Source organism: Mesorhizobium sp. BR115XR7A (assembly GCF_020165315.1).
Classification (GTDB): Bacteria; Pseudomonadota; Alphaproteobacteria; order Rhizobiales; family Rhizobiaceae; genus Mesorhizobium; species Mesorhizobium australicum.
The window spans coordinates 166,320-392,172 of record NZ_JAIUHW010000006.1; the positions used below are offsets into that span (position 1 = coordinate 166,320).

Consider the following 225,853-nt stretch of genomic DNA (forward strand, 5'->3'; position numbering starts at 1 on the left):
GTGACGCCCTGGGTGATCAGGAAGCCAACCTTCCTGGCAATGAAGGCAAAGGAGAGGTCGAAGGAATAGAAGAACAGCATCAGCAGCGCGAACAGCTCGATCCAGACGCCGGCGATCTGCTGGCGTCGGGGCATGAGCAGCAGCAGCTTGCAGTTCACCAGAACCAGGAGCGCGATCAACACGGCCGAGAGGGCGCGCGACAAGGCTGGATTGGCCTGCAACCAGTCGGATGCAAGCGGCATCACCGAGCCGATCCAGCTCGACTTGATGCCCATGGCGTAGAGGGCCGCGGCCAGCAGCGCGGGAAAAAGCGCGGCCGCCGCGTGGCGGGCAAGCCCTGGATGGGAGAGCATCAGCCTGCCGATCATGCCGTCACCTTGTCCTTGGTGGTGGCGCGGCGTTCCCGCCACCAGTCCTGCGCCTGCAATTTCCAGTAGGTGAGCTGCGCGGCGGCCAGGCCACCGGCGCCGCCGGCCCAGCTCAGTCCGAATGGCGCGAACTGCCGATACCGGTCCGAAGCGCCCAGAATGCCCTCGGCGACTACTTTTCCGGCAATCGCCGTGGTGTTGAGGCCATGGCCACCAAAAGCGGTGCAGTACCAGACGCCCGATTGCAGCTCCCCGATCTGGGGCATCAGATGCCGGGCATAGGACATCAGCCCCGACCAGGCCAATTCGGTCTTGAGGCCGGCGAGCTGCGGGTAGGTGCCGACCATTTCACGGCGCAATTCTCGCGCCAGCGCGTCGGCGGAAGCGGCACGCGTGGTGATGCGCCCGCCCCACAAAAGGCGATTGCCGCTCTCTACCAGACGATAATAGTCGCCGGCCCGCCTGTTGTCGCCGACGGCATCGGTGGTGGCGACGGCTTGCGCGATGAGGCGGGGAGCCGCCTCGGAAACCATCACATAGGTCGCGATGGGCAGAAAGGCGCGGTAGAGCTGGCCGAACACCGGGCCGGTATAGCCGCCGGTCGCAAGCACGATCTGGGGCGCCCGAAGCGTGCCCTGGCTCGTGCGCAGCATCTTTTGCGGTCCCGACAGGTCGCATTGCACGACCTCGGAACTCTCATGGATCTTGCCGCCCAGCCGCTCGATCTCGTCGGCCAGGCAACGCAGATAGTTGAGCGGATGGATGTGAAAGGCGTTCGGGTCGCGCAGGCCTTGGTGGTAGCGAGCAGACTTCAGCACCGCGCGCACGTCTTCGCCGCGCAGATATTGAAGCTCGTAACCGTGGTCGCGTGCCATCTGGTCGGCATAGGCCTTCAGCGCATCGCCGCCGTCGTAGCGCAAGACGCTGAGCAGGCCGGCACGCGGCTGGGCGGCCGATATTCCGAGCGCTTCGATGGTGTCGCGCACGAATTCCATGCCTTCGATCGACAGCCGGTGCAGATCGCGCGCTGCCTCCCCGCCGACACGTGCGGCGATAGTGTCGCCGCCGGTGGCGAAGCCGGGCGTGACGAAGCCGCCATTGCGTCCCGAAGCGCCGAAACCGGCGACCTGGGCTTCCAGCACGACGACGTGCAATCCGGCGCGCGCCAGCTGCAGCGCTGTCGTCAGCCCGGCCAATCCGGCGCCGACGACGGCCACGTCACATCGCGTCTCGCCTTTGAGCGGGGGCCGCGTCTTCCGGTCGGTCAGGGTGCGGGCGTAATAGGTGTCCGGATAGGCCATCGACGACTTTGCGGTGAGGGGCATTCATGAGGTGGGGTGACGCCCGCCGGCTGCCGAGGAGGCAGCCGGCGGAATGACATTACTTGGCGCTGTAGTCCTTGCCGTACCACTTCGTGGTCAGCGCGGCGAGCGTGCCGTCCGTCTTCATTTCGGTGATGATGCCCCCGACCTTCGCGGTCCACTCGGGATCCTTCTTCTCGGCGATGACGACGAGCGGCTCGCGGAAGGCGTACTCGCCTTCCAGGATCTTTACGGGATAGCCGTTCTTGATGGCATTCTGCGCCGTCTGTTCCGGCGCGATCACGGCATTCAGGCGCACGCCGTCGCCAAGCCGCAGGTCATCGAAGGGAAGCATGGAATCCGCGTAGGTGCGGATCTCGCCCGGCTCGAGCTTGTATTCGATGGGAGCCAGGCCAGGCGCGTCGATTTCGAGCTTGCGGCGGATGAAATCCTCCGAGGTGGTGGCAGTCTCGACGCCGATGATCTTGCCGTTGAGATCGGCGACCGACTTAGCGCCGCTGTCCTTGTGCAGGACATAGACGTAGGGGCTGTAATAATAGATGCCGGCAAAGTCGATCACCTTGGAGCGGGCTTTTGTCGGCGTGACCGATCCGACGCCAAGGTCGTAGCGTCCCTGCCAGCGCCCGCCGGTCAGCGTCGCCCAGTCGGGCGTTTCGAACGAGACCTCGACGCCAAGCCGCTTGCCGATCTCGCGCGAGACATCGATGTCGAAACCGGCGAGTTCGTTGCTGTCGTTGAGAAAGCTCTGTGGAGGCCAGGCCGCGTTGGTGGCGATGACCATCGCCTTTTTCGACGTGACGCGGTCCAGGGTTTCACCGGCCATGGCTGCCGTCGTGATGGCGAATGTCGCGGCGGCAAGAACGGCCAAATTGAGCAGTTTTTTCAAAGTTATCCCTCCCTTGTGGTTGAACTGATAGGTTGAGTGGCCGACGTCGAACCTCAGCGCTTCAGCTGCAGGTGCAACCGGATCGGTTTCGGACTTTGCCCATCACAGCCGAAGCTGATTCCCCCTGACGGACCGGCGTTCGTGACTCCAGACAGTCAGGTCGCAAAAAGAAGGGTTCCACCCGGCGAAATGCGGGATATTGGCGATCGCGCAGTCATTGCGCCCCTTGGGATGACAAAGTGCCGGATAGTTGGCCTTGTTCCGTTCGCCGCTGCCAGTATTGCGGATTGTCGCGAGGGCTGTTCAGCCGATAGGATCGCGCGGTGGTTACTAAGCGGATCGAGCGAGAGGTTTTGTTTGTGGAATTGACCGAGAAGGATCGTCAGTTGCTCGCGCTGATGCAGAAGAACGCGCGGGAGCCGGTCGCGTCACTGGCACGGCAGCTCGGCGTGTCGCGGACAGCGCTGCAGGAGCGGATCCAGAAGCTGGAGGCCGGCGGCATCATCGAAGGCTATACCGTGCGGCTGGCCAAGACGGTGGCCCAGAACGCCGTCCACTGTTTCACCCTCGCCTCCCTGAACAACAAGAGTTATCCGGACGTCTCCAGAAGGATCAAGGCGATGCCCTCGATCCAGGCGGTCTATGCCATAACCGGTGAATGGGATCTGATCATCCACCTTGCCGCCGAGACGCTCGAGAAGCTGAACCGGGAGGTGAATGCCCTGAATGAAATCAGCGGCGTCGTCAAAACCGCTTCCCACGTGGTGATGGAGACGAAGTTCAACCGGACCATCTACGCTCTGTAGGAATGGCGGAATGTCCCGGCGGCCGGCCGTTCCACTGGAACTTGTCGATCTGGTAGCCGGTGCGCATCACTGTTTGCGGGTCGAAAGGCACATGGTGGTGTCCTCGACCCCTGCAAACGTGGGCAGGGGACGCGACTAGTTCGGCTGGACTCCGTAGACGGCCAGAAATGCCTCCACCGAGGCATCCGCGTGGCGTTCCAGTTCGGCCTTGGAGCGCCGGTTGCCTCCCGTGAACATGGCTTCATTCATGGGGATCCAAAGAAGCATTCCAAAAAGATGGCTGGCTGCCAGATAGGGATCACTTGTTTGTATCAGTCCTCGACTGGTGAGTTTTTGAAAGCAGGACGCCGTCGAGGCAAGCATGCGCTCAAACCCCTTTTCGTACCAAGCGCGGCCAAGCTGCGGCATTCGATCCGCGTTGGCGATGATCAAGCGCCGCAGCTTCAACAACTCTTCATCCATGAGAACCGCTATCAGGCGTCGGGCAAGCTGCTGCAGGCCGCCTTCCATGAATTTCGCCTCGGAAAGCAGCGTCGTCACTGACTCGATGATGTCATTGACCTGGGTAGCGGTTGACAGAACGACTTCGCCAAACAGCGTCTCCTTGTCGGTGAAATGCTTGTAGACGGTCTGCTTGGAGGCCCCCGCCTTGGTGGCGATTTCCTCCATGCTGGTCCCGTCATATCCCTTGCTGGTGAACGCCGCCGTGGCCGCCTGGATGATCTCACGATCCTTGCGAGCCGATCTGGTCTCACCGTCGATTTTCATGGCGCCCTCTTAACCAGTACTAGACGGTACCGTTCTCTTGTGGTAGCCCCATGAAACGGTACTGGACTGACTAGTACCTGTCAACGAAGGCAAGGCTTAGACCGATGACCAAGATGATCTTCATAAATCTGCCGGTGCGGGATCTGCAGGCAGCGACCAATTTCTATCTCGCGATCGGGGGCACGCTCAATCCGCAGTTCTCGAACGACCAGGCCAGTTCGGTCATGTTTTCCGACGCGATCGGGGTGATGTTGCTGACGCACCAGCATTACGGCCAGTTCACAACCCGCCAGATCGGCGACGCCAGGCGTGACAGCCAGATGCTGATCGCACTCACCGCGAGCAGCAAGGACGAGGTCAATGCCACGATCGAGAAGGGCGTCGCGGCCGGCGGCCGCGCCGATCCCAACCCCGCTCAGGATCTCGGCTTCATGTTCAACCGCCACATCGAAGACCCTGACGGCAACGTCTGGGAGCTCCTGTGGATGAACCCCGCTGCCATGCAATAGCCCAGCGCGATCAAAGCGTCCAAAGCGCGTCGCGTTGAGACAGATTCATGCGACGCGCTTTATGTTTTAGACCGTCGCCGGGTCGAGCGCCGGCTGGCTCTTGCGGCGCGCGACGATCGCTTCGAAATCCGCCGTCTGGAAGGCATCGCGCAAGGCGTCGAAGGACGGCAACACGAAATAGGCGCGCTGGAACTTGTCGATCTCGTAGCCGGTGCGCATCACCGTTTCCAGGTCGAACGGTACATGGTGGGCGTCCTTGCTCTCGACAGCGAACTGCAACTCGGTGAACGACGACATCAGACCGGCGCCAAACGCCTTCAGCTTCTGGCCGTTCTCCTGCATCAGGCCATATTCGGCCGTGTACCAGTAGAGCCGGGTGATCATCTCGTCGCCGCCCAGCGCAATGATGTCGCCGGCCTTCTTGCCATACATCTGCATGAAATCGGCAAACACCGGCTGCGAGAGAACCGGCACATGGCCGAAGAAGTCATGGAACATGTCCGGCTCGACGACGTAGTCGAGTTCCTGCTTGGTCCGCAGCCAGTTGGTGACCGGGAAGCGGCGGTTGGCGAGGTGGTCGAAGAACGGTGCGGCCGGGATGAGGCCCGGCACGGCGACGATTTCCCAGCCGGTCAGCTTGCGCAGTTTGGTGCTGACGTCCTCGAAATCGGGGATGCAGTCGAGCAGGCCGAGCTTCTCGACGCCGTCGAGATAGGAGTGATGGGCGAGCTTTTGCGTCAGCTTGGTCTGGCGGTCGCACAGCGTGCGCCACACCGCCTGCTCCTCGGTCGAATAGTCATAAGCCTGCGCCACGGTGAAATCCGCGCGGCACACCGAATAGTCCCCGCGCAACCCTTGCGCCGCGCAGTCGCGGGCGTATTCGGCAACGCTCATCGTCGTCATGGGTTTTCTCCTCGCATCAATGGTTGACGTGCCGCAAGGCTAACCCGATCTGCCGAGGCAATTCGGTTTTGATGGTGGCTCTTCCGCCACATTCGAGATATCATTCACTCACAATTCGCATCGGATGAGTGAAAATGCCTCAATTCGACGATTTCGAGATCAAGATGCTGGATGTCCTGCAACGCAACGGTCGCAAACCCGTTTCCGAGCTGGCGCAGGAGGTCGGCCTCTCCACCACGCCCTGCGCCCGGCGCTTCGAGGCGCTGCAGGAAGCCGGCATCATCAAGGGCTTTGCCGCGGTGATCAGCCGCCGCGCCGTCGGCCTGATGGTCGAGGTATTCATCCAGGTGCGCCTCGTCAGCCACAGCGACGGCTCGCCCGAGAGCTTCATTGCCGCCGTTCAGCGCATGGACGAGGTTTCGTCGTGCTGGACCATGACCGGCGACCACGACTTTTTGCTGCATGTCATGGTGCCATCGGTCGACGAGCTCAACGCCTTCGTCATGCATAGGCTGATGCGGCTCGACGGCGTGCGCGACGTCCACACGCAACTGGTGCTGCAGAACATCAAGGGACCCGGCCACGTGCCGCTCGCCCATCTCAGGCGGTGATGCGCATCCGCGTTTCTGCGGAAAAGCTGCAAGCAAACTGCTGAGCTCGGCCCTTTCGGTGGCCAGCTCTACAACCAGCATGCACGGACCATTCCTCCCGGAGGTCCGCCATGAAAATCGTCCTGATCAATCCGCCGCACACCGCCATCGGCAGCCGCGTGCCCGACGATCACTTGCCGCCGCTTGGCCTGCTGGCGATCGGCGGCCCGCTGCTCGATGCCGGTCATCAGGTGCGGCTCGTCGATGCCGAGTTCGGGCCGATGCCGCTCGCCTCGGTTGTCGCGGAGGCCCTGAAGGACTGTCCCGACTTCGTTCTGATAGGCCATTCCGGCTCGACCTCGGCACATCCGACCGCCTTGTTGATCGCCGGGATGATCAAGGCGCGCGCGCCGGCGACGATCATCCTCTATGGCGGCGTCTTCCCCACCTATCACTGGCGCGACATCCTGGCGTCAACCGACGCCTTCGACTTCATCGTGCGCGGCGAGGGCGAGGCGACCGTGGTGGCGCTGGTCGAGGCCCTGGAGATGCGCCAGCCGCCGGCAAGCGTTGCCGGCATCGCCTGCCGCGACGGTCTTGACCGTCCCTTCGCCACGCAAGCGGCGATGACCATCGCCGACCTCGACGCCTACCGCGTCGGCTGGGAGCTGATCGACCACCGCATATACAGCTACTGGGGAGGCAAGCGTGCGGTGGTCATGCAGTTTTCGCGCGGCTGCCCGCATCTGTGCAACTATTGCGGCCAGCGCGGATTCTGGACCCGCTGGCGGCATCGCGACCCAGTCAAGTTCGCCAAGGAGATCGCCTGGCTGCACCGCGAGCATGGCGTCGAACTGATCAACCTGGCGGATGAAAATCCGACAGTTTCTAAAAAGGCCTGGCGCGCCTTTCTCGAAGCCTTGATTGCCGAGGATGTGCCGGTGCTGATCGTCGGCTCGACCCGCGCCGACGACATCGTGCGCGATGCCGACATGCTGCACCTCTACCGCCAGGCCGGTGTCATCCGCTGGCTGCTCGGCATGGAAAACACCGACGAGCAGACGCTGCAATTGATCCGCAAGGGCGGCAGTACCTCGTCCGACCGCGAAGCGATACGGCTGCTGCGGAAGCACGGCATCCTGTCCATGGCGACCTGGGTGGCCGGCTTCGAGGATGAGGGATTTCGCGATCTGTGGCGCGGCTTTCGCCAGCTCCTCGCCTATGACCCCGACCAGATCCAGGCGCTCTATGTGACGCCGCATCGCTGGACGCCGTTTTTCCGCATCGCGCGGGACCGAAAGGTCATCCAGAGGGATGCCCGCCTGTGGGATTACAAGCACCAGGTGCTGCAGATGACCCGGCTGAAGCCGTGGATGCTGTTCTTCTCGGTCAAGCTGATTGAGCTCGCCGTGCAGTCGAGGCCGAAGGCGCTGGCGCGCATCCTGTTCCACCCCGATCCCGAGCAGCGGCATTCGATGCGCTGGTACACGCAGATGGGTCGCCGCGTCTGGTTCCGCGAGGTCTGGGGTTTTCTGGTGACCGACCGCCGGGTGAAAGGCGGCCCGACGCTCGCGGAATTCTGGGGCGCACCGCAGGACACTGAGGAGGAATCGATGGTTGTCCGGCGGCCGGTTACAAAGCCGGAGCTTCCCGCGGCCGTAAATCGCGGCCTGCCAGGCAGAAGGTTAGCCGGCTGACAACAAGCATTATGGCACGATCAGCGTGCCGGCGCCGTGTTCGGTGAACAGTTCGAGCAGCACCGAATGCGGCGTCTTGCCGTTGAGGATGACGACGCCTTCGACGCCACGCTCGATCGCCTCGATGCAGGTCTCGACCTTGGGGATCATGCCGCCGGAAACCGTGCCGTCCTTGATCAGCGCCTTGGCCTCGGCGACCGTCAACTCGTCGATCAGCTTCTTGTCCTTGTCGAGCACGCCAGGCACGTCGGTGAGGAACAGCAGGCGCGAGGCCTTGCATGCGCCGGCGATGGCGCCGGCGAAAGTGTCGGCGTTGATGTTGTAGGTATGGCCATCGCGGCCGGGCGCGACCGGCGCCAGCACGGGGATCATTTCGGAGCGCGCCAGAAGGTCGAGCAGCGTGCGGTCGACCTCGACCGGCTCGCCGACGAAGCCGAGATCGAGCACGCGCTCGATGTTGGAATCGGGGTCGATCATCGTCTTGCGCGCCTTTTCGGCGAACACCATGTTGCCGTCCTTGCCGCACAGGCCGATCGCCCATTCGCCCTCGGCGTTGATCAGCGCGACGATCTCCTTGTTGATCGACCCGGCCAGCACCATCTCGACGATCTCGACCGTCTTCTGGTCGGTGACGCGCAGGCCGCCCTCGAACTTGGATTCGATGCCCATCTTGGCCAGCATGGCGCCGATCTGCGGTCCGCCGCCATGGACGACGATCGGGTTGACACCGGACTGCTTGAGCAGCGCGATGTCGCGGGCGAAGGCCTTGCCGAGTTCGAGATCGCCCATGGCATGGCCGCCATATTTCACCACGACCGTCTTGTGCTCGTAGCGCTGCATGTAGGGCAGCGCGCGCGATAAGAGGGCGGCCTGCATTTCGGCGGTGGCGGTGACGTCCGTCATCGGCGTGGTTCCCTGGCATTTGGTTTTATGCATGTCGTTGTCCCAAACCGCTGGGCACATTTGGGCGACATGCATCAGGTAAGGACGGCGGCGTCTTAGCCGGAATTGACGCGAGCCGCAAATGGCATTGCTGTCATAGTCGGTTCACGGTGTCGTCATTGTGACGGCACCATCAGCGGCGCCCGCCGCGTCAGCCAGCCCGAGATTTTCTCCATCTGCGCGGCCAGCGACAAAAGCGTTTCCTCGTCGCCCGGCCGGCCGGCGGCCTGGATCCCGAGCGGCAGGCCGGCGTCCGTGACATGGACGGGGAGCGCGATCGACGGCTGGCCACTGACATTGTGGATCGCCGGCCAATGCGTGAACCAAAGGCTCTTGTCCATCAACTGGCCGAACAGCGGTTTGATCCTGAGCAGCGCGGTGAGGTGCAGCTTGTCGAGCAGGTTTTCGATCAGTTCATCGGCGCCTTTCGGATCCATGGCGCCGCAGGCGAGCGGCGGGTGCGCGATAACAGGCATCAGCACCGCATCATAGCGCGCGGTCTCCGTGATCAGTTGCCTCGAGGTGGCATGCAGGCGCTGCAGGCCGGCATAGGTTTCGCCGGCCGAGATCATCTCGCCCAACCGGCCAAGCACGCGCGTGGCGCGCTCGATGTCGCCCGTCACCGAGCGGCCGACGCGCAGCGCTTCACCCCGCAACGAGCCGGCGACGGCGGAGGCGACCGTTGTGCAGAAATCGGCGAAGAAATCGCGGCCGATAAAAGGCAGATCGATGTCCTCGACCGAATGGCCGCCCTCGCGGGCGAGTGCCACGGCAATGTCGAGCGCCTTCAGCGTCTCGGCCGAAATTGGCAAGCCCAGCGGCGACTTGCGGTACACCGCCAGCGTGAGCTTGCCGGGATCCCGCGCGGCAGCGGCGGCGAACGAGCTTTTTGGCGGGCGCGCGGCATAAGGCGCGAGCGTATCGGGACCATGGGTGAGGTCGAGCAGCAGCGCGCAGTCGCGCACCGAGCGAGTGACGGTGTGATCGACGACCATGCCGTACCAGCTTTCGCTCACCAGTGGGGACAACGGGACACGGCCGCGCGAGGTCTTGAGGCCGACAAGGCCGCTGCAGGCAGAAGGCACGCGGATCGAGCCGCCGCCATCCGACGCATGCGCCACCGGCACGACGCCGGCGGCAACCAGGGCTGCCGAACCGCCCGACGAGCCGCCGGTGGTGTGGCCGGTATTCCAGGGATTGCGGGTGACGCCAAAGGCCTTGGATTCCGTCATCAGCCGCAGCCCGTGCTCGGGTGACGTCGAGGTGACGATCGGAATCAGCCCGGCGGCGAGATAGCGTTCGGTCATCACCGAGTTGAAATCGGGCACCCAGGCCGGAATGCGGCTGCCGCCATGCGAGGGCACGCCCTTGATGGCGATGCCGAGATCCTTGATGGCGAAGGGGACCCCAGCCAGCGGCAGCGAACGGTCGATGCTCTTTGCCCGGGTCCGTGCCGCCTCGTAGAGCGGCTCGGCCGTGGCATTGATTTCGGGGCGGGTGGCCTCGGCACGGGAGATCGCCGCTTCGGTCAACTCGATCGCCGATAGTTCGCCCCTGCGCACCAGACCGGCAAGACCGGTTGCGTCTTCTTCCCAAAGGATTCGTTCGACCGACATGTGCGCTCCCCCATTGCTGCCAAGCTAGTCAGCGGCAATTCCCTTGGCAATCCAGGCTGATAGTGTCTCAGTTTGGAGTTTGGCGGCGACTTTTAAACGGCTATCTCCCGGCGTTGGAAGGGGGCGCAATCGCCCCCGGAACAATGTCGGTGTTTTGGGCAACCTTTATCCGCCAGCCCGACTGTTCTTCCTTCAAAACCAGAAGCAGAATGCCTTCTCGTTTTCCGGCGGATGAGCCGTCCGGAGCGGATGCGCCGGTCAGGATCCATGAATAGTGCACCGATGCAATGCCGGAAGACAATTCAACAACTGACGAGACAACACCCTTCAATCGGCTGTCACGAAACATGGTTTCATGAGTTGCGCGGTGCGCCCTTTCGATCTCGGTGCGGTTCTTCCACCACATGCCCACGACATTGACGAAATTGGCGTCGTCGGCGAACAACGCCGCGAAGTCGTTCATATCGTGTCTATTCCAGGCATCGGCAAAGGCAGTGGCGACATCCTCAGGTTTGGCGAGCACCAATCCCATGACAAATCTCCCTTGCTTCGGCTGAAGCGTAGCATGTCGGGGGAAGCGCCTCAAACGCGATTGCCAGCTTTTGACTTCAAACCGGGACACTGTCTCGGGGCAGGTGTGCGGACGCCGAACTTTAGGTGCACAGCATATTTCCGGCGTTGCAAATACAGCGCAATTGCCTAATTTGGCGCGCATGACGCCGCAGGACATTACCAAGCTGATCGTCCGGACTTCGATGAAAGATCGGGCAGCGTTCGATCTGCTTTACCGGCACACCAGTGCGAAACTTTTCGGCGTATGCCTTCGTGTATTGAACGACCGGGGAGATGCTGAAGAAGCGCTGCAGGAAGTCTTCGTCAAGATATGGACGAAGGCGGATCGCTTTGCTGTCTCCGATCTGAGCCCGATCTCCTGGCTGGTGGCAATCGCGCGCAATCATGCGATCGATCGCATCCGAGCGAGGCGCAAGCCCGCCGCCGATATCGATGCCGCGCTCAATGTGGCCGATCCGGCGCCGGGACCTGAAGCGATGGTGGTGGCGGGCGACGAGACCGAGCGGATCCATCATTGTCTCGATGAATTGGAGAAAGACCGGGCGGCGGCCGTCCGGGGCGCCTATCTCAAGGGCGAAAGCTATGCCGAACTGGCGGAACGCCATGGCGTGCCGTTGAACACGATGCGCACCTGGCTGCGCCGCAGCCTGATGAAACTCAGGGAATGTCTGGAAAGATGACGCTGGCAGAGGACAACGGACCGGAACGTGGAGGCGACGACCTGTTCGCCGCCGAATACGTTCTTGGCGTGCTGCCGGTCGAAGAGCGGCAGATAGCCTCCAGGCGCATCGACGCCGAGACCGATTTCGCGCGGCTGGTCGACGGCTGGGAAGTTCGCCTGTCGCCGCTGGGCGCGGCCTATCTTGAAATCGAGCCGCCGGCTTCGGTGAAGCCGGCGATCGACCGCCGGTTGTTTTCATCCGCCGCCACCACGCCTGCCGAGCCACGCGCCGGCCTGTGGTCCAGCCTCGCCTTCTGGCGCGGCCTTGCGGTGGCGGCTGTTGCCGCGCTGGCGCTCTACGTCGCCGTTCCCTATGTCAACCGGCCGGCTGAACAGCCGCAGGCGCGACTCGTCGCTTCGCTGGCCGCCGACGGCAGCGACGTCAAATATCTCGCCGTCTATGATTCCGAACGGCATGAAGTCAGCCTTTCGCATGTTTCCGGCGTGCTCGCCGCCGGCAAGGACTTCGAACTCTGGATGATCGAGGGCAAGAACGCGCCGGTCTCGATGGGCGTCATCCCGGCGGGTGCGACGGCGCATATTGGCGTCTCGCCCACCACGCAGCGGAAACTCGCGCAGGGCGCCGTGCTGGCCGTCAGCCTCGAACCCGCCGGCGGTTCGCCGACCGGGCAGCCCACCGGGCCGGTGGTTGCCGCGGGCGATTTGAAGGGCATCTGATCGAGCCTTCGCACTGGCGGCGCGTGGATAGAACAGGCTCAGTCTATCTCCGTTCCATATGTCTAAATGGACCGGTAGCCGGCGAATTGCCAAGGCAGAAAATACATCCACAGTGAAAATAAATCAAAAATCCGCGAAATATTCTGAAACTCACGCATCTGTGTTCCGTATCTCCTTGCGTCCCCAAAATGGGAAGAGAAAACCCGAGGAGTTTTGATACAATGCGTAGATTCGCCACCCTTTTGCTCGCCGGCACGATCGCTGTCTCCGCGCTTGCCACGGCTGCTTATGCTGAAAACCCGATGGTCGGCGGCGCCGCCATGTTTGCCAACAAGACCATCGTCGACAATGCCGTCAATTCGAAGGATCACACGACGCTGGTCGCCGCCGTCAAGGCGGCCGGTCTTGTCGAGACCTTGCAGGGCGCCGGCCCGTTCACCGTCTTCGCGCCGACCAATGAAGCCTTCGCCGCCCTGCCGGCCGGCACGGTCGAGACGCTGCTCAAGCCCGAGAACAAGGACAAGCTCGTCAAGATCCTGACCTGCCATGTGATTGGCGCCAAGGCGATGGCGGCGGATGTGGTGTCCATGGCCAAGGCCGATGGCGGCACGCACAAGGTCAAGACGGTCGGCGGCTGCGAGCTGTCGCTGAAGGCCGACGGTGGCAAGGTCACCGTCACCGACGAGAACGGCAATGTCGCCAATGTGACCATCGCCGATGTCGAACAGTCCAACGGCGTCATCCACGTCATCGACAAGGTTCTGCTCCCGAAGATGTGATCGGGCCGAAGATGTAACGAGGCGCTTGTCGCGGACGAACCTGCTGCAAGAGCTCTCCGTCGATCGCGCCGTCTCGCTCCCGTGATCCGCAATCGACACGCGTGCTCCGCGCCGCCCACGATCGAAAGTGGACGGCGCGGAGTGTCGTTTGGGGCAACCGTCACCGGCTTTTGACTTTCGGGCGGCGGCATAGTTTGGCAAAACAGACGACAGGAGGAACTGGTCATGAACCGTCGCGACTTTCTTTTGAGCGGTGCCGCCGCTATCGGCGTCATCGGAACCGCGGCAGCAATGCTGCGCATGGGCAGCCCGCAGGCCGCGCAGGCCGCCGAAAAATTCGAGGTCGCCAAGACCGAGGACGAGTGGAAAGCCATCCTGTCGCCGGCCGCCTTTAACGTCCTGCGCAAGGAAGGCACCGAATATCCAGGCACCAGCCCGCTGCTCAACGAACACCGCAAGGGCATCTTCGCCTGCGCCGGCTGCGACCTGCCGGTCTATCCCTCGGAGACGAAATTCGATTCCGGCACCGGCTGGCCGAGTTTCTGGCAAGAGATCGCCAATGGCATCGGCAAGACCGAGGACCGGTCGCTGGGCATGACCCGCACCGAAGTGCATTGCCGCCGCTGCGGAGGCCATCTCGGCCATGTCTTCGATGACGGTCCGGCGCCGACCGGCCTGCGCCACTGCATCAATGGGGTGGCGCTGACCTTCAAGCCCGCCGCCGCCTGAGGACCCAAAGGCAATAAAAAAACTCCGGGCTTTGCGGCCCGGAGTTTTTTGCGTGGGTCGGAGCTTTCGGGCGTGGACTGGAGGAGCTTCCCGAAAACCGCTGCCACGATTCCTTGCTTCAGTGCCCGCCGCCTCCGCCGCCACCGGGCGCGGCCGGCTTCCTGATCAGCATGGTGAAGAACCCCAGCGTCCCGAACAGCACGGTCAGCAGATAGAACACATCCATGAAGGACAGCAGCGCCGCCTGCTGCTGGACCATGCCCGACAGCTTGGAGATCGCGGCACTGGTGGCGTCGAGGCCGGTGGTCTGCTCGAAATTGAGCGTCATGTTCTGCAGCTTGGCCTGCGCGGCGGCACTGCCCCACTGCACATGCTCGGAGAGCCGGGCATAGTGGAAGGCATTACGGTCGATCAGCACGGTGTTGATGAGGGCGAGGCCGACGGCGCCGCCGAGGTTGCGGGTCAGGTTGAACAGTCCCGACGCATTCTTCAACCGGTCCGGCGGCAAAGTGCCGAGCGCGATGTTGTTGATCGGCACCATGCACAGCATCATCGAACAGCCGCGCAGGATCTGCGGGATGAGCAGCTCGTAGAAATCCCAGTCGGCGGTCAGGTGCGTCATCCACCAGGTACCGGTGGCGAAGCCGAACAGCCCGATCATCATCATCAGCCGCAGGTCCATCTTGCTCGACAGGAAGCCGGAGATGGGCGCGGTGACGAACATGGCCAGGCCGCTGACGAACAGCGCTTCGCCGATCATCATCGAATCGTAGCCGCGGATGCGTCCGAGGAAGACCGGATAGAGATAGGTCAGGCCATAGAGACCGATGCCGATGACGAAGGAAAACAGCGAGCCGAAGGCGAAGTTGATGTTGCTGAACGCCTTGAGGTCGACGATCGGCTCCTCGGCGGTGAAGACACGCCAGAAGAAGATCACCGCGCCGATGGTCATGACGATGGCGCAGATGAAGACGCCCTGGTCCTGCAGCCAGTCATTGTTCGGGCCTTCTTCAAGCACGTATTCCATACAGCCGAGGAAGGCCGCCATGCCGGCCAGGCCCCACCAGTCGAACTTCGAGAACAGCTTGAGATTGGGCTTGTCGAAATCGATCAGCGACCAGGCAGCGGTCGCCACGAGGATGCCCGGCACGACATTGACCAGGAACAGCCAGTGCCAGGAAAAAGCGTGGCTGATATAGCCGCCGACGGTCGGGCCGATGGTCGGCGCCAGTGTCGCCACCAGGCCGATCATCGGCGAGACGATGGCACGGCGCGAGGGCGGGAAGATGGTGAAGGCCGCGGCGAAAACGCTCGGGATCATGCCGCCGCCGATGAAGCCCTGCACGGCGCGGTAGACGATCATCTGGTCGATGTTGGTGGCGGTCGCGGCAAGGGCGCTCGCCGCGGTGAAGCCCGCCGCCGCGACGGTGAACAGCACGCGTGTCGACAGCATGCGGCTGAGGAAGCCCGACAGCGGGATCATGACCACCTCGGCGATCAGGTAGGCTGTCTGCACCCACGGGATCTCGTCGGAGCTGGCGCTGAGGCCGGCCTGGATCTCGGCCAGCGAGGCCGAAACGATCTGGATGTCGAGGATCGCCATGAACATGCCGAACACCATCGCCAGGAAAGCGATGACGCGGCGCGTCGAAATCGTGTCGGGGGCAGCCGGCATTGCCGGCGGCGATCCTGCGGTGATGGTTGCGGTTGCCATTTCCTGGCCCTCCTTGGGGCCCCGTTGAGGCAGGCCGGGCGGCTCGGTGCTTCAATCAGCCACCAAGCCGCCCTCCGAAAAGCGATCAGTTACTGGTGACGGCAGGCGCGGTACGGCTGTCGACGGCGACGACGACGCTCAGGCCCGCGCGCAGCTTGCCGGTCTTCAGCGCATCGGCCGGTACGTCGATGCGGACCGGAACGCGTTGCACCACCTTGGTGAAGTTGCCGGTGGCGTTTTCAGGCGGCAACAGCGAGAACACCGCGCCCGAGGCCGGCGCCAGCGAGGAGACGGTTCCCTGGATGGGCTGGCCGTCGATGGCATCGACCGAGATGTTGACCTTTTCGCCGGGCACGAGCCTGGCAAGCTGCGTCTCCTTGAAGTTGGCGACGATGTAAAGCTTGTCCATAGGCACGACCACGGCGAGCTTTTGGCCGGGGCTGACCAGATCGCCCTGTTCGACGGAGCGGTTGCCGACGACGCCGTCATAAGGCGCCTTGAGCACCGTGAAGGAGAGGTCGCGCGCGGCCTTGTCGCGGCCGAGCTGCAGGGATGCCAGCGTGCTGGCGGATTCCGCGCGCTGTGCCTCGAGCACACCGATATTGGCCTGCGCGGCGGCGATCTGTGCGTCGGCGCCGACGAGCGCGGCATTGGCCTGGTCGAGCGCGGTCTGGGCGTCGTCCAGCTGTGCCTGCGTGCCGACATGGGTCTTGACCAGTTGCGCGGCGCGCTGCTGGGCCCGGCCGGCATTGTCGGCGGCGGCCCGATCGGCGACCTTCTGCGCCTGCGCCTGCTGAAGCGAGGCTTGCGCGGCCTTGGTCTGCGCGTCGATGCGGTCGAGCGTCTTGGCCAGCGTGGCGATCTGCGCCTCGGCCTGGGCGACGGCGATCTTGTAGTCGCCGGCGTCGATCGTCAGCAATGGATCGCCGGCCTTGACCTGCTGGTTCTCGCTGACGAGGACCTGGTCGACATAGCCCGAAATTTTTGGCGAGACGAACGCCATGTCGGCCTGGACATAGGCGTCGTCGGTGGAGATCATGAAGCGGCCCGTGGTCCAGTAGTCATAGCCATACCAGGCGCCGCCGCTCAGAAGGGCAAGGCCGATGATCGGCAGCAGGAAGGAGCGCACCGAGCGCTTTTTCTTGACCGGCGCTTCCGCCGGCGGCGGTGCGACGACCGGCTGGAGGGGAATTTCCGGAGCTTCCGTCGCCGGCGCGACCTTGGCGTTGGGGAAAGGGCGGACTTCGGCTGATGTTGACGCGGTCGAGGACATGACATCTCTCTAAAGTTATAATACTGAACCGTTCGGTTCGATCAGGCCGTTGACATAGCGCGTAAAGAAGACCATATCAAGAGGCAATCGAACCGATTGGTTCGAATTATTTCGAGGTCCGACTTTTATGGTTGAGATTGTACGCAACAGCGAAACCGATCCGTGCGAAGACCTGCTGGACGGTCTGCGCCGCGGCCGCCCGGCCGCTGGACAGGACCCGGTCAAGCGCAGCCAGATCATCGATGGCGCCCGTCGTGTCTTCATCGAAAAGGGCTTCGAGGCCGCCTCGATGAACGACATCACCCGCGAGGCCGGGGTCTCGAAGGGCACCATCTACGTCTACTTTGCCAACAAGGAAGAGCTGTTCGAAGCGCTGATCGAGGAAGAGCGCGGCACCATCTTCAAGAACATGTACGACATGCTCGACCGCGCCGACGACTTGCGCCAGACGCTGGTGAAGTTCGGCAAGGTTCTGTCGATGAAGATCACCTCGGCCAGGGTCATCCAGGCGCAACGCACGGTGATCGGCGCCTCCGACAGAATACCCGATATGGGCGCGCGCTTTTACGAACGCGGACCCAAGCGCGGCCATGACAAGGTGGTGACGTTCCTCAACGCCGCCATCGAGCGCGGCTTGCTCGAGATCGACGATGTCGACCTCGCCGCCTATCAGTTCACCGAACTGTGCCTGGCCGGTCTTTTCCGGCAGTGCATCTTCGCCTATCGCACCAAGGCCCCGACCCAGGACGAGATCGACCACATCGTCAGGTCGGGCGTCAACATGTTCCTGAAAGCCTACGGCACCGAAAAGCTCGTCGAGGACGAAAAAGCCCTGCCGCAAGCGTGAAGGCAGATCGGTATGGGCGATCCTAAGCTTCAGGATCAGATGCGGCGCATCGTGACGGACTTCAATGCCGGTCGTCACGAGCAGGCACGGCTGCTTTGCCAGGAGGCTCTTGACCGGACCGCCGACGACCCAGCTCTCAACCACCTTATGGCCGCCGTTCTTTTCGCCAAGGGAGAGATATCGGGAGCCCGCACGCATATTCATGCAAGTCTGGCGATCAGGGCTGACAACGCATCCGCTCAATTGCTCGCCGGCCGTCTGGCGCGGGCGGCACGGGATTTTGACCAGGCGTTGTTCCATCTCTCACGCGCGGCGGCATTGGCGCCTGACGCTGCCGTGCTTGTCGAGCAGGCGCGAACGCTCGACGAGGCGGGCGACCGGAGGCGCGCGCTCGAGGCGTGGCGGCAGGTGACACTTGCCGATCCCCTGTCGGCGGAAGCGGCAGCGCGTCTGGGCCGCATGCTGTTCGAGGACGGAATGCCTGCCGATGCGGCACCTTTGCTGGAGCGGGCCGTAAACGGAGACGCGCCAGCATCGGCATGGTTCGACCTCGCCCTTGTCAGGCAGGATCTGCATGATCATGTGGGGGCAGCGGCCGCCTATCGCAAAGCGCTGGAGATACGTCCCGGCGACGCCGAGGCGGCGGTCAATCTTGGGGTGGCGCTGCAGGAGACGGGCGACATGGACGCCGCGATGGAGGCCTATCGGTCGGCCTACGAGCAGCGCACCACGACTTTCGGCATTATCGCCATGGCCCTGACGTCAGCGCCGCACGGCAAGCTTTGGGTCGACCGCGAAGCGTTGAAGGGCTTGCTTGGCGGCTAGAGAGCTCCAGGAAAGTTCTAGCGGGCGCGTTTTACGCGAAACTGCTTGCGGTAGACGCCGGGCTCGGCAAGAACATCGGCGACGGTCTTTTCGTAGGAAGCCTTGCGCACGGCATCGAAGCTTTCGAAGACGAGTTCGGGCGCGGCGCGTGGCACTGGAAAGCATTGCGCAACCGGCGTGCCCTTCGCCAGTACTCCTGAGAAACCCTGGTCGGTCCAAATTGCCGGGAAATTGATGCCGGCGTCCTGGAAATGATCAGCATCGACAACACCAGTCACCAGTCGGAAAGGAAGATCATCGCGGTTGACCGGATGGGTGGCGAAGAGGGACCAGCCTTCCTCCAGCTCGATCGTCCAGAAACTGTTGAACTTTATGGCCGCAAGCCCATTCGAGAACGGTGCGCCGGCGAGCTGTTCGGCGACATGGAAGCTGAGCGGCGAACGCGGATGACCCTTGGTTGACGGCTCGGCGATGTCCCACCGCCATTCAAAGGCGCCGTTCTCCACAGTCACATCGCATGGCAGCAGGATCATGAAGCCATGTGTCATGGCATCGACGAAGGGCGGGCACTGCTTTACCGTCCGGATTTCTCGCCCATGGATTTCCGAAAAGGCTTTCGGAGGCATCTTGCGGAGCCAGTCAGGCAGCACGCCGCGCGCCGGAACCGGCCGGGGCAGCGTTTCGGCAAGCGCGGGATCACAACGAAAAACGATACGCATCCGAATGCCCTCGAACGACACTGCGATGCTGACGGATTGCCAAGGCCCGGTCAACGGATGCGCGCACGACGATTAGCCGCCATTGGCGGCGAGCACGATCGCGGCCTGCAATTCCTCCAGGCCTTCGCCTTTTTCCGATGACGTCGCCAGCACGAACGGGAACGCGGCGGGACGCTTCTTGATCTTGGCCAGCGTCTCCTCGATCAGCCGCGGCACGCCGGCGGCCTTGATCTTGTCGGTCTTGGTCAGCACGATCTGGTAGGACACCGCCGCCTTGTCGAGCAGCGACAGCACTTCGTCGTCCTTGGCCTTGATGCCGTGGCGGGCATCGATCAGCACATAGACCCGCTTCAGCGTGACCCGGCCCTTGAGATAATCGAAGACCAGCTTGGTCCACTCGTCCACCTTCTCCTTGGGCGCGGTGGCATAGCCGTAGCCCGGCATGTCGACCAGCGCCATTGGCGGCAGGTCGGTGCCCTCGCCCGAAAATCCATCCGGCACGAAATAGTTGAGCTCCTGCGTGCGCCCTGGCGTATTGGAGGTGCGCGCCAGGCCCTTCTGGTTGACCAGCGCATTGATCAGCGACGACTTGCCGACATTGGAGCGGCCGGCGAAGGCGATCTCGGGCGGCCCTTCCGGCGGCAGGAACTTCATGGCCGGCACGCCGCGGATGAAGATCCACCCGCGCGTGAACAGGTCGGTGCCGATCGCGGTGCTGTTGGGAACGTTCAAGCTGCTGCCTCCAGAAGAGAAATATCGGCGCCCCTGATGGCGTCGAGGTTGCGGCCGATCTTGTCCACCGGCCAATCCCACCATGCCACCGCCAGCAGCCGCCGGACCGTCCTGTCGTCGAAACGCATCTTGACCACTTTCGCGGCGTTGCCGGCGACGATCGCATAGGGCGGCACATCGTGCGTCACCACCGATTTGGCGGCGACGATGGCGCCATGCCCGATTTCCACGCCGGGCAGGATCACAGCCTCCATGCCGATCCAGACATCGCTGCCGACCATTGTGTCGCCGCGCACTTCCTTCGACCACGTGGCTGGGTCAAAACCGTTTTCCCAGCCATGACCGAAGATGTTGAACGGATAGGTTGAAAAGCCGGACATCGCGTGGTTGGCGCCATTCATGATGAAGCGCGCGCCTTCGGCTATGGCGCAGAACTTGCCGATGATGAGCTTGTCGCCGATGAAGGGATAGTGATGCAGCACGCATTTTTCGGCGAACTTGTCCGGCCCGTCGGGGTCGTCATAATAGGTGAAGTCGCCGATCTCGATATTCGGCACTGTCACCAGAGGCTTCAGGAAGCCGACGCGTGTGTGCATCGGGATCGGGTGCTTGATGCCGGGGTTGGGTCCGTCCATGTCGAAGTCCGTCCAGGAATTGATAGCCACGCCGATCCGCAATCCGCGCGCCTGGTCAAAATAACGTGATCCGCCCTATAGCACCAATCGGCTGACGAGCGAGCCTTCCTTGCTCGCCATGCTCATTTGTCGCCGCGGCAGATCACGATCGGATTGGACAGCGCGCTGTCGAACCCACTGCCCTGATACACCTGCACGTTCGACGCTCCGGGCGGCAGCATGAAGCTGCCTTCGACGACTTTTTGATCGCCCGCCATCGTGTGTAGATCCCAGCTAAACGTGCAGAACTGCGGCGGCGCCTTGGATTCGACGTGGCTGCAATTGAGCTGTGCGCCGCCCAGCATGGCGGCGCCGCCACAACTGACCGCATCCTTGGCAGCCGCGGCGCCGGGGCACCCAATGAGAGCCGTGACGGCCGCGATCCCAATCCAATTCATCGCCAAATCCTTGCCGGCAAATCCACATCGCCAGGCGGCCTTTGCGGTGCCGTGGACCATGCGTTTTTTCCTGCCCGAGGCTTAATCGGTCTTGCGCGGCGCGTCCAGCGGGATTATGTGCATGATGATAATAAGCATGCTCACGAAAAATTGTCCATCGATCCCGATCTCCTGCCATGCCCTCTTCCCCCAATATCAGCTTCGTGCTGCACGACGTTGCGCGCCTGCTTCGCAAGCGGTTCGAGCAGCGGTCGCGCGCTTCGGGACTGACCCGCGCCCAGTGGCAGGTGCTGGCGTACCTTTCGCTGCATGAAGGCATCCACCAGAACAAGCTCGCCGACCTTATCGAGATCGTGCCGATCACGCTCGCCCGGCTGCTCGACAAGATGGAGGCCCGCGGCTTCATCGAGCGCCGGCCCGATCCCGCCGACCGCAGGGCCTGGCTGCTTTACCTGAAGCCGCAGGCCCGTCCGCTGCTCGAGATCATGCGCGGCAACGGCCAGAAAACTCGAGACGAGGCCTTCGCCGGCCTTTCGCCTGAGACACAGCAGCGTCTGCTGCAAACCCTAAGCTTGATCAAATCCAATCTGCTCGCGGCTTGCACCCAGCCGGCCGTCGACCGGGAGAAAATACATGGCTGAATCAACATATCCCAAAAAGCCCGCTGGAGACGAGACGCCATCGGGTCGAAGCGACCAGATCATCCAGCTCGACAATGAGCGGGAGCAGCGGCGGGCCAACGTCGTCATCGACAATGACGAGCTGGAAACGCCGGCCGCCCTGGAGCCTGCGGCACTCGAGGCTCCGGCCAAGGAGCCGCAGCCACGGCAGGCCCCCGCCGCCGTCGCCCCTCCTGTTCCGGCCAAACCGAAGCGCAGCCTGACACGGCCGGTCCTTTTTGCCCTGCTTCCGGTCGCGCTCGTCGTCGGTGGCTATTACTACGTCACCGGCGGCCAGATCATGACGACCGACAATGCCTATATCCAGGCCCAGTCGCTCGGCGTCTCCACTGACGTCTCCGGCACGGTGCAGGAGATCGACGTGCATGAGAACCAGGCCGTGAAGAAGGGCGACGTGCTGTTTCGCCTGCGGCCGGCCTCCTTCGAGACCGCTCTCGCCGCCGCCCAGGCCCAGCTCGGCACCGTGCGCAACCAGGTGCTGACCCTGGAGGCGAGCTACCAGCAGTCGCTGTCGCAGATCGAGCAGGCGCAGGCCGACATCCCCTATTATGAGGCCGCCTTCCAGCGGCAGCAGGATCTGCTCAAGACCTCCACCGCCTCGAAGGCGTCTTTCGACAGCGCCCAGCACGACCTCGTCGCCGCGCGCCAGAAAGTGTCCGTCGCCAAGGCGCAGGCGCAGGCCACGCTCGCCCAGCTCGGCGGCGACGCCAAACAGCCGGTGGAGAAGAACCCCTTCTACCTGCAGGCCAAGTCGGGCGTCGATGATGCGCAGCGCAACCTCGCCGATTCCGTGGTCAAGGCGCCGTTCGACGGCATCGTCACCAATGTCGACGCGCTGCAGGTCGGCAAGTACCTGCCGGCTTCGCAGCCGGCGTTCAGCCTGGTCTCGTCGACCGACCTGTGGATCGCGGCCGAGCCGAAGGAAACCGAGCTGACCTATGTCAGGCCGGGACAGACGGCGACGATCAGCGTCGACACCTATCCGGGCGCCGTGTGGCACGGCACCGTTGCCTCGATCAGCCCCGCCTCCTCGTCGAGCTTCTCGCTGCTGCCGGCGCAGAACACCACCGGCAACTGGGTCAAGGTCGTGCAGCGCATCCCGATGCGCGTGACCATCGATGGTATCGACGGCAAGCCGCCGCTGCGCGGCGGCATGAGCGCGGTGGTCGACGTCGAGACGGGCCATGCACGCGGCCTGCCCGACTTCGTCACCAATCTCGTCGGCCTGTTCGGACAAAAGTCATGACCAGCGCGTCCGCGACAGCTGCCACGCCGGCGGTCGCCAATCGCGGCGCCATCACCGCCTGCGTGATCCTGGCCGTCATCATGCAGGCGCTGGACACCACCATCGCCAATGTCGCGCTGCCTTACATCCAGGGCAGCGTCTCGGCCAGCGCCGACCAGATCAACTGGGTTTTGACCTCCTACATCGTGGCGGCGGCGGTGATGACGCCGCCTTCGGGCTACCTCGCCAACCGCTTCGGCCGCAAGCGCATCCTCCTGACCTCGATCACCGGCTTCGTCGTTGCCTCGGTGCTGTGCGGCTTCGCGCAGTCGCTGCCGCAAATCGTCGGCTTTCGCCTGCTGCAGGGCCTGTTCGGCGCGGCCCTGGTGCCGCTCTCGCAGAGCATCCTGCTCGATATCTACAGTGTGGAAGAGCGCGGCTCCGCGATGGCGCTGTTCGGCATTTCGGTGATGGTCGGGCCGGTGCTGGGACCGGTCATCGGCGGCTGGCTGACCGAAAATGTCAGCTGGCGCTGGGTGTTCTACATTAACGTGCCGATCGGCGCGCTGGCCTTCGCCGGCGTGTCGCTGTACGTCCTGGAAACCAAGCTGGACTTCAGGGCGAGGCTGGATTGGCTGGGTTTCGGCATGCTCAGCATCACCATCGCTGCCTTGCAGATGTTTCTCGATCGCGGCGAGCAGCTCAACTGGTTCTCGTCATCCGAGATCATCGTCGAGGCGGTGATCTGCGCATCGGCCTTCTACATCTTCCTCGTCCACACCTTCACCGGCCGCAACACCTTCGTCAATCCGAGGCTGTTCCTGGACCGGAATTTCGCCGTCGGCATGATCTTCATCTTCATCATCGGCATCACCTACTTGGCCTCGCTGGCGCTGATGACGCCCTATCTGCAGACGCTGATGGGCTACCCCGTGGTGACGGCCGGCATCGTCATGGGGCCGCGCGGGCTTGGCACGATGGCCTGCATGTTCCTGGTCGGCCGGCTGATCGGCAAGGTCGACACGCGCTGGCTGCTGCTCATCGGCCTGCTGATCACCGCCTGGGCGATGTACGACATGACCGGCTGGACGCCCGACGTTTCGCAATGGACCATCATCTCCACCGGGTTCATCCAGGGGGCGGGGCTCGGCTTCCTGTTCGTGCCGCTGACCACCATAACCTTCGCCACGCTGGCGCCGGAGCGGCGCGCGGAAGGCACCGGCCTCTACAATCTGTCGCGCAACATCGGCTCCAGCGTCGGCATATCGGTGGTCACCGCGCTCCTGACGCAGAATGTGCAGATCAACCACGCCAGCATCGCCACCTATGTGACGCCCTTCAACCAGGCGTTCAACGATCCGGCGATCTTCCAGGCGATGAACCCCTACACCGCCGCCGGCCGCGCCGCGCTCGACGGCGTGGTGACGCTGCAGGCGACCGTTATCAGCTACATGAACGACTTCAAGCTGATGATGCTCCTGTCGCTGGCCGCCATCCCGCTGGTGCTCCTGCTGCGCAAACCGGGAACGCCGGCCAAGATCGACCACAGCGCTGTCATGGAATGAGGCGGTGGAAGCGGTCGGAAGTTGAGCGCCGCTGACGCCCATTCGCCCTCACAGGACGCAAAAAAAGAAACCGGGGTCCTGTGAGGGACGACAGGACCCCGGCCTCGCCGATACGGCTTCCCAAGAAACATGGCACCTCGTCACGAGGCGGGGATGGCGGACCGAGAAAGCCCCAACGGCCTGCCAACGCCCCCTTTCGCCGGAAGCCGTTACTTCGGCAACAGCACCTTGTTGACGACGTGAATGACGCCGTTCGACTGGTTGACGTCGGCGATCGTCACCTTCGCCTCGCCTCCGGACTCGTCCATGATGTAGAGCTTGCCTTTCTTGATCTCGGCCGTGAGCGTGTCGCCCGAGACGGCCTTCATCTCGTATTTGCCGCCCATCGCCTTGGCCTTCTTCATCATCTCGGCACCTGAAATCTTGCCAGCCACGACATGCGCGGTCAGCACCTTGGTGAGCTTGTCCTTGTTCTCGGGCTTGAGCAGCGTATCGACAGTGCCGTCCGGCAGTGCGGCGAAAGCCTCGTTGGTCGGAGCAAACACGGTGAACGGACCCGCGCTTTGCAACGTGTCGACCAGGCCGGCGGCCTTGACGGCGGCGACCAGCGTCGTGTGATCCTTCGACTTGACCGCGTTCTGCACGATGTTCTTGGTGGCGTACATCGGCGCGCCGCCGACATTCGGGTTTTTGGCGTGGGCTGGGGCGGCAATCGCCATGCTGGCGACAAGGGCTGATACGGCGATGGTCCTGAATGTGGGCAAGCGCATGTGGTCTTCCTCCGGGTGAGGGCTGATCGGAATTGATAGCCTTTTGGAAACGCACAAGCAGTCACGCCGCGCGGGAGCCTGCAGTTTCGCCGATCACGGGAACGTGAATGGAGGCCTGCCCAAAGAAAATATCTGGACGAACCAGGCTTTTTCGACGGGCCGCGCGATTGCGGACAGGCCGACCCGTCACTGGAAGTAAGTCCCGGACATTCAGATGCCGAAGGGAAATGTATCCGGTACCTTGCCGATGCTGTCGGTCGGCTTGCTGAGCGGCGTGACCGCGGACGTTCGATCGAACCAGACAAAGGCGTCGAACTGGCGGGAGACGGACGAGTCCATGTAATGGCTGAGCCGTTCAGTCTCCGGCCTGTAGATGACGCCGATATAGCGTTCCGGCCTCGGCGCCGCCAGATCGGCGCCGAGCTGGCCATGGCGCTCAAAATCCAGCAGGAACGACAGTTTGCCGCTCTCGTGACACAGCCGCTCGAAGCTGCCCGGCAGCGACGGATTTACGTCCTTTACCTCCATCTCACGGTCCCAATCCGAGGCACAGGCGACAGTACCGGTATCCGTCCCGAAGCCGATCAGCGCCGCCTGGGCACCGAAGCGCTCCCGGCAGAGCTGGCCGATGTTCAACTCGTCACGGACAGTGCCCATGTCGGTATGCCGCGCGTCCCCGATATGCGAGTTATGCGCCCACACCACGGCCTTCGACTCCGGCCCATGCGCTTCGAGAAGTTGATCGAGCGTTTCAAACATGTGCCGATCGCGGAGGTTCCAGGTCTCGGCGCCACCATAATACATCACGCGGTAGTAGCGCTCGGCCGATGCGACCAGACGTGCACTCTGCTTGGCGTCGAGGAGATCGCCGTCGCCCTCCATCATGGATCGCTCGAACAAATCCATGCACTGTCGCACAACGGCCTCTTCGCAGGTTCTGTAGCCCGGCCGCAGCGCCGCGCGTCCGTAGGTGCTGGGCTCGTTCTGCCAGGGCATCAGACAGCCATAGCGCTCGCGCGCGACGGCGGCCGCTTCGGGATCGACCTTGTCCAGATAGGCAAGCACCGTGGCGATCGAGCCGCTCATATTGTAGAGATCGAGCCCATAGAAGCCTGCTTTCCGCGCATGACCGGGCACATCCCGGTTGTATTTATGCAGCCAGCCGACGAATTCGGACACCTCGGCGTTGCGCCACATCCAGGTCGGGAAGCGCTGGAAGAGCGGCTGCGCATCCGACCGCCGCTCCCCTCCGCGAACATACCGGTTGATCTGCGCCGCATCCGGCCAATCCGCCTCGACGGCCACGATGGTGAAGCCGTGTCGCTGGAGGAGGCGTCGGGTGACAGCCGCACGGGCACGATAAAATTCCGAAGTGCCGTGGCTCGCCTCCCCGAGCAGGACGACGCGCCGGCTGCCGAACCGATCGAACATCGCGCCGAAGGCCGGATCGTCGATCTGCGGCAAATCTTCGGCCGCCCTTGCAATTTGCTGCGGCAATGGAGGAGCGTGCGCCTCGCGCACCGACGCGTTTTCGTCGTGTCCGCCATGCTCGCCGATCAGCGGTACGAACATGACACCACCGAGGTCCTCCTCCTCGAACTTGTTTGCAGCGATCCGCGTGACGCGAACGAGCCGCTGGGAATAGAGGTCTTCACCGACCGGGATGATCAGCCTGCCGCCGATCTCCAACTGCTCCTGCAAGCCGAGGGGGATGGACGTTCCGGCGGCCGCGACGACGATGGCGTCAAAGGGTGCCTTTTCCTGCCAGCCTTTCGTGCCGTCGCCGACCCTGACCTCGATATTTCGATAAGCGGCGGCATTGAGCCGCCGCTCCGCCTGCTGCGCGAGCGATCGATGCCGCTCGATGGTGAAGACGTGTTCAGCAAGTTCGGCCAGCACGGCAGCCGCGTAGCCCGAGCCGGTGCCGATTTCCAGCACGCGATCGGTCGCCTCGATCTCGGCGATCTCCGCCATTTTCGCGACGATGAAGGGTTGCGAGATCGTCTGTCCGCTGCCGATCGGCAGCGGGCTGTCCTCATAGGCAAATTCCTCGAAACCCTCGTCGACGAATTGCTCTCGCGCAACCCGGCGCACCGCATTCAGAACCCGCCTGTCATGCACTCCACGGCGCGCGATGTGCGCCTCCACCATCCGATGCCTGGCGTGCTCGAAATCCAGCATGAGAGCCTCCAATCAGGCGATTGATCGGATCGACGTGATGTCATCTCGAGAGCGAAGGCGTTTCGGTGGCGCTCTCCCGGCTCCGGCAGACCATCCGGTCTTCCTCGGCAGCTCACGTCGATCGCGCAGGCTTATTGGTTGGTTCGCCCGGTCTGCCGGGGATTGACGCCGCCTTGCGGCGTGGTGTCGTTATCGACATCTCCCTTGAAAGTGTTCTCGCCGTCCAGTTCCTCGTCCTCGTCGAGAAGATTGCCTCCCTTGATCGTGCCCCTGGAGGCGCCGATTCCGGGATTCTGCTTCAAATCCTTGTTGGTGGGCTTGGCCGTCTTTGGGTGAATGTTGCTGCTCATCGGAATGCCTCTCTGCAAGTTGCATGTGATGAGGTCGATCCGCTGCACTGCCTTGAATTTGGATGGGCGCGCCGACCTGATCCTCTCACGCGGGAGCTTAGGAAGCCTTTTGCGCGAACTCTTGAACGCAGGATAAGTTCCATGCGGAACAATCCGGCAGCGGCGAGGGCCGGCTGATTTGCCGGCAATAACGGAGACCAGGAATTGCCGACTCGGTGCCTGTTTTATCGCGTGCCGGACCACCGCATCGCTGAAACTAAAAGGCTGGGCCCTGTAGAACACAGGACCCAGCCGTTAAATCTGTTTGCTTGCCGAGACCGTCCAACTTTATGGCTCAGTCGCTGGGGCGGGCTCTCTTGCCAAAGAGGCGCCGGCTATTCCGCCGGTGACGGTTTCTTGCGGAACAGCGCCACCAGATTGTCCCACAGCTCGATCTTGGCGCCCTGGCGCTTCATGATCACGCCCTGCTGCAGGATCGACAGCGTGTTGTTCCAGGCCCAGTAGATGACGAGACCCGCCGGGAATCCGGCCATCATGAAGGTGAAGATGACCGGCATCCAGGTGAAGATCGCAGCCTGCGTCGGGTCCGGCGGCGTCGGGTTCATGCGCATCTGCAGGAACATGGTGACGCCCATGATCAGCGGCCACACACCGATCATCAGCATATGCGGCAGCGTGACCGGAACCAGCCCGAACAGGTTGAAGATCGAGGTCGGATCGGGCGCGGCCAGATCCTGGATCCAGCCGAAGAACGGCGCATGCCGCATCTCGATGGTGATGTAGAGCACCTTGTAGAGGGAGAAGAAGACCGGGATCTGCAGCGCCACCGGCCAGCAGCCGGCGAGCGGATTGATCTTCTCGGTCTTGTACAGCTCCATCATCGCCTGCTGCTGCTTCATCTTGTCGTCCGCGTATTTCTCGCGGATCTCGAGCATCTTGGGCTGCACCTTCTTCATGTTCGCCATCGACGCGTATGACTTGTTGGCGAGCGGGAAGAAAATGGCTTTCACGATGACCGTGGTGGCCAGGATCGCCAGCCCGAAATTGCCGAGGAACTTGTAGAGCGTGTCGATCAGCCAGAACATCGGCTTGGTGATGAAGTGGAACCAGCCCCAGTCGATCAAAAGGTCGAACCGCTTGATATGGCGCTCTTCGGCATAGGCGTTGATCTTGCCGACTTCCTTGGCGCCGGCGAAGATTTCGGTCTCGACGGTCGCCGACTGGCCGGCCTCGACATTGATCGGGTCGGTCAGGAAGTCGGACTGGTAACGGTGGCGGCCATCCTCGAAATACGCATAGCGCGGCTGGAACGGCTGCTTCTCGGTCGGCACCAGCGTGACGGCCCAATATTTGTCGGTGATGCCGAGCCAGCCGTCGGTCGACTTGCCAGGCTGGTACTGCTTGTCCTTCTCGACCGAGGCGTATTTGTGTTCCTGCAGGCCTTCCGTGCCGGTGAAGCCGATGAGGCCTTCATGCAGCACATAGGTGCTGGCGACGGCCGGCTTGTCGTAGCGCGTGACACGGCCATAGTTGAACAGCGAAACCGCGCTCGAGCCTGAATTCTGCACCGTGTCCGACACGGTGAACATGTAGTTTGCGTCGACGGAGAAGGTGCGCTTGAAGGTCAGGCCCTTGTCATTGGTGTAGGTGAGCGTCACCGGCGTCGACGGGGTCAGCGTCGGATTGCCGTCCACGCTCCACACCGTCTCCGCACCCGGCACCGCGCCGGTCTTGTCGTTGCCGACAAAGCCGATCTCGGCGAAATAGCCGGTGGGCAGCGCCTGCGGGTTGAGCAGCTCGATCTCGGGCGAATTCTTGTCGACCGTCTCGGTGTAGTGCTTGAGCTTGAGGTCGTCGAGCCGCGCGCCGGTCAAATTGATCGAGCCCTCGAGGCTCGGCGTGTCGATCTTGACGCGCTTGGATGCCGCCAGCGCCTGATCGCGGCCGGCCACGGTGACCACGTCACCACCGGGCGCGTTGGGAATGGCGCCCGGGGTGGTCGCGCCTGGGGCCGGTGTCGATGCGCCCGGATTGGCCGCATCGGCCGCCTTCTTCTGTTCCTCGACGCGCTGCTGCTCGATCTTGGCGGCCTCGCGCTGCGCCTCGCTGCGCGGCAGCACGTAGAAGTACTGCCATACCGCCAGGATCAGCACCGACAGGGCGATGGTGATGAAGAAGTTCCGGTTGTTTTCCATCGAGAGCCCTTGGCCTATCGTGTTCCGCGAAGTCGGCGGGAGAGTTCGGCCTTCAACTGGCCGAAAGGGGCGCGCAGCGCATCATCGCGCCCGACGATGACATAATCATTGCCGGGCACCATGTCATCTGCGGCATGGACGCGGACGGCTTCTTTCAGCCGGCGCCTGACGCGGTTGCGCACAACGGCGTTGCCGACCTTCTTGGTGACGGTGTAGCCGACGCGCGGCACCCCGCCATCGCCGCGGTCGAGGACCTCGACGAGGAAAAACCGTCCGCGTCGCTTTTCACCACGACGGACGGCCAGGAATTCCGCGCGTTTCAGAAGCCGCTCGGGATTTTGCCCCACTGGCTTGCCGGTTGCGGGCAACGATCTCGTCTCGCTTAGGCGCTGAGCCGCTTGCGGCCGCGGTTGCGGCGAGCTGCGACGACGCCACGGCCACCCTTGGTGGCCATGCGGGCACGGAAGCCGTGCCGGCGTTTGCGGACGAGTTTGGACGGTTGGTAGGTACGCTTCATTTGTTTTAATACCGCGGGGTGCGGCCCTTCTTGATTCTGTCACTTTGTAACAGGAGCTTTGCCGGGCCGGTTTTGGCGCGATCGAAACCGCGCCGGGACGAATGGCCCGAGCGTGAGCGGGCTTATAGAAAGAAGGGTTTTGGAAGTCAATCCGGCGTCGGCGCCCTAAAGACGCACCTGTTTTGGAGCATCTATTTTTCCGACCAAGGGAGAAATTGGCAAAAAAGCCGTAATCGCCTAATCTTGGCTGATCAAGTGATTGTGAAGATCGAGTCGCATGAACGAAGCCAGCCAAGCAGGGGAAGGGACCGGACCGGCGTCAGCCGCTGTCCGCACGGTACCGCTGTCGCGTGGTCTGTCGACGAAGCTGCTGCTGCTCACCATCGTTTTCGTGCTTTTGGCCGAAGTGCTCATCTTCCTGCCCTGGATCGCCAGTTACCGGCTGAGCTGGCTCAAGGAGAGGCTGAGCACGGCCGCAGCCGTGTCGATCGTGCTGGTGCAGGGCGAGTCGACCTCGCTGTCGCGTACGGCCCAGAATGACGTGCTGATGGCGATCGGCGCCAAGGCGATCGCGGTGCGCGACGGCGGCGTGTCGCGGCTTCTGGTGGTGGCCGACATGCCGCCGCAGGTCGACGAACACATCGATCTCGCCAGCGTCGGCATGATCAAGGGCATGACCGGCGCGCTGGATACGCTGTTTTTCGGCGGCGACAGGATGCTGCGCGTCTTCGGGCCGGTCGGCGACAGCGACAAGGAGTTCGAGCTGATCATGCCGGACTATTCGCTCCGCAAGGCCATGCTCATCTATTCGCGCAACGTCGCTTTCGTCTCGCTATTGATCTCGCTGTTCACGGCCATGCTGGTCTATGCCGCGATCGACCTGATCATGATCGGGCCGATCCGTACCATGACGCGCTCCATGCTCTCCTTCTCGGAAGCTCCCGACGACCCTGGACGGATCATCCGCCCCGCTGCTCGTTCCGACGAGATCGGAGTGGCCGAGCGCGAACTGTCGCAGATGCAGGAGCGGCTGCAAAAGATGCTGGCCGAGCAGAAGCATCTGGCCGACCTCGGTCTCGCGGTGTCGAAGATCAACCACGACATGCGCAACATCCTGGCCTCCGCCCAGCTGATGTCGGACCGCCTTCGCCTGGTCAAGGATCCGACCGTGCAGGCCTTTGCGCCGAAGCTTCTGCGCGCGCTCGACCGCGCCGTCTCCTATTCGGAGGGCGTGCTTCATTACGGCCGCACGCAGGAGCCGCCGCCGTCGCGCCGCAGGGTGAGGCTGCGCCAACTGGTCGAGGACGTGCACGGCCTGCTCGACATCGAGCAGGGCATCGAGTTCATCAACGCGGTCGAGATGGCTTTCGAGGTGGATGCCGATTCCGACCAGCTCTTCCGGGTGCTCACCAATCTTTGCCGCAACTCGGTGCAGGCGATGGCGGCCGATACCGAAAGCGCCGTGGTGCGGCGGCTGGCGGTCTCGGCCGAGCGCATGGGCAGCGTAAGCCGCATCGCCGTCACCGACACCGGCCCTGGCCTGCCGCCCAAGGCGCGCGAAAACCTGTTCGCGGCCTTCCGCGGCTCGGCGCGCAGCGGCGGCACCGGCCTTGGCCTGGCGATCGCGCATGAACTGATCAGGGCGCATGGCGGCACGGTGGAACTGGTCGAATCGATCGGCGGGCGCACCACATTCGCCGTCACCATCCCCGACCAGCCGGTGCGGCTCGACCAGGCCCGTGGCAGCCTGCGCCGCCCGGCCTGACGGCTTCCGTGCCGTTTCCCGAGATTACCACCTTCCGGACCCGTCGCTCTCTCCAACAGTTCCCGATCGCCAGGATCAGGCCAGTCACAGCGGCTCAAATGGCCGGGATGAGCGCCGGCATCGCCGCATGACAGGCTTGCGACAAAACTTTTGCCGGATCGGCTTGCTTTTCGCGAATTCAGTCGTTAGGGAACTGCACACATTCGCGGCCGGTCTTTCGGACCGGATCGCGGGGCCGTCGAAAACATGGCCTGATGCGCGCCCGTAGCTCAGCTGGATAGAGCACCAGACTACGAATCTGGGGGTCAGGAGTTCGAATCTCTTCGGGCGCGCCAAATCTCCTAAGCCGCGGTTTATTGGGTCGATGGCAGCGGCTCAGCCAAATGCCGGCAGCACGCCGCTGTCTCACCCCACTGAGCGTGCCGCCGCCCGGCCGGCGCTGCGGCCCGAGAAGATACAGCCGCCCAGGAATGTGCCTTCGAGCGCCGCGTAGCCATGCACGCCGCCGCCGCCGAAGCCCGCCACTTCACCGACCGCATAGAGGCCCGGCACCGGCTGGCCGCCGGCATCGAGCACGCGGCTGTCGAGATCGGTCTGCAGGCCGCCCAGCGTCTTGCGGGTCAGGATGTTGAGGCGCACCGCGATCAGCGGTCCGTTCGCCGGGTCGAGCATCTTGTGCGGCTTTGCCGTGCGGATCAGGCGGTCGCCGAGATAGGCGCGCGCGCCGCGCAGCGCGGTGATCTGCATGTCCTTGGAGAACGGATTGTCGAGTTGCATGTCGCGGGCGCGGATCTCGCGTTCGACCGTTGCGACGTCAAGCAGCGGTTCGCCGCCGGCCAGCGCGTTCATGCGCGCGACCAGTTTCGAAAGATCGGCCTCGACGATGAAGTCCTCGCCCTTTTCCATGAACGCCTTGACCGGGCCGGGGATGCCGCTCGTGGCGCGGCCGAGCACCTGGCGCCAGCTTTTTCCCGTCAGGTCCGGGTTCTGCTCCGAGCCCGATAGCGCGAATTCCTTCTGGATGATCTTTTTCGTCAGGATGAACCAGGAATAATCGAAGCCGGTGCTCATGATGTGGCTGAGCGTGCCCAGCGTGTCGAAGCCGGGATAGAGTGGCACCGGCAGGCGTTTTCCCCGGGCATCGAGCCACAGCGAGGATGGGCCGGGCAGGATGCGGATCGCATGGTCTGTCCAGATCGGCGCCCAGTTCTTGACGCCCTCGACATAGTGCCACATGCGGTCGCGGTTGATGACCCTGCCGCCGGCGTGTTCCGATATGGCCAGCATGCGGCCGTCGACATGGTCCGGCACGCCGGTGATCATGCGCTGCGGCGCGTTGCCCAGCCGCTTGGGCCAGTTTTCCCGCACCAGCCGATGGTTGGCGCCAATGCCGCCGGAGGCGACGATCACCGCCTGCGCTTGCAATGCGAAACCGCCTGATACGTCGCGCGGGCTCTTGTGGCCGCGCTCGACAGGACTCGGTTGCAGGATGTCGCCCTGTACGCCGGTCACGGCTGCACCCGTCCGCGTCAGGGCATTGACCCGGTGACGAAACCTGAAGTCGATCAATCCCCGCTTTTGCGCCTCGCGCACGCGCAGCACGAAAGGCTCGAGCACGCCGGGACCGGTGCCCCAGGTGATGTGGAAGCGCGGTACCGAATTGCCATGGCCGATGGCGTTGCCGCCGCCGCGCTCGGCCCAGCCGACGACAGGAAAGAATTTCAGGCCGCGCTCGATCAGCCAGGAGCGCTTCTCGCCGGCGGCGAAGCCGACATAGGCCTCGGCCCATTTGCGTGGCCAGTGGTCTTCCGGCCGGTCGAAGGCGGCGGTGCCCATCCAGTCCTCGAGCGCCAGGTCATGGGAGTCGCGGATGCGCATGCGCCGCTGCTCCTGTGAATCGACGAGGAAAAGCCCGCCGAACGACCAGAACGCCTGGCCGCCCAGCGATTGCTCCGGCTCCTGGTCGACGATGATGATTTTCTTGCCCGCTTCCGCAAGCTCGGCGGCGGCAACCAGTCCGGCAAGGCCGGCGCCGACAATGATCACATCCGCGTCGTCAGCCATTTTTCCTCCCCAGGATTAGCCGTCTATGTAGTACGGGTTTCAGACGGTCTCCCAGCCGCCTGTGTCGCCGGCGCGGAAGATGGCGTCGATGACTTTCTGGTTGAGCACGGATTCTTCCAGCGTGAAGACGCGCTCCTTGCCGCCAAGAGCTGCCCGCGCGAAGGTCTCGACCTCGAGCCTGTATTGCTGCGTGCCGGGGAAGCGGAACACCTGCGCCTCGGTGTGGTTCTGGTTGTGCAGTTCGACGCGGTGATGGTCGTAGAGCCCGGCATTGAAGGGCGAGAACAGTTCGATGAAACCCTTCTCGCCGTGGAACACCATCACCTGCCGCGCCGCCATCTGCGTCGACAGGTAGAATGACAGTTCGAAATCGCCGAAATCGGCGCGGATCGACGAATAGATGTCGGTGCCGAATGTCTTGTCGCGCTCGATCGTCGCCTGTACGCGCAGTGGCTCCTTTCCGGTCGAGAAGCGCGTCGACACGGTCGGGTAGACGCCGATGTCGGGCAGCGCGCCGCCGCCGAGATCGAGCTTGTTGCGCATGTTGTTGGGGTCGACATTGTAGTAGGAAAACGCGCCCTGCACATGGCGCAGCCGGCCGATGGCGCCGCTGGCGATGAGATCACGCACCTTGATCCACTGCGGGTGGTAGATGACCATGAAGGCTTCGCAGACCAGCACCTTCTTCTGGTCGCGCAGCTTGATCAGCGGCGCGATGTCCTTGGCATCGAGTGCCAGCGGCTTTTCGACCAGCACATGCTTGCCCGCTTCGATGGCTTTTGCAGTCCATTCGACATGCTGCGAGGTCGGCAACGGGATGTAGACGCCATCGACCTCGTTGGAAGCGAGCAACTCCTCATAGGAGCCGAAGGCATGGCGCGCGCCAAAGCGGTCGCCCAATGCCTTGGCCTTCGCTAGGTCGCGGCTGGCGATCGCCGACAGCACGCCGTTCTCCGCTTCGACGATTGCCGGCAACAGCTGCTCGCGGCCGATCTTGGCCGTCGACAACACACCCCATCGGAACATCACGCTTCTCCCTATAGATTACAGGCAAGGAGGTTTGCCTGAAATCGCTGGAAAAGCCAATGCAGGTCGCTAGGTTCCTCGCCCCACGAAAGCGGGCAAGGAACCCAGGCACCTCAGCCGCGCGCTAGCCCCTTTTCCCGGTCAGCGTCATGTCGAAATCGACGACGTTGGAATAGAGCGGCGTGCCGACATCCATGCCGTAGCGCGAGCGCAGCACCTTGCCGGTGACATGGAATTTGATCGTCCCGCCCTTCAACCCGTCGAGCTCGGCGGTGAATTTTTCCGGAAACGTCTTGCCGCGCGCCGTCAGCCTGCCGGTGACAAGGGCCGACGTGTCGCCGGTGCGGGTCACGCTGGTCGAGCGGAACTGGATTTCGGGACTGTTGGCCGCGTCGAACACCGCGTCGGAGCGCAGGAACGCATCGATGCGGCCTTGGCCGGTGCCCACACTTTCCGGATAGATGGTGAGGTCGACCTTCGAGCGGCCGACGTCCTTGTTGTCGATGCGGATCGTTCCCTTGAAACGGGCAAAGGCACCATCGAACCCGCCGCCGCCGGCCTTGCCGATGGTGAAGCGGATCGAGGAGCCAGCCTGGCTGATCGTATAGCTGCCGGCGGCATCGCCGAGCACGACCGCCGCATAAACAGGCATGGCAAGGCAGGCGGCGGCAGCCGCCAATCCGAGGATTCGCGCACGCATTGGGTTGTTCCTTGTTAGGAGGCAGCGCTCTCTGGCGTCCTCACCCCACAAACGAGACCAAGGCGCGTTCTATTCCCCGGCTGACGAAGGCGTGATCATACGCGTGAGCACCCCGTCGCGAAGCAGGAAATGGTGGCGCAGGGCAGCCGCGACATGCAGGGCGACAAGCGCCGCGCCGGCATAGGCGAGATACCAGTGTGCCGACGTCCAAAAGCTTTCGGCGGCATCGGATTCGGCGAGCGGCAGGTTCGGCATGACGAACAGGTTGAACGGCATGCTGGGAATCTCCAGCGTCGAGACCGACACCAGCGCCCAGCCTGACAGGGGCAGGGCGATCTGGAAGGCATAGAGCGCCAGATGCGCCAGCGGCGCCGAGCGGCGCTCCAGGGCGCCGACAGAAGGCGGCAAGGGCGGTGCCGCATTGCCGAGCCGCCAGGCTATACGCAGGATGATGAGCCCCAGCAGCAGGAAGCCCAGGGATTTGTGCAGCTGGATCAATTCGAAGGCCGTGCGTTGGCTCGGGGTCCTGACCATGACGAAGCCGAGCATGAACTGGCCGATGAAGATAATCCCGATCAGCCAGTGGAGGACGATGGTTGCCCATCCATAGCGGGTCGCGGTGTTGGTGATTGAAGCCTGCATGCGAGGCGAACGTTGGCGCGGCCAGCTTTCTTCCCCTTGCCGACGAGGAGGAGAGTTGCCTACCCACCCACCTTGAAGAAATCGACGAAAGCCCTCAGCGCCGGCCGCATCTGGCGGCGGCTCGGGTAATAGACGAAGAATCCCTGGAAGGGTGGGCACCAGTCCTCCAGCACGCGGATCAGCCGTCCATCGGCGAGCGGCGCGCGGACATAGTCCTCGAAAACGAAGGCGAGCCCGGCGCCGTCGACCGCGGCCTGGGCGATCAGATGGTCCTCGTCGAGGATCAGCGGCCCTTGCACAGCCATTTCGACCTCCTCGCCGTCCTTTTCGAATTCCCAGCGGTAGAGGATGCCGCTGGAGAAGCGGAAGCGGATGCAGCGATGCTCGGCGAGGTCGCGCGGGTGGCGCGGCCGGGGCATGGCCTCGAAATAGGATGGCGCGCCCACCACCGCGCCACGAATGTCCGGCCCGATGCGCACGGCGATCATGTCGCGCTGCAGGCTCTCGCCGAGCCTGACACCAGCATCGAAACCGCCTGCCACCACGTCGGTGAAACGATCCTCGATGATGATTTCCAGCACGATGTCGGGATAGGCCGATGCAAAGGCGCTGAGCCGTGGTGTCAGCACCAGATGCGCTGACGTGCGCGGCACGCTGAGCCGCAAGTTCCCGGCGGGCCGGTCGCGCGCCTCGACGGCCGTCTCCAGCGCCAGGTCGATCTCGGAAAGCGCCGGGCGCAATCGCTCCAGCAATTGTGCGCCTTCCTCGGTCGGAGCGACACTGCGTGTGCTGCGCGCCAAAAGGCGCACGCCAAGCCGTGCCTCCAGGCTGGAGACCGCGTGGCTCACCGCGGAGGGAGCTATCGCCAGTTCCCTGGCCGCGCCGCGAAAACTGCCGCATTGGGCAACGGTTGCCAGCACCGCGAGCTGTGAGAGATGTGCTCGATTCATTGATCTATTTCATGGAACGACCCGTACGAAGAAGAGCCGATTATCGAACGTGCTGCAAGGCGTTATTTCCTAGGCATCACAACAAGGAGATGCGTGATGAAAACCCGCAAGCTAGGAACTGAACTCGAAGTCTATCCGGTCGGCCTCGGTTGCATGGGCATGAGCTTTGCCTATGGCGGCCAGCCGGAAGCCGAGGCGATCGCCACCTTGCACCGCGCCGTCGAGATAGGTGTCAACTTCTTCGACACGGCCGAGGTCTACGGCCCCTACGAGAACGAGATCCTGCTGGGCAAAGCGCTGAAATCGGTTCGCGATAAGGTGACGATCGCGACCAAATTCGGCTTCAAGATCCTGGAGGAAGGCACCGGCATGGATCGCATGGCCGGTGTGGACAGCCGTCCCGAGCACGTCAAGGCCGTCGCCGAGGCGTCGCTGAAGCGGCTCGGCACCGATGTCATCGACCTCTACTACCAGCACCGCGTCGACCCGGACGTGCCGATCGAGGATACGGTCGGCGCCATGGCCGAGCTGGTGCGCGAGGGCAAGGTGCGGGCGCTTGGCCTGTCGGAGGCAAGTGCCGCCACCATCCGCCGGGCACACGCAGTGCACCCGATATCAGCAGTGCAGAGCGAATACTCGCTGTGGAGCCGCGACCCGGAAGACGAGACATTCGCCGTCTGCCGCGAGTTGGGCATTGGCTTCGTGCCCTACAGCCCGCTCGGCCGCGGCCTGCTCACCGGCACCATCGCGAGGCCGGAGACCCTGAGCGACGACGATTGGCGCCGCACCTTGCCGCGCTTCCAGGCCGACGCCATGGAAGCCAATGCCAAGGTGATCGCCACGCTGGAAAGGATGGCGATGGAGAAGGGCGTCACCTCGGCGCAGCTGGCGCTGGCCTGGGTGCTGCACCAGGGCGACTTCATCGTGCCGATCCCGGGTGCGCGAAAAATCCGCCATTTGGAGCAGAATACGGCGGCGGCTGACATCGTGCTCAGCGCGGCAGAGGTCGCGGCGATCGGCGATGCGCTGTCGCCCGACAAGGTTATGGGCAAGCGCTATACGGAGGAGTTGCTGGCGCTGGTGAATGGGTGAAGGTGGAAAAGGGCGCGCCCTTTTGTGCAGCGAATTAAAGGGCGTTGGCGCGAGGCACCCCCCTCTGTGACAGAGGGGGATGCCTCGCGCCAACCTGAAACTCTGTTAGCTCACCACGGCACCACCGTAATCTCCGGCCAATACGCCCGCGCTCGCGCGCCCTTCTCCTCATGCGTCTTCCGGTTATCCATCAGCCGGCTGGGCGTAATTCGAAACGAAAAAAGGTCGTCGAGCCCGAACGGCGCCACGAGGTCCAGCTGCCCGTCGGCGTCGTAGCGCACCCCCACCGCATGCGTCTTCGAGGCAAAATAGCTGACGGATTGGCTGGCACTCGCATAGCGCGGGCACGGCTGCCTGAACTTTTCCGGATACCACAGGTGCACGCGCGCCTGGTTGCGTACTTCCACCGGCAGCGGCAGTCCTTCGAAATGCCTGGCGGCCCGTTGGATCACCGCGTCTTCGGCCTCGTAGGACAGGTCGGAGTCGTCGAAATAAAACAGGTCGACATCCCTGATGCCGTAGCCCGATGGCTTGCCGGTCAGGTGGTTCCAGACGCTATTGTAAAGCGCGCCGGAAACCACCAGCCAATCCGGCAGCGCAAGCGCGCGCACCCTCGCCAGCGTTTCGGCAAGCAGCGGGTCAGCCGCGACGATGTCGAGAAAAGCCGTACGCTGTTTCTCGAAGGAGAGCCCAGAATAGCGCAGATGGTCCATCGCCCTTTGGAGAGCGATTCGTCATCCGCTCGCAAGTCTCAGCCGCGCAGCACGCCGCCCGTCTGCTTGCCGACATTCTCGACGATGCGCTTGGCCAGCGCCTCGAAATCCTCGTCGGTCAACGTCTTCTCGACCGGCTGGATCGAGACTTCGATGGCGATCGACTTCTTGCCTTCGCCCAGCGACGCACCTTCGAACACGTCGAAGACCGAGACAGCCGTGATCAGCTTCTTGTCGGCGGCAAGCGCGGCACGTACCAGCGTGCCGGCCTCGACTCCCTTGTCGACGACGAAGGCGAAGTCGCGCTTCACCGCCTGGAAAGCGGACAGGTCCAGCCTGGGCTTGGTCTTGGTCGGCTTGGCCTTCGGCTCGGGCACGGCATCGACGAACACCTCGAAGCCGCAGAGCGGCCCCGAGACATCGAGCCCTTCCAGCGTCTTCGGATGGAACTCGCCGAACGTGCCGAGCACGGTCTTCGGGCCAAGCTTGATCGTTCCGGAACGGCCGGGATGGTACCAGGCGGGTCCGCCGGCCTCGATCTGCAGCCGGTCGACCGGTGCGCCACAGGCTTCGAGTGCGGCGATCGCATCCGCCTTGGCGTCGAACACGCCGACCGGGCCCGAATTGCCGGCCCAGTTGCGGCCGGAGCCGTCGAGCTTTGCCGTGCCGCGACGCACGCCGGCGGCGACGCGCCGCTGCTGGTCGGCGCCGTCGCCCTCATAGGTGCCCGAGACCTCGAACAGCGCCACGTCGCCGATGCCCTTGTCGGCGTTGCGCTGCGCGGCCGAAATCAGCCCCGGCAGCAGCGAGGGCCGCATGTCGGACATGTCGGCGGCGATTGGGTTGGCAAGCTTCAGCGCCGTCTGGCCGCCGCCGAACAGTTCGGCGTGTTTGGCCGGGATGAACGACCAGGTAACGGCCTCCATCATGCCGCGCACGGCAAGCGAACGCTTGGCGGCACGGGTGCGGATCTGCAGCGTGGTCAGGATCTTGCCGTTGACCACGTCATGCGCGCCGAGCGGCTGCGGCGCGATGTTGTCGACGCCATGGATGCGCATGACCTCCTCGACCAGATCGGCCTTGCCTTCGACATCGGGCCGCCAGGACGGCACGGTCACGTCGACGACGTCGCCCGATCCCTGCGCGTGGAAGCCGAGACGCGACAGGATGTCGAGGCTCTCCGCCTTTGGCACCTCGATACCGGTCAGCCGTTTCACTTCCGACAGCGGAAGCGTCACGATCTTCGGCTGATGCCCGGCATAGCCGGCCACCTCGGCCTCGGTCGGCGTGCCGCCGCAGAAATCGATCACCAGCTTGGTCGCCAGTTCGATGCCCGGCACCATGAATTCAGGGTCGACACCGCGCTCGAAACGGTAGCGCGCGTCGGTGATGATGCCGAGCGTGCGGCCGGTGCGGGCCGTGGTGATCGGGTCCCAAAGAGCGGATTCGATCAGCACGTCCGTCGTGTTCTCGTCACAGCCGGAGTGTTCGCCACCCATGATGCCGGCAATGGACTCGACGCCATTGTCGTCCGCGATGACACACATCTCCGGCGTCAGCGTGTATTCGCGCCCGTCGAGCGCCTGCACCTTTTCGCCATTCTTGGCGCGGCGCACCACGAGGTTGCCGGCGACCTTGGCGGCATCGAAGACATGCAGCGGCCGTCCGCGGTCGAAGGTGACGTAATTGGTGATGTCGACCAGCGCGCTGATCGGCCTCAGCCCAATGGCGATCAGCCGCTGCTGGAGCCATTTCGGCGAGGGTCCGTTCTTGACATCCTTGACCAGCCTGAGGGCGAAGCCGGGGCAAAGCTCCGGCGCTTCGATCGTCACCTTCACCGGGCACATGCCGTTGCCGACATGCGGCATGATCGCCCCGCCGACGAGGCGGCCAAGCCCGCTCGCCGCCAGATCCCGGGCGATGCCGTAGACGCTGGTGGCGTCGGGCCGGTTCGGCGTCAGATTGATCTCGATGACCGGATCGTCGAGATGCGCATAGGACGCAAAGCTGGTGCCGACCGGCGCATCCTCGGGCAGGTCGATGATGCCATTATGCTCGTCGGACAGTTCCAGCTCGCGCTCCGAACACATCATGCCATGGCTTTCGACGCCACGGATCTTGCCGACAGTCAGCGTCACGTCGATGCCGGGCACATAGGTGCCGGGCGCGGCGAAGGCGCCGATCAGGCCGGCGCGGGCGTTCGGCGCGCCGCAGACGACCTGCACCGGCGGCTTGCCGTCGCCGGTATCGACGGTCAGCACCCGCAGCCGGTCGGCGTCGGGATGCTGCACCGCCGTCAGCACCTTGGCGATGACGAAGGGTTTCAACTCCGCCTTATCGTCGACATGCTCGACCTCGAGGCCGATCGAGGTCAGCCGCTCGACGATTTCGGCCAGCGTGGCGTCGGTTTCAAGGTGATCCTTGAGCCAGGAGAGGGTGAATTTCATTGGGCTGTTCCGTGGTAGCTGGCAGCAGAAGTCTTCAGGGCCGTCACGCGCTCAGGCCTCCGAACAGCGTCGGCATGTCGAGCGGCCGGAAGCCGTAATGCGACAGCCAGCGCACATCCGCGTCGAAGAAGGCGCGCAGGTCGGGCATGCCATATTTCAGCATGGCGATGCGGTCGATGCCCATGCCCCAGGCAAAGCCCTGGTACTCGTCGGGATCGAGTCCGCCGGCCCTGAGCACATTGGGGTGCACCATGCCGCAGCCCAGGATCTCCATCCAGTCGGAGCCTTCGCCGAAGCGCACTTCGCCGGGCCTGGAGCGGTCGCACTGGATATCGACCTCGAGGCTTGGCTCAGTGAACGGGAAGAAGGACGGGCGAAAGCGCATCTTGACCTGCGGCACTTCGAAGAAGGCCTTGCAGAACTCTTCCAGCACCCACTTCATGTTGGCGACGTTGGCCGATTTATCGATCACCAGCCCCTCGACCTGATGGAACATCGGCGAGTGGGTGGCGTCGGAATCCTGGCGATAGGTCTTGCCCGGAATGACGATGCGGATCGGCGGCTTCTGCTTCTCCATGGTGCGGATCTGCACCGGCGAGGTATGAGTGCGCAAAAGCTTGCGCTCGCCCTTCTCGTCCGGCTGGAAGAAGAAGGTGTCGTGCATCTCGCGTGCCGGGTGGCCCTCCGGAAAATTCAGCGCAGTGAAATTATAGTAGTCGGTCTCGATATCGGGTCCTTCGGCGATGGCGAAGCCGAGATCGCCGAAGATCGCGGCGATTTCGTCGATGACCTGGCTGATCGGATGGATGCGGCCGCGCTCGGCCGGCGACTGTCGCACCGGCAGCGTCACGTCGACCTTCTCAGCCGCCAGACGGGCGGCGATCGCCACATCCCTGAGTTCAGCCTTGCGGGCCGTCAGCGCCTCGGTGACACGATTTTTCAGGCCATTGATCGCCGGGCCCTTCACCTGCCGTTCCTCGGCGCTCATCGCGCCGAGCGTCTTCAGCATTTCCGAGATTGAGCCCTTCTTGCCAAGCGCCGAGACGCGCACCGCCTCGATCGACGTCTCGTCGGCGGCCGAGGCGATGTCAGCCATCAGGGTATTTTCGAGTGCATCAAGGCCAATGGTTGCGTCGTTCACGATCAAACTCGCTGCGTTGGAAGTCGGCTTAAGTGAAAGTCACTTTAAAAGTGAAATTTCAGGCAGAGACAAAAGAACCCGCGCCAGCCGTGCCAGCGCGGGTTCCCCAAATCAGAATTTCGAATGCTTGGGAAGCGCTGGGCTCGGAGCCCGATCCCGAAAAGTTGCAGACTTTTCGGAAAAGATCGCGCTCCCCGCTAATTTCCCTGGAGCATGATGTTGTCCAAAAAGTCAGAAACTTTTTGGCATCATGCTCTAGGCGACAGCGCTTTCAAAAGCATTCGGAGTGGTGTTCTTGAGGTACTCAAGAGCAACCTTGGCCTTGGCCACCAGGGCGGCGAAAGCCTGCGGCTCGTGGATGGCCATGTCGGACAGGATCTTGCGATCGATCTCGATGCCGGCCTTGTTCAAACCGTCGATGAAGCGGCCATAGGTCAGGCCATGCTCGTGCGTCGCGGCGTTGATGCGCTGGATCCACAGCGCGCGGAACGAGCGCTTGCGGTTCTTGCGGTCGCGGTAAGCGTACTGCAGCGACTTTTCCACCGCCTGCTTGGCGATGCGGATGGTGTTCTTGCGGCGGCCGTAGAAGCCTTTCGCGGCTTTCAGGACCTTCTTGTGCTTGGCGTGCGAGGTGACGCCTCTCTTTACGCGTGCCATGTCATGATCTCCTTAAAAGCAATTCCAGGTGCCTGGCGGCGTTCCGTTCGAAATTGCGTAAAACTGATGCGTGTCCGGACCGAATGCCTTAGAGGCCGTTCGGCAGAAAATTCTTGATGACCTTCTTGCCATCCGGTTCAGCCAGAACCATCGTGCCGCGGGCATTTCGAATGAACTTGTTGGAACGCTTGATCATGCCGTGACGCTTGCCGGCCGCAGCCGACAGGACTTTACCCGTACCTGTGATCTTGAACCGCTTCTTGGCGGCCGATTTGGTCTTCATCTTGGGCATTTTGCTACTCCGTATTGTTGGCGCACGATCGCGCTTCTTGTTCGCTCCGGGCCGACCAAAGCCCGAAAAGCAAATGAAACCGCCACGGCATGCCCTGCCGGGCGGTTTTCTTGGAACGGCGGTGCTATAGATCAAAGATGGCGCGGGCGCAACACCCTCAGCACCGTGCGACGCACTGTCCCCGGTCAGGGCAGCCTAAACCAGACCGGCAGCATGCCCGACAACTGCGCGCCGTCGATCAGTTCGAAAGCCGGCAGCGCGATCAGGAACACCAGCCCGTCGAGCAGTGTGGTCAAAAGCAGGCTCGGCCTGAAGCTGCCGGTGTCGCCTTCCTGGTAGAGCGAAAGCTTGGGGACGAAGCGCGGCACGCGTGCCAGATAGTCGGCATAGGGTGCACCGAGCGCCTCCTTGAGGAACTTCTCCTCGCGCAGGATGACGATATGGAAGGCACCGGCGCACAGAACCGCGAAAAGAATGATGCCGGAGAACGAGCCGATCTGCGCGCCGACGCCGGCGGCGGCCACGGTCGAGAACACGTAGAGCGGGTTGCGGGTGATCGAGTAGGGGCCGCCGGTCACCACCTCGGAGGATTTGCGCCCGCCTATATAGAGCGTCGCCCAGAGGCGCCCGACGATGCCGAGGAAAATCAAGAGCACGCCGAACATCTCGATCGTTTCGTGCACCGGCGTGTCCGGCGGGAAGGTCGACTGGCCGAACAGCAGCGCCAGAAACAGCACCACCACGAGCACGGCAAGCACCAGCCGGCGCATCTGCTGGTAGTTGCCCAGCCCGTGTTTGACGTCCTTGACGTCCGAAACCTTGTCGTTGGCCATGCGGGAATCCGATCGTCGAAGAGCTTTGCCGGCGATCGCAGCTTTGAGCTAAGAAATAAGGCGTCCCGCCGATCGCCGGGACGCCCTGTAGCACAATTCAGGCGGATTTAGAGCGCGATGTCCGGGCCTGACGTCATCGTGATCCAAGTGCGTTCCGCAAACCTTAGCGCGGCGCCAACACCATCATCATCTGGCGGCCTTCGAGCTTCGGCTCGGCTTCCACCTTGGCGATGGTCGCCACCTCCTCGCGCACCTTGTTCAGAAGCTGCATGCCGAGTTCCATATGCGCCATCTCGCGGCCGCGGAAGCGCAGCGTCAGCTTGACCTTGTCGCCTTCCTCGAAGAAGCGGCGCACCGCCTTCATCTTGGTTTCGTAGTCATGGCTGTCGATGTTCGGGCGCATCTTGATCTCCTTGATCTCGATGACCTTCTGGTTCTTGCGCGCCTCGGCCGCCTTCTTCTGGTTGGCGTATTTCAACTTGCCGAGATCGAGGATTTTTACGACGGGGGGGACCGCGTTGGGCGATATTTCGACGAGATCGAGCCCGGCCTCTTCGGCGAGCAGCAATGCGTCGTTGATGGAAATATCGCCGCGATTCTGGCCGTCGGCGTCGATAAGCTGGACCCGGGGAACCCGGATGTCACGATTGGAGCGCGGCCCATCCTTGGTCGGCGCCGCTGCTTTGAAAGGTCTGCGAATGGTCGTGGTCTCCTTGGCCGTTTCGTTCGGGATTTGTCGGTCTTGATACGTGGACGCGCCAATGTGGTGAGCGCGCGGGCGGAGTCAATAGCACAGCATTGACAGAAAATCACCCTGATCGCTGGCCTGCACCAAACAAAGAAACAGCGCGAGTACTTTTCGCCACGCCTCCGGCTGTGCCACAAGGACCGCGTGCCAAAAGACGGGCCTGAGGAAAAAACCATGATCGCCACGCCCCCATCCTCTCTGGCTCCAACTTTTCTGGATGTCGACGGATCTGATATCGCGGTGCGCCATTCAGCCGGCTCGACGCCCGGCATCGTCTGGCTCGGCGGCTACAAGTCGGACATGCTGGGCACGAAGGCCGAGACGCTGTCGGACTGGGCGGCACGGGAAGGCCGGGCCTTCCTGCGGCACGACTATTCCGGCCATGGCGAATCCGGTGGCGCCTTCGCCGACGGCACGATCTCGAAATGGCTTGCGCAAAGCCTTGCCGTCTTCCGGCATTTCGCCAAAGGCGATCAGATCCTGGTCGGTTCGTCGATGGGCGCCTGGATCGCGCTGCGCATGGTGCAGGAATTGCGCAAGGCGGGCGACGCAAACGTCGTCGGCCTGGTGCTGCTGGCCCCGGCGCCGGATTTTACCAGCGACCTGATCGAGCCGGTGCTGACCAAGCCACAGAAGCGCGATCTCGCCGAAAAGGGCTTCTTCGCGGAACCCTCGGATTATTCCCCCGAGCCTTACGTCTACACCCGCGCCCTGATCGAGGATGGGCGCGATAACCGGGTGATGACCGGGCCGATCGACACGCATTGCCCGGTTCACATCCTGCAGGGACTGGCCGACGCCGACGTGCCGTCGAGCCATGCCTTGAGGCTGGTCAGCCTGCTGCCGGCCGACGATGTCACGCTGTCGCTGATCCCTGACGGCGACCACCGCCTGTCGCGGCCGCAGGATCTCGACATGCTGGTGCGGGCGGTCGGCGATATGGCCAGGCGAGGCCAGTGACGATGCGCCTGTCCATCCCGATCTCCGCCTTCGTCGCGGCCATCGTCGGTTTCGGCGGCACGCTGGCCATCGTCATTGCCGCCGCCAAGGCGGTCGGCGCGACGCAGGTCGAGACGGCAAGCGGTGTGACGGCGATCTGCCTGGCCATGACCGTCGAGTGCCTGTGGCTGTCATGGCGCACGAAAATGCCTGTCATCACCGCCTGGTCGACGCCAGGCCTTGCACTGGTCGCCGCCTCGAGCGGCTTCTCGATGGGCGAGGCCGTCGGCGCCTATATCGTCACGGGCGTGCTGCTGGTCGCTACCGGCCTGTTTGGGCCGCTGACCCGGCTGATATCGAGAATACCGGCTTCGGTCGCCTCCGGCATGCTGGCCGGCATCGTCGTCACCTTCGCCATCAATGCCATGAAGGCCATCCCGGCGGACCCTTGGCTCATCCTGCCGCTGATCACGGCATTCTTCGTCATCCGGCTGTTCAATCCGGCGCTGTCGGTGCTGGCGGTGCTGGTTGGCGGTGGCCTTGCCGCCTTCCTTACGGGCCGTGTCGGCGGCCTGCCCGCGCCCGAACTGTCGACACTGACGTTTATCGCTCCCCATTTCACCGCCAAGGCGATCATCGGCCTGGCGCTGCCGCTCTACCTCGTCACCATGGCTTCGCAGAACCTGTCGGGGCTGGCGGTACTGCGGGCGGCCGGCTACCACCCTGAACCTGGCCCGCTGATCGGCGTCACCGGCCTGTTTTCGCTCCTGTCGGCACCATTCGGTGCCGGAACCACCAATCTGGCCGCGATCTCGGCGGCCATCTGCACCGGCCCTGACGTCCATCCCGATCCCGCCGAGCGCTGGAAGACCGGGCCGTTCTACGCGCTTGCCTATCTCGTCTTCGCAATTTTCGGCGCTTCGCTGGTGGCGATCTTCGCCGTCCTGCCGCAGAGCCTGATCGTGCTGGTGGCGGGACTTGCGCTGATGGGGTCGCTCGCCAACGCGCTGGCGATCGCGCTGAAGGACGAGAGCGAGCGCATGGCCGCAACCGTCACCTTCGTCGTGACCGCCTCCGGGCTGACGCTGTTCGGTGTCGGCGCCGCATTCTGGGGCCTGATCGCCGGGTTGGTCGTGCTTTTCCTCGATATGCTCAAAAAGCGATAATCATTTCAGGCCCTTGTTCGGTTTTGGCGGACATTGTCTTGAATCGCCGTTTTCGCCTTCCCATTTCGATTCCACGCAGCCGGTTCTGGCTGTCTCCAACCGAAGGAATGGGAGAAAATGAACACATCTGCATTGATCCGCCCGGCCTGGACGCCGGCGACCATCGCGTTGATGGTGATCGGTTTCATGGTGTTCTGGCCGCTCGGCTTCGCCATGCTCGCCTACATCATCTGGGGCGACCGGCTCGAGGGCTTCAAGCGTGACGTCAACCGCGCGACCGACGGCATCTTCGCCGGCTGCCGCCGTGGCTCCGACAAGGCCGCGCGCTGGGGCAACGGCTCCGCCCGCACCGGCAACGTCGCTTTCGACGACTGGCGCGAAAAGGAGCTTGAGCGTCTGAACGAAGAGCGCCGCAAGCTCGACGAGATGCTGACGCAGTTCGACGAGTATGCCCGCGAATTGCGCCGCGCCAAGGATCAGGACGAGTTCGACCGGTTCATGGCCAACCGCAACAAGTCGACCGCGCCGGCCAAGACCGATCCGAGCACCGGAACGACCCCCACCAAGCGTGGCAAAGGCTCGAACCTGCTCGACGACTGAAGTCCGGCGACAGGGCCAAGGTATGATGACGGCGTCGCGCGAGCGGCGCCGTTTCTTTTTTGTTCTATTCGTTCTCCTCGAATCGCGTATCGTCCCGCCATGACCATCGGGTTCTTCCGCAATCTGACGAAGCCCAAACCCACGCCTGTGGTGGAGCGGGAATATTGCGTCGCCGGCCGCACGCTGCCGCTCAAGATCGTCGAGAGCGCCAGGGCAAAGCGTCTGACGCTGCGCATCGATTCCGGCGGACAGGGCCTGCGCATAACCGTGCCGCCGGGCCTGCGCCGCGGTGAAGTGGACAGGTTCCTCGACCGCCACCAGGGCTGGCTGGAACAGCGGCTGGCCAAGGTGCCGACACGGCCGCAGGTGCGTCCGGGCATAAAGATTCCGGTACGCGGCGTGGCCCACCGTATCGTACATGAGCCGTCAAAGCGCGGCACTGTCACCATATCGCGCGACGACCGCGGCCCGCTGCTGATCGTGCATGGCGACCGCATCCATCTGCCGCGCCGCATCGCCGATTTTTTGAAACGCGAGGCCAAGAAGGAAATCGAAAAGCTGGTCGTCAAGCACACGGAGGCGCTTGGCAAGCGCGCCAAGGCGATCCGCTACAAGGACACCTCCAGCCGCTGGGGCTCCTGCACTTCGGAAGGCAATCTGTCCTTTTCCTGGCGCATCATGATGGCGCCGCAGCCTGTCATAAACTACCTTGTCGCGCATGAGGTGGCGCATCTCAAGGAGATGAACCACGGGCCGAAATTCTGGAAATTGTGCGAAAAGCTCTGCCCCGACACCGATCGCTGCAAGGATTGGCTGAAGCGCAATGGCGGCGCCCTGCAGGCGATTGTGTTCGAGTAGGGCGCCTCAATCATCATTCGCCGCATTGAGCTCATCCGGCCGCAACCCTTCGTCGCCATGGTGCGGCCAGGGTAGAAAGTTCCGGTCGAAAGCTTCGCCGCCGAAATAATCCAGCGCTCGATGCGCCTCGGCGCCATTGAAGGCGGCTCTGTCCATGAGGTGCGCTATGACCTCGCGCGCCTGCGCGATCTTCTGCTTCAGTTCGGCAACGGTCTGGTCGGCCATGGCTGTGCTCCCGCCTTGCATGCTGTCCAATCCATAGGTAGCGCCTTTGGCCCTGCCGGCAAACAGCATGCTTTTTCTCGACTCTTGGCGCTTTTCGTGCCAATTCCCGCGCCATGGCGCTCGACATCAAGATCTGCGGCTTGAAGACCGACCAGGCAATGGCCGCGGCCCTGGCCGGCGGCGCCAGCCACGTCGGGTTCATTTTCTTTCCAAAAAGCCCGCGTTATGTTGAGCCGGCCGAAGCCGGCCGTCTGCGCGAAGCGGCTCGTGGCAAGGCCTCGGCGATTGCCGTCACTGTCGATGCCAGAGACGCCTTCCTCGACGAAATCGTCGAAAAGCTGCAGCCCGACATGCTGCAGCTGCACGGCTCCGAACCCCCCGAGCGAGTGGCTGAACTGAAAGCCCGCCATGGGCTGCCGGTGATGAAGGCGTTGCCGCTCAGCGAGGCCGCCGATCTCGAACGGATAAAGCCGTTTGTCGGCATCGCCGACCGGTTCCTGTTCGACGCCAAGCCGCCAAAGGGCTCGGAACTGCCGGGCGGCAATGGCGTCGCCTTCGACTGGCGCATTCTCGCCGGCCTTGACGCCGGGATCGATTACATGCTTTCCGGTGGGCTCAACGCCGCCAACATCGGCGATGCCCTTAGGCTGGCCAATCCGCCCGCGATCGACATTTCGTCAGGCGTGGAAAGCGCCCCGGGCGTCAAGGATCCGGCGCTGATCGAACAGTTTTTCCGGGCCGTCAGGGCCGCGCGGGACGACCGCGCTGCCTGAACAAAATTTCGAACCCTGAGCATGTCCCGGAAAAGTGGGAACCGGTTTTCCGACAGGACATGCTCAAAGTACAGATCTAGGAGATCGGCGATGAACAAGCCGGCGACACCCAATTCCTTCCGCACCGGACCCGACGAACAGGGCATGTTCGGCATTTTCGGCGGTCGTTTCGTTGCCGAAACGCTGATGCCGCTGATCCTCGACTTGGAAAAAAACTGGAACGAGGTCAAGAACGATCCGGAATTCAGGGCCGAACTGACCGGTCTTTCGACCCATTATGCCGGACGGCCGTCGAAGCTCTACTTCGCCGAGGGCCTGACCAGGCATCTTCGTGAGGTTTCCTCGGCGAAGGGCCTCGGGGGCGGCGCGAAAGTCTATTTCAAGCGCGAGGATTTGAACCATACCGGTTCGCACAAGATCAACAACTGCCTCGGCCAGATCCTGTTGGCCAAGCGCATGGGCAAGAAGCGCATCATCGCCGAGACCGGAGCCGGCCAGCATGGCGTGGCGTCCGCCACGGTCGCCGCTCGCTTCGGCTTTCCCTGCGTCGTCTATATGGGCGCGACAGACGTCGCCCGCCAGAGCCCCAACGTCTTCCGCATGAAGCTGCTCGGCGCCGAAGTGCGGCCCGTCACCGCCGGTCACGGCACGCTGAAGGACGCCATGAACGAAGCCCTTCGCGATTGGGTGACCAATGTCGAGGACACCTATTATTTGATCGGCACCGCGGCTGGCCCGCACCCCTATCCGGAACTGGTGCGCGATTTCCAGTCGGTGATCGGAACCGAGGCGCGCGCGCAGATCCTCGAACAGGAGGGGCGGCTGCCCGACACCATCATCGCCGCCGTCGGCGGCGGGTCCAATGCCATAGGCATGTTCCATCCCTTCCTCGATGACAAGGAGGTTCGGATCATCGGCATCGAGGCCGGCGGGCGCGGCCTCGACGGCATCGAGCATTGCGCCTCGATGAATGCCGGCTCCCCCGGTGTGCTGCACGGCAACCGCACCTATCTCCTGCAGAATGCCGACGGCCAGATCATGGACGGCCATTCGATCTCGGCCGGCCTCGATTATCCTGGCGTCGGCCCGGAGCATTCCTGGCTGCGCGACTCCGGCCGTGTCGACTATGTGCCGATCCTTGACGACGAGGCGCTCGAGGCCTTCAGGCTGACGACCCGCGTCGAAGGCATCATCCCGGCGCTGGAATCCGCGCACGCCATCGCCCATGCGGTCAAGATCGTGCCCGCCATGGACAAGGACCAGATCGTCATCGTCAACCTGTCCGGCCGTGGCGACAAGGACGTCCACACGGTGGCCTCGATGCTGGGCATGGAGATCTAGGCCCTTTGGACCGTTCGACCTGGGAGTTGATTATGAGCAAAATTCGTCCAAAGGGCCTGACATGACAACCCGCATCGACCGCCGCATGGCGAAGCTGAAGGCCGAAGGCCGCCCGGCCCTCGTCACCTATTTCATGGGTGGCGACCCCGACTATGCAACCTCGCTGTCGATCATGAAGGCGCTGCCCGGCGCCGGCTCCGACATCATCGAGCTCGGCATGCCGTTTTCCGACCCGATGGCCGACGGCCCGGCGATCCAGGCGGCGGGCCTCAGGGCGCTCAAAGGCGGTCAGACGCTGGTCAAGACGCTGAAGATGGCGTCGGACTTCCGCGCCGGCGACGATGAAACGCCGATCGTGCTGATGGGCTACTACAACCCGATCTACATCTATGGCGTCGACCGCTTCCTGAAGGACGCGATCGCCAGCGGCATCGACGGGCTGATCGTCGTCGACCTGCCGCCGGAGATGGATGAGGAACTCTGCATCCCGGCGCTGAAGGCCGGCATCAATTTCATCCGGTTGGCAACGCCGACCACCGACGACAAGCGCCTGCCCAAGGTGCTGCAGAACACATCCGGCTTCGTCTACTACGTGTCCATGACCGGCATCACCGGCTCGGCGCTTGCCGACACCGGCAAGGTCGCCACAGCGGTCCAGCGCATCAAGGGTCACACCAACCTGCCGGTCTGCGTCGGGTTCGGCGTCAAGACCGCCGAACAGGCGCGCGTGATCGGGGCCAACGCCGACGGCGTGGTCGTCGGCACAGCGATCGTCAACGCGGTCGCGAACGTGCTGGGGCCGAAGGGTGAAAAGACCGCCGATCCGGCCGAGGCAGTCGCCACGCTGGTCAGCGGCCTTGCGCAAGGCGTGCGTTCGGCCCGCCTTGCTGCCGCCGAATAGTTTCCCTACGTCTTTACCCAACTCTTCGTCAGGACAGGAGCCGAAGCGATGAACTGGATCACCAATTACGTTCGCCCGAAGATCAATTCGATGCTCGGCCGGCGCACCGACATGCCCGAGAATCTCTGGATCAAGGATCCCGAGACCGGCGAGATGGTGTTCCACAAGGACCTGGAATCCAACCAGTTCGTCATCCCGTCTTCCGGCCATCACATGAAGATCTCGGCCAAGGAGCGGCTGAAATTCTTCTTCGATGACGGCAAGTACGAGACCCTGGACAATCCCAAGGTCATGCAGGATCCGCTGAAGTTCCGCGACGAGAAACGCTATGTCGACCGGCTGAAGGACGCCAAGGCCAAGACCGGCCTGGAAGACGCCATCATCAATGCGCTGGGGACCGTCGAGGGCTTGCCGGTGGTGGTGACGGTGCAGGATTTCGCTTTCATGGGCGGTTCGCTCGGCATGGCTGCGGGTGATGCCATCGTGCATGGCTTCGAGGTCGCCTTGCAGCGCAAGCGGCCGTTGATCCTGTTCGCCGCCTCCGGCGGCGCGCGCATGCAGGAAGGTATTTTGTCGCTCATGCAATTGCCGCGCACCACGGTTGGTGTTGATAGGCTGAAGGAAGCCGGCCTGCCCTACATCGTCGTGCTTACCAACCCGACCACCGGCGGCGTCACCGCCTCCTATGCCATGCTGGGCGACGTGCACATCGCCGAGCCCGGCGCGCTGATCGGTTTTGCCGGGCCGCGTGTTATCGAACAGACCATCCGCGAGAAATTGCCGGACGGCTTCCAGCGCTCCGAATATCTGATGGAGCATGGCATGATCGACATGGTGGTGTCGCGGCTGGAGCTGCGGGAGACCATCGCCCGCCTGTTGAAGATGCTGCTCAAGATGCCGGAAGAGCAAAAGCCTCTGGAACCGGAAATCCTGCCGCCGGCCGTGGTTGCCGCCGACGTCCGGCCGCAAGCTTGACGCTACACCGACCTAACGTGAGACTGGCCTGACGTGAGACTGGCCTGACGCGACATTGGCCGCCGCGAACAGCGATTGCGCGGCATCCGTTGCACGCTGTAGCCTTTTGATAGCCGTGGTCTTTGCGGGAGCGATTCTGGCTCCAGGCCATGCACGGGATTTGCCATGACGACGCTTGCCGCGGACCGCGAAATCGAAGCCCTGATGGCGCTTCACCCGAAGGGCTTCGATCTTTCGCTCGACCGCATCTCGCGGCTGTTGGAGCGGTTGGGCAGTCCGCAGGACCTGCTGCCGCCGGTCATCCACATCGCGGGCACCAACGGCAAGGGTTCCTGCGCAGCCTTCTCGCGGGCGCTGCTGGAAGCCTCCGGCCGGCTCGTCCATGTCCACACTTCTCCGCATCTGGTCAGCTGGCACGAGCGCTACAGGCTGGCCGCCGAAGGCGGGGGCAGGCTGGTCGACGACGACATCTTCGCGGAGGCCATTGCCCGCGTTGCCAAGGCCAATGCAGGCCAGAAGATCACCGTCTTCGAAATTCTCACCGCCGTCACCTTCATCCTGTTTTCGGAACATCCGGCCGATGTCGCGATCATCGAGGTCGGTCTTGGCGGCCGTTTCGACGCCACCAATGTCGTCGCGCGGCCGGCCGTGTCGGTGATCATGCCGGTGTCGATGGACCATGAGGCCTATCTCGGCGATCGCGTCGAACTGATCGCCGCCGAAAAGGCCGGGATCATGAAGCGTGGCTGCCCGGTGGTCATCGGCGCGCAGGAAAGCGAGACGGCGCTGCAGGTGCTGATCGACGCCGCCGAGCGGTTGGAATGCCCGACCCTGGTCTACGGGCAGGATTTTCTCGCTTTCGAGGAAAACGGCCGCATGGTCTACCAGGACGATGATGGGTTGATGGATCTGCCGCCGCCGCGGCTGCCCGGTCGCCACCAGTTCGCCAATGCGGCTGCTGCGATCGCCGCGGTCAAGGCGGCCGGCTTCGAGATCAGCCACCGCGCCGCCGAGAAGGCAATGACCAACGTCGCCTGGCCGGGCCGCATGCAGAAGCTGGCGCAGGGCCGGCTGGCGGAACTGGCGCCGAAGGGCGCCGACATCTGGCTCGACGGCGGCCATAATCCCGGCGCTGGCGTCGTCGTCGCCGAAGCGCTGGCCGAGCAGGAAGAAAAGAACCCGCGTCCGCTCTTCCTCATTTCGGGCATGATCAACACCAAGGACCAGGCCGGCTATTTCCGCGCCTTCAAGGGCCTCGTCCGGCATGTCTACACCGTGCCCGTGAGCATGAGCGATGCCGGTGTGCCGAATGACGAACTGGCGATCCGTGCCACGGAAGCCGGGCTGACGGCCGAGCCGGTAAGCTCCGTCGCCAGCGCCCTGATGCTGCTGCGCGACACCTGGGACGGCCCCACGCCGCGCATCCTGATCGGCGGGTCACTTTACCTGGCCGGCGCGGTTCTCGCCGAGAACGGCACGCCCCCAACCTGAGGCCGTCCATCGCCTCGTTATCCCAGGGCGTAGCGAGGAGCGAAGCGAAGCAGCGGTGCGGAATTTCCTTCAGCTGCATTCGTCGAGGGCCGTCACGGCACAGATACCAAGGTCTTCGCGACGGAGCTTCGCTCCTGCTTCGCCCTGGTATGACGAAGTTAAGGAGGCTTCGGTCAACGTCAGGATTGCCGCTTACTTCAGCTCAATCTCGATAAAAGCGTACTCGCCCTCATTGGCGCTGACGACGTCGTGTTCCACTCCCTCCTTGCGGAAATACGGCGCGCCTTTCTTCATCTCGGCGAAGGTTTCGCCGTCCTTGGTCACCAGCTTCAGCTTGCCGTCCATCAGTGGCACCACGACATAGTCGTGGCCGTGGCGATGCCAGCCGGTGTTGTCGCCCGGCTGGAAGCGGTACTCGGTGACGATGACGCGTTCGTTGTCGATGAAGACGGTGGCCTTGGCGGATCCGGTCATTTCTCTCTCCCTGCTTCTGCTGCCAACAGAGGACATGGAGTGGCCCGATGTGAGGGCCAGAGCGGCGCACCGATGACGCCAACAAAAAGCCCGGCGCGATGGCCGGGCTCAATGCTTCGAATTCAGATGGCATCAGGCGAGATTGCCGTTGACCCAGTGCGACAGTGCGGTCTTGGGCGCGGCGCCAACCTTGATGTCGGCCACTTCGCCGCCCTTGAAGATCATCAGCGTCGGGATCGAGCGCACGCCAAACTGGGCGGCAAGCTCGGGATTCTCGTCGATATTCAGCTTGGCGATCTTGACCTTGGCGCCGAGCTCGGTGGCGATGTCCTCAAGCGCCGGTGCGATCATCTTGCAAGGGCCACACCATTCCGCCCAGAAATCAACCACAACCGGTACCTGGGCATTAAGCACGTCAGCCTGGAAATTGTTCTTGTCGACCTTGACGGTGGTCATGCTGAAATCCTTTCGAAATTTTTCGTCCCACCAAATGTGGTGGTTGTCGCGCCCTTCTTCAAGCAGTTCTTGTGTCACGCTCCCGTGAGTCGGGCAAGGGCGTCGTCCATGGCCCGGGACGGCAGTTCGATCAGCCTTGGCGCTTCGGTGAACAGCAGGGCTGCCTTGACCTCCCGCCCGGGATAAAGCGGCTGCAGCAGGGCGCGATAGAGCGCGAGCTGAAGCAGATAGGCCGGCGGGACTTCCGCCAGGGAGGCGGGTGCGGGCCGGTTGGTCTTGTAGTCGACGATCGAGACCGCATTCGGGGTCACCGCCAGCCGATCGATCTTGCCCGAAATGGAGCGGATTTTGCCCTTGACCTCCAGGCTGCCCATGATCGCGACCTCGGCGCGCGAGGAGGGCGCGAACAGCTGACCGAGGCCAGGGTCGGCAAGGATGGCGATGACCGATGCCAGGGCCATTTCACGCTCGTCCTCGGACCACGCCGCACCCGTTCGGGAGAGATAACGCTTCGCAGCGTCCACCCGTGCGTCCTCGGCGATGCCGGGCAGCATCTGCAGCAGTTTGTGCAGTGCGAGCCCGCGCAGCACGGCAAAACCTGGCTCGGCAGCGGCGTCCAGCACCGGCGACGCCTTGTCGACCACCGCTTCCTTGCCTTCCTCGATCAGCGCCGAGGCGCCCGACGGCGACAGGGGACGCGGCAGGTCCTCGAAAGGCGGCAAGGGCCTGAACAGGGTCGTCGGCAAGGGTCCGAAAGCATCGGCCTGCCGTGCCTGTTCGCCCGGACTTGGCGCAACCGGCGGCAGTTTGGTGATGTGGAAACGGTAGACAGGCTCCCCGCCGGCAGGATGCGGACGCTGTTCGCTTTCGGGCGCGCCGCTCAGCGCGCGGCTGACGATCGAATGCCATGTGCCGGCGTTCGGCGCCCGCTTGCCGTGATAGCCGCAGACGATAAGCCGGTCCTCGGCGCGCGTCATGCCGACATAGAGCAGCCGGCGGTACTCGTCGTCGGCGAGTTCGCGGGCGCGAGCGGCGGCCGTCTTCGAGAAGCCGTTGGCGACGTCGCTGGCCGAACGCCAGAGATAGCCCCTGCCGTCCCAATGTCGGCCAGAGCCGTCGAAAGGCATCAGGCGCGGTAAATGCTGGTCGCTGAACGGGGCGGAACCGCCGTCGACCAGGAACACCACGGGCGCCTCAAGGCCCTTGGCCGCGTGCACGGTCATGACCCGGACCTCGTCACGGGTCTGATCCATCTCGCGCTTGATCTCGGGGCCGGCGTTTTCCAGTGTCGACAGGAAGGCTTCCAGCCCGGGCAGGCCAGTCCGCTCTTCGGCAAGGCAGAAGCTCAGGAACTCATCGAGAATATCGCCGGCTTCCGGCCCGAGCCGCGCGATCATCTTGCGGCGTACGCCATCGCGCGCCAGCAGGGCGGCATAGAATTCGAACACCGGCTTGAAGGCGGCCTCGTCAGCCCAGCCGTCGAGTTGCGCGACCACCGCCGCGAGCGTTTCGCTTCCGCCGGCATGCTGGCGTAGCGATGCCGCCAGCGACACGCCGGACGGCCGTTGCGCGGCGAGCGTGAACAGTGTCTCTTCCGGCAGGTCGAAGACCGGACTGCGCAGCAGAGCGGCGAGCGACAAATCGTCCTGCGGCTGGATCAAAAGGTGGCCGAGCGCGATCAGGTCCTTGACGGCAATATGGCCCGACAGGCTCAGCCGGTCGGCGCCGGCAACCGGGATGTCGCGGCGCTTGAGCGCGCGGGTCAGCGCGTGGACGAAGCTGTCGCGCTTGCGCACCAGCACCAGCACGTCGCCCGGCCGCAGCCGCTTGCCACGCCCCTCGATGATTTCCCCCTTGCCGATCCAGCCGGCAATGGTGGCCGCGACATTCTCGGCGACGCGTACCGCCGGCGCATGGGCATGATCGATCGCTTGCGCCCAGTCGTCGGGCTCGTCGACGGCCTCGGCGCCGATCGACGGCCAGACCTCGACATAGCCTGGCGCATCGGTGCGGATCGCCTTGTGGTTCAGCGGATCGGGATCGTGGCTGATGCCGCGCCGCACGATGGGGTCGGCAAAGACCCGGTCGACGGCGGCCAGCACATCGTCAGTGGAGCGGAACGACCAGGTCAGCTTGAGGTCGGCGAAGGACGCTTCGGCATCGCGCACACGCCCGGCGAACAACAACCGGCTGTCGGCGAAGGAGTCGGGTGCCGCACCCTGGAAGGAGTAGATCGACTGCTTCTCGTCGCCGACGGCAAAGACCGTGCGGTGGACCCGCTCGCGGGCGCCGAAGCCGGCAAAGAATTCTTCCGCCAGCCGCTTCACCACCTCCCATTGATCCGGGCTGGTGTCCTGCGCCTCGTCGAGCAGGATGTGATCTATGCCCTGGTCGAGCTTGTATTGCACCCATGGGCCGGCATCGGGCCGCGCCAAAAGGTTCACCGTGCGGGTGATCAGGTCGTTGAAATCGAGAAAGCCGCGGCCGCGCTTCAGCACTTCGTAGCGTGCGATCAGCCAGTCGGCGATGGTCAGGGCCGCGCGTGTGCCCTCCAGCATCCGGAATAGCGCCAGCCGGTCGACAGTCTCCATGATGGCGCTGGCGGCCGACACATAGCGCTCGGCCAGCTCAGGCAGCCGGTCGGTGAGCGCCTTTTTGAACGCCTTTGCCGGATCATAAGGATCGCCGTCGGTCTTGAGGAAGGCTCTTGCAAGCAACTGCAGCCGGCGGAGAGGGTCGCTCTCGGCGAAGGCCAGGCGCGCATAGGGCAGGATGTTGTTCAACACCGACCTGGCGTCGGTGGCTTCGGCTGCCTGGGCAAAGCCGGCAAAATAGTCCGGCAGGAAACCAGGCAGCGGCGATACAGATGCCGCTATGCCTCCGGCGGTCTGGCCGGGCTGGAAATGGAATTCATCGAACAGCGGCTGGAAGCCGTCACGCCCGACAGCATCGAGGAAATGACGCAACCCGTCACGCTTGCGCACGATCTCGCCAAGCAAGGCGTCGAGACCGGCTTCACCGCCGCGTTCCAGGATAGTGGCGAAGGCCTCCGCCAAAGTCCTGTCGCCGGCGGCGGAGATCATCTCGCGGCGCGCAGCGGCAAAAAGCGCGGCCTCCATCTGGCTGTCGAGCATTTCGAAATGGGCGGGGATGTTGGCTTCCAGGGGGAACTGATGCAGAACGGATTCGCAGAAGGCGTGAATGGTCTGGATTTTCAACCCGCCAGGCGTCTCCAGCGCCTCGGCGAACAGGCGACGGGCACGGCGCATGGTGTCGCGATCGGCCCGGCGCCCTTCCAGCTCCTCTATTCTGGCGGCCAGCTCCAGATCACCCAGCGATGTCCATTCCGACAGCGTGGAGAAAACCCGGTTCGACATGTTGGCGGCCGCGGCGCGCGTATAGGTCAGGCACAATATCTTCGAGGGATCGGTGCCGTTGAGCAGCAGCCGGATGACGCGCTGGGCCAGCACGTGCGTCTTGCCCGATCCCGCATTGGCCGACACCCAGGCCGAATTGCCGGGATCGGCGGCCCGGGCCTGGCTCGAAGCCGTATCGCTCGGGATCGGATAGGCTTTCTTCATGCCTCCCCTCCCTCATCCCCGGCGTCGCCGCCGGCGGACCATTCGAGCACGCGGGCGAGGTGGTCGTAATCGCCATCGGTTTCGCCTTCGCGAAACGGCAGCGCGCGCGACAGATAGCCGGTCGCCGGGTCGGCATAATGGATCAGCAGTTTTTCCAGCCGCGCCCAGGCCTCTTCGGCAAGATCGGCGGCGGTGCGTGGTTGGCGGTTGTGTTCGAGTATGGACTCCTCGAACACCTCGCCATTCGGCTTCAACCTGATGAAGGCCAGTTGCGACGGTTCGCGCGTGCCCAAATCCTTGAATGCGCCACGCCTGAGCAGCGCCCCTTCCAACGCCAGTTGCGGCGCCAATAGCGTATGGGCCTGTGCCTTGGAAGGCGAGGAACCCGTCTTGTAGTCCAGAATGTCCGCCATGCCGCCGGCCAGCAGGTCGACACGGTCGGCATAGCCAGACAGCGTTACGCCGGACTGTCCGACGACAGTCTTGCCGGCGCGCTCCTCGGCATGCCGCTGGACCACCGCGTCGGCGCGCGTTCGCTCCCATTCGATGATGTTGGTGGCGAGCTTTTCGAACCGCGGCCACCACACCGCCTCGACATCGGCGGGAAGCGTCGCCTCGGCAAAACAGGCGCGGCCGGCGGCGATGAGCCCGGCCAGTGCGTCCGGCGCGCGCGGGTCGGCCACCTCGGACGAAAAGAGATGCAGGATGGCGTGAAACAGCGTGCCGCGCTCCGCCGCACCCGGATCGCGGACGAGCGGATCGAGCGGCGTCAGGCCAAGGATCCTCCGGGCATAGACAGCGTAGGGGTCGCGGCGCAGCGTCTCGATCTCGGTGACGGAGAAATGCGTCGGGCGGACCGAGAGCGGTGGCTTCGGCTGCGGCCGTGGCGCGAAATCCCGCTTCGGCCCCGTGTCGAGCGCGCGCGCCCAGGCGAGCAGCTCATCGCCGCGCCGGCGCAGTGCCGCCGCCTGATCGTTGCCGATGAAGGTGAGCAGCCGCTGCAACCAGCGCGACGGCACGGCGGGCGCGTCGCCGGCACGCGCCGAGCGGGCCAGCACCACATGTCTCGCGCCCATGGCCATCTGGAAATCATGCGCGGCAAGCCCGATGCGCCGCTCCGGCGGTTCTAGGTCGATGCCGGTCTTCATCAGCCGCGACATGAAGCGGTCGCTCTCCGGCTTGCGCGGCCAGACCCCTTCGTTGAGCCCGCCGATGACCAGCGTGTCGACATCCTGCAGCCGCGCCTCCAGGGCGCCCCAGATGGCGATGTTCCTGTCGGTGCCTTGCGCTGGCTTGACGGTCTCGGGCGCGATCAGCGCCTCCATCACATCGGGCCATTCGATTGCCGCGAACGACAGCGGCGCCGAAGCCGCGACCAGCCCGCGCAGCAGTTCGGCGAGTTTTTCGCCGGCATCGCCGGCGTAGAGTTCGCCAAGACCACCGTCGGCGGAACGGCCGAGATTTTCCAGGGCAACGACGCTGGCTTCGACCAGCTCGGCAAGGCCGGCCTCCGCCTGGCCGCGAAAGGCCGAAAGCGGCGCCAGCGCGTCAGCCAGGCGTGCGAGAAGGGTCCGCGCAACCTCAATGGAGCGCACGGTCAGGCGGGCAAACCAGAACGGCGGCCGGCTGCCGTCGCCTAGCCCGGTGAGGCGGGCCTCGAAAAGATCCGGCAGCGAAGCGATGTCGGGGCGGCCGGTGCCGCCGCGCAGCGTCACCAGTTCGACCAATTCCGCCGCGTGGCGCACGGTGACCCGTTCCAGACCCAGGCCAAGCAGGGGATGCTTGAGCAGCGACAGCAGGCCGACCGGATCGCCCGGCCGGAACACCGCTTCGAGCGCCAGCCTGAGCAGGCTGGCCGCCGGCGTGTTGGACAGCGGCGTGCCGCCGGAATCGTCGGCAACGACACCGAAGCGCTTGAGCTCGACCGAGACGCGGCGTGCCAGCGCGCGGTCGCCGGTCACGAGAGCGGCCCTTTGGCCGGGTTCTTCCACTGCCTGCTTGAGCGCGACGGCGATCGCGACGGCTTCGTCGCGCTCGCTTGCCGCCTCCAGCAGCGTCACGTCGGCGAAAGCGCCGGCGATATCGGACGCTGAAAACCCGTTTCGTGTTTCCGCCCACAATTCCGTGGTCTCGGCCGGCCGCAGCGCCTCGCCGACAAGGGCGGCGCGGCGCGCGAGCTTCGGCTCGGCCGCACCGATCTCCTCGACATCGCCGCGCAGCACGCCGATCTTGCCGATCAGCTTTGCCAGGCCGTATTGCGGATGGCCCAGCACGGCTGGACGCGCGCCGGGAGCGACGAGAGCCTGGAAGGAGGCTTCGTCGAGCATCTGGTCCAGGCCGGGCAGCACGATGGCACCGCCGGACAGGCCGGCGATGGTCGCAAGCAGTTCCGCCGTGGCGGGTATGGAGCCGGTGGACCCCGCGGCTATGACCGGCCCGGCGGGTGGATTGCGCCGTAGCCGCGCCGCCTCGGCACGGATCAGGGCGCTGCGATGCGCGGCTGGGTTGGAGCGGTCGCTCTCTGCGAGGAATTTCGGCCAGGCATCGGTGACGATGCCGAGGAATTCGAGCGTGACCTGCCACCATCCGGCAAGGTTGCCACTGACGAGGCCGGCAAGTTTGGCCCAGTCGGTGCCTTCCGTCTCGATCTCGTCCATCAGCCCGGCCAGATCGCGCGCCAGCCAGATCGCGTCGGCGGTGGAGGCTGGGACGACGATCTCCTCGGCGAAGAGGGCCGCGACATGGGCGGGCAACCGGCGTTTCCACGCCCGCACCAGCGGCGTCAGCAGCAACAGTCGCTCGGTGGCGGCGATCGGGGGCGCGAGATCGATTGCCGCCGATGGATCGGCCTCGAATGCGGCCTCATCCTCGTCGAATTCGCCGAGCGGCCGGATCACCGGCAGGATCGCCGAACCCCCGCCGCCACGCGCCTTCAGGCTGTCGACGAAGACGCCGCGCAATGCACGTGCCGCCCGGCGCGTCGGCACATAGATGGTAACATCGGCCAAAGCGAGGGGGTCACCGTCGAACCGAAACCCGGGGACAAGGCGGCCGTCAAGCAGCGCCTCGGCCAGCGTCGGCAGAAACGGCGCTCCGGAGGGAATGGAGAAAACGCGGCTTGAGCCGCTCATTGCGATCCGATGAGTACGCCGGCCACTGCGTCTTCGGCGAGCGGAATGGCATCGGGCGTGCCGACGGTTATCCAGTGGCCATGCATCGGCATGCCGAACAGGCGGCCGCCGGCAATCGCCTTGTCGAAATAGGCATTGAGCGAATGCGGTTCGGCGGGTGCGTTTTTGAACAGGCGCGGATGGATGATCGCGGCGCCGGCATAGATCAGGCCAGCGGGATCGCCTTTCGAACGCCGCAGGGCACCATCCGGCTCCACCAGGAAATCGGTGCTGCCACAGTGCCCTGTCGCCTGATGGAGATCCGCCAGCATCAGCAGAATATCCATTTTCGCGGCGTCCCATGCAAGGGCAAGCCGCCCGAGATTGAGCGGGCCGTGGTCGATCCAGAACGTATCGGCGTTGAGGATGTAGAACGGCTCCTGGCCGAGCTCCGGCAGCGCCTTGACGATGCCGCCGGCGGAATCGAGCAGCCGGCCGCTCTCATCGGAAATGACGACGCGCGGCGCGCGGCGGGCGGCCACATGAGCGACGATCTGTTCGGGAAGGTAATGGACATTGACCACCGCCTTGCCGACGCCGGCCGCCGCCAGGCTGTCGAGGCCCCAGTCGAGCAGCGTCTTGCCGGCGATGCGGACCAGCGGCTTGGGGATAGCGTCGGTGATCGGCCTCATGCGCTTGCCGAGCCCGGCGGCAAGGACGATGGCGGTGTCCGGTTTCATTGTCACAGCGCTCGTTCCTCCAGCAGCCCGTGCGCGCTATAGAAATCCCGCAGGTCGGCGAGCGTGGGATGCGACAGCGCCCGCCTGAGATAATCGCGGATGCGCGGCAGGTGCCTGAGATAATAGGGTTTGCCGTCACGTTTTTCGAGGCGCACGAAAATACCCAGAATCTTGGAATTGCGCTGCGCGGCCATGATTGCATAGGCTTCGAGGAAGCTTTCTTCGTCGAAGCCGCCCGCTGCATGACGTGCGGCGACATAGGCGTCGAGCGTCCGCTTCTCGATCTCGGGTGCCATTGTGACGCGAGCGTCCATGGCGAGCGAGGCGACGTCATAGGCGCAAGGCCCGATCAGCGCGTCCTGGACGTCGACGATGCCGAGCCGGTCGAGGCCGGACCGCTCGCCGCGCCAGATGATGTTAGGCGAGTGGAAGTCGCGCAGCATCAGCGTGTATTCGCTGCCTTGCAGCCGGTCGAGAAGCGCGTTCCATGTCTTGTGGTAGCCGGAACGCAGCGCCTCGCTTGCCTGCTCGCCCGCTATCGCCGGCACATACCAGTCGATCAGCAGGTCGGCCTCGATCAGCATGGCGTCGCGATCGAAGGGCGGCACGTCATGAACGACGCCGGGAGCCGCCTCCATGCGGTGAGGCCAGGCCTTGCCGTGCATCACGGCAAGCAGTTCGGCCGCCGCCTCGTAGCGTTCGGCGACCGGCTCGCCATTGCCGTCGAGGAAACCTTCCGAGCCCAGATGCTCGAGCAGCAGGAAACCCTGGTCGAGATCCTGCGCGTCGATCCTGGGCACCGCGACCCCGGCGGCCAACAGCGCACGGTCGATGGCGACGAAGGCGGACACCGATTGCGCCGTATGGGCAATCACGGCATACGGTTTGCCGTCGCGCACGGGCGGGCCGAGTACCAGCCGCGGCGAGTTCATCAGCACGCGCGGCGCCTCGCCGGCAAGCGTTACGATCTCGTAGGAGCGGGCCGAGGCATCGCCGATGAAATGCCGGCGCCGCGCTTGCCCCCAGCCGGCGCTCTCCAGAAAGCCGCGCATGGCCAGCGAGCGCGCGACACGGTCGAAGGTAACGCCTTGCCCCGACAGTCGGGCCAGCCGGCCCTCGCCATGCTGGACGAGCTCGATCAGCACCGTCGCTTTGGGCAGATAGCCGTCAGCCCGTTCCGGCCATTCGATCAGGGCGGCACCTTGCGCCAGCGCCTCCTCGAAGCCGAGTTCGTCGAGCTCGGCCGCCGAGGACAGGCGGTAGAGATCGAAATGGTGAACCGGCACGCGGGTATCGTAGCTCTGTACCAGCGTGAAGGTCGGGCTCGGCACTTCGAGACCGGCATCGTCGGCCAGTGCCCGGATCAGTGCCCTTGCCAGCGTCGACTTGCCGGCGCCGAGATCGCCCTTGAGCGCCAGCACGTCGCCCACGCGCAGCGCCAACGCCAGATCCTCGCCCAGCCGCGCTGTCTGGGTCTCGTCGGCGAGCAAACGCTCCAGCACCGGTTCCGTCATCGAGCGCGCTACTCGGCCGCTGCGCGGATGCCCGGCATGTCGGGAAAGGTGCAGATGACGGTCGTGCCCTTGTCCTTGCCGGTTTCGATGCGAACGGCGCCGCCATGCAGTTCGACAAAGCTCTTGACGATCGACAGGCCGAGGCCAGCGCCGCGCCGGCGCCCGCCATTGGCGCGCGGTTCGAAGCGGCGGAACACCGAATCGAGCACATCGGGCGGCATCCCGGGTCCGTCGTCGTGAACCGAGAACTCGACCCCGTCCGCCAGCTGGCGGCAGGCCAGCCGGATGGTGCTGGCCTCCGGCGCGTAGTTGGCGGCGTTGCTGAGCAGGTTATAGAGGATCTGGCGGATGCGCGTTTCGTCGCCATGGAACGTCTTCGGCGCCGCGGCGGCATCGACCGCGAGCCGGATCGAATGCTCCTCCAGCCGGTCGGCGACAAGCTCGGCGGCAGCCGCGATGGTGCGGTCGACATGCACCTCGGAAATGTCGAGCTGCATGATGCCGGCATCGACGGTCGCCAGGTCGAGTATGTCGTTGACGATGGTCAGCAGCACCGAGGAGGACGAGCCGACATGTTCGACATACTCGCGCTGCTTCTGCGTCAGCGGGCCGGTCGCCGGCAGCGACAGCAGCTCGGTGAAGCCGATGATGTTGGTCAGCGGCGAACGCAGTTCGTAGGACACATGCTGGACGAAGTCGTTCTTGAGCTGGTCCGATTTCTCCAGCGCCTCGTTCCTGTCCTTGAGCGCACGTTCGACATGAACGCTGTCCGTGACGTCGACGAAGGTCATCATCACCTGCCCGTTGGGCAGCGGAATCACGGCGTAGCGCAGCACGGTGCCATTGTTGAGCTCGGTCTGGCCGTGGCGCTCGCGGCGCTCGTCGTCGAAGCCGGTGATGGCGGCGACAAAGCCGGGCCAGGGGCTCTCGACCGCCTGCCGATCTGAGAGCTCGCGTATGGTCGATACGTGCACATTGGGCTTGGCGACTTCCGTGCCCAACCCCCACAGCGTGGCAAAGGCCGGGTTCGACAGCCGCAGCCGGCCATCGGGACCGAACACCGCCACGCCTTCGGCCAGATTGTCGAGCGTTTCGCCCTGGACCCGGACCGCGGTGCGGTAGCGGCTTTCGAGATCCATCTTCTCGGTCAGGTTCTCGAACACCCAGGTGACGCCGCCCTTGGGTTGCGGGTTGGCGACGACGCGGATGGTCTTGCCGTCCGGCAGGTGCCACCAGTGTTCCTGCGATTCGACCGCACGATAAGCGCCGAGCAGGCCTTCCTTCCAGCGGCGCCATTCCGGCTGTTCGGCGATCTTGCCCTCGCTGCGCAGCCGGTCGAGCAAAAGGGCGTTGTCGGGCGCGCTGTGCAGGAAGCCGCTGTCGAGCCCCCACAGTTTCTGGAAAGCCTGGTTGAAGAAGCGCAGCTTCTCGTTCGTGTCGAAGATGGCGACTGCCGTGTTGAGCTGGTCGAGCGTATCGGCATGGCTGCGCACGGTCCGCTCATATTCGCCGCGGATGGCCTCGATGGCGCTGGTGTCGCAGGCAAGGCCGGCCGAACCGTCGGCGCCGGCAAAGTCGGTCACGGCAAACACGCGGCGGTCGCCTTCGATCACCGTCGAAAGCGATTGCTCGAACACCGGATGCGATTTGTGCTGGGCGGCGATGGCCTCGCGCGCCTGGCCGCCGAGGAACTCCTGGGCGTCACGCACGGCGGCTTCAGCGTTCTCGGCTTCGACCGCGTCGGCATAGGCCCGGTTGACCCATTTCAGCCGGCCATGCTCGTCACGCAGCCATGCCGGCATCTTCAGCGCCTCGAGCAGGCCGATCATCGTGTCATGGTCGGCGGCCAGCCGCTGGTTTTCGATCTTGAGCCGGGCCTGGCTGCGCTGTGTCTCGGACAGCGAGACAAACCGCACCAGCACATGGGCCGCGCTCTTTCGGCCATGCACTTCCAGCGGAGCGCCGGCCTGCGATTCCACCACCAGGTCGAACGGTCTGCCTTTTTCCCGCAAACCCGTCACGGCATGTTCGAGTGCCGCCGCCGAGCGCGGCATCAGCCAGCGCCCAAAGGCGAGGAATGCGGCCCGTTCCTCCGGCGCTCCGCTTTCGGTCGGCAATGTGCCGATGAGCTCGGGTTTCTTGTTTTCCGAGGCCCAGACGACCACACGCTGGTCGCGCAGATTGAGCAGCGCTTCCGAACGTCGCAACGCTGCGCTGATATCGGCGACGCGGCTTCTCAGCTCGACATTTTCCGCCGAGGTGCGCGCGCGTTCGCGAATGAGAACGATGGCCGAAAGGAATGCCGCTCCCATCACTCCGGCAAAGACGGCTAGCTGCATGACCTCGATCGTGCTGACCGAAAGGCCGACCGCCACTTCGGCGCCCTGGGCGCATGCAACCCCGCCAAGCAGCGGACCGGCAAGTGTGGAGCCGGCAAGCAACAGCCCCGCGCGGCCACGCCACGAAGGGCGCCGCGAGCCAGTGGTCCCCGAATCCTGATGGCCGCCGGAAACGGCCTGTCCCGCGTGAAGCGGGTTTTCCCCCGGCATGTCTTGGTCCTCTTCGCCGCCTGAATGCAAGACCGCCCTGACGCGTGCGCCGGTCCTCGCCCCTGGACCCGCGAATCACAACAATAGCGCCTGCTGGAATCGGCGTGAAGAATCATTCGGCGCAAAAAAATGCCGGGCGAAAAGTCAATCGCCCGGCATCAATATCTTGTAGCAAATTCGGCTTTGGTTAATAGCGGTAGTGTTCCGGCTTGAACGGCCCCTGCGGCGTGACGCCGATATAGGCGGCCTGCTCGCCCGACAGCTCGGTCAGGCGGGCGCCGAGCTTGTCGAGATGCAGGCGTGCGACCTTCTCGTCGAGATGCTTGGGCAGCACATAGACCTGGTTCTGGTACTGCTCGCCCTTGGTGAACAACTCGATCTGCGCCAGCACCTGGTTGGTGAAGGAGGCCGACATGACGAAGCTCGGGTGGCCGGTGGCGTTGCCGAGATTGAGCAGGCGGCCTTCCGACAAGAGGATCATGCGCTTGCCGTCCGGGAAGGTGATCATGTCGACCTGCGGCTTGACGTTGGTCCACTTCAGATTGCGCAGCGACGCAACCTGGATCTCGTTGTCGAAATGGCCGATGTTGCCGACGATCACCATGTCCTTCATCGAGCGCATGTGGTCGAGGGTAACCACATCCTTGTTGCCGGTGGTGGTGATGACGATGTCGGCGGTCGGTGCCGCATCTTCCAGCGTGACCACTTCAAAGCCGTCCATCGCCGCCTGCAGCGCGCAGATCGGATCGACCTCGGTGACCTTGACGCGGGCGCCCGCGCCCTTGAGCGAGGCCGACGAGCCCTTGCCGACGTCGCCATAACCGCAGACGACCGCGACCTTGCCGGCCATCATCGTGTCGGTGCCGCGGCGGATACCGTCGACCAGCGATTCCTTGCAGCCGTATTTGTTGTCGAATTTCGACTTGGTGACCGAATCGTTGACGTTGATGGCCGGGAAGGGCAGCAGGCCCTTCTTCTGCAACTGGTAGAGCCGGTTGACGCCGGTCGTCGTCTCTTCGGTGACGCCGCGGATCGCTTCCTTCTGCTTGGTGAAGAAGCCCGGCGAAGCCTTCAGCCGCTTCTTCACCTGGGCGTAGAAATATTCCTCTTCCTCGCTCTGCGGATTGGACAGCACGTCCTCGCCGGCTTCGGCACGGGCGCCGATCAAGATGTACATGGTGGCGTCGCCGCCATCATCGAGGATCATGTTGGAGAGGCCGCCATCGGCCCACTGGAAGATCCTGTCGGTGTAATCCCAGTACTGTTCGAGGCTCTCGCCCTTGACGGCGAAGACCGGAATGCCGGTCTCGGCGATGGCCGCGGCGGCGTGGTCCTGGGTCGAGAAGATGTTGCAGGAAGCCCAGCGGATGTCGGCGCCGAGCACCTTAAGCGTCTCGATCAGCACCGCCGTCTGGATCGTCATGTGCAGCGAGCCGGTGATGCGCGCGCCCTTGAGCGGCTTCTTGGCCCCGAATTCCTCGCGGCAGGCCATCAGGCCCGGCATTTCGGTTTCGGCGATATCGAGTTCCTTGCGGCCCCAGCCGGCAAGAGAGATGTCGGCGACCACATAGTCCTTGCTACCCGTCATGGCAGTGCTCCGATGCGAATTGTCTTGCTGTGAATTGATCGTTTGGCTTGCGAATTGGTTGCGGATGCGCCCGCGCCGGTCGGCGCGTCGAAGGGCGCGAATTGCCGGCCTGACTAGCAGATCGGGCTTCGCACGACAATGGGATATAAAGAAATCTTTATTCGTGCATGTCTCGGATGGCTGACTTCCGGGTCAGCACTCCTCGCCGAAACGGGAGGCGACGAGCTGCTCCAGCGCGTCCATGACCTCTAGCGCCTCCGGGCCGCTGGCGGTGACGCGGATCGAGTATCCAGGGCTGGCCGCCAGCATCATCAGGCCCATGATCGAGGTGCCGCCGACCTTGACGCCGTCCTTCTCGACATGGACCGAAGCGTTGAAACCGCTGGCAAGCTGGACGAATTTCGCCGAGGCGCGCGCATGCAGGCCGCGCTGGTTGACGATCGGAAACTCCCTGACGATCTGGTCCTTGTCAGGCGACAGCGTACTCATTTGCTGCTCAAAAGCTGGCTGGCGACGTTGATGTATTTGCGGCCCGCGGCTTGCGCTTCATCGAGCGCGGCCGCCATGTTGTCGCCCTTGCGGATCGACGACAGCTTGATCAGCATCGGCAGGTTCATGCCGGCGATCACCTCGGTGCGGCCGGACTCCATTACCGAGATGGCAAGGTTGGACGGCGTGCCGCCGAACATGTCGGTCAACACGATCACACCCGCCCCCGTATCGACACGGGAGACGGCGTCGACGATGTCGCGGCGACGCTGCTCCATATCGTCGTCGGCACCGATCGCCACGGTTTCGAAATTGTCTTGTGGCCCGACGACATGTTCGACGGCATGTCTGAACTCGGTGGCCAGTTGACCGTGCGTTACAAGCACGAGTCCGATCATTCTTTGGTGGCTCCCGTCATCGCCGCTTCACAGGCGCATTTTATGCTCGCCAGCCAATCCAGGCGGCGGGAGCGCTATCTTGTCGACGCGCGGCCCGTTGACAAGCCCAAAATTGCGCCGGCCCACGCCATTTTGACGCATTGCAGCAAAAAACCCAGCGCGGATCATAGAAAAGGCGGGATCGACAGCCGCGCCATCACGGCGAGCAAGGCGGCCGCGACATTGCGCTCGGCCAGATCGATGCGCGCCATCGCGCAGCCGGCGATATCGTCGCTTGCATCCTCCTGGAAGCGTGCGATTTCGCCGGCCGGCAACAGGCGCACATGCAGATCGACGACGCAGGCCGGTTCGAACGGCAGGGCCCGTGGCCCATGTCCCGGCACCTCGGCAAGGCCCCCGATGGTGGCGGGCGCCCGGCACACCAGCCGCCCGGCATGGGCTTCGACGAAGAGCTGATCGTCGCCGACCAGCCGCGAGAACAATCCGCGTTGCAGGCAATGGCTGATCAGCGTCAGCGCCAGCGTTGTCTTGCCCGACCCGGATGAGCCGCTGATGAGAATGCCGCTCTCGCCGATCAGCAGCGCCGTGGCGTGTATGTTGTCAGGCCGCACGTCGCGATCCCTGGCGATTGGCGGTCATCCCTCGGCCGGGAGCGTCACGACGAAGCGTGCGCCCTTGATCTCGCCGGGCTTGGTGCCTGGTATGTTTTCGGCGGTCAACGTACCCCCATGGGCCTCGACGATCTGCCTGGAGATGGACAGGCCAAGGCCGGAATTCTGGCCGAACGCCTCGCCGGCGGGCCGGTCGGTGTAAAAACGTTCGAAGATGCGGTCGATGGCGTCGGCGCGGATGCCGGGACCGTTGTCGTCGACGGTTAGGATGTTGAACTTGCCGGCGCGCGCCAGCGACAGGCTGATGTGGCCATGGTCCTCGGGGACGAAGGAACGGGCGTTCTCGATCAGATTGGTGATGACCTGACCGATGCGCAGATCGTGACCGACGACGACATAGCCCTTGGCGCCCTGCGGCAGCTTGGCGACTTTGAGCTCGATCTCGACCGCCTTCTTGTTGCGCGTGGTTTCACGCGAAACAGCGACGAGGTCGGTGACGAATTTCTTCAGGTCGACGGTGCCGGCATCTTCGCGCGCCAATTCCGCATCGAGGCGCGAGGCGTCGGAAATGTCGGTGATGAGGCGGTCCAGCCGTTTCACGTCATGCTGGATGATCTCCATCAGGCGCGCACGGGAGGTGTCATTCTTCGCCAGCGGCAATGTTTCGACGGCACTGCGCAACGACGTCAGCGGGTTCTTCAACTCGTGCGAGACATCGGCCGCGAAGCTTTCGATCGCCTCGATGCGCGCATAGAGCGCGTTGGTCATGTCGCGCACGGCAATCGACAGATTGCCGATCTCGTCCTGGCGGTCGGAAAAGTCGGGGATTTCCTCGCGACTCTTGACGCCGCGACGCACCCGTACGGCCGCCGCCGACAGCCGGCGCAGCGGGTTGGCGATGGTGGACGCCAGAAGCATCGACAGGATGGCTGTGACGAGCGCCGCGATGCCGAAGACGCGCAGGATCGCCTTGCGTTCGGCGGCGACGATCTTGTCGATATCACCGCCTTCGGTCGACAGCATCAGCACGCCGAGCACGGCGCGAAAACGCTGGATCGGCACCGCCACCGAGACGATCTGCTCGCCCTGTTCCGAGACGCGCACGATGGTCGACGGACTGCCCGTCAATGCCTTGACCACTTCCGGGAAGGCGGCGCCGTTGCCGCCGGGCTGTTCGTGATAGACCGGCAGGTCGGTGTTGCGGAAGAAGTCGAAGATGAATTTCTGGACGCGCTCGACAAGGTCGGGCTCCTCCTCCTCGACCGGCGGCAGGTCGTAGCGCAGGATCTGACCGCGCGAATAGAGATGGCGCGAATCGAGCAGCAAATTGGCGTCGCGGTCATAGATGCGGGCTCGGGTGCGGGTCGGCGAGATCAGCCGCCGCAGGACCGGCGCCACGCGCTCGGGATTGATCGGAAAATCCAGATTGTCGAGTTGGTCCGAGCCAGGGCCCAGGCTTTCGCCGGCCTGCAGCTCAAGCAGTTTTTCCGGGTCGATGCTGATCGAATCCGTCTCGACCGTCGCCGACGCCGCAATCGCGCCGGCGATGATTTCGCCCTGCGTCATCAGGCTTTCGACGCGCGCGTCGATCAGCCCGTCGCGGAAGGTGTTGAGATAGAGGATGCCGGTGACGAGCACCGCCAGCCCGGCGAGATTGAGGAAAAGAATACGCCGCGTCAGGCTGGAAAAGATATGGTGGCCGAGGAAGCGGCGCATCGGCACCGTGATTTTCGACACGAAGGAAGGCATGATGCGCGACGGCCGCCTGGCGGCGCCCGCCGGTCTTGTTCGCTGTGCTTCCACTGCCATCGAACAGCAGCTCCCGCTAGTCCCAGGTTTGATGTATGTCGCAGCTCCACACTGGGGACCGCTTTTGCTCGACATACATCAAATTACGCTTCGCGGAACCGATATCCGACTCCGTAAAGGGTTTCGATCATCTCGAAGTCGTCGTCGACAGCCTTGAACTTCTTGCGCAGCCGCTTGATGTGGCTGTCGATCGTACGGTCATCGACATAGACCTGCTCATCATAGGCCGAATCCATCAGCGCATCACGGCTTTTTACCACGCCGGGACGCTGCGCCAGCGAGTGCAGGATCAGGAACTCCGTGACGGTAAGCGTCACCGGCTCACCCTTCCAGGTGCAGGTATGGCGTTCCTGGTCCATGACGAGCTGGCCACGTTCGAGCGAGCGGGCCTGCTGACTCGGCGCTTTTGCCGCGGCCTCGCGGGCGCTGGCACGGCGCAGCACGGCGCGTACCCGCTCCACCAGCAGGCGTTGCGAGAACGGTTTCCGGATAAAGTCGTCGGCGCCCATCTTGAGACCGAACAATTCATCGATCTCGTCGTCCTTGGAGGTCAGGAAGATCACCGGCAGGTCGGATTTCTGGCGCATCCGGCGCAGCAGCTCCATGCCGTCCATGCGCGGCATCTTGATGTCGAGGATGGCGAGATTAGGGGGCCTGGCCGCCAGGCCTTCCAGCGCGGACGCACCATCCGTGTAGGTCTCGACACGATATCCCTCGGATTCGAGGGCGATCGATACCGACGTCAGAATGTTGCGGTCGTCATCGACAAGCGCGATTGTTGCCATTTCAAGCGGCTCCCTCATGAGCTGTCCCTTCTGTCGTAGAGAAGGGGCTTTTGCAGGACAAATTAGGTACAAAATGTGGCATAGGCCTTAACCGCTGTCACGCGCGGGGTGCCGCCGGCCACAATCCGACCTCGACATGGATTGGACGAACGAACCTCGCCAATCCTTTGGGCAACCGTGAAACTTTTCGCATATATAAACGATTTAAACAACTTTCAAAATATTTAAATCGATTAATGATTTGATATCATTTGGCTTTTCTGGTTCTGACCATCCTAGCCTGCTTAGTGGGTGTGCCGGAAATGCGCCGGCAAAGATGCGGCAAATCTTGAAAAGGGTCACCAATGTCGGAAGTCGGCAAACGCAATCCTGCCTGCGCGATCGATCGTGTCGGTCTGAAAACCTCTGGCACGGTGCGTTACAATTTCGGTGCGGCCGCGCTCTACGAGGAAGCGATCCGGCGCGGTGAAGCCCGGCTGACCGCGCATGGCGCGCTGCTCGCCGAGACCGGCCAGCACACCGGTCGCTCGCCCAAGGACAAGTTCATCGTCCGCGACGCCGCCACCGAGCCGCAAGTCTGGTGGGACAACAACAAGGCGATCTCGCCGGCACAGTTCGACGCCTTGCTCGCCGATTTCCAGACCCATGCCGGGGACAAGGACCTTTATGTGCAGGATCTGGTCGGCGGTGCCGACGCGGAGCTCAAGCTGCCCACCAGGGTGATCACCGAACTTGCCTGGCACTCGTTGTTCATCCGTAACCTGCTCATCCGTCCCGAGGCGGCCGAACTCGAACACTTCGTGCCCGGGATGACGATCATCGACCTGCCGTCCTTCCGCGCCGATCCCGGCCGCCACGGCAGCCGCACCGAGACGGTGATCGCCGTCGACCTGACGCGCAAGATCGTGCTGATCGGGGGCACCTCCTACGCCGGCGAGATGAAGAAGTCGGTGTTCACCATGCTCAACTACCTCCTGCCGGAGAAAGGCGTGATGCCGATGCATTGCTCGGCCAATGAGGGACCGGCCGGCGATGCCGCCATCTTCTTCGGCCTGTCGGGAACCGGGAAGACCACGCTGTCGGCCGATCCGTCGCGCACCTTGATCGGCGATGACGAGCACGGCTGGGGTCCGCACGGCATCTTCAATTTCGAAGGCGGCTGCTACGCCAAGACGATCAAGCTGTCGGCGGAAGCCGAGCCGGAGATCTTCGCCACCACGCAGCGCTTCGGCACCGTGCTGGAAAACGTCGTACTCGACGCCGATGGAATGCCGGATTTCAATGACGGGCGGCTCACCGAAAACACACGCTGCGCCTATCCGCTCGACTTCATCCCCAACGCCTCGAAAACCGGGCGCGCCAGTCACCCGAAGAACATCATCATGCTGACCGCCGACGCTTTCGGCGTGATGCCGCCGATCGCCCGGCTGACGCCGGCGCAGGCGATGTATCATTTCCTTTCCGGCTACACGGCCAAGGTGGCCGGAACGGAAAGGGGCGTGACCGAGCCGGAAGCGACTTTCTCGACCTGTTTCGGCGCGCCGTTCATGCCGCGCCATCCGTCGGAATACGGCAATCTTCTGCGCGAGCTCATCGCTCGCCACGGCGCCGATTGCTGGCTGGTCAACACCGGCTGGACCGGCGGTGCCCATGGCACCGGCAAGCGCATGCCGATCAAGGCGACGCGCGCCTTGCTCGGCGCTGCCCTCGACGGCTCGCTGAAGGCAGGCGCTTTCCGCACCGACGCCAATTTCGGCTTCGAGGTGCCGCTGGCGGCGCCTGGTGTCGACAGCGCCATCCTCGATCCGCGATCGACCTGGGCCGACAAATCGGCCTATGACCGGCAAGCGGCAAGGCTGGTCGGCATGTTCGCCGTCAATTTCGAGAAGTTCGAAAGCCATGTCGACGCCTCCGTCCTCGGCGCGGCGCCGCACATGCAGGAAGCGGCGGAATAGGCGCAGGCAGGACGTCGGTGCCGTCAGCCGTCGGTCGAGACAGTGACAGACTTCCACACCTCGATTTCCTGCCGGAGACGTTCGATTCTGTCCGACACGAGCTTGAGAGCATCGCTGCCAAGCAGAAGCTGCGGCGGCGGATCACTGGCGTCGACCAAGCCTAAAACGGCGGCTGCCAGTTTATCGGGATCACCGAGCTGCTTGCCGCTCTTTACCTGTCGCGCCTCACGTATCGGATCAAAAAGCGCGTCGTAGTCAGTGATTGATCTCTCTGTGCGGACCATTGATCGTCCAGCCCAATCCGTCCGGAACGAGCCGGGGCAGACCGCGGTCACGCGGACACCGAACGGGGCCATTTCCGAACGCATCACCTCCGATATGCCCTGGAGCGCAAACTTGCTGCCGCAATAGTAAGCAATGCCGGGCATGGTAATCATGCCGCCCATCGACGTGACATTGACGATGAATCCACGACGTCGCTCCCGGAACCGGGGAAGAAAAGCCTTAGCGACGGCGACAGCGCCGAAGACATTCACGTCGAACTGACGCCGCATCTCTTCGATCGGCGACTCTTCAAGCACTCCCTCATGCCCATAGCCGGCATTGTTGATCAGCACGTCAACCGGTCCATGTTCGTTCTCCGCCTGCCTGACGACGTCGGGTATGGCGTCGAATTCCGTTACGTCGCACAGTACCGGTCGAACTGCGGTAAGAACGTCGGCGAGCGCTGCGCGTGATGTCTCCGAGCGAACGGCGCCAATCACCTTATGGCCGATCTGGATAGCCGCGGAAGCTATGGCCAAGCCGAAGCCGGAATTCGCGCCGGTGATAAAGAAGGTCTTCTGTGACATGATCCGCAAGCTTTCCTTGATTGGTGATGAGTTGACAAATATTATGAGGAACCGAGGGTTTCGATCGCGGATTCTCTGAATTTGTTGCCAAATCCTATTCCTCCCAAACACGGACGATCCAAGCTGGTCGAGTTGGCCGGAGCTCTCGCCCCTCGTCGCGGCTACAATCCGACCGCGTTCAGCCGCGTCCGCATACTCCGGACGGAAGCCGTGCTTCACGACATCCCGGTCCTCTATAAGCCAGGCGCGGTGTTCGTATTACAGGGAAGCAAGCAAGGTATCCTCGAAAGGGAAATCTACCTCTACGACGAGGAACACTATCTGGCGGTTTCGGTGCCCGTTCCATTCCGCATGAAATCGATGGCCAGTTCGGAGCGACCATTGCTTGCGGTCTATGTTGAGTTCGATATGCAGATGGCAGCCGAGCTCGCCATGCAAGCGCAGATGCATGCCGAACCGGCGAGCGGCAAGTCGCGAGGTCTCGTGTCAAGCAGGATGGCCCCCGAAATAGAGGATGTCCTGCTGCGCCTCCTTGTAGCACTTCGCAGCCCCGTTGAAGCTCTCGTCCTTGGTGACGGCATTCTGCGCGAACTGCATTACCGGGTGCTGGTCGGCCCGCAGGGCGGTGCAATGCTCGCGGCGCTGCAGCAGAAAGGTACGTCCGGAAGGATTATCCAGAGCCTGGCCTGGTTGCGAGAGAACTACGGTTCTGAAATTTCGATCGGCGATCTGGCAAAAGACGTGGGCATGAGCGTTCCTTCCTACCATGTTCATTTCAAGAGCCTGACCGGCAACAGTCCAATGCAGTACGTGAAGGCGATACGGCTCCACGAAGCACGATTGATGATAGCACGCCAGAACAGGACGATCGCAGAGGTCGCGGCTTTGGTAGGCTACGCGAGCCCGTCCCAATTCAGCCGCGACTTCAAACGGCATTTCGGGCGCACGGCATCGGAAGAGACGAAATGGCTTCGTCGCCATCTTGGCGAACTCGCCTGGGCGTCGTGATCAGGATCGTATATGTCAGTTAGGGGCTGCGCTTTCGATCGGGCCTTTTCTTTTTCGGTCCGCCGCGCCATGACTGCGGCATGCCGATCGACGACGACATCATCATATCGGGCGAAGCCGTGATTCACCCGGGCGACCTGCACGAGGATTTCATCCGCTCGTCCGGTCCCGGCGGCCAGAACGTCAACAAGGTGGCGACGGCGGTGCAGCTTCGCTTCGACGCGCGGAACGCCGAGGGCCTATCGGACCGCGTACGCGAGCGGACCATAAAACTTGCCGGCCAGCGCGCCACCAAGGATGGTGTCATCGTCATCGAGGCCGGACGCTTTCGCACACAGGAGCAAAACCGCGCCGACGCACGGACCAGGCTGGCGGCACTGGTGGCCAAGGCCGCAGAACCGCCGCCGCCGCCGCGCAAGAAGACACGGCCGTCGAAAGGCGCGGTCGAGCGTCGGCTGAAGAGCAAGGCCGGGCGCGGTACGATCAAGAAGCTGCGCGGTCGCGTGGAGAGCGATTAAGCAACACGCAAATCGTGCCCGCAAAACCACTTTCAATTTTGCGTTGCGGATGCGAGGTTTCCCTTATTGCCACAGCAAGGGAGACCTAGAGATGGGTATGTTCGATTTCGTCAAGAACGTCGGCAAGAAGCTCGGCATCGGCGGCGACGAGGAAGCCGCACCCACCGCCGACACGCTCAAGAAAGAGCTCGATTCACACAAGCTCGGTACCGATGGCGTGCAGGTCGTTGTCCAGGGCGATACGGCGGTGCTGAAGGGCGTCGTCAAGGACCAGTCGATCTTCGAAAAGGCGGTCATCGCCGTCGGCAACACGCTGGGCGTCTCCAAGGTGCAGGCTGACGAGTTGCAGGTCGCGCCGGCTTCCGGCACGGCGGCCGCAGCCAAGGAGCCGACTTTCTATACGGTCCAGAAGGGCGACAATCTCTGGAAGATCGCCGAAAAGAGCTATGGCAAGGGCCAGGGCGCCAAGAACACGGTCATCTTCGAGGCGAACAAGCCGATGCTGACCCATCCCGACAAGATCTATCCGGGCCAGGTTCTGCGTATTCCAGAACTTGGCTAATCGCCGGGCATGGTTGTATCAAAACGCTGAAATCAGTGCGCCGCGCGTCCGAAAGGCGCGCGGCGTTGCCTTACCAGCGGCGCTTCAGCGAAGCCGTGATGTTGCGGCCCTGGCCGATGTAGCAATAACCGGAATTGCACACCGTCGCGCGGTCATCGGCAATGTTGCGGACGGCGAAAGCGGCCGAGACACCTTCATACCTCTTGTCGATGGCGCCGAAATCGTAGGACGCCGAGGCATCGAGATAGACGGCGGCATCGTTCTTGGCGGTGTTTGACGTGTCGGTATAGGTCGCGCTCTGCAGCCGCACGCCGGCTCCCACCGAAAGGCCGGGTGCCGCACTGCCCTCGTCGAATTTGTAGTTCGCCCAGAGGCTCGCGACATGTTCGGGGGTGACGGCGGGGACCTTGTCCAACTCCGTCGAGTCAGGGCCGGCGCCCGTGATCTCGGCATGGTTGTAGTTATAGGCCGCGATCACGTCGAGCCCGTCCATGACGGCCGCGCGGGCTTCCAGTTCAAAACCATTGCTGGTGACCTCGCCCAGTGAACGATAGGTGCCCGCATTGGGATCGACGACTACCGGCTTGTTCTTCTCGACCAGATGGTAGGCGACCGCGGACAGCAGGATATCCGTTCCCGGTGGCTGGTACTTGACCCCCAGTTCGAACTGTTCGCCCTTCGTAGGCTGAAGAATGCCGCCGCCATCGGCCGAGCGGTTCGAGATCGGTTCGAATGACGTCGCGTAGCTGGCGAAGGGCGCGACGCCGCTATCGAACAGATAGAGGGCGCCGGCCTGCATGCTGAAGGCGTTCTTGTCCACCGTTTCGGAACCGCCCCCAAAATAGTCGCGCGTCTGCTCGACCCAGGTCTGGCGGCCACCGAGCGTGAAACGCCATTTGTCCAGTTCGACCTGATCCAGCGCATAGACGCCGGTCTGGCTCAGATCCGCGTCGGACGCAGAGAACGTGGTGTCCGGGGTCGGGCCGGAGAAACCGTAGGTCGGGTTGGCAATGTCGAAATCGTAGGCCGGATCGGGCGGATCGAACCCATAGCCGAAGGACGAGGTCAGGTTCGTGTAGTCGAGGCCGAGAAGCAGCGTGTGGGCGAGCGCCCCGGTGTCGAACCTGGCCTCGACCTGGTTGTCGGCCTGGAAAACGTTCATTTCGTCGCGAATTGAGGTCGCATAACGATGCGCGACCGTACCTGTCCAACCGGAAACCGCGAGATAGCGCGACCTCAGGTCGAGATGGGAGTATCGTACATTCTGGCGCACCGTGATGCCGCCGTCGAAATCGTGCTCGAACTTGTAGCCGACCTGCTGCTGCCGGATCTTCTGATGGTCATAGTCGGGGTCGCTCTCGCGCAGGGTGTGGACCTTTCCCGACGGATCGGTGATCACGCCGACATTGGAATCGGTCTCGTCCGCCTGCACCAGCCCATAGATGGTGAAGGACGTCGCGGCGTCCGGATTCCAGGTGAACGACGGCTGCAGCAAATAGCGGTCGTCGGCGATGTCGAAATTGGTGTCGCCGTTTCGCGCCAGGCCGACGATCCTGTAGAGGAAATCGTCACTGCCCTTGGTGACCGGGCCGCCGAAATCGAAGGCGGCCTGCGCCCTGTCCTTCGTGCCATAAAGCAGTTCGACTTCCCTGATCCTGTCCTCGGTCGGCAGCTTGGGCACCTTGTTGACGATGCCTGCCGGCGTTCCCGCGCCGTAAAGCACCGATACCGGTCCCTTGATCACCTCGACGCGTTCGAGCGAATAGGGGTCGGTGCGGAACGTGCCGTAGTTGATATAGGGCTGGCGCAGGCCGTCCTTGTAGTCGCCGAGCGTGGTTGCGTCGTAGCCCCTGATATAGATCTGGTCGAATCGCGGGTCGAATCCGTAAGCGCCGGTGCTGACGCCTGAGGAATAGCGCACCGCCTCGATAATGTCCTGCGCGCCGCGCTCCTCGAGTTCCTTGCGTGTCACCACCGAGACGGAGCGGGGCGTTTCGATGAGGGGCGTGTCCGTCTTGGTCGCACCGGAGCTGCGCTTGGCAGCCACCGTCCTGTCGTCCTCACGGGACGTGTCGCCGCCGGCCTCGCCGCTGACCGTAATGGGCTCGAGCACGGTGGCGCCGCCCGATGCCTGGGTGCCTGCCTGCTGGGCGGAGGCTTGGTAGGCACCAGCCAGCGTCGCCAGGCATGTCGTGGCAAGCAGTCCTCGCCGCGACCAGATGCAGCCCCGTTCGATCGCGTTGAAGCCTTGAAGAAATGTCACTTCCATATCCCTCGCTCTCGTTGGCTGCCTGCGGCTTCGCTGGACGCGGAAGCTGAAAATTCTTGTGTCAACCGGTCCGGTTCTAAATCTTGACTATGTTAGTCATCTTTGTTCGTCAACCGCCATTTGGCCAAGACGAATTCGCTGCGGCCATCCCTCGTAAAAACCACGACCGCTTTCGGGTCGCCGTTTTCGTCTGGCGGTGGCATGCTGAGGCTCCGAACCATTCACATGAGCCAACCCATGCTCGTTCTGCCCAAAGGCATCCGTCACATGCCGGCCCATCTGTCCCGCGCCGTCCAGGAGACGCTGGTCGAGGAGGTGAGAAGCATTGTCCAGCAGGCGCCGCTGTTCGTGCCGGCCATGCCTCGGACCGGCAAGGAGATGAGCGTGCGCATGACCAATTGCGGTCCTCTCGGCTGGGTCACCGACAAGGAACGCGGCTATCGCTACCAGCCGACGCATCCGCTGACCGGAGAGCCGTGGCCGCCTATCCCCGACAGTCTGCTAGACCTGTGGCGTCAGGTGTCGGGCTATCCCAATCCACCGCAGGCCTGCCTGATCAATTTCTACACGCCGGAAGCGAAGATGGGCCTGCATCAGGATCGCGACGAGGCCGATTTCTCGGCACCCGTCGTCTCCGTCTCGCTGGGTGACGATTGCCTGTTCAGGGTCGGCCAGACAACCCGCGATGGCGCCACCAAATCGTTCAGGCTCAAAAGCGGCGATGTCGTCGTGCTTGGCGGCGAGGGCCGTCTTGCCTTCCATGGCGTCGACCGCATCTATCCTTCGACCTCGGCGCTGCTCAAGAACGGCGGCAGGATCAATCTGACGTTGCGGCGGGTGACGAAGCCCGACGAGGGCGCCGTATAGGCGAGGGTTCGCGCCCCGCACGGCGCCGCCGACCTTTGGGCGACCAGCGATAGTTCAGTTCAGCGCAGCGGTGAAAAAATCGCCGAGACCAGATGGAAAGGCAAAGCGCCGTAGGTGGCGACCGTCGCCTGATCGTCCCATTGGCGGAACTGCCGGGACGGTCGCGCTTCCAGCGTCAGGGCATGCTGTCGGCCATCGAACGTAACCTTGCCGCGAAAGCACAGCACCCGCTCTCCACCAGACCGGCTGATGGCCATCGCACGCAGACGCGCGACGTGGTCGTCGCCCACATTGATCTCCATTTCGATGCGGCGCCGGACCGGCGGGACGCTGATCCTGATCGTGATGTCCAGCATCATCTCCCCTGCCGTCGCAGGGCACGGTATGGTCTGCGAGAAGGCCAGGGGCGACTGTCCTTCCAGCGGCTCGCGAGGTGCCTGCCTGCCGCGCCATGCTCTGCCGCGCCATGCCCTGGCGGGCGGCTCCTGCCGCAGCCGACCGCTCTTGCGTCTCAGCCGCAACTGCTTGGCAAAGCCGCGCGACAGCCAGGTCAGCCTGCCGAAGTCGGTTCGCGGCTTGGCCTGCAGCACCGCCGACCAGCGTGCAAGGCCGGTGCGGTCGGCCATGTCCAGCACGCGCGCCAGCACCTTGTCAGGCACCGTCACGCCAACAGCGAGCGCAAGGTAGGAAAGCGCCACCGCCGCGGCAACGGCAAGGCCACGCCTGGCGACGACATCGAGGAACACGTCCCAGTCGACGCCGCCGGTGCGAATGGCCACCGCGCAATCGACCAGCCAATCGCTGTGGGTATGGGCATCGAGCCCGCCATGCGCGATGGCGAGCGCGATGCGATCCGCGGGCGACGGCACCAGCACGCCGACACCGCTGAATTCGGCCGTCGCCGCGCGCTGCCAGATCGCCTGGTCATCCTCGTCGCTTTGCTGCGAGCCGTCATAGGCAAGCTGGTGCAGATCGATATCGCCATAACTGCCCTTGAAAAAATTCATCGAGCGCAGCGACGCCAGCCTTGTCCTCAGATATTGGGGACTCACCCCGGTGGCGATCTGCCAGTCGCCGTCGCGCAGCACGCCGAATGCCGCCGGCATGTCCTGCGGCCGCACCAATATGTCGATGTCGTGCGCCACCCGGCCACGCTGCGCCGAGGCGTTCAAGGCAATGCGGCTGGCACCCTTGATCAGCATCACCAGGCAGCCGGAATCCGTCATCGCCTGCAGCGCCGGTTCGGCCTCGCGCATCGCCATGCGCGACTTGGTCCACAGCATCTTTTGCAGGCCGACAAGGCGCGGATAGGCGGATTGGCCGGCCAATTTCCGGCCGAACCGATCGCAGATCGCGGCCAGCAGCCGGTGTTCCCTGAAGGAGACAAGGTCGATGTCGTTCGCGCTTAGCCACTGCATGGCGCAACCGGCGGCCGCGTCCTCATCGACAAGAAGGGCAGCCTTGAGCAGTTGGTCGAGCCCGCCCGTCGGCCAGGACCAGCCATAGTCCGGGAAACGTCGGCTGATGCGGCGAATGCCCGCCATCAGCCCGCGCCGGCCTTGTTCCGGGCCCGTCGCAGCATGGCGAGCCGCGCCACTTCGAGATAGCCGCGGTCGCGCGCCGCATCGCGGCCATAGGACAGGCTGCCGGGCCTGATGCGGCGCAGCGCCAGCACCTCTTCCACCATGTCGAGGGCAAGGCCCGTCTCGCGTGCCCGCGCGATCCAGTCGATCATTTCGCCGCGGCCGCCCGGCGGATCGACGATTGGTCCGACGGTCTCGGCGGCCTCGCGCCGGATCAGCATCGTGGTCCGCGACCAACCGGGTACGATCGCGTCCTCGGGTGCATCGGGCCGGTCATTGCGGAAGTTTCGCAAATGGCAAAAAACGCCCGACGTTGCGGGATGCCTTTCGAGATGCGCGAGCTGTGTTTCGGCCTTGCTCGGCAGCCACAGATCGTCGGCATCGAGCGTTGCAATGAGCGGCGTCGACAAGGCGGCGATGCCCCTTGTCGTGGCGCTCCCAGGTCCGGCATTTGCCTGGCGCAGCAATTGCAGCGGCAGGTCCGTTCCGCCGATCGCCGCCGCGAGATCGTCGCTGGATCCATCGTCGACGATCACCACCAGCTCAGGCCGCACTGTCTGCGCCGCGACCGATCGCAGCGTCTCGGCGATGGTGCCGCTGGCGTTGAAGGCCGGTATGACGACGCCATAGCTCCGCATGCTACATGAAGCGCCAGTTGGCGAGTTCTTTGACATCGAAGATGCCTTCGATCCCGCGCAGTGAAGGGTCGGCCTTGCGCCGTTTCATCGATTTGTGGATGGCCCGCAAGAATTCCCGAAGGGATGTGTCGACCTGCTTTGTCATGTTGCCGGGATGACGTCGGTAGTAAAGCGATACGGTATCCGGCAGGACGAATCTGGGGCCGCTTTCAAAGGTGCGCAGCAGGTAGTCGGTGTCTTCGGCCTGGCCGAAGGCCTCGTCGAAGCCGCCGATCCGTTCGATGAGCTTACGCGAGAAAATGCCTGACGACAGATGAATTCCCCGCACGGTCATGAAATGGCTGCCGGGGCAGGGTTCCAGCAGATCATCGTCGATGTGTTCGACCATCATCATCAGGGAATAGGTAAGCTCCAGAGCGGGGTCGGCGTCAAAGCATGCGATATCGGCCTTGAATCGTCCCGCAGGCGAGACATCATCCGAATCGAGGAACGACACGAGCTCCGTTTCCGGCGTGAGCAGTCTGAGACCAGCGTTGCGAGCCCGGGTCACGCCCATGTTCTCTTGCCGGAAAAGACGAATGCAGGGGTTCTCGGCCATCATCGAACGCACGGCCTCCGGCGACCCGTCGGTCGAGCCGTCGTCGATCACGATGATGTCGAGATCGGCGGCATCTTGCTGCCGCACGAGCGAGCGCAGCGCCGAGACGACATAGCGCTCGCGATTGTACACAGGCATGATCACGCTGAGCTTCACCGGGCGCCTCGTGTCAGGAAATCCTCGATCGTGCGGGCGATCTCTGCCGGGTCGATGCCGAGGGACAAACGGAAGCACGGCAGGTGGCGCGTCAATTCGCTGAAGAAGCGAAAGCCGCTTTCGCGCTCGCCCGGCATCTGGGCGATGCCGGACGGCGCCAAGGCAATCATGGCATCCCTGCGCGACACCGGCATAATCGAACTTGCTCCGCCTCCGCTGATATGTGGCACCACCAGCGCGACGATGTCCAGCATGGCGGGCACCGGCCGAGGCGCGATATCATGAATATGGAACGTGTGCTTGCCTTGCCAGTTCAGCGGGCCTTGCGCCGTTAGCCGCTGCCGCAGGCCCAGCCGGGCGAAACCTTCCGTGTCCTGCTTCAACGTCGAAAAAAGGGGGCGCGCGGTCACGCCGTCGGTGAGATCGATCAGCACATAGTCGTCGCCGACACTGTCGAGCCCGTTAAGCAGGCCGGCGGCGACGGTCCCCGATTTCCCGGCCCCGCCCGAGCCGGCAAGCAGAATACCGTTGCCGTCGATGCCAAGCGTGCCGGCATGCGTCAGCCGCATGCCGCGCGCGGCATATTCCCAGTGCAGGAAGGCGCGCAGCGGTGCTCCCGGCTCCCAGGGCGGAAAGGCATCGGCCGAGGCCATCAGCTGCACGCCGACGCGGCGGTGCGGATCGTAGACCTGCCAGAAATCCAGGTCGTGGAAATGGTGCCCGCGCAAACCGGCTTCGGCGAGCCGTTTGGCAAAACCGTGCTCGGTGAAATGGGCATCGCCCCAGTGCGCCGGCTCCGGGATGCCGTCAATGCCGGGATGCGCGATGAAGATGCGACCCGTGGACGGTGCCGGCTGGTCATGCCCGGGCTCGACAAAAGCATGGCCCAATGCATCGGCAAGCACGCCGTGACCGAGATGCACGGTCAGTTCAAGCCAGGGCAGGCGAACCTTTCGCATGGTCGGATAGCACGCGGCCGCGCCTTCAGCGGCGGCGATGAGATACCTGGCGTAATCCGGCAAGGTTTCGAGCGTGACGCGCGGCATCAATCGCCTTCCATCACGCTGCGGCCGCCCCGTCAGGAAGCCTGCTTGACCGCCGGCCAGCCGAGAGGTTCCTCGACCTCGTGGATGGGATCAACGACGATCAGGTCGGCGAGGTCGTCGTGAATGCTCACATTGAGCGGCTCGTTCGTGGCGGCAAGCTCGGCAGGCAAATCGCCCGGCAAAGGCTGCGCCGCCGCGTCCAAGCGCACCAGCAAACCCAATTCGAGCAATTGCGATATGAAGCGTTCGAGTTCGGCCTGGCCTATTGTCGAGCCGCCGGCGCTCAGCCCGACCAGAGCCTGGGCGTCCGCGCCGGATGAAAGCGCCTGCCATACCTTGCTGCCGGAATCGGAAAAGCCGAAATATTTGCCATTGGCAAGATTGAGCACCACGGCCTCGCCATCGAAAGATTCGAAAACGATATCCCGGCTCGCTACCGCATAGGCGTGGGAGTCATGCGTCATTGTTGCCCCGTCCTGCATTTCCTGCCCGCCAGCAGGACCGCTTCCACCAACAACGCCTGTAAACTTTCAGGTCTTCCTTGGCAAGGTAACCTTTGCCGGCAACGGGGACCATTTCCGGGTTCAGTCGAAAGCCGGGCGGATCAAGCCTCGATTTCAAGCGGCGACAATGGCTTGGAACAACAGGCCAGGATGAAGCCATCATCGATCTCATGATCGAGGATGCCGCCATTGTGGCTCATCTCGACGCTGCCGGAGACTTTCTTCACTTTGCAAGTTCCGCACAGGCCGAATTCGCAGGCGGCCGGTATTCGCACACCCGAGGCGCGCGCCGTCTGCAGCACGGTCTGGCCGGCGACACAATCGGCGTCGACATCCGAAAGCGCGAAGCGGATCGGCGTCGCGGCTTGGACGCAAATCGCCGCGCCGTCTTCAGCCGGCGAGGCAAACGGCGCCGGGATTTCCTCCGCCGCCGGCGCGGCAAAGCTCTCCTGATGGTATTTTGCCATGTCGAAACCGGCGGCCTCCAGCATGCCGCGCACGGCGCGCATGAAAGGGTCGGGGCCGCAGCAGAAGATTTCGCGTTCGCGGAAATCGGGCGCCAGGAGCGGCAGTCGGATGGCGTCGATGCGGCCCATATGGCCGTACCAGCCCTCGCGGCTCGACCGCTCCTCGATCATGAAGCCGAGCGACAGCCCCGGCATATGGCCGCCGAGCAGTTCGAGTTCCTTGCGAAAGATGATCTCTTCCGGACGCCGTGCGCAATTGACGAAGCCGACATCGGTCCACGGCGCGCAGTCGTTCAGCCAGCGCAGCATCGACATCATCGGCGTCACGCCCGAACCGGCCGAGATGAACAGGTATTTCGCCGCCGGGTGGCTGTGCAGCGAAAAGTCGCCGCCCGGTCCATAGGCCTTGACGTGCGAGCCGGGCGTCAGGTGATCGAACATCCAGCGTGTGCCGACGCTGCCCGCCTGCGCCTTCACCGTCACCGCGATCGAGAATGGCCGTGACGGCGATGATGACAGCGTGTAGGTGCGCATCAGCGGGCCGTCCGGTGTCGGCAATTCCAGCGTCACGAACTGGCCCGGCTTGTAGCGGAACCAGGTCTGGTTGTCGGAGCGGAAGGTGAAGGTCTTGACGTCGGGCGCCTCGTCGCTGACGCCGGTTACTTCCAGCACCTGCAGCCTGTCGTTCCACGGCGCCATCTGGTCGAGGTGGCGATAGAGGCCAAGATCAGTCATGGCGTTCATCCCTGCATACCTTTCATTTTGGGCGTGTCGTGATCCCAAAGCCGCTGCACAGTTTTGGCCGACATGCGCTAGGCGACACTGCGCAGAGCAGGCCGGCCGTCTTCGGAAAGCCGTGGGCCGATAAAGCGCGCGTACCAGTCAACGAACTGGATGACGCCGCCCTCGTGCAGCTCCGAATAGGGACCGGGCTCGTAGGCCGGCGACAGGATGCCGAAGGCGTTTTCCTCGACGATGCGGCGGTCCTGGTCGTTGGTCTCGGTCCAGACATGGGTGAGTTCGGCGAGATCGTAGTCGACGCCTTCCACGGCATCCTTGTGGACCAGCCATTTGGTCGTAACCGCTGTTTCCGTGGCGCTGACCGGCAGCACGCGGAACGTCACCGCATGATCCACGAGGATATGGTTCCAGGTTGTCGGGTAGTGATAGTGCATCAGCGTGCCGATCCGGTCGGCCGAGACGCTGTCGGACAGGTTCTTCTTCACCGCCCGCTTGCCGGTCATCGTGTAGCTCTGGGCATCGCGCAGCAGCGGCGCGCGGGTGGCGCGGTATTGTCCAGCCGGGTCGATGCGAAACTTGCTGGGCAGGCCAACAGCTTCGCACCTCGCCCAGTGGGCCAGCATCTCCGGATCGCTGTCGGCGCCTTGCACGCCGGTCACGGTCGGCGCTTCCGGGAAGGTCTTGCACAGCTCAGGATGATTGCCCGCGCAATGGTAGCATTCGCGGTTGTTTTCCCAGACCAGCTTCCAGTTGCCCTTCTCGATGATCGTGCTCTCGAAGGCGATCTTGGCCTCGCTCAGCCGGTGCGGCAGGAGATAGGGCTCGATCATCGCCCGCATCGGCGCGAAGTCGGCGGGCTCCTTGGCCAGGCAGATGAAGACATAGCCGGCGACGCTTTCGCAGGCGACCGGTTTGAGCCCGAACTGGCTCTTGTCGAACCCATCGGCCATCTGGCGGGCGAACAGCAGCCGGCCGTCGAGTTCGTAGGTCCACTGGTGATAGGGACACACCAGTTTGGCGGCCATGCCCTTCTCGGTGTTGCAGACGCGGCTGCCGCGATGGCGGCAGGAATTGTGGAAAGCGTTGATCTTGCCCTGCTGATCGCGCACCAGCACGACCGGATAATCGCCGATCTGCACGGTGATGAAGCTGCCCGGCTTGGGCAACTCGCAATCATGGCCGATGAACAGCCAGTCGCGATACCAGATCAGTTCCATGTCAAACTTGAAGTAGTCCGGGTCGGTATAGAAGGGCTGTTCCAGCGAAAGGCCCTGTCTGCGGCCGTTTAAAAGCCTCAGCATGTCGTTGCGCGCGTCCATGTCCTGTCCTCATTTTCAAGGACTGAACTGGTGGTGATGGAGGAAGGACTGGGCGCAAGCCGGCGAAAGCCGGACAACACCATCCGCCCCTTGACCGCCCACCGCGATCAGTCGAGTTCTAGCGATCTCGGGCTGGTTTCCGGGCTCTGGAGTTGTCCTGGCGGACCATCGCGACACCTTCCCAAGCTTTCGCCCAGTGGTCTCCCGTTGCGACTTGAACTCCACCACCGTTGCGGGGGCAGCGCCGGAATCTGACCGGCTTCCCAATTCTCCGCTCCGTCGTCACGCAGCGGCACCTGAGATCGCTCGATCTAATCACGACAGGGTTTGCGACATCGGCACGAAAGCGACATCGCATCCATGCGGCGCGACACATACGCGGGATCGTCCCGGCGCGGTTGCAGCGGGGGAATCGCCTTTTCTCGCCAGGCGCGCGGGCACCGTTTTCGACCCTCAGCCGGGCCGGAAAAGGGTTAATGGTTTCGAAAAGTGACTATTAGCAGAGTCTAAAATCGAACCGAACGGTTCGTTTCTGTTGACGGTGCGTGCAGGACGGTGTGAACGCCCAGCCTTCCGACACAGTTGGTGATCGGGTCGTGATCTTAGACAACTATTTGATATCAAATGGAAAAATGAGACATGTAGAAGGCGTTGGTACAATTTCAAGTGGTGGAGTCATGGTCCACGCTGAACAACTTCGTGATTGGAAACGGCAAGGGGGCTCTCCCACATCGGGGCTGTCCGAACGACGCGATTTAATCCCAAGACACGCCGCTAGACGGACGGGAAAAATACTGGAGTACAAAAATGAAAAAGATCATTCTCACTGCCGCCGCCCTTCTGGCTATTTCCGGCAGCGCCTTCGCTAGCAGCGACCATTATGGTTCGAACGCCGCGACCCCCACGGCTACTGTCGACAGCTCCTACACCGCTTCGACCAAGAAGTCGGAGCCGGCTGCCCAGACGCCTGTGACGGGCGCCGACCACAACCTCTTCGGCAACAATTAATAGCCATCCCCGGCACGCGGCGGGTGACCCTGCCGCGCTGGTGGACCCTACAAATTCAGGAGTATTAAAATGAACAAGATCCTCATTGCTGCCGCTGCCGTTCTGGCTCTCTCCGGCAGCGCTTTCGCCGGCAGCGACAACTATGGCTCCAACGGCGCCAACCAGGCTGCTGCCGCTTCGACCGACAATTCGAACACCGCGTCGATCGGCAAGTCGGCTCCGGCCACCTCGGCGCCTGTCCAGCGGGGCAGCGACCGCAACCTCTTCGGCCATTAACGGCCATCCCACGGCCGGTGGGCTCTGGCCCGCCGGCAGCCGGACTTCCAAAATTCAGGAGTACCTAACATGAACAAGATCCTTATTGCTGCCGCCGCCGTTCTGGCCCTTTCTGGCAGCGCTTTCGCCGGCAGCGACAACTATGGCTCCAACGGCGCCAATCAGGCTGCTGCCGCTTCGACCGACAATTCGAATACCGCGTCGATCGGCAAGTCGGCTCCGGCCACCTCGGCGCCTGTCCAGCAGGGCAGCGACCGCAACCTCTTCGGCCACTAATGGCCATCCCACGGCCGGTGGGCTCTGGCCCGCCGGTCCGCGGGACTTCCAAAATTCAGGAGTACCTAAAATGAACAAGATCCTCATTGCCGCCGCCGCCGTTCTGGCCGTCTCCGGCAGCGCCTTCGCCGGCAGCGACAATTATGGCTCCAACGGCGTCAACCAGCCCACTGCTTCGTCGACTGTCAATGTCGATACGTCCCATACAGGTGCGATCCGCAACAGCGATTCGCCTGTCTACAAGCTGCTCAACTCGTCCGGCGACGTGCAGAAGCCGGCCCATCAGGGTGCCGATCGCAATCTCTTCGGCAACAACTAACCAGCCTGTGCAGACAACAAGAGCGGCGGGCCAGGCCCGCCGCTCTTGTTCTTTCATTACCGGACGGCCGTCTTCAGGCCGCCTTTGCTTCCGCTTCGTGGAGGGCAAAGGAGCGACCATCCGCATCGAAGATATGGAGATCGCCGGCATTGGCGGCCAGCCGCAGCGTCGAGCCGCGCTTGACCTCGACATTGCCCGGCAGCTTGGTCACCAGCGGCAGGTCGGCCCGGCCGATATCGACATAGACCAGCTGGACCTCGCCAAGCTGTTCGAGATAATCGACGGTCCCCTCGAACAGATAATCCGCACCGCTGGCGATCGCGAGATCTTCCGGCCGTACGCCGAAGCTGACCGCCGCTCCCTTTGCCGAAGCAGGTGTCGCGATCGGCACCGTCGCCTTGCGGCCGCCGACATGGCTGACGATGGTCGGATTGCCCGTCTTGTCGACCGTCGCCGGCAGGATGTTCATGGCCGGCGAGCCGATGAACTGGGCGACGAAGAGGTTGCCGGGGTTCTTGTAGAGTTCCATGGGCGTGCCGACCTGCTCGATGTGCCCGTCCTTCAGCACGACGATGCGGTCGGCCAGCGTCATCGCCTCGACCTGGTCGTGCGTGACGTAGATCATGGTCGTGTTGGGCATCGATTCCTTGAGCTTGGCGATCTCGATGCGCGTCGCAACGCGCAATGCGGCGTCAAGGTTCGACAGCGGTTCGTCGAACAGGAACACCTTCGGATTGCGCACGATGGCGCGGCCGATGGCGACGCGCTGCCGCTGGCCGCCCGACATCGCCTTGGGCAGACGGTCGAGATATTTGGTCAGCTGCAGGATCTCGGCGGCTTGCCGCACCCTTTTGTCGATCTCGGCCTTGCTTTCCCCACCGATCTTCATCGAGAAGGCCATGTTGTCGTAGACGGTCATGTGGGGGTAGAGGGCATAGGACTGGAACACCATGGCGATGCCGCGCTTCGAGGGTGGCACGTCGTTGACCACCTGGCCGTCGATCTTGAGTTCACCCGACGTGATTTCCTCGAGCCCGGCGATCGAGCGCAGCAAGGTCGACTTGCCGCAGCCCGACGGGCCGACGAAGACTATGAACTCGCCCGATTTGATGTCGAGGTCGATGCCGTGGAGAATGTTAAGATTGCCATAGGACTTCTTCACTTGTCTCAAATTGACATCGGCCATTGGTTTCCTCCAGTGATTCCTCGGATGTTTCAGCCTATGCGTCCGAACCAGGCGCCGTAGCCGCAGAGCTCGACCGACCCGGTGCTCGCCTGCCTGGAGAACCCGTGTCCCGGCAAAGGTTGCAGGGTTCGGTTGCCGAGGTCAACCTTCGCCGGCGTTGCGCCCAGATTGAAGACGCAGACGATCTCCTCATTGCCTGCCCGGCGGGTGAAGGCGACGGTGTCGCCCTGGCTTTCGATGAAGGCGATGTCCCCCTTGGCCAGTGCCGGATGAGCGCGGCGGAAGGCAAGAAAGCGCCGGTAATGCTCAAGCAGGGAGGTTTCGTCGCCTTGCTGCACGTTGACCGCCTGCGGCAGATGCTCGGCCGGCACCGGCAACCAGGGTTTTGCCTGGGAGAAGCCGCCATTCCGGGCATTGCCATCCCACACCATGGGCGTGCGGCAGCCGTCGCGGCCCTTGAATTCAGGCCAGAAACGGATGCCGTAGGGATCCTGCAGATCCTCGAAGCGCAGGTCGGCCTCGCCGAGGCCGAGTTCTTCGCCCTGGTAGATGCAGACCGAACCGCGCAGCGACATCAGCAATGCCGAGATGACCTTGAGATAGGCCGATGGGTCGGCCTCGTCGGCGGCCCAGCGCGAGGCCGGCCGCATCACGTCATGGTTGGAAAATGCCCAGCACGACCAGCCGTCGCTGGCCACCCGGCCAAAAGCTTCCAGCACCGAGCGGACCTTGGCGGCACTGATCTTTTCCGGCGCCAGGAAGTCGAAGGAATAGCACATGTGTACGCGCTTGCCGCCGGCGGTATAGGCGGCGACCACGTCCAGCCCGCGCTGCGAATCGCCGACTTCGCCGACCGCGGCGGTCGCCGTGTACTCGTCGAGCAGCGCGCGGAAGCGCTCGAGGAAGGCGAGGTTTTCCGGTCGGCTTTTGTCGTAGATATGGTCCTGGTAGTTGTAGGGATTGACCGCCGGCGCCGTCTGGTCGTTGCGCTGTTCCGGCGGCAGCGGCGGGTTGTTTTCCAGCCCCTGGCTGTGGAAGTAAAAATTGATGGTGTCGAGGCGAAAGCCGTCGACGCCGCGTTCCAGCCAGAAGCGGGTGACGTCGAGCAGCGCGTCCTGGACTTCGCGGTTGTGGAAATTGAGGTCGGGCTGCTCGGCCAGGAAATTGTGCAGGTAGTATTGCTGGCGGCTGGTGTCCCATTGCCAGGCCGAGCCGCCAAAGATCGACAGCCAGTTGTTGGGCGGCGTGCCATCGGGTCTTGCATCCGCCCAGACATACCAGTCGGCCTTGGGATTGGTGCGGCTCGAGCGGCTTTCCTTGAACCAGGGGTGGATGTCGGCGGTATGCGACAGCACCTCGTCGATCATCACCTTGAGGCCCAGTCGGTGCGCCTCCGCCGTCAGCGCATCGAAATCCGCCAGCGTGCCGAACATCGGGTCGACGTCACAATAATCCGAGACGTCATAGCCGAAATCCTTCATTGGCGATTTGAAGAAAGGCGAGATCCAGATGGCGTCCGCGCCAAGGGCGGCAATGTAGGGCAGCCTGCCGATGATGCCCTTGAGGTCGCCGATGCCGTCGCCATTGGAATCCTGATAGCTGCGCGGATAGATCTGGTAGATCACCGCGCCCCGCCACCAGTCGCGGTCGATGGCGGGGTCTGGTTTCGCAGTCGCCTTCAAAGCCGATTGCATGGTCTCAACCTCCTTTCACCGAGCCGGCCAGCAGCCCGCGGACGAAATAACGCTGCAGCGAGAAGAAGACGATCAGCGGCACGATGATGGTGATGAAGGCCGATGTCGTCAGGATCTCCCAGTTGCCGCCACGCGAGCCAAGCAGCGCATTGAGCTTGGCCGTCAGCACGATCTGATCGGGCGCCGTTCCGAGGAAAACCATTGCCACCAGGAGATCGTTCCATACCCACAGGAATTGGAAGATGGCGAAGGAGGCAAGCACCGGGAAGGACAGCGGCAGCACGATCTTGACGAAGATCTCGAAATCGCTGGCGCCGTCGATGCGCGCCGATTCCATGATCTCGCGCGGCAGGCCGGCAATATAGCTTCGCAAGAGGTAGATGGCGAAGGGCAGGCCGAAGCCGGTATGCGCCAGCCAGATGCCGAGATAGGTCTTGGACGGCACGCCGAAGAACGTGCCGACGCCATTGTAGAGCTTCAGGAGCGGAATGAGCGACATCTGCAGCGGCACCACCAGCAGGCCGATGACGACGGCGATCAGGAGCGCGCGGCCTGGAAAGCGCATCCAGGCCAGTGCGTAGGCCGCAAAGGCCGCGATCAGGATCGGGATGACGGTCGCCGGGATGGTGACTGTTAGCGAATTCATGAAGGAGCGGCCGATGCCTTCGGAAAACAGCACGGTCTGATAATTGTCGGTGGTGAATTTCGGCGGCGCCGACGAAGCGTAGTAGACGCGCTGGCCCCTATCGCCCTCGAACGCCTTTGGCGAGGACATGACGAAGCTGCCGTCGGCGTTGAGCTGCAGGGTCACGCCGTCACCGAGATCGGCTGATGTGCCGGCAGGATACTGCGTCGGTGCCGCCGCCTTGACGCCGAAGGCACTGATGCTGCGCTTGGCCCCGTCGCCGAAGATGTTGCCCTGGAGAACGAACTTGCCGTCCTTCTCTATTTGTGTGGAGGCGGCCGGCAGTCGCCCGGCTTCCGTCTGGCTGGAACTGGCGAAGGAATTCCACCAACCCGAGGCGATGATCTGGTCCTTGTCGCGCAGCGACGAGACGAGGATGCCGAGCGTCGGGATGGTCCAGATCACCACGAAGACGAGCACCGCGATATGAACGCCGAAACGGCTGGCGAAGGAATTTCCGGTCGCGACGGCCATCTCAGTGCCCTCCCGTCTCTTTGTTGGCCTGGCGGATGTTCCAGACCATGATCGGAATGACGGCAATCATGATGATGATGGCTATGGTCGCGCCGCGGCCGAAGTCGCCGCCGCCGCGGAACATCCAGTCGAACATCAGATTGGCCAGCACCTGGCTGTTCCATTGACCGTTGGTCATGGTCAGAACGATGTCGAACACTTTCAGCACCAGGATGGTGATGGTGGTCCATACCACCGCGATGGTGCCCCAGATCTGCGGCACCATGATCTTCCAGAAGATCTGGAACGGGTTGGCGCCGTCTATGACCGCGGCTTCCAGTGTTTCTTCGGGGATGCCGCGCAGGGCCGAGGACAGGATGACCATGGCGAAGCCGGTCTGGATCCAGATCAGGATGATCATCAGGAAGAAGTTGTTCCAGAACGGCAGCGATATCCAGACCTGCGGCTGGCCGCCGAAATACTGGATGATGGCGTTGAGCAGACCGATCTGGATCTGGCCCTGGCCACGATACTCGTAGATGAACTTCCAGATCACGCTGGCACCGACGAAGGAGATGGCCAGCGGCAGAAAGATCAGGCTCTTGGCAATCGTTCCCCACCATATTTTGTCGGTGAGCACGGCGATGATCAGGCCGAGGAAGGTGCAGGCCGCCGGCACCACCGCCAGCCACAATATGTTGTTGCGGATGGCGTTTCGCAGATCCGGATCGCGCAGCGCCCATTCATAGTTGGCGAACCCCACGAAACTCGTGCCGCCGCGATCGAAGAAGGACAGCCACAGCGTCGCGATTACCGGATAGACCAGGTAGATGGTCAGGATGATCAGCGCCGGACCCACGAACAACCAGGGCCGCACCAATCCCTGCCGGCGCAGATTGTTGACGGCGGCCGTTCCGGACACCCCGCGCGCGGGGAAGATCAGGTCAAGCAGTTTGTTGGCGCCCCAGAAATAGGCGACGCAGCCGCCGACGCCGACGATGATGACGAATATTGCCGAGAAAATCTGAGCCGCCATGGGTCCCTCTCCCTGCGCATGACCGGCCAGCGATGCTGGCGACCGATGCGCCGACTTTCAGTTATTCGGAACAATCGAAACGCGAAGCTTCCGGCGTGCCCCGCCGGTCGGATCCGGGCCGTAGCCCGGATCCAGCAGCAAGATGAGGAAAGATCAGGTCGCGCCGGAGCGGCCTATTTGATGGCGTCCCAGCTCTTCTGGATGTCGGTGGCGACGTCCTGGGCGGACTTGCCGCCGACCAGGTCGATCATGCCAGTCCAGAACGAGCCGGCGCCGACCTTGCCGGGCATCAGGTCGGAGCCGTCGAAGCGCACCGTCGTGGCGCCGACCAGGATCTCGCCCTGCTTCTTCAGCGCATCGCTGCCATAGGCGTCCTTGTTGGCCCCCTTGAAGGGTGTGACGAAGCTCTTCTGTGCCATCCACAATTCATGCGCGAGCGGCATTTGCAGGAACTTGATGAATTCGCGCGATGCCTTGGAATCCTTGGTGATCATCACCAGCGTTCCGGCGACTTCCAGCGGCGTCCCGAGCTCCGGCTTGGAGCCGTAGGGCGGGTAGGGGAAGAAGTCCGCATCCTGGCCAAGCTTCACGCCTTCCGGGAAGAAGGAGGGGATGAACGATGCCTGATGGTGCATGTAGCACTTCGGCGGTACGGTGAAGAGGCCCTTTGGGCTGTCGCGGAAGTCGGTCGCCGCGACCGCCTTGGCGCCGCCGTCGACCATCTTGTCGTCGGTGGCGATCTTGCCGAAGATGTCGATGGCATTGACCACGGCCGGGTCGTTGAACGGAATCTCGTTCTTCACCCACTTGTCGTAGACTTCGGGAGTCTGCGTGCGCAGCATGATGTCCTCGACCCAGTCGGTCGCCGGCCAGCCCGTCGCGCCGCCCGAACCAAGCCCGATGCACCACGGCTTGCCGCCATCGGCGATGATCTTCTTCTCGAGTTCGGCAAGTTCTTCCTGCGTCTTCGGCACCTTGTAGCCGGCTTCCTCGAAATTGTCGGGCGAGTACCAGACCAGCCCCTTCACGTCGATCTTGTAGGGAAAGGCATAGAAGCCTGGCTTGCCGTCCTTGCCGTTGTAGGTGCCGAGCTTGGCCCAGGAATCGCCGGCGGCGTAATTCTCCTTGACCCAGGCTGCGACGTCGTCGCCGAGCGGGGTCAGCACGCCCTTGGAAGCGAGGTCCTGGATGAGACCCGGCTGCGGCAGGACGGCGATGTTGGGCGGGCTGCCGGCCTGGGTGTCGATGACGATCTGCTGCTCGTAGTTCTCGGACGAGGAATATTTGACCTCTGCGCCGGTGGCTTCGGAGAAATAATCAAGTACCGACCGGACAAGCGTCTCGTCCTCGCCACGCCACGGTCCGAAGATGGTCAGGGTCTCGCCCTTGAGGTCGACTTTCTTGAGGTCCTCGTAATTCGCCCAGTTGAAGCGCTTGTCCTCGCCCGGCTTGAATTTCAGTTCGGCATGCGCGGGCGCGCTCAGGGCGAATGCGGCAGACGCAACACCCAGCAAAAGCATTCTCTTCATCGGTATTCCTCCCAGTGGGTCATATATACCGGACGGAACCTCCATTCCGCCCGCCGACGCCGCAGGACTGTGACTCAGTCGCAGGGGGACTGCAACCTTTCGAACAGTCTTCCAAAGCGCTTTGGCTTTGTTGATCTCGCCACTGAATCGGGCGGGAGTCAAGGGGGAGCAGGAACTAATCGATTTAGCCGCCGCTTGCCAGGGCCCCAAATTAGCGTGGCAACATGCTTTTCGGCACTGCAGCAGCAATTTTCGTTTCAAACCCGGCCCCGGTACGTTTATGGTCCTGACGGCATTCCCCACGCCCTTGGGGCGTTTGGGTCGATTCAATTTAAAAGCGCTTTGAGGCAGGGAGGCCTCTCGTGAACCTCAAGCAACTCGCGCATATGCTGGCGCTTTCCCAGACCACGGTAAGCCGTGCGCTGAACGGCTATCCCGAAGTCAACGAGGAAACCCGCAGGCGTGTCATGGACGCCGCCAAGCGCCATGGCTATCGCCCCAATCCGAGTGCGCGCCGGCTGGCCACGGGCAAGTCCGGAATGATCGGCTACGTCCTGCCGACGGGTGTGGCCGTCGACATCGATCCCCATTTCGTCGAATTCCTGTCCGGTCTTGGCGACTATGCCCGCTCGCATGAGCTCGACCTTGTCCTGTCACCGACCGATGCCGATGACCAGGAAACGACCTACCGCCGCATCGTCGCCAACCGGCAGGTCGATGCCGTCTATATCTCTTCGCCGAGGCCGCAGGACCGGCGCGTGGCGCTGGTCAACACGCTCGGCATTCCTTTCATCGTCCATGGCCGCAGCGAGGGCCTGGATTTCGACTATCCCTTTCTCGACATCGACAATGAAGGCGCCTTCCACGAGGCCGCGCGGCTGCTCGTCCAGCTCGGCCACCGGCGGCTGGCGCTGATCAATGGCGACGACCGCGAGACCTTTGCCATCCACCGCGAGCGCGGCCTGCGCCGGGCGCTGGCCGCGAGTGGCCTGGCATTGGACGATCGCCATGTCTGCTCGCTCGTCATGACCGAGGAGAACGGCTATCGCGCCGCCCGGCGCCTGCTCGAACAGGACGGTGCGCCGACGGCAATCGCCTGTTCCAGCCTGATCATGGCGCTCGGCGTCGTGCGCGCGGTGCGCGACCTTGGCCTCAGCATTCCCGGCGACGTCTCGCTGATTGCCCATGACGACGTTTTTCCCTGGCTGAAGCCGGAGAATTTTTCCGTGCCGCTGTCCACGACGCGCTCGTCGATCCGGCTGGCCGGCGCACGCATCGCCGAGCGGCTGGCGGCGCGGATATCGGGACTGGAGGAGGGCGCGCGCGGCGAGGTCTGGCCGGTCGACCTGGTGGTCAGGGGATCGGTCGCCGGCGCGCCGGCCTGACCACTCGCCAGCGGGGTCAATTGCTGGAACGACTTCTGCGCTGCCTCTGCCCGTTGTCTCAGCCCGCGGATTTAAGATGATCGATGAAGGCGCGCAGCTTCGGCAGGACCTGACGCTTGCCAGGATGATAGAGGAAGACGCCAGGTGTCGCGCCGGCAAAGTGTTCCAGCACCGGTTTGAGTTTCCCCTGTTCTATTGCGCCGTCGGCGACAGGCCGAGGCGTCTGCGCCAGGCCGACGCCTTGGATCGCGGCCCCCAGCAAGGTTGGATAGTCATGCGCGATCAGCGGGCCCGAGACGACCGCCTCGATCGCCCCGTTGCCGTCGGCGAAGGACCAGGGTGCGATGGCGCCGTTCGCGCGGCGCAGGCGCAGGCAGGCGTGGTGGCGCAGATCGGTGATCTGTTCTGGCTGGCCGTGGCGCTCGAGATAGTCCGGGCTGCCGACGACCACGAAGGAGAAGGGCGGCGTCAGCCGCACCGCGATCATGTCGGGCGCGATGAACTGGCCCAGCCGGATGCCGGCATCGAATCCGCCGGCGGCGAGATCGACCATCTCGTCGCTGGCGGCGATCTCCAGTTCGATCTCGGGATAGGCCCGGCAGAACGACGCGATCATAGGCTCCAGGATCAGCGGCACGACCGCGCGGGGCACGGACAGTCGCAAAAGCCCGGTCGGCCGCTGGCCGACATCGCGGGCGACCTCGCCCGCGGCCATGATCTCTTCGAAGGCAGGTCCGGCGCGGTCGAGGAACCGCTGGCCAGCCTCGGTCAGGCCGACGCTTCGGGTCGTGCGGGCAAACAGGGCCGCACCGATGCGGGCTTCCAGCGCGCGCACCGCCTGGCTCACCGCGGACGGCGTTACCGCCAGTTCGGCCGCGGCACGGCGGAAGTTACGATGCCGCGCGACGGCCAGGAACACCTCGACCCCGTCCAACGCACCGTGTCGGATTGTGTATCTCTGCTTCATAGGCTGTTCTGATTACAGCGGATGGCCGAACTATGAAAGCAGTCTTAGCTAACGATCGAAGTGTGCGGGACCGCATGGCCACCTGTTGCGAGGAAACCGATGTCAACGCCGATGCTGTTCCAGATCCACCTCGTCCTGGGCTATGTCGCATGGCTGCTTTGCTTCGGTGCATATGGCCTGCCATGGCTGGTCTCGATGGATCGGATGGCGGCGCAACGCGCCATTGCCACGCTGCACAGTTTCCGCTTCTTCGGTCTCGTGTTCCTGCTTCCGGGCGTCGTCGGCCCCAATCTGCCTGCCGGCTTCGCCATGTTCGCTGCCTATGGCGACTTCGCCACCGGGGTGCTGGCCATGCTGGCATTGCTGACGGTCAGAGTTCGCTTGCTCTTCTGGTCGTTCGTCGTCGCCTTTAATCTCGTCGGAATGGCCGACCTCGTCGTCGACTATTACCACGCGGTTCAGGAAGGCCTTCCCGAGCACGCGGAGCAGTTGGGAGCCACCTACGCGATCCCCATCATCTACGTGCCGCTGCTGATGATCACGCACATCGCCGCGTTCTGGTTCCTGCTTCGTCCCGGCAAAGCGCCGCGTGAGCCGTCGCTGGCTATTCCTTCGTAGTCCCTGCAGCCTTGATGTCCAGCAGGCCGTAGCCGAAATCATTGTCGCGCCCCTTAAGCCCGAGATCCTTCGCGGTCGCCGCAAGCGCCTTCTCGATGTCGTCGGCCGAGCGGTCGGGCGTGGCATGGATGAGGTTGGCGATGGCGCCGCTGACGATCGCGGCCGCGAACGACGTGCCGGTAACGACATCCGAGCCGGCGCCGCTCGGCGCCACCATCTCGACGCCGGGCGCGGAAATGAACACATAGGCGCCGCGATTGGCCTGCGGCATCAGCGAATCCTTGGCGTCGGTGGCCGTCACGGCGATGACGCCGTCAAAGGCGGCCGGATAGCCGTAGGGCGCCTTCGGCCCGTTATTGCCGGCCGCCGCCACCAGCACCATGCCAAGCGCCCGTGCATTGCGGCAGGCGGTGCCGAGCAGGTCGTTTTTCGGTCCGACGAAGCTCATATTGATGATGCTGACATTCTGGTCCGCCGCCCAGTCGAGCGCCGACAGAATGACGTCCATGGTCGACTTGCCGCCCTCGAAGGCGCGCGCATGGTAGATCCTGGCGCCCGGCGCCATGCCTTCCAGCGGGCCGACGCCGGCAATCAGACCGTCGATCGAAGTGCCGTGGTCGCGCTTTTCGATCGGCACGTCGGGCATGGCGTCGAACTGCGCGGCGATGACGCCGGCAAGCGCCGGATTGCTGTCGTCGATGCCGGTATCGATGACGGCGACGCGCACGTTCTCGCCGCTGGCCTGTTTGGCGTCGAGCGCGATGCGGTCGAAGGCATAGTTGACGATGCCGGCCGCCTGCTGCAGCGAGTAGATGTGGTTGGGCTCGCGGCGCCGCGTGCGGCCGTCGGCGGCAAGCTGCGCCAGCACCACGCCGACAGGGCGGCCATCGGGAATGCCGAAACGCACCAAAGTGGCGCCAAGCAGCCGGGACTGGCGCTGCGAGCGTACTTCTAGGCCGAAGGAAGCGGCGATCTGCTGCACGGCACCGGCATCGCCATCGACCGTCACCAGCACCTCGTCCGGCACGAACTCCCCGGTCACGGCGCGCCGCGACTGGACGGTGATGAGATCGGTCGGCGAGACGATCGGTCCACTGGCTGGTGGGCCGGCCTGGTTGCCCCCGGGGGAAGTCGCGGGCTCCGGCCGTGGTGCCGGCACCGGTGTAGGAGGGGCGGCCGGATTGGGGAAAAGGTCGACGATCAAGGCGGGCAGAAAAACGGCGCTGGCCTGGGCCGCACCCGACCCGCCTTTGGTGGCGCCGCCGTCCTTGACGCAGTCGGCCGCCATTGCATTGGCGTCGTTGCTGCAATCGATTTTGGCCCGCTCGGGATTGCCGTCGTTGGTCTGCGCCGACACAGGCACGGCGGCGATTGTCATCGCCGCCGCAAGGACAGCCGCAAATCGAATGACCGCCTCAGCCGCCATCAACAGGTTTCCTTCCCTCGATCACAGTCTCGGCGAAAGGCTGGGCGGCAATAAGGCTGCGCGCCTTCTCGTAGTCGGCGGCTGTCGTCGCCGGAATGGCGAGCCTGAAGATGCCATCGGCGGTCGGTCCGCCGATGATCTTGAGCTTGTTGGCGTCGAGGAAGACGGCAATGTCGGCCATCCTGGCGTCCGGCTTGAACTTGACCAGCGCAAACGGCAATTTGGCCAGATCGTCTTGTGCGCCGGCGATCTCGAAATTGCCGCCCCTGCCGCCGGGCTGCACCAGCGACTGCACCGCGATCAAGGCCAGCAGAACCGCGGCCGCCGCCCAGGCGACGCCGACCGGCACCGCCATGAAACGGCCCCCCGCCTGCGCCAGCCAGGACGATCCGGCCGGCCTGCGTGCAGGCCCGGCCTCCGCGTCCAGCGCCTTGGCGAAGCGGCTGAGCGCATCGGCCGGCGGGCGGATCGCCTCATTGGCCGCCGCCGTACCGGAGAACTCGGCTTCCGCCTCGCCAAGCGCGGCAAGTGCCGAGGGATCGTTGGCCAGCCATTCTTCGACGGCTTCCATGTCCGAACCTTCCAGCGAACCGTTCAGATAGAACGGCAGCAGCGTCTCCATTTCGTCGCGGCGCGACATCTTTTCAGCGGCGCTCATGGCCACCCCCTGTCGTAACCGGCGGCTTTCAGGGCTTCGCCGAGTTTCTTGCGGGCGTAGAACATACGGGTTTTGACGGTCGCGACCGGAATATCGAGCACCTCGGCGATCTCGGTCACCGACTGGCCCTGATAATAGGCGAGGTCGATCACCGTGCGGTGCTCCTCGGGCAGGGCGTCAATCAGGCGGCGCAAGGCGGCGGCCTTATCCTCCTTCATGGTGACGACCTCGGGCGTGTCGGCGCTGTCGGGCACCGCGGCGGCGGCCTCGTCGTCGATCCAGTCTTCCTTCTTCTTGCGCAGCAACGATAGCGCCTTGAAGCGGGCGATGCCGAGCAGCCATGTCGAGACTTCGGAGCGCCCTTCGAAACCCGGCGCCTGGCGCCACAGTTCGAGAAACACCTCGTTGGCGATGTCGTCAGCCATCATTTCCGATCCCGTCTGGCGCGCCACGAAGCGGTAGACCCGCGCGTGGTGACGCATGAACAGGAGCCGCACGGCGGCCCGGTCGCCCTTCGCGACCCGGTCGACCAGCGCGCGATCGGTCTCCGTCGCCGCTGTCATGGCCGGTCGAGCCGCCTGGCTCCTGTTTGCTCTGTCGCCGATCGGTCCAAAAAGGTTCATCCTCCGCCAAGGAATTTTGGGAGGCTAACCGAAGAGCGGGGCGGTTGCCAGAGCATCCCTTCGCGCCGTTTAGGGGGAGAAGGTGCCGGCAGGCGGATGCGGGAGGCGCCAGCCGCCCGATCAGGTGAGAAAAGCCTTCGCCTTCATCGTCGCCGGCACCGGCACGCCCAGCCGGCTCAACACCGTTGGCGCCAGTTGCAACTGGTCGAGCAGCGTGTCGGCTTCCGGCCCTTTGCCTTGTCCGAAATAATACAGTGCGAAATCCTGCATCTCGTCGTCATGGCCGCCATGGTGACCGCGGTCGGTCTGGCCATGGTCGGCGGTGACCATGACCTCATAGCCGGCTTCGATCCAGCCCGGCAGGAAGGCCGCCAGCATGCCGTCCATGGCGTAGCAGGCATGGTCCATCTCGTGGCAGTCGTGACCGAAGCGGTGACCCATCGAGTCCAGCGTGCAGGTGTGCAGGATGCCGTAGTCGATGTCGTGGCGCCGGGTGAGCATGGTCAGCGTCGCGAACAGGTCGACATCGCTCGGCGTCATCTGGTTCTTGAGATTGTAGCCGGTCATGGTGTGGAAGCGGCCATGCGTGATCGGTCCGCCGGGCTCGTCATATTCCATGTCTTCGACGAGGTCGAAGGGGTAGGAACGGAAGAATTCAGACCAGTAGGAATGGGTAACCGCGCCGGTCCTGCCGCCGGCCTTGCTGACTTCCGAGAAGATATCGGGCTGTCCGACGCGAAACCGGTTTTCGTTGGACAGGATCCCGTGCACCTGCGGCGAAACGCCGGTGTGGATCGAGGCATAGCAGCAGGCCGAGGTCGACGGCAGCACCGAGCGCATCTTCCACACCCGCGCCTCGCCCGATTGCACCCAACCCTCGAGATTGCCCATCAGCCGGCGCCAGTCGCGATAGGGAACGCCATCGAGGATGATCAGCAGAAGCTTGGATTGGATCGCCACCGGTTGCTCCACGCGTTTGTCTGTTGAAACGAGCGCGCCGCGTGTCGTTCGGACACGCGGCGCTTTTCAATATGAGACAGATGTCAGGCGTTCAGCCAGCATTCTCCCAGCGCGTACCCATCCATCATTTCGCCGATCGGGTTCTTGACCCATCCGCTGATCTTGTTGGTGGCGGCCGCGTCGATGAACTGGTTGAAGAAGGGCACGATCAATCCGCCTTCATCGCGCATCATCACCGCCATGTCGTGGTAGATCGCCTTGCGCTTGTCCTGGTCGAGTTCGCCGCGCGCGGTGAACAGCATCTTGTCGAATTCCGGCCGCTTGAAGCGCGTGTCGTTCCAGTCGGCCGTCGAGACATAGCCGGTGGAATACATCTGGTCTTGCGTGGCGCGGCCGCCCCAATAGGAGAGCGAGAAGGGCTTCTTGTTCCACACCTCGGACCAGTAGCCATCGCCGGGCTCGCGCTTGATCTCGATCTTGATACCGGCTTTGGCCGCGCTCTGCTGATAGAGTTGGGCGGCGTCGACGGCGCCGGGGAAGGCGACATCGGAGGTCCGCAGCAGGACCGAGCCGCTGTGGCCCGACTTCTTGTAGAGGGCGGCGGCCTTTTCCGGATCGAATTTGCGCTGCTCGATGGCGGTAAACAGCGGGTAGGCTTCGTTGATCGGGAAGTCGTTGCCCACCGAGCCGTAGCCGCGCAGAATCTTCTCCAGCATTTCCTCGCGGTCCATGGCCAGCTTGAGCGCCATACGCAGATCGTTGCTGTCGAAGGGTGCGGTGTCGCAGAACATGTTGAACGGGTAGTAGCCCTTGCCAGACACGTTCTCGATACTTACGCCGGCAATGCGCTTGACCAGATCGACAACCTTCGGCTCGACGCGGTTGATCATGTGGACCTGACCGCCCTGGAGGGCAGCGAGACGCGCCGTCGCGTCGTTGATGACAACGATCTCGACCTGGTCGGCATGGCCGGCCTTGTCGCCCTGCCAGTAGTTGGCAAAGCGTTCGCCGCCATGGCGCACGCCCGGCTGGTTGACGGTGACCTTGTAGGGACCGGCGCTGATGCCGGCATTCGGGTTGTCCTTGCCGCCATTCGGCTGGATGACGAGATGGTAGTCGGCCATCAGATAGGGGAAGTCGGCGTCTGCATCGCCGAGCGTGACGATCACTTCCTTGCCGCTCGCCTTGACGCCCTTGATGTTCTTGAGGATGCCGAGTGCGCCCGACTTCGACTTCTCGTCGGCATGGCGCTCGATGGTGGCGGCAACGTCTTCGGCGTTTACCGTCTTGCCATTGTGGAATTCGATGCCGTCACGGACCTTGATCGTCCACGTCTTGGCGTCCTTGGAAGCGCCGATGTCTTCGGCGATCAGGTTTACCAGCTTGTTGTCTGGGCTTAGCCGGGCAAGATACTCGCCCCACTGCTTGCTGAAACTGTAGGTGACCTGGCTGAGGTTCAGGGCAGGGTCTAGGCTGTTGGTCGATTCACCGCCCTGCAGGCCGGCCTTGATGATGCCGCCCTTGACCGGACTCTGCGCGAAGGCCCTCCCCGCCAGCGTCGTTGCCAGCGCGGCGGACACGCCAAGCGCCGCGGTGCGGCCAAGAAAGTCGCGACGCGATATCCGGCCCTGGCCAGCGAGATCGGCGAGATGATCGAGTTCAGTCTTCATGTCCTACCCCTTGTTGAAAACAACGTCCCACCAGTGGCGCCCGTCCAAAGGACGTGTGGCGCCCTAGTGTTGCATGCGGATGACGATCGCCATCTCCCCTGGCTTGCGGATCGCTGGCTGGCGGGAGCAATTCGAGGAAAGTATGAACGGTCTTCCTTCCGAAATTGCGTAAAAACAAAGAGATAGAGCAGTTCACCGTTTCCGTGAAACGGTGAACTGCGCTAGTTCCCCGCGCTGGCCATGCGCCGCCCCTTGATCGCCTTTTCCAGCCAGCCGATCTCCATCTCCGGGACCGATGACAAGAGAAGGTCAGTGTAGTCATCGAAGGGGGGCGTCAGCACCTTGCTCTTCGAACCATAGCGCACCACCTCGCCGCGATACATCACAGCGATCGAATCGGCGATCGACTTCACCGTCGCCAGATCGTGGGTGATGAACAGATAGGCGACGTTCTCCTCCTTCTGCAGTTCAAGCAGAAGCTTCAGGATGCCGTGCGCCACCAAGGGGTCAAGCGCCGAGGTCACCTCGTCACAAATGATCAGCTTGGGTTTTGCCGCGAGCGAGCGGGCGATGCAAACACGCTGTTTCTGGCCGCCGGAAAGCTCGGCCGGGTAACGGTCGACAAAGCCCTTGCCCATTTCGATCTTGTCGAGCAGTTCGGCGACGCGGGCATCGCGCTGTTTGCCGCGCATGCCGAAATAGAACTCGAGCGGCCGGCCGATGATGGTGCCGACGGTCTGGCGCGGGTTCATCGCCACGTCGGCCATCTGATAGATCATCTGCAGCTGGCGCAAATCCTCCTTCGGCCGGTCGGCAAGCCGGTTGGCCAACGGGCGTCCGTCGAACGTGACGGTGCCCTGCTCGGGTGGCAAAAGTCCGGTTATGGCGCGCGCCAGCGTCGATTTTCCGGAGCCGGATTCGCCAACCACGGCCAATGTCTGGCCGGGGTAGATATCGACCGAGACGTTCTTCAGCACCTTGACCTGGCCGCCGCCATAGGCAGCGGTGACGTTCTTGACAGACAGGAACGGCGTGGTGCCGGGGTTCTGCTCGGCATGTTCGATCTCGTGCACCGAAACCAGGGCGTTGGTGTATTCCTGGCGCGGCTCCTTGATGATCTGGCGGGTGCCGCCCCATTCGACCAGCCGGCCATGGCGCAGCACCATGATCTCGTCCGAGACCTGGGCAACGACGGCCAAATCGTGCGTGATATAGAGCGCCGCCACATGGGTGTCGCGGATGGCGTCCTTGATCGCCGCCAGCACGTCGATCTGCGTCGTCACGTCGAGTGCCGTCGTCGGTTCGTCGAAGACGATCAGGTCAGGCTCCGAGCACAGCGCCATAGCCGTCATGACGCGCTGCAACTGGCCGCCTGACACCTGGTGCGGAAAGCGTTCGCCGATGGCTTCCGGGTTCGGCAGGCTGAGCTTCTTGAACAGCGCGATCGCGCGTTTCTCGGCCTCCGCCCGTGTCGCCGTCCCGTGCAGCAGCGTGGCTTCCACCACCTGGTCCATCAGCCTGTGCGCCGGGTTGAAAGCGGCCGCCGCCGACTGCGCGACATAGCAGACCTCGCGGCCACGCAGCTTGCGGAAACCTTCCTTGCCGCCCTTCAGGATGTCGCGGCCGTTGAGCAGCACCTCGCCACCGGTGATGCGCACGCCGCCACGGCCATAGCCCATGGACGACAGGCCGATGGTCGACTTGCCGGCTCCGGATTCGCCGATCAGGCCGAGCACCTTGCCCTTCTCCAGCGTCAGCGAGACGTCGTGCACGAGCACGATATTCTTCGGCGCCTCACCTGGCGGATAGACCGTCGCCTCGATGCGCAAATTGCGGATATCGAGCAGAGGGGTGGACTTTGCCTTCACGTCGGCCGTCATCCGCGTCCTCCCTTCAGGCTTGTCGTGCGGTTCAGCACCCAGTCGGCCACAAGATTGACCGAGATCGCCAGTGCTGCGATCGCGGCCGCGGGAATGAGCGCGGCGCCTATGCCGAACACGATGCCGTCCTTGTTCTCCTTCACCATGCCGCCCCAGTCGGCGTCCGGCGGCTGCACGCCGAGGCCGAGAAAGGACAACGTCGACAGGAACAGCACCGCATAGATGAAGCGCAGGCCGAGTTCGGAGATCAGCGGCGACAGCGCGTTGGGCAGGATTTCGCGGAAGATGATCCAGGCGCTGCCTTCGCCGCGCAGCTTGGCGGCCTCAACATAGTCCATGACGTTGATGTCGACGGCGACCGCGCGTGACAGGCGATAGACGCGCGTCGAGTCGAGAATGCCCATCACCAGGATCAGCGTCACCAGGTTGGTTGGCAGCACTGAGAGCACCACCAGGCCCATGATCAGTGTCGGGATCGACATCAGGAGATCGACGAGGCGCGACAGGATCGTATCGAACCAGCCGCCGAACACGGCCGCCGAAAAGCCAAGTATGGCGCCGAGCGAGAACGACAGCGCGGTGGCCAGCACGGCGATAAACAAGGTGATGCGGGCGCCATAGATCATCCGGGACAGCAAATCGCGGCCGAGATTGTCGGTGCCCAGCCAATGCGCCGCCGATATCGGCTCCCAGACATCGCCGACAATTTCGGCATTGTCATGCGGTGAGATCCAGGGCGCGAAGATCGCCGCCAGCACGAACAGTGCCGTCAGGACAATGCCGATCAGCGCGGGGACGGGGATGCGTTTGATATCGAGCATATCAGCCCCCCTATTTCGGATGGCGGAGACGCGGATTGGCGACGATCGCCGCTATGTCCGCGATGATGTTGAGACTGATGTAGACGGCGGCGAAGATCAGGCCGACGGCCTGTACCACCGGTACGTCACGCTTGGTGACGTGATCGACGAGATATTGTCCCATGCCGGGATAGACGAAAATCACCTCGACCACGACGACCCCGACGATGAGATAGGCGAGGTTGAGCATGACGACGTTGATGATCGGCGCGATGGCATTGGGGAAGGCGTGCTTGCGGATGACGTTGAACGCCGACAGGCCTTTCAGTTCCGCCGTCTCGACATAGGCCGACTGCATGACATTGAGGATCGCCGCTCGCGTCATGCGCATCATGTGGGCGAGCACCACCAGCGTCAGCGCCGTCGCCGGCAGCGCGATCGCCTGCATCCGCTCACCGAAGGGCATGCCTTCGTAGACAGTCGAGATGCCGGGAAAGATCTGCCACTTCACGGCGAAGAAATAGACCAGCACATAGCCGATGAAGAATTCGGGGAAGGAGGTCGAGGCCAGTGCCAGCCCGGAGATCAGCTTGTCGACCCAGCCATTGCGGTAGCGCACCGCGATCAGGCCCAGGATGATGGCCAGCGGTACGGCCACGATCGCCGCCCAGAAGGCGAGGAACAGTGTGTTCCACAGGCGCGACTTGATCGAGGTGGCGATATCCTGCCCGCTCGACATCGCCGTGCCGAGGTCGCCGGTCAGAACGCCGCCGAGCCAATGAAAATACCTGACATAGGCCGGGTCGTTCAGCCCGAGCTGCTCGCGCAGATTGGCGAGCGATTCCGGCGTCGCGGATTGTCCCAGAATGGCTTGCGCGACATCGCCTGGCAGAATCTGCGTGCCGGCGAAGATCAGGACCGAGATGGCCAACAGAAGGAGGATGCCCAGCGCAATGCGCTGGGCAATGAGTTTCAGGATGGGTGAAGACATCTCTGCAAAGCCGGACTCAGGCCTGCAGCCAGCACTTCGCCAGGGCGTAGCCGTTCATCAGTTCCTGGTGCGGATCATCCACCCAGCCATCGACCTTGGCGCCGGTGGCGTCGATGAACTGGTTGAACATCGGCAGGATCAGGCCGCCGTCGTCGCGGACCATGACAGCCATGTCATGGTACATCTGCTTGCGCTTGGCCTCGTCGAGTTCGGCGCGCGCCGCCAGCACCATCTTGTCGAAATCCGGGCGCTTGAAACGCGTGTCGTTCCAGTCTGCCGTCGACAGATAGGCGGTCGAATACATCTGGTCCTGCGTCGAGCGGCCGCCCCAGTAGGAGGCGCAGAAGGGCTGCTTGTTCCAGACCTCGTTCCAGTAGCCGTCGCCGGGCTCTCGCTTGAGCTCGATCTTGATGCCGGCCTTGGCCGCGCTCTGCTGGAACAACTGGGACGCATCGACGGCGCCGGGGAAAGCCACGTCCGAGGTCCTGAGCAGAACGGTGCCGTCATGGCCTGATTTCTTGTAGTGGAACTTGGCCTTGTCGGGATCGTACTTGCGCTGCTCGATCTCGCTGAACAGCGGATAGGACGCGTTGATCGGGAAATCGTTGCCCAGCGAGCCGTAGCCGCGCAGCACCTTGGTCAGCATCTCCTCGCGGTCGATCGCCAGCTTCAGCGCCATCCTGAGGTCGTTATTGTCGAACGGCGCCGTGTTGCAATGCATGATGAACACGTAGTGGCCGGGACCGGCGTGGTTGCGGATGGTCACGCCCGGCACGCGCTTGATCAGGTCGACGATCTTCGGCTCGACGCGGTTGATCATGTTGACCTGGCCGCCCTGCAGCGCTGCCGTGCGGGCGGTCGCGTCATTGATGACGATGACCTCGATCTGGTCGGCATGGCCCATCTTGTCGCCCTGCCAGTAATTGGCGAAGCGCTCGCCGCCATGGCGCACGCCAGGCTCGTTGGTCTTGACCACGTATGGCCCTGCCGAGATGCCGGCATCTGGCTTGTCCTTGCCGCCATTGGGCTGAACGATCAGGTGATAGTCGCTGAGCAAATAGGGAAGGTCGGCATTGGCCTCCTTCAGCGTCAGCACCACTTCCTTGCCGCTGGCCTTGATGGTGTCGATGCCCTTCATGTAGCCGAGCGCGCCGGATTTCGACTTCTCGTCCGAATGGCGCTCCAGCGTGGCGGCCACGTCCTCCGCGGTCACGGTCTTGCCGTTGTGGAATTCGACGCCGTCGCGGATCTTCAGCGTCCAGGTCTTGGCGTCCTTGGACGAGCCGATGTCTTCAGCGATGCGGTTCTCGAGCTTGCCTTCCGGCGACAGCTCGACGATCATTTCGCCCCAGCACTTGCCGAAGGCGAACGGCACCTGCGTCATCATCAGCGCCGGGTCGAGGCTGTTGGTGGATTCACCGCCGACCAGGCCGGCCTTCAGAGTACCGCCCTTGACCGGACCCGCTGCGCGCGCCGCGCTCGAAAGCAGCGCGTTGGCGAAGGGTGCGGCGATGCCAAGCGCTGCCGCCCGGCCGAGAAAATCACGACGGCTCAGTTTGCCAGACGCAACGCGCCGGCTAAGGAATTCTAGTTCATTTGACATTTGAGTTCCTCACTCTGTTGGTTCGACTCTGCGGTCGATTTTCTTGCTTCTTGTTAAAGGGAATAATGACCGCAAGGGAAAGCGGTAAGCAAGACCGAATGCGACATGCCGTGGCGTAAATCGCACGTCGCATTTGGATCAATGATTTCAACGCTCAAACAAGCGCACGCGGGACCTTTTCGTCGAAATCGCGCTCGAAGACGAGTTTTTCGCCCTCATAGGCTTCGATTCGGGCGCTGACGATGAAGTTTTGCGTGTCCGACCGCATCTGCGCCCATGTCTCGGTACGGACCGACCATCCATTTCGCGACAGGGTCTGCGTCCAGTGTGTTTTTCCCGAGGCTGACAGGGGATCGTCAGGTTGGATGGTCCAGGTTTCGCGGGCGATGCTGCCGTTGACCAGTCCGTGGTCGAGATCGCGCACTTCGCCGAAGTCGTCCGTTATCGACAGCGTGACAATCCCGGTCTTTTCGTCGCGGTCGACATGGCGTTCGGAATTGGCGGGCCGAACCGTCTCGGTCGCCCACGGCGTAGCACCTTCCGGCTCGGCGAAAACGGCTTCGTCGCCTGTTGCCAGCAGGCGCAACGGCACCGATAGCGTGGCCGCCGACACGGTCAGTCGTACCGGCTCGGGCGAGGGCCAGATAGCGGGCCAGTAGGCGGTCGAAACGGCGACGCGCAGACGATGGCCGGCCGGCACACGGTAGGCGCATTGATCGAGCACGACACGGACCGAAACCGTCTCCCCGGGGACCAGCGCCTCGGGGAATTCATGCGAACTGCGGTGCGTCAGATTGAGCACGCCATAGGAGATCAGTTCCGAGGCGCCGTCGGGATGCACGTCGCAGAGCCGGACAGCGATGTTGGCCTGGGGCCGATCCGAGGCAAGCTGGACCTCAAGCTCCGGCGCGCCGACGATCTCGATCGGCTTGGTGAGCTCAGGCTGGTCGAAACAGGCCGACAGCCCATCATCAAGACGCTGATCGCCCGGCAGTTCCGGTCCGAAGGTGAACGGAAAGTATTCGCCGCCGGCAAGCCCACAGGTTTGCGGCGAAGCGACGGTTGAAGGCCCTGCACCCGGAGCCATGAGCTCGAGCGCTTCAATCGTTATGTTGGACGATGGCCACTCCTGCTCGGCTATCCAGCGGCCGGGCCGCTCCGGATGCCAGCGCGCGGGACGCACGCTGTCCATCACATAGGCGCGGTAGTCGGGATCGGCCTCGACGCCGGTCTCGGCGCCCTTCAGCCAGCGGTCCCACCAGCGCAGCGCTTCCTGGAGGAAGCCGATGGCTGGCTTGGGGCCGGCATAGTGCGGGTATTTGTGGATCCACGGTCCGACGATGCCCTTGACCGGTGCCTCGATGTTGGTGACAAGGTGCGAGATCGTGTTGCGGTAGCCGTCGTGCCAGCCGCCGATCGACAGCACAGCCGCCTTGACGGCCGAAAAATCCTCGCAAATCGAACCGCGCTTCCAATAGGCGTCGCGATGCTGGTGGCTGAGCCACAGCGGCGCCATGAAGGCCAGGTTCTCCAGCCGGGTCATCCAGAGGTCGCGCCATCTGTTGTCGCCGGCAATCAGCGGATCCGGCGGCCGCGACGAATAGGAAAGCATGGTCGAGGCCCAGCCGAAATTCTCGTTCAAAAGGCAGCCGCCCTTGTAGTGGATGTCGTCGGCATAGCGGTCGACGGTCGAGCACAGGCTGATCACCGCCTTGAGCGCCGGCGGCTGTTTGGCCGCCACCTGCAGGCAGTTGAAGCCGCCCCAGGAAATACCCATCATGCCGACACTGCCGTTGCACCAGGGCTGGGCCGCCGCCCAGGCGATGACATCGCAGGCGTCCTGCAGTTCCTGCTCGGAATATTCGTCGTCCATCAGCCCTTCGGAATCGCCATTGCCGCGCATGTCGACGCGGATCGAGGCGTAGCCGTGGCCGGCGAAATAGGGATGGGTAAGCTGATCGCGAAAGATCGTGCCGTCGCGCTTGCGGTAGGGCAGGTGCTCGAGGATGGCAGGCACCGGATCGTCGCCCGCATCCTCTGGCATCCACACCCGAGCCGATAGCCGGCAGCCATCGGGCATGACGATGCCCATATCGGGAAATTCGACGACCTTGCGGGGAAATTCGGTGATGATTTTCATGGCAGGCATAACGCTCCGCGGCACGAGAACTTTCAATCGCCATTCGCGACTGGAGCAGCGAAATATGCGACCTGTGCCGCTATCGCAATTCGTCGAGCAGTTCGGGATGTTTCTCCAGCAATGTCATCAATTGAATGGTCGGGCCACTCGGTTCGATCAAGCCTCTTTCATACTTGTCGAAGGCGTTCTCGCCGACCTTGAACAAGGATCCGGCCTCGCGCTGCGACAGCTTGAGCTTCGTGCGCATGCGGCGGATGGTTGACGGGGCCGGCACGCCGTCGATCTTCTCTTTGAGCGCGCGCAACCCGGCATCAACGGCGGCCATATCGTCGCCGACATGCACACCCTCGCCATCCGATGGCGGATAGTAGCCGGGCAGGTCGACGATCATGCTCTCGCCCTTATAGGTCACGGTGAATGGACGGACTCCGCGCATCAACGTTTTTCCGGTTTCGGGGGAGACCATCCTATTCGTTTCACTGCTCTCCCTTGTCGCCATGGTCATTTCTCCTTGAATGACATGACCGTGAATTCGGTCACGACATCCGCCTGGAATTTCACATAGAGAAGCATGTCACGCGCTGGCACGTGATAGACATCCTGCCACACTCGATGATCCGCGAAAGTCGTCATCGACTTTACAAACATCTTCCGCGTCATGCTGTCGATCACCTCGATCAAACCGGCGCGATGGAAGCCCAGCCCAACAGCATCCCGCAGTGCGGACGTTGTGATCGCCAGCGTGTCGACAGACCCAAATGTCGTCTTGATTGCATCAAGATCGTAAGTGGGTCTGCGTTTATCCATAATCAGTATGCCCCCATAAAGGGGGTAACTCAAGCGGCGATTGTTGAGACGGAAGCTCAATTCAGCGGAATGTCGTTCTCAGCCTTGCTCGCCTGGTAGTCACCCGACAATTCGTCGTAGCGCGCCGAGATTTTCCCGATCCGCTCCTCCAGCCGTTGGCGTTCGGCCCGGGGTAGCGCCCTAACCAACCTGCGGATCGAAAAACTTTTCCAATAGGCGTTCTCGGCATTGTAGCCGCCGGGGTCGAGGGTGAAGACCTCTTTCAGAATTTTGAGATCATGCGGGATGGCAAAACTGTCACGCGAATCCTCGTGGCTGAACAAATAGTAGAAGTTGTCAAAGCCGGCCCAGGTGATCGCCGACAGGCAGAGCGAGCAGGGCTCGTGTGTGGCGAGAAAGATGGCGTCCTTGGTGTCGACGCGCTCGGCCCTGGGCATCTCGTAAAAGCGCTTCAGGCAATGCACCTCGCCATGCCAGAGCGGGTTTTCCATCTCGTTGTTGGTCTCGGCCAGTACCAGCGAATGGTTGTCCTTGCGCAGGATCGCCGCGCCGAACAGCTTGTTGCCGTGGGCGACGCCTTCTGCCGTCTTCGGCACGATGTCGTGCTCGATGACGTCGAGCAGGCGGTCGATCAGCGAGATGTCGGTCATCACAAGCTCTCGTCGGGGAGGTGGATTTCGTAGGCGTGCGAGAAATGGAATTCCTCGAGGTTGGAGCCGTCGCCGCCACGGTCGACGATCAAAAAGTCCTGAGGCTCTCCGAGCGGCGTCAGCACGCCGTGCCAGAGATTGCGGAAATAGTTGATGCCTTGCCCCGGTGCGGTGACGAAGGCATGCGGCTCGCCAGGCCCGTCCTTGCCGTCAGGGCAGACGACGACCAGGAACGGACGCGGCGACAGCGGTATGAAAGCCTGGCTGCCCAAGGGGTGGCGCTCCACCATGGTCAGCTTCAGCGGCATGTCATAGGGCGTGCCGCGCACCATCGAGATCAGCACGCGCGCATTCGGCCCCGTGGCTTGCGCGGTGGCGAGGTCATGGTAGCGCTCTGCCTTGCCGCCATTGATCGGATAGTGGTTGTCGCCGCCCATGTCGATGACATCGCCGAATTCGGCGAAGGCCCCACGGGTCAGCGGCCGCGCGACAATGCGGCTCATGACGTCCGCTTCGCGATGCCGGCCCCGCCGAGCTTGGCGTGCCGATTGACGTCCTTGTAGAGCAGATAGCGGAATTTGCCGGGGCCGCCGGCATAGCAGGCCTGCGGGCAGAAGGCGCGCAGCCACATATAGTCGCCCGCCTCGACCTCGACCCAGTCCTGGTTGAGCCGATAGACAGCCTTGCCTTCGAGCACATAGAGCCCGTGTTCCATGACATGCGTCTCGGCGAACGGAATGACCGCGCCCGGCTCGAGCGTGACGATGGTCATGTGCATGTCGTGGCGCAGATCGGCGGGATCGACGAACCGCGTCGTTGCCCAGCGGCCCTCGGTGCCGGGCATCGGCGTCGGCGCGATCTCCTGTTCGTTGGTGAAGAAGGCTTGCGGAATCTCGAGGCCGTCGACCGCCTCATAAGCCTTGCGTATCCAGTGGAAGCGGACAGCCGCCTTGCCTTCGTTGCGGACTGTCCAGCCGCTGGCCGGCGGCAGGAAGGCAAAACCACCGGGGCGCAACACATGTTTCATGCCGTCGAGCAGAACCGTCAGTTCGCCCTCGACCACGAACAGGGCGCCTTCGGCGCCGGCATCGGGCTCCGGCCGCTCGCTGCCGCCGCCTGGCGCGACCTCGACGATGTATTGCGAAAACGTCTCGGCGAAGCCGGACAGCGGCCGCGACAGGATCCAGACACGCGTCTTGTCCCAGAACGGCAGGGCGCTGGTGACGATGTCCTGCATCACGCCCTTGGGGATGACCGCATAGGCTTCGGTGAAGACGGCGCGGCCGGTCAGAAGTTCGCTCTGGCCGGAATGGCCGCCCTTTGGGGCATAATAGGTTCGCTCGGGCATCCTGATCGTATCCATGGGTTCAAACCTATTGTGGAAGCATGTCCTTGAGGCGCAGCAGCGCGATGCGCTCGACCTGTTTGCAGGCGGTTTCGAATTCGACGCCGCGGCTGTTGCCGATGCGGGCTTCGAATTCGGCGAGGATTTCCTCCTTTGTCTTGCCTTTCACCGCGATGATGAAGGGAAAGCCGAAGGTGGTGACGTAGGCGGCGTTGAGCTTGGAGAACAGTTCGCGTTCCTTGTCTGTCAGCGCGTCGAGACCGGCGGAAGCCTGTTCCCTGGTCGATTCCGCCGTCAGTCGCCTGGCCTTGGCCAACTTGCCGGCGAGGTCGGGATGGGCGTTGAGCACGCCGAGCCGTTCGGTCTCACTGGCGGAACGGAAGATGCGGCAAAGCGCATTGTGGAGGCCGCCCGCCGTGTCGTGCGCCGGGCCGAGCTCCAGCTCGTAGGCCCGCTCGGCGATCCAGGGCGAATGTTCGAAAACGCCGCCGAAGCTGTGAACGAACGTCTCGAATTCCATCTTCGAGGGGCGTAGCGCGGCCGGCTGATAGGGGTGGTTTTCCTGCCAGTGCTTGGCGATGTCGATACGCCGCGCCAGCCAGACCTTGTCGTGCGATTTGACATAATCGACGAAGCGTTTCAGCGCCGCCACCCGGCCCGGCCGCCCGACCAGGCGGCAATGCAGGCCGATGTTCATCATGCGCGGCCGGCCGGCCTTGCCCTCGGCATAGAGCGTATCGAAACTGTCCTTCAAATACGCAAAGAACTGGTCGCCCGAGTTGAAGCCTTGCGGTGTGGCAAAGCGCATGTCGTTGGCGTCGAGCGTATAGGGGATGATAAGCTGCGTGCCGTCCTCATGCTCGAACCAGTAGGGCAGTTCGTCGTCATAGGTGTCCGAGACGTAGTCGAAGCCGCCTTCCTCTGCCACCAGCCGCACCGTGTTGATCGATGTGCGGCCCGTATACCAGCCGGTCGGGCGCTGGCCGGTCACCTCGTAGTGCAGCTTGATCGCCGCTTCGAGGTCGCGGCGCTCGTCCTCGGCGTCGTGGTCGCGGTAGTCGATCCACCTCAACCCGTGCGAGGCGATTTCCCAGCCGGCTTCCTGCATCGCCGTGACCTGGTCGGGCGAGCGCGCGAGCGCCGTGGCGACGCCATAGCAGGTGACAGGCACTTGCTCTTCGCTGAACAGGCGCAGCAGCCGCCAGAAGCCGGCCCGCGCCCCATACTCGTAGATCGATTCCATGTTCCAGTGGCGCTGGCCCACCCAGGGCGCCGCGCCGACGATCTCGGACAGGAAGGCTTCAGAAGCCTTGTCGCCGTGGAGCACGCAGTTCTCGCCGCCCTCTTCGTAGTTGACGACGAACTGCACGGCGACATGCGCGCCGCCAGGCCATTTCGGATCCGGCGGATTGGCTCCGTAGCCACGCATGTCCCTGGTGTAACGCATCGTCCCTCCGCGCCCGGCATCACCGGAAGTATGATCAGGATATCGAAAGGGTGCTTCTCGCATTCCCCTCAAAATTTTTGAAAGTGTTTTTGTCGCACTCCGCTCGACCGGGACTTATGCATCGCCTTTAATTGGCGCACAATTCATCAGTAGTGCTTGATTGTACCGGCCAATTTGTTCGTATTGGAAAATGGGAGGCGGCCAATGGCAGAGACATCGAAAGCCGATGGCGGGCGTCTGACGACCCATGTCCTGGATACCGCGACCGGCAGCCCGGCGGCGGGATTGTCCATCGCGCTCTACCGTATCGAGGGTTTGGCCCGCACGCTTCTGAAGACGGTCGTCACCAATGCCGATGGCCGCTGCGATGCGCCGCTGCTGGCCGGTGCCGACTTCCGCACCGGCGAATACGAACTGGTGTTCGCGGCCGGCGACTATCTGCGCGGCCAAGGAACGAAGCTGCCCGAGCCGGCCTTCCTCGACAGCGTGCCGATCCGCTTCGGCATGGCGCAGGCGCTGCACTATCATGTACCATTGCTGATCTCGCCATACGGCTATTCCACCTACAGGGGGAGCTGAGGCATGGCCAAGGTCAATATCCGCAGCGAAATCCGCTTCATTCTGAATGGCAGGGATGTCGCGCTGTCATCCGTGGCGCCTGACGCGACCCTGCTCGACTGGCTGCGGCTCGACCGTTCGCTGCGCGGCACCAAGGAAGGCTGCGCCGAGGGCGATTGCGGCGCCTGCACGGTGCTGATCGGCAGACTTTCGGCCACCGGACTGGTCTATGAAAGCGTCAATGCCTGCATTCGCTTTCTGGGCTCGCTCGACGGCACCCATGTCGTGACGGTCGAGCACCTGCGCGGCGAAGCTGGCCAGTTGCATCCGGTCCAGCAGGCTATGGTCGATTTCCATGGCTCGCAATGCGGCTTCTGCACGCCGGGTTTCGTCATGTCGCTCTACGGCTTGTGGATGAAGTCACCGGACCCTTCGGGCGCGGCCATCGAAAAAGCCTTGCAAGGCAATCTCTGCCGCTGCACCGGCTATGAGGCGATCATGCGCGCCGCGCACGCCATATCGAGCTACGGCAAGGTGGCGAAGGACCCCTTGGCGGCGGAGCGCCGGGACATCACCACACGGCTGCAGGCGTTGCACGATGGCGCCAGGGTCGAGATCGGCGCCGGCGGGACGCGGCTGGTTGTGCCGGCCGATGCCGACGATTTCGCAGCTGTCTTCGAAAAAGAGCCGACCGCCACCGTCGTAGCCGGTTCGACCGACGTTGGTCTGTGGGTGACCAAGCAGATGCGCGACATCTCGCCGGCGATCTTCATCGGCAATCTGCCGGGGCTTTGCACCGTCACGGAAGACAATGGTGTCATATCGATTGGCGCCGGCGTCACCTACACCGAAGCCTTTTCGACGCTGTCGAAACGCATCCCGGCATTGGGGCCGTTGTTCGACCGCATCGGCGGCGAACAGGTCCGCAACATGGGCACGATCGGTGGCAACGTCGCCAACGGCTCGCCGATAGGTGACACGCCGCCACCGTTGATTGCGCTCGGTGCACGGCTGACATTGCGCAGGGGCAAGACACGGCGCACGATCCCGTTGCAGGATTTCTTCATCGCCTATGGCAAGCAGGACCGCCAGCCAGGCGAGTTCGTCGAGGCCGTGCATGTGCCGGTGCCGGTAAAGGGGACAAAGTTCGCCGTCTACAAGGTCACCAAACGCCGCGACGAGGACATCAGCGCGACCCTTGGCGCCTTTTATCTGGCCTTGGCCAAGGACGGCACGGTAGCCGATATCCGCATCGCCTATGGCGGCATGGCGGCAACGCCGAAGCGGGCGTCCTCTGTCGAAAAGGCGCTGCTCGGCAAGGCCTGGACCGAAGTGACGGTGGAAGCGGCTATGGCCTGCTATGCCAGCGATTTCACCCCGCTGACCGATATGCGCGCAACCGCCGAATACCGAGCTTTGGCGGCGAAGAACCTTCTGTTGCGCTTTTACGTGGAAACCACCGGCACCAAGGCGCCGTTCCAGGTATCACGCAGCGAGGCGGCCTGATGAACAAGCACGCACCATCAAACCTCAAGGCCGAGAAGATCGTCGGCGGCGTCGCCACCGACCAGCGGCACGATTCCGCCCACAAGCATGTCAGCGGCGGCGCCGTCTATATCGACGACATGCCGGAGCCGGCCGGCACGCTGCATGTCGGTCTTGGCCTGTCCAAGGTGGCCCATGGCGTTCTGAAGAGCGTCGATCTCTCGGCGGTGCGCGCGGCCCCTGGCGTCGTCGACGTGCTGACCTATGCCGACGTGCCGGGCGAGAACGATGTCTCGCCCAGCAACATGCATGACGATCCGGTGCTGGCGGAAGGCAAGGTGCAGTTCTTCGGGCAACCGATCTTCGCGGTCATTGCCGAGACGCGCGAGGCGGCGCGTCGCGCCGTGCGCCTGGCTGGGATCGAGTATGACGAGCTCCCTGCCCTCATCGACATATGGGACCTTGATCCGACCAGGGACAAGCAGGTCACGACGCCGCTGATCCTGAAGCGTGGCGATGCGGCCGCCGCAATCCAGGCAGCCCCCCGCCGCATCAAGAACCGCATGTGGCTTGGCGGCCAGGACCATTTCTATCTCGAAGGCCAGGTGTCGCTCGCCATCCCCGGCGAGGACGACGAGGTGACCGTCTACTGTTCGACGCAAGGGCCGAGCGAGACGCAGCATCTGGTCGCCCACACGCTCGGCGTGCCGAGCAACGCGGTGACGGTGGAGGTGCGCCGCATGGGCGGCGGCTTCGGCGGCAAGGAAACGCAGGCCAACCAGTGCGCCGCGATCGCCGCCATCGCCGCCAAGAAGCTGAAGCGGGCGGTCAAGGTCCGGCTCGACCGCGACGAGGACATGACCGCCACCGGCAAGCGGCACGATTTCGCCATCGACTACGAGGTCGGCTTCGACGACGAGGGCAACATCCTCGGCGTCGATTTCACCTATGCCTTGCGCTGCGGCTTTTCCGCCGACCTGTCCGGCCCGGTCGGCGACCGCGCGCTGTTCCACTGCGACAACGCGTATTTCTATCCCGCGGTGTTGGCCAAGTCGGCGCCGCTCTACACCAACACCGTCTCCAACACCGCCTTCCGCGGCTTCGGCGGCCCGCAAGGCATGATCGGCGCCGAGCGGGTCATCGACGAGGTCGCCTTCGCGGTCGGCAAGGATTCGCTCGAAATCCGCAAGCTGAATTTCTATGACCCGATGGAGGCGATCGGCGCGCGCTGCGTCACGCCCTATCACCAGAAGGTCGAGGACTGCATCATCCAGCGCATCGTGGCGGAACTGGAAGAGAGCGCCAGCTATGCACGCCGCCGCCGCGAGATTTCCGCGTTCAACGCCAACAGCCGCTTCGTCAAGCGCGGCCTGGCGCTGACGCCGGTCAAGTTTGGCATCTCCTTCACCAAGACCGAGTCCAATCAGGCCGGGGCGCTGGTCCATGTCTATGCCGATGGTTCGGTGCACATGAACCATGGCGGCACCGAAATGGGGCAGGGCCTGCACCTCAAGGTGGCGCAGGTTGTGGCCGAGGAGTTCCAGATCGACCTCGACCGCGTGAAGATCACCGCCACCACAACCGCCAAGGTGCCCAACACCGCGCCGACGGCGGCGTCCTCGGGCGCCGACCTCAACGGCATGGCGGCGCAGAACGCGGCGCGCCAGATCCGCCAGCGGCTGACCGACTTCGCCGCCGAGAGATATCAGATACCTGTCGACCAGGTGGTGTTCCTGCCCAACCGGGTGCGCGTCGGCAATCAGGAAGTCAGCTTCAACGATTTGGTCAAGCAGGCCTATATCGCGCGTGTGCAGCTCTCGGCCGCCGGCTTCTACAAGACGCCGAAGATTCACTGGGACCGCGGCAAGGGCCAGGGCCACGCCTTCTACTACTATGCCTATGGCGCGGCCTGCGCCGAAGTGTCGGTCGACACGCTGACCGGCGAGTATGTCGTCGAGCGCGCCGATATCCTGCACGACTGTGGCCGTTCGCTGAATCGGGCCATCGACCTCGGCCAGGTCGAGGGCGGCTTCATCCAGGGCATGGGCTGGCTGACCACCGAGGAACTGTGGTGGGACGACAAGGGCCGGCTGCGCACCCATGCGCCCTCGACTTACAAGATCCCGCTGGCCTCGGACCGGCCGAAGATCTTCAACGTCGCGCTGACCGACTGGTCGCAGGCCTATGAGCCGACCATCCATCGCTCCAAGGCGGTCGGCGAGCCACCGCTGCCGCATGGCATGGCAGTGCTGCATGCGCTGTCGGATGCCGTGGCCAGCGTCGCCGACCACAAGATCTGCCCGCGCCTCGACGCGCCGGCGACCCCCGAACGCGTGCTGATGGCGATCGAGCGGTTGAAGAAAGAGGTCAAGGCTGGCGCCTGAAGGCCGGCAAACGTGCAATCCCAGCCGAAAAAGCCTATATTTTGCATTCGGGAACCGTGAACCATGAACTCGAACGTGCAAAGCCTGAAAACCTTTCTCGGCAGCGCCGCGCGACTTGCCCTGGTCGAAGTGGCCGGTACCAAGGGCTCGACGCCGCGCGAGAAGGGCGCCTTCATGCTTGTCTCGCCGGCGGCGATCTTTGGCACGATCGGCGGTGGTCAGCTCGAATACATGGCCATCGACAGAGCCAGGCAGATGCTCATCTCCCCCCTCGAGGGGGAGATGGCCGCGAAGCGGCCAGAGGGGGTCCTCGCAGGAGGCACCGCAAGGGGGTCGAGCACTGCCGCAACGACCCCACCCGGCGGCTTCGCCGCCACCCTCCCCTCGAGGGGGAGGGGAACCCGCATCGAAGTCGACGAAATCTGCGCCACGCTCGATGTGCCGCTTGGGCCGGAGATCGGCCAGTGTTGTGGCGGGCGCGTCGAGGTGCTGATCCGGCTGGTCGATGCAGCGCTGGCCGCCGAACTGGTTGCGGCGGCGGAAGCCGAGGAAGCCCATCTGCCGCACGTCTACATCTTCGGCGGCGGCCATGTCGGCCAGGCGCTCGCGTCTACGGTAGCGCTTCTTCCCGTGCACGGTGTCGTCATCGAGACGCGGGCCGAGGCGCTGGAAGGCATGCCGGAAACCGTCGAGACGCGGCTGACGCCGATGCCGGAAGCCGAGGTGCGCAACGCCCCGGCCGGCACCGCCTTCGCCATCCTAACCCATGACCACGCGCTCGATTTCCTGATCGTCGCCGAAGCACTGAAACGCGGCGACGCTGCCTATGTCGGCATGATCGGCTCGAAGACCAAGAAGGCGACATTCAGAAACTGGTTCCTAAAATCGGCGGACGGCGCGGAGGCTGAATTTGCCCGGCTCGTCTCGCCGATCGGTGGCGACGCCGTCAAGGACAAGCGCCCGCAGGTGATCGCCGCACTGGCGGCCGCCGAGATCATGACGGCTCTAGTCGTGCACGGGGCGGCCTCGAACCCAGGGCATCGCGCTCCGCATGGCAAGGCGATGGCCGGCTAGCTCGGTCGCTTCAAGCCCAGATGCGCACGCAGCGTGGTGCCTTCATACTCCATGCGGAATAGGCCACGCCGCTGCAGTTCCGGCACCACCAGCGCGGCAAAGGCATCGAGCTCGCCAGGGAAATAAGCGGGCATGACGTTGAAGCCGTCGGCGGCACCGCCTTCGAACCGCGCCTGCAACTCGTCCGCGACTTGGGCCGCTGTCCCGACGATGCGCCAATGCCCGCGCGCCCCGGCGAAATGCCGCGCTAGCTGGCGAATGGAAAGACCGTCGCGGCGCGATTGCTCGACGACCAGGGCCTGGCGGCTTTTCATGCCCTCGCTCTCGGGCAGTTCGGGCAGCGGTCCGTCGATCGGATAGCGCCAGAGGTCGGAGATGCTGAGATAGCTGGACAGCAGCGTTACGCCGACATCGTCCGGGATAAGTTCCTGCAGTTCCTCGAATTTCTCGCGCGCTTCGGCCTCGGTTTCCGCCACCACGGGCGCGACGCCGGGCATGATTTTGATGTCGTCGGGCTCGCGCCCATGGGCCGCCATGCGCCCCTTGAGGTCGTCGTAGAAGGCCTTCGCCTCCTCGAAGGTCTGTGCGGCCGTGAACACCACGTCGGCGGTGCGGGCGGCGAGGTCACGGCCGACATCCGAGGCGCCGGCCTGGACCATGACAGGCGCGCCCTGTGGCGAAGACGGCAGATCGAGCGGGTCGCGCACCGAAAAACTCTGGCCGACATGGCCTGATGCTTTGCCGTGCCACAGCCCGGTGACAACCTCGGCGAACTCACGCGCCCGCTCATAGCGGTCGGCGTGAGGCTTGAGGCCCGTCGCACCGAAATTGGCGGCTTCGATCGGGCTGGCCGACGTGACCAGATTCCAGCCGGCCCGGCCGCCGCTCAGATGGTCGAGGGACAGGAAGGTCCGCGCCAGGCCGTAAGGCTCGTTGTAGCTGGTCGATGCCGTGGACACGAGGCCGATGCGGCTGGTCTGGACGGCCAGCGCCGAAAGCAGGCTGATCGGCTCGAAGCCGATCGAGCGCGACGTCTGGCTGGCGATGCCGACATTGGCCTCGCGCAGGCCGGCGGCGTCCTCGCAGAAGATCATGTCGAACTTGGCGGCTTCCGCCGTGCGCGCCAGTGCGATGTAGTGATCGATGTCGATGCCAGCGGTCACATGCGTCTTGGGATGGCGCCAGGCGGCGATGTGATGGCCCGTCGCCCACAGGAAGACACCGAGCTTCATGCGCGCGCTCATCGGTCACCTCCGCCGGCAAGGCCGAGATGCGCGCGCATGGTTGTTCCGACGTGGTTCTCTCGAAACAAGCCGCGTCGCCGCAGTTCGGGCAAAACGTGATGGACGAAATCATCGAGCACCGCAGGCTCCGGTGACATTAAGATGTTAAACCCATCGCAACTTTTCGCCCGAAATTGTTCCTCCAGCCTGTCGGCCAGCCCGATGATGCCTTTGCTGGGAAGCGATATGCAGGTCAGCACCTTCACGGTATCCGGTTCGCTCCCGCACATGGAAACGCGGTGCCGGAAGTCGTCATAGCGTGCCTTACTCTCTACCGCCGGCCATTCGTCCCATACGATGATGTCCGCGGCGCGGGCGGCGATGTCGAAGTCGGCCTCCGACAGACCGGACAGCACCAGCACCGGCGTGTCCTGCGGCGAGCGTGCGACGTTCAGCGGGCCGCGCACGGAGAAGAATTCGCCCTTGTGGTCGAGGAGGTGCATCTTTTCGGGGTCGTGGAAGCGGCCGCCGCTCTTGTCGAACAGGAGCGCGTCCGCATCCCAGCCGTTCCACAGGCGCTGGACGACGGCGATATATTCCTCGGCGCGGCGGCGAAAATCGTCATCGGAGAACTCTTCCGGTCGGCTGGAATTGCCTGCTTCGTCTGGCGCTTGCGTCATGGTCGCATTCCAGCCGGCGCGGCCATGGCTGATGATGTCGAGCGAAGCAAAACGGCGCGCCAGATTGTACGGCTGGTGAGCAACGGTCGAGGCCGCGGCGACAAGGCCGATCTTTTCGGTCACGGTCGCCAGCGCGGCGACGAGGGTGGTTGCTTCGAACGGGCTGGTCGACCGCTCGCCGTCCGGCAAGGAATCCGAGATCATGACAATCTCGATACCGGCCGTCTCCGCCTTCCGCACGAAGGCGGAGATCTCACCGAATGTCAGACCGGCCTGCCCTGTGGCAGAAGCAATGTCGAGCGAAACGGCGAGATGCATCTTGCGGCCCATCTGGCTGCCAGCGACGTCGCACAGCCATCCGGCTCCAACCTAGGCCGGCTTTCGGGCAAGGCAACCGGATCCGATGGGCCAGGAGCCCGTCACTTGCCGGCCAGGATGTCCTTGATCAGCCGCTGGCAGCGCTCCGCCATGAAGTCGAGCAGCAGGCGCACCTTGGGGTCCTGCAGCTTCTTGTGCGGATATACGGCGGCGAATTGCACCGGCGTAGGCGGGGTGCTGGCGAGAATGACCTTCAGCCGCCGGTCGCGGATGAACGGCTCGACCTCGAAGCGCGGCTTGTTGATGATACCGCGTCCCGACAGAGCCCAGCCGGTCAGCACGTCGCCGTCATCGGTGTCGTAGGGCCCGTGCACTTCGAATTTTTGCTGGCCGGCCGGCGTTTGCAAGGTCCAGACATATTCGCGTGCGCCGGAATAGCGCAGCATCAGGCAGTCATGTTTCCTGCCGATCAATTCCTGCGGATCCATGGGCTCGCCGCGTGCCTCAAGATATTTGGGTGCGGCGACCAACACACGTTCGCATTCCATGATGCCGCGCATCCGAAGGCTGGAGTCCTCGATGATGCCGAGCCGGAAGGCGACGTCGATGCCCTCTTTCATGATGTCGACATTGTGGTCCGAGAGCCTGAGCCGCACCTCGATATCAGGGTATTTGTCGTGAAAATCGGGAATGCCCGAGGCCACCAGCCGCCGGCCGAGCCCAAGCGGCGCCGTCACCTTGATGGTGCCGCGCGGCTGGCCGGACAGTGCCGAGACGGCCGCCTCCGCTTCAGTGATCGCCTCCAGAACCTGCTTCGCGCCCGAGTAGAACACGGTGCCGTGCTCGGTCGGCATCAACTGCCGTGTCGTGCGGTTGAACAGCCGGACGCCGAGATGCTTCTCCAGTTCCTTGATACGGTTCGAGGCGACCGCCGGCGAAATGCGCATGTCGCGCCCGGCCGCCGACAGATTGCCGAGCTCGACGACGCGGACGAAGACGGCGATGTTGTCGAGATAGGCCATGCGGAGCACCTTCGCCGGTTTGCAGGGATCAACCTAGTATTTTCCAATTTTTTTTGAAAGTCATCGCACACCTCGCCTCTTTCCGTTTACGCGCCACACCTTAAAGTCGCGTCATCGGCAGGGACGACTTCAATGATGGATTTCGCGATTTTCTGGGACTGGCTGAGCTTCGCCGTGCGCTGGCTGCACGTCGTCACCGGCATCGCCTGGATCGGCTCGTCCTTCTACTTCGTCGCGCTCGATCTGGGCCTGCGCCAGCGACCAGGCATGCCCGTCGGCGCCTTCGGCGAGGAATGGCAGGTGCATGGCGGTGGCTTCTACCACATCCAGAAATATCTGGTGGCGCCGGCCGAGATGCCCGAGCATCTGACCTGGTTCAAGTGGGAATCCTACGCCACCTGGCTGTCCGGTTTCGCCATGCTGTGCGTGGTTTATTACGCCGGAGCGGACCTGTTCCTGATCGATCCCAATGTGCTGCCGATGTCGGTGCCAATAGGCATCCTGCTGTCGATGGCGACGATCGGCGTCGGCTGGGTGGTCTATGATCTCCTGTGCCGCTCGCCGCTTGGCAAAAGCGACACCGGCCTGATGCTGGTTCTCTATTGCGTGCTGGTGTTCATCGCCTGGGGACTGACGCATCTGTTCACCGGCCGCGCCGCCTTCCTGCATCTTGGCGCCATCACCGCGACGATCATGTCGGCCAATGTCTTCATGGTCATCATTCCGAACCAGAAGATCGTCGTCGCCGACCTCATCGCAGGACGCAAGCCGGATCCGAAGTACGGCAAGATCGCCAAGCAGCGTTCGCTCCATAACAACTATCTGACGCTGCCCGTGCTGTTCCTGATGCTGTCGAACCACTATCCGCTGGCGTTCGGGACGCAGTTCAACTGGGTCATCGCCTCGCTGGTGTTCATCATCGGTGTCTTGATCCGCCACTATTTCAACAGCGTGCACAAACGTGCCGGCAACCCGCACTGGACCTGGCTGGGCGCCCTTGTCCTGTTCCTCATCATCATCTGGCTGTCGACCGTGCCGAAGGTGCTGACCGGTGAACCCAAGGTTTCCGCCTCGGTGCAAGTCTATATCGCTTCGGCGCATTTCCCGGCGGTGCGCGACACCGTGCTTGGCCGCTGCTCGATGTGCCATGCCGCGGAGCCGGTCTACGAGGGCATCTACCACGCGCCCAAGGGGGTGATGCTGGATACGGACGCGGGCATTGCCGATCATGCCCGCGAGATTTACCTGCAGGCAGGCCGCAGCCACGCCATGCCGCCCGCCAATGTCACAGAGATCACCGACAAGGAGCGGGCGCTGCTGGTCGCCTGGTTCGAAGGCGCGGGGAAATAAGCATGACCTCGACACTTCTGCGCGGCCGCACGCTGTCCTTCGTGCGCTGGCCGCAAGCCATCGACGACCACTCCGCCTGGCGCTACGAAGAAGATGGCGGCCTGCTGATAAGCGACGGCAGGATCGTTGCATCGGGCGCCTACGCCGATGTCGAGAAACAGGCGGGCGAGGGGACAAAAAAGATCGATCACCGGCCGCATCTGTTGCTGCCGGGCTTCATCGATGCCCATGTGCATTTCCCGCAGATGCAGATCATCGCTTCCTATGGCGCCGAACTGCTCGACTGGCTGAACACCTACACCTTTCCAGAGGAAACAAAATTCGCCAACGCGCAGCATGGCCGCCGCATCGCGCGCCTGTTCCTTGATGAGACGGTGCGCCATGGCACGACGACGGTCGCCGCTTACTGTTCGGTGCATAGGGCGTCGGCGGAAGCCTTCTTCGCCGAGTCGCACGCGCGCGACATGCTCAACATCGCCGGCAAGGTGATGATGGACCGCAATGCGCCCGAAGGCGTACTCGACACGCCGCAATCCGGCTATGACGACACCAAGGCGCTGATCGCCGAGTGGCACGGCAAGGGCCGCCAGCTTTATGCCATCACGCCACGCTTCGCCATCACCTCCTCACCGGAGCAGATGGAGATGGCCGGCGCGCTGTGCCGCGAACATCCCGACCTGCACATGCAGACGCATCTGTCGGAAAACCACGCCGAGATCGCCTTCACACAACAGCTCTACCCCTGGTCGCGCGACTACACCGATGTGTACGAACATTACGGGCTGCTTGGCAAAAAGAGCCTGTTCGGTCATTGCATTCATTTGTCGGAGCGTGAGGCGGACGCGCTGTCGGACAGCGGTTCGGTGGCGGTATTCTGCCCGACCTCCAACCTGTTCCTCGGCTCCGGCCTGTTCGACTATCAGCGCTTTCGCCGCCGCGACAAACCATTGCGCATCGCGGCCGCCACCGATGTCGGCGGCGGCACCAACTATTCGATGCTGCGTACCATGGACGAGGGCTACAAGGTGATCGCGCTCAATGGTGAGAAGCTCAACCCGTTCCAGTCATTCTGGCAGATCACGCGTGGCAACGCCGAGGCGCTGTCGGTGGCGGACAGGATCGGCACGCTGGAGGATGGCACCGACGCCGATATCGTCGTGCTCGATGCCAGGTCGACGCCGGCGATGCGGCTCAGGATGGAAACGGTCGAGACGCTGGCGCAGGAACTGTTCCTGCTGCAGACGCTGGGAGACGACCGCGCGGTGCGCGAGGTCTATGTCGCGGGGCGGCCTGCCAAGAGCGACATCGCAATTTAGCACTGCGGCGTGTTCCCCGCTTGACCCGGCGGCAGCCATCGGTCAAAGCGTGCGGCGAAGTTGACAGGGGAACGACATGGCCGTTGCTGACGACATCGCTCTGATCAAGAGACAGGAAGAGACGCTTGTCTTCACGGCCTTCGACGAGGCTGTCGCCTTCAAGATCGGTTCGGCCATCCGCGACCGGGCGCTCCGGGAAGACTTGCCCATCATCGTCGACATCAGGACCTTCGACCGGCCGCTGTTCTATGCCGCGATGCCGGGCTCGAACGCTTCCAATCCCGACTGGGCACGGCGCAAAATCAACGTCGTCAAAAGGTTCCTGAAAAGCACCTACCGCCTGGTGCTGGAACAGCAGCGTCCCGACCGCGCCTTCAAAATCGGCGAGGGCTTGGATGTTGCCGACTACGTGCTGGCTGGCGGCGGCTTTCCGGTTGCGGTCAAGGGCGTCGGTGTTATCGGCGTGATCGCGGTCTCTGGCCTGCCTGAGCGCGAAGATCACGGCGTCGTGGTTGGTGCGCTGTGCGATTACCTGGGCATCGATGCAGGCCAGCTTGCTCTGCCGCCGGAAGAAAAATCGTGACGTCAGCGCTGCCCCTCACCCTCACCCTCTCCCCGTATAGAGACGGGGAGAAGGGGGCACCAACGCTGGAGCGCTTCCCTTCTCCCCGTCACTATACGGGGAGAAGGTGCCGGCAGGCGGATGAGGGGCGGGGCCAGCCTTGCGGCTATTCGCAAATCGCCGATGGCAGCCAAGGATGACCGTGCTCGATCCCAAATCCTTCCTCATCTCCATCTTCGACGCCGCCGTCGCGGCCGCCGATCCGGAAAAGACCATTCGCGATCATTTGCCGGCAAAGCCGAAGGGCCGCACCATCGTCATCGGTGCCGGCAAGGGCTCGGCGCAGATGGCGGCGGCCTTCGAGAAGGTCTGGGATGGGACGATCGAAGGCCTGGTCGTTACCCGCTACGGCTATGGCGCCAAATGCGAGCGCATCGAGATCATCGAGGCCGCACACCCGGTGCCGGACGCTGCCGGGCTCGAGGCCTCGCGGCGCCTGCTGGAGAAGGTGCAAGGGCTGACAGCGGACGATCTGGTCGTGGCGCTGATTTCCGGCGGCGGTTCGGCGCTGCTGCCGTCTCCGGCCGCCGGCCTGACGCTGGCCGACGAGATCGCCGTCAACGAGGCGCTGCTTGCCTCCGGCGCGCCGATCGCGGCGATGAATACCATCCGCAAACACCTCTCCACCATCAAAGGCGGCCGGCTGGCTGCCGCGGCCTGGCCGGCCAAGGTGGTGTCGCTGGTGGTCTCCGACATCCCCGGCGACAATCCGGCCCTTGTCGCCTCCGGCCCAACCGTTCCCGATGTCGGCAGCCGTGAGAATGCCCTGGCTTCTATATCAGCCTATGGCATGAAACTGCCGGACGCAGTCATGGCGCATATCCAGTCGCCGGCGGCCGACGGCCCAGATCCCGGCGATCAGCGCTTTGCGCGCAACGAGGTGCATCTGATCGCATCGGCCGGCGTGTCGCTGGAAGCGGCAGCGGTGGAAGCGAGGCGGCAAGGCATCGAAGCCGTCATCCTCTCCGATGCCATCGAAGGCGAAGCACGCGAGGTCGGCGGCGTCCACGCGGCCATCGCCCGCGAAGTGGCGACGCGCAACCGGCCCTTCCAAAAGCCGGTTCTGATCCTCTCGGGCGGGGAGACCACCGTCACGCTGCGGGCCAAAGGCAAGGGTGGCCGCAATTCGGAATTCCTGCTTGCCTTCGCCATCGGCATCAATGGCATCGAAGGCATTCACGCCCTGGCGGCCGACACTGACGGCATCGACGGCTCGGAAGACAATGCCGGCGCCTTCGCCGACGGCTCGACCGTTTCGCGCATGCGCGCGATGGGTGTGGATGCCAAGGCAATGCTGGCCGGCAACAACGCCTGGACGGCTTTCAATGCCATTGGCGATCTCTTCGTGCCCGGCCCGACCGGCACGAACGTGAACGATCTCCGAGCAATTCTCGTTCGCTAAACCGGCAGATCAAGCTGCCATCAGCTTCTTCACCTGCTTCATATCCTGCAAAAACCGCTCGCGTTCGGCTTCTTTGCCGGCGTGATCCCGAATGCGCAGGATGAAGGACGGATGGATGGTGAGGAAGACACGCAAACCATCCACGCGTTCGATCACCTGGCCCCGCATCTTGGTCACCGGGACCGCCTTGCCAAGCAGGGATAGCGCCGCCGTGGCGCCGAGCGCCACGGCGAGATTCGGCTTGATCAGGTCAAACTCGTGGTCTAGCCACCAGCGGCAGGCTTGAACCTCGCCGACATTCGGCTTGGAGTGGATGCGGCGTTTTCCGCGCGGTTCGAATTTGAAGTGCTTGACCGCGTTGGTGACGTAGACCTTCAGCCGGTCGACCCCGGCATCGTCCAATATGGCATCGAAAACCTTGCCCGCCGGGCCGACGAACGGCTGGCCGGCGAGGTCTTCCTGGTCGCCCGGCTGTTCGCCGACGAAAATCACCTTGGCGTTGTCAGGCCCTTCGCCGAATACGGTCTGCGTCGCATCGCGCCAAAGCGGACAGCGGCGGCATCCCTTGGCGGCCTCGCGCAATTCGGAAACCGTGTGCGCGGCATCGTCCTCAGGCGCTTCGGTAGGCTCATGCTTAGGCCAGTGCCTCGCCTGCACCTTGGCGTGGTGCGGCGCGGGCATTGTCGGCATCTTCGCAATCATATCCCTGGCGGCCTCGTCCGCTCCTGCGATCAAGTCAGGAATGAGCGAGGCCTCGGGAAGGTTCCGCCAATATTTCTTCGGCATCTCCTTTTGCATGGCCTTCACCTTGAGGCGTGCCGGATTGAAGATGTTCTCGAAATAAGTCCTCCACAGCGTCTCGGTATCGTCCTTGTCTGGCGCATCGCCCTTGGCCGCGCCCGGCCCGATCGCCAGCCTCTCGCCATCCCAATCGGCGGACGCGTAAGGCGTCAGGATCGTCCAGCGCATGCCGGTAAAACGCCTGACGAAGAAATCCGCATTGCGCTCGACGATGAAATGGTCGGGTTCGAACCAGGCGACATAGCGTTCATCCTCACCGTCACCGATCTTCCGGAAGCGGACGAAGGCGTGCATCTTGTGGCTGTCGCGCCGCACCGCCTTTTCCATGGTTTCAAGCCGTTTGGTGTCGGGATCCGATGCGATCGCCAGCAATTTGGGCTCGGTGCGCAGCCGCCACAGCAGCCTGTAGAGAAAGGCGAAACGTCCGGGATCGGAATGGCAGAAGGCGGTCTCGGCGTGGCCGATGAAATCGCGTGGCACAATGAGCTCAGCGCCCTGCGGCACGTCAGGCAATTCGCTTGGCGGCCGGTCGAGACCGGCTACGACATGCCAGCTGATGTCCCCGGGGCTGACCTCATTCAACGCCAGCCGCCGAGCCGCGTCGCGCCAGCCGGCGAAATCGGTCTGGCTTTCAAGCCAAACGGTGTGGCGGGTGAGGTCGAGCTCGGCTGGCGGCATCGTCAAAACAGCGCCAGTTGTTCGCAGGATTGCACGATCTTGCCGCGCAGTCCGGCCTTGTCTGTGAGCGCGCCTGGCGACCAGCCTTCGGCGATGATGAAGGGCCTGAGCTTGGCGATCGAATGGCAGAGCCGGCCGACATCCTCGAGCCGCAGTCGCCGGTAGCGGCGGGTTTCGAGGATTTTCGCGACAACCTTGGTTCCCAGGCCAGGCACGCGCAGCAGCGCTTCGCGGTCGGCGCGGTTGACGTCGACGGGGAAGCGTCCCCGGTTGCGCAGCGCCCAGGCAAGTTTCGGATCGATGGCGAGATCGAGCATGCCATCGCTGCTGCCGGCCAGGATTTCAGGCTGCGAAAATCCGTAGAAGCGCATCAGCCAGTCGGCCTGGTAGAGCCGGTGTTCGCGCATCAGCGGCGGCTTCCGGAGCGGGAGCGATGACGAGGAATCGGGGATCGGACTGAAGGCCGAGTAATAGACGCGCCGCAAATGGTAGCTGCCATACAGCCGGGCGCTGGCGTGCAGGATGCCGTCGTCGGAGGTGTTGTCCGCGCCAATGATCATCTGCGTCGACTGGCCACCCGGGGCGAAGCGTTCGCGTTTTTTGGTCCGCAATGTCGGCTCGGCTTTTTCCTCCATCTTCCGGCGCAAATTGGCCATGGAAAGCCGGATTGTCTCCGGCCTCTTTTCCGGCGCCAGCTTCTTCACGCCCTCGTCGGTGGGCAATTCGACATTGATCGACAGGCGGTCGGCATAGAGCCCGGCCTTCTCGATCAGGTCCGCCGAACTCTCGGGGATGGTTTTGAGATGGATATAGCCGGAGAATTTTTCCTCCAGCCGCAGCCGCCGCGCCACCTCGACCATCTCGCCCATGGTCTCGTCAGGCGAACGGATGACGCCCGAGGACAGGAAAAGCCCTTCGACATAATTGCGCCGGTAGAAATCCATGGTCAGCTTCACCACCTCGTCGATGCCGAAGCGGGCGCGCCGCACATTCGAGGACGAGCGGTTGATGCAATAGCTGCAGTCGTAGATGCAGAAATTGGTCAGCAGGATTTTCAGCAGCGAGATGCAGCGGCCGTCCGGCGCGTAGGAATGGCAGATGCCTATGCCTTCGGTGGAGCCGATGCCGCCGGATTTCAAAGAATCCTTCTTCGCCGCGCCCGATGAGGCGCAGGAGGCGTCGTATTTGGCGGCGTCGGACAGGATTGCCAGTTTCTCACGAACAGGGAGTGCGCTCATTTGTTCATGATATGTTCCAGAAGGCCAATGCGCCAGCTCATTTGATGGTGACGGCGAAAAAGTGATCGCCGCCGGTCCCCCGCATCAGACTTCGTGCAGATAGAGATGATAGTCCAGCTCGCTCACCGTGCGCGCCACGCGCAGGTACTCGGACTGCTTGATCGCCACAAAGGTGCGGTGCAGGTCCTCGCCGAGCGCGCCCTTCAGGAAGCTGGACGCCTTGGCCGCTTCGATGGCGGCCCGCCAATCGGCCGGCATCGTCGTGCGGGTGACGGCCGCTTCATAGCCATTGCCGGTCGTTTCGGGGCCGGGATCGAGCCCTTCGTCGAGGCCCTTGACGATGCCGGCAAGCACCGTCGCGGCAATCAGATACGGATTGGCGTCGACGCCTGATGGACGATGCTCGATGCGCCGGTTCTTTGCATCGCCGGCCGGCACGCGCAACGCCACCGAGCGGTTGTTGACGCCCCAGCTCGGCGCCACCGGCGCATAGGATTGCGAGACGAAGCGCCGCCAGGAATTGGCATGCGGCGCAAACACCAGCATTGATTCCGCCATGGTCTGGATCAGCCCGCCGAGGCCACGCAGCAGCGGCAGCGACCAGCTCTCGCCGGCGGCTTCCGCAAAGACGTTTCGGCCGTCCTTGTCCTGCAGCGAGACATGGAAATGCATACCGGAGCCGGCATATTTCTCGATCGGCTTGGCCATGAAGCAGGCGGTGACACCATGGCGGCGCGCCTGCGCCCGCACCAGCCGCTTCAGCATGACCAGATCGTCGGCCGCCCGCATCACGTCCTTGCGGTAATTCAGCGTCAGTTCGTACTGGCCGGGCGCATATTCGGAAATCACCGTCTCGGCCGGAATGCCTTGCGCCTTGGCGGCGGCGTAGATGTCGGAGAACAACGGCTCCATGCCGTGCAGATGGTCGACTGAATAAACTTCGGTCTTGCCCGAGACGCGGCCATCGAGCACCGCGCGCGCCGGCTGCACCTTGCCGTCGGCGTCGCGCTCATTGGCCAGCAGAAAAAACTCGAGCTCGAAGGCACCGGCGGGATAGAGTCCCTTGGCCGCCAATATGCCGACCTGCCGGGCAAGCGCCAGCCGCGGATCCGACGACATTGGCTGGCCGTCGAGATAATACATCGCCATCAGCAGTTGGCCGCGCGGCGGCTTCGTGCCGTAAAGCGGCACCAGCGTGCCCGGAATCGGCCAGGCCCTCAGATCGCCGTCGCCGCTGTCCCAGATCAGCCCGGTTTCGTGCACATCCTCGCCGGTGATGTCGAGGCCGAGAATGGAGATCGGCATGTGCCGGCCGCCCTCGAAAATGCTTTTCAGCTCATGCCGGCGCACGATCTTGCCGCGCCCCACACCATTGGCGTCGGTCAGCACGATATCGAAGGCCTCGATCTCGGGATGGGCGTCGAGGAAGGCTTGCGCCTCGGTGGGCGTCGAGCCCGAAGGTGAGGTCATGATCGCACTCAAATTTGGCTTGGGCGCTTGTCTCACGCCGCAAGCTTTGCCGCAACCGCGCCGAACGCGGCGATCAGCCGGTTGACCTGGGTGCCTGACGTTGCCGGCGAGATCAGCATCATGTTGTGGAACGGTGCGATCAGCACGCCGCGATTGACCAGCGCGACATGGATCGCAGCCTCCAGTTCCGGCGCATGCGCAATTTCCGCCTCGGCACCATTGCGCAGCGGGCCGGGCGCGCAGATGAACTCGACGCGTGCCCCGACGCGGGAGACATGCCAGGGCAGATTGTAACGATCGATCACGCCGGTCAGCCCGGCATCGAGCCGCCGCGCCAGATGATCCATGCGGTCATAATTCTCCTGCGTCATCACCTCCTCGAGCGTGGCGCGCATGGCGGCGAACTGCAGCGGGTTGGCCGACAGCGTCGTGCCCATGCCGGAATATCCCGGCTCTTTCGTCCTGTTATAGTCGGCATAGCGCGAGGCGACCTCCTCGCTCATGCCCCAGACGCTCGCCGGAACGCCGCCGGCAATCGGCTTGCCCAGCACGAACAAGTCGGGCTCCAGCCCATGTTTACTGGTGTAACCACCGGGACCGGTCGAGATCGTATGCGTCTCGTCGATCAAGAGCAGGGTGCCGGCTTCACGCGTCAATTTTCGCAGCGCATCATGGTAGCCAGGGTCGGCAAGTACCATGCAGGAATTGGTCAGCACCGGCTCGGCGATGACGCAGGCAACGTCCCTGTCCTTCAATGCGGCCTCGAGAGCGGCGACATCGTTGAATTCGATGACCTTGGCCGTGCGGGTCAGGTCGCGGAATTCGCCCGCCAGTCCCGGCCGGTTGACGGGCTTGCCGTCGATCAGCCGCACCATCGTCTCGTCCACCGAGCCGTGATAGCAGCCGTTGAAGACCAGGATCTTCTCCCTGGAGGTGACGGCGCGGGCGACGCGCAGCGCAAAGCGATTGGCGTCGGTCGCCGTGGTCGCGATCTGCCAGAACGGGAGGCCGAAGCGCTGCTGCAGCAGCGGCCCGATGGCCAGCGCATCCTCGGAAGGCAGCATATAGGTCAGGCCGCGCCCGGCCTGGCGGCGAATGGCGCGCGCCACCGGTGGAGGCGAGTGGCCAAACATCGAACCGGTGTCGCCGAGGCAGAAATCGTCGAGCTTGTTGCCGTCCATGTCGGTGATCGTGGCGCCTCGGGCGCTGTCGACCAAGATCGGAAACGGTGTCGGCCAATCGTTCATCCAGTGCATAGGCACGCCGCCGAAGAAGCCGGGCAGGCCGTTGCCGACCTTGGTTTGTGATCTCGGCCGCGCCTCGCGAAAGGCTGCCCCTTCCGTCTCGCGCAATTGCGCGATGCGGTCGCGGCTGATCCCGCCGATGGTCTTTGAACTATCGCTGCCGTGCATGAAAATCCCTCTGGCTCATTCCTACTTACCCAATCCACCTCCGCAACGGCAATTGGCCGTGCGTCCGTTCTGCATTGGCTCAGTCGCCTGCGGCGGGCGCTTGACCCCGCTTGCGAAGTCGGCGCCAATGCTGTCGGCAACGACAAGCGGGGGAAAGAATGCGGACGATCATCTGCGTGACCATGCTCTTCCTGTCGGCCGGTACGGCGTTCGCGACCGGCGGTATCTGGTGCACCGTCGATGATTCACAGGTCAAATTCCAGGTTGATGCCGGCGTCACCACGGGCATGGGCGGCCCGACTTTCAATTTCCGCGGCGACCTCGAAATCAAGGCAAGGCCCACGGGTGATCCATTGCGCAAGACGGTGTTAGAGGATGCGAACCTCACCCAGTATTGGCTCGACGACAAGGAACTGCGGCTAAACATCTACCACGAGCAGCAGGTCGCCAAGATCTACAGTTCGGTCGAATTAACGATCCTGACCAGGGCCAGCGACGAGGGCGTCTATGACGGGCATTACAAGCTCGCTGTCTATGACAGCACGGCCGACAAGGAAAGCGACGGCAAGCCCGTCGATCTGACCGGCAAGGTCTCCTGCGGGGCCGAGTGATCGGCCATCCCGGCTAGGCCGTGATGTCGATGACGCCACAGTCGCCGGCGGCGCTGCCGAAGGCGACGCGGCGTTCTTCCCTGTCCCACATCATCGCGGTGATGGCGCCCTTGCCTGGTCGCCGCAAAAGCACTTCCTTGGCGTCGGAAAAGCGCACGGCCATCACCATGCCGTCGTCGTAACCGACTGCGACGACGTCCTGGCTCGGATGGCAGGCGACCGCCGTCACCATGGCATTGCCGCGCGTGCCGAGCTCCAGCGGCGCCTTGCCCATCGGGCCGTCCTTGCCCGAAAACGGCCAGACGATCGCCGCCGGCGCGCCGGAACTGGCCAGCCACTTGCCTTTCACGCTCCATGACAGGCTTTTGACCTTGCCGGGATAGCCGCTCATGCGCATGTGCTTGCCGTCGGCCAGCTTCCAGCCATGCAGGGCGTTTTCCTGCATGGTGGTGACCAGAAAGGCGCCGTCCGGCGAGAAGGTGATGCCGGTGTGCGCGCCCGCCCATTCCAGCTCCACCGGCTTGCCCTCGGCGGCGGGGAAATGCAGCGTCGCGCCATTGTAACGGGCGACGCCGAAGCGCATGCCCTTGGGCGAGAACGCCAGCCCCTCGACCGAGCGCGGATGGGCAAATTCCCGGGTCTTGCCATCGGCGAAGCGCACGAAGGCGGTCTTGCCCGTGGCATACGCGATGGCGCCTTGCGGCCCGGCGGCAACGCTGGTGATCCATTTTTTTCCCGCGTTCGCCACCTCCTGGGTCTCGCCGCCGGCTTTCACGGCAAAAACCTTGCCGTCCTCGCCGCCGGTGATCAGCCGGTCGTTGGCCGCGTCATGGAAGGCGGCAAGCAGCCCGTCATTGGCCTGCACCGTCTTGTGGCCATTGTCGAGCCGATGGACAGCACCATCGGCCAGCGCGAAATGCGGCACGTCGCCGAGGAAGACGGCGGCGACGCAATGGCCTTCGAGATCAAGCGGGGCAACTGTGGGCATGGGTTATCTTTGTTCGACTGGATTAGAATTGTAGAGGCGGCTTACTCGACGTTTGCGGTTCCGACAACCATCGGGATTGGCAAGTGATGAAGGGGCAGGCGTCAAAGCAGCCCCTTGGCTCGTAGATCCGCAGCGAATGCTGCCAACGGCATCACCAGAGTCAAATCCGATCCTGTGAGACGCTCGGCGCCGTAGCTTGCATACCACTTTGCCGCCCGCTCGCTCTTGGCGTCGATGATGAGCAGAATGCCGCCCCCTTCTCCCGCAAGCCGCAGGCAGCGCAATGCCGCTGCGGCAAGCAACTGACCTCCGAGGCCTTGCCCGGCGACGGTGCGATCGGTGGCAAGACGGCCAAGCTTGAAGCCGGAAACTTCGTGTCGTGCCAAGCCTCTCGTCAGGGCTGCGGGAACGGCTTCATGAGCGACGGCGGACGGCGCGATCGTATAAAAACCGAGTACACGTTCCGAAGCTGTATCGCCGATCGCGCAGAAGGTCTTGGCCGCATTCTGATCATGACTCTGTCGCGCGAACCGCTGCAGAAATTCGTTCATCTGCAGGTCGCCACAATCGAAGGACGCTCGATCGTGGCGTTTTGCTATTGGCTCCTCGTGCCAGGACGGAAGAGTCACAAAGTGTCCGGCAAGGCCGCAATCGCCGCCTTGAGCCTGGCGTTGGGTTTTGGCGGGTGTTCCAGCAGGTCCAGGATGCGCTTAAAGTCGCGGTCGGACACCTTCGTCACTTCAGCCGCATCAATCACCGCCTGCGCCGCAGGCACGATCTTATCGAGGATGAAGTCTGCCATGTCTTTGTGCGAGAGCGCAGCGGCGCGCGCGATCATCGCCTTCTCCGAAGGGGGAATGCGGATTTGGTAGCGCTCGGTCTTGTTGTCCGCAGGTCTAGGCATGGTCATTCCTCATCGCGATACGTACACATGATATGTGTACGTATCGCACAATTCAAGCTTTGAATCGTGTGGCTGAACCTAGGCCCGGCAGGCGTCAAAGCTCTTCTTCAGCCGTTCAGCGTCGAGTTCGCGTCCGATGAACACCAGCCGGCTTTCGTGCTTTTCGCCGTCCTTCCAGGCGCGCTGGTGGTCGCCCTCGATGATCATGTGCACGCCTTGGATGACATAGCGCTCGTCATCGCCCTTGAGCGCGATGATGCCTTTCAGCCGCAGGATGTTAGGGCCTTCCATCTGGGTGACCTTCTCGATCCACGGGAAGAATTTCTTCGGGTCCATCTCGCCGCCGCGCAGCGACACCGACTGCACCGTCACGTCATGGATGTCGGACGGATGAGCGTGATGGTGGTGGTCGTGCCCATCGTGGTCGTGGTGATCATGATCGTGGTGATCGTGTTCATCATGCGCTTCGAGGAAATGCGGATCGTTCTCCAGCGCCCTGGACAGGTCGAAGGCGCCACGGTCGAGCACTTCCGACAGGGCGACGCCGGCGCGCGTCGTGCGGTGAATTTTGGCGGCCGGGTTGATCGCGCGGATCGTCGCCTCGACCTTGGCGAGTTCTTCCGGGGTGACGAGGTCGGTCTTGTTGAGCACGACGACATCGGCGAAGGCGATCTGGTCCTCGGCTTCCTTGGAATCCTTGAGCCTGAGCGGCAGGTGCTTGGCGTCGACCAGGGCCACCACGGCATCGAGCTTGGTCTTGGAGCGCACGTCGTCGTCCATGAAGAAGGTCTGCGCCACCGGCACAGGATCGGCGAGACCCGTGGTCTCGACGACGATGGCGTCGAAGCGGCCGGGCCGCCGCATCAGGCCCTCGACGACACGGATCAGGTCGCCGCGCACCGTGCAGCAGACGCAGCCATTGTTCATCTCGTAGATCTCCTCGTCTGATTCCACGATCAGGTCGTTGTCGATGCCGATCTCGCCGAATTCGTTGACGATGACGGCGTAGCGCCTGCCGTGGTTTTCCGACAGGATGCGGTTGAGCAGCGTCGTCTTGCCGGCGCCGAGATAGCCGGTGAGGACGGTTACGGGGATCTGTGTCTGCGCTTCGCTCATGGCTTGCCTCGAAATGACTAGGCCCTGAAATTCAGGCCGCGAAAAGGGATTGTCGGTTCCATATAGGATGTGCGCCGGGCTTTTGCACGGGGCAAACCATGGGCCAAAGCTGCCGACCGGGATTGTCCCGGCATCATGGCCGCGGAAGCGGCCGCCGTCCCCGGCGGCGGAATGATCAACGGGCCTCTTGCCAGGGCTGTCCGGTCGTCGGATGGCATTCACGCAGCGGTCGCTCCGAATTCCCTTCACCCGAAACTCGTTTGTCATCTAACTGAAATAAACATCTGGCATCACCACGGCGGACACCGCAAATGCTTGCCGGCAAAGCTGTTTCGGATGCCGGAATCTTTTTCGATCGTCGATTGCCAACCGGCCGGCTGCGTCTATGCTGTGCGCACCGGTACGGCCGAAGAGGGATGACCATGGCCAAGGCGGACAAGACTGCAACGATGAGCCGGCTGCATTCAGCGGCAAGGCTGGCAAGGACCGCGCTGGCGGCACGGCTCCTGGCGCATGGCTTTTACGCCGGCCAGGACCAGATCATGCTGGCGCTGGACCGTGAGGACGGCCAGACGCCGGGCAATCTCGCCGGTCGCCTCGGCGTGCGTCCGCCGACCATCACCAAGACCATCAACCGGCTGCAGGCACAGGGTTTTCTGGAGAAACGCGCGTCCGACTCCGATGCCCGCCAGGCCCATATCTTCCTCACCGATACCGGCCGTGAAACCATCCGCGCCATTGAGAAGTCGGTGAAGAAGACCGAAAAGCAGGCGCTTAAGGGCCTCGACAAGAAGGACCAGAAGGCGCTGTTCAAGCTGCTCGCCCGCATCGAGGCCAACCTCTCCAACGAGGAACTGGTGCTGATCGATGACGACGCCGAGTCGGATGACTGATCTCTCCGGCCGTCAGGCTGCCGCGGTATTTCCGTGGATCAAGGACGACCAACGGCCCGGCGTCATGCCGAACGCTTTCTTGAATTGCCTGTTGAAGTGGCTCTGGTCGCTGAAGCCGGCCTCGATCGCGATCTGTGCCAAGGGCACGCCGGCGGCGATCATCCTGCGCGCGCGCTGAAGCCGGCGCATTACCAGGAAACGATGCGGGCTGGTCGAGAAGGCCGCGCGGAAATGTCTCGACAGGGCATAGCGGTCGAGACCCGTGACGGCTTCCAACTCACCCGAACGCACGGGCCGGTCGAGGTTTTCCGTGAGATACTCACCCGCCAGTGTCGCCGCCCGCCACGCCGCCCCGGCTATTGGCTTTGCCGGCTTGCCGGCATGCCGGTTCAGACTTTGCATCAGTCGCGCCAGGAAGTCGTCGACGAACAGCTCGTCGAGTTCCTGCTCCAACGGCCCGAGCGCCGACAGCAGGGTCGCGCAGAAGGCCTCGTCCGTCACCACGCCGTCCCTGACGAAGGGCAGCGCCGTGCCGCCGAGACAGTCGAGCATCAGTGACGGCTCAAGATAGAGCATCCTGTAGCGCAGGCCTTCTTCCGTGCCGGCGCCGCCATCGTGCAACTCGTCCGGATGCAGCACGATGACCTGGCCGGGCAGGCTCAGCCGTGCCGCGCCGCGATAGCGGAAGGTCTGCACGCCGCGCAGCGTCACCCCGATCGCGTAGGTGTCGTGGCGATGCGGATCGAAGGCGCTGCCGTGAAACCGCGCCTCGATGCGCTCCATCCCCACGGGGTCGCGAGCGGAGATGATGCAGTTTTCAGCGGCATCGGCGCACAAACGTCCAAGACCCTCGAAGGCCTGGCGGTCTAGATCGAACGACATCGTCTCCTTCAGCCTCGTTACACGGGGCCTAACTTTGAATGGCTTGTTTTCTCATGTTCGATACGAAATTTGCAATCGTACTGCGGCAAGACCTGGCCGTCTGGCAGAAACTCAACGTCACCGCCTTCCTGACCAGCGGCATTGTCGCGCAATTCCCCGACATCATCGGCGAGCCCTATCGCGACCGCATCGGCAATCTCTACAATCCCCTGTCGATCCAGCCGGTCATCGTGCTCTCGGCCGACCAGGCAACGATGAGTGCGATCCATCGGCGTGCGCTGGAACGCGGCGTCACCACCTCGCTCTATGTCGAGGAGATGTTCTCGACCGGCTTCGATGCCGCCAACCGCGCCGTCTTTGCCGAGTTCGCGCCCGAAGATGCCAAGGTGGTCGGCATAGCGCTGCGCGCCGAGAAGAAGGTGGTCGACAAGATAACCAAGGACGCCCGCATGCACGCGTAGCGCCCGAAGGCTAAGCCTGACGCCGACTGTTGTTGTACCAGCGAGCTTAGGCGCGGCTGCGGGCGACAATTGGCTTGCCGGCAAGCCGCAATTCCCGCAAAGGTGGGGTTCCAGCCCAGCTTTTCCCCGGCCTGCACGTGAATCCTTCCCAAAGACATGTCGAAAGCGCGACGCCGCCGGTGGCGATCCTGTGCATGCTGACCACCTATGTCTTCTTCACCTTCCTCGACACCAGCAGCAAATATCTCGTCCTGGCCGGCGTCTCCGTCCTGATCGTCGCCTGGGTGCGCTTTGCCGTGCATGTCGTGCTGGTTGGAGCGCTGCTGCGTGGCTGGCGCGAACCGAGGCGATTTCGGCCGGTCAACCTGCCGGCGCATGTGATGCGCGGCGCGTTCCTGTTCGGCTCGACCATGTTCAATGTCCTGGCGCTGCGCTCCCTGCAACTGGCCGAGACGACGTCGATCTATTTCTTCGGGCCGATGGTGATCACCGCCCTTGCCGGGCCGCTGCTCGGCGAATGGGCCGGATGGCGGCGCTGGCTGGCTATCCTGGCCGCTTTCGCCGGGGTCCTGATCATCACGCGGCCCGGTGTCGGCGTTTTCGGCATCGGACATCTCTTCGCGCTCGGCTCGATGCTGTCGAACTGCTTCTATGTCATCATGACGCGCCGCATGTCGGCGACCGAGACTCCGGAGAGCCTGATCTTGTTCTCGGCGTTGGCGCCGACGGTCCTGCTGCTGCCCTTGCTGCCGTTTTCATTTTCCCTGCCGCATGATGGCTGGCACTGGTCCGTGCTGCTCATGCTTGGCGTGTTCGGCGGTGTCGGCCACTGGTTGCTGGTCCAAGCCTATCGGCTGGCGACGACCACAGCGCTCGCGCCATATCCCTATTCGCAAATGGTGTGGATGATCATTTCGGGCTGGCTTGTCTTCAAGCAGTTCCCCGACCGCTGGACGCTGGTCGGCGCCGCCATCATCGTCGCCAGCGGCCTCTACATCGTCCATCGCGAACATCGGCTCAGGCTGCGCAGCCGTGCGGCCTCGGATGTCGAGGCCGAGGCGCTGGCAAAAAAACTTTGATTTGGCCCGGATCGATGGCATAAGGCCGCCCTTAAACAGTTTAAAAAAACGACGGGGAGCGAAAGGCTGGCACAGAAGATCAAGCTGTCGACGATCGCGGATGCGCTCGGCGTGTCCACGGCCACCGTATCCTTGGCACTGCGCGACAGCCCGCTGGTTGCCGGCTCGACGCGCGACCGCATTAAGGAACATGCGCGCGCCATCGGCTATATCTACAACCGCCGCGCCGCCAGCCTGCGCACCTCGCGCTCGGGCATTGTCGGTGTCGTCGTCCACGACATCATGAACCCGTTCTTCGCCGAGATTCTGCGCTCGATCGAGAGTGAGCTCGACCGCAGCCGACAGACCTTCATCCTGTCCAATCACTACGATCAGCTCGAAAAACAGCGCACCTTCATCGATACATTGCTGCAGCTCGGCGCCGATGGCGTCATCATGTCGCCGGCTATCGGCACGCCGGCGTCCGATATCGTCATGGCCGAGGAGAATGGGCTGCCGGCGGTGCTGATCGCACGCACCGTCGAGGGCGCCGACGTGCCGGTGTTTCGCGGCGACGATGCCTATGGCACGGGCCTCGCCACCAACCATCTGATCTCGCTTGGCCACAAGCGCATCGCCATGATCGGCGGCACCGACCAGACCTCGACCGGCCGCGATCGCTATCAGGGCTATGTGAACGCCATGGAGGCAGCCGGGCTTGAAGTCAGGCCATCCTGGCGCATATCAGGCCCGCGCACCAAGCAGGCCGGTTTCGAGGCCGCCGGGCAGTTTCTGGCGCTGAAGGACAGGCCTACCGCGGCCTGCTGCTGGAACGACCTCGTCGCCATCGGCCTGATGAACGGCATTGCGCGTGCCGGCCTTGTGCCGGGCGTCGACATCTCCGTCACCGGCTATGATGACCTCGAAGAGGCGGCGATAGCCACGCCGGCGCTGACCACCGTCTGGAACGGCCAGCGCGAGGTCGGCCGCCGCGCCGCCAGTGCGCTGCTCGACAAGCTCAACGGGCAGACGGTGCGGCCCTCGCAGGAATTGATCAAGCCGGAACTGCATGTGCGCCAGTCGACCGGCAAGCCGGTGGAGCGTGCATGACCAAGGCCGAACAATTGGGAGCCGTTGCCATTCTGGTGCCGGCCGATTTCAGCGACCACGCCGTCGCGCGTATCGACCGGACGTTCAATCGCATCGGCATCGAGCGCGCCGATCCCGCGCTGGTCACCGACGAGATGCGCCGCGCGGTGCGTGGCATCGCATCCTTTGCCGGCATCAGTGCGGCGATGATCGATGCGTTGCCGAAGCTCGAACTCATAGCCTCGTTCGGCGTCGGCTACGATTCGGTCGATGTCGGCCATGCGGCGGCGAAGAACATCATGGTCACCAACACGCCCGACGTGCTGACCGAAGAGGTCGCCGACACCGCGATCGGGCTGCTGATCAACACGGTGCGCGATCTGCCGCGTGCCGAAACCTGGCTGCGTGACGGCAGCTGGGCGAAGAAGGGCAACTATCCGCTGAGCCGGCTGACCTTGCGCGCGCGCCGCGTCGGTATTTTCGGCATGGGCCGCATCGGACAAGCCATTGCACGGCGGCTGGAGGCCTTCGGCCTGCCGATCGCCTATCACAACCGACGCCGGGTCGAAGGCCTGTCCTATCAATACCACGACACGCTGAAGGGCTTGGCCGAGGCAGTCGACACGCTGATTTCGGTGGCGCCCGGCGGTGCTTCGACACAGAAAGCGGTCAATGCCGAGATCCTGTCGGCGCTCGGCGCGAACGGCGTCTTCGTCAACATCGGCCGCGGCAGTACCGTCGACGAGGCGGCCCTTGCGGCCGCTCTCGCCGACGGCACCATCGCCGCGGCCGGGCTCGATGTCTTCGCCGACGAGCCGAATGTCCCCAAAGCGTTGCTCGACTTACCAAACGCCTCTCTGTTGCCGCATGTCGGCTCGGCCTCGGAGCATACACGCCGCGCCATGGCCGATCTGTGCGTCGACAATCTGGTGTCGTGGTTCAGCGACCGCAGGCCGCTGACACCAGTGCCCGAGACGGCGCATGTGAAGGCTCGCCCTTGAGCGGTGGCACTGCCACACTTATTAACGTCCGCTTAACCATTTGAAATCATTCTTCATCCTGTGTGCTGGATGAGGAATGATGAAAACGCTTTTCGCATTGATCGGTGCAGCCGCGCTGTTTGGCGGCGTTCAGCTGTTTCATGACGGCAGCGGGGAAAGCATTGCCAATGAGGCCACGCCTTCCAATGCCTACAGACTGATTGCCAACGGCGACGAAGGCGCATGCGCGGTCACGCGCGGCGCCTCGGTCTCGGATGGCCTGTCGCTGCTGACGGTGGCGCCGAATTGCCGACGGCTCCTGCCGGGCCTCGAGCGGGCTAAATTCTGGCGCGAGCAAAACGACGGAACCGTTGCCTTCAGCGCCAACGGCATCGATCCGATCGTCACCTTTGCCGTGGCTGATGGCGATGGCTACGAATCCTACGCGCCGGCCCAGCCGTTGCTGTCGCTGGCATCAGACGGTGGCCTGAAACCTGGAAACTGACTACTCCGCCGCCGCCCGCGCGCCGGCTTTCGCGGCGGCATGCAGGCGCACCGCATCGCCGAAAGCGCGAAAAATCTTGGCGGAATTGCTGTCCGACTTGACCCAGTATTCGGGATGCCACTGGACGCCGACGGCGAAGGCGCGGGCACCCTTGACTGAAACCGCTTCGACCGTGCCGTCGGTGGCGACAGCCTCGATCTCGAGCTTCGATCCCAGCCGGTCGATCGCCTGGCGATGCAAGGAATTGACCTTGATGTCGCCGGCGCCGAACACGCCGGCCAGGCAACTGCCTGTCTTGATCGAAATGGTCTGGTGAATGGCGAAGCGCTCATCCTGTTTGTCGCTCACCGCCGCACGGTGGTCCAGCGACCCTTCGCGCTCCTGGATCTCGGTGCCCAGTGTGCCGCCGAGCGCCACGTTCAATTCCTGGATGCCGCGGCAGATGGCGAGCAGCGGCACGCCGCGCTCGATAGCCTTGCGGATCAGCGGCAGCGTCGTGGAGTCGCGCGCGGTGTCATAGGGGCCGTTCGCTTCGCTGGCATCGCCGCCATAGAGCGAGGGGTCGACGTTGGATTTCGAGCCCGTCAACATGACGCCGTCGACCGACGACAGAAGTTCGTCGAAGTCCAGCCGGTCGCCGAACGATGGCACGAGCAGTGGGAAAACGCCGGCACCTACGATTGCTGCTTCCAGATATTGTTGGGGGGCGGCATGCCAGGTGTAGTTGTCGAACTGACGGACGTCGGTCGATATGGCGACGAGCGGCTGCTGCATTTTGGGTCTGTCTTCCATCTGGCAAGGGATGTCCTGCCTCTAAATAAGCGATCCCCGGGCATTTTTCCAGCCAAGTCTCAGCGTGTCGCATGGGCCACGAAACCGCCTGTTAGACTATAGTTGCAGGGTCGCGTGGCTTCGCCATCAAATCCGGCCGCCGTGCTGGACTCGACTCCTTGCCCGTGTATTGTTTCGAGCGAACCGATGCGGGAGCCGAGGATTTCCCGAACGTCGGTTTGTTGGTCCAAAAGGGAGGAACTGCATGGATCGTCGTTCATTTATCCGCAAGGCCGGCGTCACCGGCGTCGGCGCAGCCGCGGCGGCGGCCACGCTCGCCGCACCGGCAATCGCCCAGTCCAACCCCAAGGTGACATGGCGATTGGCGTCGTCCTTCCCGAAGTCGCTCGACACCATCTATGGCGGGGCCGAAGTGTTCTCCAAGATGCTGTCGGAAGCCACCGACGGCAATTTCCAGATCCAGGTCTTTGCCGCGGGCGAGCTTGTTCCCGGCCTGCAGGCCGCCGATGCCACCACGGCCGGCACGGTCGAGGCCTGCCACACGGTGGCATATTATTACTGGGGCAAGGACCCGACATGGGCGCTGGGTGCGGCGGTGCCCTTTTCGCTCAACGCGCGCGGCATGAATGCATGGCACTACCATGGCGGCGGCATCGACCTGTTCAATGAGTTTCTCGCCACGCAAGGTCTGTTCGGCCTGCCGGGCGGCAACACCGGCGTGCAGATGGGCGGCTGGTTCCGCAAGGAGATCAACACCGTCGCCGACCTCTCCGGCCTCAAGATGCGCATTGGCGGCTTTGCCGGCAAAGTGGTGCAGAAGCTCGGCGTGGTGCCGCAGCAGATCGCCGGCGGCGACATCTACCCGGCGCTGGAAAAAGGCACCATCGACGCCGCCGAATGGGTCGGCCCCTATGACGACGAGAAGCTCGGCTTCTACAAGGTCGCGCCCTATTATTACTATCCCGGCTGGTGGGAAGGCGGCCCGACCGTCCACCTGATGTTCAACAAGGCGAAATACGACGAGCTTTCGCCGACCTACAAGTCGCTGCTGCGGACGTGCGCCCAGGCCGCGGACGCCAACATGCTGCAGAAATACGACTATGTGAACCCTCCGGCGGTGAAGCGGCTGGTGGCCGGCGGCGCCAAACTGCGCCCATTCAGCCAGGAGATCATGGCCGCCTGCTTCGAGAAGGCCAACGAGGTCTACGCCGAAATGGAAGCCTCGAACGCGCCGTTCAAGAAGATCTGGGAATCGATCAAGGGCTTCCGCAAGGAGCACTATCTCTGGGCGCAGGTGGCCGAATACAATTACGACACCTTCATGATGGTCCAGCAGCGCAACGGCAAGCTGTAGGCGATCGTACTTTGCTTTTCGAAAGCCTCGGGGCATTTTTGTTCCCCGGGGCTTTTCTTTGCTCGACGGCGACGGCAATCGCCAAATGCCGCGAAGCCTGAACCTCAGCCCATAGCTGGCACCACCAGCACCTTCACTTCACCCGGAGCCGGCGGATTGGCGATCACCCCTGGCGCCTCTTCGAGCGTGACTTGCCTGGAGATCAACTGATCGATCTCGATCACGCCCGACGCGATAAGCTCGGCGGCGCGGCGATGCGTGTAGGGATTGAGGAATGAGCCCACTACCTTGAGTTCGCGGAACAACAGGTCGAAAGGCTCGAATTCCACCTTCATGCCTTGCGGCGTCACGCCGACGATGACGACGGTGCCGCCCGCCCTTGCCAGCCGCATCGACTGCTCGACGGTCTCGCGCACACCGGCGCATTCGAACACCACGTCGGCGCCACCGGGCATCAGTCCGGCCGGACCGGCGATGGCCTCGATCACATCGGTGGCGGCGGGATCGACCGTCGCCGTCGCACCGAGTTCGCTGGCAAGCGCGCGCCGCGACGCTTGCCGTGTCGACAGGATGATGGTGGTGGCCCCGGCCAGCCGCGCCAGTTGCACGGTGAGCAGGCCGATGACGCCGCCGCCGAGCACGACCACCGAGCTGCCTGGCTTGATCTCGGCAAGGTCGACGCCGTGCAGGCAGCAGCCGAGCGGCTCGCAGAAAGCACCATGAGTTGGCTTCAGATCGGCGGGAAGGACAAAGGCCTGTTTCTGCGGCATCACCACATAGTCGGCAAAGCCGCCGTCGCGGTGGATGCCGATGGCGGTGAGATTGCCGCACAAATTGACGCGGCCGGCATGGCAATGGCCGCAGCGCCCGCAGGCGATGTTGGGGTCGCCGGTGACGCGGTCGCCGACGGCAAAGCCGGAGACGGCGGTGCCGGTTGCCTCGACGATGCCGGAGAATTCGTGCCCGGGTGTCACTGGCGGCCTGCAGGGGAACTCGCCGTGGAAAAGATGCCGGTCGGTGCCGCAGACACCGCAGGCTTCGATCCGCACCAGGAGGTCGTCCGGGCCCGGGACCGGTTTGGCGATCTCGCGCAACGAGATGCTGCCCACTGCCTCCAACCGCACGGCTTTCATGGCATCGTTTCCATCAATTGAAGCTCGGCGGTTGCGACAGGTCCGGCGCGGGTGCAGCCGGCTTGGCCGGCGGCGCATCGCCGAAATTCGGGGGCTGCGACAGATCGGGCGTGCCGGGAGCCGTCGGTGCGGCGCCGCCATTGGCAGGCGCGCCGCCACCGTCCGGCGCGCCGAGCGGCGACAGGCTGGGCACCCCGGGCACCGTGTAGTCGATCGTGCCGGAATCGACGGCCGTGCCCTTGTAGCGCATCACCATTTGCGGGAAGGCGATGGTCAAGCCGATCATGATCACCTGGATGCAGACGAATGGCACCGCGCCCCAATAGATCTGGCCCGTTGTCACAGGCGCGATCTGCTTGCCGCTCAGGCGATCGAGATAGGGCACGCGGGCGGCGACAGAGCGCAGGTAGAACAGCGCGAAGCCGAATGGTGGATGCATGAAGCTGGTCTGCATGTTGACGCCCAGGAGCACGCCGAACCAGATCAGGTCGATGCCGAGCTTGTCGGCCGCCGGCGCCAGCAGCGGCACGATGATGAAGGCCAGTTCGAAGAAATCGAGGAAGAAGGCGAGGAAGAAGACGAGCATGTTGACGCCGATCAGGAAGCCGACTTCGCCGCCCGGCAGCGAGGTCAAGAGATGCTCGACCCAGATCTGGCCGTTGACGCCGTAGAAGGTCAGCGAGAACACCCGCGCGCCTATCAGGATGAACAGCACGAAGGACGACAGCCGCGTCGTCGAGGCCAGCGCCTGCTTGATCACGTCCATCGACAGCCGGCCCTTCATTGCCGCCATCGCCAGCGCACCGACCGCGCCCATCGCGCCGCCCTCGGTTGGGGTGGCGATGCCGAGAAAGATGGTGCCCAGCACCAGGAAGATCAGCGCCAGCGGCGGGATCAGCACGATCACGACCTGCTGCGCCAGCCGCGACATCATGTTGATGTTCAGGCTGCGGTCGAGGATCGCGACGATGTAGATGAAGATGACGCCGACCGTCGCGCCGAGAATATCGGCGTTGTCGCCATGAGCGGGCACCAGGTAACGGTAGGCCGCATAGGCGATCGCAATGGCCGCTATCAACGCGATCAGCAACGACACCACGCCATGGCCGAGCGTCCGCGCCTCAAGCGGCAGGGCAGGCATCGACTTTGGCCGGACGATCGACATGATCACGATGTAGAGCGTGTATAGGCCGGTCAGCACCAGGCAGGGGATCAGGGCGCCGGCATACATGTCGCCGACAGAGCGGCCGAGCTGGTCGGCGAGAACGATCAGCACCAGCGACGGCGGAATGATCTGGGCGAGGGTGCCCGAGGCAGCGATGACACCGGATGCCACCCGGCGGTCATAACCATAGCGCAGCATGATCGGCAGCGAGATCAGTCCCATGGCGATGACGGACGCCGCCACCACGCCTGTGGTCGCGGCCAACAGTGCGCCGACGAAGATCACCGCGTAGGCGAGGCCTCCGCGGACGGGCCCGAACAACTGGCCGATCGTGTCGAGCAGGTCTTCCGCCATGCCCGATCGTTCGAGCACGATGCCCATGAAGGTGAAGAACGGGATCGCGAGCAGCGTGTCGTTCGACATCACCCGGCTGCCGTAGAAATTGTCCGGCAGCGCATAGAGCAGCGGCCATGCGAGATTGATCGCGCCGCCCGAATAGGGCGTCAGAAGCACGCCGATGAAGAAGAACATCAAGCCGTTGGCGGCGAGCGAAAAGGCGACGGGATAGCCGATCAGCATGAACAGGATCAGCGAGGCGAACATGATCGGCGCCATGTTCTGGGCGATGAACTCCATCACGAACGCACCTCTTCGGCGAGCGCCTTGGCTTCGAGTTCAGCCTGTTCGTGCACGGAAATGAATGGGTTGGGATCCTCAATGACGCCGCGCATGATGGCGATCTTCTTGATGATCTCGGAAATGCCCTGCAGCGCGAGCAGGAAAAAGCCGACCAGCAGGATCGCCTTGGCCGGCCACACGATCAGGCCGCCGGCGTTGGTCGACATCTCGCCGCTGTGAAACGACAGCGACACGTAGGGCACGAAATAGAACACCATCAGCGTCACGAACGGCATCAGGAAAAAGACGTGGCCGAAGAGGTCGATCCAGTGCTGCACGCGGCGTGAAAACAGGCCGTAGACGATATCGATGCGGATATGCTCGTTCTGTTTCAGCGTGTAGGCGGCGGCCAGCATGAAGGCGGCTCCGAACAGGTACCATTGCAGCTCCAGCCAGGCGTTGGACGAGGTGTCGAACACCTTGCGAATGACCGCGTTGGCAGCACTCACCAGGATCGCCAGCAGGATCAGCCAGGATACCGATTTGCCGATGAACTCGTTCATACGATCGATCGTTCTGGATAGAGCGAGAAGCCCTGCCATGCATTCCTCCCTGATGCGGTGACGCGCGATCGCCCCTTTCGTCGCGCCGCCTGGCCCAACCGTATGCAGTGCGTGGTCCGGTTGGTCAACAAGGGGAGGACGGATGCAGGCCATCGGCGCTCCCGGCACGGTGGAAAACCGCGCCCTGACGAAACGTCATGCAACCAAAGTCTGGCGGGATCAGACGACCTTGCCGGTGTCGCGACCGGCGCCGATCAGGATCAGCATGGCAACCAGGAACAGATACATCCAGGCGTCGCGCCATTCGACCGGGAAATAGCCGGCCCACAGTGATTCGGCCATGCCGAAAGCGGCCGCGCCCAGCGCCGCCTTTGGCGGCGAGAGATAACCGCCGACCGCCGTCACGAACAGGATCTTCAGGCCGTAGACAAGGCCGGAACCGAAGCTGACATTGCCATAGTAGAGGCTGGCCATGACCCCGGCCAGCGCGGCGCAGAAGCCGCCGAACAGCACGGCACGCCGGAACACGCCACGCACGTCGACGCCGCATAGGGCGGCGGCCCTGGGGTCGTCGGAGACGGCGCGCCAGCACCGGCCGAAGCTTGAGCGGGCAAATACCCAGGTGGCGAGGGCGACCGCCGCCACGACCACGGCGCAGTCGAGCATCTGGATCAGCGTCAGCGTCGCCTTGAATCCTGAGCGTTCGGCGAAAACGATGGGCTCGGCCAGCATCGGCGGCAGCCACAGATCATGCGTGTCGGCGGCGATGCGGCTTGCTTCCGACAGGACGAGCAGGATGCCGAGCGTCGTCACCACGATGGCGTTGGGCGAGCGGTCAGCCAACGGCTCGAAGACGCTGCGCGACAGGACATGGCTGATGAGCGCCGCATAGAGGAACGCCGCGAGGACGCCGAACAGCACCGAAGCAAGCAGCGTCAGCCACAGCACCTGGTAGCCGAAGGCGACGCTCAGGATCATTGCCTGGCCGCAAAAGGCAAACAGCGCCCCATAGGCGAGGTTGGTGCGGTGCAGAATGCCGTTGGTCAGCACATAGCCGAAGGCGAGCAACGCATAGAGCGCACCCGAATGCAGCCCGTTCAGCACCTGCTGGAAGAAGTAAAGCATGCTCGACAACACCAGAAGCATCCCGCCCAAGAGGGAATAGGACAAGCGCGGAGCGGACAAACGCGACGATACCCTACGCATCCGAGGTTTGCATCGCCGAATCTAACTTGTCAAACGCGATTTATCGGTTAGATGTTCGGGAATGACAGTTGCCTGGACTTCTCACCGCTTCACCGGCGGCCTGCTCGCGCTCGACACGGCGAACACCGTCGTGCTGCGCGGCGATCCGGAGCGCACATTCGACCGCTTCGACGATCCGGCCGAAATCGCCCGCTTCGCCGACGCGGCCAGCGGCTTTCGCGCCGCCGAGCTTGGCGACAGGCGGCTGGCGGTGTCCTCGCCGGCGGCAATCGCGCCCGTCGTGCTGTCGATCCGCGAGACGACCGATAGGCTGTTTCGAGGCGCTGTGTTGAAAGGCGCGGTGGCCACCGCCGATCTGCCCGAATTCCTGCGGTCCTGCGCCGACGGCCTGGCCGCCGGCGGGACCGAGATCGGGGCGCAGGGACGGCCGTTCGGCGATCCGGCGACGCCGATCGCCTTCGAGGCGGCACTGGCGGTTTCGGCGCTTTCCCTGCTGCGTGACGACACCGTCGCGAGGCTCAGGATCTGTCCCAATTGCACCTGGCTGTTCGTCGACAGAAGCCGCAATTCCAGCCGCCTTTGGTGCGACATGGCGGTATGCGGCAACAGGCAGAAGGCAAGCCGTCACTATCGCCGCCGCATGGCGGCCAATGAGGTCAGGAATGCCTAGAATTCTTTCCCGCTCGACGGTTGCTGGCGCGGCGCTGATCGCGGCGATGACACTTGGCGCTTGCCGGGATACCGGCGGTGAAGGCAAGCTGTTTGAAGTTTCCGGCAAGATATTCGTCTTCAACTACCGCCTCGCCAGGGCGACCTATGTCGTGACGCTGAGACCCTTGCGGCCGATGGGCGGGGGTCAGGTGGCGGTTGCCAGTTTCCAGAACCCCGCCGGTGGCGATCCCTTCGTGGTCGAGCAGAAGATCTGGCCGAAGCTCGATAAGGTGAGTCTGGAAAGCCCGGCGCTGACCTGCGTCGTCAGGAACAAGCCCTATGCCATCGCCATCAGCATCAAGGGCGCCGATGGCGCGGTCCTGCAGGAGATCGACACCACGCTGATGTCGACGGAAGACCAGTCCATCCTGCCCGATCGGCCGCTGGTCATCGACCAGCTCTACACGTCCAATCCCGACCTCGTCGGTCATCCCGACGGCAAGCTGCCGGGCGAGCCGAAGCCGGACTGCTCGAAAGCCGGCTGACACCTTCCGACGGCCTCGATTTCCGCTGAATTTTCGTGTGCCATCGCGCTTGGTGACGCACCGTTTGATGCGTGGTCCAGCGCCCGCCGAACAGTTTGTCGCGCGTTGGCCGGTCCTTTCGATTTTGTTTGACCTGTCTTGCAAGGGGAGAAAGGATGCGTCATCCGATCCCGACGTTGGCTGCTGCCCCGCGCGGCCTTCGCAGAGGAAATGCCTGATGACGCTGCATGATGTCGCGCTCGACGACAAGTTCGATCTTGGAAAGGAGCGCATCTTCCTGTCCGGCGCGCAGGCGGTCATCCGCATGCTCCTGATGCAGCGCGAGCGCGACCGCCGCGCCGGCCTGAACACGGCAGGCTTCGTCTCCGGCTATCGCGGGTCGCCGCTCGGTGGCCTCGACATGCAGCTGTGGAAGGCGAAAAAGCAGCTTGCCGGGGCCGGCATCGTTTTCCAGCCCGGCCTCAACGAAGAGCTGGCCGCCACCGCCTGCTGGGGCTCGCAGCAGACGGAACTGCTGGGCGAGGGCACCCATGATGGCGTTTTTTCGGTCTGGTACGGCAAGGGGCCGGGCGTCGATCGTTCGGGCGACGTGTTCCGCCACGCCAATCTCGCCGGCTCGTCCAGACATGGCGGCGTCCTTGCGCTCATGGGCGACGACCACATGGCCGAATCCTCGACCAATGCGCACGCCACGGAATTCCTCTTCGTCGACACCATGGTGCCGATCCTCAACCCGGCCGGTGTCCAGGAGATCATCGACTATGGCCTGTACGGCTTTGCCATGTCGCGCTTCGCCGGCACCTGGGCGGCGATCAAATGCGTCAAGGACAACATCGAATCGACGGCTTCGGTCGACGCCTCGCTCGAACGGTTGAACATCGTCGTCCCGGATTTCGACATGCCGCCGGGCGGCCTCAACATCCGCCACGAGATCGACATGCTCGGCCAGGAAGAACGGCTGCATGAACACAAGCGTGCCGCGGCCTCCGCCTTCATCCATGCCAATGGGCTGAACAGGCTCGTCTATTCGGGCGGCAGCAATCCGAAACTCGGCATCATCACGCTGGGCAAGAGCTATCTCGATGTCCGCCAGGCGCTGGAGGATATCGGCATCGACGAGGCGGCCGCCAACCGCATCGGCGTGCGGCTGTTCAAGGTCGGCTGCCCCTGGCCGCTCGACCTGCAGCACATCGCCGACTTCGCGCGCGGTCTCGACACCATCGTCGTCGTCGAGGAGAAACGCTCCCTCATCGAGGTGCAACTGCGCGAAAGCCTTTACGGCACGGCCTCGCAGCCGGCCATCGTCGGCAAGAAGGACGAGCGCGGCGACTGGCTGTTTCCGGCCAAGGGGGCGCTCGACCCCAACGAGATCGCCATTGCGCTCGGCGAGAGAATCCTGAGGACCATCGGCCCATCCGAAGAGATTTCGGCCAGGGTCGCGAAGCTACGTCAGTTCCAGGCGATGCTGGCCGATGCCACCGACATCGGCTCGCGCACACCCTTCTTCTGTTCGGGCTGTCCGCACAATTCCTCGACCAAGGTGCCGGACGGCTCGATCGCCGCCGCCGGCATCGGCTGTCACTTCATGGCGCTGTGGATGGATCGCAACACAGTTGGCTTTACCGCCATGGGCGGCGAGGGGGCGCAATGGGTCGGCCAGGCGCCGTTCTCCAGGCGCGACCACATCTTCCAGAATCTAGGCGACGGCACCTACAACCATTCCGGCACGCTGGCGATCCGCTTCGCCCTGTCGAGCGAGGCCAACATCACCTACAAGATCCTCTACAACGACGCCGTCGCCATGACTGGGGGCCAGCCGCATGAGGGCGGGCTGACGGTGGACATGATCGCCAGGCAAGTACGGGCAGAGGGCGTTGACCGCATCGCCATCGTCACCGACGAACCCGACAAATATGCCGGGAAGGCCGAATTCCCGGCCGGCGCCACTATCCACCACCGCGACGACCTCGACCTCGTCCAGCGCGAGCTGCGCGACGTCAAGGGCGTATCGATCCTGCTCTACGACCAGACCTGCGCCGCCGAAAAGCGCCGTCGTCGCAAGCGCGGCACCTTTCCCGATCCCGACAAGCGGGTGTTCATCAATGAACTGGTCTGCGAAGGCTGCGGCGATTGCGGCGTGCAATCGAACTGCGTCTCGATCCAGCCGGTCGAGACCGAATTCGGCCGCAAGCGCAAGATCGACCAGTCGAGCTGCAACAAGGATTTCTCCTGCGTCAACGGCTTCTGCCCGTCCTTCGTCACCGTGCACGGTGCCAAGATCCGCAAGGCCGAGGGCCTGGCCGGCGGGACCGACCCGCTTGAAGGCGTGCCGATGCCAGCCGAATTCCCGCTCGGCGTCGAGGGCTGGGCGGCGATCATCGATGGCGTCGGCGGCACCGGCGTCGTCACCGTCGGCGCCGTGCTCGGCATGGCGGCGCATCTGGAGGACAAGGGCTGCGGCATGATCGACATGGCCGGCCTCGCCCAGAAGGGTGGCTCGGTGTTCACCCATGTTCGCATCGCCCGCACGCCGGAGGACATCAATGCCATTCGCGTTTCGGCGGGAAAAGCCGACCTCGTGCTCGGCTGCGATCTCGTCGTGTCGGGCGCCAAGAAAGTGCTGACGGCGGTGCGCGAGGGGCATACGATCTTCCTCGCCAACACCGCCGAGATCATGCCGGGCGAATTTGCTCGATCGGCCGATTTCTCGCTGCCGATCGAGCGCCTGAAGAAGGCGATCCGCTCAGCGGCCGGTGACGACAAGGCGCATTTCTTCGACGCCACCCGCACCGCCACAGCCCTGTTCGGCAATTCGCTGGGCGCCAACATGTTCATGCTCGGCTTTGCCTTCCAGTACGGCGGTCTGCCGCTCTCGGCCGAAGCCGTCGAAAAGGCCATTGAATTGAATGGCGAAGCGGTGGCGATGAACATCGCTGCTTTCCGCTGGGGCCGCCGCGCCGCGCATCAGCCGGATTTCGTGCGCAGCCTCATCGCCCAGCCGTCCGCAACCCTCGGCGACAAGGCCGGACAGGCCGGTCCGGTCGCTGAGACACTGGACCATATCATCGCCCGCCGTGTTGCCTTCCTCACGGCCTATCAGAACGCTGCTTACGGCAAGCGCTACGCCGACAGGATTTCGGCGCTGCGAAGGTCAGAAACGAAGGCCATGCCGGGTTCGACCGCCGTGACCGAAGCCGCCGCCAAAAGCCTGTTCAAGCTGATGGCGATCAAGGACGAATACGAGGTTGCGCGGCTCTATACCGACGGCTCCTTCGCCGCCGCGCTTGGCATGCAGTTCCAGAGCTACGAGAAACTTGAATTCCATCTCGCCCCGCCGATCATGGGACGTCGCGGCAATGACGGCAAACCGAGGAAATCGAGCTTTGGCCCATGGATGATGAAAGGCTTTCGCCTGCTGGCTGCCATGAAGGGCCTGCGCGGCACGGCCTTCGACCTGTTCGGCTACACCGCCGAGCGGCGCATGGAGCGGCAATTGCTGGCGCAGTACGAGGCCGATCTACAGCTCGTGGCCAGTTCGCTGGCGCCGGGCAAGATCGAGGCCGCGGTAGCCCTGGTCTCGGTCCCGGCGCTGATCCGCGGCTATGGCCATGTCCGGCAGGCAAGCGCCGAAAAGGCGGCGGGCGAGCGCTCCAGACTGCTCCAGCGACTGACCCAAATCATGCCGGTACCGGTTCTCAGTGCCGCTGAGTGATTTCTCACCCATGCCCGAAGCCTGCTGCAAGGCTCCTCTTGCCGAGGCGGGCCGGCCGAAGCCGTAGCTTAAGCCCCTCTGTCTAAGCCTTTCTTAAGGCGGTTGTGGCATGACAAGGCTTAGCGTTGGGCCGATCATATGGGCAAAACAAAGACCGAAAGCATCCCCGCGGATGTCTATATCCAATTTGTGCGGTCGTTGTTCGACAACGCGCACATGTTGGTGATCGGTGGCGCGTGCTACTGGATCCTCGGATTCATGATTTATCTGCGCACGCAAAATCCGTTGTTTCTGGCCTTTTCTTTTATTCTACTGCCGATCAGCCTTCTGCGTTATTTCGGTATTCGCAGCTTCCTGAAGACGGGCGGCGTGATTGCCGACGTCGAACACGCACACCGATTGGAGCGCAGTTACATCCTCAAGGGCTGCTTGCAGGGCCTCGGATTGGGTGCGCTTTGCTTCGTGTCGATCTATGTGTATCCCGACCCATTCGCCGAACTGGCGGCAATGTCGCTGACCCTGGCGACCCTGGTCACGGTTGTCGCCCGTAATTACGGGTCTCCGCGCATGGTGCGGATTTTTTCGGTAACCTTTATCGGTCCAGCGGCGCTAGCGCTCCTGCTGCGTTTGGATGCCCCGTCCGTCGTCCTCGGTCTGATGATCTTCCCGATGACGTTCATTACCATCAACAGCGCCGACCATGTTCGCAATGTGCTGTTTTCGGCGGTCATCGGCCACAAGCAGGCGAAAAGCATAACGCGCAAGTTCGACCGCGCGCTCAACACCATGTCGCACGGCCTGGTCATGCTCGGCCCTGATGGGCGCGTCGCGGTCGCCAATGCCGAGGCCGCCCATCTGATGTCGCTGAAATCGGCCGACGCGCTGCTCGGGCGCTCCATCCACGGCCTTCTGATGCGCGGCGTCGCCGGCGGCATGCTGGCGCCGAAGGACTGCCGATACGTCGAGGCGCAGTTGACGCGCGCGCTGCGCGAGGGCAGGGACCGCAAGGTTCTTGTTTCGCTCGCCAACGGCCAGCATTACGAATTCTCCGCGCGCGAAGGCAGCCAGGAACTCGGCGTGATCACCTTCGAGGATGTCACAGCGCGCGTCGAAGCGGAGGAAAAGATCCGCTTCATGGCGCGCTACGACAATCTCACCGGCCTCCCCAACCGCGCCTATTTCCATGAACTGGTCGGCGAGTTGATGGCCTCCGGCGACCGCGATCGCCTGTGCGGCCTCGCCGTGATCGACCTCGACGATTTCAAGAGCGTCAACGACACGCTCGGCCATCCTGTCGGCGACGGGCTGATCTACGCCGTGGCCGACCGGCTGGCGGCCATCGCCGGGCAAGGCCTTGCCGTCAGCCGCTTCGGTGGCGACGAGTTCATGCTGTTCTTCGACCGCATCGATGACGAGAGCCATCTGGAGAGCCTGCTCGACCAGATTTTCGCCGAGCTGCAGGGAGAGGTCGACGTGGCGGGCCACGGGTTGCGGATCCAGGCCAGCGCCGGCGCGGTACTGTCCAAGGTCGGTGGAACCGATGTCGACGCCATGATCGTCAAGGCGGACCTGGCGCTCTACAAGGCCAAGGAACTCGGCAAGAACGGGTGGCGGCTGTTCGAGGCGGCAATGGATGCCGCATTCCGCAATCGCCAGCTGATGAAGGCGGATCTGCGCAGTGCCGTGGAAGGCAGGGAACTGCGGGTCGTCTACCAGCCCATCGTGGCGATGAACACCATGCGCATCGCCAGCTGCGAGGCGCTCTGCCGTTGGGACCATCCCGATCTCGGACCGATTTCGCCCGGCATCTTCATTCCGCTGGCCGAGGAGATGGGCATCATTTCCGAGATCAGCACCTTTGTGCTGCATGCAGCTTGCACCGAATGCGCCAAATGGCCTGACCAGACCAGCGTCTCGGTCAATCTCTCGGCGAGGGATTTCCGCAGCCGCGACGTCATCCAAAAGGTGCGCGATGCGTTGGCTAACTCCGGCCTCGATGCTAGCCGCCTGGAGATCGAAGTCACGGAAACCGCGCTGCTCGACGACAAATCCCTGACCCGCCAGTATATCGAGGAACTGAAGCAGCTTGGCGTCCGCATCGCCCTCGACGATTTCGGCACCGGCTATTCAAGCCTGAGCTATCTCCACAAGCTTCCGCTCGACAAGATCAAGATCGACCGGTCGTTCGTGATGGACGTCACCCACAATCCGCGCTCGCTCGAGCTGTTGAAGGGCGTCGTCGACCTGACCCGTGTCCTGGGGCTCACCGTCACCATCGAAGGCGTGGAAACATTCGAGCAGCTTAAGGTCCTCATGCATTCGGTGAAGCCGGATCTTGTCCAGGGCTTTCTGTTCGGAGCGGCGCTCAGCGCGTCGGGCATCGAGACGATGTCGAACGTCACCTGGCCGTTTGCTGCGGATCTGCGTCTCGCCGCCAAGCGCACAGTCGGCTAGCTTTCGTCCTCGCCGAGTTGATAATACGCGTTGCTTGGATCGTGCGGCAAGTACGAACCACAATATTCGGTTGATCGCGAAAAAACCCAAGCAATGCGTGCAGTAGCTTTGGCCGAATTTAAAGAAGCGAAAGCTTTGATCGGATCGACGCATCTTTCGAAGCGGAACGCTCCAGTGCTTTTCGCGCCCGAGTCTGCAGCCCGCCCTTCATAAGAATGAAGGCTTGGACTAGAACGTCCAAGCCGCCCTTTAGCAACCACTCCGGCAGCCAAGGATCTCCAGCTGTTAAGGTTAACAAGTGGTAAACCAGTGGGATCCAATTTTCGGCTTGTGTCTCATTTCAACTCGAATAGCCTGTTCACGGCGGATACGAGGACTTGAGAATGGATGCTGCGAGAAACGATGCGCGGGCTGGCGCCAGCTCCAATGCTGGGTCGGCGCTGAACCAGTCGATCATGCAATTGCTTGAGCATGTCGACTACCGTCTCATCACTGGAGGCGAGGATCTGGAGGCGATCTACCGCCTTCGCTATCAATCCTACCTGCAATCGGGCATGTGCGGCCCGATCGCCAGCGGGATGTTCGAGGATCGCTGGGACAATCTGCCGAATTCCTATCGGTTCGGCGTCTATTTCGATGGACAGCTGGTCAGCACGTTACGGCTTCACTACATTTCCAGAGAGCACCCTCATTCGCCGTCCGTTGATGCCTATCCCGAAATATTGGCCGAGCGGCTTGCCCGCGGAGAGACGTTCATCGACGGGACTCGTTTCGCAACCGATGCCGACAGTGCGCCCGCGCCCGGAGTTCTGCCTTTTCTGACGCTCAGGCTTGGCATGGTGGCCGCTTCTTACTTTGGGCTTACCGCAGTGCTAACGCCGGTCAAGATCGAGCACTCCGCTTACTATGCTCGTATCTTTCATGCCGTTCAGAGGACAGAGGGCAAGGTGTTCCCGGGAGTCCTCGCGCCGATCGCTCTGTTCGAAATCCCGTGCGGCGAAAACTTGCGCCAGACACTCGAACGGTTTCCGTTCTTTAAGTCGACAGCCGTGGAACAGCGGATGATGTTCGCCAATCCGGCCATCAACCGGCTGACGCCGCTGTCCATAGTGCCGACGGCGAAATACTACCGCGATGCTGCCTGAACGGGCGTCGTCCTTGCATCTGAACCTTCCCGCGGCTTCGCCGTTATAGGTAGCGGCATCGCCATCGAGGATCGCCGCGATCCTGCCCAACGGGCATTTCGCCCCGGGCTCCTGTCGCATTGTTCGTGGGAAGGAATACGGTCATGACCATCCACTCGCTCGCGCTCACACCGCTTATCTCGCTGATCGCCGGCGTGCTGATCCTGATCATGCCGCGGCTCCTGAACTACATCGTCGCGCTCTATCTGATTGTCGTTGGGCTGCTCGGGCTTTTTCCTCACCTTGCTGGCTGAGACGCTGGGCAGGGCTCGCGCAAAAGCCATCCCCGCGGGCATCGGCCGCCAGTTTCAATTTTCCCTTTAGGGAGTTGTCGGCTGCGATGCGGCAATAGCGCCATTGCCCTGCGCCCAGCTTTTCGGTATGTGCCTGAAAGATGTCTTCGAAGGGGTATTCCTATGGCTGAGCACACGCCGAGCGGTCCTGTAGAACTGGGCGCGAAGATGGACTATGCCGAGCATGACCGCACCTACGCGGGCTTCCTGGCGCTGGCCAAATATGGCTCGCTCTTCTGCGGCGCGCTTCTCCTGGCGATGGCTTTCGGCTTCTTCGCGGGCGGCTTCTTCTCTGCGCTGATCCTGTTCGTGCTTATTCTGGCAGTCGGCGCCTTCATTCTGCGATAGACCTTCCAAAACGCTCTTGCGGTTGACGTCGCCGGATATCCCGGTCGACACTTCGCGCAGACAGGTTCCGGCCGAAAGGATCATGCGGTGGGACAGACGGTTTTCATCCCTCGTGAGCTCGACGCGAACGAGCCGCGTGTCGCGGCTTCGCCCGATACGGTGAAGCGGCTGACGGCCCTGGGTTTCGACGTGATCGTCGAAGCCGGAGCCGGCACCCGCTCGCGTATCTCCGACGAAGAGTTTGCCAAGACGGGTGCTGTCATCGGCAAGGCCTCGGATGTCGCCAATGCCGATGTCGTGCTGAAGGTTCGCCGGCCAACGGATGCCGAGCTGAAGATTTACAAATCCGGCGCCGCGGTGATCGCCATCATGGATCCCTACGGCAACGATGCGGCTGTCGCGGCCTTGGCCAAAGCCGGCGTCACCGCCTTCTCGATGGAGTTCATGCCGCGCATCACCCGCGCGCAATCGATGGACGTCCTGTCCAGCCAGGCGAATCTTGCCGGCTACCAGGCGGTGATCGACGGAGCCGCCGAATACGACCGGGCGCTGCCGATGATGATGACGGCGGCTGGCACGGTGCCGGCGGCCAAGGTCTTCATCATGGGCGTCGGCGTTGCCGGCCTGCAGGCGATCGCCACCGCGCGCCGTCTCGGTGCCGTCGTCACCGCCACCGACGTTCGGCCCGCCGCCAAGGAACAAGTCGCCTCGCTCGGCGCGAAGTTCCTCGCAGTCGAGGACGAGGAGTTCAAGGCCGCCGAGACGGCCGGCGGCTACGCCAAGGAAATGTCGAAGGAGTACCAGGCCAAGCAGGCGGCGCTGACCGCCGAACACATCGCCAAGCAGGACATCGTCATCACCACGGCGCTGATCCCCGGCCGGCCTGCGCCGAAGCTGGTGTCGGCGGCGATGGTCGCCTCGATGAAGCCGGGCTCGGTGATCATCGACCTCGCCGTCGAGCGTGGCGGCAATGTCGAGGGCGCCGAGGCCGGCAAGATCGTCACCACGGTCAACAATGTGAAGATCGTCGGTCATCTCAACGTGCCAGGTCGCATCGCGGCATCCGCCTCGCTGCTTTATGCCAGGAACCTGTTCGCCTTCGTCGAGACGCTCGTCGACAAGACGACCAAGACGCTTGCCATCAATCGCGACGACGATCTGGTCAAGGCAACCATGCTGACCGACGGCGGCAAGGTCGTTCATCCGGCCTTCGCCAAGGCCGACCAGCAGCCTTATGTCGAGCCGGCCGCGATCCCGGCCACGACCATGGTCGCCGATGCCACGGCCGCGCCCAGGAAGGCCGCGCCCGGGAAGGCCGCCGCATCCAAGTCACCCTCGCCGAAGCCGAAAGGGACCGCGTGATGGACCAGACCTTGCAGAAAGCCCTGGATCAGCTCGACCAGGCAAGCGCTGCCGTTCGGCTCGCGGTGCAGAACCTGGCCAATGCCCCAGGCGGTGCCGACGCGGCCGGTGATGCCGCGCATGCGCTCTCGGGCGGGGCCATCGATCCCTTCGTCTTCCGTTTCGCCATCTTCATCCTGGCGATCTTCGTCGGCTATTACGTCGTCTGGTCGGTGACCCCGGCACTGCACACGCCGCTGATGGCCGTCACCAACGCCATCTCGTCCGTCATCGTCGTCGGTGCGCTGCTCGCCGTCGGCATCGCGGCCTCCGGCGTCGCCGCCGGCTTCGGTTTCGTCGCGCTGATGCTGGTCTCGGTCAACATCTTCGGCGGCTTTCTCGTCACCCAGCGCATGCTGGCCATGTACAAGAAGAAGGACAAGTGACGTGACCGTCAATCTCGCCTCCTTCCTCTATCTGGTATCCGGCGTCCTGTTCATCATGGCGTTGCGCGGCCTCTCGCATCCGACCACCAGCCGGCAGGGCAATCTCTACGGCATGATCGGCATGGGCATCGCCATTGCCACCACGCTGGCGCTGGCAACCCCGTCCGCCGGTCGCTTCGGCCTGATCGTGCTTGGCCTCGCCATTGGCGGTGGCGTCGGCGCCGTCACCGCGCGCCGCATCGCCATGACCTCGATGCCGCAACTGGTCGCCGCCTTCCACTCGCTCGTCGGCCTTGCCGCCGTCATGGTGGCGGCCGCGGCCATCTATGCGCCGGAAAGCTTCGGCATCGGCACGGATGGCGACATCCATGCCCAGGCGCTGGTCGAGATGAGCCTTGGCGTCGCCATCGGTGCCATCACCTTCACCGGCTCAGTCATTGCCTTCCTGAAGCTCGACGGCCGCATGTCGGGCAAGCCGATCATGATTGGCGGCCGTCACGTCATCAACGCTGCCCTTGGCGTGGCCCTGATCGTGCTGATCGTGCTGCTGGTCACCACGGAATCGAAACTGGTGTTCTGGCTGATCGTTGCCGCCTCGCTGGTGCTCGGCGTGCTCCTGATCATCCCGATCGGTGGCGCCGACATGCCGGTGGTCGTATCGATGCTGAATTCCTATTCCGGCTGGGCGGCCGCCGCCCTTGGCTTCACGCTCGGCAATCTGGCGCTGATCATCACCGGCGCGCTGGTCGGCTCGTCGGGCGCGATCCTGTCCTACATCATGTGCAAGGGCATGAACCGAAGCTTCATCTCGGTCATCCTCGGCGGCTTCGGCGGCGAGACCGCCGCTGCGGCCGATGACGGCATCGAGCGCACCGTCAAGCAGGGTTCGGCCGACGATGCCGCCTACCTCATGATGAACGCGCAGAAGGTCATCATCGTGCCGGGTTACGGCATGGCGGTCGCCCAGGCGCAGCATGCGCTGCGTGAAATGGCCGACAAGCTCAAGGCCAACGGCGTCGACGTCAAATATGCCATCCACCCCGTCGCCGGCCGCATGCCCGGCCACATGAATGTGCTGCTCGCCGAAGCCAACGTGCCGTACGACGAAGTATTCGAGCTCGAGGACATCAACTCGGAGTTTGCCCAGGCCGACGTCGCCTACGTCATCGGCGCCAACGACGTCACCAACCCGTCCGCGCGCGACGACAAGTCGTCGCCCATCTACGGCATGCCGATCCTCGACGTCGACAAGGCCCGCACCTGCCTGTTCGTCAAGCGCTCGCTCGGGTCCGGCTATGCCGGCATCGACAACACGCTGTTCTACAAGGACGGCACCATGATGCTGCTCGGCGACGCCAAGAAGATGACCGAGGAAATCGTCAAGGCGATGGATCACTGACCGGTCGGTCTTGATCGTCGAATAGAAAGAGCCCGGTCGATGCCGGGCTCTGTAATTTTGGCGTGATGCTGCCTTCAGCCGTTGGTCAGGAACACCGCTTCCTCTTCATCGCGCTGCCTGCCGCCGAGCGCTGCGGCCGCACTGGCGATGAAGGCGCCGATGACCAGCGACAAGGCGCCGAGAAGCGCGAAAGTGGCGCTTGCTTTCCTTGCCGTGTCGGCCGCCTGCTTCGCCTTGACCTTTGCGTCCTGCGCCTTCGCCAGCACCGTGTCGACACGCGTCTTGGCATCAGCCTCGGAAAGGCCGGTGCGCGCGGCGACCAATTGCGCAAGATAGGTCTTGTCTTCCGCCGAAACCTCGCCGGCGACGGCGCCGGCAATCAGGATCCGCGAGGCCTGCCCGGCCGCGGCGGCTTCGTCGGCAGGATTGGCGGTGGCGAGCTTGGCCGGATCGGCAGGGCGGAACAGCGAATCCACCAGATAGGAGGTCGCATTGTCGGTCGATGCACCGCTGGCATTCGCCGAGGCGCCGGCCGACGCACCCATGGCGGCTCCCGAGGCCACGGTGGACGCGGCCTGCACACCTGAACCAATCGCGGCGGAAAGTGCCGAGCCAAGCACGCCGGCGACCAGCAAGGTGGCCAGCGCCCAGGCGAGAAAGCCGTGCGCAGTGTCACGGAAATAGACTTCGTCGGTGTGGATGCCGACCCATTTGGTCCGCAACCGGCCCGCAAGGTAGCCGCCTACACCGGCGGACAGCCACTGCACGATCACCAGCCAGACGGCGGTGGAAACCGCGAAGGTGGTGATTGACGCGCCAGAGCCCGACCATGGTGAAACCATGCTGAGCCCAAGGCCTGAGCCGAGCAGCATGAGGATGAACGTCAACGTCGAGGCCGCGAAAGCGCCGGCGATGATCGGTCCCCAGCTGACGGCGGTGGAGGACGATTCCGTGGAAGCGGATACGTCGACAGCCGATAGGGTGGACTGCATCGACGCCCCCTACCGTACGAACAGCATGATGAGGATGATGATCGGAATCGGAATGCCGAGCAACCAGAGTAGAATGCCGCGTCCCATGAAAAGCCTCCTGCAAGAAATTGTGATGGACACTGTCACAATGTCTTCGAAGGCCTTCTGTTCCGGCGCATCCTCATTATTGGCGCGGGCACGAGCTATGCCAATCTGTCAAAAAGGCTGTGCGAAACCTCAAATATCCAGGTTGGCGACCGACAGTGCGTTGTCCTGGATGAACTCGCGCCGAGGCTCCACCTCGTCACCCATCAGCCGCGAGAACAGGCTGTCGGCATCGGTCGCATCGTTGACCTTGACCTGCAGCAGCGAACGCACGTTCGGGTCAAGCGTGGTTTCCCAGAGCTGCTCGGCATTCATTTCGCCGAGACCCTTGTAGCGCTGCATGGTCAGCCCCTTGCGGCCGGTCGCAAAGACCGCGTTGAGCAGCGCCAGCGGTCCCGAGACTGTTTCGGACACCTCCTTGCGGCGCAGCACCGGCGGCGCCCCGTAGACTTCGCTGAGGCGCTGCGCGTAGCGATCGAGCTGGCGTGCGTCGGCGGAATTGATCAACGCCATGTCGAGATGGGCGTATTCCTTGACGCTGCGCACGGTGCGTTCGAAGACATAGCCGCCGATGCCCTCGTTCGAGGTCGACATGCGGCCGGTCCAGCCGCGCTCGGTGTCCTCGGCAATGATGTCAAGGCGTTGCGCGATCCGCTCCGCCATCGCGTTGGCGCGGCCAAGATCGGCGAAGATTTCGGGATTGAGCCCGCCGGCGATCGCAGCCTGCTCGACGACGTCGCGGTTATAGCGCGTGTGCAAACCGTTGATGAGCTGGCGCACGGCAAGCGCATCGGCGACGGCGCCGTGCAGATCCTGTCCGGTCCGCACTTCCCCTGAGCCGAGCGTAAGGGACGCTTCCTCCAACCCCGAATCGATCAGGAATTCTTCGAAGGCGCTCTCATTCTTGATGTATTGCGAGCTCTTGCCGCGCGTCACCTTATAGAGCGGCGGCTGGGCGATGTAGAGGTGGCCGCGCTCGATCAGCTCCGGCATCTGCCGGAAGAAGAAAGTGAGCAGCAAGGTCCTGATATGGGCGCCGTCGACGTCCGCGTCGGTCATCAGGATGATCTTGTGGTAGCGCAGCTTGTCGGCGTTGAATTCGTCCTTGCCGATCGAGGTGCCGAGCGCGGTGATCAGCGTGCCGATCATGTCGGACGAGAGCATGCGGTCGAAGCGGGCCCGCTCGACATTGAGGATCTTGCCGCGCAGGGGAAGGATTGCCTGGTTTTGGCGCGAACGGCCGCCCTTGGCGGAGCCGCCGGCCGAGTCACCCTCGACGATGAAGATTTCGGACTTCGCCGGGTCGCGTTCCTGGCAATCGGCCAGCTTGCCGGGCAGCGAGGTGACGCCGAGCGAGGTCTTGCGGGTGATGTCACGAGCCTTGCGCGCCGCTTCACGCGCCGCCGCGGCCTGGATCACCTTGTCGACGACCACCTTGCCCTCGGTCGGATGCTCTTCGAGCCACGTGCCGAGCGCTTCGTTGACCAGTCCCTCGACCACGGGACGAACCTCCGACGAGACCAGCTTGTCCTTGGTCTGCGACGAGAATTTCGGATCGGGAACCTTAACCGACAGCACCGCCGTCAGGCCCTCGCGGCAATCGTCGCCGATCAGCGAGACCTTTTCCTTCTTGGTCAGCCCCGAAGATTCGCCATAGCCGGTGATCTGGCGGGTCAGTGCGCCGCGAAAACCGGCCAGATGGGTGCCGCCATCGCGCTGCGGGATGTTGTTGGTGAAGGCTAGCACATTCTCGTGGTAACTGTCGTTCCACCACATCGCCACTTCCACAGTGATGCCGTCACGCTCGGCCCTGATGGAGATGGGCTTCCCGATCAGCGGTTTCTTGACCCGGTCGAGATATTTAACGAACTCTTCCAGGCCGCCATCATAGTGCAGTTCGTGCTTCACGACGTCGGCATGACGTGCGTCTGTCAGAACGATGCGCACGCCGGAGTTCAGGAAGGCGAGTTCGCGCAGCCGGTGCTCCAGCGTGCCGAAATCGAATTCGACCATGGTAAAGGTCTCGGACGACGGAAAGAAGGTGACCTCGGTGCCGCTGCGGCCCTCATTGGTGCCTGGGCGCTTGTCCTGCTCGTAGCTGCCGATCGCCTTCAGCGGCGCATCGGCATTGCCGTGGGTAAAGCTCATCTCGAAGACCTGGCCGTTGCGGCGGATCTTGAGCTTCAGCCAGGCCGACAGCGCGTTGACCACCGAGACGCCGACGCCATGCAGACCGCCAGACACCTTATAGGAGTTCTGGTCGAACTTTCCGCCGGCATGCAGCTGCGTCATGATCACTTCGGCCGCCGAAATGCCTTCGCTGGGGTGAATGTCGGTTGGAATGCCACGGCCATTGTCGATAACCGTCACCGAACCGTCGGGATTGAGCGTCACCGAAACCAGGTCGGCATGGCCGGCCAGCGCCTCGTCGATGGCGTTGTCGACCACTTCGTAGACCATGTGATGCAGGCCCGAGCCGTCATCGGTATCGCCGATATACATGCCCGGCCGCTTGCGGACGGCGTCCAACCCCTTCAAAACCTTGATGGAATCGGCGCCGTATTCGGCTTCAGCGCCGTTTGTGTTCTCGGTCTGGTCGCTCATGAAAACCTGTTGTCTAGATGCCGCTTTTACAGCGCGAAAAATCGGCCCCGAATCGCGCTTCTGGTATGGGGTAGATATAGGCGCTAAAGGCGGTTTTTCCAAGGTTTGCAGGCATTTCCGGCGCGAATGCCGAGCCGGCAGCCGGCTATTTTTTTCGGGCGTTGAATTTAGCCAGGAGGCCGCGCAAATATTTGACCGTGGATTTGTCCCTGGGCGCCAGCCGGCCCGTCTGGTCGAGCTCCAGCGAAACCAAGTTTCCTCAGCGCCGCTTCCATCGCTTCGCCGCCTTGGGCGGGGTTGGCAATTGGCCGGACCAGCCGGTAGTCGTCATTGGCCATGACCAATGGCCACGTGCCGCTCGGCCGCCGCGATAGCGGTGGTCGCAAGCATCAGCAGCATGGCAACAGCAAACGCAGTCGAACCGCCCCCGGCTCAGTCGTTTGCCGACCATTCCACCTCTTTATGGCGCAAGCAAGCCGCGCTGAGGCGGCTCTCTCAGGCGGCGCGCATCGGTTTCAACGCCTCGCTCCAGCGCAACAGTTCGTCCAGCATGGTCCTGGTCCCGCCCCGCACTTGCTCGCTGGCATCGAAGGCGCCGTTCTCGTCGAGCAGTTTCTGGTACAGCGGCAGCGCGACACCTTCCGGGATAGGCATGATCCCGACCGAGGTCAGCAGCGGCTTCAGCGCCTGCGCCGCGCGCAGGCCGCCGGAGACACCGCCATAGCTGAAGATCGCAGCGGGCTTGTATTTCCATTCGCGGGCGAGATAGTCGATCGCGTTGATGATCGCGGGTGCGGCGAAGTAATTGTATTCCGGCGCCACGAACACGAAGGCGTCAGCGGCATCCATCGCCTTCGACCAGGCCTTGGTGTGGTCGTTCTGATAATTGCCGAGCCTTGGATGATGTGGTTCATCCAGGACCGGCAGGTTGAACGCGGCTATGTCGGTCAGCACTGGCTCGAATTTTCCGTATTCGCGCACGAACGTCTCCAGCCATTCGGCGAAAACCGGGCCAGCGCGGCCGGGCCGCGTGCTCCCGATGATGATGTTCAACTGGTGCTTCAAGGCAGGCTCCTTTGTCGGGGGGTATCCGTCGGTGACTGCCACTACGGCAGAGCGTTCCAACGGGCAAGGTTGGACCCGTGACGGAATGGTCACGATCGGATGAACAGACTGTCCGCCCTGGCGTTCCCGCCGTCATCGGTCCGGTTTGCCGTTCGGTCACATGGACGCCGGAGGTGCCAGCCACTACATTGATAGGAACAGCGGAGCACTTCATGGACACGCAGCCCGCCCCATTCGTTCCTCCCGCCCCGAAGCCGCGCACTTCGCCGCCTTCGACGCTGGAAATGATCCGCATCGTCTATCGCAACCCGCTCGAACTCTGGGGCGAGCCGACCTACAACGAACCCTGGATTTCTGCCAAGGGCGCTGGTGGGCCGCTGGTCATCGCCAATGATCCGGGCCTGATCCGCCATGTGCTGGTCGACAACGCCAAGAACTACAAGATGGCGACGGTGCGCCAGAAGATACTGAGGCCGATCCTGCGCGACGGCCTGCTGACGGCCGAGGGCGAGGTGTGGAAGCGGTCGCGCAAGGCAATGGCGCCGGTGTTCACGCCACGCCACATTTTCGGCTTCGCCCAGCCGATGCTGAAACGGACGCTGGAGTTTGTCACCCGTTACGAGGCCGGCGGCACGTCCGATATCGCCCATGACATGACGCTGCTCACCTATGACATCCTGGCCGAGACGCTGTTTTCCGGCGAGATCGCGGGCGAGCCCGGCAGTTTCGCCAACGAGATCGACCGCCTGTTCGAAACCATGGGCCGCGTGGATCCGCTCGACCTGCTGCGGGCACCCGACTGGCTGCCGCGGCTGACCCGTATCCGCGGCCGCAAGACCATGGCCTATTTCCGCAAGATCGTGACCGACACGGTCAAGATGCGCGAAGAGAAGTTCAGGCGCGACCCCGATGCCGTGCCGCAGGATTTCCTGACGCTGCTGCTCAAGGCCGAAGGCCCCGACGGACTGACGCGCCCGGAAGTCGAGGACAACATCATCACCTTCATCGGCGCCGGCCACGAGACCACGGCGCGCGCGCTCGGCTGGACGCTCTATTGCCTGGCCGAATCGCCCTGGGAGCGCGACCCGGTCGAACAGGAGATCGACCGGGTGCTGGCGCGCGAGCCCGATCCGGCGAAGTGGCTCGACGCCATGCCGCTGACACGCGCCGCTTTCGACGAGGCGCTTCGGCTCTACCCGCCGGCGCCATCGATCAATCGCGAGCCGATCGTTCCGGAAATGTGGAAGGATCTTTATATCCCCAAGCACGCCGCCGTGCTGGTGATGCCATGGGTCGTTCACCGCCACAGGAAGCTGTGGGACCGGCCCGACGCCTTCCTGCCCGAACGCTTCCATCCGGGAAACCGTGAAAAGATCGACCGCTTCCAATATCTGCCCTTCGGCGCCGGCCCGCGCGTCTGCATCGGCGCCAGCTTCGCCATGCAGGAGGCGATCATCGCGCTCGCCATCCTCTTGTCACGCTTCCGCTTCGACGCGACCGCTGAAACAAAACCCTGGCCGGTGCAGAAATTGACCACGCAGCCGCAAGGCGGTCTGCCGATGCGGGTCACGCCTCGCCCTCGCTGAGGGCCGACGCTTCTTATACCGCGGGCTTACGCTGCTGGAACTGGCCGGCGGCGCGGAAGCGCCAGAGGTAGCTCGGCAGGATGGTCGCGATCGATTGCGGCTGGATGCCGAGTCCCGCCAGTGTCCGGTTGGCCTTGGCGGCTTCGTCCGAAACGATGTTGTGCTCGCGCAACTGCATCACCTGGTCCTTGGTCAGCAGCGGATTGGGCAACAGGCCGAGGATCGAGGCCTGGATGTTTGCCATCCACCACGGCACCGGCACCAGCAGGCGCTTGCGCTCGATCACCGTGAGCAGTTCCTGCATGCACTCCTTGAAGGTTAGCACGTTGGGGCCGCCGAGCTCGTAAACCCGGCCGCCATCGATCTTGCCGTCGACCGAACGCGCGACAGCCTCCGCCACGTCACCGACATAGACCGGCTGGAACTTGGTCTGGCCGCCGCCGATCAGCGGCAGCACCGGCGAATAACGCGCCATATTCGCGAACCGGTTGAAGAAGCTGTCCTCCGGCCCGAAATTGATCGACGGCCGCAAGATCACGGCATCGGCGATCGTCTCCAGCACGGCCTTTTCACCGAGCGCCTTGGTACGTGCATAATCCGATTCGGAATCCGGATCGGCGCCGAGCGCCGAAATATGGGTGAGCCCGGCGCCGACGGAGCGCGCCGCCTCGGCGACGGCGCGAGCACCGAATTCGTGCACGGCGGAGAATTTCTGCCGGCCGCTCTCATGCAGGATGGCGACGAGATTGACGACATGGTCGGCACCTTGCACGGCGCGGTCGACCGACCAGCGCACGCGCACATTGGCCTGCACCGGCTGGATCTGGCCGACATTGCCGAGCGGCTGCAAATGGCCGGCAAGGTCGGGCCGCCGGCAGGCGACCCTGATGCGATAGCCGCGCTTGGCTAGCGCCCGCACGACATGACGGCCGACAAAGCCTGACCCGCCAAAGACGACGACGAGCTTTGGGGTCTGCAGGATTTCGGTCATGGCGGGCTCCGGCGCGCGTTCCAGATGGCTTGGCTGAGCCGTTTCATAGTCCGTTTTGCGCCAAAGGCAAAGGGTGACGCGTCGTCGCGTCATCCCTGTTTTTTGCGCGATTCCAAGAAAAAGCAAGGCCCGGTATTCCTGCGACAAGCGCATCGATCATGTCTTGGCCCTGCGAGCGACAGAAGCAGGAAACCCCGCCGAAGCGGGGTTTCCCGGATGACATCCACGAGGTGTCAGGGGCCGACGAGCGGCCTGACCTGAGACGGTATCAGGAGGGCGTAAAGCAAGTACGCCCACCCCAGCCCTGAACATCCGACATGGTGCCACCAACCTTCTTGCATGCGGCGACGAAATCGGCGCTGCAGTTGGCGAATTTCGCATGGCCGTTCTTGCAGTAGTGGTCCTCGGTGGCGCCGCCACCCGGCGCGGTAATGACGCCCGGGTTGGCCGGCTTGACCGGTGCGGCCTTCAAATTGGCAGCCTGCGTGGCGCCCATGAAGGAACCGAGCAGGAGGACGGCGGTCAGCATGGTGGTCTTGGTGTTGGTCATGATGATTTCCTTTGATTTGAGGTTGGGTTTCCGGGACGCGAAGGGCGATGCCTTTCACGCGAAGCAGACTTTCGATTTTGATTTTGCTGTTCCCCGGTCTGGATCGGGCAAGCTCATCTTGCCCTGGACAAACGTTGGTCGCCCGGGCGCTCAAAAAGGTTCAGGACGCGCGCGAAAAAAAACGCGCACAACCGCGCGTCAGGCGGGGCGGCCAAGTAATCGTCTGCAAAGAAAGGAGAAGAAATCAGGCCGAGTAGCGTTCGGCGAATTCGGAGATGCGCTGGATCACTGCCTTGGGCGCGGTGATGCCGCGCGCCTGCGCCTTTTCGGCCGCTTCGACGCGGGCGCGGCCTGGCACATGAACGCCGAAGCGCCGCCGCAGCCGGTCAAGCTGGTCTTTCATGCGCTGCTCGAAACCCGGGTCGAGCAGCTTGGGCTCGACGGCAAGCACGAACAGGCCGGTCCCGGGGCTGTCCGGGCCGCCGCTGAACCATGGCGCGTCGAGTGACCAGTTGGCGCCCGACAGGCCGGCCGCCAGCACTTCGACCATCAGCGCGATGTTGGCGCCGCGCTGGCCGCCGAAGGCGAGCATGGCGCCCTTCATGGCCGCCGCCGGATCGGTGGTCGGGTTGCCGCTGGCGTCCAGCGCCCAGCCTTCGGGGATCTTCTTGCCGTCCTCGGCGGCCTTGCGGATGTTGACAAAGGCGGTGGCGCTCGACGACTGGTCGATGACCAGCGGCGCGCCGTCGGCGGCGGGGGCGGCGAAAGACATCGGGTTGGTGCAAAAGACCGGCTTGACCGAGCCTGAGCCGGCCAGGACGGCCGGACCATTGGTTGCGGCGAAGGACACCAGCCCCTGCGCGGCCAGCCGGCCGGTGAAGTAGCCGAGCGCCCCGCAGGTGTAGGCGTTCTTCTGCGAGAAGATGGCGACGCCGAACAGTCTTGCCGCCTTGGCGAGGTCGTCGATGGTGCGGTCGAAGCCGGTATGCGCCAGCCCGCCGCGTGCGTCCGAGAGATAGACGGCCAGCGCCGGCCGGGTGATCACAGGATCGGCATTGCCGTCGATGCGTCCGGCCTCGAGCGCTTCGAGGTAGTCGATGAAATGTGTGAGCCCGACGGCTGCAAGTCCCTCTGCCTCGGCCGCGATGATCGAGGCGGTGAGCGATTGCGCTGCTTCCTCGTTGGCGCCGGCGCCAAGTGCCGCCATCCGGCACAGCCCTTTTGCCTGGTCGAGACTGAGTTGCATGGCGATTGCCCTTAGTGAGTAGTGAGTAGGGGTTGTTGAGTGGTGAGTTGTGGAGTGCGCGGCAGCCACTTCCTACTTACCAATCCCTACCACCACTCACTTGAACCTAACCGATCTTGACCGGGATTCGTGCCTCGATCCGGCTGAAGGCGAAGACCAGAATGCCGGTGATCGCCATATAGATCAACGCCAGGAGCAGCAAGGGCTCGTAGGTGAGATAGGTGTCCTGCCGCACCTTGGACGAGACGGCGAAGATGTCGATCACGCTGATGGTTGCCACCAGCGGTGTCGATTTCAGCTGCAGCACGGTCTCGCCGGTCAGCGTCGGCAGCGCCCGGTAGAAGGCTTGCGGCAGCCAGATGCGGCGGAAGATCTTCCATCGGCTCATGCCGAAGGCGCGGGCGGCTTCCAGCTGCCCCTTGGGCACGCCGGCAAAGGCGCCGCGCATCACTTCGCCCTCGTAGCCGGCGAAGGACAAGGTCAGCGCCAGCACGCCGTACGGCCAGGCCTGCCTGAGATAGGGCCACATCCAGGATTCGCGGATCCATGGATATTGCGGGAAAAGCGAGCCCAGCCCGTAATAGAGCAGCCATAGCTGCAGAAGCAGCGGCGTGCCGCGGATGATGGTGCAGAAGACTTTCGCAGGTGCCGCGACCCAGATCGAGCCGGCCGCCTGCGCCAGCCCGACGGGCACGGCGATCATGAAGCCGAGCGTACAGGTGACGGCCAGGATCCACAGGGCACGCCAGATGCCCATCAGGCCCATTTCCCAATATTGCGGCAGCCAGTCCCAGCGCATGAAGAAGGCGGCCGACGCCACCAGCCCCAGCGCGATCAGGATCAGCACGATGCGATGCGGCTGCAGCCAGAGCGATGCGCGCGCCGCCGTGTCGATGATGACCGTTTCGCTGGTCATCAACGTGCCTCCTTGATCGAAGGCATGCCGCGCCGCGCCCATTTCTCCGCGCGGCCAAGCAGGAGGTTCGAAACCAGCGTCACGCAGAGATAGAGCACGCCGGCGGCGAGGAAGAAAACCAGATAGGCCTTGGTGACACCCGCCGCCTGTCGTGTCGCCAGCGTCAGTTCGAAGAAGCCGACGACAGCCAGCAGCGCGGTGTCCTTGGTGGCGATCAACCACAGATTGGCGAGGCCCGGAATGGCGAAAGGCAGCATCGCCGGCAGCGTGATGCGCCGCAACAGAAGGCCGGGAGACATGCCGAAGGCGCGGGCGGCTTCGATCTGGCCCTGCGGGATGGCGAGGATCGCGCCGCGGATGACTTCCGTCGAATAGGCGCCCTGGACGAAGCCGAGCACGGCGATGCCGGCCACCAGCCCGCTGATGTCGACACGCTGGTAACCCATCGCCGTCAGCACCTGGTTTATCAGGTCGGTGCCGGCATAGTAGAGCAGCAGGATCAGCACCAGTTCCGGCACGGCGCGCACCACGGTGGTGTAGACCGCGAACAGGTCGCGCACCACGGGTCCGCCGTAAAGCTTGCCATAGGCACCGCAGGTTCCAATCAGCAGGCCGACGATGGTCGCGCCGACGGCGATCTCTAGCGAATGCAGGAGCCCGAGCAAGAGCGTCCCGCCCCAGCCGACGGGAGCCGGCGAGAGCAGTTCGACGATGCCGGCCGCGGAGGCCGGAAGAAAGGATTCGATCAGCTTCGCCCCCGGATTGCTGGTTCTATCCGCCGGCACCAGCAGCCGGCGGCAAGCATGCGTGGACAGGCCGGCTGGAGGACGAGGGCGTCAGCGCCCTGTCCCCCAGCCGATACGAGGGTCGTCAGTTCGACTGCGTGGCGCCGCCGTAAATGTCGAAATCGAAGTATTTCTTCGAGATCTCGTCATATTTGCCGTTGGCGCGGATCGCCTTGATGCCGGCGTTGATCTTCTCTTTCAGGGCGGTGTCTTCCTTGCGCACGCCGGCGCCGACGCCCGGTCCGAGCACCTCGTCGTCAGGGGCCACCATGCCCTTGAGATCGCAGCAGGCCTTGCCCTGGTCGGTCTTGAGGAACTCCTTGAGCGCGATGGAATCGGCCTGCACCGCGTCGAGGCGGCCCGCGGCGAGGTCGTTGTTGGCTTCGTCCTGCGTCTGGTATTCCTTGATCTCGGATGCGGTGGGGCCGAAATGCTTCTTGGCGTAGACGGCATGCACCGTCGACACCTGGACGCCGAGGACCTTGCCCTTGAGATCGTCGGGCGTGGCGCCGAACTTCTGGTCCTTGGGGCCGATGATCGCGGTCGGGGTGTTATAGTACTTGTCGGAGAAGTCGATGGTCTTCTTGCGTTCGTCGGTGATCGACATCGACGAGACAATGAGGTCGATCTTCTTGGTAGTCAGTGCCGGGATGATGCCGTCCCAGGCGACAGGGGTGATGACGCAGTCGAGCTTCTCTTCGGCGCAGACGGCGTCGATGAAGTCGATCTCCCAGCCGACCCATTTGCCCGAAGCATCTGGCGAGGTGAAGGGCGCGTAGGGTTCGGCGGCGACGCCGATCTTGACCGGATCGGCCTTGGCCACGCCCATGGCGGCGACGCCGAGCAGCAGCGCTGTGGCGAATGTCTTCAGAACAGTCTTCATTTCAGAACTCCCAGTTTGTTGTTGGTTCCCGGTTTTCTTCCGTCCCGGCCTGTCCCTAGCCGATGTTGCGGATGAACTGCTTTAGCCTTTCGGACTTGGGCGCGCCGAAGATCTGCTCCGGCGGGCCTTCCTCCTCGACCAACCCGTTGTAGAGGTAGACGACGTGGGTCGCGACCTCGCGGGCGAATTTCATTTCGTGGGTGACCAGCACCATGGTGCGGCCTTCACGCGCCAGATCGCCAATCACCTTCAGCACTTCGCCGACCAGTTCGGGATCGAGCGCCGAGGTCGGTTCGTCGAACAGCATGACGCGCGGATTGATGGCCAAGGCGCGAGCGATCGCGGCGCGCTGCTGCTGGCCGCCGGAGAGATAGGCCGGATAGACGTCGCGCTTCTCGGCCAGACCGACGCGCACCAGCAGCTTTTCGGCCTGGGCGACAGCCTGGTCGCGCTTGACGCCCAGCACATGAACGGGAACCTCGATGACGTTTTCGATCAGCGTCATATGGCTCCACAGGTTGAAGTTCTGGAACACCATGCCGAGCTTGGAGCGGATGCGTTCGATCTGCCTGCGGTCGGCCGGAATGGTATGGCCATGGCTGTCCGCCTTGAGCTTGATCTCCTCGCCATTGACCCGGATGATGCCGCTGGTCGGGTTTTCCAGGCAGTTGATGCAGCGCAGCAGCGTCGATTTGCCTGAGCCCGAGCCGCCGATGATGGCGATGACCTCGCCGTCGCGCGCCGACAGCGATACGCCCTTCAGCACATGCAGTTGACCGAATTTCTTGTGCAGGTTCTCGACATGGATGGCTTCTGCGGCGCCGTCCTGCGCCTCGCCGGATGGGACTTTGGCAGCTGCCACAGCGCTCACCAAATGACCTCCATATCGCCGCCGGCGGTTCGTCGAACGTCTATCCGGCTAATCAACATACGCTGTACTGCCTCGCTCCAGACCTCAAGCATGGACCCAACAGAGCGAGCCCGTCAATCCCGCTCATTACGGCACTTGCGGCCTTGTTGTGCAAGTGTATAAATAACCTCTCATGAAATTTTCTCGGTTTTTTTCAGCTTAAAAAGGGCATCGATGAGCGCTTTCGGATCTCAGTCCATGGCGGCGCCGCTACGGCGCGTGCTGATGCGGTCGGCGGCCAACGCCATGCGCGACGCCGACCGGGCTGCCTGGCACTATGGTCCGGGATTCAACGCGGCGAAAGCGGCCTCGCAGCACGCAGCCCTGGCTGAACTGGTGGCGGCTTCCGGCGCCGAGATCGAATGGATCGAGGACAAGGCCGACGGACTTTCGGATTCGGTGTTCACGCACGACCCTTCGCTGATGACCGACCGCGGTGCGCTGATCCTGTCCATGGGCAAGCCGCTGCGCGCCAGGGAGCCTTCGCTGCATGAAGAAACCTACAGAAGGCTGGGCATTCCGATCCTTGGTCGCGTCGAGGCTCCTGGCCAGGTCGAAGGTGGCGACTGTGTATGGGTGGATGCCCGCACGCTGGCGATCGGGCGCGGTGTCCGTTCCAACCAGGAAGGCATCCAGCAGGTTTCCAACCTGCTGTCGCCGCTGGGGATTTCCGTCTACGGCTTTGATCTGCCGCTGTGGCAGGGCGAAGAGGCGTGCCTGCATCTGATGTCGGTTATCAGCCCGCTGGCCGACGACCTGGCGCTGGTCTATTCGCCGCTTTTACCGGCCCCTTTCTATCAGACGCTGAAGGCACGCGGCATCCGGCTGGTCGAAGGCGACGCCGAGGAGTTCGCGGCTTCCAACGGCCTCAGCCTCAACGTACTGCCGACCAGCCCGCTCAAGGTCATTGCCGTCGCGGGCTTTCCCAGGACCAAGGCCGCCATGGAAGCCGCCGGATGCACGGTTGAAATCTTCGAGGCGGACGCGCTCTGCATCGCCTGCGAAGGCGGGCCGACATGCCTGACGCGACCGATCCTGCGCCAATGAATGGGCGCCGTAAGTTCCGTCGCGAGGGCGAGGAGCGGCGGCGGCAGGATCTGATCGAGGCGACTCTGGACAGCGTGGCGGAATATGGCCTTCAAGGCGCCAGCCTGCGCACCATCGCATTGCGTGCCGGCGTCACCGCCGGGCTGATCCGGCATTATTTCCCGGGCAAGGAAGAATTGTTGCAGGAAGCCTATACGGCGCTGGTCGACCGCATGACCGAGCAGGCGAAGGCGGCATTGGTCATGGATGATGCCTCGCCGCGCCAGCGTCTTGCGGCTTTCATCACCGCCAATCTCAATGCGCCGATCATCGACGCGCGGGTGTTTTCGCTCTGGGCAACCTTCATCGGCCGCGCCAGTGCGGATCCCGCCCTGGCCCGTGCCCACCGCGAAGGCTACCTTGGCTTTCGCAACGAGGTGGAAGCAGTTGTGGCCGACGTGCTCGCCGCAGAACAGCACAAGCCGGACGCAACCCAGTTGCGCCACCATGCCATCGCGATCAACGCGATCATCGACGGGCTCTGGATCGAAGGCTGCCTGGCCGGCGAGATGTTTTCGCCCGGTGAATTGGCGGCCATAGGAATCAAGGCCGTGGAGACCGAGCTCGGCCTCGCGCCGCTGGAGCAATTCCTGGAAAAGTGAGAAGCGGGTTTCCCGGGAAAAGCGCGCAGCGCTTCCCCTTGGGAATTGCGTAGAAACAAAGAGATAGGGGAGAAAACCAATGACCACTGTGGGCGAAGCGCTCATTTCGCTGCTCGAGGCGCATGGCGTCGACACCGTGTTCGGCATTCCCGGCGTCCACACGGTCGAACTCTATCGCGGTCTTGCGCGCTCGAAGATTCGCCACATCACGCCGCGCCACGAACAGGGCGCCGGCTTCATGGCCGACGGCTATGCGCGCGCCGGCGGCAGGCCGGGCGTCGCCTTCGTCATCACCGGGCCGGGGCTGACCAACACCATCACCGCCATGGGCCAGGCGCGCGCCGATTCGGTGCCGATGCTGGTGATCTCCGGGGTCAACGCCACCGACACGCTCGGCAGGGGGCTCGGCTTCCTGCACGAATTGCCCGATCAGCGCGGCATGATGGAGAAGGTAGCGCTGTTGTCGCTACGCGTGACCGGGGCCAGCGAATTGCCCGGTGCGCTGGCGCGGGCTTTCGCCCTGTTTTCCTCGTCTCGGCCCGGCCCTGTGCATATAGAGATCCCGACCGATATCATGGTCAAGCCGGCGGACGGATTCTCGGCAGCCTTGAGCAATGCCGGGCCGCCGGCGCCAGAGCGTGCCGCCATTGCCAGGGCTGCCGAACTCATCGCCACCGCACGCCGCCCGCTCATCCTTGCAGGCGGCGGCGCCAAGAAAGCCGATGCGGCGCTGCGGCGCCTTGCCGAAAGGCTGGGCGCGCCGGTTGTCGAGACCACCAACGCGCGCGGTCTCATGCATGGCCATCCGCTTTGCGTGCCGGCAAGCCCAAGCCTCAAGGCGGTTCGCGCGCTGATGGCCGGGGCCGATCTGGTGATCGCCGCCGGTACCGAATTCGGCCCGACCGACTATGACGGCTATGGCGACGGCGGCTTCGTACTGCCTTCGAACCTGATCCGTATCGACATCGGCGCCGACCAGCTTGCGCGGCGTCCGGTGACGGTCGCCATCCAGGCCGATTGCGCCGAGGCGATCGAGGCGCTGCTTGCGGCGATCGATCCCGCCCACAGCGCTGGCGAAGATGGCCATGGCCGCGCCGCGGCGGCGCGAAAGGCCGCTTTTGCCGAGTTGAGTCCGGCCTATGCGGCGCAGGTGCGTGCCGTGGAAATGATCCGCGACGCTTTGCCCGGTGCCATCATCGTTGGCGACTCGACCCAGCCGATTTACGCCGCCAACCTCTATTACGACCACGACCGGCCCGGCGGCTGGTTCAATGCCGCGACCGGCTTTGGCGCGCTTGGCTACGGTCCGCCGGCGGCGATTGGTGCGGCACTTGCCGTGCCCGATGCGCCGGTTGTCTGCCTGACCGGCGACGGGGGCTTCCAGTTCACCTTGCCGGAGATAGCGGCGGCGCTCGATTCTGGAGCGCCCGTCATCTTCGTGGTCTGGAACAACAGAGGCTATCGCGAGATCGAGACCTCGATGCTCGATGTCGGCGTGGAACCTGTCGGCGTGTCGCCGGCGCCGCCGGATTTCTGCAAGCTTGCCGAAGCCTATGGCATTGGTGCCGAAAGGCTGGCCGATATCGACGCCTTGCCACAGGCGCTCAGGCACGCCCGGGCAACGGGGCTGCCGCGCGTCATCGAAGTCACGGTCGTCTGAAACATCCGGGCCGTCCTTGCCGACAGGAAGCGGACCATTTGCCGGCTTGGTTTTTGCAAGACCTGATCCGCTTCCGGGCGGCTTCGTTATTCGGCGATGCCCTGACGCATGCAAAGACGTGACGGCTGCCATGTCGAGATATCGGTTGAGTGATCGACTGAAAGGGGCGACGCTTCGCGTCGGCGCGGCAAACCAACGACAAAAGTCATAAAAATGACAGGAGCGGTCCAGGATGACGGAAACACTTGAAGGCAGGCACATCGTTGTGACCGGCGGAACCGGCGCGCTCGGTGGGGCGGTGGTCGGCAGACTGCTGGAACAGGGCGCGATCTGCCACGTGCCGAACGCGCATGCCGCGGCACCTCAGCACTTCCCCTTCACCACGCACGACAATGTCAAACTGGCGCACAATGTCGATCTCTCGGACCCCGCCAAGGTCGAGGCGTTCTACAGCCAGGTCCCTGCCTTGTGGGGATCGATCCATCTGGCCGGCGGCTTTGCCATGGCGCCGGTGGAGAAGATCGAATCGGCGTCCTTTGCCGAGATGATGGACACCAACGCCCGCACCGCCTTCCTGTGCAGCCGCGCCGCCATCCGCTCGATGCTGGCGTCGGATACTGCCGGTCGCATCGTCAATGTCACGGCACGCGCCGGGCTCGACCCGCGCCGCGGCGCCGGCATGGTCGCCTATACGGCCAGCAAGGCGGCGGTCGCTGCCATGACGGTGGCGATGGCGGAAGAATTGAAGGCCCAGGGCATCCTGGTCAACGCGGTGGCCCCATCGACGCTCGACACGCCGGCGAACCGCGCCGACATGCCGGATGCCGATTTCACCAAATGGGTCAGCCTCGAAGCAGCAGCCGAGGCAATCGCCTATCTCGCCTCGCCGGCCAATCAGGCAATGAGCGGAACGCTGGTGCCGCTCTACGGCAGGGCCTGAGCGGAGAGCGTCGAAGCCGGGCAGCCGGCGTCGGATCCATCGGCGTTGCGGTAGCTGTAGATACGCAGCGGCGATGAAGCGTCCGTGGGACACTCCCTCAACCAAGCCGGCGGCTTGCCTTCCATCAGGGCCGCCGCGAAAGGGTAGGCGGCTTCGAGAGCTGGCGACGGCGCGCCTCGCCAGGCACAGATCGCGACATGTGTCGCCTTCGACGCGTCGAGAATCGCACGCGGGTCGGCGGTCATGGGGTCGAGAAAGCGGTAGCTCCGTTCGATGCCCTTGGCCGAAGGGTGGTTTGGGATCGTCACCACCTTGGGGCCGTCGGCCAGCGCGACGAAATGCGATCCGATGAGCGGTGGCGAAAAGACGATGGCGCCCGACGGCCAACCCCGTTGCGCTCCGAAATGATCAAGGTCGCAACTGTCGGCGAATTCAGCGGCGGGTATCGCCGCTTGGGAGGGTCTGACCGCCAGATGGTACAGCGCCATGGCCACGGACAAAACCAGACCGGGCAGGATCAATGCGTATTTGCGCGATGGCGCCGGCACGGGAGATTTCAAGTAGCGCCGCAGCCCCGAACCTTGCGGCAGCAGGCTCTCCAGCACGAAGATCAGGCCGATGCCGGAGAAAATCGGGAGATAGCGGAAGTAGCGGAGATAGTCGATCGCCAGCACCAATCCGAGCAGCGAAAACAGAGCCAGTATGACCAGAGGCCGGCTGCGGCCATGCGACCCGGTGCAGATGACGACCGGCGCGAGCGCGCCGACGAACAGCAGCAACATGCTGGGAAAGCCTGACGACAGAACGAAATCGGGGCGCCGAAACAGGCTCAATTCCTGAAGAATTCTGTTGAGCATGTTGTCGCGGACATAGGCGTCCATCGACGCGTAAGGGCCGTCCAGGCATTGCGGAAACAGTTTCACCAGCGCCACCAGGCTGATGGCGGCGAACACCAGCAGAAGCGCGGCCCGCATTGCCCAGCCGCCACGGGTGCCGACAAGCCGAGGTACGACGGCGAATGAGAGCCCGGCGGCGGTCAGCGCCAGCAAATGCGGCGCGGAATAGGTATCGCATTTGACCGCGGCATAAGCCGAGGGCGCGACGGTAGCGGCGAACAGGCCGATCGCGCCGATCGCCAGGGCCACTCCAAAGCCGGTGATCCCTGTCGCACTCTCGTCGCGGCCGGCGATCCAGTCGAAGGCGTAGACGGCCATCACCAGGGCGAAGAACGGTGCGAACTCGGCGCTGATCGCGATTGCCAGGGCTGTCAGCAAGCCGTTGACGAAGGGCGAAAGGCGATTCCGCGACAGCAACAGGACCAGGGCGGCAAGCAGAAGCAATATCTGCAGATTGTGATAGTCGATCCGCCCCGGCGCGTATTCGAAGAAGGTGCGCGCGGCGAAGATCAAGGCCAACGGCAATGCAATGGCCGGACAGGCAAAGCCCATCGCGACAATCAGCCGGTTGTAGAAGTAGAGCGCGGGTACAAACAGGAGCAGCGGCACGACAAAGCTTGCTGCCATCAGCGCCGGCTCGAAGCCGGCGAACGGCGCGAGCAGCCACGCAAATGCGGCATAGGGCAGGTCCACGATCCATGGCCAGTGCGAGATGTAGGGCTCGGGCTGGGCAATGCCGGGCATTGTCCGGTCGAAGATATTCCCGGTCTCGAGCAAGGTGCGGATCTCGTGTATTTTGAGAAGGTCGTCCGCATCGGCATTGAGCCGGAAGCCCAGGGACCAGAGGACGATCATCACCGTCACCATGCCGCAGAAGCAGAAAAGGGCCGGTGCGCTCATATAAAGACGCGGCAGCCACGAAGATTGCGCTGCGGCCCTGTCGTGGTCATTGCTCATGGAAGGCTTCCCCGGGACGACTGCCAAATACGCGAGGAAGTTTATCTTGCCGTAAAGAAAGACCCCGCCGGATCGCTCCGGCGGGGTCTTTGTTCAAGCCGCACGAAAATCGTGCGGCAAGCGGTGAATCCTTAGTTGCCCTGCTTCTTCAGCGCGGCACCCAGGATGTCGCCCAGCGAAGCGCCGGAGTCGGTCGAGCCGTACTGTGCGACGGCTTCCTTCTCTTCGGCGATTTCCAGCGCCTTGATCGAGACCTGCAGCTTGCGGGTCTTCTTGTCGAAGGCGATGACGCGGGCGTCGACCTTCTGGCCGACGGTGAAGCGCTCGGGGCGCTGCTCGTCGCGATCGCGGCTGAGGTCGGAGCGCTTGATGAAGGTCTCGATGCCGCTGTCGACCAGCCGCACTTCCAGACCGCCATCCTTGACGCCGATGACTTCGCAGGTAACGACGGCGTTCTTGCGCAGTTCGCCTGACGTGGCGGCTTCGCCGACCGTGTCCTTGGCCAGCTGCTTGATGCCGAGCGAGATGCGCTCCTTGTCGATGTCGACGTCGAGCACCTGCGCCTTGACCATGTCGCCGCGATTGTACTCTTCGATGACCTGCTCGCCCGGACGGGTCCAGTCGAGGTCGGACAGGTGCACCATGCCGTCCACGTCGCCTTCGAGGCCGATGAACAGGCCGAACTCGGTCTTGTTCTTGACCTCGCCCTCGACCTGGCTGCCAACCGGATGGCTCGAGGCGAAAGCCTGCCACGGGTTCTCGAGCGTCTGCTTGAGGCCGAGCGAGATGCGGCGCTTGGCCGGATCGACTTCGAGCACCACCACGTCGACTTCCTGCGTTGTCGACAGGATCTTGCCGGGATGCACGTTCTTCTTGGTCCACGACATTTCCGAAACGTGGATAAGGCCCTCGATGCCCGGCTCCAGCTCGACGAACGCGCCGTAGTCGGTGATGTTGGTGACGGTGCCCTTGATCTTCTTGCCGATCGGGAACTTGGTGCCGATCTCGGACCACGGATCGCTCTCGAGCTGCTTCATGCCGAGCGAGATGCGGTGGGTTTCCTGGTTGATGCGGATGATCTGCACCTTGACCGTCTGACCAATGTTGAGGATTTCGGTCGGATGGTTGACGCGGCGCCATGCCATGTCGGTGACATGCAGCAGGCCGTCGATGCCGCCGAGGTCGACGAACGCACCGTAATCGGTGATGTTCTTGACGACGCCTTCGACAACCTGGCCTTCCTCGAGGTTCTGCACGATTTCCGAACGCTGTTCGGCGCGGCTCTCCTCAAGCACGGTACGGCGCGACACGACGATGTTGCCGCGGCGGCGATCCATCTTGAGGATCTCGAAGGGCTGCGGGTTGTGCATCAGCGGGGAGACGTCGCGGATCGGGCGAATATCGACCTGGCTGCGCGGCAGGAAGGCCACGGCGCCGTCGAGGTCGACGGTGAAGCCGCCCTTGACCTGGTTGAAGATGACGCCTTCGACGCGCTCGCCCTTGGTGAACTTCTCTTCGAGCTTGACCCAGCTCTCCTCGCGGCGTGCCTTGTCGCGCGATAGCACGGCCTCGCCCAGCGCATTTTCGATGCGCTCGACCATGACTTCGACGGTGTCGCCGACCTTGAGCGTCGAGTCCTTGCCCTTTACGCCGAATTCCTTCAGCGGCACACGGCCTTCGACCTTGAGGCCGACATCGATGATGGCCATGTCTTTTTCGATCGCCAGAATCGTGCCCTTGACGACTTGGCCTTCGCCGGAATGACCGGTGGTAAATGATTCTTCGAGCAGGCTCGCGAAATCATCGCGAGTGGGATTTGCAGCAGACATTGTTTCTCCTGGAGTACCCCGCATTTTTCGCGGGGCGGGCGCCGTGGGCTAGCGTTGCGTTGGCCTGCCGGCGTTCCGGGCTGCAAAAGCCCTGGGCCGCTTTTCAAGCGGCAATTCCGGCGCATGAAGAATGCTGGCAGGCTGGTTCGTGCCCGATATGGGTATTTTCTTCGCCTCCGGCAACCGGAAGCAGCATGAAACCCGGATCAGGCCTTGTTTCTCTGGGCCAGCACGTCGTCGATGACGGACATGGCCGCGAGAAACGCGGCTTCTATAGCCATTTCGCTGGTATCAAGCAAGTGCGCGTCGGCCGCCGGCTTCAGCGGCGAGTCCGCCCGGCCCATGTCGCGCTCGTCGCGACGCTGGATATCGGCAAGGATTTCGGCGAAATCGGCGGTGCCGCCGATGCTTTCGATCTCGGCCAGCCTGCGCTTCGCGCGCACCTCGGCACTTGCCGTCACATAGAGTTTTATGTCGGCGTCGGGGCACACGACCGTGCCGATGTCGCGCCCGTCCAGCACCGCGCCCGGCGGCGTCCTTGCGAAGTCGCGCTGCTTTTCGACCAGGATGCGCCGCACCGTAGGGAAAACCGCGACCTTCGAGGCGGCCTCCCCAACCGCATGCGCCGACAGCACCGCGCGGTCGAGCTTTGCCAGATCGACCTGGCGGGCGGCGGTTTCTGCCGCCGAGACATTGTCGAGCGGTAGGCCCAGCCGCAGCAGCGCATGGGCGACAGCGCGATAGGTCAGGCCGGTGTCGAGCAGGTTGAGGCGGTAGTGATCGGCGAGACGGCGGGCGAGCGTGCCTTTGCCCGCGCCGGCCGGTCCGTCGATGGCGATGGTGAAGGGGTGGGTCATTGGCATGCAGACGCCTTACGCATGGAAGCAGGCCCCCGCGACTTCGTCATCCTGGGGTCTGCGCCGCGTCGCTGCGCTCCTTGCTTCGCCCCAGGATGACGAAGCACGGGATGTCGCCAGCCAATCCCCAAGGTTTGCGATTGCCACTATCACTCGATTTCCGCGCCCAGCCCCGTCATCAGTTCCATGAACTCCGGAAAGCTCGTCGCGATCATCGCCTGGTCGTCGATGGTGACAGGCTTTTCCGTTGCCAATCCCATCACCAGAAAGCTCATGGCGATGCGGTGGTCGAGATGGGTCTGCACCGTCGTATCCCGGCCGTTGGGGTGGCCGCCCAATCCCCTGCCGCCTGGTTTGCCGCGCACGGCAAGCGAAGCTTCGCCCTCGGTGCAGTCGACGCCGTTGAGCTTCAGCCCGTTGGCGACCGCCGACAGCCGGTCGGATTCCTTCACCCGAAGTTCCTCCAGCCCCTGCATCAGCGTCTCGCCCTCGGCGAAGCTGGCGGCAACGGCCAGCACCGGGTATTCGTCGATCATCGACGGCGCCCGCTCGGGCGGCACGGCGACGCCTTTCAGCTCGGAGTAACGAACGCGCAGGTCCGCGACATCCTCGCCGCCGGCATTGCGCGGGTTCAAGATGTCGATCTGACCGCCCATTTCCTGCAGCGTGAGAAGCAACCCGGTGCGGGTCGGGTTCATCAGCACGTTTTCGATGACAATGTCGGAACCCGGCACGATCAGCGCCGCCACCAGCGGGAAGCCGGCCGAGGACGGGTCACCCGGCACGGCGATGGTCTGGCCGGTCAGCTTGCCCTGGCCTTCGATGAAGATGTGGCGCACGCCGCGTTCGTCGGTCTCGACCGACAGGTTGGCGCCAAAGCCCTTGAGCATCTTTTCCGTGTGGTCGCGCGTCATGACAGGTTCGATGACGGTGGTGATGCCGGGCGTGTTCAACCCGGCCAGCAGCACCGCCGACTTCACCTGCGCCGAGGCCATCGGCACGCGGTAGGTGATCGGGGCCGCGTGCTTCGGCCCATGCAACGTGATCGGCATGCGGTCGCCGGGCGTGGCTTTGAGCACCTGCACGCCCATCTGACGCAGCGGTTCGAGCACGCGACCCATCGGCCGGCCCGACAGCGAAGCATCGCCGATAAAAGTCGTCTCCATGTCGTAGGTGCCGACAAGGCCCATGGTCAGCCGCGAGCCGGTGCCGGCATTGCCGAAATCGAGCGGACCTTCTGGCTGCAGCAGCGCGCCGTTGCCGGTGCCGCGGATCACCCACTCGGTGCCGCGCTTTTCTATATGCGCGCCCATCGCCTTCATGGCCTCGCCCGTGCGCATCACATCCTCGCCCTCGAGCAGGCCGGTGATGCGGGTTTCGCCAGAGGCGAGCCCGCCGAACATGAAGGAGCGGTGCGAGATCGACTTGTCGCCCGGCACGCGGGCCGTGCCGGAAAGGGCTGGTGACTTGCGGGCGGTGGCCGGCTTGGCAGCGGCGGCGTGAGACATGGAATTTCCCTGGACGGATTGCCGGCGTGCCGGCGCTTTTCATTTGTTGCGGCGGTCTCGTATCACGGCGAGGCGAAATGGTCATCCCCATGCTCGCCACTTGGCGCGAGGCCTTTCAGTGCTTGGTTTTGCGACGCCGGCTTTTCGCTTTGACAGCGCTGCAAACTGTGGTTAAGGGGACCACTCTTTTATCGACGAGGCTTGCCGTGGCAAAAACCGAACTTGGCACAAAACGCATCGACCCGGAAACGGGCCGGAAATTCTACGACCTGAACAAGGACCCGATCGTCTCGCCCTATACGGGCAAGACCTATCCGCGTTCCTATTTCGAGGAAGGCAAGATCGCCGCCGTCGAGGAGGAAGAGGAAGTGGCCGAGAAGGAAGTGGACGCCGAGGAGGAAGAGGGCGTCGAGGTCGTCTCGCTCGAAGAGGCGGAAGACGACGCCAAGAGCGACGATCTTCCCGATCTCGGTGACGACGAGGATGACGTCGACCTCGGCGACGACGAGGATGACACCTTCCTTGCCGACGAAGAGGAAGAAGACGACGACGTTTCCGACATGATCGGCGTCGGCGACGACGACGACGAAGTCTGACAAAGGCTTCGAACGTAAGCGTTTGCCGGCTTTCACGCCCTGTGAAGAAAAAGCCGCCGATGAAGGCTTGATATCTGGGAATGGCGGGGTTAGAAGCCGCCTGCACTAACGGCGCGGTCTTCCAACCCGCGCCGATCTCTCGCCGGAAACGGCGCCGGCTGACTGCCGGGAGTGGGGCCATAGCTCAGTTGGGAGAGCGCTTGAATGGCATTCAAGAGGTCGTCGGTTCGATCCCGATTGGCTCCACCAGTTACCTTCCAGGGTTTCGGCGGGACATCTCCGCCCTGTTCAACCATTGGCGATCCCTGATTTGCGCGATCACGGAACGTCAGCGCCGAACTCGACGGCAAATCCCGCGTCGATCGCGCTTCACGCAATGAGATCGCCAAGTTCCCAATCCGTGAGTTCGCAAAGCGGGAACATTCTCCTCACCTCGTGGCTCACCTCGGATATCGAAATGCACGGCCTGTCGACGGTGTCGATCAGGCAGCGGACAATCGCTTGGCGAACGTCCGACAGGGTAGGCGTCTGCGCGAGCGCAGGCATCTCCGCCCCCTACGAATGGAGTTGCGGCGCTACGCCATCGGCCGAGTTTGTGTCGAACGCCACGGGTACGCCGTGAACGAGGGATGCGGTCGCCAGCAACTCCTCCAACTCGCCGTCGGTAGCCCTGCATGCGGGTATGAGTGTTCGGATGGCGCGTATTGCCTGCGCAATGGAGAGAAAGCGTGCCTTGCCCCTGGAAAGAACATAGGCTTCGGCGGCTCTTTCAACCGTGATGGAGTGAAAAGAGTTGGTCATCGAGAATTCCTCCCTGAACCCTGACCAACATGGTTTACGGCAGGACTTCGGTGGTCTTCAAGCCTATGTCCGGTTCCAGACAATCAGCCAGCCCCTGCGCTGAAGTGCTGTTGCTCCTCCTCGCCATAGGCACCATCCGTGAGTTTTATCATTCCGGTACGGTCGACGATCGTGATCTCGCCGCGCTTGGCATGAACCAGCCCCCGATATTCGAGCATTTGGAGGGCGGTGGTAACGCCCGGGCGCCTGGAGCCAAGCATGGTCGCCAGAAATTCATGCGTCAGGTAGATGATATCTCCTTCAGCGCGATCGTTGACCATCAGCAACCAGCGGGCGAGCCGTTCCTCGATTTTCGAATGGCCATTGACCAGCGCCGTTCGCGACGACTGGACCAGGAATGCGTGGGCGTAGCGAAGCAGCGACGGGCGAAGGGTCTGGCTCTCGGCAATCGCAATGCGCAGACGTTCAACCGGCAGACACCAGCCGTTGCTGGCGACTTGAATATAGGTTTCATTGGGAGATCGGTCCTGGCCGAGAACGACCGCTACCCCGGTCATGCCGTCGCGGCCGATGATGCCGACTTCGCTTTGCCGCCCTCCGGTCATGGCGGCGACCACCGACGCGATACCGGTTTCGGGAAAATAGACATGCTCGATCGGCTGATGCGCGATCTCCAGCCGGGCTTTGATGGCCAGTTCGACGTGATGCATCGACGGCCGTAAAAGCCCGAAATCCTCAGGCGTGAGGGTTTTCAGAACATGGTTGCGAAAGGTGGATTGAGGCATGGCTCTTCTCCCTATCGGGCAAGAGCATGTACCCTCTTACTGTCGGCTGCATCCGGACAAACGGCGGCCGATGGCTGATCTTACGCTTCATGCGCGGGCTTGGCAAACGACTCGCCCGCTTGGAAAGCTAACTAAGCGTTGACGTCAAGCGTCCCGGGGGCCGCAGCGCTGCCAGACGCCGAGAAGGCTTCAGCCGAGAAGGTCCGCGGCGACTTCGAGCGTGTTGCGGAAAGAGGTTTCGAGGTGGTGTTCCATCGCTTGTGCGGCGCCCTCGGCATCGTGCCGCTTCAGGGCATCGAGAATGGTTTCGTGCTGCTCGATCGTCTGTTCGCCATAGCCGGGCTTTGGAATGGCGAGATAGCGGCCGCGGTCCATCTGCGCCTTGGAGATGTCGACCGCTCGCCAGATCATCGGCAGGCCGCAGATTTCGGCGATGGTGCGATGAAAGACATCGTCGAGTTGGATCGCGGTGGCATATCGGCCGCGCGCGATGGCGAGCTTGTGCGCCGCCATATTGTCCTCCAGCAATTCGGCGGATGCCGGCGTGAGCTTGATGGCCGCGCGCCTGGCGCTCTCCATTTCCAGCGCCCGCCGGATGACGTAGGCCTCCTCGAGGTCGGCGCGGCTGATCGGCGCGACATAGGTGCCGGTCTGCGCCAGGATATTGACCAGGCCTTCGTCGCTGATGCGCTTCACCGCTTCCCGCACCGGGGTGCGCGAAACGCCGAGCGCTTCGGCGATGGCCACCTCGTTGATCACTTCCCCCGGCTTCATCTGTCCGACGACGATCAGGTTGCGGATCTTCTGATAGATCTGATCGCGCAGCGGCAAAGCCCGATTGAGGGTCGAAGGGTCAAGGTCCATGGCAAATCCGCAGCGTTCGTTCACCAGAAATGATCGGAGTATATTGGAACGTAAATTGGAATGCACCCAATGCGGAGGCGTCCCTGTCGACAATGGAGGGGGTGGCCAAGTCACTCGACGCCTGGAAGGAGGCCGCCAACCCTTCCAAGGCGGCGCAAGGACAACGTCAACGCGGTCGAGCCGGCCCTCTCCGCTCGCAGGCGGCGGGCATGAGGAAGAATTTCCAATTGCGTGCACGAATTTAGAATAAACAAACTCTACAGAATTTATAGAATAAGCAATCTGCATGGGCGATCTGTTTCCTGCACAGGACCACGCCATGCCAGCATTTCCGCGTTTACTCTCAACCGTGCCGGAGCCGGGCCGCTACCACCGAACCACAGGAGGCAAGGCATGACCCAAGATGTCCCTGACCGCATCAAGGTTCTCTGGTTCCTGCCGACGCATGGCGACAGCCGTTATCTCGGCACGACCGAGGGCGGCAGGGCCGTCGATCTGCCCTATCTGTCGCAAGTGGCGAAAGCGGCCGACACGCTTGGCTATTACGGCGTGCTGTTGCCGACCGGCCGGGCCTGCGAGGATTCCTGGGTGATTGCGTCGGCGCTGGCGCCCCTGACAGAGCGGCTGCGTTTCCTCGTCGCCGTGCGGCCCGGCTTGCAGTCGCCGACGCTTGCCGCGCGCATGACAGCCACGCTCGACCGCATCTCCAACGGCCGCCTGCTGATCAATGTCGTCACCGGCGGCGATCCGCTGGAAAACAAGGGCGATGGGATCTTTCTCTCGCATGCCGAGCGCTATGAGGTGACGCAGGAATTCCTCCGGATCTACAAACGGGTGCTGAGCGGTGAGACGGTCGAGCACCAGGGCAAGCATTTCCGCATCGAGGACGGAAGGTTGCTGTTCCCGCCGGTGCAGGCGCCCTATCCGCCGCTCTATTTCGGTGGCTCATCGGATGCTGGATCGGCAGTCGCGGCGCAGGAAATCGACAAATATCTGACCTGGGGCGAACCCCCGGCCGACGTCGGACGCAAGCTCGATGCCGTGCGCGGACTGGCCGACAAGGCCGGCCGCAAACTCTCCTTCGGCATTCGTCTGCATGTCATCGCCCGTGAAACCACTGAACGGGCCTGGGCCGCCGCCGCCAGCCTGATCAGTCGGCTCGACGACGCGACGATCGCTTCGGCGCAGAAAGTGTTCGGCCGCATGGATTCGGTCGGCCAAGCGCGCATGAGCGCGCTGCATGGCGGCAACCGTGACAAGCTCGAGATCGCGCCCAATCTATGGGCCGGCGTCGGCCTGGTGCGCGGCGGTGCGGGAACGGCACTGGTCGGCGACCCGGATACGATCGCCGAGCGCATCGATGAATACCGCCGCCTCGGCATCGACACCTTCATCCTGTCCGGCTATCCGCATCTGGAGGAAGCCTATCGCTTCGGCGAACTGGTGCTGCCGAAACTGCCGACCGATCATCCGGTCAAGTCGGCCGGGTCGTCGGTCAATACCGGGCCGTTCGGCGAGACCATTGCCGGTGACCATCGGCCGAAGTCGCTCGCCAGCGCCTCGTGAACGCGCTGCCTCCGGTCCGCCGATCGCGCGTCGCCATAATCGGCGGTGGTTTTTCCGGCGCGGCGGTCGCTTGGCACCTTGCGCGGGCGCATAGGCCGGAGCGCCTGTCGATCTCGGTGATCGAACCGCGTTCCGCGCTCGGCGGCGGTCTTGCCTATTCCAGCGATGAGCCGTCGCACCGAGTCAACGTCCCGGCCGTCCGGATGAGCATGGTTCCCGAAGACCAGCAGCATTTTGCGCGCTGGCTGGCCGGCAGTGGCGAAATCGAGCGGGACCCGGATGCGCTGTGGAAGAACGGCGACGTATTTCCGCGCCGGCGGGTGTTCGGTCGCTATGTCGCCGAGCAGCTCGCACCTTGGCTCGACTCGGGCGCTATTCGTCATGTCGAAGCTCAGGCCACCCGGGTAATTCGAGCCAACGGCGCGGGCTGGACCGTACAGACCTTAGCCGGACCTGTCGCGGCCGACATCCTCGTGCTCGCCGCGACTCATCCTCTGCCGGCCATCCCGGCAGCACTTGCCCTGTTGGCTGAAGCACCTGGCTTCATCGCCGATCCCTACGCGCCGTCGGCACTCGCTGGGATCGGGCCGGAGGCGTCGGTCCTGATCGTCGGCTCCGGACTGACCTCGGCCGACATGGTGGCCGAGCTTGACCGCCGGGGTCATCGCGGCCGCATCCTGGCGCTGTCGCGCCGCGGACTGCGTTCGCGCGCCCACCCGGATATCAGACATGAGCCCTTCGGCGACTTTGCGTCGGTGCCGGCCACATCCGCACTTGGCCTGCTGAAGAACATTCGCGCCACGCTGGCCGCGGCGCGAGCCGCCAACGTCAACTGGCAGTCGGTCTTTGACCAATTGCGCATGCAAGGGCCGGTGCTGTGGTCCGCCCTCGCTCCGCCAGAGCGGGCAAGGCTGGTCCGCCAGCTGCGCGTGTTTTGGGACGTGCATCGCTTCAGGATCGCACCGCAGGTGGCTTCCGTGCTCGACCGCCGTCAGACCGCCGGCACATTCGACACCATTGCAGCCCGGCTTGTCGCGTCGAACGACGAGGGCGACAGCCTCGCGGTCAGCTTCCAACGGCGCGGACAGACGCACATCGAGACGGCAAGCTTCGATGCCGTCATCAACACGACAGGGCCGGCCCATGGGCAGGCGCTCCAGTCAAATCCGGCGCTGCGTTCCCTGACTGAGGCCAGTCTGATCAGGGCGGACGCATACGGGCTCGGTATCGAGACCGGCCTCGATAGTCGCGCCGTCGGTGGCGATGACAAGGCGGTTGCCGGGCTTTTCGTCGCCGGTCCGCTGGCGCGAGGCACCTTTGGCGAACTCATGGGCCTGCCGGAGGTCGCTCGGCATGCCCAAAGGGTCTCGGCCGAGATCGCGGGGCTGCTCGACACATCTTCTTCAGGCGGAGCGGTTGGCCCCAATGCCGGGGGCGTTGCGGTCGCGGGCTGACAACCGCAAGCCGGCATGGCTGGGCAAAATTGGTATTTCCGTCCCGCAAGTGCGCCAAAAACGGAAAATCCTACTTTGTATATAAATTCCATAAACATAATAAATACCGACATCTGGCTGCGGCTGGACCGATCAACAGCCTGACTGGGAGACAATTCATGGCACATGCAGGAACCGAAGCGGTCAAATTCGCCTACTGGGTGCCCAATGTTTCGGGCGGCCTGGTGATCTCCGACATCGAGCAGCGCACCAGCCATTCAGCCGAGTACAACCGCAAGCTGGCACAGATCGCCGAAAAGGCCGGTTTCGACTACGCGCTGAGCCAGATCCGTTTCACCGCCGGCTACGGCGCCGACGAGCAGCATGAATCGGTGGCATTCAGCCATGACCTGCTGGCCGCCACCACGACGCTGAAGGTGATCGCCGCGATCCTGCCCGGCCCTTGGAATCCCGCGCTGGCGGCCAAGCAGATTGCCACCATCAGCTACCTGACCAACGGCCGTGTCGCCATCAATCTCGTCTCCGGCTGGTTCCGTGGCGAATTCCACGCAATCGGTGAGCATTGGCTCGACCATGATGAGCGCTACCGTCGCTCCGAGGAATTCATCCGTGCGCTGCGCGGTATATGGACTGAAGACAGCTTCACCTTCCGAGGCGACTTCTACCGCTTCAACGAATACTCGCTGAAACCGAAGCCGCCGCGGCCGCTGCCCGAGATATTCCAGGGCGGCTCGTCGCGCGCGGCACGCGACATGGCATCACGCGTCTCCGACTGGTATTTCACCAACGGCAACACGCCGGCCGAAATCGCCAAACAGGTCGATGATCTCAAGACCAAGGCAAAGGCCAGCAATCATTCCGTCAAGGTCGGCGTCAACGCCTTCGCCATTGTGCGCGAGACCGAGCACGAGGCCAAGGCGGTGCTTGCCGAGATCATCGCCAGGGCCAATCCGGAAGCGGTCAACGCCTTCGGCCACGAGGTCAAGAACGCCGGCAAGGCCTCGCCGGAAGGCGAGGGCAATTGGGCGAAGTCCTCCTTCGACGACCTCGTCCAGTACAATGACGGTTTTCGCTCCAACCTGATCGGCACACCGAGACAGGTTGCCGAGCGCATCGTCGATTTGAAGAGCGCCGGCGCCGATCTCATCCTGCTCGGCTTCCTGCATTTCCAGGAAGAGGTCGAGTATTTCGGCAAGCATGTCATCCCGCTCGTTCGCGAGCTGGAGGATGCCGGGCAGGCGGCTTCGCTGGCAGCGGAATAGTCATCTCTCCAAGGCTGGCCGGGTAATCCGGCCAGCACCCGAATGAAGGTTTTCAAGCGCGCTCGATCTTTTCGGGCGGCATCGAGAATTCGTGCGCCTGCGGGCGAAATCGAGGACGATTGGAATGCCGTTGCCCAGCTATGCCATAGGCGTGATGGAAGCCTCGGTCTATGCGCCGGAAGTTTTCGCGCGCGGCCTGCCCTCGGCGCTGCAGCCGTCCGAAGGTCATACCGCACCGGTAACAGGCACTGCGGTGGCCACATCTCCGATGCTTTCACTCCAGGCCATCGGCCTGTCGTTCGGCGGCGTCGTCGCGCTGGCCGACATCGATCTGTCTGTTCGATCAGGTGAAATCCGCGCCATTATCGGCCCGAACGGCGCCGGCAAGAGCTCGCTGATCAATGTCATCAGCGGTGTCTACCGGCCGGATCGCGGCCAGGTCCAGCTTGCCGGAATCGACTATGCGCAGGTGCCGACGCAGCGGCTGGCGCATCTCGGCGTCGCCCGGACTTTCCAGAACCTTGCTTTGTTCAAGGGACTGAGCGTCCTCGACAATGTCGCCACCGGCCTTGCCTACAAGGTCCGTTCCAACTTCGCCGGCCAGGTGCTCGGCATCGGACGATCGCGCGGCGAGCGACGTGAGACACGCAGCCGCGCCGATCAGATTCTCGAATTTCTCGACCTCACCGCCGTGCGCGATCGTCTTGCCGGCACGCTGCCCTACGGGCTGCGGAAGCGGGTCGAACTCGCCCGGGCGCTGGTCGCGGAGCCGCGCCTGCTGCTGCTCGACGAACCGATGGCCGGCATGACATCAGGTGAGAAAAGCGAAATGGCTGCTTTCGTGCGCGCAGCGCGTGACCGCTTTGCCACCACCGTCGTCCTGATCGAACACGATGTCGGCGTCGTCATGGGCCTGTCCGACCGGGTCGCCGTTCTCGACCATGGCCGCAAGATCGCCGACGGCACACCCGACGAGGTCCGCAACGACCAGCGCGTCATCGATGCCTATCTGGGCGTCGCCTCAGACAATGAGGACGGGGCGGGCATATGATCGCCGACTTCGACTATCAGTTCTTCATCGAGGTGCTCGTCGGCGGGCTGCTCTCCGGCGTCATGTATTCGCTGGTCGCGATCGGCTTCGTGCTGATCTACAAGACCTCGGGCGTGCTCAACTTCGCCCAAGGCGCGATGCTGCTGTTCGCCGCCCTTACCTTCGTCAGCCTTGTCGAACGCGGTGTTCCGTTTGCACTGGCGTTGGTGGCAACGTTCGCCATCATGGTGGCGATCGGCATCGCCATCGAGCGCACGGTGCTGAGGCCGCTAACCAACAAGCCACCGATCACCCTGTTCATGGCGACGCTTGGACTGTCCTACATCATCGAGGGCGCCGCCCAACTGATCTGGGGCACGCAGGTCCATGGTCTTGACCTCGGCATCGACGATGTGCCGCTGGAAGTCGGCGGCGTGCTGATCAGTCAGTTCGATATTTTTGCGGCGGTGGTCGCGGCCGGCATGGTTCTCCTGCTGTCGCTGTTCTTCCGCTACACCCGCATCGGCCTCGCCTTCCGCGCCGTCGCGGACGACCAGTTCGCCGCACTCGCGGTTGGCCTGCGTCTGCCACTGATCTGGGCCACCGTCTGGGCGGCGGCCGGCCTGGTCGCGCTGGTCGCCGGGCTGCTCTGGGGCGCCCGCCTAGGGGTGCAGTTCTCGCTGTCGCTGGTGGTGCTCAAGGCGCTGCCGGTGCTGGTGCTTGGCGGCTTCGATTCCATTCTTGGCGCCATTGTCGGCGGGCTCCTGATCGGCGCCAGCGAGAAGCTCGCCGAGGTCTATATCGGCGATTATTTCGGCGGCGGCATCGAGAGCTGGTTCGCCTATGTCGTCGCGCTTGTCTTCCTCCTGATCCGTCCTTCCGGCCTGTTCGGCCAGAAGCTCGTCGAAAGGGTCTGAGCCATGGCCGCGATTGCAAGCGACTTTTCCGCCGTGACGGTGCTGCCGAAATGGGTGGCCCCCGTACTCCTGCTCGCCTTCGCCTATGGCGTCGTGCCGCTGATCGGCTCGAGCTACCTGTTCGAGGCCATCCTGCTGCCGTTCCTGGCACTCAGCCTCGCCGGTGTCGGCCTCAACATCCTGACCGGCTATGCCGGCCAGGTTTCGCTGGGTAGCGCCGCTTTCATGGCGGCAGGCGTCTTTGCCGCCTATAATTTCAACCTGCGCGTCGAAGGCCTGCCACTGATCGGCAGCATTTTCCTCGCCGGCATCGTGGCCGCCGCGATCGGCATCGTCTTCGGCTTGCCGAGCCTGCGGCTGAAAGGGTTTTACCTCGCGGTTTCGACGCTTGCCGCGCAGTTCTTCGTGCAATGGGCGCTGACCAAGTTCAGCTGGTTTTCCAACAACTCTGCATCCGGCGTCATCGACGCGCCGAGGCTTTCGATTTCGGGCTTCACACTCGATGGCCCCGTCGACCGCTATTTCTTTGCGCTGACCATCGTCGTCATCCTGACCTTCTTCGCCTATCGGCTAGTGTCGTCGCAGACGGGACGAAACTTCATCGCCATCCGCGACAACGAGACCGCCGCCCGCATCATCGGCATCCCGGTCTTGAAGACCAAGCTTCTGGCCTTTGCCATCTCGTCCTTCGTCATCGGCGTCGCCGGTGTCATCTGGGCGTTCGCTTATCTCAGGACCGTAGAGCCGGATGGCTTCGATCTCGACCGCTCGTTCCAGATAATGTTCATCATCATCATCGGCGGCCTCGCCTCGATCCGCGGCGCATTCTTCGGCGCCGCCCTGATCGTGGTCTTTCCGCTCGCACTGTCGCGCCTCGGCGGCTTCCTGCTTGGCGATGTCTTCGACTCGGGCGTGCTCGACATGAGCCAGCGCATCGTGCTCGGCGTCCTCATCATCCTGTTTCTGATCCTCGAACCCGACGGGCTGGTGGCCCTGTGGGACAGGATCCGAAGACGGCTCCTGTTCGCTTGGCAATCGACCTGAGCCCTCGCAGTCCAGAATCCTATTCGAAGATGAACCAGAGGCCGGACCAAAGACGGCCCATACCGGGAGTACCTAGCCATGACCTTCCTCAGCACCATCAAGGCGGCGGCTTTGTCCGCGGCGATGATCGTGTCGGTGGCCTTGCCATCAGCTCATGCCGACGAACAATATTTCCCGCTGCAGAGCTATCGCGTCGGACCCTACGCGGCCGGCGGCACCGGCTTCTTCGGCGGCTTCATCGATTATCTCAACCTCATCAACATCCGCGACGGCGGCGTCAACGGCGTCAAGCTGACCTGGGACGAGTGCGAGACCCAGTATGAGGTCGAGCGCGGCGTCGAATGCTACGAGCGGCAGAAGAGCCATGCGGGTGCCGCTGCCTGGAACCCGCTCTCAGTGGGCATCGCCTATGCGATGATCGACCGTATCACCGCCGACAAAGTGCCGCTGATCACGGTCAACCATGGCCGCACCGACTCCACGGACGGGCGCGTCTTCCCTGACGTCTTCCCGCTGCTGCTCAACCCCTACAGCGAGACGTCAGGGATCGTGAACTATATCGCCGCCAAGGAAGGCGGCATCGACAAGCTCAAGGGCAAGAAGATCGTCGTGCTCTATCACGGCTCGCCCTACGGCAAGGAGACCATCCCGATATATGATTTGCTGGCGCAGAAATATGGCTTCACCGTGCAGCAGATCGAGGTCCCGCATCCCGGCAACGAACAGCAGTCGCAATGGCTGGCCATCCGCCGCGCCAAGCCTGATTTCGTCGTCCTGCGCGGCTGGGGCGTGATGAACCCGGTGGCGCTGAAGACGGCGGTCAAGGTCGGCTATCCCGTCGACCACATCGTCGGCAATGTCTGGTCGAATTCGGAAGAGGACGTCATCCCCGCCGGCGATGCCGCCAAGGGCTACACCGCCATCACCACCCAGGCCTCGGGCAACACCTATCCGGTGGTGCAGGAGATCGTGAAGACCGTCTACGGCGCCGGCAAGGGCAATCTCGAAGACAAGTCGCGCATCGGCTCTGTCTACCACAATCTCGGCATCGTCAACGGCATCCTGAATGTCGAGGCGATCCGCGTCGCGCAGGAGAAGTTCGGCCATCGCACGCTGACCGGCGACGAAGTCCGCTGGGGCTTCGAACACCTCAAGCTCGACCCGGCCAAGGTCGAGACGCTCGGCGCCAAGGACCTGTTCCACTCGATCAATGTCAGCTGGGATAACCACGAGGGCGAGGGCTACGTGACCTTCCAGCAGTGGGACGGCAAGAAGTGGAACGTCGTTTCCGACTGGATCGCGCCGGATTGGGCGCTGCTGCGGCCGATCATCGAGAAGTCGGCCGAGGCCTATGCCGCCGAGAAGGGCATCAAGCTGCGCACCGCCGACGATGCCAACGCCGTGACCACCAACTGATCTCCGGGCCGGGTGCCGTGGACACCATCCGCGGCGCCCGGCCCATCCGCAAAGCACGGAAACAGCCATGCCGAACGACGACATCATCCTGGCCGTGGACGCGGTCCACGCCACCTATATCAACGCCATCACGGCGCTGCATGGCGTCAGCTTCGAGATCAGGCGGGGTGGGATTCTGGCGCTGCTCGGTGCCAACGGCGCCGGCAAGACCACGACGTTGAAGGCCGTCTCCAACCTGCTGCCGGCAGAGCGCGGCCAGGTCAACGCCGGCTCCATCCGCTATGATGGCTCGGATGTCTCGCGCCGCAAGCCGGGCGATCTCGTACGCGCCGGGCTGGTCCAGGTGCTGGAAGGCCGTCACTGTTTCAAGAGCCTCACCGTCGAGGAAAACCTGGTCGCCGGCGGCATCGGCCGCAGCGGCCGCCGAGCCGAAATCAACGCGGATCTCGAACGGGTTTATTCCTATTTTCCGCGTCTCAGGGAAAAGCGCCGGACATTGTCCGGCCTCACCTCCGGTGGCGAACAGCAGATGACTGCCATCGGCCGCGCGCTGATGTCGCGGCCGCGCCTGCTGGTTCTCGACGAGCCCTCGATGGGGCTTGCCCCGCTCATCGTGCAAGACATCTTTCAGACGCTGAAAAAACTCAACCGCGAGACCGGTCTGTCGATCCTGGTCGCCGAGCAGAACTCGGCGGTCGCGCTTGGCTATGCCGACCACGCCACTGTGCTCGAAAACGGCGTCTCGGTCCTGTCCGGCGCGGCCGCCGATCTTCGCCAGCGCGAGGATATCAGGGCGCTCTATCTCGGCCAGCAGCCGTCGCCCGCCGCCAAGCCATCCCGTCTCCACGCCGTTGCCTGAACCGAAATTTGAAGGAGCAATGAAATGACCGTCTCGACCGTCAAGACAGACCATGCTTCCGCCGCCGTACCGCCGGTCGCAAGGCCCTCGGCACCAGCACACATCATCAGGGACGATGCGGAGGCGATCGCCATCGCCCATGCGCTCGCCGCCGAATTCGTCAAGGGGGCGTCCACGCGCGACCGCGAGCGTATCTGGCCGGTTGCCGAGCTCGACGCCTTCTCCCAAAGCGGCCTGTGGTCGATCAATGTGCCGAAGGAATTCGGCGGGCCGGAACTGTCCTATGCGACGCTGGTCAAGGTGATCGAGATCATCTCGGCGGCCGATTCCTCAATCGGCCAGGTCGCGCAGAACCATCTCGGCGTCATCGCGGCCATCCGCACCGTGTCGGATGTGGAACAGCAGAAGCTGCTGTTCACCGAGGCGCTGAAGGGCACCCGGTTCGGCAACGCCTTTTCCGAGTTCGGTTCGAAGCGCGCCGCCGATTTCGAGACCCGCTTCACCGACGCCGGCGACCATGTCGTCGTCAACGGCCGCAAATTCTATTCGTCCGGCGCGCTGCTTGCCCATCTGGTGCCGATCGTGGCGCTCGATGACGAAGGTCGCGCCTGGTATGCCATCGCCGACCGTGGTGCGCCCGGCCTGACCGTTATCGACGACTGGTCGAGCTTCGGCCAGCGCACGACGCTCTCCGGCACCGTCATCATCGACAACGTCAAGGTGCCGAAGACGTATCTGGTGCCGGGCTACAAGGGCTACGACAAGCCGACCGCCGACGGCGCCATCTTCCAGATCATCCAGGTGGCGGTGGACACCGGGATCGCCCAGGCGGCGATCGACGAGACGGTTCATTTTGTCAGGACCAGGAGCCGCGCCTGGATCGACAGCGGCTTCGACAATGCCTGGGACGATCCCTACACCATCCAGGCTGTCGGCGACCTCACGCTGCGCCTGCACGCGGCGCAGGCGCTGCTCGAAAAGGCCGGCCATGCCATCGACAAGGCGGTGGCCGAGCCGACAGCCGAAACGGTCGCGCATGCCCAGATCGTCACCGCGGAAGCAAAAATCCTGTCGACCGAAATCGCCATCGCCGCAACGAACAAGCTGTTCGAACTGGCCGGCACGCGCTCGACGCTGGCCGAGCACAATCTCGATCGCCATTGGCGCAACGCCCGCACGCACACGCTGCACGATCCGGTGCGCTGGAAATATTCGATCCTTGGCAAATATTTCCTCAACGGCGAGAATCCGCCGCTGCACGCCTGGAGCTGATCTGCCGGAGGCGGACGGCGCGCACTGCGGTCGACCTGGTCGTCGCCGAGTGGCTTTGCCCTGACGGTTATCCCCTTCGGGATGCCGGCGGCGGGTGAAAGCTTACGCGCAATTTACGACCATCGGTTACACCGGTTCCTGTCTGATTCGTTCGGGACAGGAACCCCATGAGCAAAGCCCTCACGACCTTCGCACTCGTCTCCGTCTTGACCGCCTTGCTCATGGCGCTGAGCCTTGCGGTGGCCCGTCACGGCTATCCCTATGGGGCGATCGGCGTCAAGCGTCTCGACGGCATCGCCGACGCCGGAACGTTCATTCCGCTTGCGGCAATTTTCTTCTTCAGCGCGCTGTTGATGATGATCCTGCCGATCCGCGCGGCCAGTATCGTCCTCCTCCATGCCGCCGATGCGATCTTCTGGACTGTCATTGTGCTGTTCGCCACCATCGTCGGCGGCCTGCTCGCCCGATGGGCCTTCGGTCAGGGCAGCGCTCTTCTGGCGTTGTTGAACTGGCGGTTCCTGTTTGCCGTGGCGGTCGTCGGTTGCCACTTCGTCATGAACGAGTTACGCCGCAACGTGCTGCTGCGCAGCCTGTTCTTCGTGATCTTTGCCGCCGCCACGCTGGCCTGCCTGTTCTGGTCGTTTACGCTTTAGCCGGAACCTACCATCCTATCGCCGCCGGTTCTTCGTTCCATGGCGAAGCGCTATTGGGATCACGAGTTCGGAGTCTTCGGGCTACCGGCCGCCGGAGACCGCTTTCGCGACGTAGCACGAAAAATCCTCGACATCCGCAGCCGAAGGCTCCTGGCCGGTGAAGCTGCGCAGATACGCGGCAACATGCGGCAGGCGACTGCTCATCGGCTCGTTGAGTTCGAGCGAATAGTAGCCGATCTGCATGAAATAGAGCACGCGAGCGCGAACGAACGCGTCTTCCTCCTCATAGCCATGACGCAAGAACATGCCGCGGATGGCAGTGACGCGTTCTTCGTCGGCCTCGTCGAGCGCACGCCGGATGGTGGGGGAGCGGCGAGCCCATGCCCGGATGGCGAAATCCAGCCGGGGATCGAACAGCTTTTCGTCCACCCAGCATTCGAAAATGCTCATCACCCCGCGAATGACAGTCGTGGAAGGGCGTGCGGCACGCTCGACGATGAATCGGGTATTGGTCTGCCGCCAGTGGTCCAGCAATTGGTCGAGCAGATCCTGCCGGCTCTTGAAATACCAGTAGAAGCTCGAGCGCGAGACATCGAGTTGCTGGCCAAGCGTCAGCACACGGACGCGTTCGACGCCGTCCGAGATCAGGGTTTCAAGCGCCAGCTTCAGCCAGTCTTCGCGGGTAGCCTTGACGTTGCCGGTGGCGCCGGCGCGCTGGATCGTCGTTTCGATTGCTGCCATCGTGACGACGCATGACACGCCACACCAGGCAAATCAAGATTGTGGACATGCCTGTACAGGCAATCCGGCCTTGACCCGGAGCGCTGCCCGCCCATGTTAGCCGGATTGCTTGGCGACGCGGCTCCGTCGCCGCTGCCGCGAAGGCGTGGGTGCAGCCCGGGGACTTTTGTCGCGGTCTCCAGGCCCAGTGCGTGCTTTCCCGCAAGGCAATTGTCTGGCAAATACCACTTCAGACAGATGCCGCCGCGCGGCCAACAGCCAGGAAGGCAAGGACATGACAGCGTTTCGAAAAAACCTCATCGATGGTGAATGGGTCGGCGATGCCGGCTCCCGCAACATCAACCCCTCGGATACCGGCGACGTCGTCGGCGAATATGCTTCGGCGGGGGTCGAACAGGCGGGCCAGGCGATAGCGGCGGCCAAGGCGGCGTTTCCAGCGTGGTCCCGTTCCGGTCCGCTGGCGCGCCATGCGGTGCTGAAAAAGGCGGCCGACGAGATCATGGCGCGCAAGGATGAACTCGGCCGCAATCTGGCGCGTGAGGAAGGCAAGACGCTGGCCGAGGGCATTGGCGAGACCATCCGCGCCGCCCAGATATTCGATTTCTTTGCCGGCGAAACATTGCGCCTGTCGGGAGAGGTGGTGCCAAGCGTGCGGCCGGGCGTCGGCGTCGAGATCACGCGCGAAGCGGTCGGCGTGGTCGGCATCATCACACCGTGGAATTTCCCTATTGCCATTCCCGCCTGGAAGATCGCTCCGGCGCTGGCCCACGGCAACACCATCGTCTTCAAACCGGCCGAGCTCGTTCCCGAAAGCGCCTGGTCCATCGTCGACATCCTGCATCGCGCCGGCCTGCCCAAGGGCGTGCTCAACCTCGTCATGGGCAAGGGCTCGGTGGTCGGCCAGGCGATGCTCGACAGCCCCGACGTCAACGCCATCTCCTTCACAGGCTCGGTGGGAACCGGCAAGCGCGTCGCGGCGGCAAGCGTCGAGCACATGCGCAAGTTCCAGCTTGAAATGGGCGGCAAGAATCCGCTGGTCGTGCTCGACGATGCCGATCTCGCGGTGGCTGTCGATTGCGCGCTGAACGGCGCCTTCTTCTCGACCGGCCAGCGCTGCACGGCCTCGTCGCGTTTGATCGTCACCAAAGGCATCCACGACCGTTTCGTCGACGCGCTCAAGGAGCGCATGGAGAAGCTGGTGATCGGCGACGCGCTCGACGCGCAGACACAGATCGGCCCGGTCGTCGACGCCACCCAGCTCAAGCAGGACGAGGACTATATCGCCATCGGCGTCCGTGAAGGCGCCACGCTCGCTTTCGGCGGCGAACGGCTCGACCGCAAGACGCCGGGCTTCTATCTCAAGCCGGCGCTGCTGACCGAGGCCACCAACGCCATGCGCAGTTCGCGCGAGGAGATTTTCGGCCCCGTCGCCAGTGTCATCCGCGTCCAGGATTATGACGAGGCGCTTGCCGTCGCCAACGACACGCCGTTCGGCCTGACCTCGGGCATCTGCACCACGAGCCTCAAGCACGCCACGCATTTCAAGCGCAACTCCGAAGCCGGCATGGTGATGGTCAACCTGCCGACGGCGGGCGTTGATTTCCACGTTCCTTTCGGTGGTCGCAAGGGCTCGAGCTTCGGTCCGCGCGAACAGGGCCGCTATGCCATGGAGTTCTACACCACGGTAAAGACCGCCTATACGTTCGCGGGATAACCTGGCGCGCCGGCCGACCGCCGGCGGACCGTCACTTCCTCTGGAAACGGACCGGTGCAAAGGGATGACATTGCAGGACCTGACCTGGCTCAACCCGCCGCCGCACCATGCCATCGAAGGTGATGGCGTGCGCGTGCGCACCGGCAAGGAGACCGATTTCTGGCGTGAGACCTTCTATGGCTTCTGGCGCGACAACGGCCACTTCCTGTATCGGCGGGTCGAGGGCGATTTCACCGCCGAAGTGACCGTCAAGGGCGACTACGAGGTGCTTTACGATCAGGCCGGCCTGATGGTCCGGCTGAGCGAAACGCACTGGATCAAGGCCGGCATCGAATACACCGATGGCCTTGCCTATTTCTCCGTCGTCGTCACCAACGACACCTCGGACTGGTCGCTGGTGGCCATTGCCGCCGGCCCTGACGGCGTCAGGATCCGCCTGACCCGCCACGGCGAGGCGGTCCGCGTCCAGTATTTGGATGCTTCCGACGGCCATTGGAAGCCGGTGCGGCTCGCCTATTTCCCGACCTCGAAGATCGTCGATGTCGGGTTGATGTGCTGTTCGCCGCAGCGTGAAGGTTTCGAAGTCACGTTCTCCGGATTTTCGGTCGGTCCGCCGATTGCGCGGGATCTGCACGACTGACCCTGGCAACCGGGCTCTGCGTGGCGTGTGCGAACGGACCGGTAGGACATTGCGGCCCCAAGGCCCTTCCATCTCTCGGCATAGGCCTGGAAGCGTTCGGGAACGCTGTCCGTCTTCCACGTCCGGTGCAGGATCGGCGGGATAATCGGCGGCTCATGGGGCGATCCGAGACGGCTGGTCGTCATCGCCGTCATTATCCAGGGCAAGCCCGGCACGGACGGCATCGCGGATCGCCTGCGGGCCAAACCTTACCCATGCGGCCTGGTGGGCGCGCACGCGCTGCCTTGCCCGGCGCCCGGCGTCGCGTGAAAGTTGGATGGCCATGGCGGCCAGGCCTTCGTCGCTGGCCGACAGCAGCACCTCGTCGTTCTCGACCAGGCCCAGGCCCTCGGCCGCGAGCGGTGTCGCGATCACCGGCACCCCCCAGGCCATCGCCTCCAGAATCTTGATGCGCGTGCCCCCGCCCGCCCTGAGCGGGATGATGCTGAGATGCGCGCTGGACAGGAGCGGCCCCACGCTTTCGGGATCTTCAACGAGCTCGACATCGGGCAACCCGCGCAGGGCCAGCACGGCCGGTTCCGGGCCGCGTCCGGCGAGAACCAGCTTCGCGTCGGGCAAGGCTTGGCGGATGCGGGGCAATATGGTCCGGGCCAATCGCACGGCGGCGTCGACGTTTGGAGGATAGCCGAGATGACCGATGAAAAGGATCACCGGAAAGCCGCTATTGGCCGACGGTTCCGGGGGCAGCACATCGGGAATCGCCTCGACGTTGGGAATCCCATTGGGAACGACATCGATGGGCATCGCGCGCCCGCCAAAGCGCATCAGCTTCTCGCGATCCTCGTTCGAGCAGACCCAGACCCTGTCGACAAGGGCGAGCGCCTTTCTTTCGAGATGCCTGATGCCAGGCACCGATGCGGCGACGGAAAGGCGCGATGCGGTCGCTTCGGCGCGTTTCATCTGCGCGGACAAGTCGGACTCGACATTGTGCATGTCGAGGATGAGCTGCTTTGCCAGCGATCGTAAAGGCCGCAGCAGCTTGAACAGGCCGATGCTCTCGACCACCACGGTGTCAGGGCGGAATTCGAGGATCAGTGCTTCCAGCCGCGCCAGGGCCGCGCGCGAAATGCGATGCTCCTCCCTTATACGCCACCATCCGATGGAAGCCGTCCGGGGCTCTCCCTCGATCGACAGCGCCTCGATGCGGATCAGCGGATTGGGCGCGGTCATGGCGATGGCCCTGGGCCGCACCGAGGCCAGGCAGACCGGTCCGAACGCGGCCGCCGCCACGGCATTGCGATAGTTGCGCAGATCCGCGCCGGAAGTCGGCGGAAACGCCGGCTCATGGCACACGATCAGCACGCGTCGCCCGCTGCCGCGCGCCGGCATGTCGACATTGGGCCGCGCGCTCAAGGCGGACGCCCGACGCTTCGCGCCAGGAGTTGCGCAAGCTCTTTCTCGGACGACATTAACGAGGCCCCCGCAGCCACAGAAATCAGCTTCGACTTGTTTAGCCGAACCGTGCTTTCGTCAAGCGCTGGATCACAGTCTGATGCCCGGCGCGCTTGCCTTGCGGATCGGTCGCAATGCGGATCCGGCTGGGACCGAGCGCAAAGGCCTATCGCCTGGACCAGGCCAGCCAGCGGGCCGCCAGGCGCCTGCGCAATGAAGTGAACCGTGTCCGTCGGTAAGCGTCGCCCGCCATCTTGATGCCTTGCGCCTGTGTCGGGAAGGGATGGATGACATCGGCCAACGCATGCAATCCCATGCCCGAACGGATAGCGAGGGTCACGGCATTGATCATCTCGCCGGCATGGCTGGCAACGACCGTCGCTCCCAGGATGCGGTCGGATCCCTCCCTGACGTGGATTTTGACGAACCCTTCCTCTTCGCCGTCCATCACGGCGCGGGCGACATCGTGCATCAGGACCGTATAGGTCTTGACCGGAATGCCGTTGCGCCGCGCCTCCAGGGGATAGAGACCGACATGGGCGATCTCCGGATCGGTATAGGTGCACCAGGGGATAACGAGTTCGCTGAGCCTTTCGCGGCCGCGAAACAGGGCATTGCGCACGACGATGCGCGCTGTTGCCTCGGCGGTGTGGGTGAACTTGTATTCGAGGCAGACGTCGCCCGCCGCGTAGACATTTGGGTTGGTGGATCGCAGATAATCGTCGACCTTGATGCCGCTGGCGTCATAGGCCACGCCGGCTTCATCGAGGCCCAGGCCATCGACGTTGGGCGAACGGCCGACGCCAGTGATGATCTCATCGACCGTAATCGTCGTCGTGTCGCCATCCCGCATCAGGTCGGCGGCCTTCTTCTCGCCCTCCATCCGCACCGCCACCACTTCGGTGTTCAGCCGCACCTCGATCCCCTCGCGCGCCAGCGCATCCGAAAGGATCTGCGCGGCGTCGCGCTCCTCGCCGGGCAGGAACATCGGATCGCTCTGCGCCAGTATGACCTTGGCGCCGAGCAGGCAGAAAGCCTGCGCCGTCTCGCAGCCGAGCGGCCCGCCGCCGATCACGAGGAGCCGCGGCGGGCATTGCGTAAGGTCGTACATGGTCTCGTTGTCGAGATAACCGGCCACGGCAAGCCCTGGAATCGCGGGCCCGCTCGCATGCGCGCCGGTCGCGACCAATGCCTTCTTGAAATGCAGGGTCCTGTCCGCGACCACGACGGTGTCCGGTCCGGCGAAGCGCGCTTCGCCGAAATAGAGGTCGATGCCCTCGGCTGCGACGGAAACGGCCGAATTGGCACGGCTGATCCGCTGCCGTATCTGCCGCATCCGTGTCATCGCCCGTTGAAAGTCGACACGAAGGTGGTCTGGCGGGTCGCCGCCAAAGCTCTCGGCATCGCGCATATCGGCATAGAGCCTGGCCGTGCGGATGATCGACTTCGACGGGATGCCGCCGACATTGACACAGGCACCACCGATCAGCCCGCGTTCGATCAGCGCGACCTTCGCGCCAAGGCTCGCGGCGTCACGCGCGGCGGTCAGCCCTGCCGGCCCGGCGCCGATGACAACGAGATTGTAGGGGCCGTTCGCGGTCGGGTTCTTCCAGTGCGCGGGATGCGCGCCCCTGATCAGTTCGACGTCATTGCTGTCGACAGGGAAGACGGCGGCTCTCGTCGGTTCACGCGACATCGCGCCCCCCGGGTACCGGCCGCGACAGCCATCCGCCGGTGAAACCCGCCTTGCCCAGGCCGCGACGGATATGGGGATTGGAACGCATCAGCTTCCAGATCAGTCCGGAACGGTGGTTTTCGATCATCATCACCGCGATGCCCTGGTCGAGCCCGTAATGGCCTTCCGAGACCCAGCCGTTGCGGCCGAATTTGCGGCGGTTGGCCAATGTCGGGTTGAAACCGCTCGGCAGGCGGAAATCGTCGAGAACCTCCGGATAACGATCGACGAGGTGACGCAGCGCCGCCAGGCAAATGTCCGGCGCGAAAGGCAGCGACGCCGGATAGGACCATGGCGCGATTGTCCCGTCATCCGGTCCGAAAGGCGCGCCGCGCGCGGCATAGCCGGAAAACCGGTGGGGCCGCCGCTCCACGCTGGCGCGGAAGCCGCCCGGTCCGTCTCCGGCCGAAAGGCCCCACAAATTCTCGCCATAGCCGTCAAAGCCGTAAGGGTTGTGCCGGGCGTAGTCGCGGTGAAGGTATGTCGAGCGGCGGCTGTTTTCGAAATAGTCCGAATTCTTCTCCCGCATGAAAGCGTCGCGGATGCCGGCGAAATCGATCCAGGCATGCGAGAACTGGTGCATGAACAGCGGCCCGCCATAGAGCACGTCGTGGCCGTAGATGTTTTCCCATTGATAGGTCGCCGTCCAGGCCTCGTAGCTGTCGTCCGAGGTCGGGCGGTCCGGAGAGGCCATCGACAGCACATAGAGGATCGTCGCCTCGTTATAGCCTTCCCAGCCATAATGCAGAAAGCCGCTTCTCGGCTTCCAGCCCTGGCGGAGCGTCGGGCTGCTGCCTTGCGCCCATCGCCAGTCGACGCGCCTGTAGAGCGCCTCGGCCAGGAGGCGGATTTCGGCTTCTTCGTCATTGTCGTCGGAAAAATACGCGCTCGCCACCAGCATGCCGGCGATCAGCAGGGCGGTATCCACCATCGACAGTTCGCAGCGCCAAACGCGCAAGCCGCTCCGCATGTCGAGAAAGTGGTAGTAAAAACCCTTGTGGCCGGTGACGTCGTGACCGCTGCCTTGCGTGCTGGTCTGGAAAAAGCGTAGCGCCGCAAGGGTCAGGCAGGCAGCCGCGTCGCGCGTTATCCAGCCACGTTCGACGCCGATCGGATAGCAGGACAGGGCAAAACCGACGACGGCGATGCTGCACGGCGAATTGGGCCGCGACGTGTCGGCGACCAGCCCGTTGTCGGGGTTCACGTTCTCCAGGAAATAGCCGAACGCGGCGCGTTGACAGCGGTCCAGCAGTTCGTCATCGGCCAGCGCGGCGGGATCTGCTCTAAGCAATCGATAAAAACTCCAGCCTGATGGCAGCAACGCCCTGCGCAGGTACGGTGACATCGAACAGAAGGGTATGACCGTTGAAGGCGATCGCTTGCGCCTGTTCCGGCATCGCCGAGGCCGCATGCAAATGCTCTACCATTGCTCGGCTCAGGTAATCGGGACTTCCCATCGTCGCCCATAGCGCCTTGGGGTTGGCATTTGCCGCATCGACGCGTCGGATGGTTACCATGTCGGGCCGCCGTGCATTCTCAAGTTGAATCTGCACGGTCTCGTTCGCGACCGGATGCCGCGGCAAGGCGAAGTTGGAAATCAGCACGGTCAACGAATTTCCGTCGCGCACACACCAACTGTCGACGGTGGGATGATTGCCTTGAGTCGACAGGATTTCGGTTCCAAGGCCATGCAGCATTTCGAAGGCACGGTAAGCCGGTTTGGCGACGCCGTGAAGGTTCATCAGGCCGAAACCACCATGAAAGGGTAGGGATGGAAAATAATTCTCTTCGAAAATATCCGAAAAGGTCCAGTAGCTGTAGCCCTGAACCAGCCCTCTCGCCTCCATGATCGTCTTGACGATGAAGGCGGCGGCATAGGGCTCGTCGTGCATGGGATCGCGCGGGTTCGACGATGTGCACCATTCGGTGTAGTAGAGCGGACGGTCGCCTGCCTGCCGTCGCGCGGTGCGCGCTTCCTCGCGCAGGACGCTTCGCGTGCTTTCCGAGAGCTGGGCTTCGGTGTCGTCGCCAGGCTGGCCGAAGGCATCGGTCGGATAATGGTGCGTGCTGACGAAGTCCGCGGGAAGGCCGTTCTGGCCACAGTAAGCGATGAACTCATCGATCCAGGCATTGTCGGCTGTGGCTGGTCCGCCGACCTTCAAATGCGTGTCAACGGATTTGATTGCTCTTGCCGTGTAGGCATACAGCTTGAAATAATCCTCCTGTTTGCCGCTGCCGAACGCCTCGAGATTGGGTTCATTCCAGACCTCGAAGAACCATTGCCGCACCTCGTCGAGGCCGTAGCGATCAACCCAGTGAGCGACGAGTTTCGAAATCAGCGTCGACCACTGGTCGTAGTCCTTCGGCGCGCTGACATTGGCGCGATAACGGAAGACGATCTTTCCGGACGACGACAGCATCGTCGGCGTGAAACTCAGCTCGACGAAGGGGCGCATGCCGATCGACAGCAGGAAATCGAAGATCTGATCGGCATTGAAGAACGAATAGAGCGGCTTGTCGTCATGGTCGATGAGCGTGCCCATGTCGTCATCGAGCAGCCCGTGAAAACGGACATGGCGAAAGCCGAGTTCGTCATGCGCCCGGCGCATCTGCGCCTGCCAGTCCGCGCGCAGGGCGAGCGTCGCGTGGCCGCTGCCGACCGTATGTTCCCAGAAGTGGGGGAATTCCTCTCCCTGAACGCCGAGATCGCAGCGAAAGGTCACACCCGTGGAACTGTCTGAAATATTTGCCGTTTCTACACGTTCCATCACCGACTATACGTCGGCGATGGCATATCGTTGCCTGCTCACGCGGATTTGTAGTGCATCAGTAGGTGGCGCGGCCGCCCGAGACGTCGAACACAGCGGCCGTGGTGAACGAGCATTCCTCCGAGGCGATCCATGAGATCAGCGCCGCCACTTCCTCGACCTCGCCGAACCGCGCCATCGGTATCTTGGAGAGCATGAAATCGATGTGCTCCTGCTTCATCTGCTTGAAGATCGCGGTGCGCACGGCGGCCGGCGTCACGCAATTGACCGTCACCTTGGTCTTGGCGAGTTCCTTGCCGAGCGACTTGGTCAGGCCTATCACCGCCGCCTTCGAGGTGCTGTAGGCGGAAGCGTTGGGATTGCCTTCCTTGCCGGCGATCGAGGCAATGTTGACGATGCGGCCATAGTTGCGCTCGAGCATGTGTGGCACCAGCGCCTTGTTGCAGTAGAAGACGCCGTTGATGTTGATGTCGATGACCCCACGCCAGTCCTCGACCGAATAGGACCAGGTGGTCATGTTGGGGCCGGTGATGGCCGCACTGGTGACCAGTATGTCGACCGCGCCGAAGGCGTCGATCGTCAATCGTGCGGCGACCTCCACACTTGCCGCATCCGCAACGTCCAACGTCACTCCACGCAGGCCGGGAACAATGGCTTTCGCCTGTTCGATCTGTGCGGGATCGCGATCCCAGACGCAGACGCGCCCGCCTTCGTCGGCGATCCTCTGCGCGACCGCCAGGCCGATGCCCGAGGCGCCGCCGGTGATGACCGCCGACCGGTCGGCGAAGCGTCCCGCGAAATTCATTGGCATGTGTTCCCCCCTGTTCATGTTGGCTGAAGCCGCCCTGCGTGCTGGCCCGTCCTGGGACTGTGAGGTGACCGCCGACCGAGTTCAAGCCGGCATGCGGCCGGATCGTCTGGGCCAATCGGCCGGATTATGGCGCGGTTCCTTCGAGTTGGTCGCGCAGCGCTTCCACCATACCCACCACGGCGAGGCCGATTTAGGCATGCGCATGGACTAAGGAAACCTCAAGGGACGCGCCTCGTTCCTGATGGGCAGTCGGAGCACATGACCAATTGGCCCGTCCACGGCCGAGATCTCTCGGCGATCGCCGCGCTGTAAGACAAGGTGACCGGATTTGCCATTGAGCACGGGGTGCGATAGGTTATATTGCACTGCACAATGGAGGCGCCGTTTCTTGTACGACCCTGTTTGCGAATATGCCGGCTGGTTTGCGGCCTGCCGGTCCTGGGTCGTGTCGACGGGACCGTGAGATGAAAATTCCCAAATCCCTGCTCGTCGATCCCGAGAAGAATTCCGTCTATGGCAGCTTTGCCGTTGCCGTTTCGATCTGGGCGTTCTCCTATTCCGTCATTTTCGGCCAGGTGCTGATCCTGGCCTATTATGCCGTCTGGCTTCCGCTTATCCTGGTCGACTACCAGCGTTTCCTGCGGCAACTGTCCAGCGCCTGGCTGCCGCTGCTCTTCGCGGCCTATGTCTGCTTTTCCATATTCTGGTCGCAGGCGCCCGGCGTCACCGCCAGAACGGCGGTCCAGTACTTGTCCCATATCGCCTGCGCCTATGTCGCCGCACGCACCGTCAGCGTGCGCACCCTGACGATAGGCGCCCTGGTCGGCATATTCTTCGTCCTGCTCTATTCGCTGAAAGTCGGCGCCTATTCCGAGGACGTCCTCGACGGCACCTATAATTTCGTCGGCGCCTTCGCCTCCAAGAACCAGATCGGCTTCGTCGGCTCGCTCGGCATCTATTTCTCGGTCGTGTTCCTTGCTTTTCTTCGGCGTGGCCGGCTGAGTTTCATGCTGACCGTGCCGGTCGTGCTGTTGTCGGCCTATGTGCTGGTCGTCTCGCATTCCGCCACCTCGATGGCCTCGATACCGGCGGTTCTGGCGCTGGTGGCGCTTCTTGCGATGAGCAAGCTTTTGTCGCGACGCTACCGCCGGGTGATCTTCCTGGTCGGCGCCGGCATGATCGTCGTGGTGGCCATCGTCGCCCTCAATCTCGGGCTCATGGACTTCGTGCTTGGCATCTTCGGCAAGGATTCGACGCTCACCGGGCGGACTTATCTGTGGGAGCAGGGCTGGAACGCCGCGATGCGATCGCCGATCCTTGGCGTCGGCTATGCCGCCTATTGGGTGCAGGGCTTTGCCGAGGCGGAGCGGCTGTGGAACGAATTCTACATCAGCACCCGCACCGGCTTCCATTTCCACAACACCTATGTCGAAGCCCTTGTCGAACTCGGCTTCACCGGGGCGGTGCTGATATCGCTGATCATGCTGCGCACGCTCCTCGGCCACATCGCGGCGGTGGTCTTCAAGACATGGCAGGCCGAATCGGTGGTTCTGATCGGCGTGATGGTGCTGCTGCTCATCCGCTCCTTCGTCGAGGTCGAGATACTCAACCCCTACATCATGGGTTCATTCCTGATGTATTTCAGCTTCTTCAAGCTGGCGAGGCTGCCGGTCACCCGCACGCGATGGTCACCGGCTTTCGAGCCGGGGGATGCCAAGGCCGGACAGGCAGCCTGGCCTCACCGTCCCGCGGCAGCCGAGTAATGATGAGAGTCCGCTAGTCTAAAGCCATCGCGGGAAAACCGCGTAGCGGTTCCGTTCGGGATTGCGTCAAAAGCCATTCTGATTTTCCGGTGCTGAAAATCTATCAGCAAAAAACCTCCGCCAAGCAGGCTTGGCTGAGGCTCAAAGTCTTGCGCTGTGGATCGAACGCGGCGAGCCCGCGATCCTCCGCGTTTCTACTGGCTAGCCAGCGGCGCCAGCTTGATCTTGATCACATCGCCAGGCAGCACCGGTGTGTCTTCCTTGGCGGCGATTTCGCTGGTCTTGCCGTCGACATTGCGCACCAGCGAATAGAGCAAGGTAGGTTGCTGGTCGTTGGTGATGGCGGCCGTCGTTGCCGGATCCGTGGCCTGGGCTATCAGGCCTTTTTGCATATTCACCTTCAGCGCGGCCTCGTTCAGGTCGGCTTCGGTCTGCTGGCGATCGGCGGCGAGGCTCGAACTCAAGGTGTTCTGGGCGTCGATGGCGTCCTGCGTCGCCTTGCTGATCGCCTGCTTGGCGGTCAGGATGGCTGTCTCGTAGTCCAGGATCTTGCCCTGCAGGTCGGTAACGGACTGCTGCGAATCCAGAAGCCTGGCATTGGCCACCAGTCCCTTCTGGGCCAGCGGACCGATGCTGGCCAGCTGTTGCTGGGCCAGGTCGACCTGCTTCTGCTGGTTGACGATCTTCTTCTGCAGCGATTCGATTTCGGCCTGCAGCACACCCTTGAGATCGTCGAGCGCCTCGAGCTTGAGCTTCAGCGCCTTCTGGTCGGCGGTAAGGATTGTCATCTCGTCGGCGACGATGGTCGGCAGCCGCGGATCGCCTTCGACCTCCTTGGGTGCCTCAAAACTCGTCTTGCCGGCCATGTCGGCGTCGATGCGGGCGCGCTTGACGATCAGCCGAACGCGCTGGTCGTCGGAGATATCGAAATTGCCCTTGGCGGTGACCAGGTCCTTGCCGAGTTGGGGACCGTAGTCGGCGTTGCGCCTGATGCCTCCGGCGACGCTGATCGCTTTCAGCACCGTAAGATCGGGCACAAAGGGAAATTGCCCGGGATTCTGCACCTCGCCCGAAATGTAGAAGGGCCGGAACTGCGCCATTTCGACCGAGGCTTCGGGCTTGTCCGACAAAGCGAGCTTGTGCTGCAGCGCCTCGCCGATCGCCGCGGCGACCTCCGCCGTGGTCTTGCCGGCCGCCGGCAACTCGCCGACGAAAGGCACCGACAGCGTGCCTGCCGGGCCGATCGTATATTGGCCATTGACCGACGACCAGTCGCGGAACGTGCTTTCGACGGTCTGCCATTCGGCGATGCGGATGGTGAGCTTGTCCTGGGAGCCCAGACGGTAATCGTCGGCGGCGGCCATCTGGGGAAAAGCAAGCGACATCGCAAGGCAGGTCGCCAGGAGCCGCGAGCGGCCGGAAAACGGGCCGCTGCCAAAGGCTTCGAAAATGTCTATCTTCAACTGAGCGTTCCGATCCGTTTTAGCCCCATCGCCCGATGAGCTTGCCGCCGGATGCCTTGATCCTGCCGGCCGATCAGTAAGAGCCGCGCGACATCCAGACGGCCGGCACTGTTCTGATGATGATGCGAACGTCCTCGAACAGCGACCAGTTCTCGACATAGTGGCGGTCGAACGCGACGCGGCTGTCATAGGAAACGTCGTTGCGGCCGCTGACCTGCCACAGGCCAGTCAGGCCGGGCCGGGACTTCAGATAATAGACAGCCGCGCTGCCATAGATTTCCAGTTCGTCCCGGACCACCGGGCGAGGCCCGACAAGGCTCATGTCGCCCTGGAGGATGTTGATGATCTGCGGCAATTCATCGAGGCTCAGCTTGCGCAGCACCGTTCCGACGCGGGTGACGCGTGGATCGTTCTTCAGCTTGCGGGTCGCTATCCATTCCGCATTGGCCTCTGGATTGGTCGCGAGATAGGCTGCCAGCACCTTGTCGCCGTCCGGAACCATGGTGCGGAACTTGAGGCAGGAGAAGAGCCGTCCGCCGCGCCCGATTCGACGGTGACCATAGAAAACCGATCCGCCATCGGAGAATTTGACGAGCAGCGCTATCATGATGAACAGCGGGCTGAGCGCGATCAGTCCAGCCAGCGAACCGACGATGTCGAAACTCCGCTTGATGAGGCCGCCGATCGGCGGCGGAAAGTCGGTGTCGGCCTGCGAAAACCCCGCCGTGGCCGACTTGGCAATATCCCTCATACGGAAACTCCATGCGTTGAACGAATGGTTTACCGCACGATACCAAAAAAATGCTGCAGCGCAACACACAATTTCCCACGCCGCTGAAATAGTCGCGTCATGAATTGACTAAATAATAAGCTCGCGCTGCACAAATTTCGAAATGTTTAGCACATTTGTGACAATAAATGGGCAAGCATAAAAAAATCCGGGCGTTTTTAGGGCGTTTTGTGGGCGGCGCGTTCCCAGTGTCGGGATCCAGAGCATACGAGTCCTTACTGACGATGCTATATTCTGGACTATTCACCTAAAATACCATCTAATATTATGGGTTGTACTCCAGATATGCAATGGCTGCAGGTTGAGTGAAATGCGGCCGGGTGCGTTGCAGCATGGCAGAATCGAACGCGTAAGCGCAATCAAAAATATGTGCGGTTGCCCTTGCCGCCTTCTGCTCGCCTTAATAGAATTGCAAATTATACCTGTCACGGTGGCGACAGGTTGAAAGGCCGGAAGCAACCGGTCGAGAGCGGGTGGTTTAACAAGCCCGCATCACAAGGGACGGCGCTCGGGTGGGGCTATCGTTGGATATACCCGAGCCGGTTTATGGGCTGTTGGGTATGTCGCTTCCAAAATTCATCGTTGGGATGCTGTTCGCGCTCGCGATCGTCGTCGCCTGGTCCTGGCTGGGTGGAGCTTCGCTTGGCACGACACTGCTGCGTGTCATCATCTGCGCGGTGGTCATCCAGGCCGGTTATTTCGCGGTCGTCTATGCCATGATCGCCAGGAGCGCGCCAACGCCGGCCGACAGGCTGCGCGAAGCCGAGAGAAAGCAGAACTCCACCGAAGTGCCCGAGGGCGAGAAGCTGGGCAGCGTCCGGCGGGGGCTGCATTAGATCCACGGGGACATCATCGTCCTCAGGCCACATCGGCGGGTTCGGTCTCCGACTGTTCTCCCGACAGCATCCGGGACAACCGGCTCCCCGGCTTCGCCTTCAACCGCTGATATTGCCCGACCTCCACCACACGACCATCCTCCATCGCCACCACCCAGTCGGCGAAGGCGATCATCGACGGCCGGTGCGCGATGGTCAGGATCGTCATTGCGCCGCGCAGGCCGTCGATCGACCGGGCGATAAGCGACTGGTTCTGCCAGTCGAGCGCGCTTGTCGCCTCGTCCAGGATGAGCAGTGACGGCTTGCGCAGCAACGCGCGTGCCAGCGCGATGCGCTGGCGCTCGCCACCCGAGAGGCGCACGCCGCGGTCGCCGACCACGGTATTCAGCCTCAGGTCCAGTCGGTCTACGAAATCGCCGGCGTGAGCGGCGCGCAGTGCCTTCCACAAGTCGTCCTCGCTGGCCTGAGGCGCGGCAAGGCGCAGGTTCGCAGCGATCGTGTCATGCAGCAGGAACACGTCCTGCGGCACATAGGCCACCTGATCGCGCCAGCGGCGGCGATTGCCGGCATCGAGCTCGACGCCGTCGACGAGGATCTTGCCGGTGGTCGGTTCGAGCAGCCCGAGCAGCATGTCGGCGATCGTGCTCTTGCCTGACCCGGACGGGCCGATGAGCGCCGTGACCTTGCCGGCCGGAAGGCCGAAGGTGATGTCGCTCACCACTGCCTTGCCGGCGCCGTCGTCATAGACAAAGGAGACGTCGCGAATGTTCAGCCCCGTATCGAGGGTCAGCTTGCGGGCATCCGTGGATTCGACGTGGCCAGGCTCCCGTTCGGCGTCGAAACGCGCCTGCAGGTTGCGCATTGCCGTATAGGCGGGCAGGTTGATCAGCACCTGCTGGGCCTGCGTCTGCATGTCCATGAAGCGCGGCGCGATGCGCATGAAGACCAGGAGCAGCACGACGATCTCGGCCAGCGACAGGTGGAAGCGGACCAACGCCACATAGATGAAGACGCTCAAGCCCACGACGCTCGCCACCTGGAACACGGCGGTGCCGATCGAAGAGTTGCGGACATAGGCGATATTGTCGGCCTTCATCTTTTCGAGCGTGACCCGCAGCTGCGCGAAATAGCTGGCCTCGACGTTCAGGCTCTTGGCCACCTTGATGCCGCCGAGAAATTCCGAGACCGTGCGGTACTGGTCCTGGCGATTGGTCGTCAGGATCCGGCCGAAGGCGGTGGCTCGCGAGCGAAATGGCTGCAGCGCTATGAACATCACGATGCCGATGACGACGGCAAAGGCCGTCATGACCGGCGAAATGAACATGGAAATCACCAGATAGCCCGCCAGCAGCACGGCGATCTGCACCAGCATCAGCAGGGCAAAAGCCGCCCCCTGGACGCGGTCTATGTCGCCGGTCAGGGCATGGTCGAGATCGGAGCCGCGCATGCGCGTGAACACGCCCCAGCGCGCCTTGCCGATGCTCTCGAACAGGTTCATGCGCAAGCGGTTGATGAAATCGAAGAGCAGCCTTGCCATGTACACCGACTTGAAGCGGTTGAAGGCTGCTTGCACGGCAACAAGCCCGACCAGCGCGCAAAGCACCGTCGTCAGCTGCAGCGTTCCGCCGGGCACCAGCCAGCGCACGAACTCGATATTGGGCAGCCTTACCGCGAAATCCTGGTCGGCACGGCCGACCAGGTGCAGCAACGGCACCAGCAGCAGGATGGAAACGCCTTCCGTCAGGCTGCCGAGGATCAGGAACAGCAGCGCCGTCCAGGTTCGTCGTCCGCCGATCCGGGCAATGACCGCGCCGAATGCCGCGACATCGCGAAACAGCGACAGGCTGAAGACCGATGACCTAGGCATCTCCAGCCAATTCCTTTTCGATCAGCGCCACAGCCTCGCCGATCCTGTCGATGCCCGTCGGAACGTCCAGCCGGCACACGCCGACATGGTTAGCGATCGCTGAACAGTGGCGAAGATGCATCGCCGCGAAATCGCCGGAGAGCGCCGCGCGGCCAAACCGCGTCACGTAGGAGAATTTGATGATAGCTGGCAAGGCGGCGATTTGAGGCAGGAGGGTGATCCCGGCCCCTTCGCCGCGCTCGAGGATGTAAATCCTGGCCGCCGGCACCCTGTTGCCGGAGAAGGCGCCGTGCAGGCGATGCTGCATCTTCTCGATTGCCGGATGCACTTGCGGTCGCACTTGCGCTTGCCCAAGCGAGATTGCCGCCGCGGCGTCGGCGGCAAGCTTGATCTGCGGAAATCCCGGAACGATCATCGGTTCGTCCGGGTTGGTGAGATCGAGCGCCACGACGTCGTCGGTGAGCAGGTCGTGTCCGGCCCGGATCAGGGCGCTTGCCGTCGTCGACTTGCCGGCGCCCTTGTCGCCCATGAAGATGGCGCCCCTGCCGGCCACCGCGATCGCGCTGGCATGCAGCACCAGCAGGCCGCGCTGGTGCAGCAGCAGCGCCAGCACCGGCCCCAGCAACGGGAAGGCAAGCAAGGCGTCGTCGACGCCGGGCGCCGGCTGGACATCGATGCGGCGGGCGTCGCTGATCAGGAATGCGCCGACGGCCTCCCAGGCCAGATACTGCCGGCCGGGCTCGAAACGGAAGACGGTCGCTGCCTCCGCTGAAGGCTTGGGCATATCGATCGGGCCGATGACGATCTCGATGTCGGCCGTCGCCGGGTCCGCCGGCTCCAGTTCGGGCAGCCACACGTCGGACGCGATGAGCAGGCCGTAGGCGCGGTAGTAACTTCGTTCTCCCGCTGTCCTGTCGCGGCTGGGAAGACGGTCGAGATCGCCGGTGAACGGCTCATGGCGAGACATCATGCGGGGCTCCCGCCATGCTGGACCTGCCGCAGCCACAGCGACAGCGACGCCGAGCGCCAGACATACTGGACATCGAGCGGTGCTGCCTGGTCTGGCTGGCGCAGCAGCCGCGCATAGGCGGCGTTTACTTCCGGCAGGTTGACATAGGGTGCGATGCGACCCGCATCGCCGACCAGCAACTGCTCCAGCAGGTCGCGATGGTTGCGCACCATGCCGTTGACCAGATTGGCGGTGAAATCGATCTTGTCGCGCCGCCACTGTACCGCCGCCGGCAGGATGCCTTCCATGGCCCGGCGCAGCACGTAGCGGCCAAACCCATGACGGAGCTTCTCCTCGCCCGGCAGCCCCAGGCAGAATTCCACCAGCGGCTTGTCCCAGAAGGGATACCGCGGCTCGACGCCGAAATTGGCGGCGGCCTTGTCCAAAACTTCGAAAGAGTGCGGAACATAGCCGTTGGACAGGATCCAGCGGTGGCTGAGCGCGTCGCTGGCTTGGACGCCGGGCGGCATGTAGCCAGCCCGATGGAACCGGTCGATGAGCTCGGTTCGCCTGGCAAGGTCCGGATTGATCAGGTCGCGCCAGCTGCGGCCACGCTTCGATCGGGCAGGCCTGCGCATCCTGTTCAGGGCTCGGTTCCCCAGCTGTCTCAGCCTGGCGATCCGCCAGGCCGGCCCGTAGATGGTCAGGAACTGGAAATACAGGCCGAGCGTGCTGTCGCCATAGGTGTTGGAGGCGCTTCGGACCTCGCGCCAAAGGTCCAGCCACCTGCCGCCATTGGCAAGCTCGTGCAGATGGCCATGCCCCTGTGAAACAACTTCGTCGCCGCCATGGCCGTCGAGGAGCACTTTGATGCCCTTGGCGCCGGCCGTCCGGTAGATACCGCGGGTCAGCGTCAGGCCCGGCGCCAGGAACGTGCCTTCCTGTTCCTCCAGCACCCGTTCGAATTCAGCGAAGGGTGCATAATTGCCGACTGGGATGAACGTCGGATCGGCCTTCTGCTGATCGAGCACGGCATCGATGAACGGGCGCTCGTCCATCGAGGAACCCTTTTCGAACACGAGCGAGAAGGTCGGTAGCCTCGGCTTGCGCTCGGCCGCATTTTGCACTCCCGCCACGCAGGTGATCGAGGATGAATCGAGGCCGCCGCTCAGCATCGCGCCGATCGACGGACTTCCTCGCATGCGGTTGCGGACCGATTGCGCGAACAGATGGGCGAATTCCTCCGCGGCATCAGGCCGCGGTGCTCGCTGCGATGGTTCGATCTGCCAGTACCGGCGCAGCACCAGACGTTGCGCGGTGACGGTGAGGCTGTGACGCGCCGGCAGGGCGAAGATGTCGCTGTAGGGCGTGGACTGCGGGTCATCGGGCAGCCCGGCCAGGAATCCCGAAATCCGGTGCTCGCTGAGTCGAGCACCGACCCCGTCGAGGCCGAGCATTGGCCCGATCTCGGAGGCAAAGGCAAAGCGGCGTTCCGCTGCGTGGTAATAGAAAGGCTTGACCCCGAAATGGTCTCGCGCGCAAAACAAAAGCTGCCGCTCGGCATCCCAGATGGCAAAGGCGAAGTCGCCTTGCAGATGCACGGGGCACGTTTCACCCCAGCGCAGATAGGCCCGCATCAGCAACGCCGCATCGGCGAGTGAGTTGTCCCTGATGCCGAGCCTTGCGAGCAGCTCGTCGCGGTTATCGAGCCGGCAATCGGCGGTGATGGCCAGCTTGCCGCCGGCCATGGTCAGCGGGCCGGGGCCGGCTTCGTCGGTGGTGTTGAGCCAGGCATGGCCAAGCGCGACGCCGCTGTCCTGCCACCACGAGGTTCCGTCGGGACCACGATGGCGTATGCGCGCCAGCATCTGCTGGATGTCGCTCGCCGCTTCAGCCGGCGCGGGGCCTTGTCGCAGCAGGATTCCGGCTACGCCGCTCATCGGCTGCCGTGGTCGATCAGGTGGGCGAAACCATCGACGGATCCGCCAAGCACGATGTGGTCATCGCTGATCAGCCAGGCATGCGCCTTCAATTGCTCGCCAGTGCCGCGCTCGATGCCGATGCGGATGTTCGACGCATTGCCCTGGCGCGCGAGGAGGTATTGGCCCGACAGCGCCTGGGTCAGGCAGGTGGCGCCCGGAACGAACCGTGCTGCGGCGGCAACCCCCCAGGCGACGAGCCGCAACTCGCCCATGCTGGCACACTGGTGCGCGTTGAGCCGCGTCACCATCCCACGCACCCGGTTGTAGGAGAACAATGTCAGCCCGAGCCGGACGGTCGTGACCACCAGCAGGCAGCGGCACAGGAAAAGCGCTTCCGAGCCGCTCAAGGACAAGATCCTGGCCAGGCTGCGCCTGCCAGGCCGCTGCTTCATCGGCCGGGGATTTCTCTGCGTCACAGCTCTTTGCCGCACAGCCATGGCCTTCTGCGACGCCTGCCTAGACGAGTGCCTCATGCTCAAGCCTCGCAAGCCCGTTTTCCGCCAGGCCTTTCAGCAATGCGTCGACGTCGGCCTTGCAGCGTTCGGCGTCGACATTGTAGCGAGCGAGGACGGCGCTGCGGATGTCCGCGATCGGCTTGGGTTCCTGGATCAATTCCCAGATGAAGGCGCCGACACCGTTGAGGCTGTAATAGATATTGGACTTCAGGTTGAGAAGCGCGAGGCCATCGCCGAATTCGCAAGCAACGGCGTCCTTGGTGGCCTTTACGCAATCGTGCTCGGATGGGTCCCAGTTCATCCTAAAACCTCGTTTGCAACACACGGTCTACGCGTCATCAGGTTCAATGGAAAGTCGGGGATTTTCATCCCCGGCTCCATTTCATTGTCTTCGATCCCGGAGGCCCAACGTCATTCCTCCAGAATCAGGCTGGTCTCAGGAGAACGTCAGGTCGCCAATCGGGGTGTGCGCGGGAAACGACGCGTCGATTGCCGTGCTGCCACCACCGCCTTGGGTAATGGTTTCGATTGAACCATGTACTGTCAGGTTTGGCGTTTCGTACTCATGCTTTTCAACATTCTGTTCCATTTTACTCTCCATAAGGACTGGAAACGGCCTGTCGATTGCCGTCAGCACTTTCATGCTGCATCGCAATAGCTGCACAGCAACATTTATGAGTCAAGCCTGATTTACCGGTCGTTAATCAATTATGGGTTGCGGACGTCACCCCGCGTGTAAGAAATCCACCTCTTTCGATATGAAGCCGGGTGTGATTGCCTCTCGTCACAGGAGATTCCGTAAACCATTGATTTTGCATAAACAAGAGGAAGCCAATGCTTGGCCATTGCCATTGGACAACGCCGAAAGATACTCAACTTTCAGCTGATCCCATCGATGGCCCGGCCGAAGCGCTGCGCTAGGGTAGGAATTCGTCCATACATCTCATCCCCTTCCGCGAAGCCGGCAAACGCTATGGTTGTAAAATTTCGCACTGCGAAAGGAAAGGCTTTACGGCGCCGCCGTTTTTGACGATGCTTTGCTTAGCAGCTGCAGCATACGCTTCGCGCAAACCGCTTTTTGGAGACTGTGCGCTCAATGGCCTTGCCGGAAAGCTCCTATGAAAGACTGCGCGCCACCGACTGCGCCGACGAGATCGCTTATGTGCGGGCCTGCTTACGGTTGTATTTCGCGGGGCCGGCCGCCTCGGCCGGTGAAACGTGGACGCCGGGCCTTTCCGACGCTGTCGTCACTGATATCGCCAGGTTGAACAAGGTCGGTACCTTCGTCTTGAAGGCGCTGTCGCGTACGCCGGCGCATGAGAGGCCGGCCGAACTGTTCCAGTGGCTCGAAACCTATCGCAGGAGGACGGTGTCGATGAACGCCGCCTGCCTAATGGATTCGATCGCCATTCACGAGGCGCTGCTCGACAGGCGGATTGATTTCGTGTTCCTGAAAGGGCCGTTCCAGCAGCATCTGCTTTACGACGATCATTTCATGAAACCCTCGGGCGATATCGATATTCTGGTTTCGCCTGCCGGGTTCTTGAAGGCACGCGAAGCGTTACGCTCGATCGGCTACGAAGTATCGGGCAAGTCGCGTTCGGTCTGGTGGGTCCGCTTCCTCGGCGAACAGCACATGATCCGTGGCAATGGGTCGAAATCATCCACTGTCGACCTTCATTACCGGCTTCAGCAGCCCGGCTCGCCCAGTCCGCGCGATGCTGACGGGTTCCTGCGGCGAAAGCGGCTGGTCGAGATCACCGGCGCCGAAGTCCCGTTCACGTCGGCTGCCGACACGCTGATGCTGGCCTGCATCAGCGTCGCCAAGGCACTGTTCAACCGGGAGCCTTGCGCCGGCTACGTCTGCGATATCAGGGCCAGCGCCAGCCGTCTCGGCCACGCCGATCAGCAGCGTGTGCTCGATGCGGCGGTGAGCCAGGGGCTGGAGGACACGCTGCTGCTCGGCCTGCGTTCCGCCGATGTGCTGCTCGGCGGCACCGGTACGCTTCTGTCGGAGCGGGCCAAGCCGATCCTGTCGCGCATCGGCAATGAAGACCTGCTCAACATGGTCATCGCGCCATGGCTGTCGTCGCTGCGCTGGCCGCAGCGACGCACGGTGTTGTGGGAATTGTGCGGCCGGGCTCCGGTCCGTTACCTTTCCGAGGCCGGTTGGGCGGCGTCGGCGGACATCAGCCGCCGCATCTTCGAACGGCCGGCCGGCCCGTGAAGGCGGCGAATATCGAACGCGTACAGGGCGAGGGCAGATCGGAACCTGTGCAAGAGGCAATTCCATGTCGATGACGAAATCCCAAGTCTGCGTGATCATCGCGGCCAAAAACGCGGCGCGAACGATCGCCGTCGCCATCGCGTCCGCGTTGCGCGAACCGGAAGTCGGGGAGGTCGTCGTCGTCGACGATGGCTCCACGGACAATACGGCCGAGGTCGCACGCTCCGCCGACGATGGCAGCGGCCGGCTTGCGGTGATGCGCCTCGACGTCAATCGCGGCCCTTCTTTTGCCCGCAATGCGGCGATCGCCGGTTCACGAGCCCCGTTCATCAGCATTCTGGACGCCGACGATTTCTTCCTCGAGGGCCGGTTTCGCAACCTGTTTGTCGGCGCCGATTGGGATTTCGCCGCCGACAACATCATGCTCATCAGGGATGACGCGGCTGGCGATGCAACCAAAATCGTCGCCCCGGATTTTGCCGCCGATCCGGAATTCCTCGATTTCGAAGGATTCGTGGAAGGCAACATCTCCAGGCGCCGCGTCCAAAGAGGCGAACTCGGCTTCTTGAAGCCGGTGATCAGCCGTGCCTTTCTCGACCGCCACGGGTTGCGCTACGACGAGAGCCTGCGGCTAGGCGAGGACTACGAGCTTTACGCGCGAGCGGTCGCCCACGGGGCACGGTTCAAGGTCATCCGTTCCTGCGGCTACGGCGCCATCGTCCGCGCCGATTCACTCAGCGGCCGCCACAAGACGCAGGATCTGAAGCGGCTGGCCGATGCCGATCTCGCGCTGCTGGCGATCGACAGCCTGCCGGAAGGGTCGAAAGCAGTGCTACGGCGGCACGAGCGGCATGTGCGCGACAAATACCGGCTGCGCAATTTCCTCGACGTGAAGGCCGAGCGGGGCCTGGCTTCTGCCGCGGCCTACGCCTTCGCAAGCCAATCCAACCTCGTCCCCATCGTCCAGGGCGTGGCGTCCGACAAGATCGAGGCGCTGTTTCGCAGTGTTGGCCTGGTCTCCAGGAACAAGCACGTGCCGCCGCTCCGTTTCCTGATGGCTGGAACCAGTACCGGCAAAGGACGGTAAGGCGCGGTGTTACCTGCCGACCGCGAGGCCGCCACGCAACCATTTCCATCCGATTTATGAGTTTATGAATTGGGTGGTTGCCTCGCGGCTCTGGGGATGGCAGTCTATGTTGCGGTGCAACAAATTAAACGACCAGCCGAACTGGCCCCCGATCGGACTGGTGCGAAGTCTCTCTTCGTCAGAGGAGTTGGGCGACGCGGTTACGAGTTTTCAGCCCCGGTTGCGGGGATCGGCCAGTGGCCTGGCCTGAAAGCCGGTCCAGGAAGCCGGCGATGACGGGAATTTAAGTTCATGGCCTCGATATTCGGCTTCAGATCAAGGGATCCGGCCCGCGACAGGCAGACCGACGTTGCGCGCCTGGACCGGCTGGCGAAGCTGTTCGAGCAGATCGCCGCCGAGATCGAGGCGGAGAAAACCGGCTTGGAGAGCCGCTACCGCAAGGAAGCGACCAACGCGGCCTTTCTGGTCGAAGCCATGGAAAACGGCTCCGCCTCCGATCGCCGCTCGTCCGAAGTCAGCGCGTTGACGCAGTCGATCCTGAACAGCGAGCGCCGCATCGCTGCGCTGTCGCGCCAGGGCGGCAGGATGCGCGAGCTCCGTCATTCGCTGGACGTGGTCTTCGACGAGAATACGACCACCGATCCGGCGGCGACGGTCGAACCGGTCAGGCAGGCGGGAGCCGGCCGAAATTGAAGGCGGCGGCGGGGGACCGTTACGGCGAAGGTGATGCAAGGCTGGACGTCGGGAGGGTGATTGAAAAGGTCAAGGTTGGCCCGTTTGGAAGCGGTTCGAACGTCGACTTTGGGTTGGGGACACAGCGCAAAGGTGAGTTAGTCATGAATTCGGATCCAAAGACCATGTCCACGACAGCAATC

211 protein-coding genes, 2 tRNA genes and 1 riboswitch (2 of these 214 only partly in view) are annotated in these 225,853 nt (G+C 63.4%); of the genes, 88 read left to right on the forward strand and 125 right to left on the reverse strand.

Annotation, left to right across the window (positions count from 1 at the left end):
• The 3 genes from LB557_RS14935 to LB557_RS14945 form a co-directional block, all read right to left on the reverse strand.
• Window positions 1-368: the 5' portion of an amino acid ABC transporter permease gene (locus LB557_RS14935; protein WP_015314419.1), read on the reverse strand. It extends 601 nt beyond the left edge of the window; 368 of the gene's 969 nt are visible here — the first part of the coding sequence; the start codon lies at window positions 366-368; its stop codon lies beyond the left edge, outside the window.
• Window positions 365-1,669 (reverse strand): NAD(P)/FAD-dependent oxidoreductase, encoded by a 1,305-nt coding sequence (locus LB557_RS14940; protein WP_140875818.1) that lies wholly within the window; start codon window positions 1,667-1,669, stop codon window positions 365-367. Before LB557_RS14940 ends, LB557_RS14935 begins: the two co-directional genes overlap by 4 nt.
• Before the next feature lie 79 nt (window positions 1,670-1,748).
• Complete coding sequence (locus LB557_RS14945; RefSeq protein ID WP_224584230.1) at window positions 1,749-2,513, reverse strand: transporter substrate-binding domain-containing protein; 765 nt, start codon at window positions 2,511-2,513, stop codon at window positions 1,749-1,751.
• A gap of 422 nt (window positions 2,514-2,935) precedes the next feature.
• On the opposite strand from LB557_RS14945, the gene LB557_RS14950 reads away from it, so the two are divergent.
• Complete coding sequence (locus LB557_RS14950) at window positions 2,936-3,382, forward strand: Lrp/AsnC family transcriptional regulator (protein ID WP_224525312.1); 447 nt, start codon at window positions 2,936-2,938, stop codon at window positions 3,380-3,382.
• Window positions 3,383-3,517: 135 nt separating this feature from the next.
• Here the strand turns inward: LB557_RS14950 and LB557_RS14955 are convergent, their stop codons facing one another.
• Window positions 3,518-4,150: a TetR/AcrR family transcriptional regulator gene (locus LB557_RS14955; RefSeq protein WP_015314415.1), complete on the reverse strand. Its 633-nt coding sequence runs from the start codon at window positions 4,148-4,150 to the stop codon at window positions 3,518-3,520.
• 104 nt (window positions 4,151-4,254) lie between these two features.
• Here LB557_RS14955 and LB557_RS14960 point away from each other — a divergent pair, with 104 nt between their 5' ends.
• A complete protein-coding gene (locus LB557_RS14960) occupies window positions 4,255-4,659 on the forward strand; it encodes a VOC family protein (protein WP_015314414.1) in 405 nt (134 codons plus the stop codon).
• Between the two features lie 66 nt (window positions 4,660-4,725).
• Here LB557_RS14960 and phhA read toward each other — a convergent pair whose 3' ends face one another.
• Complete coding sequence (gene phhA / locus LB557_RS14965; RefSeq protein WP_140615206.1) at window positions 4,726-5,562, reverse strand: phenylalanine 4-monooxygenase; 837 nt, start codon at window positions 5,560-5,562, stop codon at window positions 4,726-4,728.
• 134 nt (window positions 5,563-5,696) lie between these two features.
• On the opposite strand from phhA, the gene LB557_RS14970 reads away from it, so the two are divergent.
• Window positions 5,697-6,173: an Lrp/AsnC family transcriptional regulator gene (locus LB557_RS14970; RefSeq protein ID WP_015314412.1), complete on the forward strand. Its 477-nt coding sequence runs from the start codon at window positions 5,697-5,699 to the stop codon at window positions 6,171-6,173.
• Between the two features lie 110 nt (window positions 6,174-6,283).
• Window positions 6,284-7,849 (forward strand): magnesium-protoporphyrin IX monomethyl ester anaerobic oxidative cyclase, encoded by a 1,566-nt coding sequence (bchE, locus tag LB557_RS14975; protein WP_140711687.1) that lies wholly within the window; start codon window positions 6,284-6,286, stop codon window positions 7,847-7,849.
• 9 nt (window positions 7,850-7,858) lie between these two features.
• On the opposite strand, the gene argB is transcribed toward bchE, so the two are convergent.
• From argB to LB557_RS14990, 3 genes are all read right to left on the reverse strand, one after another.
• Entirely contained in the window at window positions 7,859-8,752 is an 894-nt protein-coding gene (argB, locus tag LB557_RS14980) for an acetylglutamate kinase (protein WP_224641954.1), read from the reverse strand.
• Window positions 8,753-8,907: 155 nt separating this feature from the next.
• Window positions 8,908-10,407 carry an amidase gene (locus LB557_RS14985; RefSeq protein ID WP_224641910.1) on the reverse strand — a complete coding sequence of 500 codons (1,500 nt, stop codon included), beginning with the start codon at window positions 10,405-10,407 and terminating at the stop codon, window positions 8,908-8,910.
• Between the two features lie 100 nt (window positions 10,408-10,507).
• A complete protein-coding gene (locus tag LB557_RS14990; RefSeq protein ID WP_015314408.1) occupies window positions 10,508-10,939 on the reverse strand; it encodes an SgcJ/EcaC family oxidoreductase in 432 nt (143 codons plus the stop codon).
• 181 nt (window positions 10,940-11,120) lie between these two features.
• Between LB557_RS14990 and LB557_RS14995 the strand changes: the two genes are divergently transcribed.
• From LB557_RS14995 to msrB, 4 genes are all read left to right on the forward strand, one after another.
• Entirely contained in the window at window positions 11,121-11,660 is a 540-nt protein-coding gene (locus LB557_RS14995) for a sigma-70 family RNA polymerase sigma factor (RefSeq protein WP_015314407.1), read from the forward strand.
• Complete coding sequence (locus tag LB557_RS15000) at window positions 11,657-12,379, forward strand: anti-sigma factor domain-containing protein (protein WP_015314406.1); 723 nt, start codon at window positions 11,657-11,659, stop codon at window positions 12,377-12,379. The genes LB557_RS14995 and LB557_RS15000 overlap by 4 nt, the downstream gene beginning before the upstream one ends.
• A 221-nt stretch (window positions 12,380-12,600) precedes the next feature.
• Complete coding sequence (locus LB557_RS15005; RefSeq protein WP_015314405.1) at window positions 12,601-13,158, forward strand: fasciclin domain-containing protein; 558 nt, start codon at window positions 12,601-12,603, stop codon at window positions 13,156-13,158.
• A gap of 225 nt (window positions 13,159-13,383) precedes the next feature.
• On the forward strand, window positions 13,384-13,887 hold the full coding sequence (gene msrB / locus LB557_RS15010) for a peptide-methionine (R)-S-oxide reductase MsrB (RefSeq protein WP_015314404.1): 504 nt from the start codon (window positions 13,384-13,386) through the stop codon (window positions 13,885-13,887).
• Window positions 13,888-14,005: 118 nt separating this feature from the next.
• Here the strand turns inward: msrB and LB557_RS15015 are convergent, their stop codons facing one another.
• Window positions 14,006-15,601 carry a DHA2 family efflux MFS transporter permease subunit gene (locus LB557_RS15015; RefSeq protein WP_140711678.1) on the reverse strand — a complete coding sequence of 532 codons (1,596 nt, stop codon included), beginning with the start codon at window positions 15,599-15,601 and terminating at the stop codon, window positions 14,006-14,008.
• Window positions 15,602-15,686: 85 nt separating this feature from the next.
• The gene (locus LB557_RS15020) at window positions 15,687-16,874 is read right to left on the reverse strand and encodes an HlyD family secretion protein (protein ID WP_224641909.1); all 1,188 of its coding nucleotides are present in this window, start codon (window positions 16,872-16,874) and stop codon (window positions 15,687-15,689) included.
• A 127-nt stretch (window positions 16,875-17,001) separates the two neighbouring features.
• Between LB557_RS15020 and LB557_RS15025 the strand changes: the two genes are divergently transcribed.
• Both LB557_RS15025 and LB557_RS15030 read left to right on the forward strand, forming a co-directional pair.
• Entirely contained in the window at window positions 17,002-17,721 is a 720-nt protein-coding gene (locus tag LB557_RS15025) for a TetR/AcrR family transcriptional regulator (protein WP_224641908.1), read from the forward strand.
• Window positions 17,722-17,733: 12 nt separating this feature from the next.
• The gene (locus tag LB557_RS15030) at window positions 17,734-18,546 is read left to right on the forward strand and encodes a tetratricopeptide repeat protein (RefSeq protein ID WP_224641907.1); all 813 of its coding nucleotides are present in this window, start codon (window positions 17,734-17,736) and stop codon (window positions 18,544-18,546) included.
• 17 nt (window positions 18,547-18,563) lie between these two features.
• Here the strand turns inward: LB557_RS15030 and LB557_RS15035 are convergent, their stop codons facing one another.
• The 4 genes from LB557_RS15035 to LB557_RS15050 all read right to left on the reverse strand — a co-directional run bounded on the left by LB557_RS15035 (window position 18,564) and on the right by LB557_RS15050 (window position 21,129).
• A complete protein-coding gene (locus LB557_RS15035) occupies window positions 18,564-19,265 on the reverse strand; it encodes a hypothetical protein (RefSeq protein ID WP_140719170.1) in 702 nt (233 codons plus the stop codon).
• Between the two features lie 72 nt (window positions 19,266-19,337).
• Complete coding sequence (gene yihA / locus LB557_RS15040; protein WP_015314400.1) at window positions 19,338-19,997, reverse strand: ribosome biogenesis GTP-binding protein YihA/YsxC; 660 nt, start codon at window positions 19,995-19,997, stop codon at window positions 19,338-19,340.
• A complete protein-coding gene (locus LB557_RS15045; RefSeq protein ID WP_181173996.1) occupies window positions 19,994-20,632 on the reverse strand; it encodes a CatB-related O-acetyltransferase in 639 nt (212 codons plus the stop codon). Before LB557_RS15045 ends, yihA begins: the two co-directional genes overlap by 4 nt.
• Before the next feature lie 122 nt (window positions 20,633-20,754).
• On the reverse strand, window positions 20,755-21,129 hold the full coding sequence (locus tag LB557_RS15050; RefSeq protein ID WP_224622863.1) for a hypothetical protein: 375 nt from the start codon (window positions 21,127-21,129) through the stop codon (window positions 20,755-20,757).
• A gap of 116 nt (window positions 21,130-21,245) precedes the next feature.
• On the opposite strand from LB557_RS15050, the gene LB557_RS15055 reads away from it, so the two are divergent.
• From LB557_RS15055 to LB557_RS15065, 3 genes are read left to right on the forward strand one after another with little or no spacing between them, the layout of a single operon-like run.
• Window positions 21,246-21,710, forward strand: coding sequence for a MarR family winged helix-turn-helix transcriptional regulator (locus LB557_RS15055; RefSeq protein WP_140660130.1), 465 nt, complete (start codon window positions 21,246-21,248; stop codon window positions 21,708-21,710).
• Entirely contained in the window at window positions 21,703-22,995 is a 1,293-nt protein-coding gene (locus LB557_RS15060) for an HlyD family secretion protein (protein WP_224622865.1), read from the forward strand. The genes LB557_RS15055 and LB557_RS15060 overlap by 8 nt, the downstream gene beginning before the upstream one ends.
• Window positions 22,992-24,539 (forward strand): DHA2 family efflux MFS transporter permease subunit, encoded by a 1,548-nt coding sequence (locus tag LB557_RS15065; RefSeq protein WP_224641906.1) that lies wholly within the window; start codon window positions 22,992-22,994, stop codon window positions 24,537-24,539. The genes LB557_RS15060 and LB557_RS15065 overlap by 4 nt, the downstream gene beginning before the upstream one ends.
• Window positions 24,540-24,748: 209 nt before the next feature.
• Here the strand turns inward: LB557_RS15065 and LB557_RS15070 are convergent, their stop codons facing one another.
• The 6 genes from LB557_RS15070 to rpmH form a co-directional block, all read right to left on the reverse strand.
• A complete protein-coding gene (locus tag LB557_RS15070) occupies window positions 24,749-25,309 on the reverse strand; it encodes a fasciclin domain-containing protein (protein ID WP_224641905.1) in 561 nt (186 codons plus the stop codon).
• A 210-nt stretch (window positions 25,310-25,519) separates the two neighbouring features.
• The gene (locus LB557_RS15075; protein WP_224713069.1) at window positions 25,520-27,490 is read right to left on the reverse strand and encodes a protein-L-isoaspartate(D-aspartate) O-methyltransferase; all 1,971 of its coding nucleotides are present in this window, start codon (window positions 27,488-27,490) and stop codon (window positions 25,520-25,522) included.
• Window positions 27,491-27,621: 131 nt separating this feature from the next.
• Window positions 27,622-27,840 (reverse strand): hypothetical protein, encoded by a 219-nt coding sequence (locus LB557_RS15080; protein WP_015314392.1) that lies wholly within the window; start codon window positions 27,838-27,840, stop codon window positions 27,622-27,624.
• A 374-nt stretch (window positions 27,841-28,214) separates the two neighbouring features.
• Window positions 28,215-30,035 carry a membrane protein insertase YidC gene (gene yidC / locus LB557_RS15085; protein ID WP_015314391.1) on the reverse strand — a complete coding sequence of 607 codons (1,821 nt, stop codon included), beginning with the start codon at window positions 30,033-30,035 and terminating at the stop codon, window positions 28,215-28,217.
• Window positions 30,036-30,049: 14 nt separating this feature from the next.
• Window positions 30,050-30,403 carry a ribonuclease P protein component gene (gene rnpA, locus LB557_RS15090; RefSeq protein WP_015314390.1) on the reverse strand — a complete coding sequence of 118 codons (354 nt, stop codon included), beginning with the start codon at window positions 30,401-30,403 and terminating at the stop codon, window positions 30,050-30,052.
• A gap of 14 nt (window positions 30,404-30,417) precedes the next feature.
• Window positions 30,418-30,552 (reverse strand): 50S ribosomal protein L34, encoded by a 135-nt coding sequence (gene rpmH, locus LB557_RS15095; RefSeq protein WP_008833937.1) that lies wholly within the window; start codon window positions 30,550-30,552, stop codon window positions 30,418-30,420.
• A 277-nt stretch (window positions 30,553-30,829) separates the two neighbouring features.
• On the opposite strand from rpmH, the gene LB557_RS15100 reads away from it, so the two are divergent.
• A complete protein-coding gene (locus tag LB557_RS15100) occupies window positions 30,830-32,317 on the forward strand; it encodes an ATP-binding protein (RefSeq protein WP_140660125.1) in 1,488 nt (495 codons plus the stop codon).
• A gap of 258 nt (window positions 32,318-32,575) precedes the next feature.
• Window positions 32,576-32,652: transfer RNA gene (locus tag LB557_RS15105), tRNA-Arg, on the forward strand.
• A gap of 70 nt (window positions 32,653-32,722) precedes the next feature.
• Here LB557_RS15105 and LB557_RS15110 read toward each other — a convergent pair.
• From LB557_RS15110 to LB557_RS15130, 5 genes are all read right to left on the reverse strand, one after another.
• Window positions 32,723-34,381 (reverse strand): FAD-binding dehydrogenase, encoded by a 1,659-nt coding sequence (locus tag LB557_RS15110; RefSeq protein WP_141906015.1) that lies wholly within the window; start codon window positions 34,379-34,381, stop codon window positions 32,723-32,725.
• Between the two features lie 39 nt (window positions 34,382-34,420).
• Window positions 34,421-35,407: a Gfo/Idh/MocA family protein gene (locus LB557_RS15115; RefSeq protein WP_224641901.1), complete on the reverse strand. Its 987-nt coding sequence runs from the start codon at window positions 35,405-35,407 to the stop codon at window positions 34,421-34,423.
• 124 nt (window positions 35,408-35,531) lie between these two features.
• On the reverse strand, window positions 35,532-36,107 hold the full coding sequence (locus LB557_RS15120; RefSeq protein ID WP_224641899.1) for a YceI family protein: 576 nt from the start codon (window positions 36,105-36,107) through the stop codon (window positions 35,532-35,534).
• Window positions 36,108-36,176: 69 nt separating this feature from the next.
• A complete protein-coding gene (locus tag LB557_RS15125) occupies window positions 36,177-36,749 on the reverse strand; it encodes a cytochrome b (protein ID WP_224641897.1) in 573 nt (190 codons plus the stop codon).
• Between the two features lie 59 nt (window positions 36,750-36,808).
• Window positions 36,809-37,699 carry a LysR family transcriptional regulator gene (locus LB557_RS15130; RefSeq protein ID WP_015314384.1) on the reverse strand — a complete coding sequence of 297 codons (891 nt, stop codon included), beginning with the start codon at window positions 37,697-37,699 and terminating at the stop codon, window positions 36,809-36,811.
• Window positions 37,700-37,795: 96 nt separating this feature from the next.
• Between LB557_RS15130 and LB557_RS15135 the strand changes: the two genes are divergently transcribed.
• Complete coding sequence (locus LB557_RS15135; RefSeq protein ID WP_140660120.1) at window positions 37,796-38,791, forward strand: aldo/keto reductase; 996 nt, start codon at window positions 37,796-37,798, stop codon at window positions 38,789-38,791.
• A gap of 110 nt (window positions 38,792-38,901) precedes the next feature.
• Here LB557_RS15135 and LB557_RS15140 read toward each other — a convergent pair whose 3' ends face one another.
• From LB557_RS15140 to infC, 7 genes are all read right to left on the reverse strand, one after another.
• A complete protein-coding gene (locus LB557_RS15140; protein WP_224643276.1) occupies window positions 38,902-39,504 on the reverse strand; it encodes a nucleotidyltransferase family protein in 603 nt (200 codons plus the stop codon).
• A 38-nt stretch (window positions 39,505-39,542) separates the two neighbouring features.
• The gene (gene pheT, locus LB557_RS15145) at window positions 39,543-41,951 is read right to left on the reverse strand and encodes a phenylalanine--tRNA ligase subunit beta (protein ID WP_224643275.1); all 2,409 of its coding nucleotides are present in this window, start codon (window positions 41,949-41,951) and stop codon (window positions 39,543-39,545) included.
• A gap of 43 nt (window positions 41,952-41,994) precedes the next feature.
• Window positions 41,995-43,047 (reverse strand): phenylalanine--tRNA ligase subunit alpha, encoded by a 1,053-nt coding sequence (gene pheS, locus LB557_RS15150; RefSeq protein WP_224643279.1) that lies wholly within the window; start codon window positions 43,045-43,047, stop codon window positions 41,995-41,997.
• Between the two features lie 300 nt (window positions 43,048-43,347).
• Entirely contained in the window at window positions 43,348-43,749 is a 402-nt protein-coding gene (gene rplT / locus LB557_RS15155; protein ID WP_006201247.1) for a 50S ribosomal protein L20, read from the reverse strand.
• Between the two features lie 88 nt (window positions 43,750-43,837).
• Complete coding sequence (rpmI, locus tag LB557_RS15160) at window positions 43,838-44,041, reverse strand: 50S ribosomal protein L35 (RefSeq protein WP_006201248.1); 204 nt, start codon at window positions 44,039-44,041, stop codon at window positions 43,838-43,840.
• A gap of 185 nt (window positions 44,042-44,226) precedes the next feature.
• Entirely contained in the window at window positions 44,227-44,874 is a 648-nt protein-coding gene (locus LB557_RS15165; RefSeq protein ID WP_224643274.1) for a methyltransferase family protein, read from the reverse strand.
• A 163-nt stretch (window positions 44,875-45,037) separates the two neighbouring features.
• Window positions 45,038-45,574, reverse strand: coding sequence for a translation initiation factor IF-3 (gene infC, locus LB557_RS15170; RefSeq protein ID WP_023772325.1), 537 nt, complete (start codon window positions 45,572-45,574; stop codon window positions 45,038-45,040).
• 222 nt (window positions 45,575-45,796) lie between these two features.
• Here infC and LB557_RS15175 point away from each other — a divergent pair, with 222 nt between their 5' ends.
• The 4 genes from LB557_RS15175 (at window position 45,797) to LB557_RS15190 (ending at window position 49,185) form a co-directional block, all read left to right on the forward strand.
• On the forward strand, window positions 45,797-46,582 hold the full coding sequence (locus LB557_RS15175) for an alpha/beta hydrolase (protein ID WP_140719148.1): 786 nt from the start codon (window positions 45,797-45,799) through the stop codon (window positions 46,580-46,582).
• Between the two features lie 2 nt (window positions 46,583-46,584).
• The gene (locus LB557_RS15180) at window positions 46,585-47,727 is read left to right on the forward strand and encodes a benzoate/H(+) symporter BenE family transporter (protein ID WP_224643278.1); all 1,143 of its coding nucleotides are present in this window, start codon (window positions 46,585-46,587) and stop codon (window positions 47,725-47,727) included.
• A gap of 117 nt (window positions 47,728-47,844) precedes the next feature.
• Window positions 47,845-48,327, forward strand: coding sequence for a DUF2852 domain-containing protein (locus LB557_RS15185; protein WP_127873324.1), 483 nt, complete (start codon window positions 47,845-47,847; stop codon window positions 48,325-48,327).
• Window positions 48,328-48,426: 99 nt separating this feature from the next.
• The gene (locus LB557_RS15190) at window positions 48,427-49,185 is read left to right on the forward strand and encodes a M48 family metallopeptidase (RefSeq protein ID WP_140660116.1); all 759 of its coding nucleotides are present in this window, start codon (window positions 48,427-48,429) and stop codon (window positions 49,183-49,185) included.
• A gap of 6 nt (window positions 49,186-49,191) precedes the next feature.
• On the opposite strand, the gene LB557_RS15195 is transcribed toward LB557_RS15190, so the two are convergent.
• Window positions 49,192-49,410, reverse strand: coding sequence for a hypothetical protein (locus LB557_RS15195; RefSeq protein ID WP_041163587.1), 219 nt, complete (start codon window positions 49,408-49,410; stop codon window positions 49,192-49,194).
• Between the two features lie 113 nt (window positions 49,411-49,523).
• Here LB557_RS15195 and LB557_RS15200 point away from each other — a divergent pair, with 113 nt between their 5' ends.
• The 5 genes from LB557_RS15200 to LB557_RS15220 all read left to right on the forward strand — a co-directional run bounded on the left by LB557_RS15200 (window position 49,524) and on the right by LB557_RS15220 (window position 54,891).
• Window positions 49,524-50,183: a phosphoribosylanthranilate isomerase gene (locus tag LB557_RS15200; protein WP_224643273.1), complete on the forward strand. Its 660-nt coding sequence runs from the start codon at window positions 49,524-49,526 to the stop codon at window positions 50,181-50,183.
• A gap of 90 nt (window positions 50,184-50,273) precedes the next feature.
• The gene (trpB, locus tag LB557_RS15205) at window positions 50,274-51,524 is read left to right on the forward strand and encodes a tryptophan synthase subunit beta (protein ID WP_224643272.1); all 1,251 of its coding nucleotides are present in this window, start codon (window positions 50,274-50,276) and stop codon (window positions 51,522-51,524) included.
• A gap of 61 nt (window positions 51,525-51,585) precedes the next feature.
• Complete coding sequence (gene trpA / locus LB557_RS15210; RefSeq protein WP_140615143.1) at window positions 51,586-52,425, forward strand: tryptophan synthase subunit alpha; 840 nt, start codon at window positions 51,586-51,588, stop codon at window positions 52,423-52,425.
• 48 nt (window positions 52,426-52,473) lie between these two features.
• Complete coding sequence (gene accD, locus LB557_RS15215; protein WP_224643271.1) at window positions 52,474-53,400, forward strand: acetyl-CoA carboxylase, carboxyltransferase subunit beta; 927 nt, start codon at window positions 52,474-52,476, stop codon at window positions 53,398-53,400.
• A gap of 165 nt (window positions 53,401-53,565) precedes the next feature.
• Entirely contained in the window at window positions 53,566-54,891 is a 1,326-nt protein-coding gene (locus LB557_RS15220; RefSeq protein WP_224643270.1) for a bifunctional folylpolyglutamate synthase/dihydrofolate synthase, read from the forward strand.
• 192 nt (window positions 54,892-55,083) lie between these two features.
• Here the strand turns inward: LB557_RS15220 and LB557_RS15225 are convergent, their stop codons facing one another.
• The 13 genes from LB557_RS15225 to LB557_RS15285 form a co-directional block, all read right to left on the reverse strand.
• Window positions 55,084-55,365, reverse strand: coding sequence for a cupin domain-containing protein (locus tag LB557_RS15225; protein WP_015314367.1), 282 nt, complete (start codon window positions 55,363-55,365; stop codon window positions 55,084-55,086).
• Between the two features lie 132 nt (window positions 55,366-55,497).
• Entirely contained in the window at window positions 55,498-55,821 is a 324-nt protein-coding gene (trxA, locus tag LB557_RS15230) for a thioredoxin (protein WP_015314366.1), read from the reverse strand.
• A gap of 74 nt (window positions 55,822-55,895) precedes the next feature.
• The gene (addA, locus tag LB557_RS15235; protein ID WP_224643269.1) at window positions 55,896-59,402 is read right to left on the reverse strand and encodes a double-strand break repair helicase AddA; all 3,507 of its coding nucleotides are present in this window, start codon (window positions 59,400-59,402) and stop codon (window positions 55,896-55,898) included.
• Window positions 59,399-62,533 carry a double-strand break repair protein AddB gene (gene addB, locus LB557_RS15240; RefSeq protein WP_224643268.1) on the reverse strand — a complete coding sequence of 1,045 codons (3,135 nt, stop codon included), beginning with the start codon at window positions 62,531-62,533 and terminating at the stop codon, window positions 59,399-59,401. Before addB ends, addA begins: the two co-directional genes overlap by 4 nt.
• On the reverse strand, window positions 62,530-63,252 hold the full coding sequence (locus tag LB557_RS15245; RefSeq protein ID WP_224643267.1) for a nucleotidyltransferase family protein: 723 nt from the start codon (window positions 63,250-63,252) through the stop codon (window positions 62,530-62,532). The genes addB and LB557_RS15245 overlap by 4 nt, the downstream gene beginning before the upstream one ends.
• Before the next feature lie 2 nt (window positions 63,253-63,254).
• Window positions 63,255-64,766 (reverse strand): tRNA (adenosine(37)-N6)-threonylcarbamoyltransferase complex ATPase subunit type 1 TsaE, encoded by a 1,512-nt coding sequence (tsaE, locus tag LB557_RS15250; RefSeq protein ID WP_224643266.1) that lies wholly within the window; start codon window positions 64,764-64,766, stop codon window positions 63,255-63,257.
• Between the two features lie 8 nt (window positions 64,767-64,774).
• The gene (locus LB557_RS15255) at window positions 64,775-67,315 is read right to left on the reverse strand and encodes a sensor histidine kinase (protein WP_224643265.1); all 2,541 of its coding nucleotides are present in this window, start codon (window positions 67,313-67,315) and stop codon (window positions 64,775-64,777) included.
• A 187-nt stretch (window positions 67,316-67,502) separates the two neighbouring features.
• Window positions 67,503-68,903, reverse strand: coding sequence for an adenosylhomocysteinase (gene ahcY / locus LB557_RS15260; RefSeq protein WP_140719127.1), 1,401 nt, complete (start codon window positions 68,901-68,903; stop codon window positions 67,503-67,505).
• Window positions 68,904-69,095: 192 nt separating this feature from the next.
• Window positions 69,096-69,392 carry an HPr family phosphocarrier protein gene (locus LB557_RS15265; RefSeq protein WP_015314359.1) on the reverse strand — a complete coding sequence of 99 codons (297 nt, stop codon included), beginning with the start codon at window positions 69,390-69,392 and terminating at the stop codon, window positions 69,096-69,098.
• Complete coding sequence (locus tag LB557_RS15270; protein ID WP_140615127.1) at window positions 69,389-69,790, reverse strand: PTS sugar transporter subunit IIA; 402 nt, start codon at window positions 69,788-69,790, stop codon at window positions 69,389-69,391. Before LB557_RS15270 ends, LB557_RS15265 begins: the two co-directional genes overlap by 4 nt.
• 164 nt (window positions 69,791-69,954) lie before the next feature.
• The gene (locus LB557_RS15275; protein WP_224643264.1) at window positions 69,955-70,401 is read right to left on the reverse strand and encodes an HPr kinase/phosphorylase; all 447 of its coding nucleotides are present in this window, start codon (window positions 70,399-70,401) and stop codon (window positions 69,955-69,957) included.
• Window positions 70,402-70,425: 24 nt separating this feature from the next.
• Window positions 70,426-72,210 carry a sensor histidine kinase gene (locus tag LB557_RS15280; protein WP_015314357.1) on the reverse strand — a complete coding sequence of 595 codons (1,785 nt, stop codon included), beginning with the start codon at window positions 72,208-72,210 and terminating at the stop codon, window positions 70,426-70,428.
• An 83-nt stretch (window positions 72,211-72,293) separates the two neighbouring features.
• Window positions 72,294-72,995 (reverse strand): response regulator transcription factor, encoded by a 702-nt coding sequence (locus tag LB557_RS15285; RefSeq protein WP_010912942.1) that lies wholly within the window; start codon window positions 72,993-72,995, stop codon window positions 72,294-72,296.
• 344 nt (window positions 72,996-73,339) lie between these two features.
• On the opposite strand from LB557_RS15285, the gene LB557_RS15290 reads away from it, so the two are divergent.
• Complete coding sequence (locus tag LB557_RS15290; RefSeq protein WP_224643263.1) at window positions 73,340-74,950, forward strand: phosphoenolpyruvate carboxykinase; 1,611 nt, start codon at window positions 73,340-73,342, stop codon at window positions 74,948-74,950.
• A 23-nt stretch (window positions 74,951-74,973) separates the two neighbouring features.
• Here the strand turns inward: LB557_RS15290 and LB557_RS15295 are convergent, their stop codons facing one another.
• Window positions 74,974-75,801 carry an oxidoreductase gene (locus LB557_RS15295; RefSeq protein ID WP_015314355.1) on the reverse strand — a complete coding sequence of 276 codons (828 nt, stop codon included), beginning with the start codon at window positions 75,799-75,801 and terminating at the stop codon, window positions 74,974-74,976.
• Between the two features lie 81 nt (window positions 75,802-75,882).
• Here LB557_RS15295 and LB557_RS15300 point away from each other — a divergent pair, with 81 nt between their 5' ends.
• The 3 genes from LB557_RS15300 (at window position 75,883) to lysM (ending at window position 77,889) form a co-directional block, all read left to right on the forward strand.
• Window positions 75,883-76,809, forward strand: a complete 927-nt coding sequence (locus LB557_RS15300) for an AraC family transcriptional regulator (RefSeq protein ID WP_224643262.1) — start codon at window positions 75,883-75,885, stop codon at window positions 76,807-76,809.
• 80 nt (window positions 76,810-76,889) lie between these two features.
• Window positions 76,890-77,327, forward strand: coding sequence for an alternative ribosome rescue aminoacyl-tRNA hydrolase ArfB (arfB, locus tag LB557_RS15305; protein WP_140615117.1), 438 nt, complete (start codon window positions 76,890-76,892; stop codon window positions 77,325-77,327).
• Window positions 77,328-77,418: 91 nt separating this feature from the next.
• On the forward strand, window positions 77,419-77,889 hold the full coding sequence (lysM, locus tag LB557_RS15310) for a peptidoglycan-binding protein LysM (RefSeq protein WP_015314352.1): 471 nt from the start codon (window positions 77,419-77,421) through the stop codon (window positions 77,887-77,889).
• Between the two features lie 70 nt (window positions 77,890-77,959).
• Here lysM and LB557_RS15315 read toward each other — a convergent pair whose 3' ends face one another.
• Entirely contained in the window at window positions 77,960-80,158 is a 2,199-nt protein-coding gene (locus LB557_RS15315; RefSeq protein ID WP_224643261.1) for a TonB-dependent siderophore receptor, read from the reverse strand.
• A gap of 237 nt (window positions 80,159-80,395) precedes the next feature.
• Here LB557_RS15315 and LB557_RS15320 point away from each other — a divergent pair, with 237 nt between their 5' ends.
• Window positions 80,396-81,025 carry an alpha-ketoglutarate-dependent dioxygenase AlkB family protein gene (locus LB557_RS15320; RefSeq protein WP_015314350.1) on the forward strand — a complete coding sequence of 210 codons (630 nt, stop codon included), beginning with the start codon at window positions 80,396-80,398 and terminating at the stop codon, window positions 81,023-81,025.
• Between the two features lie 59 nt (window positions 81,026-81,084).
• Here the strand turns inward: LB557_RS15320 and LB557_RS15325 are convergent, their stop codons facing one another.
• From LB557_RS15325 to LB557_RS15355, 7 genes are all read right to left on the reverse strand, one after another.
• Complete coding sequence (locus LB557_RS15325; RefSeq protein ID WP_140711628.1) at window positions 81,085-82,569, reverse strand: nucleotidyltransferase family protein; 1,485 nt, start codon at window positions 82,567-82,569, stop codon at window positions 81,085-81,087.
• Window positions 82,569-83,246 (reverse strand): glycosyltransferase family 2 protein, encoded by a 678-nt coding sequence (locus tag LB557_RS15330; RefSeq protein ID WP_015314348.1) that lies wholly within the window; start codon window positions 83,244-83,246, stop codon window positions 82,569-82,571. Before LB557_RS15330 ends, LB557_RS15325 begins: the two co-directional genes overlap by 1 nt.
• A 1-nt stretch (window position 83,247) precedes the next feature.
• Complete coding sequence (locus LB557_RS15335) at window positions 83,248-84,000, reverse strand: glycosyltransferase family 2 protein (protein ID WP_015314347.1); 753 nt, start codon at window positions 83,998-84,000, stop codon at window positions 83,248-83,250.
• Window positions 83,997-85,046 (reverse strand): serine kinase, encoded by a 1,050-nt coding sequence (locus tag LB557_RS15340; RefSeq protein ID WP_140711626.1) that lies wholly within the window; start codon window positions 85,044-85,046, stop codon window positions 83,997-83,999. Before LB557_RS15340 ends, LB557_RS15335 begins: the two co-directional genes overlap by 4 nt.
• A 32-nt stretch (window positions 85,047-85,078) precedes the next feature.
• Window positions 85,079-85,510 carry a PqqD family peptide modification chaperone gene (locus LB557_RS15345; protein WP_140615104.1) on the reverse strand — a complete coding sequence of 144 codons (432 nt, stop codon included), beginning with the start codon at window positions 85,508-85,510 and terminating at the stop codon, window positions 85,079-85,081.
• A 140-nt stretch (window positions 85,511-85,650) separates the two neighbouring features.
• Window positions 85,651-86,751, reverse strand: coding sequence for a hybrid-cluster NAD(P)-dependent oxidoreductase (locus tag LB557_RS15350; RefSeq protein ID WP_083883131.1), 1,101 nt, complete (start codon window positions 86,749-86,751; stop codon window positions 85,651-85,653).
• A gap of 77 nt (window positions 86,752-86,828) precedes the next feature.
• The gene (locus tag LB557_RS15355; protein WP_224525443.1) at window positions 86,829-88,076 is read right to left on the reverse strand and encodes an aromatic ring-hydroxylating oxygenase subunit alpha; all 1,248 of its coding nucleotides are present in this window, start codon (window positions 88,074-88,076) and stop codon (window positions 86,829-86,831) included.
• A gap of 112 nt (window positions 88,077-88,188) precedes the next feature.
• Window positions 88,189-88,391, reverse strand: a riboswitch (cobalamin riboswitch).
• A 492-nt stretch (window positions 88,392-88,883) separates the two neighbouring features.
• Here LB557_RS15355 and LB557_RS15360 point away from each other — a divergent pair.
• The 4 genes from LB557_RS15360 (at window position 88,884) to LB557_RS15375 (ending at window position 89,955) form a co-directional block, all read left to right on the forward strand.
• Entirely contained in the window at window positions 88,884-89,084 is a 201-nt protein-coding gene (locus LB557_RS15360; protein ID WP_015314343.1) for a DUF680 domain-containing protein, read from the forward strand.
• Between the two features lie 69 nt (window positions 89,085-89,153).
• Window positions 89,154-89,360 carry a DUF680 domain-containing protein gene (locus LB557_RS15365; protein ID WP_224643431.1) on the forward strand — a complete coding sequence of 69 codons (207 nt, stop codon included), beginning with the start codon at window positions 89,154-89,156 and terminating at the stop codon, window positions 89,358-89,360.
• Window positions 89,361-89,429: 69 nt separating this feature from the next.
• A complete protein-coding gene (locus LB557_RS15370) occupies window positions 89,430-89,636 on the forward strand; it encodes a DUF680 domain-containing protein (protein ID WP_015314342.1) in 207 nt (68 codons plus the stop codon).
• Between the two features lie 70 nt (window positions 89,637-89,706).
• Complete coding sequence (locus tag LB557_RS15375; protein WP_015314341.1) at window positions 89,707-89,955, forward strand: DUF680 domain-containing protein; 249 nt, start codon at window positions 89,707-89,709, stop codon at window positions 89,953-89,955.
• A gap of 73 nt (window positions 89,956-90,028) precedes the next feature.
• Here LB557_RS15375 and LB557_RS15380 read toward each other — a convergent pair whose 3' ends face one another.
• The 5 genes from LB557_RS15380 to LB557_RS15400 form a co-directional block, all read right to left on the reverse strand.
• The gene (locus LB557_RS15380; protein ID WP_224643430.1) at window positions 90,029-91,141 is read right to left on the reverse strand and encodes an ABC transporter ATP-binding protein; all 1,113 of its coding nucleotides are present in this window, start codon (window positions 91,139-91,141) and stop codon (window positions 90,029-90,031) included.
• 29 nt (window positions 91,142-91,170) lie between these two features.
• On the reverse strand, window positions 91,171-92,835 hold the full coding sequence (locus LB557_RS15385; RefSeq protein WP_224643429.1) for an alpha-glucosidase: 1,665 nt from the start codon (window positions 92,833-92,835) through the stop codon (window positions 91,171-91,173).
• 4 nt (window positions 92,836-92,839) lie between these two features.
• Window positions 92,840-93,994 (reverse strand): carbohydrate ABC transporter permease, encoded by a 1,155-nt coding sequence (locus LB557_RS15390; protein WP_224643428.1) that lies wholly within the window; start codon window positions 93,992-93,994, stop codon window positions 92,840-92,842.
• 1 nt (window position 93,995) lies between these two features.
• Window positions 93,996-95,009, reverse strand: a complete 1,014-nt coding sequence (locus LB557_RS15395) for a carbohydrate ABC transporter permease (RefSeq protein WP_224643427.1) — start codon at window positions 95,007-95,009, stop codon at window positions 93,996-93,998.
• Between the two features lie 173 nt (window positions 95,010-95,182).
• Complete coding sequence (locus LB557_RS15400; protein WP_224643426.1) at window positions 95,183-96,538, reverse strand: ABC transporter substrate-binding protein; 1,356 nt, start codon at window positions 96,536-96,538, stop codon at window positions 95,183-95,185.
• 362 nt (window positions 96,539-96,900) lie between these two features.
• On the opposite strand from LB557_RS15400, the gene LB557_RS15405 reads away from it, so the two are divergent.
• Window positions 96,901-97,923 carry a substrate-binding domain-containing protein gene (locus LB557_RS15405; RefSeq protein ID WP_224643425.1) on the forward strand — a complete coding sequence of 341 codons (1,023 nt, stop codon included), beginning with the start codon at window positions 96,901-96,903 and terminating at the stop codon, window positions 97,921-97,923.
• Window positions 97,924-97,981: 58 nt separating this feature from the next.
• On the opposite strand, the gene LB557_RS15410 is transcribed toward LB557_RS15405, so the two are convergent.
• Complete coding sequence (locus LB557_RS15410; protein WP_140788566.1) at window positions 97,982-98,890, reverse strand: LysR family transcriptional regulator; 909 nt, start codon at window positions 98,888-98,890, stop codon at window positions 97,982-97,984.
• A 99-nt stretch (window positions 98,891-98,989) separates the two neighbouring features.
• Here LB557_RS15410 and LB557_RS15415 point away from each other — a divergent pair, with 99 nt between their 5' ends.
• Window positions 98,990-99,508, forward strand: coding sequence for a hypothetical protein (locus tag LB557_RS15415; protein WP_224643424.1), 519 nt, complete (start codon window positions 98,990-98,992; stop codon window positions 99,506-99,508).
• Here the strand turns inward: LB557_RS15415 and LB557_RS15420 are convergent.
• The 16 genes from LB557_RS15420 to puuE form a co-directional block, all read right to left on the reverse strand.
• Window positions 99,495-100,934, reverse strand: coding sequence for a S8 family serine peptidase (locus tag LB557_RS15420; protein WP_224643423.1), 1,440 nt, complete (start codon window positions 100,932-100,934; stop codon window positions 99,495-99,497). The genes LB557_RS15415 and LB557_RS15420 overlap by 14 nt on opposite strands.
• Window positions 100,924-101,592 carry an anti-sigma factor gene (locus LB557_RS15425; RefSeq protein ID WP_224643422.1) on the reverse strand — a complete coding sequence of 223 codons (669 nt, stop codon included), beginning with the start codon at window positions 101,590-101,592 and terminating at the stop codon, window positions 100,924-100,926. Before LB557_RS15425 ends, LB557_RS15420 begins: the two co-directional genes overlap by 11 nt.
• Window positions 101,589-102,155, reverse strand: a complete 567-nt coding sequence (locus tag LB557_RS15430; RefSeq protein WP_023772366.1) for a sigma-70 family RNA polymerase sigma factor — start codon at window positions 102,153-102,155, stop codon at window positions 101,589-101,591. The genes LB557_RS15425 and LB557_RS15430 overlap by 4 nt, the downstream gene beginning before the upstream one ends.
• Window positions 102,156-102,335: 180 nt before the next feature.
• Window positions 102,336-103,175: an alkaline phosphatase family protein gene (locus LB557_RS15435; RefSeq protein WP_224643421.1), complete on the reverse strand. Its 840-nt coding sequence runs from the start codon at window positions 103,173-103,175 to the stop codon at window positions 102,336-102,338.
• Window positions 103,176-103,258: 83 nt separating this feature from the next.
• Complete coding sequence (locus LB557_RS15440; RefSeq protein WP_140660084.1) at window positions 103,259-104,845, reverse strand: ABC transporter substrate-binding protein; 1,587 nt, start codon at window positions 104,843-104,845, stop codon at window positions 103,259-103,261.
• A 221-nt stretch (window positions 104,846-105,066) separates the two neighbouring features.
• Window positions 105,067-106,725: an ABC transporter ATP-binding protein gene (locus LB557_RS15445; RefSeq protein ID WP_140615074.1), complete on the reverse strand. Its 1,659-nt coding sequence runs from the start codon at window positions 106,723-106,725 to the stop codon at window positions 105,067-105,069.
• A complete protein-coding gene (locus LB557_RS15450; RefSeq protein ID WP_140821691.1) occupies window positions 106,722-107,546 on the reverse strand; it encodes an ABC transporter permease in 825 nt (274 codons plus the stop codon). Before LB557_RS15450 ends, LB557_RS15445 begins: the two co-directional genes overlap by 4 nt.
• Window positions 107,547-107,556: 10 nt before the next feature.
• Window positions 107,557-108,516 (reverse strand): ABC transporter permease, encoded by a 960-nt coding sequence (locus tag LB557_RS15455; protein WP_015314326.1) that lies wholly within the window; start codon window positions 108,514-108,516, stop codon window positions 107,557-107,559.
• A gap of 16 nt (window positions 108,517-108,532) precedes the next feature.
• Window positions 108,533-110,119, reverse strand: a complete 1,587-nt coding sequence (locus LB557_RS15460; RefSeq protein WP_015314325.1) for an ABC transporter substrate-binding protein — start codon at window positions 110,117-110,119, stop codon at window positions 108,533-108,535.
• Window positions 110,120-110,273: 154 nt separating this feature from the next.
• A complete protein-coding gene (locus LB557_RS15465; protein ID WP_224643420.1) occupies window positions 110,274-112,259 on the reverse strand; it encodes a CocE/NonD family hydrolase in 1,986 nt (661 codons plus the stop codon).
• Window positions 112,260-112,338: 79 nt separating this feature from the next.
• Window positions 112,339-112,764, reverse strand: coding sequence for a type II toxin-antitoxin system MqsA family antitoxin (locus LB557_RS15470; protein ID WP_224622898.1), 426 nt, complete (start codon window positions 112,762-112,764; stop codon window positions 112,339-112,341).
• A complete protein-coding gene (locus tag LB557_RS15475) occupies window positions 112,761-113,066 on the reverse strand; it encodes a type II toxin-antitoxin system MqsR family toxin (protein ID WP_224643419.1) in 306 nt (101 codons plus the stop codon). The genes LB557_RS15470 and LB557_RS15475 overlap by 4 nt, the downstream gene beginning before the upstream one ends.
• 56 nt (window positions 113,067-113,122) lie before the next feature.
• Window positions 113,123-113,716 (reverse strand): nucleoside deaminase, encoded by a 594-nt coding sequence (locus LB557_RS15480; RefSeq protein WP_224643418.1) that lies wholly within the window; start codon window positions 113,714-113,716, stop codon window positions 113,123-113,125.
• On the reverse strand, window positions 113,716-114,219 hold the full coding sequence (locus tag LB557_RS15485; RefSeq protein ID WP_015314321.1) for an ureidoglycolate lyase: 504 nt from the start codon (window positions 114,217-114,219) through the stop codon (window positions 113,716-113,718). The genes LB557_RS15480 and LB557_RS15485 overlap by 1 nt, the downstream gene beginning before the upstream one ends.
• Complete coding sequence (locus LB557_RS15490) at window positions 114,216-115,079, reverse strand: bifunctional allantoicase/(S)-ureidoglycine aminohydrolase (RefSeq protein ID WP_224643417.1); 864 nt, start codon at window positions 115,077-115,079, stop codon at window positions 114,216-114,218. Before LB557_RS15490 ends, LB557_RS15485 begins: the two co-directional genes overlap by 4 nt.
• A 10-nt stretch (window positions 115,080-115,089) precedes the next feature.
• The gene (puuE, locus tag LB557_RS15495) at window positions 115,090-116,508 is read right to left on the reverse strand and encodes an allantoinase PuuE (protein WP_224584420.1); all 1,419 of its coding nucleotides are present in this window, start codon (window positions 116,506-116,508) and stop codon (window positions 115,090-115,092) included.
• A 204-nt stretch (window positions 116,509-116,712) separates the two neighbouring features.
• Here puuE and uraH point away from each other — a divergent pair, with 204 nt between their 5' ends.
• The 4 genes from uraH to xdhC all read left to right on the forward strand — a co-directional run bounded on the left by uraH (window position 116,713) and on the right by xdhC (window position 122,009).
• Complete coding sequence (gene uraH, locus LB557_RS15500; protein WP_140821682.1) at window positions 116,713-117,087, forward strand: hydroxyisourate hydrolase; 375 nt, start codon at window positions 116,713-116,715, stop codon at window positions 117,085-117,087.
• Window positions 117,088-117,090: 3 nt separating this feature from the next.
• Window positions 117,091-118,572 carry a xanthine dehydrogenase small subunit gene (gene xdhA / locus LB557_RS15505; protein WP_224643416.1) on the forward strand — a complete coding sequence of 494 codons (1,482 nt, stop codon included), beginning with the start codon at window positions 117,091-117,093 and terminating at the stop codon, window positions 118,570-118,572.
• Window positions 118,572-120,935, forward strand: coding sequence for a xanthine dehydrogenase molybdopterin binding subunit (xdhB, locus tag LB557_RS15510; protein WP_224643415.1), 2,364 nt, complete (start codon window positions 118,572-118,574; stop codon window positions 120,933-120,935). The genes xdhA and xdhB overlap by 1 nt, the downstream gene beginning before the upstream one ends.
• 63 nt (window positions 120,936-120,998) lie before the next feature.
• The gene (gene xdhC / locus LB557_RS15515; RefSeq protein ID WP_224643414.1) at window positions 120,999-122,009 is read left to right on the forward strand and encodes a xanthine dehydrogenase accessory protein XdhC; all 1,011 of its coding nucleotides are present in this window, start codon (window positions 120,999-121,001) and stop codon (window positions 122,007-122,009) included.
• Here the strand turns inward: xdhC and LB557_RS15520 are convergent.
• From LB557_RS15520 to LB557_RS15530, 3 genes are all read right to left on the reverse strand, one after another.
• Entirely contained in the window at window positions 122,006-123,253 is a 1,248-nt protein-coding gene (locus LB557_RS15520) for an LLM class flavin-dependent oxidoreductase (RefSeq protein WP_224643413.1), read from the reverse strand. The genes xdhC and LB557_RS15520 overlap by 4 nt on opposite strands.
• Window positions 123,250-124,242, reverse strand: a complete 993-nt coding sequence (locus LB557_RS15525) for an LLM class flavin-dependent oxidoreductase (RefSeq protein ID WP_224713070.1) — start codon at window positions 124,240-124,242, stop codon at window positions 123,250-123,252. Before LB557_RS15525 ends, LB557_RS15520 begins: the two co-directional genes overlap by 4 nt.
• A gap of 89 nt (window positions 124,243-124,331) precedes the next feature.
• Window positions 124,332-125,252: a LysR family transcriptional regulator gene (locus tag LB557_RS15530; RefSeq protein ID WP_224643411.1), complete on the reverse strand. Its 921-nt coding sequence runs from the start codon at window positions 125,250-125,252 to the stop codon at window positions 124,332-124,334.
• A gap of 132 nt (window positions 125,253-125,384) precedes the next feature.
• On the opposite strand from LB557_RS15530, the gene LB557_RS15535 reads away from it, so the two are divergent.
• The 4 genes from LB557_RS15535 to LB557_RS15550 all read left to right on the forward strand — a co-directional run bounded on the left by LB557_RS15535 (window position 125,385) and on the right by LB557_RS15550 (window position 129,942).
• Window positions 125,385-126,602 carry a urate hydroxylase PuuD gene (locus LB557_RS15535; protein WP_224643410.1) on the forward strand — a complete coding sequence of 406 codons (1,218 nt, stop codon included), beginning with the start codon at window positions 125,385-125,387 and terminating at the stop codon, window positions 126,600-126,602.
• A gap of 2 nt (window positions 126,603-126,604) precedes the next feature.
• Window positions 126,605-127,918 (forward strand): guanine deaminase, encoded by a 1,314-nt coding sequence (gene guaD / locus LB557_RS15540; RefSeq protein WP_224643409.1) that lies wholly within the window; start codon window positions 126,605-126,607, stop codon window positions 127,916-127,918.
• Window positions 127,919-127,994: 76 nt separating this feature from the next.
• On the forward strand, window positions 127,995-128,501 hold the full coding sequence (locus LB557_RS15545) for a heme-degrading domain-containing protein (RefSeq protein WP_224643408.1): 507 nt from the start codon (window positions 127,995-127,997) through the stop codon (window positions 128,499-128,501).
• Between the two features lie 175 nt (window positions 128,502-128,676).
• Entirely contained in the window at window positions 128,677-129,942 is a 1,266-nt protein-coding gene (locus LB557_RS15550; RefSeq protein ID WP_224643407.1) for a glycerate kinase, read from the forward strand.
• Between the two features lie 9 nt (window positions 129,943-129,951).
• Here the strand turns inward: LB557_RS15550 and LB557_RS15555 are convergent, their stop codons facing one another.
• The 4 genes from LB557_RS15555 to LB557_RS15570 form a co-directional block, all read right to left on the reverse strand.
• Window positions 129,952-131,421, reverse strand: a complete 1,470-nt coding sequence (locus LB557_RS15555) for a UdgX family uracil-DNA binding protein (protein WP_224643432.1) — start codon at window positions 131,419-131,421, stop codon at window positions 129,952-129,954.
• Between the two features lie 2 nt (window positions 131,422-131,423).
• On the reverse strand, window positions 131,424-132,659 hold the full coding sequence (locus LB557_RS15560; RefSeq protein WP_224713071.1) for a putative DNA modification/repair radical SAM protein: 1,236 nt from the start codon (window positions 132,657-132,659) through the stop codon (window positions 131,424-131,426).
• A gap of 84 nt (window positions 132,660-132,743) precedes the next feature.
• Entirely contained in the window at window positions 132,744-134,129 is a 1,386-nt protein-coding gene (locus tag LB557_RS15565; protein ID WP_140660072.1) for a glutamine synthetase family protein, read from the reverse strand.
• A 32-nt stretch (window positions 134,130-134,161) separates the two neighbouring features.
• The gene (locus tag LB557_RS15570) at window positions 134,162-135,541 is read right to left on the reverse strand and encodes an aspartate aminotransferase family protein (protein ID WP_140723411.1); all 1,380 of its coding nucleotides are present in this window, start codon (window positions 135,539-135,541) and stop codon (window positions 134,162-134,164) included.
• A gap of 158 nt (window positions 135,542-135,699) precedes the next feature.
• Between LB557_RS15570 and LB557_RS15575 the strand changes: the two genes are divergently transcribed.
• Window positions 135,700-136,152: a hypothetical protein gene (locus LB557_RS15575; RefSeq protein WP_140714361.1), complete on the forward strand. Its 453-nt coding sequence runs from the start codon at window positions 135,700-135,702 to the stop codon at window positions 136,150-136,152.
• 13 nt (window positions 136,153-136,165) lie between these two features.
• Here LB557_RS15575 and LB557_RS15580 read toward each other — a convergent pair whose 3' ends face one another.
• From LB557_RS15580 to LB557_RS15595, 4 genes are all read right to left on the reverse strand, one after another.
• Entirely contained in the window at window positions 136,166-137,140 is a 975-nt protein-coding gene (locus LB557_RS15580; RefSeq protein ID WP_140723408.1) for a WD40 repeat domain-containing protein, read from the reverse strand.
• Window positions 137,141-137,241: 101 nt separating this feature from the next.
• Window positions 137,242-137,769 carry a hypothetical protein gene (locus LB557_RS15585; protein ID WP_015314301.1) on the reverse strand — a complete coding sequence of 176 codons (528 nt, stop codon included), beginning with the start codon at window positions 137,767-137,769 and terminating at the stop codon, window positions 137,242-137,244.
• On the reverse strand, window positions 137,766-138,044 hold the full coding sequence (locus LB557_RS15590; RefSeq protein ID WP_015314300.1) for a DUF1778 domain-containing protein: 279 nt from the start codon (window positions 138,042-138,044) through the stop codon (window positions 137,766-137,768). Before LB557_RS15590 ends, LB557_RS15585 begins: the two co-directional genes overlap by 4 nt.
• A 78-nt stretch (window positions 138,045-138,122) precedes the next feature.
• Window positions 138,123-139,160 carry a CobW family GTP-binding protein gene (locus LB557_RS15595; protein ID WP_224524114.1) on the reverse strand — a complete coding sequence of 346 codons (1,038 nt, stop codon included), beginning with the start codon at window positions 139,158-139,160 and terminating at the stop codon, window positions 138,123-138,125.
• 135 nt (window positions 139,161-139,295) lie between these two features.
• Here LB557_RS15595 and LB557_RS15600 point away from each other — a divergent pair, with 135 nt between their 5' ends.
• Entirely contained in the window at window positions 139,296-139,580 is a 285-nt protein-coding gene (locus LB557_RS15600; RefSeq protein ID WP_224524115.1) for a hypothetical protein, read from the forward strand.
• 2 nt (window positions 139,581-139,582) lie between these two features.
• A complete protein-coding gene (locus LB557_RS15605) occupies window positions 139,583-140,053 on the forward strand; it encodes a MarR family winged helix-turn-helix transcriptional regulator (protein ID WP_015314298.1) in 471 nt (156 codons plus the stop codon).
• A gap of 12 nt (window positions 140,054-140,065) precedes the next feature.
• Here LB557_RS15605 and LB557_RS15610 read toward each other — a convergent pair whose 3' ends face one another.
• A complete protein-coding gene (locus LB557_RS15610) occupies window positions 140,066-140,935 on the reverse strand; it encodes an AraC family transcriptional regulator (RefSeq protein WP_224524116.1) in 870 nt (289 codons plus the stop codon).
• 53 nt (window positions 140,936-140,988) lie between these two features.
• Between LB557_RS15610 and LB557_RS15615 the strand changes: the two genes are divergently transcribed.
• The 5 genes from LB557_RS15615 (at window position 140,989) to LB557_RS15635 (ending at window position 145,028) form a co-directional block, all read left to right on the forward strand.
• Window positions 140,989-141,396 carry a DUF2000 family protein gene (locus tag LB557_RS15615; RefSeq protein ID WP_224641547.1) on the forward strand — a complete coding sequence of 136 codons (408 nt, stop codon included), beginning with the start codon at window positions 140,989-140,991 and terminating at the stop codon, window positions 141,394-141,396.
• Window positions 141,397-141,533: 137 nt separating this feature from the next.
• On the forward strand, window positions 141,534-142,475 hold the full coding sequence (locus LB557_RS15620; RefSeq protein WP_015314295.1) for a DMT family transporter: 942 nt from the start codon (window positions 141,534-141,536) through the stop codon (window positions 142,473-142,475).
• Window positions 142,476-142,541: 66 nt separating this feature from the next.
• On the forward strand, window positions 142,542-143,564 hold the full coding sequence (locus tag LB557_RS15625) for a LacI family DNA-binding transcriptional regulator (RefSeq protein ID WP_023772401.1): 1,023 nt from the start codon (window positions 142,542-142,544) through the stop codon (window positions 143,562-143,564).
• On the forward strand, window positions 143,561-144,544 hold the full coding sequence (locus LB557_RS15630; protein ID WP_224641550.1) for a 2-hydroxyacid dehydrogenase: 984 nt from the start codon (window positions 143,561-143,563) through the stop codon (window positions 144,542-144,544). Before LB557_RS15625 ends, LB557_RS15630 begins: the two co-directional genes overlap by 4 nt.
• A 79-nt stretch (window positions 144,545-144,623) precedes the next feature.
• Window positions 144,624-145,028 carry a hypothetical protein gene (locus tag LB557_RS15635; protein WP_224593152.1) on the forward strand — a complete coding sequence of 135 codons (405 nt, stop codon included), beginning with the start codon at window positions 144,624-144,626 and terminating at the stop codon, window positions 145,026-145,028.
• Here the strand turns inward: LB557_RS15635 and LB557_RS15640 are convergent, their stop codons facing one another.
• Window positions 145,029-145,820, reverse strand: a complete 792-nt coding sequence (locus tag LB557_RS15640) for a gamma-glutamyl-gamma-aminobutyrate hydrolase family protein (protein ID WP_224641552.1) — start codon at window positions 145,818-145,820, stop codon at window positions 145,029-145,031.
• A gap of 244 nt (window positions 145,821-146,064) precedes the next feature.
• Here LB557_RS15640 and LB557_RS15645 point away from each other — a divergent pair, with 244 nt between their 5' ends.
• The gene (locus LB557_RS15645; protein ID WP_027142806.1) at window positions 146,065-147,174 is read left to right on the forward strand and encodes a TRAP transporter substrate-binding protein; all 1,110 of its coding nucleotides are present in this window, start codon (window positions 146,065-146,067) and stop codon (window positions 147,172-147,174) included.
• A 104-nt stretch (window positions 147,175-147,278) separates the two neighbouring features.
• Here the strand turns inward: LB557_RS15645 and LB557_RS15650 are convergent, their stop codons facing one another.
• The 4 genes from LB557_RS15650 to LB557_RS15665 all read right to left on the reverse strand — a co-directional run bounded on the left by LB557_RS15650 (window position 147,279) and on the right by LB557_RS15665 (window position 151,778).
• A complete protein-coding gene (locus LB557_RS15650) occupies window positions 147,279-148,307 on the reverse strand; it encodes a zinc-dependent alcohol dehydrogenase family protein (RefSeq protein WP_224641554.1) in 1,029 nt (342 codons plus the stop codon).
• A gap of 13 nt (window positions 148,308-148,320) precedes the next feature.
• Complete coding sequence (locus tag LB557_RS15655) at window positions 148,321-150,108, reverse strand: TRAP transporter large permease subunit (RefSeq protein ID WP_224641619.1); 1,788 nt, start codon at window positions 150,106-150,108, stop codon at window positions 148,321-148,323.
• Window positions 150,108-150,692, reverse strand: coding sequence for a TRAP transporter small permease subunit (locus LB557_RS15660; RefSeq protein WP_015314287.1), 585 nt, complete (start codon window positions 150,690-150,692; stop codon window positions 150,108-150,110). Before LB557_RS15660 ends, LB557_RS15655 begins: the two co-directional genes overlap by 1 nt.
• Before the next feature lie 180 nt (window positions 150,693-150,872).
• Window positions 150,873-151,778, reverse strand: a complete 906-nt coding sequence (locus LB557_RS15665; RefSeq protein ID WP_224641620.1) for a branched-chain amino acid ABC transporter permease — start codon at window positions 151,776-151,778, stop codon at window positions 150,873-150,875.
• A gap of 142 nt (window positions 151,779-151,920) precedes the next feature.
• On the opposite strand from LB557_RS15665, the gene LB557_RS15670 reads away from it, so the two are divergent.
• The 10 genes from LB557_RS15670 to LB557_RS15715 all read left to right on the forward strand — a co-directional run bounded on the left by LB557_RS15670 (window position 151,921) and on the right by LB557_RS15715 (window position 164,232).
• Complete coding sequence (locus tag LB557_RS15670; RefSeq protein WP_140723386.1) at window positions 151,921-152,529, forward strand: CGNR zinc finger domain-containing protein; 609 nt, start codon at window positions 151,921-151,923, stop codon at window positions 152,527-152,529.
• Complete coding sequence (locus tag LB557_RS15675) at window positions 152,522-153,055, forward strand: hypothetical protein (protein WP_224641556.1); 534 nt, start codon at window positions 152,522-152,524, stop codon at window positions 153,053-153,055. Before LB557_RS15670 ends, LB557_RS15675 begins: the two co-directional genes overlap by 8 nt.
• Before the next feature lie 217 nt (window positions 153,056-153,272).
• Window positions 153,273-156,767 carry an indolepyruvate ferredoxin oxidoreductase family protein gene (locus LB557_RS15680; RefSeq protein WP_224641558.1) on the forward strand — a complete coding sequence of 1,165 codons (3,495 nt, stop codon included), beginning with the start codon at window positions 153,273-153,275 and terminating at the stop codon, window positions 156,765-156,767.
• Between the two features lie 138 nt (window positions 156,768-156,905).
• Window positions 156,906-159,221: a putative bifunctional diguanylate cyclase/phosphodiesterase gene (locus LB557_RS15685; RefSeq protein ID WP_224641560.1), complete on the forward strand. Its 2,316-nt coding sequence runs from the start codon at window positions 156,906-156,908 to the stop codon at window positions 159,219-159,221.
• Between the two features lie 383 nt (window positions 159,222-159,604).
• Window positions 159,605-160,366 (forward strand): N-acyl amino acid synthase FeeM domain-containing protein, encoded by a 762-nt coding sequence (locus LB557_RS15690; protein ID WP_140615009.1) that lies wholly within the window; start codon window positions 159,605-159,607, stop codon window positions 160,364-160,366.
• 143 nt (window positions 160,367-160,509) lie between these two features.
• A complete protein-coding gene (locus LB557_RS15695) occupies window positions 160,510-160,659 on the forward strand; it encodes a DUF3096 domain-containing protein (protein ID WP_015314280.1) in 150 nt (49 codons plus the stop codon).
• Window positions 160,660-160,821: 162 nt separating this feature from the next.
• The gene (locus tag LB557_RS15700; protein ID WP_015314279.1) at window positions 160,822-161,046 is read left to right on the forward strand and encodes an aa3-type cytochrome c oxidase subunit IV; all 225 of its coding nucleotides are present in this window, start codon (window positions 160,822-160,824) and stop codon (window positions 161,044-161,046) included.
• 87 nt (window positions 161,047-161,133) lie between these two features.
• Window positions 161,134-162,408, forward strand: coding sequence for a Re/Si-specific NAD(P)(+) transhydrogenase subunit alpha (locus LB557_RS15705; RefSeq protein WP_224641561.1), 1,275 nt, complete (start codon window positions 161,134-161,136; stop codon window positions 162,406-162,408).
• On the forward strand, window positions 162,408-162,833 hold the full coding sequence (locus tag LB557_RS15710) for an NAD(P) transhydrogenase subunit alpha (RefSeq protein ID WP_140660057.1): 426 nt from the start codon (window positions 162,408-162,410) through the stop codon (window positions 162,831-162,833). The genes LB557_RS15705 and LB557_RS15710 overlap by 1 nt, the downstream gene beginning before the upstream one ends.
• Window position 162,834: 1 nt before the next feature.
• Window positions 162,835-164,232 (forward strand): NAD(P)(+) transhydrogenase (Re/Si-specific) subunit beta, encoded by a 1,398-nt coding sequence (locus LB557_RS15715; protein WP_015314276.1) that lies wholly within the window; start codon window positions 162,835-162,837, stop codon window positions 164,230-164,232.
• 74 nt (window positions 164,233-164,306) lie between these two features.
• On the opposite strand, the gene LB557_RS15720 is transcribed toward LB557_RS15715, so the two are convergent.
• The 3 genes from LB557_RS15720 to LB557_RS15730 all read right to left on the reverse strand — a co-directional run bounded on the left by LB557_RS15720 (window position 164,307) and on the right by LB557_RS15730 (window position 168,977).
• The gene (locus LB557_RS15720; protein WP_015314275.1) at window positions 164,307-165,224 is read right to left on the reverse strand and encodes a membrane protein; all 918 of its coding nucleotides are present in this window, start codon (window positions 165,222-165,224) and stop codon (window positions 164,307-164,309) included.
• Between the two features lie 216 nt (window positions 165,225-165,440).
• Window positions 165,441-167,912 carry a DNA topoisomerase (ATP-hydrolyzing) subunit B gene (gene gyrB, locus LB557_RS15725; protein WP_140615003.1) on the reverse strand — a complete coding sequence of 824 codons (2,472 nt, stop codon included), beginning with the start codon at window positions 167,910-167,912 and terminating at the stop codon, window positions 165,441-165,443.
• Window positions 167,913-168,407: 495 nt separating this feature from the next.
• On the reverse strand, window positions 168,408-168,977 hold the full coding sequence (locus LB557_RS15730; protein WP_140615001.1) for an NADPH-dependent FMN reductase: 570 nt from the start codon (window positions 168,975-168,977) through the stop codon (window positions 168,408-168,410).
• A 212-nt stretch (window positions 168,978-169,189) separates the two neighbouring features.
• On the opposite strand from LB557_RS15730, the gene LB557_RS15735 reads away from it, so the two are divergent.
• Entirely contained in the window at window positions 169,190-170,563 is a 1,374-nt protein-coding gene (locus LB557_RS15735) for a cytochrome P450 (RefSeq protein WP_140614999.1), read from the forward strand.
• 13 nt (window positions 170,564-170,576) lie between these two features.
• On the opposite strand, the gene LB557_RS15740 is transcribed toward LB557_RS15735, so the two are convergent.
• The 7 genes from LB557_RS15740 to LB557_RS15770 all read right to left on the reverse strand — a co-directional run bounded on the left by LB557_RS15740 (window position 170,577) and on the right by LB557_RS15770 (window position 176,805).
• The gene (locus LB557_RS15740) at window positions 170,577-171,554 is read right to left on the reverse strand and encodes a complex I NDUFA9 subunit family protein (RefSeq protein WP_140614997.1); all 978 of its coding nucleotides are present in this window, start codon (window positions 171,552-171,554) and stop codon (window positions 170,577-170,579) included.
• Between the two features lie 268 nt (window positions 171,555-171,822).
• Entirely contained in the window at window positions 171,823-172,104 is a 282-nt protein-coding gene (locus tag LB557_RS15745; protein WP_015314270.1) for a hypothetical protein, read from the reverse strand.
• A gap of 244 nt (window positions 172,105-172,348) precedes the next feature.
• Window positions 172,349-173,350: an Ldh family oxidoreductase gene (locus tag LB557_RS15750; RefSeq protein ID WP_140821639.1), complete on the reverse strand. Its 1,002-nt coding sequence runs from the start codon at window positions 173,348-173,350 to the stop codon at window positions 172,349-172,351.
• A 106-nt stretch (window positions 173,351-173,456) separates the two neighbouring features.
• Window positions 173,457-174,266, reverse strand: coding sequence for an ABC transporter permease (locus LB557_RS15755; protein ID WP_015314268.1), 810 nt, complete (start codon window positions 174,264-174,266; stop codon window positions 173,457-173,459).
• Window positions 174,266-174,931, reverse strand: a complete 666-nt coding sequence (locus LB557_RS15760; RefSeq protein WP_041163582.1) for an ABC transporter permease — start codon at window positions 174,929-174,931, stop codon at window positions 174,266-174,268. Before LB557_RS15760 ends, LB557_RS15755 begins: the two co-directional genes overlap by 1 nt.
• Window positions 174,932-175,136: 205 nt before the next feature.
• Entirely contained in the window at window positions 175,137-175,934 is a 798-nt protein-coding gene (locus tag LB557_RS15765) for a transporter substrate-binding domain-containing protein (protein ID WP_015314266.1), read from the reverse strand.
• 55 nt (window positions 175,935-175,989) lie between these two features.
• Window positions 175,990-176,805, reverse strand: a complete 816-nt coding sequence (locus LB557_RS15770) for an ABC transporter ATP-binding protein (protein WP_015314265.1) — start codon at window positions 176,803-176,805, stop codon at window positions 175,990-175,992.
• 213 nt (window positions 176,806-177,018) lie between these two features.
• Between LB557_RS15770 and LB557_RS15775 the strand changes: the two genes are divergently transcribed.
• From LB557_RS15775 to LB557_RS15790, 4 genes are all read left to right on the forward strand, one after another.
• Complete coding sequence (locus tag LB557_RS15775) at window positions 177,019-177,891, forward strand: dimethylarginine dimethylaminohydrolase family protein (RefSeq protein WP_140875721.1); 873 nt, start codon at window positions 177,019-177,021, stop codon at window positions 177,889-177,891.
• Window positions 177,861-178,532, forward strand: a complete 672-nt coding sequence (locus tag LB557_RS15780; protein WP_140875719.1) for a TetR family transcriptional regulator C-terminal domain-containing protein — start codon at window positions 177,861-177,863, stop codon at window positions 178,530-178,532. The genes LB557_RS15775 and LB557_RS15780 overlap by 31 nt, the downstream gene beginning before the upstream one ends.
• 79 nt (window positions 178,533-178,611) lie before the next feature.
• Complete coding sequence (locus LB557_RS15785) at window positions 178,612-180,192, forward strand: 5-guanidino-2-oxopentanoate decarboxylase (protein ID WP_224641563.1); 1,581 nt, start codon at window positions 178,612-178,614, stop codon at window positions 180,190-180,192.
• 232 nt (window positions 180,193-180,424) lie between these two features.
• Window positions 180,425-181,132, forward strand: coding sequence for an SDR family NAD(P)-dependent oxidoreductase (locus tag LB557_RS15790; protein WP_140614983.1), 708 nt, complete (start codon window positions 180,425-180,427; stop codon window positions 181,130-181,132).
• Here LB557_RS15790 and LB557_RS15795 read toward each other — a convergent pair.
• The 4 genes from LB557_RS15795 to aroA form a co-directional block, all read right to left on the reverse strand.
• The gene (locus LB557_RS15795; protein WP_224641565.1) at window positions 181,117-182,985 is read right to left on the reverse strand and encodes a hypothetical protein; all 1,869 of its coding nucleotides are present in this window, start codon (window positions 182,983-182,985) and stop codon (window positions 181,117-181,119) included. The two genes, LB557_RS15790 and LB557_RS15795, sit on opposite strands and share 16 nt — an antisense overlap.
• A 131-nt stretch (window positions 182,986-183,116) precedes the next feature.
• Complete coding sequence (rpsA, locus tag LB557_RS15800) at window positions 183,117-184,814, reverse strand: 30S ribosomal protein S1 (protein WP_015314259.1); 1,698 nt, start codon at window positions 184,812-184,814, stop codon at window positions 183,117-183,119.
• Between the two features lie 206 nt (window positions 184,815-185,020).
• A complete protein-coding gene (gene cmk, locus LB557_RS15805; RefSeq protein ID WP_041163245.1) occupies window positions 185,021-185,671 on the reverse strand; it encodes a (d)CMP kinase in 651 nt (216 codons plus the stop codon).
• Window positions 185,672-185,820: 149 nt separating this feature from the next.
• Window positions 185,821-187,179 carry a 3-phosphoshikimate 1-carboxyvinyltransferase gene (aroA, locus tag LB557_RS15810; protein WP_224641567.1) on the reverse strand — a complete coding sequence of 453 codons (1,359 nt, stop codon included), beginning with the start codon at window positions 187,177-187,179 and terminating at the stop codon, window positions 185,821-185,823.
• A 206-nt stretch (window positions 187,180-187,385) separates the two neighbouring features.
• Between aroA and LB557_RS15815 the strand changes: the two genes are divergently transcribed.
• Together LB557_RS15815 and LB557_RS15820 are read left to right on the forward strand one after the other, a co-directional pair.
• The gene (locus LB557_RS15815; protein ID WP_015314256.1) at window positions 187,386-187,775 is read left to right on the forward strand and encodes a TIGR02300 family protein; all 390 of its coding nucleotides are present in this window, start codon (window positions 187,386-187,388) and stop codon (window positions 187,773-187,775) included.
• Window positions 187,776-187,948: 173 nt separating this feature from the next.
• Window positions 187,949-188,024: transfer RNA gene (locus tag LB557_RS15820), tRNA-Ala, on the forward strand.
• Between the two features lie 306 nt (window positions 188,025-188,330).
• Here the strand turns inward: LB557_RS15820 and LB557_RS15825 are convergent.
• The 3 genes from LB557_RS15825 to LB557_RS15835 all read right to left on the reverse strand — a co-directional run bounded on the left by LB557_RS15825 (window position 188,331) and on the right by LB557_RS15835 (window position 190,225).
• The gene (locus LB557_RS15825) at window positions 188,331-188,576 is read right to left on the reverse strand and encodes a hypothetical protein (protein WP_015314254.1); all 246 of its coding nucleotides are present in this window, start codon (window positions 188,574-188,576) and stop codon (window positions 188,331-188,333) included.
• 83 nt (window positions 188,577-188,659) lie between these two features.
• Window positions 188,660-189,361: a Crp/Fnr family transcriptional regulator gene (locus tag LB557_RS15830; protein ID WP_140723333.1), complete on the reverse strand. Its 702-nt coding sequence runs from the start codon at window positions 189,359-189,361 to the stop codon at window positions 188,660-188,662.
• Window positions 189,362-189,550: 189 nt separating this feature from the next.
• On the reverse strand, window positions 189,551-190,225 hold the full coding sequence (locus tag LB557_RS15835) for a GntR family transcriptional regulator (RefSeq protein ID WP_140614973.1): 675 nt from the start codon (window positions 190,223-190,225) through the stop codon (window positions 189,551-189,553).
• Window positions 190,226-190,618: 393 nt separating this feature from the next.
• Between LB557_RS15835 and ssuD the strand changes: the two genes are divergently transcribed.
• The 10 genes from ssuD (at window position 190,619) to LB557_RS15885 (ending at window position 201,698) form a co-directional block, all read left to right on the forward strand.
• Window positions 190,619-191,791 carry an FMNH2-dependent alkanesulfonate monooxygenase gene (ssuD, locus tag LB557_RS15840; RefSeq protein ID WP_224641569.1) on the forward strand — a complete coding sequence of 391 codons (1,173 nt, stop codon included), beginning with the start codon at window positions 190,619-190,621 and terminating at the stop codon, window positions 191,789-191,791.
• Window positions 191,788-193,245, forward strand: a complete 1,458-nt coding sequence (locus LB557_RS15845; protein WP_224641571.1) for an FAD/NAD(P)-binding protein — start codon at window positions 191,788-191,790, stop codon at window positions 193,243-193,245. The genes ssuD and LB557_RS15845 overlap by 4 nt, the downstream gene beginning before the upstream one ends.
• A 158-nt stretch (window positions 193,246-193,403) precedes the next feature.
• The gene (gene sfnG, locus LB557_RS15850) at window positions 193,404-194,507 is read left to right on the forward strand and encodes a dimethylsulfone monooxygenase SfnG (RefSeq protein ID WP_140614967.1); all 1,104 of its coding nucleotides are present in this window, start codon (window positions 193,404-193,406) and stop codon (window positions 194,505-194,507) included.
• 124 nt (window positions 194,508-194,631) lie between these two features.
• Window positions 194,632-195,558 (forward strand): ABC transporter ATP-binding protein, encoded by a 927-nt coding sequence (locus tag LB557_RS15855; protein ID WP_015314249.1) that lies wholly within the window; start codon window positions 194,632-194,634, stop codon window positions 195,556-195,558.
• On the forward strand, window positions 195,555-196,454 hold the full coding sequence (locus tag LB557_RS15860; protein WP_224641573.1) for a branched-chain amino acid ABC transporter permease: 900 nt from the start codon (window positions 195,555-195,557) through the stop codon (window positions 196,452-196,454). Before LB557_RS15855 ends, LB557_RS15860 begins: the two co-directional genes overlap by 4 nt.
• Before the next feature lie 3 nt (window positions 196,455-196,457).
• A complete protein-coding gene (locus tag LB557_RS15865; protein WP_224641575.1) occupies window positions 196,458-197,498 on the forward strand; it encodes a branched-chain amino acid ABC transporter permease in 1,041 nt (346 codons plus the stop codon).
• Window positions 197,499-197,576: 78 nt separating this feature from the next.
• Window positions 197,577-198,914 carry an ABC transporter substrate-binding protein gene (locus tag LB557_RS15870; protein WP_224641577.1) on the forward strand — a complete coding sequence of 446 codons (1,338 nt, stop codon included), beginning with the start codon at window positions 197,577-197,579 and terminating at the stop codon, window positions 198,912-198,914.
• A 67-nt stretch (window positions 198,915-198,981) separates the two neighbouring features.
• Window positions 198,982-199,773 carry an ABC transporter ATP-binding protein gene (locus LB557_RS15875; RefSeq protein ID WP_140614961.1) on the forward strand — a complete coding sequence of 264 codons (792 nt, stop codon included), beginning with the start codon at window positions 198,982-198,984 and terminating at the stop codon, window positions 199,771-199,773.
• A 24-nt stretch (window positions 199,774-199,797) separates the two neighbouring features.
• Window positions 199,798-201,045, forward strand: coding sequence for an SfnB family sulfur acquisition oxidoreductase (locus tag LB557_RS15880; RefSeq protein WP_140614959.1), 1,248 nt, complete (start codon window positions 199,798-199,800; stop codon window positions 201,043-201,045).
• Window positions 201,046-201,212: 167 nt separating this feature from the next.
• Window positions 201,213-201,698 carry a hypothetical protein gene (locus LB557_RS15885; RefSeq protein WP_015314243.1) on the forward strand — a complete coding sequence of 162 codons (486 nt, stop codon included), beginning with the start codon at window positions 201,213-201,215 and terminating at the stop codon, window positions 201,696-201,698.
• Window positions 201,699-201,779: 81 nt separating this feature from the next.
• Here the strand turns inward: LB557_RS15885 and LB557_RS15890 are convergent, their stop codons facing one another.
• Entirely contained in the window at window positions 201,780-202,439 is a 660-nt protein-coding gene (locus LB557_RS15890) for a TetR/AcrR family transcriptional regulator (RefSeq protein WP_181173982.1), read from the reverse strand.
• A gap of 274 nt (window positions 202,440-202,713) precedes the next feature.
• Here LB557_RS15890 and LB557_RS15895 point away from each other — a divergent pair, with 274 nt between their 5' ends.
• The gene (locus tag LB557_RS15895; RefSeq protein ID WP_140660037.1) at window positions 202,714-204,153 is read left to right on the forward strand and encodes an aldehyde dehydrogenase family protein; all 1,440 of its coding nucleotides are present in this window, start codon (window positions 202,714-202,716) and stop codon (window positions 204,151-204,153) included.
• A gap of 64 nt (window positions 204,154-204,217) precedes the next feature.
• Window positions 204,218-204,793, forward strand: coding sequence for a DUF1349 domain-containing protein (locus LB557_RS15900; protein ID WP_015314240.1), 576 nt, complete (start codon window positions 204,218-204,220; stop codon window positions 204,791-204,793).
• A gap of 153 nt (window positions 204,794-204,946) precedes the next feature.
• Here LB557_RS15900 and LB557_RS15905 read toward each other — a convergent pair whose 3' ends face one another.
• From LB557_RS15905 to LB557_RS15925, 5 genes are all read right to left on the reverse strand, one after another.
• Window positions 204,947-206,206: a glycosyltransferase family 4 protein gene (locus LB557_RS15905; RefSeq protein WP_224641579.1), complete on the reverse strand. Its 1,260-nt coding sequence runs from the start codon at window positions 206,204-206,206 to the stop codon at window positions 204,947-204,949.
• Between the two features lie 205 nt (window positions 206,207-206,411).
• Window positions 206,412-207,941, reverse strand: coding sequence for a mercuric reductase (locus LB557_RS15910; RefSeq protein WP_224641581.1), 1,530 nt, complete (start codon window positions 207,939-207,941; stop codon window positions 206,412-206,414).
• On the reverse strand, window positions 207,931-209,271 hold the full coding sequence (locus tag LB557_RS15915; RefSeq protein ID WP_224641583.1) for a glucoamylase family protein: 1,341 nt from the start codon (window positions 209,269-209,271) through the stop codon (window positions 207,931-207,933). Before LB557_RS15915 ends, LB557_RS15910 begins: the two co-directional genes overlap by 11 nt.
• Window positions 209,264-210,748: a GH39 family glycosyl hydrolase gene (locus LB557_RS15920; RefSeq protein ID WP_224713072.1), complete on the reverse strand. Its 1,485-nt coding sequence runs from the start codon at window positions 210,746-210,748 to the stop codon at window positions 209,264-209,266. Before LB557_RS15920 ends, LB557_RS15915 begins: the two co-directional genes overlap by 8 nt.
• Window positions 210,749-210,806: 58 nt before the next feature.
• Window positions 210,807-211,559 (reverse strand): SDR family NAD(P)-dependent oxidoreductase, encoded by a 753-nt coding sequence (locus LB557_RS15925; RefSeq protein WP_224641586.1) that lies wholly within the window; start codon window positions 211,557-211,559, stop codon window positions 210,807-210,809.
• Between the two features lie 464 nt (window positions 211,560-212,023).
• Here LB557_RS15925 and LB557_RS15930 point away from each other — a divergent pair, with 464 nt between their 5' ends.
• The gene (locus LB557_RS15930) at window positions 212,024-213,322 is read left to right on the forward strand and encodes an O-antigen ligase family protein (RefSeq protein WP_224641588.1); all 1,299 of its coding nucleotides are present in this window, start codon (window positions 212,024-212,026) and stop codon (window positions 213,320-213,322) included.
• A gap of 194 nt (window positions 213,323-213,516) precedes the next feature.
• Here LB557_RS15930 and LB557_RS15935 read toward each other — a convergent pair whose 3' ends face one another.
• Window positions 213,517-214,773 carry a polysaccharide biosynthesis/export family protein gene (locus LB557_RS15935; protein WP_181172928.1) on the reverse strand — a complete coding sequence of 419 codons (1,257 nt, stop codon included), beginning with the start codon at window positions 214,771-214,773 and terminating at the stop codon, window positions 213,517-213,519.
• 85 nt (window positions 214,774-214,858) lie between these two features.
• On the reverse strand, window positions 214,859-215,536 hold the full coding sequence (locus LB557_RS15940) for a sugar transferase (RefSeq protein ID WP_015314232.1): 678 nt from the start codon (window positions 215,534-215,536) through the stop codon (window positions 214,859-214,861).
• Window positions 215,537-216,135: 599 nt separating this feature from the next.
• On the opposite strand from LB557_RS15940, the gene LB557_RS15945 reads away from it, so the two are divergent.
• On the forward strand, window positions 216,136-216,411 hold the full coding sequence (locus LB557_RS15945; RefSeq protein WP_015314231.1) for a hypothetical protein: 276 nt from the start codon (window positions 216,136-216,138) through the stop codon (window positions 216,409-216,411).
• 22 nt (window positions 216,412-216,433) lie between these two features.
• Here the strand turns inward: LB557_RS15945 and LB557_RS15950 are convergent, their stop codons facing one another.
• The 6 genes from LB557_RS15950 to LB557_RS15975 all read right to left on the reverse strand — a co-directional run bounded on the left by LB557_RS15950 (window position 216,434) and on the right by LB557_RS15975 (window position 222,253).
• Window positions 216,434-218,278 (reverse strand): ABC transporter ATP-binding protein, encoded by a 1,845-nt coding sequence (locus tag LB557_RS15950; RefSeq protein ID WP_224584342.1) that lies wholly within the window; start codon window positions 218,276-218,278, stop codon window positions 216,434-216,436.
• Entirely contained in the window at window positions 218,271-219,248 is a 978-nt protein-coding gene (locus LB557_RS15955) for a serine kinase (protein WP_224641590.1), read from the reverse strand. Before LB557_RS15955 ends, LB557_RS15950 begins: the two co-directional genes overlap by 8 nt.
• Window positions 219,245-221,167 (reverse strand): lasso peptide isopeptide bond-forming cyclase, encoded by a 1,923-nt coding sequence (locus LB557_RS15960; RefSeq protein ID WP_140875677.1) that lies wholly within the window; start codon window positions 221,165-221,167, stop codon window positions 219,245-219,247. Before LB557_RS15960 ends, LB557_RS15955 begins: the two co-directional genes overlap by 4 nt.
• Window positions 221,164-221,556 (reverse strand): lasso peptide biosynthesis B2 protein, encoded by a 393-nt coding sequence (locus tag LB557_RS15965; RefSeq protein WP_224641593.1) that lies wholly within the window; start codon window positions 221,554-221,556, stop codon window positions 221,164-221,166. The genes LB557_RS15960 and LB557_RS15965 overlap by 4 nt, the downstream gene beginning before the upstream one ends.
• A 109-nt stretch (window positions 221,557-221,665) precedes the next feature.
• On the reverse strand, window positions 221,666-221,965 hold the full coding sequence (locus tag LB557_RS15970; RefSeq protein WP_140723291.1) for a PqqD family protein: 300 nt from the start codon (window positions 221,963-221,965) through the stop codon (window positions 221,666-221,668).
• A 135-nt stretch (window positions 221,966-222,100) separates the two neighbouring features.
• Window positions 222,101-222,253, reverse strand: a complete 153-nt coding sequence (locus tag LB557_RS15975) for a lasso peptide (protein WP_015314225.1) — start codon at window positions 222,251-222,253, stop codon at window positions 222,101-222,103.
• Between the two features lie 507 nt (window positions 222,254-222,760).
• Here LB557_RS15975 and LB557_RS15980 point away from each other — a divergent pair.
• The 4 genes from LB557_RS15980 to LB557_RS15995 form a co-directional block, all read left to right on the forward strand.
• Window positions 222,761-223,891, forward strand: coding sequence for a nucleotidyltransferase family protein (locus LB557_RS15980; RefSeq protein WP_140614938.1), 1,131 nt, complete (start codon window positions 222,761-222,763; stop codon window positions 223,889-223,891).
• A gap of 64 nt (window positions 223,892-223,955) precedes the next feature.
• Entirely contained in the window at window positions 223,956-224,978 is a 1,023-nt protein-coding gene (locus tag LB557_RS15985) for a glycosyltransferase family 2 protein (protein WP_015314223.1), read from the forward strand.
• Window positions 224,979-225,269: 291 nt separating this feature from the next.
• Window positions 225,270-225,671 (forward strand): hypothetical protein, encoded by a 402-nt coding sequence (locus LB557_RS15990; protein ID WP_015314222.1) that lies wholly within the window; start codon window positions 225,270-225,272, stop codon window positions 225,669-225,671.
• 143 nt (window positions 225,672-225,814) lie between these two features.
• On the forward strand, window positions 225,815-225,853 hold the start of the coding sequence (locus LB557_RS15995) for a family 16 glycosylhydrolase (protein ID WP_224593844.1). The gene runs 828 nt beyond the window's last position; the window shows 39 of its 867 coding nt (coding positions 1-39); the start codon lies at window positions 225,815-225,817; its stop codon lies off the right edge, out of view.

What these genes read in the sequence shown, in the direction of transcription:
- LB557_RS14940 (WP_140875818.1), bottom strand. Translation starts at nt 1,669, where the DNA reads ATGGCCTATCCGGACACCTATTACGCCCGCACCCTGACCGACCGGAAG.
- LB557_RS14945 (WP_224584230.1), bottom strand. Translation starts at nt 2,513, where the DNA reads ATGGCCGGTGAAACCCTGGACCGCGTCACGTCGAAAAAGGCGATGGTC.
- LB557_RS14955 (WP_015314415.1), bottom strand. Translation starts at nt 4,150, where the DNA reads ATGAAAATCGACGGTGAGACCAGATCGGCTCGCAAGGATCGTGAGATC.
- LB557_RS14960 (WP_015314414.1), top strand. Translation starts at nt 4,255, where the DNA reads ATGACCAAGATGATCTTCATAAATCTGCCGGTGCGGGATCTGCAGGCA.
- phhA (WP_140615206.1), bottom strand. Translation starts at nt 5,562, where the DNA reads ATGACGACGATGAGCGTTGCCGAATACGCCCGCGACTGCGCGGCGCAA.
- LB557_RS14970 (WP_015314412.1), top strand. Translation starts at nt 5,697, where the DNA reads ATGCCTCAATTCGACGATTTCGAGATCAAGATGCTGGATGTCCTGCAA.
- bchE (WP_140711687.1), top strand. Translation starts at nt 6,284, where the DNA reads ATGAAAATCGTCCTGATCAATCCGCCGCACACCGCCATCGGCAGCCGC.
- argB (WP_224641954.1), bottom strand. Translation starts at nt 8,752, where the DNA reads ATGACGGACGTCACCGCCACCGCCGAAATGCAGGCCGCCCTCTTATCG.
- LB557_RS14985 (WP_224641910.1), bottom strand. Translation starts at nt 10,407, where the DNA reads ATGTCGGTCGAACGAATCCTTTGGGAAGAAGACGCAACCGGTCTTGCC.
- LB557_RS14990 (WP_015314408.1), bottom strand. Translation starts at nt 10,939, where the DNA reads ATGGGATTGGTGCTCGCCAAACCTGAGGATGTCGCCACTGCCTTTGCC.
- LB557_RS14995 (WP_015314407.1), top strand. Translation starts at nt 11,121, where the DNA reads ATGACGCCGCAGGACATTACCAAGCTGATCGTCCGGACTTCGATGAAA.
- LB557_RS15000 (WP_015314406.1), top strand. Translation starts at nt 11,657, where the DNA reads ATGACGCTGGCAGAGGACAACGGACCGGAACGTGGAGGCGACGACCTG.
- LB557_RS15005 (WP_015314405.1), top strand. Translation starts at nt 12,601, where the DNA reads ATGCGTAGATTCGCCACCCTTTTGCTCGCCGGCACGATCGCTGTCTCC.
- msrB (WP_015314404.1), top strand. Translation starts at nt 13,384, where the DNA reads ATGAACCGTCGCGACTTTCTTTTGAGCGGTGCCGCCGCTATCGGCGTC.
- LB557_RS15015 (WP_140711678.1), bottom strand. Translation starts at nt 15,601, where the DNA reads ATGGCAACCGCAACCATCACCGCAGGATCGCCGCCGGCAATGCCGGCT.
- LB557_RS15020 (WP_224641909.1), bottom strand. Translation starts at nt 16,874, where the DNA reads ATGTCCTCGACCGCGTCAACATCAGCCGAAGTCCGCCCTTTCCCCAAC.
- LB557_RS15025 (WP_224641908.1), top strand. Translation starts at nt 17,002, where the DNA reads ATGGTTGAGATTGTACGCAACAGCGAAACCGATCCGTGCGAAGACCTG.
- LB557_RS15030 (WP_224641907.1), top strand. Translation starts at nt 17,734, where the DNA reads ATGGGCGATCCTAAGCTTCAGGATCAGATGCGGCGCATCGTGACGGAC.
- LB557_RS15035 (WP_140719170.1), bottom strand. Translation starts at nt 19,265, where the DNA reads ATGCGTATCGTTTTTCGTTGTGATCCCGCGCTTGCCGAAACGCTGCCC.
- LB557_RS15045 (WP_181173996.1), bottom strand. Translation starts at nt 20,632, where the DNA reads ATGGACGGACCCAACCCCGGCATCAAGCACCCGATCCCGATGCACACA.
- LB557_RS15050 (WP_224622863.1), bottom strand. Translation starts at nt 21,129, where the DNA reads ATGGTCCACGGCACCGCAAAGGCCGCCTGGCGATGTGGATTTGCCGGC.
- LB557_RS15055 (WP_140660130.1), top strand. Translation starts at nt 21,246, where the DNA reads ATGCCCTCTTCCCCCAATATCAGCTTCGTGCTGCACGACGTTGCGCGC.
- LB557_RS15060 (WP_224622865.1), top strand. Translation starts at nt 21,703, where the DNA reads ATGGCTGAATCAACATATCCCAAAAAGCCCGCTGGAGACGAGACGCCA.
- LB557_RS15065 (WP_224641906.1), top strand. Translation starts at nt 22,992, where the DNA reads ATGACCAGCGCGTCCGCGACAGCTGCCACGCCGGCGGTCGCCAATCGC.
- LB557_RS15070 (WP_224641905.1), bottom strand. Translation starts at nt 25,309, where the DNA reads ATGCGCTTGCCCACATTCAGGACCATCGCCGTATCAGCCCTTGTCGCC.
- LB557_RS15075 (WP_224713069.1), bottom strand. Translation starts at nt 27,490, where the DNA reads ATGCTGGATTTCGAGCACGCCAGGCATCGGATGGTGGAGGCGCACATC.
- LB557_RS15080 (WP_015314392.1), bottom strand. Translation starts at nt 27,840, where the DNA reads ATGAGCAGCAACATTCACCCAAAGACGGCCAAGCCCACCAACAAGGAT.
- yidC (WP_015314391.1), bottom strand. Translation starts at nt 30,035, where the DNA reads ATGGAAAACAACCGGAACTTCTTCATCACCATCGCCCTGTCGGTGCTG.
- rpmH (WP_008833937.1), bottom strand. Translation starts at nt 30,552, where the DNA reads ATGAAGCGTACCTACCAACCGTCCAAACTCGTCCGCAAACGCCGGCAC.
- LB557_RS15100 (WP_140660125.1), top strand. Translation starts at nt 30,830, where the DNA reads ATGAACGAAGCCAGCCAAGCAGGGGAAGGGACCGGACCGGCGTCAGCC.
- LB557_RS15110 (WP_141906015.1), bottom strand. Translation starts at nt 34,381, where the DNA reads ATGGCTGACGACGCGGATGTGATCATTGTCGGCGCCGGCCTTGCCGGA.
- LB557_RS15115 (WP_224641901.1), bottom strand. Translation starts at nt 35,407, where the DNA reads ATGTTCCGATGGGGTGTGTTGTCGACGGCCAAGATCGGCCGCGAGCAG.
- LB557_RS15120 (WP_224641899.1), bottom strand. Translation starts at nt 36,107, where the DNA reads ATGCGTGCGCGAATCCTCGGATTGGCGGCTGCCGCCGCCTGCCTTGCC.
- LB557_RS15125 (WP_224641897.1), bottom strand. Translation starts at nt 36,749, where the DNA reads ATGCAGGCTTCAATCACCAACACCGCGACCCGCTATGGATGGGCAACC.
- LB557_RS15130 (WP_015314384.1), bottom strand. Translation starts at nt 37,699, where the DNA reads ATGAATCGAGCACATCTCTCACAGCTCGCGGTGCTGGCAACCGTTGCC.
- LB557_RS15135 (WP_140660120.1), top strand. Translation starts at nt 37,796, where the DNA reads ATGAAAACCCGCAAGCTAGGAACTGAACTCGAAGTCTATCCGGTCGGC.
- LB557_RS15140 (WP_224643276.1), bottom strand. Translation starts at nt 39,504, where the DNA reads ATGGACCATCTGCGCTATTCTGGGCTCTCCTTCGAGAAACAGCGTACG.
- pheT (WP_224643275.1), bottom strand. Translation starts at nt 41,951, where the DNA reads ATGAAATTCACCCTCTCCTGGCTCAAGGATCACCTTGAAACCGACGCC.
- pheS (WP_224643279.1), bottom strand. Translation starts at nt 43,047, where the DNA reads ATGGCTGACATCGCCTCGGCCGCCGACGAGACGTCGATCGAGGCGGTG.
- rplT (WP_006201247.1), bottom strand. Translation starts at nt 43,749, where the DNA reads ATGGCACGCGTAAAGAGAGGCGTCACCTCGCACGCCAAGCACAAGAAG.
- rpmI (WP_006201248.1), bottom strand. Translation starts at nt 44,041, where the DNA reads ATGCCCAAGATGAAGACCAAATCGGCCGCCAAGAAGCGGTTCAAGATC.
- LB557_RS15165 (WP_224643274.1), bottom strand. Translation starts at nt 44,874, where the DNA reads ATGGCCAACGACAAGGTTTCGGACGTCAAGGACGTCAAACACGGGCTG.
- LB557_RS15175 (WP_140719148.1), top strand. Translation starts at nt 45,797, where the DNA reads ATGATCGCCACGCCCCCATCCTCTCTGGCTCCAACTTTTCTGGATGTC.
- LB557_RS15180 (WP_224643278.1), top strand. Translation starts at nt 46,585, where the DNA reads ATGCGCCTGTCCATCCCGATCTCCGCCTTCGTCGCGGCCATCGTCGGT.
- LB557_RS15185 (WP_127873324.1), top strand. Translation starts at nt 47,845, where the DNA reads ATGAACACATCTGCATTGATCCGCCCGGCCTGGACGCCGGCGACCATC.
- LB557_RS15190 (WP_140660116.1), top strand. Translation starts at nt 48,427, where the DNA reads ATGACCATCGGGTTCTTCCGCAATCTGACGAAGCCCAAACCCACGCCT.
- LB557_RS15195 (WP_041163587.1), bottom strand. Translation starts at nt 49,410, where the DNA reads ATGGCCGACCAGACCGTTGCCGAACTGAAGCAGAAGATCGCGCAGGCG.
- LB557_RS15200 (WP_224643273.1), top strand. Translation starts at nt 49,524, where the DNA reads ATGGCGCTCGACATCAAGATCTGCGGCTTGAAGACCGACCAGGCAATG.
- trpB (WP_224643272.1), top strand. Translation starts at nt 50,274, where the DNA reads ATGAACAAGCCGGCGACACCCAATTCCTTCCGCACCGGACCCGACGAA.
- trpA (WP_140615143.1), top strand. Translation starts at nt 51,586, where the DNA reads ATGACAACCCGCATCGACCGCCGCATGGCGAAGCTGAAGGCCGAAGGC.
- accD (WP_224643271.1), top strand. Translation starts at nt 52,474, where the DNA reads ATGAACTGGATCACCAATTACGTTCGCCCGAAGATCAATTCGATGCTC.
- LB557_RS15220 (WP_224643270.1), top strand. Translation starts at nt 53,566, where the DNA reads ATGACGACGCTTGCCGCGGACCGCGAAATCGAAGCCCTGATGGCGCTT.
- LB557_RS15225 (WP_015314367.1), bottom strand. Translation starts at nt 55,365, where the DNA reads ATGACCGGATCCGCCAAGGCCACCGTCTTCATCGACAACGAACGCGTC.
- trxA (WP_015314366.1), bottom strand. Translation starts at nt 55,821, where the DNA reads ATGACCACCGTCAAGGTCGACAAGAACAATTTCCAGGCTGACGTGCTT.
- addA (WP_224643269.1), bottom strand. Translation starts at nt 59,402, where the DNA reads ATGAAGAAAGCCTATCCGATCCCGAGCGATACGGCTTCGAGCCAGGCC.
- addB (WP_224643268.1), bottom strand. Translation starts at nt 62,533, where the DNA reads ATGAGCGGCTCAAGCCGCGTTTTCTCCATTCCCTCCGGAGCGCCGTTT.
- LB557_RS15245 (WP_224643267.1), bottom strand. Translation starts at nt 63,252, where the DNA reads ATGAAACCGGACACCGCCATCGTCCTTGCCGCCGGGCTCGGCAAGCGC.
- tsaE (WP_224643266.1), bottom strand. Translation starts at nt 64,766, where the DNA reads ATGACGGAACCGGTGCTGGAGCGTTTGCTCGCCGACGAGACCCAGACA.
- LB557_RS15255 (WP_224643265.1), bottom strand. Translation starts at nt 67,315, where the DNA reads ATGCCGGGGGAAAACCCGCTTCACGCGGGACAGGCCGTTTCCGGCGGC.
- ahcY (WP_140719127.1), bottom strand. Translation starts at nt 68,903, where the DNA reads ATGACGGGTAGCAAGGACTATGTGGTCGCCGACATCTCTCTTGCCGGC.
- LB557_RS15265 (WP_015314359.1), bottom strand. Translation starts at nt 69,392, where the DNA reads ATGAGTACGCTGTCGCCTGACAAGGACCAGATCGTCAGGGAGTTTCCG.
- LB557_RS15270 (WP_140615127.1), bottom strand. Translation starts at nt 69,790, where the DNA reads ATGATCGGACTCGTGCTTGTAACGCACGGTCAACTGGCCACCGAGTTC.
- LB557_RS15280 (WP_015314357.1), bottom strand. Translation starts at nt 72,210, where the DNA reads ATGGCAGTGGAAGCACAGCGAACAAGACCGGCGGGCGCCGCCAGGCGG.
- LB557_RS15285 (WP_010912942.1), bottom strand. Translation starts at nt 72,995, where the DNA reads ATGGCAACAATCGCGCTTGTCGATGACGACCGCAACATTCTGACGTCG.
- LB557_RS15290 (WP_224643263.1), top strand. Translation starts at nt 73,340, where the DNA reads ATGTCGGAAGTCGGCAAACGCAATCCTGCCTGCGCGATCGATCGTGTC.
- LB557_RS15295 (WP_015314355.1), bottom strand. Translation starts at nt 75,801, where the DNA reads ATGTCACAGAAGACCTTCTTTATCACCGGCGCGAATTCCGGCTTCGGC.
- arfB (WP_140615117.1), top strand. Translation starts at nt 76,890, where the DNA reads ATGCCGATCGACGACGACATCATCATATCGGGCGAAGCCGTGATTCAC.
- lysM (WP_015314352.1), top strand. Translation starts at nt 77,419, where the DNA reads ATGGGTATGTTCGATTTCGTCAAGAACGTCGGCAAGAAGCTCGGCATC.
- LB557_RS15315 (WP_224643261.1), bottom strand. Translation starts at nt 80,158, where the DNA reads ATGGAAGTGACATTTCTTCAAGGCTTCAACGCGATCGAACGGGGCTGC.
- LB557_RS15320 (WP_015314350.1), top strand. Translation starts at nt 80,396, where the DNA reads ATGCTCGTTCTGCCCAAAGGCATCCGTCACATGCCGGCCCATCTGTCC.
- LB557_RS15325 (WP_140711628.1), bottom strand. Translation starts at nt 82,569, where the DNA reads ATGGCGGGCATTCGCCGCATCAGCCGACGTTTCCCGGACTATGGCTGG.
- LB557_RS15330 (WP_015314348.1), bottom strand. Translation starts at nt 83,246, where the DNA reads ATGCGGAGCTATGGCGTCGTCATACCGGCCTTCAACGCCAGCGGCACC.
- LB557_RS15340 (WP_140711626.1), bottom strand. Translation starts at nt 85,046, where the DNA reads ATGCCGCGCGTCACGCTCGAAACCTTGCCGGATTACGCCAGGTATCTC.
- LB557_RS15345 (WP_140615104.1), bottom strand. Translation starts at nt 85,510, where the DNA reads ATGACGCATGACTCCCACGCCTATGCGGTAGCGAGCCGGGATATCGTT.
- LB557_RS15350 (WP_083883131.1), bottom strand. Translation starts at nt 86,751, where the DNA reads ATGACTGATCTTGGCCTCTATCGCCACCTCGACCAGATGGCGCCGTGG.
- LB557_RS15355 (WP_224525443.1), bottom strand. Translation starts at nt 88,076, where the DNA reads ATGGACGCGCGCAACGACATGCTGAGGCTTTTAAACGGCCGCAGACAG.
- LB557_RS15360 (WP_015314343.1), top strand. Translation starts at nt 88,884, where the DNA reads ATGAAAAAGATCATTCTCACTGCCGCCGCCCTTCTGGCTATTTCCGGC.
- LB557_RS15365 (WP_224643431.1), top strand. Translation starts at nt 89,154, where the DNA reads ATGAACAAGATCCTCATTGCTGCCGCTGCCGTTCTGGCTCTCTCCGGC.
- LB557_RS15370 (WP_015314342.1), top strand. Translation starts at nt 89,430, where the DNA reads ATGAACAAGATCCTTATTGCTGCCGCCGCCGTTCTGGCCCTTTCTGGC.
- LB557_RS15375 (WP_015314341.1), top strand. Translation starts at nt 89,707, where the DNA reads ATGAACAAGATCCTCATTGCCGCCGCCGCCGTTCTGGCCGTCTCCGGC.
- LB557_RS15380 (WP_224643430.1), bottom strand. Translation starts at nt 91,141, where the DNA reads ATGGCCGATGTCAATTTGAGACAAGTGAAGAAGTCCTATGGCAATCTT.
- LB557_RS15385 (WP_224643429.1), bottom strand. Translation starts at nt 92,835, where the DNA reads ATGCAATCGGCTTTGAAGGCGACTGCGAAACCAGACCCCGCCATCGAC.
- LB557_RS15390 (WP_224643428.1), bottom strand. Translation starts at nt 93,994, where the DNA reads ATGGCCGTCGCGACCGGAAATTCCTTCGCCAGCCGTTTCGGCGTTCAT.
- LB557_RS15395 (WP_224643427.1), bottom strand. Translation starts at nt 95,009, where the DNA reads ATGGCGGCTCAGATTTTCTCGGCAATATTCGTCATCATCGTCGGCGTC.
- LB557_RS15400 (WP_224643426.1), bottom strand. Translation starts at nt 96,538, where the DNA reads ATGAAGAGAATGCTTTTGCTGGGTGTTGCGTCTGCCGCATTCGCCCTG.
- LB557_RS15410 (WP_140788566.1), bottom strand. Translation starts at nt 98,890, where the DNA reads ATGAAGCAGAGATACACAATCCGACACGGTGCGTTGGACGGGGTCGAG.
- LB557_RS15415 (WP_224643424.1), top strand. Translation starts at nt 98,990, where the DNA reads ATGTCAACGCCGATGCTGTTCCAGATCCACCTCGTCCTGGGCTATGTC.
- LB557_RS15420 (WP_224643423.1), bottom strand. Translation starts at nt 100,934, where the DNA reads ATGGCGGCTGAGGCGGTCATTCGATTTGCGGCTGTCCTTGCGGCGGCG.
- LB557_RS15425 (WP_224643422.1), bottom strand. Translation starts at nt 101,592, where the DNA reads ATGAGCGCCGCTGAAAAGATGTCGCGCCGCGACGAAATGGAGACGCTG.
- LB557_RS15430 (WP_023772366.1), bottom strand. Translation starts at nt 102,155, where the DNA reads ATGACAGCGGCGACGGAGACCGATCGCGCGCTGGTCGACCGGGTCGCG.
- LB557_RS15440 (WP_140660084.1), bottom strand. Translation starts at nt 104,845, where the DNA reads ATGAAGACTGAACTCGATCATCTCGCCGATCTCGCTGGCCAGGGCCGG.
- LB557_RS15445 (WP_140615074.1), bottom strand. Translation starts at nt 106,725, where the DNA reads ATGACGGCCGACGTGAAGGCAAAGTCCACCCCTCTGCTCGATATCCGC.
- LB557_RS15450 (WP_140821691.1), bottom strand. Translation starts at nt 107,546, where the DNA reads ATGCTCGATATCAAACGCATCCCCGTCCCCGCGCTGATCGGCATTGTC.
- LB557_RS15455 (WP_015314326.1), bottom strand. Translation starts at nt 108,516, where the DNA reads ATGTCTTCACCCATCCTGAAACTCATTGCCCAGCGCATTGCGCTGGGC.
- LB557_RS15460 (WP_015314325.1), bottom strand. Translation starts at nt 110,119, where the DNA reads ATGTCAAATGAACTAGAATTCCTTAGCCGGCGCGTTGCGTCTGGCAAA.
- LB557_RS15465 (WP_224643420.1), bottom strand. Translation starts at nt 112,259, where the DNA reads ATGAAAATCATCACCGAATTTCCCCGCAAGGTCGTCGAATTTCCCGAT.
- LB557_RS15470 (WP_224622898.1), bottom strand. Translation starts at nt 112,764, where the DNA reads ATGACCATGGCGACAAGGGAGAGCAGTGAAACGAATAGGATGGTCTCC.
- LB557_RS15475 (WP_224643419.1), bottom strand. Translation starts at nt 113,066, where the DNA reads ATGGATAAACGCAGACCCACTTACGATCTTGATGCAATCAAGACGACA.
- LB557_RS15480 (WP_224643418.1), bottom strand. Translation starts at nt 113,716, where the DNA reads ATGACCGACATCTCGCTGATCGACCGCCTGCTCGACGTCATCGAGCAC.
- LB557_RS15485 (WP_015314321.1), bottom strand. Translation starts at nt 114,219, where the DNA reads ATGAGCCGCATTGTCGCGCGGCCGCTGACCCGTGGGGCCTTCGCCGAA.
- LB557_RS15490 (WP_224643417.1), bottom strand. Translation starts at nt 115,079, where the DNA reads ATGGATACGATCAGGATGCCCGAGCGAACCTATTATGCCCCAAAGGGC.
- puuE (WP_224584420.1), bottom strand. Translation starts at nt 116,508, where the DNA reads ATGCGTTACACCAGGGACATGCGTGGCTACGGAGCCAATCCGCCGGAT.
- uraH (WP_140821682.1), top strand. Translation starts at nt 116,713, where the DNA reads ATGGCAGAGACATCGAAAGCCGATGGCGGGCGTCTGACGACCCATGTC.
- xdhA (WP_224643416.1), top strand. Translation starts at nt 117,091, where the DNA reads ATGGCCAAGGTCAATATCCGCAGCGAAATCCGCTTCATTCTGAATGGC.
- xdhB (WP_224643415.1), top strand. Translation starts at nt 118,572, where the DNA reads ATGAACAAGCACGCACCATCAAACCTCAAGGCCGAGAAGATCGTCGGC.
- xdhC (WP_224643414.1), top strand. Translation starts at nt 120,999, where the DNA reads ATGAACTCGAACGTGCAAAGCCTGAAAACCTTTCTCGGCAGCGCCGCG.
- LB557_RS15520 (WP_224643413.1), bottom strand. Translation starts at nt 123,253, where the DNA reads ATGAGCGCGCGCATGAAGCTCGGTGTCTTCCTGTGGGCGACGGGCCAT.
- LB557_RS15525 (WP_224713070.1), bottom strand. Translation starts at nt 124,242, where the DNA reads ATGGGCCGCAAGATGCATCTCGCCGTTTCGCTCGACATTGCTTCTGCC.
- LB557_RS15530 (WP_224643411.1), bottom strand. Translation starts at nt 125,252, where the DNA reads ATGGCCTATCTCGACAACATCGCCGTCTTCGTCCGCGTCGTCGAGCTC.
- LB557_RS15535 (WP_224643410.1), top strand. Translation starts at nt 125,385, where the DNA reads ATGATGGATTTCGCGATTTTCTGGGACTGGCTGAGCTTCGCCGTGCGC.
- guaD (WP_224643409.1), top strand. Translation starts at nt 126,605, where the DNA reads ATGACCTCGACACTTCTGCGCGGCCGCACGCTGTCCTTCGTGCGCTGG.
- LB557_RS15545 (WP_224643408.1), top strand. Translation starts at nt 127,995, where the DNA reads ATGGCCGTTGCTGACGACATCGCTCTGATCAAGAGACAGGAAGAGACG.
- LB557_RS15550 (WP_224643407.1), top strand. Translation starts at nt 128,677, where the DNA reads ATGACCGTGCTCGATCCCAAATCCTTCCTCATCTCCATCTTCGACGCC.
- LB557_RS15555 (WP_224643432.1), bottom strand. Translation starts at nt 131,421, where the DNA reads ATGCCGCCAGCCGAGCTCGACCTCACCCGCCACACCGTTTGGCTTGAA.
- LB557_RS15560 (WP_224713071.1), bottom strand. Translation starts at nt 132,659, where the DNA reads ATGAGCGCACTCCCTGTTCGTGAGAAACTGGCAATCCTGTCCGACGCC.
- LB557_RS15565 (WP_140660072.1), bottom strand. Translation starts at nt 134,129, where the DNA reads ATGACCTCACCTTCGGGCTCGACGCCCACCGAGGCGCAAGCCTTCCTC.
- LB557_RS15570 (WP_140723411.1), bottom strand. Translation starts at nt 135,541, where the DNA reads ATGCACGGCAGCGATAGTTCAAAGACCATCGGCGGGATCAGCCGCGAC.
- LB557_RS15575 (WP_140714361.1), top strand. Translation starts at nt 135,700, where the DNA reads ATGCGGACGATCATCTGCGTGACCATGCTCTTCCTGTCGGCCGGTACG.
- LB557_RS15580 (WP_140723408.1), bottom strand. Translation starts at nt 137,140, where the DNA reads ATGCCCACAGTTGCCCCGCTTGATCTCGAAGGCCATTGCGTCGCCGCC.
- LB557_RS15590 (WP_015314300.1), bottom strand. Translation starts at nt 138,044, where the DNA reads ATGCCTAGACCTGCGGACAACAAGACCGAGCGCTACCAAATCCGCATT.
- LB557_RS15595 (WP_224524114.1), bottom strand. Translation starts at nt 139,160, where the DNA reads ATGAGCGAAGCGCAGACACAGATCCCCGTAACCGTCCTCACCGGCTAT.
- LB557_RS15600 (WP_224524115.1), top strand. Translation starts at nt 139,296, where the DNA reads ATGGCCGCGGAAGCGGCCGCCGTCCCCGGCGGCGGAATGATCAACGGG.
- LB557_RS15605 (WP_015314298.1), top strand. Translation starts at nt 139,583, where the DNA reads ATGGCCAAGGCGGACAAGACTGCAACGATGAGCCGGCTGCATTCAGCG.
- LB557_RS15610 (WP_224524116.1), bottom strand. Translation starts at nt 140,935, where the DNA reads ATGTCGTTCGATCTAGACCGCCAGGCCTTCGAGGGTCTTGGACGTTTG.
- LB557_RS15615 (WP_224641547.1), top strand. Translation starts at nt 140,989, where the DNA reads ATGTTCGATACGAAATTTGCAATCGTACTGCGGCAAGACCTGGCCGTC.
- LB557_RS15630 (WP_224641550.1), top strand. Translation starts at nt 143,561, where the DNA reads ATGACCAAGGCCGAACAATTGGGAGCCGTTGCCATTCTGGTGCCGGCC.
- LB557_RS15635 (WP_224593152.1), top strand. Translation starts at nt 144,624, where the DNA reads ATGAAAACGCTTTTCGCATTGATCGGTGCAGCCGCGCTGTTTGGCGGC.
- LB557_RS15640 (WP_224641552.1), bottom strand. Translation starts at nt 145,820, where the DNA reads ATGGAAGACAGACCCAAAATGCAGCAGCCGCTCGTCGCCATATCGACC.
- LB557_RS15645 (WP_027142806.1), top strand. Translation starts at nt 146,065, where the DNA reads ATGGATCGTCGTTCATTTATCCGCAAGGCCGGCGTCACCGGCGTCGGC.
- LB557_RS15650 (WP_224641554.1), bottom strand. Translation starts at nt 148,307, where the DNA reads ATGAAAGCCGTGCGGTTGGAGGCAGTGGGCAGCATCTCGTTGCGCGAG.
- LB557_RS15655 (WP_224641619.1), bottom strand. Translation starts at nt 150,108, where the DNA reads ATGGAGTTCATCGCCCAGAACATGGCGCCGATCATGTTCGCCTCGCTG.
- LB557_RS15660 (WP_015314287.1), bottom strand. Translation starts at nt 150,692, where the DNA reads ATGGCAGGGCTTCTCGCTCTATCCAGAACGATCGATCGTATGAACGAG.
- LB557_RS15665 (WP_224641620.1), bottom strand. Translation starts at nt 151,778, where the DNA reads ATGCTTTACTTCTTCCAGCAGGTGCTGAACGGGCTGCATTCGGGTGCG.
- LB557_RS15670 (WP_140723386.1), top strand. Translation starts at nt 151,921, where the DNA reads ATGACAGTTGCCTGGACTTCTCACCGCTTCACCGGCGGCCTGCTCGCG.
- LB557_RS15675 (WP_224641556.1), top strand. Translation starts at nt 152,522, where the DNA reads ATGCCTAGAATTCTTTCCCGCTCGACGGTTGCTGGCGCGGCGCTGATC.
- LB557_RS15680 (WP_224641558.1), top strand. Translation starts at nt 153,273, where the DNA reads ATGACGCTGCATGATGTCGCGCTCGACGACAAGTTCGATCTTGGAAAG.
- LB557_RS15685 (WP_224641560.1), top strand. Translation starts at nt 156,906, where the DNA reads ATGGGCAAAACAAAGACCGAAAGCATCCCCGCGGATGTCTATATCCAA.
- LB557_RS15690 (WP_140615009.1), top strand. Translation starts at nt 159,605, where the DNA reads ATGGATGCTGCGAGAAACGATGCGCGGGCTGGCGCCAGCTCCAATGCT.
- LB557_RS15695 (WP_015314280.1), top strand. Translation starts at nt 160,510, where the DNA reads ATGACCATCCACTCGCTCGCGCTCACACCGCTTATCTCGCTGATCGCC.
- LB557_RS15700 (WP_015314279.1), top strand. Translation starts at nt 160,822, where the DNA reads ATGGCTGAGCACACGCCGAGCGGTCCTGTAGAACTGGGCGCGAAGATG.
- LB557_RS15710 (WP_140660057.1), top strand. Translation starts at nt 162,408, where the DNA reads ATGGACCAGACCTTGCAGAAAGCCCTGGATCAGCTCGACCAGGCAAGC.
- LB557_RS15720 (WP_015314275.1), bottom strand. Translation starts at nt 165,224, where the DNA reads ATGCAGTCCACCCTATCGGCTGTCGACGTATCCGCTTCCACGGAATCG.
- gyrB (WP_140615003.1), bottom strand. Translation starts at nt 167,912, where the DNA reads ATGAGCGACCAGACCGAGAACACAAACGGCGCTGAAGCCGAATACGGC.
- LB557_RS15735 (WP_140614999.1), top strand. Translation starts at nt 169,190, where the DNA reads ATGGACACGCAGCCCGCCCCATTCGTTCCTCCCGCCCCGAAGCCGCGC.
- LB557_RS15740 (WP_140614997.1), bottom strand. Translation starts at nt 171,554, where the DNA reads ATGACCGAAATCCTGCAGACCCCAAAGCTCGTCGTCGTCTTTGGCGGG.
- LB557_RS15745 (WP_015314270.1), bottom strand. Translation starts at nt 172,104, where the DNA reads ATGACCAACACCAAGACCACCATGCTGACCGCCGTCCTCCTGCTCGGT.
- LB557_RS15750 (WP_140821639.1), bottom strand. Translation starts at nt 173,350, where the DNA reads ATGCAACTCAGTCTCGACCAGGCAAAAGGGCTGTGCCGGATGGCGGCA.
- LB557_RS15755 (WP_015314268.1), bottom strand. Translation starts at nt 174,266, where the DNA reads ATGACCAGCGAAACGGTCATCATCGACACGGCGGCGCGCGCATCGCTC.
- LB557_RS15765 (WP_015314266.1), bottom strand. Translation starts at nt 175,934, where the DNA reads ATGAAGACTGTTCTGAAGACATTCGCCACAGCGCTGCTGCTCGGCGTC.
- LB557_RS15775 (WP_140875721.1), top strand. Translation starts at nt 177,019, where the DNA reads ATGAGCGCTTTCGGATCTCAGTCCATGGCGGCGCCGCTACGGCGCGTG.
- LB557_RS15780 (WP_140875719.1), top strand. Translation starts at nt 177,861, where the DNA reads ATGCCTGACGCGACCGATCCTGCGCCAATGAATGGGCGCCGTAAGTTC.
- LB557_RS15785 (WP_224641563.1), top strand. Translation starts at nt 178,612, where the DNA reads ATGACCACTGTGGGCGAAGCGCTCATTTCGCTGCTCGAGGCGCATGGC.
- LB557_RS15790 (WP_140614983.1), top strand. Translation starts at nt 180,425, where the DNA reads ATGACGGAAACACTTGAAGGCAGGCACATCGTTGTGACCGGCGGAACC.
- LB557_RS15795 (WP_224641565.1), bottom strand. Translation starts at nt 182,985, where the DNA reads ATGAGCAATGACCACGACAGGGCCGCAGCGCAATCTTCGTGGCTGCCG.
- rpsA (WP_015314259.1), bottom strand. Translation starts at nt 184,814, where the DNA reads ATGTCTGCTGCAAATCCCACTCGCGATGATTTCGCGAGCCTGCTCGAA.
- cmk (WP_041163245.1), bottom strand. Translation starts at nt 185,671, where the DNA reads ATGACCCACCCCTTCACCATCGCCATCGACGGACCGGCCGGCGCGGGC.
- aroA (WP_224641567.1), bottom strand. Translation starts at nt 187,179, where the DNA reads ATGTCTCACGCCGCCGCTGCCAAGCCGGCCACCGCCCGCAAGTCACCA.
- LB557_RS15825 (WP_015314254.1), bottom strand. Translation starts at nt 188,576, where the DNA reads ATGACCAACTCTTTTCACTCCATCACGGTTGAAAGAGCCGCCGAAGCC.
- LB557_RS15830 (WP_140723333.1), bottom strand. Translation starts at nt 189,361, where the DNA reads ATGCCTCAATCCACCTTTCGCAACCATGTTCTGAAAACCCTCACGCCT.
- LB557_RS15835 (WP_140614973.1), bottom strand. Translation starts at nt 190,225, where the DNA reads ATGGACCTTGACCCTTCGACCCTCAATCGGGCTTTGCCGCTGCGCGAT.
- ssuD (WP_224641569.1), top strand. Translation starts at nt 190,619, where the DNA reads ATGACCCAAGATGTCCCTGACCGCATCAAGGTTCTCTGGTTCCTGCCG.
- sfnG (WP_140614967.1), top strand. Translation starts at nt 193,404, where the DNA reads ATGGCACATGCAGGAACCGAAGCGGTCAAATTCGCCTACTGGGTGCCC.
- LB557_RS15855 (WP_015314249.1), top strand. Translation starts at nt 194,632, where the DNA reads ATGCCGTTGCCCAGCTATGCCATAGGCGTGATGGAAGCCTCGGTCTAT.
- LB557_RS15860 (WP_224641573.1), top strand. Translation starts at nt 195,555, where the DNA reads ATGATCGCCGACTTCGACTATCAGTTCTTCATCGAGGTGCTCGTCGGC.
- LB557_RS15865 (WP_224641575.1), top strand. Translation starts at nt 196,458, where the DNA reads ATGGCCGCGATTGCAAGCGACTTTTCCGCCGTGACGGTGCTGCCGAAA.
- LB557_RS15870 (WP_224641577.1), top strand. Translation starts at nt 197,577, where the DNA reads ATGACCTTCCTCAGCACCATCAAGGCGGCGGCTTTGTCCGCGGCGATG.
- LB557_RS15875 (WP_140614961.1), top strand. Translation starts at nt 198,982, where the DNA reads ATGCCGAACGACGACATCATCCTGGCCGTGGACGCGGTCCACGCCACC.
- LB557_RS15880 (WP_140614959.1), top strand. Translation starts at nt 199,798, where the DNA reads ATGACCGTCTCGACCGTCAAGACAGACCATGCTTCCGCCGCCGTACCG.
- LB557_RS15885 (WP_015314243.1), top strand. Translation starts at nt 201,213, where the DNA reads ATGAGCAAAGCCCTCACGACCTTCGCACTCGTCTCCGTCTTGACCGCC.
- LB557_RS15890 (WP_181173982.1), bottom strand. Translation starts at nt 202,439, where the DNA reads ATGGCAGCAATCGAAACGACGATCCAGCGCGCCGGCGCCACCGGCAAC.
- LB557_RS15895 (WP_140660037.1), top strand. Translation starts at nt 202,714, where the DNA reads ATGACAGCGTTTCGAAAAAACCTCATCGATGGTGAATGGGTCGGCGAT.
- LB557_RS15900 (WP_015314240.1), top strand. Translation starts at nt 204,218, where the DNA reads ATGACATTGCAGGACCTGACCTGGCTCAACCCGCCGCCGCACCATGCC.
- LB557_RS15910 (WP_224641581.1), bottom strand. Translation starts at nt 207,941, where the DNA reads ATGTCGCGTGAACCGACGAGAGCCGCCGTCTTCCCTGTCGACAGCAAT.
- LB557_RS15920 (WP_224713072.1), bottom strand. Translation starts at nt 210,748, where the DNA reads ATGGAACGTGTAGAAACGGCAAATATTTCAGACAGTTCCACGGGTGTG.
- LB557_RS15925 (WP_224641586.1), bottom strand. Translation starts at nt 211,559, where the DNA reads ATGCCAATGAATTTCGCGGGACGCTTCGCCGACCGGTCGGCGGTCATC.
- LB557_RS15930 (WP_224641588.1), top strand. Translation starts at nt 212,024, where the DNA reads ATGAAAATTCCCAAATCCCTGCTCGTCGATCCCGAGAAGAATTCCGTC.
- LB557_RS15940 (WP_015314232.1), bottom strand. Translation starts at nt 215,536, where the DNA reads ATGAGGGATATTGCCAAGTCGGCCACGGCGGGGTTTTCGCAGGCCGAC.
- LB557_RS15945 (WP_015314231.1), top strand. Translation starts at nt 216,136, where the DNA reads ATGTCGCTTCCAAAATTCATCGTTGGGATGCTGTTCGCGCTCGCGATC.
- LB557_RS15950 (WP_224584342.1), bottom strand. Translation starts at nt 218,278, where the DNA reads ATGCCTAGGTCATCGGTCTTCAGCCTGTCGCTGTTTCGCGATGTCGCG.
- LB557_RS15955 (WP_224641590.1), bottom strand. Translation starts at nt 219,248, where the DNA reads ATGATGTCTCGCCATGAGCCGTTCACCGGCGATCTCGACCGTCTTCCC.
- LB557_RS15960 (WP_140875677.1), bottom strand. Translation starts at nt 221,167, where the DNA reads ATGAGCGGCGTAGCCGGAATCCTGCTGCGACAAGGCCCCGCGCCGGCT.
- LB557_RS15970 (WP_140723291.1), bottom strand. Translation starts at nt 221,965, where the DNA reads ATGAACTGGGACCCATCCGAGCACGATTGCGTAAAGGCCACCAAGGAC.
- LB557_RS15975 (WP_015314225.1), bottom strand. Translation starts at nt 222,253, where the DNA reads ATGGAACAGAATGTTGAAAAGCATGAGTACGAAACGCCAAACCTGACA.
- LB557_RS15980 (WP_140614938.1), top strand. Translation starts at nt 222,761, where the DNA reads ATGGCCTTGCCGGAAAGCTCCTATGAAAGACTGCGCGCCACCGACTGC.
- LB557_RS15985 (WP_015314223.1), top strand. Translation starts at nt 223,956, where the DNA reads ATGTCGATGACGAAATCCCAAGTCTGCGTGATCATCGCGGCCAAAAAC.
- LB557_RS15990 (WP_015314222.1), top strand. Translation starts at nt 225,270, where the DNA reads ATGGCCTCGATATTCGGCTTCAGATCAAGGGATCCGGCCCGCGACAGG.